The 230686-nt window shown below is 62.6% G+C and carries 224 protein-coding genes, 2 tRNA genes, 1 pseudogene and 1 riboswitch (1 of these 228 cut by a window edge); of the genes and pseudogenes, 170 read left to right on the top strand and 57 right to left on the bottom strand.

All coding sequences use genetic code 11. The annotated features are described in order from the left end of the window. The first annotated feature begins 328 nt into the window (after positions 1-328). From rpoB to ACMT3I_RS00015, 3 genes are all read left to right on the top strand, one after another. Complete coding sequence (gene rpoB, locus ACMT3I_RS00005) at positions 329-3820, top strand: DNA-directed RNA polymerase subunit beta (protein ID WP_414802397.1); 3492 nt, start codon at positions 329-331, stop codon at positions 3818-3820. A 45-nt stretch (positions 3821-3865) separates the two neighbouring features. Then, a complete protein-coding gene (locus ACMT3I_RS00010; RefSeq protein ID WP_414802398.1) occupies positions 3866-7762 on the top strand; it encodes a DNA-directed RNA polymerase subunit beta' in 3897 nt (1298 codons plus the stop codon). Between the two features lie 138 nt (positions 7763-7900). Continuing rightward, on the top strand, positions 7901-8593 hold the full coding sequence (locus ACMT3I_RS00015) for a hypothetical protein (RefSeq protein ID WP_414802399.1): 693 nt from the start codon (positions 7901-7903) through the stop codon (positions 8591-8593). 11 nt (positions 8594-8604) lie between these two features. On the opposite strand, the gene ACMT3I_RS00020 is transcribed toward ACMT3I_RS00015, so the two are convergent. Next, positions 8605-9060: an iron chaperone gene (locus ACMT3I_RS00020; protein WP_414802400.1), complete on the bottom strand. Its 456-nt coding sequence runs from the start codon at positions 9058-9060 to the stop codon at positions 8605-8607. Between the two features lie 412 nt (positions 9061-9472). Here ACMT3I_RS00020 and ACMT3I_RS00025 point away from each other — a divergent pair, with 412 nt between their 5' ends. The 18 genes from ACMT3I_RS00025 to tuf all read left to right on the top strand — a co-directional run bounded on the left by ACMT3I_RS00025 (position 9473) and on the right by tuf (position 28977). After that, positions 9473-11143: a GspE/PulE family protein gene (locus ACMT3I_RS00025; protein ID WP_414802401.1), complete on the top strand. Its 1671-nt coding sequence runs from the start codon at positions 9473-9475 to the stop codon at positions 11141-11143. Between the two features lie 29 nt (positions 11144-11172). Further along, positions 11173-13719, top strand: a complete 2547-nt coding sequence (locus tag ACMT3I_RS00030) for a type IV pilus twitching motility protein PilT (protein WP_414802402.1) — start codon at positions 11173-11175, stop codon at positions 13717-13719. Continuing rightward, positions 13719-14948, top strand: coding sequence for a type II secretion system F family protein (locus tag ACMT3I_RS00035; protein WP_414802403.1), 1230 nt, complete (start codon positions 13719-13721; stop codon positions 14946-14948). Before ACMT3I_RS00030 ends, ACMT3I_RS00035 begins: the two co-directional genes overlap by 1 nt. A gap of 173 nt (positions 14949-15121) precedes the next feature. Further along, positions 15122-15562 (top strand): type II secretion system protein, encoded by a 441-nt coding sequence (locus tag ACMT3I_RS00040; RefSeq protein ID WP_414802404.1) that lies wholly within the window; start codon positions 15122-15124, stop codon positions 15560-15562. Positions 15563-15644: 82 nt separating this feature from the next. Then, the gene (locus ACMT3I_RS00045) at positions 15645-16319 is read left to right on the top strand and encodes a type IV pilus modification PilV family protein (RefSeq protein ID WP_414802405.1); all 675 of its coding nucleotides are present in this window, start codon (positions 15645-15647) and stop codon (positions 16317-16319) included. 67 nt (positions 16320-16386) lie between these two features. Continuing rightward, on the top strand, positions 16387-16983 hold the full coding sequence (locus ACMT3I_RS00050) for a hypothetical protein (protein ID WP_414802406.1): 597 nt from the start codon (positions 16387-16389) through the stop codon (positions 16981-16983). A gap of 86 nt (positions 16984-17069) precedes the next feature. Beyond that, positions 17070-18536, top strand: coding sequence for a hypothetical protein (locus ACMT3I_RS00055; protein WP_414802407.1), 1467 nt, complete (start codon positions 17070-17072; stop codon positions 18534-18536). Continuing rightward, the gene (locus tag ACMT3I_RS00060; protein WP_414802408.1) at positions 18533-19423 is read left to right on the top strand and encodes a prepilin peptidase; all 891 of its coding nucleotides are present in this window, start codon (positions 18533-18535) and stop codon (positions 19421-19423) included. Before ACMT3I_RS00055 ends, ACMT3I_RS00060 begins: the two co-directional genes overlap by 4 nt. 51 nt (positions 19424-19474) lie before the next feature. Further along, positions 19475-20524, top strand: coding sequence for a type IV pilus assembly protein PilM (gene pilM / locus ACMT3I_RS00065; RefSeq protein ID WP_414802409.1), 1050 nt, complete (start codon positions 19475-19477; stop codon positions 20522-20524). Further along, positions 20521-21186 (top strand): hypothetical protein, encoded by a 666-nt coding sequence (locus ACMT3I_RS00070; RefSeq protein ID WP_414802410.1) that lies wholly within the window; start codon positions 20521-20523, stop codon positions 21184-21186. Before pilM ends, ACMT3I_RS00070 begins: the two co-directional genes overlap by 4 nt. 2 nt (positions 21187-21188) lie before the next feature. After that, positions 21189-21890, top strand: a complete 702-nt coding sequence (locus ACMT3I_RS00075) for a hypothetical protein (protein ID WP_414802411.1) — start codon at positions 21189-21191, stop codon at positions 21888-21890. Positions 21891-21987: 97 nt separating this feature from the next. After that, the gene (locus ACMT3I_RS00080; RefSeq protein ID WP_414802412.1) at positions 21988-22980 is read left to right on the top strand and encodes a hypothetical protein; all 993 of its coding nucleotides are present in this window, start codon (positions 21988-21990) and stop codon (positions 22978-22980) included. A gap of 32 nt (positions 22981-23012) precedes the next feature. After that, positions 23013-23501, top strand: coding sequence for a DUF6121 family protein (locus tag ACMT3I_RS00085; RefSeq protein WP_414802413.1), 489 nt, complete (start codon positions 23013-23015; stop codon positions 23499-23501). Positions 23502-23749: 248 nt separating this feature from the next. Beyond that, a complete protein-coding gene (locus tag ACMT3I_RS00090; RefSeq protein WP_414802414.1) occupies positions 23750-24274 on the top strand; it encodes a spermidine/putrescine ABC transporter substrate-binding protein in 525 nt (174 codons plus the stop codon). A 323-nt stretch (positions 24275-24597) separates the two neighbouring features. Continuing rightward, entirely contained in the window at positions 24598-24972 is a 375-nt protein-coding gene (gene rpsL, locus ACMT3I_RS00095; RefSeq protein WP_055811472.1) for a 30S ribosomal protein S12, read from the top strand. Continuing rightward, positions 24972-25442, top strand: a complete 471-nt coding sequence (gene rpsG / locus ACMT3I_RS00100; RefSeq protein ID WP_414802415.1) for a 30S ribosomal protein S7 — start codon at positions 24972-24974, stop codon at positions 25440-25442. Before rpsL ends, rpsG begins: the two co-directional genes overlap by 1 nt. A 96-nt stretch (positions 25443-25538) precedes the next feature. Then, positions 25539-27653 (top strand): elongation factor G, encoded by a 2115-nt coding sequence (gene fusA / locus ACMT3I_RS00105; protein WP_414802416.1) that lies wholly within the window; start codon positions 25539-25541, stop codon positions 27651-27653. A 130-nt stretch (positions 27654-27783) separates the two neighbouring features. After that, positions 27784-28977, top strand: a complete 1194-nt coding sequence (tuf, locus tag ACMT3I_RS00110; protein ID WP_414802417.1) for an elongation factor Tu — start codon at positions 27784-27786, stop codon at positions 28975-28977. 85 nt (positions 28978-29062) lie between these two features. On the opposite strand, the gene ACMT3I_RS00115 is transcribed toward tuf, so the two are convergent. Beyond that, positions 29063-29521 (bottom strand): OsmC family protein, encoded by a 459-nt coding sequence (locus tag ACMT3I_RS00115; protein ID WP_414802418.1) that lies wholly within the window; start codon positions 29519-29521, stop codon positions 29063-29065. Between the two features lie 285 nt (positions 29522-29806). Here ACMT3I_RS00115 and ACMT3I_RS00120 point away from each other — a divergent pair, with 285 nt between their 5' ends. The 32 genes from ACMT3I_RS00120 (at position 29807) to rplQ (ending at position 49701) form a co-directional block, all read left to right on the top strand. Further along, on the top strand, positions 29807-30016 hold the full coding sequence (locus ACMT3I_RS00120) for an Rv0909 family putative TA system antitoxin (protein WP_414802419.1): 210 nt from the start codon (positions 29807-29809) through the stop codon (positions 30014-30016). 823 nt (positions 30017-30839) lie between these two features. Continuing rightward, positions 30840-31148, top strand: coding sequence for a 30S ribosomal protein S10 (gene rpsJ, locus ACMT3I_RS00125; RefSeq protein ID WP_005050520.1), 309 nt, complete (start codon positions 30840-30842; stop codon positions 31146-31148). A gap of 8 nt (positions 31149-31156) precedes the next feature. Next, entirely contained in the window at positions 31157-31816 is a 660-nt protein-coding gene (gene rplC / locus ACMT3I_RS00130; RefSeq protein ID WP_414802420.1) for a 50S ribosomal protein L3, read from the top strand. 3 nt (positions 31817-31819) lie between these two features. Continuing rightward, on the top strand, positions 31820-32470 hold the full coding sequence (gene rplD, locus ACMT3I_RS00135; protein WP_414802421.1) for a 50S ribosomal protein L4: 651 nt from the start codon (positions 31820-31822) through the stop codon (positions 32468-32470). Further along, positions 32470-32772 carry a 50S ribosomal protein L23 gene (rplW, locus tag ACMT3I_RS00140; protein ID WP_414802422.1) on the top strand — a complete coding sequence of 101 codons (303 nt, stop codon included), beginning with the start codon at positions 32470-32472 and terminating at the stop codon, positions 32770-32772. The genes rplD and rplW overlap by 1 nt, the downstream gene beginning before the upstream one ends. Positions 32773-32796: 24 nt before the next feature. Continuing rightward, complete coding sequence (gene rplB / locus ACMT3I_RS00145) at positions 32797-33636, top strand: 50S ribosomal protein L2 (protein ID WP_414802423.1); 840 nt, start codon at positions 32797-32799, stop codon at positions 33634-33636. A gap of 9 nt (positions 33637-33645) precedes the next feature. Then, positions 33646-33927, top strand: coding sequence for a 30S ribosomal protein S19 (rpsS, locus tag ACMT3I_RS00150; protein ID WP_414802424.1), 282 nt, complete (start codon positions 33646-33648; stop codon positions 33925-33927). 25 nt (positions 33928-33952) lie between these two features. Then, the gene (gene rplV / locus ACMT3I_RS00155) at positions 33953-34318 is read left to right on the top strand and encodes a 50S ribosomal protein L22 (RefSeq protein ID WP_414802425.1); all 366 of its coding nucleotides are present in this window, start codon (positions 33953-33955) and stop codon (positions 34316-34318) included. Further along, the gene (gene rpsC / locus ACMT3I_RS00160; protein WP_414802426.1) at positions 34318-35079 is read left to right on the top strand and encodes a 30S ribosomal protein S3; all 762 of its coding nucleotides are present in this window, start codon (positions 34318-34320) and stop codon (positions 35077-35079) included. The genes rplV and rpsC overlap by 1 nt, the downstream gene beginning before the upstream one ends. A gap of 2 nt (positions 35080-35081) precedes the next feature. Continuing rightward, positions 35082-35501 (top strand): 50S ribosomal protein L16, encoded by a 420-nt coding sequence (gene rplP, locus ACMT3I_RS00165; RefSeq protein ID WP_414802427.1) that lies wholly within the window; start codon positions 35082-35084, stop codon positions 35499-35501. After that, the gene (gene rpmC, locus ACMT3I_RS00170) at positions 35501-35827 is read left to right on the top strand and encodes a 50S ribosomal protein L29 (RefSeq protein ID WP_414802428.1); all 327 of its coding nucleotides are present in this window, start codon (positions 35501-35503) and stop codon (positions 35825-35827) included. The genes rplP and rpmC overlap by 1 nt, the downstream gene beginning before the upstream one ends. 2 nt (positions 35828-35829) lie before the next feature. Beyond that, positions 35830-36123 (top strand): 30S ribosomal protein S17, encoded by a 294-nt coding sequence (rpsQ, locus tag ACMT3I_RS00175; RefSeq protein ID WP_414802429.1) that lies wholly within the window; start codon positions 35830-35832, stop codon positions 36121-36123. A 34-nt stretch (positions 36124-36157) separates the two neighbouring features. Then, positions 36158-36526, top strand: a complete 369-nt coding sequence (rplN, locus tag ACMT3I_RS00180; RefSeq protein WP_414802430.1) for a 50S ribosomal protein L14 — start codon at positions 36158-36160, stop codon at positions 36524-36526. 3 nt (positions 36527-36529) lie between these two features. Next, positions 36530-36889 carry a 50S ribosomal protein L24 gene (gene rplX, locus ACMT3I_RS00185; RefSeq protein WP_414802431.1) on the top strand — a complete coding sequence of 120 codons (360 nt, stop codon included), beginning with the start codon at positions 36530-36532 and terminating at the stop codon, positions 36887-36889. After that, positions 36889-37476 (top strand): 50S ribosomal protein L5, encoded by a 588-nt coding sequence (gene rplE, locus ACMT3I_RS00190; protein ID WP_414802432.1) that lies wholly within the window; start codon positions 36889-36891, stop codon positions 37474-37476. The genes rplX and rplE overlap by 1 nt, the downstream gene beginning before the upstream one ends. A gap of 104 nt (positions 37477-37580) precedes the next feature. Then, positions 37581-37979, top strand: coding sequence for a 30S ribosomal protein S8 (gene rpsH, locus ACMT3I_RS00195; protein ID WP_414802433.1), 399 nt, complete (start codon positions 37581-37583; stop codon positions 37977-37979). Between the two features lie 6 nt (positions 37980-37985). Continuing rightward, entirely contained in the window at positions 37986-38522 is a 537-nt protein-coding gene (rplF, locus tag ACMT3I_RS00200) for a 50S ribosomal protein L6 (protein ID WP_414802434.1), read from the top strand. 2 nt (positions 38523-38524) lie between these two features. Next, a complete protein-coding gene (gene rplR / locus ACMT3I_RS00205) occupies positions 38525-38896 on the top strand; it encodes a 50S ribosomal protein L18 (protein ID WP_414802435.1) in 372 nt (123 codons plus the stop codon). A gap of 32 nt (positions 38897-38928) precedes the next feature. Next, positions 38929-39597: a 30S ribosomal protein S5 gene (rpsE, locus tag ACMT3I_RS00210; RefSeq protein WP_414802436.1), complete on the top strand. Its 669-nt coding sequence runs from the start codon at positions 38929-38931 to the stop codon at positions 39595-39597. Next, the gene (rpmD, locus tag ACMT3I_RS00215) at positions 39597-39779 is read left to right on the top strand and encodes a 50S ribosomal protein L30 (RefSeq protein ID WP_066597599.1); all 183 of its coding nucleotides are present in this window, start codon (positions 39597-39599) and stop codon (positions 39777-39779) included. The genes rpsE and rpmD overlap by 1 nt, the downstream gene beginning before the upstream one ends. Next, entirely contained in the window at positions 39779-40408 is a 630-nt protein-coding gene (rplO, locus tag ACMT3I_RS00220) for a 50S ribosomal protein L15 (protein ID WP_414802437.1), read from the top strand. Before rpmD ends, rplO begins: the two co-directional genes overlap by 1 nt. 98 nt (positions 40409-40506) lie before the next feature. Further along, a complete protein-coding gene (secY, locus tag ACMT3I_RS00225) occupies positions 40507-41829 on the top strand; it encodes a preprotein translocase subunit SecY (RefSeq protein WP_414802438.1) in 1323 nt (440 codons plus the stop codon). Beyond that, complete coding sequence (locus tag ACMT3I_RS00230) at positions 41826-42461, top strand: adenylate kinase (protein ID WP_414802439.1); 636 nt, start codon at positions 41826-41828, stop codon at positions 42459-42461. The genes secY and ACMT3I_RS00230 overlap by 4 nt, the downstream gene beginning before the upstream one ends. A gap of 41 nt (positions 42462-42502) precedes the next feature. Further along, positions 42503-43333, top strand: a complete 831-nt coding sequence (gene map / locus ACMT3I_RS00235) for a type I methionyl aminopeptidase (protein WP_414802440.1) — start codon at positions 42503-42505, stop codon at positions 43331-43333. 290 nt (positions 43334-43623) lie between these two features. Continuing rightward, entirely contained in the window at positions 43624-45285 is a 1662-nt protein-coding gene (gene ptsP, locus ACMT3I_RS00240) for a phosphoenolpyruvate--protein phosphotransferase (RefSeq protein WP_414802441.1), read from the top strand. Further along, a complete protein-coding gene (locus tag ACMT3I_RS00245) occupies positions 45282-46448 on the top strand; it encodes a mannitol-1-phosphate 5-dehydrogenase (protein WP_414802442.1) in 1167 nt (388 codons plus the stop codon). Before ptsP ends, ACMT3I_RS00245 begins: the two co-directional genes overlap by 4 nt. Before the next feature lie 161 nt (positions 46449-46609). Beyond that, positions 46610-46831, top strand: coding sequence for a translation initiation factor IF-1 (infA, locus tag ACMT3I_RS00250; protein WP_022883252.1), 222 nt, complete (start codon positions 46610-46612; stop codon positions 46829-46831). Between the two features lie 66 nt (positions 46832-46897). Further along, the gene (rpmJ, locus tag ACMT3I_RS00255; protein ID WP_022883251.1) at positions 46898-47011 is read left to right on the top strand and encodes a 50S ribosomal protein L36; all 114 of its coding nucleotides are present in this window, start codon (positions 46898-46900) and stop codon (positions 47009-47011) included. 162 nt (positions 47012-47173) lie between these two features. Continuing rightward, positions 47174-47548, top strand: a complete 375-nt coding sequence (rpsM, locus tag ACMT3I_RS00260; protein ID WP_414802443.1) for a 30S ribosomal protein S13 — start codon at positions 47174-47176, stop codon at positions 47546-47548. Positions 47549-47590: 42 nt separating this feature from the next. Continuing rightward, a complete protein-coding gene (rpsK, locus tag ACMT3I_RS00265; protein ID WP_022883249.1) occupies positions 47591-47989 on the top strand; it encodes a 30S ribosomal protein S11 in 399 nt (132 codons plus the stop codon). Between the two features lie 163 nt (positions 47990-48152). Next, a complete protein-coding gene (locus ACMT3I_RS00270) occupies positions 48153-49142 on the top strand; it encodes a DNA-directed RNA polymerase subunit alpha (RefSeq protein WP_414802444.1) in 990 nt (329 codons plus the stop codon). Between the two features lie 52 nt (positions 49143-49194). Beyond that, positions 49195-49701, top strand: a complete 507-nt coding sequence (gene rplQ / locus ACMT3I_RS00275; protein WP_414802445.1) for a 50S ribosomal protein L17 — start codon at positions 49195-49197, stop codon at positions 49699-49701. 85 nt (positions 49702-49786) lie between these two features. Here the strand turns inward: rplQ and ACMT3I_RS00280 are convergent, their stop codons facing one another. Continuing rightward, positions 49787-51760, bottom strand: a complete 1974-nt coding sequence (locus ACMT3I_RS00280) for an acyltransferase family protein (RefSeq protein ID WP_414802446.1) — start codon at positions 51758-51760, stop codon at positions 49787-49789. Between the two features lie 203 nt (positions 51761-51963). Here ACMT3I_RS00280 and truA point away from each other — a divergent pair, with 203 nt between their 5' ends. The 4 genes from truA to glmM all read left to right on the top strand — a co-directional run bounded on the left by truA (position 51964) and on the right by glmM (position 55406). Further along, the gene (truA, locus tag ACMT3I_RS00285) at positions 51964-52830 is read left to right on the top strand and encodes a tRNA pseudouridine(38-40) synthase TruA (protein ID WP_414803494.1); all 867 of its coding nucleotides are present in this window, start codon (positions 51964-51966) and stop codon (positions 52828-52830) included. 204 nt (positions 52831-53034) lie between these two features. After that, a complete protein-coding gene (gene rplM, locus ACMT3I_RS00290) occupies positions 53035-53481 on the top strand; it encodes a 50S ribosomal protein L13 (RefSeq protein ID WP_414802447.1) in 447 nt (148 codons plus the stop codon). A gap of 50 nt (positions 53482-53531) precedes the next feature. Further along, positions 53532-54017, top strand: a complete 486-nt coding sequence (rpsI, locus tag ACMT3I_RS00295) for a 30S ribosomal protein S9 (protein ID WP_414802448.1) — start codon at positions 53532-53534, stop codon at positions 54015-54017. Between the two features lie 27 nt (positions 54018-54044). Further along, positions 54045-55406: a phosphoglucosamine mutase gene (glmM, locus tag ACMT3I_RS00300; protein ID WP_414802449.1), complete on the top strand. Its 1362-nt coding sequence runs from the start codon at positions 54045-54047 to the stop codon at positions 55404-55406. A 69-nt stretch (positions 55407-55475) separates the two neighbouring features. Here glmM and coaA read toward each other — a convergent pair whose 3' ends face one another. Next, the gene (coaA, locus tag ACMT3I_RS00305) at positions 55476-56432 is read right to left on the bottom strand and encodes a type I pantothenate kinase (protein WP_414802450.1); all 957 of its coding nucleotides are present in this window, start codon (positions 56430-56432) and stop codon (positions 55476-55478) included. Between the two features lie 33 nt (positions 56433-56465). On the opposite strand from coaA, the gene glmS reads away from it, so the two are divergent. The 10 genes from glmS to ACMT3I_RS00355 all read left to right on the top strand — a co-directional run bounded on the left by glmS (position 56466) and on the right by ACMT3I_RS00355 (position 64489). Then, positions 56466-58313 carry a glutamine--fructose-6-phosphate transaminase (isomerizing) gene (glmS, locus tag ACMT3I_RS00310; protein ID WP_414802451.1) on the top strand — a complete coding sequence of 616 codons (1848 nt, stop codon included), beginning with the start codon at positions 56466-56468 and terminating at the stop codon, positions 58311-58313. 7 nt (positions 58314-58320) lie between these two features. Beyond that, a complete protein-coding gene (locus ACMT3I_RS00315; RefSeq protein WP_414802452.1) occupies positions 58321-58677 on the top strand; it encodes a holo-ACP synthase in 357 nt (118 codons plus the stop codon). Further along, positions 58674-59798, top strand: a complete 1125-nt coding sequence (gene alr, locus ACMT3I_RS00320; protein WP_414802453.1) for an alanine racemase — start codon at positions 58674-58676, stop codon at positions 59796-59798. The genes ACMT3I_RS00315 and alr overlap by 4 nt, the downstream gene beginning before the upstream one ends. A 2-nt stretch (positions 59799-59800) precedes the next feature. Next, on the top strand, positions 59801-60361 hold the full coding sequence (gene tsaE / locus ACMT3I_RS00325; protein WP_414802454.1) for a tRNA (adenosine(37)-N6)-threonylcarbamoyltransferase complex ATPase subunit type 1 TsaE: 561 nt from the start codon (positions 59801-59803) through the stop codon (positions 60359-60361). A 9-nt stretch (positions 60362-60370) separates the two neighbouring features. Further along, on the top strand, positions 60371-61003 hold the full coding sequence (gene tsaB, locus ACMT3I_RS00330) for a tRNA (adenosine(37)-N6)-threonylcarbamoyltransferase complex dimerization subunit type 1 TsaB (protein ID WP_414802455.1): 633 nt from the start codon (positions 60371-60373) through the stop codon (positions 61001-61003). Beyond that, positions 61004-61519 carry a ribosomal protein S18-alanine N-acetyltransferase gene (gene rimI / locus ACMT3I_RS00335; RefSeq protein ID WP_414802456.1) on the top strand — a complete coding sequence of 172 codons (516 nt, stop codon included), beginning with the start codon at positions 61004-61006 and terminating at the stop codon, positions 61517-61519. Then, the gene (tsaD, locus tag ACMT3I_RS00340; RefSeq protein WP_414802457.1) at positions 61516-62619 is read left to right on the top strand and encodes a tRNA (adenosine(37)-N6)-threonylcarbamoyltransferase complex transferase subunit TsaD; all 1104 of its coding nucleotides are present in this window, start codon (positions 61516-61518) and stop codon (positions 62617-62619) included. The genes rimI and tsaD overlap by 4 nt, the downstream gene beginning before the upstream one ends. Before the next feature lie 146 nt (positions 62620-62765). Continuing rightward, a complete protein-coding gene (locus ACMT3I_RS00345; RefSeq protein WP_414802458.1) occupies positions 62766-63161 on the top strand; it encodes a DUF4190 domain-containing protein in 396 nt (131 codons plus the stop codon). 87 nt (positions 63162-63248) lie between these two features. Then, positions 63249-63959, top strand: a complete 711-nt coding sequence (locus ACMT3I_RS00350; RefSeq protein WP_414802459.1) for a hypothetical protein — start codon at positions 63249-63251, stop codon at positions 63957-63959. Between the two features lie 170 nt (positions 63960-64129). After that, a complete protein-coding gene (locus tag ACMT3I_RS00355; protein ID WP_414802460.1) occupies positions 64130-64489 on the top strand; it encodes a hypothetical protein in 360 nt (119 codons plus the stop codon). Here ACMT3I_RS00355 and ACMT3I_RS00360 read toward each other — a convergent pair. Further along, positions 64470-65690: a THUMP-like domain-containing protein gene (locus ACMT3I_RS00360; RefSeq protein ID WP_414802461.1), complete on the bottom strand. Its 1221-nt coding sequence runs from the start codon at positions 65688-65690 to the stop codon at positions 64470-64472. The genes ACMT3I_RS00355 and ACMT3I_RS00360 overlap by 20 nt on opposite strands. Positions 65691-65830: 140 nt before the next feature. On the opposite strand from ACMT3I_RS00360, the gene groES reads away from it, so the two are divergent. The 3 genes from groES (at position 65831) to ACMT3I_RS00375 (ending at position 68667) form a co-directional block, all read left to right on the top strand. Continuing rightward, entirely contained in the window at positions 65831-66127 is a 297-nt protein-coding gene (gene groES / locus ACMT3I_RS00365) for a co-chaperone GroES (RefSeq protein WP_021763071.1), read from the top strand. A 94-nt stretch (positions 66128-66221) separates the two neighbouring features. After that, the gene (gene rarD, locus ACMT3I_RS00370; RefSeq protein WP_414802462.1) at positions 66222-67175 is read left to right on the top strand and encodes an EamA family transporter RarD; all 954 of its coding nucleotides are present in this window, start codon (positions 66222-66224) and stop codon (positions 67173-67175) included. 193 nt (positions 67176-67368) lie between these two features. Next, positions 67369-68667 carry an ABC transporter substrate-binding protein gene (locus tag ACMT3I_RS00375; RefSeq protein ID WP_414802463.1) on the top strand — a complete coding sequence of 433 codons (1299 nt, stop codon included), beginning with the start codon at positions 67369-67371 and terminating at the stop codon, positions 68665-68667. A gap of 619 nt (positions 68668-69286) precedes the next feature. Here ACMT3I_RS00375 and ACMT3I_RS00380 read toward each other — a convergent pair. Genes ACMT3I_RS00380 through ACMT3I_RS00395 form a run of 4 tightly spaced genes read right to left on the bottom strand, consistent with a single transcriptional unit; the run spans position 69287 to position 73208 of the window. Continuing rightward, a complete protein-coding gene (locus tag ACMT3I_RS00380) occupies positions 69287-70054 on the bottom strand; it encodes an ABC transporter ATP-binding protein (RefSeq protein ID WP_414802464.1) in 768 nt (255 codons plus the stop codon). Further along, positions 70041-70940 (bottom strand): ABC transporter ATP-binding protein, encoded by a 900-nt coding sequence (locus tag ACMT3I_RS00385; RefSeq protein ID WP_414803495.1) that lies wholly within the window; start codon positions 70938-70940, stop codon positions 70041-70043. The genes ACMT3I_RS00380 and ACMT3I_RS00385 overlap by 14 nt, the downstream gene beginning before the upstream one ends. A gap of 4 nt (positions 70941-70944) precedes the next feature. Next, positions 70945-71925, bottom strand: a complete 981-nt coding sequence (locus ACMT3I_RS00390; protein ID WP_414803496.1) for a branched-chain amino acid ABC transporter permease — start codon at positions 71923-71925, stop codon at positions 70945-70947. A gap of 14 nt (positions 71926-71939) precedes the next feature. After that, entirely contained in the window at positions 71940-73208 is a 1269-nt protein-coding gene (locus tag ACMT3I_RS00395; RefSeq protein WP_414802465.1) for a branched-chain amino acid ABC transporter permease, read from the bottom strand. A 403-nt stretch (positions 73209-73611) separates the two neighbouring features. Between ACMT3I_RS00395 and guaB the strand changes: the two genes are divergently transcribed. After that, entirely contained in the window at positions 73612-75114 is a 1503-nt protein-coding gene (guaB, locus tag ACMT3I_RS00400) for an IMP dehydrogenase (protein WP_414802466.1), read from the top strand. Between the two features lie 66 nt (positions 75115-75180). Here guaB and ACMT3I_RS00405 read toward each other — a convergent pair whose 3' ends face one another. Beyond that, positions 75181-76323, bottom strand: coding sequence for a MalY/PatB family protein (locus tag ACMT3I_RS00405; protein WP_414802467.1), 1143 nt, complete (start codon positions 76321-76323; stop codon positions 75181-75183). Positions 76324-76436: 113 nt separating this feature from the next. Between ACMT3I_RS00405 and ACMT3I_RS00410 the strand changes: the two genes are divergently transcribed. Beyond that, complete coding sequence (locus ACMT3I_RS00410) at positions 76437-77555, top strand: GuaB3 family IMP dehydrogenase-related protein (protein ID WP_414803497.1); 1119 nt, start codon at positions 76437-76439, stop codon at positions 77553-77555. Between the two features lie 41 nt (positions 77556-77596). Then, positions 77597-79327 carry a glycerol-3-phosphate dehydrogenase/oxidase gene (locus ACMT3I_RS00415; protein ID WP_414802468.1) on the top strand — a complete coding sequence of 577 codons (1731 nt, stop codon included), beginning with the start codon at positions 77597-77599 and terminating at the stop codon, positions 79325-79327. A 31-nt stretch (positions 79328-79358) separates the two neighbouring features. On the opposite strand, the gene ACMT3I_RS00420 is transcribed toward ACMT3I_RS00415, so the two are convergent. After that, on the bottom strand, positions 79359-79937 hold the full coding sequence (locus ACMT3I_RS00420) for an HhH-GPD-type base excision DNA repair protein (protein ID WP_414803498.1): 579 nt from the start codon (positions 79935-79937) through the stop codon (positions 79359-79361). A gap of 1191 nt (positions 79938-81128) precedes the next feature. On the opposite strand from ACMT3I_RS00420, the gene ACMT3I_RS00425 reads away from it, so the two are divergent. From ACMT3I_RS00425 to ACMT3I_RS00455, 7 genes are all read left to right on the top strand, one after another. Next, a complete protein-coding gene (locus tag ACMT3I_RS00425) occupies positions 81129-81254 on the top strand; it encodes a hypothetical protein (protein ID WP_414802469.1) in 126 nt (41 codons plus the stop codon). A 162-nt stretch (positions 81255-81416) separates the two neighbouring features. Then, positions 81417-81944 carry a cation:proton antiporter regulatory subunit gene (locus ACMT3I_RS00430; RefSeq protein WP_414802470.1) on the top strand — a complete coding sequence of 176 codons (528 nt, stop codon included), beginning with the start codon at positions 81417-81419 and terminating at the stop codon, positions 81942-81944. A gap of 2 nt (positions 81945-81946) precedes the next feature. Further along, entirely contained in the window at positions 81947-83368 is a 1422-nt protein-coding gene (locus ACMT3I_RS00435) for a cation:proton antiporter (RefSeq protein ID WP_414802471.1), read from the top strand. 8 nt (positions 83369-83376) lie between these two features. Next, a complete protein-coding gene (locus ACMT3I_RS00440) occupies positions 83377-84168 on the top strand; it encodes an SURF1 family protein (protein ID WP_414802472.1) in 792 nt (263 codons plus the stop codon). Positions 84169-84177: 9 nt separating this feature from the next. Then, positions 84178-84615 carry a DUF3817 domain-containing protein gene (locus ACMT3I_RS00445; RefSeq protein WP_414802473.1) on the top strand — a complete coding sequence of 146 codons (438 nt, stop codon included), beginning with the start codon at positions 84178-84180 and terminating at the stop codon, positions 84613-84615. Between the two features lie 23 nt (positions 84616-84638). Beyond that, a complete protein-coding gene (guaA, locus tag ACMT3I_RS00450) occupies positions 84639-86246 on the top strand; it encodes a glutamine-hydrolyzing GMP synthase (RefSeq protein ID WP_414802474.1) in 1608 nt (535 codons plus the stop codon). Between the two features lie 334 nt (positions 86247-86580). Then, the gene (locus ACMT3I_RS00455; RefSeq protein ID WP_414802475.1) at positions 86581-87315 is read left to right on the top strand and encodes an alpha/beta fold hydrolase; all 735 of its coding nucleotides are present in this window, start codon (positions 86581-86583) and stop codon (positions 87313-87315) included. An 88-nt stretch (positions 87316-87403) separates the two neighbouring features. On the opposite strand, the gene ACMT3I_RS00460 is transcribed toward ACMT3I_RS00455, so the two are convergent. Both ACMT3I_RS00460 and ACMT3I_RS00465 read right to left on the bottom strand, forming a co-directional pair. Next, entirely contained in the window at positions 87404-88204 is an 801-nt protein-coding gene (locus ACMT3I_RS00460) for a Bax inhibitor-1/YccA family membrane protein (RefSeq protein WP_414802476.1), read from the bottom strand. 63 nt (positions 88205-88267) lie between these two features. Then, positions 88268-88777, bottom strand: a complete 510-nt coding sequence (locus ACMT3I_RS00465) for a hypothetical protein (RefSeq protein WP_414802477.1) — start codon at positions 88775-88777, stop codon at positions 88268-88270. Positions 88778-88815: 38 nt separating this feature from the next. Here ACMT3I_RS00465 and ACMT3I_RS00470 point away from each other — a divergent pair, with 38 nt between their 5' ends. The 7 genes from ACMT3I_RS00470 (at position 88816) to ACMT3I_RS00500 (ending at position 95961) form a co-directional block, all read left to right on the top strand. Continuing rightward, on the top strand, positions 88816-89850 hold the full coding sequence (locus ACMT3I_RS00470; RefSeq protein ID WP_414802478.1) for a glycerophosphodiester phosphodiesterase family protein: 1035 nt from the start codon (positions 88816-88818) through the stop codon (positions 89848-89850). Between the two features lie 76 nt (positions 89851-89926). Further along, a complete protein-coding gene (locus tag ACMT3I_RS00475; RefSeq protein WP_414802479.1) occupies positions 89927-92401 on the top strand; it encodes an ATP-dependent helicase in 2475 nt (824 codons plus the stop codon). A gap of 89 nt (positions 92402-92490) precedes the next feature. Beyond that, entirely contained in the window at positions 92491-93543 is a 1053-nt protein-coding gene (locus ACMT3I_RS00480; protein WP_414802480.1) for an FUSC family protein, read from the top strand. Positions 93544-93701: 158 nt separating this feature from the next. Then, positions 93702-93887: a hypothetical protein gene (locus ACMT3I_RS00485; RefSeq protein WP_414802481.1), complete on the top strand. Its 186-nt coding sequence runs from the start codon at positions 93702-93704 to the stop codon at positions 93885-93887. 143 nt (positions 93888-94030) lie between these two features. Next, positions 94031-94717: an ROK family protein gene (locus ACMT3I_RS00490; protein WP_414802482.1), complete on the top strand. Its 687-nt coding sequence runs from the start codon at positions 94031-94033 to the stop codon at positions 94715-94717. After that, positions 94710-94880 carry a hypothetical protein gene (locus ACMT3I_RS00495; protein WP_414802483.1) on the top strand — a complete coding sequence of 57 codons (171 nt, stop codon included), beginning with the start codon at positions 94710-94712 and terminating at the stop codon, positions 94878-94880. Before ACMT3I_RS00490 ends, ACMT3I_RS00495 begins: the two co-directional genes overlap by 8 nt. Positions 94881-95007: 127 nt before the next feature. After that, the gene (locus ACMT3I_RS00500; RefSeq protein ID WP_414803499.1) at positions 95008-95961 is read left to right on the top strand and encodes a formylglycine-generating enzyme family protein; all 954 of its coding nucleotides are present in this window, start codon (positions 95008-95010) and stop codon (positions 95959-95961) included. Here the strand turns inward: ACMT3I_RS00500 and ACMT3I_RS00505 are convergent, their stop codons facing one another. Continuing rightward, on the bottom strand, positions 95962-96456 hold the full coding sequence (locus ACMT3I_RS00505; RefSeq protein WP_414802484.1) for a MarR family winged helix-turn-helix transcriptional regulator: 495 nt from the start codon (positions 96454-96456) through the stop codon (positions 95962-95964). It lies immediately after the preceding gene. Between the two features lie 148 nt (positions 96457-96604). On the opposite strand from ACMT3I_RS00505, the gene ACMT3I_RS00510 reads away from it, so the two are divergent. From ACMT3I_RS00510 to ACMT3I_RS00600, 19 genes are all read left to right on the top strand, one after another. Then, a complete protein-coding gene (locus tag ACMT3I_RS00510; protein WP_414802485.1) occupies positions 96605-97243 on the top strand; it encodes an NADPH-dependent F420 reductase in 639 nt (212 codons plus the stop codon). 101 nt (positions 97244-97344) lie between these two features. Continuing rightward, entirely contained in the window at positions 97345-99069 is a 1725-nt protein-coding gene (locus ACMT3I_RS00515) for a long-chain-fatty-acid--CoA ligase (RefSeq protein WP_414802486.1), read from the top strand. A gap of 259 nt (positions 99070-99328) precedes the next feature. Continuing rightward, complete coding sequence (locus tag ACMT3I_RS00520) at positions 99329-100615, top strand: sugar ABC transporter substrate-binding protein (protein ID WP_414802487.1); 1287 nt, start codon at positions 99329-99331, stop codon at positions 100613-100615. A gap of 13 nt (positions 100616-100628) precedes the next feature. Continuing rightward, positions 100629-101612 (top strand): carbohydrate ABC transporter permease, encoded by a 984-nt coding sequence (locus ACMT3I_RS00525; protein ID WP_414802488.1) that lies wholly within the window; start codon positions 100629-100631, stop codon positions 101610-101612. Next, positions 101609-102451: a carbohydrate ABC transporter permease gene (locus ACMT3I_RS00530; RefSeq protein WP_414802489.1), complete on the top strand. Its 843-nt coding sequence runs from the start codon at positions 101609-101611 to the stop codon at positions 102449-102451. The genes ACMT3I_RS00525 and ACMT3I_RS00530 overlap by 4 nt, the downstream gene beginning before the upstream one ends. Beyond that, complete coding sequence (locus ACMT3I_RS00535; protein ID WP_414802490.1) at positions 102448-103983, top strand: glycoside hydrolase family 3 N-terminal domain-containing protein; 1536 nt, start codon at positions 102448-102450, stop codon at positions 103981-103983. The genes ACMT3I_RS00530 and ACMT3I_RS00535 overlap by 4 nt, the downstream gene beginning before the upstream one ends. Next, positions 103980-105188 (top strand): anhydro-N-acetylmuramic acid kinase, encoded by a 1209-nt coding sequence (locus tag ACMT3I_RS00540; RefSeq protein WP_414802491.1) that lies wholly within the window; start codon positions 103980-103982, stop codon positions 105186-105188. Before ACMT3I_RS00535 ends, ACMT3I_RS00540 begins: the two co-directional genes overlap by 4 nt. Next, positions 105178-106089, top strand: a complete 912-nt coding sequence (locus ACMT3I_RS00545; RefSeq protein WP_414802492.1) for an N-acetylglucosamine kinase — start codon at positions 105178-105180, stop codon at positions 106087-106089. Before ACMT3I_RS00540 ends, ACMT3I_RS00545 begins: the two co-directional genes overlap by 11 nt. Next, a complete protein-coding gene (gene murQ / locus ACMT3I_RS00550) occupies positions 106082-107029 on the top strand; it encodes an N-acetylmuramic acid 6-phosphate etherase (protein WP_414802493.1) in 948 nt (315 codons plus the stop codon). The genes ACMT3I_RS00545 and murQ overlap by 8 nt, the downstream gene beginning before the upstream one ends. Then, a complete protein-coding gene (locus ACMT3I_RS00555) occupies positions 107029-107940 on the top strand; it encodes a MurR/RpiR family transcriptional regulator (RefSeq protein WP_414802494.1) in 912 nt (303 codons plus the stop codon). The genes murQ and ACMT3I_RS00555 overlap by 1 nt, the downstream gene beginning before the upstream one ends. A gap of 137 nt (positions 107941-108077) precedes the next feature. After that, positions 108078-109247, top strand: a complete 1170-nt coding sequence (gene sucC, locus ACMT3I_RS00560; RefSeq protein WP_414802495.1) for an ADP-forming succinate--CoA ligase subunit beta — start codon at positions 108078-108080, stop codon at positions 109245-109247. 11 nt (positions 109248-109258) lie between these two features. Then, the gene (gene sucD, locus ACMT3I_RS00565) at positions 109259-110146 is read left to right on the top strand and encodes a succinate--CoA ligase subunit alpha (RefSeq protein WP_414802496.1); all 888 of its coding nucleotides are present in this window, start codon (positions 109259-109261) and stop codon (positions 110144-110146) included. 114 nt (positions 110147-110260) lie between these two features. After that, positions 110261-110767 carry a hypothetical protein gene (locus ACMT3I_RS00570; RefSeq protein ID WP_414802497.1) on the top strand — a complete coding sequence of 169 codons (507 nt, stop codon included), beginning with the start codon at positions 110261-110263 and terminating at the stop codon, positions 110765-110767. Between the two features lie 88 nt (positions 110768-110855). Then, the gene (locus tag ACMT3I_RS00575) at positions 110856-112139 is read left to right on the top strand and encodes a DUF6350 family protein (RefSeq protein ID WP_414802498.1); all 1284 of its coding nucleotides are present in this window, start codon (positions 110856-110858) and stop codon (positions 112137-112139) included. A gap of 47 nt (positions 112140-112186) precedes the next feature. Next, on the top strand, positions 112187-112780 hold the full coding sequence (purN, locus tag ACMT3I_RS00580; protein ID WP_414802499.1) for a phosphoribosylglycinamide formyltransferase: 594 nt from the start codon (positions 112187-112189) through the stop codon (positions 112778-112780). Further along, on the top strand, positions 112777-114462 hold the full coding sequence (purH, locus tag ACMT3I_RS00585; protein WP_414802500.1) for a bifunctional phosphoribosylaminoimidazolecarboxamide formyltransferase/IMP cyclohydrolase: 1686 nt from the start codon (positions 112777-112779) through the stop codon (positions 114460-114462). Before purN ends, purH begins: the two co-directional genes overlap by 4 nt. Positions 114463-114597: 135 nt before the next feature. Next, a complete protein-coding gene (locus tag ACMT3I_RS00590; protein ID WP_414802501.1) occupies positions 114598-115605 on the top strand; it encodes an isopenicillin N synthase family dioxygenase in 1008 nt (335 codons plus the stop codon). A gap of 358 nt (positions 115606-115963) precedes the next feature. After that, positions 115964-117820 carry an ABC transporter ATP-binding protein gene (locus ACMT3I_RS00595; protein ID WP_414802502.1) on the top strand — a complete coding sequence of 619 codons (1857 nt, stop codon included), beginning with the start codon at positions 115964-115966 and terminating at the stop codon, positions 117818-117820. Beyond that, on the top strand, positions 117817-119622 hold the full coding sequence (locus tag ACMT3I_RS00600; protein ID WP_414802503.1) for an ABC transporter ATP-binding protein: 1806 nt from the start codon (positions 117817-117819) through the stop codon (positions 119620-119622). The genes ACMT3I_RS00595 and ACMT3I_RS00600 overlap by 4 nt, the downstream gene beginning before the upstream one ends. Positions 119623-119734: 112 nt before the next feature. Here ACMT3I_RS00600 and ACMT3I_RS00605 read toward each other — a convergent pair whose 3' ends face one another. Together ACMT3I_RS00605 and ACMT3I_RS00610 are read right to left on the bottom strand one after the other, a co-directional pair. Beyond that, on the bottom strand, positions 119735-120055 hold the full coding sequence (locus tag ACMT3I_RS00605; protein WP_414802504.1) for an MGMT family protein: 321 nt from the start codon (positions 120053-120055) through the stop codon (positions 119735-119737). Positions 120056-120076: 21 nt separating this feature from the next. Next, positions 120077-120529, bottom strand: a complete 453-nt coding sequence (locus ACMT3I_RS00610) for a GNAT family N-acetyltransferase (protein WP_414802505.1) — start codon at positions 120527-120529, stop codon at positions 120077-120079. 274 nt (positions 120530-120803) lie between these two features. Between ACMT3I_RS00610 and ACMT3I_RS00615 the strand changes: the two genes are divergently transcribed. Next, a complete protein-coding gene (locus ACMT3I_RS00615; protein WP_414802506.1) occupies positions 120804-122693 on the top strand; it encodes a heavy metal translocating P-type ATPase in 1890 nt (629 codons plus the stop codon). Here ACMT3I_RS00615 and ACMT3I_RS00620 read toward each other — a convergent pair. Then, a complete protein-coding gene (locus ACMT3I_RS00620; protein WP_414802507.1) occupies positions 122687-123376 on the bottom strand; it encodes a hypothetical protein in 690 nt (229 codons plus the stop codon). The genes ACMT3I_RS00615 and ACMT3I_RS00620 overlap by 7 nt on opposite strands. A gap of 85 nt (positions 123377-123461) precedes the next feature. Beyond that, positions 123462-124226, bottom strand: a complete 765-nt coding sequence (locus ACMT3I_RS00625; protein WP_414803500.1) for an endonuclease/exonuclease/phosphatase family protein — start codon at positions 124224-124226, stop codon at positions 123462-123464. A gap of 246 nt (positions 124227-124472) precedes the next feature. On the opposite strand from ACMT3I_RS00625, the gene ACMT3I_RS00630 reads away from it, so the two are divergent. The 7 genes from ACMT3I_RS00630 to ACMT3I_RS00660 all read left to right on the top strand — a co-directional run bounded on the left by ACMT3I_RS00630 (position 124473) and on the right by ACMT3I_RS00660 (position 132778). After that, entirely contained in the window at positions 124473-125645 is a 1173-nt protein-coding gene (locus tag ACMT3I_RS00630) for an ROK family protein (RefSeq protein ID WP_414802508.1), read from the top strand. Positions 125646-125712: 67 nt separating this feature from the next. Beyond that, the gene (locus ACMT3I_RS00635) at positions 125713-127062 is read left to right on the top strand and encodes an extracellular solute-binding protein (protein WP_414802509.1); all 1350 of its coding nucleotides are present in this window, start codon (positions 125713-125715) and stop codon (positions 127060-127062) included. 112 nt (positions 127063-127174) lie between these two features. Further along, positions 127175-128119: a carbohydrate ABC transporter permease gene (locus ACMT3I_RS00640; protein ID WP_414802510.1), complete on the top strand. Its 945-nt coding sequence runs from the start codon at positions 127175-127177 to the stop codon at positions 128117-128119. After that, positions 128116-129102: a carbohydrate ABC transporter permease gene (locus tag ACMT3I_RS00645; RefSeq protein WP_414802511.1), complete on the top strand. Its 987-nt coding sequence runs from the start codon at positions 128116-128118 to the stop codon at positions 129100-129102. Before ACMT3I_RS00640 ends, ACMT3I_RS00645 begins: the two co-directional genes overlap by 4 nt. 5 nt (positions 129103-129107) lie before the next feature. Beyond that, positions 129108-130634, top strand: a complete 1527-nt coding sequence (locus ACMT3I_RS00650) for a glycoside hydrolase family 3 protein (RefSeq protein ID WP_414802512.1) — start codon at positions 129108-129110, stop codon at positions 130632-130634. 63 nt (positions 130635-130697) lie between these two features. Continuing rightward, positions 130698-131483, top strand: a complete 786-nt coding sequence (gene nagB, locus ACMT3I_RS00655; protein WP_414802513.1) for a glucosamine-6-phosphate deaminase — start codon at positions 130698-130700, stop codon at positions 131481-131483. 59 nt (positions 131484-131542) lie between these two features. Then, the gene (locus ACMT3I_RS00660) at positions 131543-132778 is read left to right on the top strand and encodes an MFS transporter (protein WP_414802514.1); all 1236 of its coding nucleotides are present in this window, start codon (positions 131543-131545) and stop codon (positions 132776-132778) included. Here ACMT3I_RS00660 and ACMT3I_RS00665 read toward each other — a convergent pair. Continuing rightward, entirely contained in the window at positions 132771-133127 is a 357-nt protein-coding gene (locus ACMT3I_RS00665; RefSeq protein ID WP_414802515.1) for a YrdB family protein, read from the bottom strand. The genes ACMT3I_RS00660 and ACMT3I_RS00665 overlap by 8 nt on opposite strands. An 18-nt stretch (positions 133128-133145) precedes the next feature. Further along, complete coding sequence (purU, locus tag ACMT3I_RS00670; RefSeq protein WP_414802516.1) at positions 133146-134033, bottom strand: formyltetrahydrofolate deformylase; 888 nt, start codon at positions 134031-134033, stop codon at positions 133146-133148. Between the two features lie 169 nt (positions 134034-134202). On the opposite strand from purU, the gene ACMT3I_RS00675 reads away from it, so the two are divergent. Further along, positions 134203-135462: an MFS transporter gene (locus ACMT3I_RS00675; protein WP_414802517.1), complete on the top strand. Its 1260-nt coding sequence runs from the start codon at positions 134203-134205 to the stop codon at positions 135460-135462. Here the strand turns inward: ACMT3I_RS00675 and ACMT3I_RS00680 are convergent. The 7 genes from ACMT3I_RS00680 to ACMT3I_RS00710 all read right to left on the bottom strand — a co-directional run bounded on the left by ACMT3I_RS00680 (position 135459) and on the right by ACMT3I_RS00710 (position 141972). After that, entirely contained in the window at positions 135459-136160 is a 702-nt protein-coding gene (locus ACMT3I_RS00680; protein ID WP_414802518.1) for an alpha/beta fold hydrolase, read from the bottom strand. The genes ACMT3I_RS00675 and ACMT3I_RS00680 overlap by 4 nt on opposite strands. Before the next feature lie 180 nt (positions 136161-136340). Continuing rightward, complete coding sequence (gene nagA, locus ACMT3I_RS00685; protein ID WP_414802519.1) at positions 136341-137528, bottom strand: N-acetylglucosamine-6-phosphate deacetylase; 1188 nt, start codon at positions 137526-137528, stop codon at positions 136341-136343. Beyond that, positions 137525-138313, bottom strand: coding sequence for a DeoR/GlpR family DNA-binding transcription regulator (locus ACMT3I_RS00690; RefSeq protein ID WP_414802520.1), 789 nt, complete (start codon positions 138311-138313; stop codon positions 137525-137527). The genes nagA and ACMT3I_RS00690 overlap by 4 nt, the downstream gene beginning before the upstream one ends. A 2-nt stretch (positions 138314-138315) precedes the next feature. Continuing rightward, positions 138316-139176 carry a class II fructose-bisphosphate aldolase gene (locus tag ACMT3I_RS00695; protein ID WP_414802521.1) on the bottom strand — a complete coding sequence of 287 codons (861 nt, stop codon included), beginning with the start codon at positions 139174-139176 and terminating at the stop codon, positions 138316-138318. Beyond that, positions 139173-140111, bottom strand: a complete 939-nt coding sequence (locus tag ACMT3I_RS00700; RefSeq protein ID WP_414802522.1) for a 1-phosphofructokinase family hexose kinase — start codon at positions 140109-140111, stop codon at positions 139173-139175. Before ACMT3I_RS00700 ends, ACMT3I_RS00695 begins: the two co-directional genes overlap by 4 nt. After that, entirely contained in the window at positions 140108-141085 is a 978-nt protein-coding gene (locus ACMT3I_RS00705; protein ID WP_414802523.1) for an ROK family protein, read from the bottom strand. The genes ACMT3I_RS00700 and ACMT3I_RS00705 overlap by 4 nt, the downstream gene beginning before the upstream one ends. Then, positions 141085-141972 carry an SIS domain-containing protein gene (locus ACMT3I_RS00710; RefSeq protein WP_414802524.1) on the bottom strand — a complete coding sequence of 296 codons (888 nt, stop codon included), beginning with the start codon at positions 141970-141972 and terminating at the stop codon, positions 141085-141087. Before ACMT3I_RS00710 ends, ACMT3I_RS00705 begins: the two co-directional genes overlap by 1 nt. Before the next feature lie 359 nt (positions 141973-142331). Here ACMT3I_RS00710 and ACMT3I_RS00715 point away from each other — a divergent pair, with 359 nt between their 5' ends. From ACMT3I_RS00715 to ACMT3I_RS00725, 3 genes are read left to right on the top strand one after another with little or no spacing between them, the layout of a single operon-like run. Then, positions 142332-143579, top strand: coding sequence for an extracellular solute-binding protein (locus tag ACMT3I_RS00715; RefSeq protein ID WP_414802525.1), 1248 nt, complete (start codon positions 142332-142334; stop codon positions 143577-143579). Between the two features lie 56 nt (positions 143580-143635). After that, on the top strand, positions 143636-144610 hold the full coding sequence (locus ACMT3I_RS00720) for a carbohydrate ABC transporter permease (protein ID WP_414802526.1): 975 nt from the start codon (positions 143636-143638) through the stop codon (positions 144608-144610). Between the two features lies 1 nt (position 144611). After that, a complete protein-coding gene (locus ACMT3I_RS00725; RefSeq protein ID WP_414802527.1) occupies positions 144612-145559 on the top strand; it encodes a carbohydrate ABC transporter permease in 948 nt (315 codons plus the stop codon). A 220-nt stretch (positions 145560-145779) separates the two neighbouring features. Here ACMT3I_RS00725 and ACMT3I_RS00730 read toward each other — a convergent pair whose 3' ends face one another. Continuing rightward, the gene (locus ACMT3I_RS00730; RefSeq protein ID WP_414802528.1) at positions 145780-147300 is read right to left on the bottom strand and encodes a DUF222 domain-containing protein; all 1521 of its coding nucleotides are present in this window, start codon (positions 147298-147300) and stop codon (positions 145780-145782) included. 729 nt (positions 147301-148029) lie between these two features. Here ACMT3I_RS00730 and ctaD point away from each other — a divergent pair. The 9 genes from ctaD to ACMT3I_RS00775 all read left to right on the top strand — a co-directional run bounded on the left by ctaD (position 148030) and on the right by ACMT3I_RS00775 (position 158541). Then, positions 148030-149763, top strand: a complete 1734-nt coding sequence (ctaD, locus tag ACMT3I_RS00735) for a cytochrome c oxidase subunit I (RefSeq protein WP_414802529.1) — start codon at positions 148030-148032, stop codon at positions 149761-149763. 64 nt (positions 149764-149827) lie between these two features. Further along, the gene (locus ACMT3I_RS00740; RefSeq protein ID WP_414802530.1) at positions 149828-152884 is read left to right on the top strand and encodes a Na+/H+ antiporter subunit A; all 3057 of its coding nucleotides are present in this window, start codon (positions 149828-149830) and stop codon (positions 152882-152884) included. After that, positions 152881-153402: a sodium:proton antiporter gene (locus ACMT3I_RS00745; protein ID WP_414802531.1), complete on the top strand. Its 522-nt coding sequence runs from the start codon at positions 152881-152883 to the stop codon at positions 153400-153402. The genes ACMT3I_RS00740 and ACMT3I_RS00745 overlap by 4 nt, the downstream gene beginning before the upstream one ends. Then, the gene (locus tag ACMT3I_RS00750; RefSeq protein ID WP_414802532.1) at positions 153399-154961 is read left to right on the top strand and encodes a Na+/H+ antiporter subunit D; all 1563 of its coding nucleotides are present in this window, start codon (positions 153399-153401) and stop codon (positions 154959-154961) included. The genes ACMT3I_RS00745 and ACMT3I_RS00750 overlap by 4 nt, the downstream gene beginning before the upstream one ends. Further along, positions 154958-155563, top strand: a complete 606-nt coding sequence (locus ACMT3I_RS00755) for a Na+/H+ antiporter subunit E (protein WP_414802533.1) — start codon at positions 154958-154960, stop codon at positions 155561-155563. The genes ACMT3I_RS00750 and ACMT3I_RS00755 overlap by 4 nt, the downstream gene beginning before the upstream one ends. Further along, entirely contained in the window at positions 155560-155823 is a 264-nt protein-coding gene (locus ACMT3I_RS00760) for a monovalent cation/H+ antiporter complex subunit F (RefSeq protein WP_414802534.1), read from the top strand. Before ACMT3I_RS00755 ends, ACMT3I_RS00760 begins: the two co-directional genes overlap by 4 nt. Beyond that, positions 155820-156170 carry a monovalent cation/H(+) antiporter subunit G gene (gene mnhG, locus ACMT3I_RS00765; RefSeq protein ID WP_414802535.1) on the top strand — a complete coding sequence of 117 codons (351 nt, stop codon included), beginning with the start codon at positions 155820-155822 and terminating at the stop codon, positions 156168-156170. Before ACMT3I_RS00760 ends, mnhG begins: the two co-directional genes overlap by 4 nt. Positions 156171-156224: 54 nt before the next feature. Further along, a riboswitch (ZMP/ZTP riboswitch) is annotated at positions 156225-156314 on the top strand. A gap of 11 nt (positions 156315-156325) precedes the next feature. Next, positions 156326-157642, top strand: a complete 1317-nt coding sequence (glyA, locus tag ACMT3I_RS00770) for a serine hydroxymethyltransferase (protein WP_414803501.1) — start codon at positions 156326-156328, stop codon at positions 157640-157642. Then, positions 157642-158541 carry a bifunctional methylenetetrahydrofolate dehydrogenase/methenyltetrahydrofolate cyclohydrolase gene (locus ACMT3I_RS00775; protein ID WP_414802536.1) on the top strand — a complete coding sequence of 300 codons (900 nt, stop codon included), beginning with the start codon at positions 157642-157644 and terminating at the stop codon, positions 158539-158541. Before glyA ends, ACMT3I_RS00775 begins: the two co-directional genes overlap by 1 nt. Before the next feature lie 193 nt (positions 158542-158734). Here ACMT3I_RS00775 and ACMT3I_RS00780 read toward each other — a convergent pair whose 3' ends face one another. Continuing rightward, on the bottom strand, positions 158735-159271 hold the full coding sequence (locus ACMT3I_RS00780) for a gamma carbonic anhydrase family protein (protein WP_414802537.1): 537 nt from the start codon (positions 159269-159271) through the stop codon (positions 158735-158737). Between the two features lie 58 nt (positions 159272-159329). On the opposite strand from ACMT3I_RS00780, the gene ACMT3I_RS00785 reads away from it, so the two are divergent. Further along, positions 159330-159806 carry a YbaK/EbsC family protein gene (locus ACMT3I_RS00785; protein WP_414802538.1) on the top strand — a complete coding sequence of 159 codons (477 nt, stop codon included), beginning with the start codon at positions 159330-159332 and terminating at the stop codon, positions 159804-159806. 24 nt (positions 159807-159830) lie between these two features. Further along, positions 159831-161243 (top strand): amidase, encoded by a 1413-nt coding sequence (locus ACMT3I_RS00790; RefSeq protein ID WP_414802539.1) that lies wholly within the window; start codon positions 159831-159833, stop codon positions 161241-161243. A gap of 79 nt (positions 161244-161322) precedes the next feature. Here ACMT3I_RS00790 and galK read toward each other — a convergent pair whose 3' ends face one another. Both galK and galT read right to left on the bottom strand, forming a co-directional pair. Further along, positions 161323-162492 (bottom strand): galactokinase, encoded by a 1170-nt coding sequence (galK, locus tag ACMT3I_RS00795; RefSeq protein WP_414802540.1) that lies wholly within the window; start codon positions 162490-162492, stop codon positions 161323-161325. Next, positions 162489-163640 (bottom strand): galactose-1-phosphate uridylyltransferase, encoded by a 1152-nt coding sequence (gene galT / locus ACMT3I_RS00800; RefSeq protein ID WP_414802541.1) that lies wholly within the window; start codon positions 163638-163640, stop codon positions 162489-162491. Before galT ends, galK begins: the two co-directional genes overlap by 4 nt. A gap of 89 nt (positions 163641-163729) precedes the next feature. Here galT and ACMT3I_RS00805 point away from each other — a divergent pair, with 89 nt between their 5' ends. From ACMT3I_RS00805 to ACMT3I_RS00820, 4 genes are all read left to right on the top strand, one after another. Beyond that, on the top strand, positions 163730-164599 hold the full coding sequence (locus ACMT3I_RS00805) for a DeoR/GlpR family DNA-binding transcription regulator (protein WP_414802542.1): 870 nt from the start codon (positions 163730-163732) through the stop codon (positions 164597-164599). Between the two features lie 9 nt (positions 164600-164608). Further along, the gene (locus tag ACMT3I_RS00810) at positions 164609-165565 is read left to right on the top strand and encodes an aldose 1-epimerase family protein (RefSeq protein WP_414802543.1); all 957 of its coding nucleotides are present in this window, start codon (positions 164609-164611) and stop codon (positions 165563-165565) included. After that, positions 165562-166881: a DUF445 domain-containing protein gene (locus tag ACMT3I_RS00815; protein ID WP_414802544.1), complete on the top strand. Its 1320-nt coding sequence runs from the start codon at positions 165562-165564 to the stop codon at positions 166879-166881. The genes ACMT3I_RS00810 and ACMT3I_RS00815 overlap by 4 nt, the downstream gene beginning before the upstream one ends. A 100-nt stretch (positions 166882-166981) precedes the next feature. After that, positions 166982-167191 carry a hypothetical protein gene (locus tag ACMT3I_RS00820; RefSeq protein ID WP_414802545.1) on the top strand — a complete coding sequence of 70 codons (210 nt, stop codon included), beginning with the start codon at positions 166982-166984 and terminating at the stop codon, positions 167189-167191. Between the two features lie 279 nt (positions 167192-167470). On the opposite strand, the gene ACMT3I_RS00825 is transcribed toward ACMT3I_RS00820, so the two are convergent. Then, positions 167471-167543, bottom strand: a tRNA-Lys gene (locus ACMT3I_RS00825). Between the two features lie 117 nt (positions 167544-167660). On the opposite strand from ACMT3I_RS00825, the gene ACMT3I_RS00830 reads away from it, so the two are divergent. Further along, positions 167661-168290 (top strand): DNA-directed RNA polymerase subunit beta, encoded by a 630-nt coding sequence (locus ACMT3I_RS00830; protein ID WP_414802546.1) that lies wholly within the window; start codon positions 167661-167663, stop codon positions 168288-168290. Between the two features lie 240 nt (positions 168291-168530). Further along, on the top strand, positions 168531-169418 hold the full coding sequence (locus ACMT3I_RS00835) for an aminodeoxychorismate lyase (protein WP_414802547.1): 888 nt from the start codon (positions 168531-168533) through the stop codon (positions 169416-169418). Positions 169419-169552: 134 nt separating this feature from the next. Here ACMT3I_RS00835 and pstB read toward each other — a convergent pair whose 3' ends face one another. From pstB to ACMT3I_RS00875, 8 genes are all read right to left on the bottom strand, one after another. Continuing rightward, positions 169553-170332, bottom strand: coding sequence for a phosphate ABC transporter ATP-binding protein PstB (gene pstB, locus ACMT3I_RS00840; protein ID WP_414802548.1), 780 nt, complete (start codon positions 170330-170332; stop codon positions 169553-169555). Between the two features lie 27 nt (positions 170333-170359). After that, on the bottom strand, positions 170360-171475 hold the full coding sequence (gene pstA / locus ACMT3I_RS00845; RefSeq protein WP_414802549.1) for a phosphate ABC transporter permease PstA: 1116 nt from the start codon (positions 171473-171475) through the stop codon (positions 170360-170362). Continuing rightward, positions 171475-172437 carry a phosphate ABC transporter permease subunit PstC gene (pstC, locus tag ACMT3I_RS00850; RefSeq protein WP_414802550.1) on the bottom strand — a complete coding sequence of 321 codons (963 nt, stop codon included), beginning with the start codon at positions 172435-172437 and terminating at the stop codon, positions 171475-171477. Before pstC ends, pstA begins: the two co-directional genes overlap by 1 nt. Before the next feature lie 138 nt (positions 172438-172575). Continuing rightward, positions 172576-173670: a phosphate ABC transporter substrate-binding protein PstS gene (gene pstS / locus ACMT3I_RS00855; protein WP_414802551.1), complete on the bottom strand. Its 1095-nt coding sequence runs from the start codon at positions 173668-173670 to the stop codon at positions 172576-172578. 131 nt (positions 173671-173801) lie between these two features. Continuing rightward, positions 173802-174740, bottom strand: coding sequence for an NUDIX hydrolase (locus ACMT3I_RS00860; protein ID WP_414802552.1), 939 nt, complete (start codon positions 174738-174740; stop codon positions 173802-173804). Next, positions 174737-176914 carry an RNA degradosome polyphosphate kinase gene (locus ACMT3I_RS00865; protein WP_414802553.1) on the bottom strand — a complete coding sequence of 726 codons (2178 nt, stop codon included), beginning with the start codon at positions 176912-176914 and terminating at the stop codon, positions 174737-174739. The genes ACMT3I_RS00860 and ACMT3I_RS00865 overlap by 4 nt, the downstream gene beginning before the upstream one ends. 56 nt (positions 176915-176970) lie before the next feature. After that, complete coding sequence (gene mshD, locus ACMT3I_RS00870; RefSeq protein ID WP_414802554.1) at positions 176971-177969, bottom strand: mycothiol synthase; 999 nt, start codon at positions 177967-177969, stop codon at positions 176971-176973. Continuing rightward, complete coding sequence (locus ACMT3I_RS00875; protein ID WP_414802555.1) at positions 177944-178636, bottom strand: winged helix-turn-helix transcriptional regulator; 693 nt, start codon at positions 178634-178636, stop codon at positions 177944-177946. Before ACMT3I_RS00875 ends, mshD begins: the two co-directional genes overlap by 26 nt. Before the next feature lie 73 nt (positions 178637-178709). On the opposite strand from ACMT3I_RS00875, the gene ACMT3I_RS00880 reads away from it, so the two are divergent. From ACMT3I_RS00880 to ACMT3I_RS00890, 3 genes are all read left to right on the top strand, one after another. Then, positions 178710-178973 (top strand): hypothetical protein, encoded by a 264-nt coding sequence (locus ACMT3I_RS00880; RefSeq protein WP_414802556.1) that lies wholly within the window; start codon positions 178710-178712, stop codon positions 178971-178973. Between the two features lie 156 nt (positions 178974-179129). Further along, positions 179130-179744: an FABP family protein gene (locus ACMT3I_RS00885; RefSeq protein WP_414802557.1), complete on the top strand. Its 615-nt coding sequence runs from the start codon at positions 179130-179132 to the stop codon at positions 179742-179744. A gap of 114 nt (positions 179745-179858) precedes the next feature. Then, positions 179859-181007 carry a YgfZ/GcvT domain-containing protein gene (locus tag ACMT3I_RS00890; RefSeq protein ID WP_414803502.1) on the top strand — a complete coding sequence of 383 codons (1149 nt, stop codon included), beginning with the start codon at positions 179859-179861 and terminating at the stop codon, positions 181005-181007. Positions 181008-181429: 422 nt separating this feature from the next. Here ACMT3I_RS00890 and ACMT3I_RS00895 read toward each other — a convergent pair whose 3' ends face one another. Further along, entirely contained in the window at positions 181430-182404 is a 975-nt protein-coding gene (locus tag ACMT3I_RS00895) for a DUF5937 family protein (RefSeq protein WP_414802558.1), read from the bottom strand. Positions 182405-182460: 56 nt separating this feature from the next. On the opposite strand from ACMT3I_RS00895, the gene ACMT3I_RS00900 reads away from it, so the two are divergent. Then, positions 182461-183831 (top strand): MFS transporter, encoded by a 1371-nt coding sequence (locus ACMT3I_RS00900; RefSeq protein ID WP_414802559.1) that lies wholly within the window; start codon positions 182461-182463, stop codon positions 183829-183831. A 53-nt stretch (positions 183832-183884) separates the two neighbouring features. Beyond that, a complete protein-coding gene (locus ACMT3I_RS00905; protein ID WP_414802560.1) occupies positions 183885-184439 on the top strand; it encodes a cysteine hydrolase family protein in 555 nt (184 codons plus the stop codon). A gap of 7 nt (positions 184440-184446) precedes the next feature. Here ACMT3I_RS00905 and ACMT3I_RS00910 read toward each other — a convergent pair whose 3' ends face one another. Next, positions 184447-185271: a class I SAM-dependent methyltransferase gene (locus tag ACMT3I_RS00910; RefSeq protein WP_414802561.1), complete on the bottom strand. Its 825-nt coding sequence runs from the start codon at positions 185269-185271 to the stop codon at positions 184447-184449. A 32-nt stretch (positions 185272-185303) separates the two neighbouring features. On the opposite strand from ACMT3I_RS00910, the gene ACMT3I_RS00915 reads away from it, so the two are divergent. Then, positions 185304-186053 (top strand): phosphoglyceromutase, encoded by a 750-nt coding sequence (locus tag ACMT3I_RS00915; RefSeq protein WP_414802562.1) that lies wholly within the window; start codon positions 185304-185306, stop codon positions 186051-186053. A gap of 214 nt (positions 186054-186267) precedes the next feature. Here the strand turns inward: ACMT3I_RS00915 and phoU are convergent, their stop codons facing one another. Beyond that, positions 186268-186924 (bottom strand): phosphate signaling complex protein PhoU, encoded by a 657-nt coding sequence (phoU, locus tag ACMT3I_RS00920; protein WP_414802563.1) that lies wholly within the window; start codon positions 186922-186924, stop codon positions 186268-186270. A 183-nt stretch (positions 186925-187107) separates the two neighbouring features. Between phoU and ACMT3I_RS00925 the strand changes: the two genes are divergently transcribed. Then, positions 187108-188262: a sensor histidine kinase gene (locus tag ACMT3I_RS00925; protein WP_414802564.1), complete on the top strand. Its 1155-nt coding sequence runs from the start codon at positions 187108-187110 to the stop codon at positions 188260-188262. Beyond that, complete coding sequence (locus tag ACMT3I_RS00930) at positions 188259-188939, top strand: response regulator (protein ID WP_414802565.1); 681 nt, start codon at positions 188259-188261, stop codon at positions 188937-188939. Before ACMT3I_RS00925 ends, ACMT3I_RS00930 begins: the two co-directional genes overlap by 4 nt. A 67-nt stretch (positions 188940-189006) precedes the next feature. On the opposite strand, the gene ACMT3I_RS00935 is transcribed toward ACMT3I_RS00930, so the two are convergent. After that, complete coding sequence (locus tag ACMT3I_RS00935) at positions 189007-189564, bottom strand: hypothetical protein (RefSeq protein ID WP_414802566.1); 558 nt, start codon at positions 189562-189564, stop codon at positions 189007-189009. A gap of 156 nt (positions 189565-189720) precedes the next feature. Between ACMT3I_RS00935 and ACMT3I_RS00940 the strand changes: the two genes are divergently transcribed. The 4 genes from ACMT3I_RS00940 (at position 189721) to rlmB (ending at position 194040) form a co-directional block, all read left to right on the top strand. Further along, entirely contained in the window at positions 189721-190203 is a 483-nt protein-coding gene (locus ACMT3I_RS00940) for a CarD family transcriptional regulator (RefSeq protein WP_414802567.1), read from the top strand. 104 nt (positions 190204-190307) lie between these two features. Then, the gene (ispD, locus tag ACMT3I_RS00945; RefSeq protein WP_414802568.1) at positions 190308-191546 is read left to right on the top strand and encodes a 2-C-methyl-D-erythritol 4-phosphate cytidylyltransferase; all 1239 of its coding nucleotides are present in this window, start codon (positions 190308-190310) and stop codon (positions 191544-191546) included. Then, a complete protein-coding gene (gene cysS, locus ACMT3I_RS00950; protein ID WP_414802569.1) occupies positions 191543-192958 on the top strand; it encodes a cysteine--tRNA ligase in 1416 nt (471 codons plus the stop codon). Before ispD ends, cysS begins: the two co-directional genes overlap by 4 nt. Further along, positions 192958-194040 (top strand): 23S rRNA (guanosine(2251)-2'-O)-methyltransferase RlmB, encoded by a 1083-nt coding sequence (gene rlmB / locus ACMT3I_RS00955; protein ID WP_414802570.1) that lies wholly within the window; start codon positions 192958-192960, stop codon positions 194038-194040. The genes cysS and rlmB overlap by 1 nt, the downstream gene beginning before the upstream one ends. Positions 194041-194126: 86 nt before the next feature. On the opposite strand, the gene ACMT3I_RS00960 is transcribed toward rlmB, so the two are convergent. After that, positions 194127-195440, bottom strand: a complete 1314-nt coding sequence (locus ACMT3I_RS00960; protein ID WP_414802571.1) for a DUF4032 domain-containing protein — start codon at positions 195438-195440, stop codon at positions 194127-194129. Between the two features lie 120 nt (positions 195441-195560). Between ACMT3I_RS00960 and ACMT3I_RS00965 the strand changes: the two genes are divergently transcribed. Continuing rightward, on the top strand, positions 195561-196577 hold the full coding sequence (locus ACMT3I_RS00965) for a malate dehydrogenase (RefSeq protein ID WP_414802572.1): 1017 nt from the start codon (positions 195561-195563) through the stop codon (positions 196575-196577). A 75-nt stretch (positions 196578-196652) separates the two neighbouring features. On the opposite strand, the gene ACMT3I_RS00970 is transcribed toward ACMT3I_RS00965, so the two are convergent. Next, positions 196653-197750: an ABC transporter ATP-binding protein gene (locus tag ACMT3I_RS00970; RefSeq protein ID WP_414802573.1), complete on the bottom strand. Its 1098-nt coding sequence runs from the start codon at positions 197748-197750 to the stop codon at positions 196653-196655. 281 nt (positions 197751-198031) lie between these two features. On the opposite strand from ACMT3I_RS00970, the gene ACMT3I_RS00975 reads away from it, so the two are divergent. The 6 genes from ACMT3I_RS00975 to ACMT3I_RS01000 all read left to right on the top strand — a co-directional run bounded on the left by ACMT3I_RS00975 (position 198032) and on the right by ACMT3I_RS01000 (position 203938). Beyond that, a complete protein-coding gene (locus ACMT3I_RS00975; protein WP_414802574.1) occupies positions 198032-198946 on the top strand; it encodes a DsbA family protein in 915 nt (304 codons plus the stop codon). 98 nt (positions 198947-199044) lie between these two features. Beyond that, a tRNA-Thr gene (locus ACMT3I_RS00980) sits at positions 199045-199117 on the top strand. A 75-nt stretch (positions 199118-199192) separates the two neighbouring features. Continuing rightward, the gene (locus ACMT3I_RS00985; protein WP_414802575.1) at positions 199193-200200 is read left to right on the top strand and encodes a DMT family transporter; all 1008 of its coding nucleotides are present in this window, start codon (positions 199193-199195) and stop codon (positions 200198-200200) included. A gap of 393 nt (positions 200201-200593) precedes the next feature. Then, positions 200594-201901, top strand: a complete 1308-nt coding sequence (locus ACMT3I_RS00990; RefSeq protein ID WP_414802576.1) for an ABC transporter substrate-binding protein — start codon at positions 200594-200596, stop codon at positions 201899-201901. Positions 201902-202016: 115 nt separating this feature from the next. Further along, positions 202017-203033: a carbohydrate ABC transporter permease gene (locus tag ACMT3I_RS00995; protein WP_414802577.1), complete on the top strand. Its 1017-nt coding sequence runs from the start codon at positions 202017-202019 to the stop codon at positions 203031-203033. Next, a complete protein-coding gene (locus ACMT3I_RS01000) occupies positions 203030-203938 on the top strand; it encodes a carbohydrate ABC transporter permease (RefSeq protein ID WP_414802578.1) in 909 nt (302 codons plus the stop codon). The genes ACMT3I_RS00995 and ACMT3I_RS01000 overlap by 4 nt, the downstream gene beginning before the upstream one ends. Before the next feature lie 68 nt (positions 203939-204006). Here ACMT3I_RS01000 and ACMT3I_RS01005 read toward each other — a convergent pair whose 3' ends face one another. After that, entirely contained in the window at positions 204007-205788 is a 1782-nt protein-coding gene (locus ACMT3I_RS01005) for a glycoside hydrolase family 35 protein (protein ID WP_414802579.1), read from the bottom strand. 130 nt (positions 205789-205918) lie between these two features. Here ACMT3I_RS01005 and ACMT3I_RS01010 point away from each other — a divergent pair, with 130 nt between their 5' ends. After that, positions 205919-206947 (top strand): substrate-binding domain-containing protein, encoded by a 1029-nt coding sequence (locus ACMT3I_RS01010; RefSeq protein ID WP_414802580.1) that lies wholly within the window; start codon positions 205919-205921, stop codon positions 206945-206947. Between the two features lie 52 nt (positions 206948-206999). Here ACMT3I_RS01010 and msrB read toward each other — a convergent pair whose 3' ends face one another. Next, positions 207000-207401 (bottom strand): peptide-methionine (R)-S-oxide reductase MsrB, encoded by a 402-nt coding sequence (msrB, locus tag ACMT3I_RS01015; RefSeq protein WP_414802581.1) that lies wholly within the window; start codon positions 207399-207401, stop codon positions 207000-207002. A 310-nt stretch (positions 207402-207711) separates the two neighbouring features. On the opposite strand from msrB, the gene ACMT3I_RS01020 reads away from it, so the two are divergent. From ACMT3I_RS01020 to ACMT3I_RS01045, 6 genes are all read left to right on the top strand, one after another. Continuing rightward, complete coding sequence (locus ACMT3I_RS01020; protein WP_414802582.1) at positions 207712-208113, top strand: DUF3263 domain-containing protein; 402 nt, start codon at positions 207712-207714, stop codon at positions 208111-208113. Between the two features lie 2 nt (positions 208114-208115). Further along, positions 208116-208682, top strand: coding sequence for a LytR C-terminal domain-containing protein (locus tag ACMT3I_RS01025; protein ID WP_414802583.1), 567 nt, complete (start codon positions 208116-208118; stop codon positions 208680-208682). A gap of 176 nt (positions 208683-208858) precedes the next feature. Next, entirely contained in the window at positions 208859-209062 is a 204-nt protein-coding gene (locus ACMT3I_RS01030) for a cold-shock protein (RefSeq protein WP_414802584.1), read from the top strand. Positions 209063-209131: 69 nt separating this feature from the next. Further along, positions 209132-210184, top strand: a complete 1053-nt coding sequence (locus ACMT3I_RS01035) for a DUF3048 domain-containing protein (RefSeq protein ID WP_414802585.1) — start codon at positions 209132-209134, stop codon at positions 210182-210184. 117 nt (positions 210185-210301) lie between these two features. Next, the gene (gene groL, locus ACMT3I_RS01040) at positions 210302-211930 is read left to right on the top strand and encodes a chaperonin GroEL (protein ID WP_414802586.1); all 1629 of its coding nucleotides are present in this window, start codon (positions 210302-210304) and stop codon (positions 211928-211930) included. A gap of 93 nt (positions 211931-212023) precedes the next feature. After that, positions 212024-212626: a hypothetical protein gene (locus tag ACMT3I_RS01045; RefSeq protein WP_414802587.1), complete on the top strand. Its 603-nt coding sequence runs from the start codon at positions 212024-212026 to the stop codon at positions 212624-212626. Positions 212627-212643: 17 nt separating this feature from the next. Here the strand turns inward: ACMT3I_RS01045 and ACMT3I_RS01050 are convergent, their stop codons facing one another. From ACMT3I_RS01050 to ACMT3I_RS01060, 3 genes are all read right to left on the bottom strand, one after another. Continuing rightward, complete coding sequence (locus tag ACMT3I_RS01050; RefSeq protein WP_414802588.1) at positions 212644-212934, bottom strand: WXG100 family type VII secretion target; 291 nt, start codon at positions 212932-212934, stop codon at positions 212644-212646. Positions 212935-213041: 107 nt separating this feature from the next. Beyond that, on the bottom strand, positions 213042-214802 hold the full coding sequence (locus tag ACMT3I_RS01055) for a sensor histidine kinase (RefSeq protein ID WP_414802589.1): 1761 nt from the start codon (positions 214800-214802) through the stop codon (positions 213042-213044). A gap of 31 nt (positions 214803-214833) precedes the next feature. Continuing rightward, a complete protein-coding gene (locus ACMT3I_RS01060) occupies positions 214834-215526 on the bottom strand; it encodes a response regulator transcription factor (RefSeq protein WP_414802590.1) in 693 nt (230 codons plus the stop codon). Between the two features lie 177 nt (positions 215527-215703). Here ACMT3I_RS01060 and ACMT3I_RS01065 point away from each other — a divergent pair, with 177 nt between their 5' ends. From ACMT3I_RS01065 to ACMT3I_RS01075, 3 genes are read left to right on the top strand one after another with little or no spacing between them, the layout of a single operon-like run. Beyond that, on the top strand, positions 215704-216978 hold the full coding sequence (locus tag ACMT3I_RS01065) for an NAD(P)/FAD-dependent oxidoreductase (RefSeq protein ID WP_414802591.1): 1275 nt from the start codon (positions 215704-215706) through the stop codon (positions 216976-216978). Between the two features lie 9 nt (positions 216979-216987). After that, positions 216988-217896, top strand: coding sequence for a dihydropteroate synthase (gene folP / locus ACMT3I_RS01070; RefSeq protein ID WP_414802592.1), 909 nt, complete (start codon positions 216988-216990; stop codon positions 217894-217896). Positions 217897-217898: 2 nt separating this feature from the next. Further along, positions 217899-218642, top strand: coding sequence for a pyrimidine reductase family protein (locus ACMT3I_RS01075; protein ID WP_414802593.1), 744 nt, complete (start codon positions 217899-217901; stop codon positions 218640-218642). On the opposite strand, the gene ACMT3I_RS01080 is transcribed toward ACMT3I_RS01075, so the two are convergent. From ACMT3I_RS01080 to ACMT3I_RS01095, 4 genes are all read right to left on the bottom strand, one after another. Further along, positions 218643-220292, bottom strand: coding sequence for a DNA repair helicase XPB (locus ACMT3I_RS01080; RefSeq protein ID WP_414802594.1), 1650 nt, complete (start codon positions 220290-220292; stop codon positions 218643-218645). A gap of 116 nt (positions 220293-220408) precedes the next feature. After that, on the bottom strand, positions 220409-222025 hold the full coding sequence (locus ACMT3I_RS01085) for a histidine-type phosphatase (protein ID WP_414802595.1): 1617 nt from the start codon (positions 222023-222025) through the stop codon (positions 220409-220411). 120 nt (positions 222026-222145) lie between these two features. Next, positions 222146-224005: a helicase-associated domain-containing protein gene (locus tag ACMT3I_RS01090; protein WP_414802596.1), complete on the bottom strand. Its 1860-nt coding sequence runs from the start codon at positions 224003-224005 to the stop codon at positions 222146-222148. Between the two features lie 5 nt (positions 224006-224010). After that, positions 224011-224286, bottom strand: a complete 276-nt coding sequence (locus ACMT3I_RS01095; RefSeq protein ID WP_414802597.1) for a hypothetical protein — start codon at positions 224284-224286, stop codon at positions 224011-224013. 91 nt (positions 224287-224377) lie between these two features. On the opposite strand from ACMT3I_RS01095, the gene ACMT3I_RS01100 reads away from it, so the two are divergent. Both ACMT3I_RS01100 and ACMT3I_RS01105 read left to right on the top strand, forming a co-directional pair. Beyond that, a complete protein-coding gene (locus ACMT3I_RS01100; RefSeq protein WP_414802598.1) occupies positions 224378-224758 on the top strand; it encodes a cold-shock protein in 381 nt (126 codons plus the stop codon). Continuing rightward, positions 224751-225569 carry a DUF3027 domain-containing protein gene (locus tag ACMT3I_RS01105; protein ID WP_414802599.1) on the top strand — a complete coding sequence of 273 codons (819 nt, stop codon included), beginning with the start codon at positions 224751-224753 and terminating at the stop codon, positions 225567-225569. The genes ACMT3I_RS01100 and ACMT3I_RS01105 overlap by 8 nt, the downstream gene beginning before the upstream one ends. Here ACMT3I_RS01105 and ACMT3I_RS01110 read toward each other — a convergent pair. After that, positions 225516-225683 (bottom strand): annotated as a pseudogene (locus ACMT3I_RS01110) (DUF2530 domain-containing protein); the annotation flags it as partial. The gene ACMT3I_RS01105 and the pseudogene ACMT3I_RS01110 sit on opposite strands and share 54 nt — an antisense overlap. Positions 225684-225691: 8 nt before the next feature. Next, complete coding sequence (gene serC, locus ACMT3I_RS01115; protein WP_414802600.1) at positions 225692-226810, bottom strand: phosphoserine transaminase; 1119 nt, start codon at positions 226808-226810, stop codon at positions 225692-225694. Between the two features lie 89 nt (positions 226811-226899). Between serC and ACMT3I_RS01120 the strand changes: the two genes are divergently transcribed. The 4 genes from ACMT3I_RS01120 to ACMT3I_RS01135 all read left to right on the top strand — a co-directional run. Then, the gene (locus ACMT3I_RS01120) at positions 226900-227619 is read left to right on the top strand and encodes a metal-dependent transcriptional regulator (RefSeq protein ID WP_414802601.1); all 720 of its coding nucleotides are present in this window, start codon (positions 226900-226902) and stop codon (positions 227617-227619) included. A 242-nt stretch (positions 227620-227861) separates the two neighbouring features. After that, positions 227862-228656, top strand: coding sequence for a C40 family peptidase (locus tag ACMT3I_RS01125; protein WP_414802602.1), 795 nt, complete (start codon positions 227862-227864; stop codon positions 228654-228656). A 376-nt stretch (positions 228657-229032) separates the two neighbouring features. Continuing rightward, complete coding sequence (locus tag ACMT3I_RS01130; RefSeq protein WP_414802603.1) at positions 229033-229548, top strand: HNH endonuclease; 516 nt, start codon at positions 229033-229035, stop codon at positions 229546-229548. A gap of 316 nt (positions 229549-229864) precedes the next feature. Beyond that, positions 229865-230686: the 5' portion of a CHAP domain-containing protein gene (locus ACMT3I_RS01135; protein ID WP_414802604.1), read on the top strand. Its footprint extends 135 nt past the window's final position; 822 of the gene's 957 nt are visible here — the first part of the coding sequence; its start codon is at positions 229865-229867; its stop codon lies beyond the right edge, outside the window.

The raw sequence follows: 230686 nt of genomic DNA on the forward strand, positions 1-230686 counted from the left end.
TTATGGCCCCGCCATAACGACCACAACTCCGGTTTCGCGTGCCGGAATGGGGCCCGAGGGGTCGACGAAGCTGGGTTATACCCGAGAATACGGAGCAGGTCAACATTTGGGTAGACACGGCGCGTCAGAGCGCCTATGCTTGATCTTTGCGCTCCCAGACAAACCTCTGCCTTCATATTGCGGTCGGCTTTGCGTGCTCAAGCCACCTTGACGCACATCTCTCATTGAGGTGTCAACGGTTTTATTACCCGCGAAATCTCAGAGGGTCTGTGGAGTACTCCATTACTACCAGTAACTAGACCTGACGGGGTCCACGGAGGTTATTTCCTTGGCTGCTGCGCGCAACGCAACCACCAACTCACCCAAGAACGGCCGCTCAGCTGGGCGTCTTTCGTTCGCAAAGATCACCGATACTCTCACTGTTCCGGATCTGCTCGCTTTGCAGACCGAGAGCTTTGACTGGCTCGTTGGGAACGACGGCTGGAAACAGCGCGTCGCCGAGGCGCAGAAGGTCGGTCGTCAAGACCTCCCGAGCCGCACCGGCCTCGACGAGATCTTCGAAGAGATCTCTCCGATCGAAGACCTCGGCGAAACGATGCAGCTGTCGTTCACGAACCCGGAGCTCGAGCCGGAAAAGTACACCATCGACGAGTGCAAGGAAAAGGGTAAGACCTACTCCGCACCGCTCTACGTCAACGCTGAGTTCATGAACCACCTCACCGGTGAGATCAAGACCCAGACCGTTTTCATGGGCGACTTCCCGTTGATGACCCCCAAGGGCACCTTCGTGATCAACGGCACCGAGCGTGTCGTCGTTTCACAGCTCGTGCGTTCACCTGGTGTGTACTTCGAGCGCCAGCAGGAGAAGACGTCTGACAAGGACATCTACTCTGCTCGCGTCATCCCGAGCCGTGGTGCATGGCTCGAATTCGAGATCGACAAGCGCGACCAGGTCGGCGTTCGCATCGACCGCAAGCGCAAGCAGTCGGTCACTGTCTTCTTGAAGGCCCTCGGCCTCACGAGCGAAGAGATCCTCGAAGAGTTCAAGGGCTACGCGTCCATCGAGCTGACCCTTGAGAAGGATGCCATCCTCACGAAGGAAGAGGCCCTCAAGGACATCTACCGCAAGCTCCGCCCGGGCGAGCAGGTTGCTGCTGAAGCTGCCCGCGCGCTGCTGGACAACTTCTACTTCAACTCGAAGCGTTACGACCTGGCAAAGGTTGGTCGTTACAAGATCAACCGCAAGCTCGGCCTTGAGGCTCCGCTGTCCGACTCGGTACTGACCCTTCAGGACATCCTGTCGACCATCAAGTACCTCGTCGCCCTGCACGACAACCAGACGACGCTTCCGGGTACCCGCGAGGGCAAGCCGGTCGACATCCGTCTCGACGTCGATGACATCGACCACTTCGGTAACCGTCGCATCCGCGCGGTTGGCGAGCTGATCCAGAACCAGGTTCGCACCGGTCTGTCCCGCATGGAGCGCGTCGTTCGCGAGCGTATGACCACGCAGGACATCGAAGCGATCACCCCGCAGACCCTGATCAACGTGCGCCCCGTCGTTGCCGCGATCAAGGAGTTCTTCGGTACGTCGCAGCTGTCGCAGTTCATGGACCAGAACAACCCGCTCGCCGGCCTGACGCACAAGCGTCGTCTGTCCGCGCTGGGCCCGGGTGGTCTGTCACGTGACCGCGCAGGTGTCGAGGTGCGAGACGTTCACCCGTCGCACTACGGCCGTATGTGCCCCATCGAAACCCCTGAAGGCCCGAACATCGGTCTGATCGGTTCACTCGCATCGTTCGCTCGCATCAACGCATTCGGTTTCATTGAGACTCCGTACCGCCGCGTTGTTGATGGCGTTGTCACCGCAACGATCGACTACCTCACGGCAAGCGAAGAAGACGAGTACATCGTCGCGCAGGCCAACGCCCCGCTGACCAAGGACGCACGCTTCGCTGAAGACCGCGTTCTGGCCCGTAAGAAGGGTGGAGAGGTCGACCTCATCCCGCACGACGAGATCGGCTACATGGATGTCTCGCCGCGCCAGATGGTGTCGGTCGGTACATCGCTCATCCCGTTCCTCGAGCACGACGATGCTAACCGCGCACTCATGGGTGCCAACATGCAGCGTCAGGCCGTCCCCCTGCTTCGCAGCGACAGCCCGCTCGTCGGTACCGGTATGGAGGGCTACGCAGCCATTGACGCCGGTGACGTTGTCACCGCCGACAAGGCTGGCGTTGTCATGGAGGTTTCGGCTGACGTCGTTACCGTCCAGCTCGACGAGGGTGGAACGCAGGAGTACTACCTGCGCAAGTTCAACCGCGCCAACCAGGGCACCAGCTACAACAACCGCGTCATCGTCAATGCGGGCGACCGCATTGAGGTCGGCGAGGTTATCGCTGATGGTCCCGCCACCGACAACGGTGAGCTCGCACTCGGAAAGAACCTCCTCGTGGCATTCATGCCGTGGGAAGGCCACAACTTCGAGGACGCGATCATCCTGAGCCAGAACCTGGTGAAGGACGACGTTCTCTCCTCGATTCACATCGAAGAGTACGAAGTTGACGCTCGCGACACCAAGCTGGGCAAGGAAGAGATCACTCGCGACCTGCCCAACGTTTCGCCGGATCTGCTTGCAGACCTCGACGAGCGTGGCATCATCCGCATCGGTGCAGAGGTTCGCCCCGGCGACATCCTCGTCGGCAAGGTCACGCCTAAGGGCGAGACCGAGCTCTCCGCTGAGGAGCGCCTGCTCCGTGCGATCTTCAACGAGAAGAGCCGCGAAGTTCGCGACACGAGCCTCAAGGTTCCCCACGGTGAGCGTGGAACGATCATCGGTGTCAAGGTCTTCGACTCGCAGGACGGCGACGACGAGCTCGGCTCAGGCGTCAACCAGCGTGTTGTCGTATTCATCGCCCAGAAGCGCAAGATCACCGAAGGTGACAAGCTCGCTGGACGTCACGGCAACAAGGGTGTTATCTCCAAGATTCTCCCCGTTGAAGACATGCCGTTCCTCGCAGACGGTACCCCGGTTGACATCATCCTCAACCCGCTCGGTATCCCGGGTCGAATGAACTTCGGCCAGGTCCTCGAAACCCACCTTGGCTGGATTGCCAAGCAGGGTTGGAAGGTCGAGGGTAAGCCGAAGTGGGCTGCCAAGCTGCCAGAGGCTGCGCACAGCGCTGCACCGGGCACCAAGGTTGCAACCCCGGTATTCGACGGTGCACTCGAGCAGGAAATCGAGGGTCTTCTTGACTCAACGACTCTGACGCGCGATGGTGACCGCCTGATCGGTCGCTCCGGTAAGACTCAGCTGTTCGACGGCCGCTCCGGCGAGCCGTTCCCGAACCCTGTTTCGGTCGGTTACATGTACATCCTGAAGCTGCACCACCTCGTCGACGACAAGATCCACGCTCGTTCGACCGGTCCGTACTCCATGATCACGCAGCAGCCGCTGGGTGGTAAGGCACAGTTCGGTGGACAGCGTTTCGGTGAGATGGAGGTGTGGGCGCTCGAAGCATATGGCGCCGCATACGCACTTCAGGAACTCCTGACCATCAAGTCCGACGACATCCTCGGCCGCGTCAAGGTGTACGAAGCAATCGTCAAGGGCGAGAACATTCAGGAACCTGGTATTCCAGAGAGCTTCAAGGTTCTGATCAAGGAAATGCAGTCGCTGTGCTTGAACGTCGAGGTCCTCTCGGCAGACGGCACGGCAGTGAGCCTGCGCGACACGGATGACGAAGTCTTCCGTGCTGCTGAGGAACTCGGCATCAACATTTCCACCCGGTTTGAGTCGTCGTCAATCGACGACATCTAAGCCTGGCCACTGAATCGACTCCGAAAAACTTTCCAAGGAGAGAAATTGCTCGACGTAACAACTTTTGACGAGCTTCGCATTGGCCTGGCTACCGCTGACGACATTCGTCGTTGGTCACATGGTGAGGTCAAGAAGCCCGAAACTATCAACTACCGCACGCTCAAGCCCGAGAAGGACGGTCTGTTCGGCGAACAGATCTTCGGTCCTTCCCGCGACTGGGAGTGCTCCTGTGGCAAGTACAAGCGTGTGCGCTTCAAAGGCATCGTTTGTGAGCGCTGTGGCGTAGAGGTCACCAAGTCGTCTGTGCGCCGCGAGCGCATGGGCCACATTGAGCTCGCTGCTCCCGTCACTCACATCTGGTACTTCAAGGGTGTTCCTTCCCGCCTCGGCTACCTGCTGGACATGGCACCGAAGGACCTCGAGAAGGTCATCTACTTCGCCGCATACATGGTCATCACCGTGGACGAAGACGGACGCCACCAGGACATGCCTGGACTGGAGAACGAACTTCGCCTCGAGATCAAGACCCTGGAGGGCCAGCGCGACTCACGTATCGCTGACCGTCTGGCGCGCCTTGAGAACGACCTCGCAGCCCTTGAGGCTGAGGGTGCGAAGAGCGACCAGAAGAAGCGCACCAAGGACGCCGCTGAGAAGGAGATGAGCCAGGTCCGCAAGTCTCTCGACGAGCAGATCGCTCACCTCGAGCGCGTGTGGGAAGACTTCCGCACGCTGAAGGTCGGCGACCTGAAGCCTGAGGACTCGGTCTTCCACGAGCTGCAGGACCGCTTCGGTATGTACTTCGAGGCCTACATGGGCGCCGAAGCCATCAAGAAGCGCCTTGAGGCATTCGACCTGGTCACCGAAAGCGAAAACCTGCACCTGCAGATCGCTGAGGGCAAGGGCCAGAAGAAGATCCGTGCGATCAAGCGTCTGCGCGTCGTCAACGCATTCATCATGACCGGCAACTCGCCGGCCGCGATGGTGCTCGACGTTGTGCCCGTCATCCCGCCGGAACTGCGCCCGATGGTGCAGCTCGACGGTGGCCGCTTCGCGACCTCTGACCTCAACGACCTCTACCGTCGCGTGATCAACCGCAACAACCGCCTGCGTCGCCTCCTTGACCTCGGTGCCCCCGAGATCATCGTGAACAACGAGAAGCGGATGCTGCAGGAGGCCGTCGACGCACTGTTCGACAACGGTCGCCGTGGTCGCCCGGTCACCGGTACCGGTAACCGCGCCCTCAAGTCCCTGAGCGACATGCTCAAGGGTAAGCAGGGTCGTTTCCGTCAGAACCTGCTCGGTAAGCGCGTTGACTACTCTGGCCGTTCGGTCATCATCGTTGGCCCGCAGCTGAAGCTGCACCAGTGTGGTCTGCCCAAGCAGATGGCTCTGGAGCTCTTCAAGCCGTTCGTCATCAAGCGCCTGATCGACCTGAGCCACGCTCAGAACATCAAGGCTGCAAAGCGCATGGTCGAGCGTTCACGTCCGCAGGTCTGGGACGTGCTCGAAGAGATCATCCGTGAGCGTCCGGTACTGCTGAACCGCGCACCAACCCTGCACCGCCTGGGCATCCAGGCCTTCGAGCCTCAGCTCGTTGAGGGTAAGGCCATTCAGCTGCACCCGCTCGTGTGTGCTGCGTTCAACGCTGACTTCGACGGTGACCAGATGGCAGTTCACCTGCCGCTGTCCGTCGAGGCACAGGCTGAAGCTCGCATCCTGATGCTCGCATCGAACAACATCCTGAAGCCGTCAGACGGCCGCCCGGTGACCCTGCCCACACAGGACATGATCATCGGTCTGCACCACCTGACCACGCTCAAGGAAGGCGTCATCGGCGAAGGCCGCGCGTTCTCCTCTGTCTCAGAAGCGATCCTCGCTTTCGACCAGAAGTCGCTCGACCTGAACGCCAAGGTTCGCATCCGCCTCACCGACAAGTACTTCACCGAGGGCACTCAGCCCGACGGTGTCGAGCTCGTCGACGGCAAGGCAGAGGGCGTTGTTCTGGTGAACACCACTCTCGGTCGCGCAATCTTCAACGAGACGCTCCCGTCCGACTACCCGTACTTCGAGAACGTTGCCGACAAGGGCACCATCTCTGCGATCGTCAACGACCTCGCAGAGCGGTACCCGAAGGTTCAGGTTGCTACAGCACTCGACAACATCAAGGACGCCGGTTTCTACTGGGCCACGCGTTCAGGTGTGACCGTTGCTCTCAGCGACATCCTGACCCCGCCGAGCAAGCCGCAGATCGTTGCCGGCTACGAGAAGCTGGCAGCTAAGGTTCAGTCGCAGTTCGAGAAGGGTCTCACGACCGACCTCGAGCGTCGTCAGGAGCTCATCCAGATCTGGACCAAGGCAACGGAAGACGTTGCTAAGGCCATGCAGGAGAACTTCCCGGCCGACAACACCATCAACCGCATGGTCACCTCTGGTGCTCGTGGTAACTGGCTGCAGGTTCGTAACATCGCCGGTATGCGAGGCCTGGTGAACAACCCGAAGGGTGAGATCATCCCTCGCCCGATCATCTCGAGCTACCGCGAAGGCCTGTCCGTCGCCGAGTACTTCATTGCTACTCACGGTGCTCGTAAGGGTCTGGCTGACACCGCTCTGCGTACCGCTGACTCCGGTTACCTCACGCGTCGTCTCGTTGACGTCTCGCAGGATGTCATCATCCGCGAAGACGACTGCGGTACGACCAAGGGTCTTGAGCTGCCGATCGCGACTGTCGACTCGAACGGGACACTGGTTCGCCACCCCAACGTCGAGAACGCTGTTTACGCTCGCAGCCTGGCTGCCGCCGCGGTTAACGCCAAGGGCGAGGTTGTCGCTGAAGCTGGCGACGACGTCGGTGACGTGATGATCGACAAGCTGGTTGCAGCAGGTGTCGAGAATATCAAGGTGCGCTCGGTTCTGACCTGTGAATCAGCAGTCGGTGTGTGTGCGGTCTGCTACGGCCGTTCACTCGCAACCGGTCTGCTCGTTGACATCGGTGAGGCCGTCGGTATTATCGCCGCACAGTCGATCGGTGAGCCTGGTACCCAGCTGACGATGCGTACGTTCCACACCGGTGGTTCGGCATCAGCAGATGACATCACCCAGGGTCTGCCCCGCGTCCAGGAGCTCTTCGAGGCTCGTACCCCCAAGGGTGCGTCACCGATCGTTGAGGCCTCTGGTCGCATCACGATCGAAGACACTGACCGCAGCCGCAAGGTGATCCTGACGCCTGACAACGGCGACGAAGCGATCGCGTACCCCGTGCTCAAGCGTTCGACCCTCCTCGTTGAGGATGGCCAGCACGTCGAGCTCGGATCGCAGATCATCGTCGGTGCCGTTGACCCGAAGGAAGTACTTCGTGTCAAGGGTGTCCGTGAGGTGCAGAAGCACCTCGTCGGTGGCGTGCAGGATGTCTACCGCTCGCAGGGTGTACCGATCCACGACAAGCACATCGAGGTCATCGTTCGTCAGATGCTTCGCAAGGTCACCGTCGTCGAGCACGGCGACACCGGCCTGCTTCCTGGTGAGCTTGTCGATCGCCTGAAGTACAACGAGCTCAACCGCGCTGCACTCACCGAGGGCAAGAAGACGGCTTCGGCTCGTCAGGAAGTCATGGGTATCACCAAGGCTTCACTGGCAACCGAGTCGTGGCTGTCGGCCGCTTCCTTCCAGGAGACCACCCGGGTTCTGACCCAGGCGGCCATGGAAGGCAAGAGCGACCCGCTGATGGGCCTCAAGGAGAACGTGATCATCGGTAAGTTGATCCCGGCCGGAACCGGTCTCCCGCGTTACCGCGACGTCACCGTCGAGGCAACCGAAGAAGCCAAGGCTGAGCGTTACCCGAACCGCATCTTCACAGATGAGGCCGCCTTCAACGAAGGCGACCTGAGCTTCGTCGATTTCGACAGCTTCAGCTCGGATGACTTCACGCCCGGTACGTACAACTAACCAGCGTGTGACCTAGTCACTAGCGTGTGATCGCAATGGCCTCCTGCTTCGGCAGGGGGCCATTGTGCGTTTGGCGGGTGCGGAACCCAGGCGCCTCCCCGATAAGGTGGAGCAACGTTTCACGGAAGGCGCTGCCGGATGAGTTCTGACAAGACACCGATCACCCCTGCTACACGAAAGCGCGTGGGCACGGCTCTGCTGACCGTTGCCGCCGCCGTGCTCCTGGCGGCGGTCATCGTCGTCCTCGTTGTCTGGCGAGGAGGCGCAACAGCGCCCAGCGCCAGCGGCGAAACCGGCCGTCCGCAGCCCAGCAGCAACCCAACGATCCAGCTCGGCCCGGCAACACCGGTGCCAACGGATGCCGCGCAAACCGATTCCCGCATCCCCACCGACTGCACCGATCTCTACACGACTGACTGGGCGTCATCCCTCGCGCCGCTGGTACTCAACCCGGCATGGACCTCTGGCCCAGATAGCGGCCCGCGGGTTGCCACTGACAGCACCCTGTCCACCCAGCTGCAGGACGCAACGGTACTGATCTGCAATTGGGCAAGCGAGGTCGGGGGAAGCGGACAGGGCATCATCACCAACGTGGCATCGATCACTGCAGAGCAGCAGGCCGACCTCACCGCGTCGATCGGGTCATTGGGGTTTCCCTGCTACGACGAGCTGGACGGTCTCCGCTGTGTCACGGAGCGCTCCGATGATGGCGCAAGCTGGGGAGAATCCCACTTCATCCGCGACGGAATCTGGATCGCGACCAAGTGGGTCAACGCAAGTCCGGACGGCTACACGCACGACATGGTGAACACGATCTTCGGCGCTGCGTAGCAGCATTCGCCTCAGGCGATAGCGGCGGAGATGAGTTCGACGACTCGTTTCTCCACCGCAGGACTCCAGGTCTGCAGCGCGAACGAGACCGGCCAGATCTCGCCGTCATCGAGGTGGGCGGCATCCTGAAATTCCAGGGTTGAGTAGCGCGTGCTGAACTTGCCGGCGTTCTTGAAGCAGAACACAACTTTGCCGTCGGCGTTCGTGTATGCGGGCATCCCGTACCAGGTCTTGGGCGAGAGGTCTGGGGCGTTGGTCGTCGCAACGACGTGCACGCGTTCGGCAAGCGCACGGTCTTCAGGATCCATCTTGTTGATGGCGTCGAGCACGCCTTGCAGCCCGTCTGCCTTCTTGACGCCCGACTTGCCCTCAGCGCGAAGCTCTGCGGCGCGCTGCTTCATCGCGGCGTGCTCCGCTGCTGTGAAACCGGTGGATGCGGATTCGGAGCTGGCATCTTTAGTGAGCATTTCTGTGTTCCCCTTCTGCTGTGCGACTGCATTGCACCTGGTGGACTGTGCCGGCGTCGTCGCCCTCGGTTGTTGTTGACAGGCTAGGCCGAAGCGCACAGGGGTGCTTCTCCAATCCTGCTCGGTTCGGACGCACGCCTCCACGCCCCCACGCAACTCGCCCCGAACCTGTCACACACGTCACATGGATCTCATACATCACGTCCGTCACACCTGCAAGATCCGTCACATCCGTCACTTTCACCCCCTGATCGGGGTTCTATTGCAGACCCACCCGCCGGCTATACGCTCGACTGTTGCGTAACGACACATTGTTGCGTATCAACACCAGGTCTCGTGCGTTCGCCTACCCAGTTCGTAGCTGGCGCTCGATGGCTACCGAAATGCAACTCTCTTCCCGGGGGAGGAACGCGTGGCAACACTCACCGAAATCCTGATTCTGCACGGCCTCTTGCCCATTGAGCATCTCGATACGCTCCTGGCCGGTGATCCGGCAGACGAAAGCGCCGTGCGCACACTTGTCGACTCCGGTGTGATCACCGAAATGCAGTTCGCAAAGGCGCGCGCAGCGCAGGCCAACCTGCCATTTGTCGAGCTTCTCGAGTACCCCGTCGACCGTGTGGCCGTCGCCCTGGTGAATGCCACTGTCTGCCGCCGCCACGAGGTCATCCCGATCGGTGTCGATCAGGGTCGGCTGCTGCTTGCCATGGTCGATCCGGGCAACGTCTTCGCGATTGATGACGTGCGTGCAGCTGCACGGATGCCGGTCTACCCGATCGTCGCCGAGCGCGCCGACTTGCTTGCCGCAATCGCCCGCTACCACCGTGCCGACGACGAGCTCAGTAACCTGACAACCACTCTCGAGGAAGAGAGTGCCCCCGCAGAGACAACGACGTTCGGCAACACCGATTCAGTCGACGATGACGCGCCCATCGTGCGTTTCGTGAATCTGCTGGTGAGCCAGGCCATCCAGGACAAGGCCTCCGACATCCACATCGAGCCGGCCGAACACGATGTCGGAGTGCGCTACCGCATCGACGGCGTGCTGCATGAAATGCAGAGCGCGCCCAAGAGCATCCAGAACGGTGTCATTTCGCGCCTCAAGATCATGAGCGACATCGACATCGCCGAGCGTCGCAAACCTCAGGACGGCCGCATGTCGGTCAGCCACGGTGGCCGCAAGATCGACCTGCGTGTGGCGACCCTGCCCACGGTGTGGGGCGAAAAGGTCGTCATGCGAATCCTCGACAACTCCAACACCAGCCTCAACGTGCGTGACCTCGCCTTGCTCGAGCGCAACTTCGAGGCGTACAAGTCTTCGTATACCAAGCCGTACGGCATGATCCTGGTCACCGGTCCGACGGGTTCTGGCAAGTCGACCACCCTGTACACCACCCTCGGTGCTGTCGCTCGGCCAGAGATCAACGTCATCACTGTTGAGGACCCGGTCGAGTACCGCATGAAGGGCATCAACCAGGTTCAGGTGAATCCGAAGGCCGGCCTGACGTTCGCCAGCGCGCTGCGATCCATCCTGCGAAGCGACCCGGATGTCGTTCTGCTCGGTGAGATCCGCGACCACGAGACCGCGCAGATCGCCATTGAAGCGTCGCTCACCGGGCACCTCGTGCTCTCAACCTTGCACACCAACGACGCGCCGAGCGCCATCACGCGTCTGACCGAGATGGACATCGAACCGTTCCTGGTCGGCTCCGCGCTCGACTGCGTTGTCGCTCAGCGATTGGCTCGCCGGCTTTGCGATCGCTGCAAGCAGCCCGCCGTGCTCGATCCCGAGTACCTCACGAGGCTGCGCTTCAGCTACGACCCGTACCTGCCGCTGCCCACCGTGTACCAGCCGATCGGTTGCACCAACTGCTCGAATACCGGTTACCGCGGCCGAATCGCGGTGCATGAGGTCATGACGGTGAGCGAAGAGATCGAGCGGATGGCCGTCGCGCGAGCATCCAGCGCCGAGATCGGGCGCACCGCACGCGAGCAGGGCATGATCACCCTCCGCGAAGACGGCTGGGAGAAGGCCAAAATGGGCCTGACTTCGATCGAAGAAATTTTGCGAGTCGTGGCATAGTGCCGCTCGCGAACGAAAGGGGAGGCAACATGGACAAGCCTATTTTCGAGATTCCTGTGACACCTCCCGGTGACGACGCTGAAGGGTGGACTCCCAAACTGGCAACGCCGTCGTACACACCATCGAATCCGGATTCGTCATCCCCGTTCGACTCGATCCTGTTCGATGCGCCGACGCCGGGGCTCACCCCCGCGCCGATTTCGGCCGAGTCGGGTGCGTCGGTCGGCATCGAAATGCTGCAGGGTCTCTTCTCCGCTGACGCGGCGTTGGCCGACGAGGCTCCCGGTCTGACGCCGCCCACCTTCGAAGCACCGTCATACTCCGTTCCGCCCGCGGGCGCGCCGGCATTCGGAGGAGCGGCCTCAGGGTCGTTCACCACTGATGCCTCAGCGTCGATCCCTGCGGCATTCGTACCGCCGACATACGACCTGTCGGATGCCGAGACCTCGGTTATTGACGTTCCGGCCCGAAACGCATGGTCTCTCGATTCCGACGACAGCTCGCTGATTCCCAACACCTATGCGGCACCGTCGACCCAGCCGACGTATGAGATCGACGACTACGCGGCGGCATCCGCTGCGCCAGCCTTTTCGCTCGATGACCTCAACATTTCGGCTCCGGGACTCACTGTGCCTGGGTTCACCGCTCCAGCGGACTTCAGCGCGCAGCCCAGCTTCACGCTGCCACCCGTCGATTTCGATCCACCCACGGCGGTCATTCCGGTGATCAGCCCAGATTCCGCGTTCAGCGCAGCAACTGCTGCAGGGGCTGCGGCCACCACAGCGGCAGCACTGCCGGGCTTTGATGCCGGTGTGACGGGTGCGACAAGTGCGGCCAACGCAATCGGTGCGGTCGCGGCCGGTGCGGCGGGTGCCGCCAGTCTTGCGAGCTCCGCAGCTGCAGCTGCAGCACTCTCCGGTGACTCCGCTGCCGCTCGTCTCGCAGCGCAGGCTGCCGCCATCTTCGGGGCGCCGCTGTCCGCGTCGAACTCGTACACGATCCCTGCTCCGGACGCCCTGAGCGACCTGCCAGCCGACCTGCCGACCGAGGCTATCGACATTGTGGGGGAGCCATTCGCGCCGCCGGTCTCCGCGCCTCCAGCCTCTGACTTCGACACCCCGAGCATCGTCCCGGGCGGTCGGCGTGCAGCCCTTGCTGCAGCCGACGCGTTCACGGCGCCTGCCGCAGATGCCGTGCTTGCTGCCCCTGATCTCACGGTCCCCGTCATCGACGCACCGGACGAGCTGCTGACGCCCCCCGTTCTCACAGTGTCAGAGCCGTTGTTCACGCCGCCGACCTTCGTAGCACCTGCACCGACCACGCCCATTGCGACAGTGGCGATTCCGGCACCGACAGCGGATGCGGCATCCGCTTCTGGGTCGGCAGAAGACACCATGACGATCGCCGAGCGTGCAGCGCTCAAGGATGCCGACCCCGAACTCGTTGCGGCGCTCCAGGAGGTTGTCTTGCAGAGGGCATCCGACTTGCACCTCACCGTGAACGCGCCACCCATGCTTCGCGTCGATGGTGGGCTCCGTCCGGCCGGCAGCACTGTGCCGTGGTCGCGCGACAAGGTGCTTGGTGCGCTGTACTCCCTGCTCTCCCCGTTGCAGAAGGAGAACTTCGAGAAGCACCTCGAGCTCGACTTCGCCTATACGATCTCGGCGAACGCCCGATTCCGGGTGAACTTCTACCAGCAACGTGGTGCGGTCGGAGCAGCATTCCGCCTGATCCCCACCGAGATCAAGCAGCTGAAAGACCTCGGCGTGCCAGAGTCGGTCGGCAATTTCGCCAAGCTGCCGCGTGGCTTGGTGCTCGTGACCGGCCCGACCGGTTCGGGCAAGTCGACGACGCTGGCCGCCATGATCGACCTCGTGAACAGCACGCGGGCCGACCACATCGTGACAGTCGAAGACCCCATCGAGTTCTTGCACAACCACAAGATGTCACTGGTCAACCAACGCGAGGTGGGGCACGACACGCACAGCTTCGCCGCCGCGCTCAAGCACGTGCTGCGTCAGGACCCCGACGTCATCCTCATCGGTGAGCTCCGCGACTTGGAGACCATTTCCGTGGCCCTCACGGCCGCCGAGACCGGTCACCTCGTGTTCGCCACCCTGCACACGCAGGATGCCCCGCAGACCATCGACCGCGTCATCGACGTGTTCCCGCCGCACGCCCAGGACCAGGTGCGCGCTCAGCTCGCCGCAACCCTGCAGGGCGTCGTCTGTCAGACGCTCGTGAAGAAGGCCAACGGCCGCGGCCGTGTCGTCGCCACCGAGGTGCTGATGACGACGCCGGCTATCGCCAACCTCATCCGCGAGGGCAAGACCTATCAGATCTCGTCGATGATGCAGGCCGGCCGGGACTCCGGCATGCACACCATGGACCAGCACCTGGCCGACCTGGTCGACTCTGGGCAGATCACGCGCAAGGCCGCCGAAGACAAGGCGCACGATCCCGACGGACTGAGCCGTCTCATCCACCGCGTTGAATCACCTACCGAGGCATCCGCTCGCGCGATGGCGGCCAGCGGCATCGACTTCGGTGACTCGTACTCGCAGGTGGTGCGCTAGTGGCTACAGCACAGGCGTATGCCTACACGGGGCGCGACTCCAAGGGCAAAGTGGTCAAGGGCAAGGTGGATGCCTCCAGCGAGGCGGCAGTCGCATCACGGCTGAACACCATGGGCATCTCGCCCATCTCCATTTCGGAGTCCGTCCAAGGAACAGGCCTCAATAGAGAGATCGCAATCCCCGGCCTGAGCAAGGGCATAGGACTCAAAGACCTCGCGATCATGAGCCGCCAGATGGCGACGATGATCGGTTCAGGCCTCTCGCTGCTGCGCACGCTCAACATCCTGGCGGAACAGACCGAGAGCAAGCCTCTCGCCAAGGTTCTGGGCCAGGTCCGCGACGACGTCGAGACGGGTACTTCGGTCTCGGATGCCTTCGGCAAGCATAGTAAAGATTTTCCGCCGATCATGATCAACATGGTGCGAGCGGGTGAGACCGGCGGATTCCTCGACGGGGCCTTGGAATCCATAGCGGCAAACTTCGAGAAGGAGCTCAAGCTCACCAACACCATCAAGTCGGCACTGACCTACCCGATCATCGTGCTCGTGATGTCACTCGGTGCCGTGCTTATCATGTTGATCTTCATCGTGCCGATCTTCAAAGACATGTTCTCGGGGCTCGGCAGCGAGCTGCCCGCGCCTACCCAGCTGCTCGTTGTGTTGTCTGAATCAATGGTTTGGGTGGTGCCGGTACTAGCCGTCGTGATCATCGTAATTGCCGTGTGGTGGCGCAAGAACAAGAACACACTCGCGGTACGCAAGGTCAAAGATCCCATCATGCTCAAGCTCCCGGTGTTCGGGCCACTGTTACAGAAGGTTGCTGTTGCGCGCTTCGCCCGTAACTTCTCCAACATGATCGGTGCGGGTGTCCCGATCCTGCAGGCTCTTAAGATCGTGGGTGAGACCTCGGGTAACTGGGTGATTGAGAACGCGCTCAACGAAGTCGCCGAATCAGTGCGCCAGGGGCAGTCCATCTCTGGCCCGCTGCTGGCGCAGCCCGTGTTCCCCGCGATGGTCACCCAGATGATCGCTGTCGGTGAGGATGCCGGCTCGCTCGAGGTCATGCTCGACAAGATCGCTGACTTCTACGACGAAGAGGTGCAGACGGCCACGGAGCAGCTCACGGCGGCCATTGAGCCGCTCATGATCGCGTTCCTCGGCGTGGTCATTGGTGGCATGGTCATCGCGCTCTACATGCCGATCTTCAGCATCGCTGGTGCCGTCAAGTAAGACGGTTACCCCACCCCACGCACAAACACTACAAAGTGTCCCCTGCACTGGGGGCGTAAAACGGCACAATACCCCCCTCCCGTGGGGCAGCGCTGAAATTCTCCTGCAAATAGCATGGGAAATCGATCGAGGCACCTGTCCGATCCCTTGCCACCTACTGAATGGATCTCACTGTGCTTTCACGCGCCCTTGCAACCCTGGACCTCCGCCGCAAACAGCAGACCGAGAACGAAAAGGGCTTCACCCTGATCGAGCTTCTCGTTGTTGTCATCATCATCGGCATCCTTGCCGCCATCGCCATCCCGGTGTTCCTGGGCGTGCGTGAGAACGCTTGGAAGGCCTCGGTCGAATCCGACCTCAAGAACGCTGCCGTATCACTGGAGCAGTACGCCACCAACAACAATGGTGGCTTCACCGGGTACACGGGTGGTACGTACACGCCGGCCAACAATGCCGATGCAACCGCCCCCCTCATCAAGGTCTCGCCCGCCAACAGTCTCGTAGTCGCAATCGACGGAAACTCCTACACGATCACTGGCACAAACTCTGACTACGGAGTTGCGCACTCACTCGAATACAGCAGTGCCGAGGGCGGCCTCGGCGACTGGAAGTAGCTCACCAAAAAGGAGCGTGCGGAGTGTCGCCACGGCGGCACTCCGCACGTCCGTATCGTCCTCCTACCCGTAAGGAGATGCCGTGAAACTCATCTTGAAGAGAGCGCAACAGCGTGCGCGTTCGGATGACTCCGGCATGACACTCATCGAGGTCATCGTTGCGATCAGCCTCATCGGCATTGTTGCGACTGCTGCAATTGGCCTCGGAATTACCAGTGAGAAAGGCGCTTCGTCACAACAGCGCCAGGAACTCGCTGTTACGGTCGCGAATGAGGCGATGGAGCTGGTGAGCGCCCAGTCATCTGCCACGAATCCGACCACGGGCGCAAGCTACCTCTATCAAGGTCGTACTGAAGCCAAGGTCGAAGCGGCCTGGGCGCTTAATGCCGGCATAGATGGACTAGCTGCTACTTATCCGGGCTGGGATAGAGCCGCGACGTCGACGTCCGATCCCAAAGTGGCCATTTCGAGGGATGTCACTCGGAGCGGCACAAAGTACACGGTCTTCTCCCTGATCGGCAGCTGTTACATCGCTCGAGTTGGCGGCGGGAATTGTTGGTCGGCGACTGGTGACGCAACCCTGACGAGCAATTCCAGACCGCCAACGACTGCCCCGACAGGCAAGATCCAGATAAACCGCGTTCTCGTTGTCGTGCGTTGGACGGCGGGAAGTGGCTGCTCGACAAATGGGTGCACTTACGTCGCCACGAGCTTGGTCGACGCGCACTCCGATCTTCAGTGGAACACTCATGGTTAAGCGACACGGACACCGGTCTGAACACGAGGCGAAGGCTGACCAGGGTCTCACGATCATTGAACTCGTAGTGGCAATCGGCGTCTTTATGGTTTTCATCGCAATGATTCTCACCACGACGGTGACTCTCGCGCAGAGCGCGTCTCGGACGCAGATTACGGCTGAGGCATCGAACGCCGCGCTCACCGTATTCGGATCATTTGACCGGCAGGCCCGCTATGCAGATGCGATCAATTTCCCTGGTGATGGCGCGACCGGCGGCTCGCGCTATATCGAGTTCCGGACACCGGGCAACAGCTCGGCGAGCGGCGTCACGACTTGCACCCAGTGGCGCTTCGTGCGGACCCTTGGAGTCCTTCAATCCCGGTCGTGGAGCGATGTTCCAGGAACACCATTGCCGCGCTTCACCACGAAGCTGACAAACATGATCGATGATGGCGGCGCTGGATATCCGTTTGAACTGACTCCAGCGAGTCTGAACGGTTCGATAATGCAACAACTGACTGTGATTCTTCACTCCGGCAACGCCTACGTGAATGCGGGAGCAGCAATGAGCACGACCTTCGTCGCACGCAATAGCTCAACGGATTCACCGAGCAACAAGGACGAGAACAATGACAAGGTCAGTGACACGCCAGTATGCACCGTAACGGGGAACCGGCCATGAGGTGCGCGCGAATTTCTAACCTCAAGGTGCGTCGCATTCGAAATGGAGATGAAACTGGCGTTGCACTTTTGACTGCACTGTTGTTCATGCTCATCGCGGCAGGGCTCTCGCTGGTACTCCTTAGCGCAATCCTCGCGCAGGCCGTTCCGGCGTACACCGCTCAAAAGAACACTCGGACTGTTTACGCGGCGCAGGCCGGGTTACAGAGCGGCCTTGCGGTGCTTCGCTCAGCCGTCGCAATGCCTGATGCAGAGGGACGCATCTTCGGCGACTCTTCCAAATTGCCTTGTGACCTTACGGGAAATGTCGCAGCTGATTCCAGCGGCCCAACGTACGTGGTGTCTCTGCAGTACTTTTCCTCGGATCCTACCTATATGACGGCAGTGTGGCGCGACGCCAACAAGATCTATTGCCATGGCAGCGCGGGCTTGGCGACGGTGCCGAAGTACGCCTACATTACTTCGAAAGGGCAAGACGCGGCGATTCCGGGTGTTACTAGCGCGACACTTGGCAACCGCGCTCTGTCAGCGATCTACAAGTTCAAAATCACGAACGTCAACATCGTCGGCGGCATGATCTTCAACTCGACAAACGCGTTCTGCATTGAAGCGGTGTCCGCATCTGCCGGGCAGAAGATCAAGTTTGTCCCGGCTGCGCAGTGCTTGAATACGTCCCTGCAGCTCTGGACGTACGCTGCTGACTACGAATTGAAGCTTGCCAGTTCTCTCGTAGGCGGGGGGCCGGGCCTATGCATCACAGGCCCTAAGAACGCTGGAGAGTCGGCCCAGGACGCGCTCTTGCAGACGTGTAAAGCGAGCCCGGACGCAACTCGCTGGAATCAGCTTTGGAGCTGGACAGGTAGTTCCTCATGGCGAGGCCAGAATGCTACCAACACCGACGTGAGTAACTACTACCTCTCGCCGGGCACCGTGGCGGCTGGCTCGTTCTTGAGAGTAAATGCCGGTTCGTCTGGAAGTTTTTCCCCATCTGCCTCCGTTGGAGCTGGGGCTGCCAGCTACAGCACGAATCAGCTCGTGAACTACCTTGAGTTCGGTCGATGTGCCGACGTGACGGCGGAGACGTGGAGCAAGGAGTTCATGATCTCGTATCCGTGCAAGCAAGATCCCACTGGAGGCGGAGCCAATTTGTTGTGGAACCACAAGTGGTACTACACCGAGCCGGTTTCCCCCGCGACAAAAAGTGCGGTTCAAGACATCCATATCTACACGGAAAAAGAGAAGATCAACAAGAAATGCCTCACGGCGCCGGCCACCGGAGCAGGTGATGTGACGTTCGCAGCCTGCAACCCCGCGTTGGTTAGACAGCAGTGGGTGCGGGTCAAAGATACGGGTGACTATTCAACAAGCTATCTGGTCGTCAACCAAGGGAATTGTCTGACGGTGGATTCCGCAAATCAGTACGTAGAAGCTTCCGGTGCGAAGTTTTCGAAGGTTCGTGTTGCGACGTGCAACGGTACGCTGGCACAGAAGTGGAATGCACCACCCACTTATGTTGACTCCACCTTCGGCGGCTACCGCGAGGTCGCCGGATGATCGCGCTCGCCCTCATCCCCGCAGTATTCGGTTTGCTGATCGGCTCATTCCTGAACGTCGTGGTCTATCGGGTACCGAACGGGCTCTCGATCGTCTCACCGCCAAGCGCCTGCCCGCACTGCAGCTACGAGATCAAGTCGTACGACAACATCCCGGTGCTGTCCTGGCTGTTGCTGCGCGGTAAGTGCCGAAACTGTAAAGCAACCATCTCGTCGCGTTATCCACTCGTCGAAGCCGGCACGGCGCTGATGTTTGTCGGCGTCGCGCTCTGGTGGATGTCAAGCAGCTCGCTTGTCGAGCACTTCGAGACTGGTCTGGCCAGCCTGATGACCACCGGGATGCTGTTCCTCGGAGCAGACGCACCGACAAGCAGCGAGTTCATCGCCGCGGTGCTTATCTTGGTCGCCTTCCTCTATCTGGCCGCCATCAGCATTGCTCTCGCGCTGATCGACCTTGATGTTCACCGCTTGCCCAACGCGATCGTGCTGCCGAGTTACGTCGTGGCTGCCGCGCTGCTCGGGGCGGCCAGCATCCTGAATGGCGACTTTGAAGCACTTTTGCGCGGCGGCATCGGTCTTGCCATTCTCTGGGTCGCCTACCTGATCATGGCGCTGGCCTACCCAGGCGGAATGGGATTCGGCGACGTGAAACTTGCCGGGGTCCTTGGTCTGTATCTGGGCTACCTGGGCTGGGGCGAACTCGCCATCGGCGCCTTCGCGGCGTTCCTGCTCGGTGGGCTGTTCGCCATCGCTCTTGTCGTCTCAAAGCGTGCCAACCGTAAGAGCGGGATTCCGTTCGGCCCGTGGATGCTTGCCGGCGCCTGGATCGGCATCTTCTTCGGCAACTGGGTCTGGAGCGGCTACCTGTCGCTCATCGGACTCTCCTAATTTCCTAATTTTCGTTCTGTAACAAAAGTTCTGTAACAAGAGGAGTAACCAATGGCATCGAGTGTCGTAGGTATTGACATCGGCAGCCTCGCCCTGCGCGCTGTCGAAGTCGTCGACCCCGCCAAGGCGAAGCCGACGGTAGCGCGCTACTACGAGGTTCCGCTGCCTGAGGGCGCGGTGAGTCGTGGTGAAGTCATGGAGCCGAATACCGTGGCCGGCGCACTCAAAGAACTCTGGTCAAAGGGCGGCTTCAAGAGCAAGGATGTCGTGCTCGGCGTCGGCAACCAGCGCGTGCTGGCCCGTGACCTCACCGTTCCGAAAACCACGCTCAAGCAGATCCGTGAGTCGCTGCCGTTCGAGGTGCAGGAGATGCTGCCGGTGCCCGTCGCCGACGCTCTGCTCGACTTCTACCCGATTTCTGAGGGTATGGGGGAGCACGGCCCAACAGTGAGCGGACTGCTCATCGCGGCGGTTAAGGAAGCCGTACTCGGCAATGTGAAGGCCACCCAGCTCGCCGGCCTCACCACGGTCGACGTCGATCTGATTCCCTTCGCCCTCAGCCGTGTGCTCATCTCGCGCCCACGCGTTGCCGGCGTCGTCGCACTCGTCGACATCGGAGCCAACAACACAAGTGTCGTCATCGCGAAGGACGGCGTGCCGCAGTTCGTGCGCATCATTCCCACCGGGGGTGACGACCTTACCCAGGCGCTTCGCAACGGCCTCGACGTGGATGGCGCGCAGGCCGAACACATCAAGCGCACGCTCGGTCTCGCCACGCAGGTCTCTTCGCTTGAGGAGAAGCAGGCAATCGAGATCATCTACCAGGTGTCAAGTGAGCAGCTCTCGAGCCTGCGCAACACCATCAACTACTTCAGCAATACGCGACCAGGCGACACGGTAAGCCAGATCGTACTCAGCGGCGGCGGAGCGATGCTTCCCGGACTGCCCGCAGCACTGGCTGAGATGACCAGGGTGAGCGTCGTGGCCGGGGATCCGTTCTCCACCGTCGATGTCGCACGATCAATCGATGCCGAACACCTTCGTCGAAACGCACCAGCGCTCACCGTTGCGCTCGGCCTGGCCCTGGGGAGTGCAGCATGAGCCGCCTGAAAAAGTCCGACTCGTTGGTTATCGGTGGAGAACCGCGCGTTGACCTGCTTCCGCCCGAGGTACGAAGCGAGCGCAAGGCAAAGGTTGTGCGTCGCCGCCTTGGCGTCGGCGTCATCGGGGTTGTCGTGCTCGTTGTCGCCGCGAGTGGTGGTGCGACAGTGATGTCGATCCAGTCGCAACTCGCCCTCGATAGCGAACAAACGCGCACGACACAACTGCTCCAGGAGCAGGGCAAGTACATGGAAGTGCGCAACGTGCAGCAGCAGGTCTCGCTGGTACAGGCTGCACAGCAAGTCGGTGTCTCGACTGAGATCAATTGGAAGACATACCTCGAGGCCGTGCAAGCGATTCTTCCGGCCACAGTCGTGATTGACGCTGTTGACGTTGAGTCGGCCTCTCCGATGGCAATTTATGCGCAGTCAACAGGTCCGCTACAGGGCGCGCGCGTTGCAACGGTTAAGTTCACTGCCCGGAGTGCAGTGCTTCCCGATGTGCCGACCTGGCTCACCGCCCTCAAGACCCTGCCAGGGTACGCGGATGCGTTGCCCGGTTCCGTCAGCCTCGACGCCAGCACGAATACCTACACAGTTGACATCACGATGCACGTCAACGATGCCGCGTTCTCCAAGCGCTTCGTGACCGAGGGGAACTAATCATGGACAAGAACAGAATGTGGGTCATCGGCTCGGTACTCGCCATGGTCGCCGTGCTCCTGCTCGGCTGGGTGGCGGGCATCCAGCCTCAGCTGACTTCCGCGGCGGCAGCCGATGAAGAGCGTTCCACCGTCGAGCAGACGAACATCATCCAGGCTGCTGCGCTGGCCAAACTGAAGGAAGATTTCGCGGGAATCGACGCACTCAAGGCCTCGCTTGAGCCGCTTGCTGCATCCGTTCCCTCCGGAACAGAAGCGCCGGCGTTCGTCAGCCAGATCGACGCGCTGGCCGTGGCGCACGGTGTCGCGCTGTTGGGCCTCACCATGGCCGATCCAGTGGCATACACGCCAGTGGATCCGCCCGCCGCTGTCGAGGCTGACGGAACGGATGCGGCAGCCACAGAAACCTCGGCCGAGGTCGTTCCGGCGCCGGAGGCCGCAGTTGCCGGGGCTCCACCGGTGACGAACTCTCAGATCACGGCCACAAACTTCGCGTCACTCGCCGTAAGCATCGATGTCTCTGGCAGCTACACAAACGTGCTGAACTTCGTCAGCGCCTTGCAGTCTGGCACCCGGCTATTAATGGTTACCGGTCTAAAGACAGCGGCTGTCCCCGACGCACCCGGTGAGGTCACCGCGACGATTTCCGGTTTTATCTACTCCCTTGTTTCCGCAGAAACCGCCACGGAGGTCGGCGCCGGATAGGTGTGAGAGTTCCCAGCGAGGTTCCGCGGGTCGTGAGGGTCGGATTGCTAAGGTTGCTCCTGAAAGCTACGGCTGACCGGTCAACAAGGAGCACAGCATGAGCGACACCACACCACACGACGAGAAGCCCACACCGTCAACGGATGCTGGAGCCCAGGCTCCCGAGAGCCCCCAGGCCGAGCAGGCCGACTACGTCCAGACCCCGCCTGGCTACAGCCAGATCGACTACAGCGCAGCCAACGACACGCAGTCCATCGATCCAATCGACCCCAACGCCGAGTACCCGGCGCCCGTGGCCGCCGAGACTGTCAAGCGCGAAACCTATGTACCGGCATCCACCGTTACTGAGGCCACAGCCATCGATGGGGCCGCAACGCTCGCCGACGCTCCGGTGGTCTCGAGCGCTCCTGCAGCAGCAGAGGCACCGGTCGTAGCTGACACGCTGATCGTCGCTCCCGAATATTCGAACGCCGCGGCGGCGACCACAAACCCGGCCTTCGCCCCGGCAGCCGCCTCAATCGCGACCCCGATTTACGTACAGGCGCCCACGCCGCCGAAAGACAAAGGAAACCGCGCAGGCGGCATCCTCATCGCCCTCCTGGCCACTGTCGCGTTCGTCGTGATCTACGCGATCGCTGTCTTCGTCATCGCGGCAATCACCAGCTTCACTGCCGAGCAGGCCACCGACACGTTCGCGGCATTCATCGTGCTCCCGGTGTTCTACATCCCGATCATTTTCTTCTTCCTCGCTTTCAGCGCTCTCATCGCGATCGTCAATCGCGGTGGCTGGTGGGCATACGTACTGTTCGGATTCCTCGTGGGCGTCGTTGTCTACTTTTCCTACATCGGGGGAGCCCTGCTCACGGTTTCAGCCTGGAACCTCACGCCGACAGAGGCCACCCAGTTCCTCAGTACCCAGTGGCTGAACCCCGGTGCTATCGCGGCAGCCATCATCGCTCGCGAGATTCCGATTTGGTTCGGAGCCTGGATCGCCAACCGTGGCCGCAAGGTAACCGCCCGCAACGTCGAGGCGCGCCGCGACTACGACCGCCAGCTCGCCGAGGGCCCTCAGCTCACACGCCCCGCGTAGCCGGAGCCTTAATCCACCGCAACAGTCACACCATGCGCGATTACCAGAAGTACGCGGTCATCGTGGCGCTCTTCGCCACGATGCTCTACTTTGCGCTCATCGTGGCAGCGTTTGGCATGATCAGCCTCTTCACCAATACCGACGTTGTCACCGAAGCGGATGCCGGCCCTCTCGTCGGCCCCTTCATGGTCGGCGCATCCGCTGTCGTCGTGCTGCTCTTCATGGCAGTGATCGGCATGCGTACCAGCCCAGAGAAGCAACACGTCGCGGTGGCGGGCTCACTACTCTGTGGTCTCATCGCGCTGGTGGCGTTCGTTGTCACGGGCGGACTCATCTACGGAGTGGGGATCGGCGAGGCAGTGGAGATCGTGCTCTTCGCCGGAGCCCGTCTCGGCAGCCCGTTCTCGTGGAGCGTCGGCATTATCGCTGCAGCGGTCACCCTGCTCTATTCGATCATCCTGGCGTCGCGCGTGGGTAAGAACGGTAGACCGCTCTGGCCCTGGGAGCGTCGCGGAGAATAGCCGAATCTTCGCGGGTCTCACCGCGTTCACGGCTCAGGGGGATAACCTTTGATGTCATGGACGGGTCGATCCAATCGCGTGTCAACCATGAGGTTGATAACTGGTTGCGTTGGCTTCCTCGCTGGCGGCCCGGCACACACCGTAGTCGCCCGCGTTTGTGTCGCCAGTGCTTCGGCTCGCCGATCATCGCGGCCGCAGGTCTGGCAACAGATGTTCCGCACGCGGTTCAGCACGCCCTGGCGATGCGCATGAAGCTGGTGATCGACGCCGCTGTCGACGAGTACACCGACAAGAACCTCCCGCTGCTGCGCCGAGAGATGCGGATGGCCGACGAACGCAAGGCTCAGGAGTCGTACCGACCAACCGAGGGCCTCGACCCGGAATACAAGGGCCTTGAGCTCGACCCTCCCGCGGCGCCTGGCGCTCCCTACCTCTTCACCTTCGACGAACTGGCGCGATCTGTCGGCCCGGGTACTGGTCCTGGTGCCAATGGCGATCCTGACGGGAGCCCCGCCGATGATGACGTGAGCGAGGCTCCCGTGCCGGCCTCGCCACCCCCGCTCAGTGCTGAGGAGAAGGCAGCGATCAGGGTGGAGTTGAAGCTTGCGGACGACTACGCAAACCAGGTGGGAAAACTGATTTGCGCCGAGCTGCTCACCTACCAACCGAGCATCGTCGAAGCGGTCGCAACCTACGTCGAACCGCAGGTGCAGGCACTGCTTGCCGACCTCGAAAGCACCCTTGATTCTCCGCTCTGGCCGAGAGGCGCTTAACCAAGCTGAAAGGGGCCTCCACGGGGCCTGGTTTCAGTTGACTGCGGTACCACCGGCAGGTTAGTATTTTCCGGTGTGCGCTTTGTCGTGCGCTTGAGTTCTGCCTTCAAATGTTATACATCCGAAGGCATCGAGGGTTCATGACGCCACACATGCAGGGTTTGCTCTCCGAGCAGCCCCCACGGCATACCCACCAATACATGCAGAATCCGTTCTGTAATGGTTGGCGGGTCCAGATGAACTCGAGCGGCTTGGCAACAAGTGCAGTTCGAATGCTAACCATCACCACGCTGTCACCGTGCAGCAATAACAAGGAGTAATTAGTGCCAACCATTCAGCAGTTGGTTCGGAAGGGCCGCAGCCCCAAGGTCACAAAGACCAAGGCTCCCGCCCTGAAGTCCAACCCGCAGCAGCGCGGCGTATGCACCCGTGTGTACACCACCACGCCGAAGAAGCCGAACTCGGCTCTCCGCAAGGTCGCCCGCGTCAAGCTGTCGAACGGTACAGAGGTCACCGCCTACATTCCAGGCGAAGGCCACAACCTGCAGGAGCACTCGATGGTGCTCGTCCGCGGCGGTCGTGTTAAGGACCTCCCGGGTGTTCGCTACAAGATCGTTCGTGGCGCACTGGACACCCAGGCAGTCAAGAACCGCAAGCAGGCTCGTAGCCGCTACGGCGCGAAGATGGAGAAGAAGTAATGCCTCGCAAAGGACCAGCTCCCAAGCGCCCCGTAGTCGCTGACCCGGTTTACGGCGCTCCCATCGTTAGCCAGCTCGTCAACAAGATCCTTCTTGATGGCAAGAAGGGCCTTGCAGAGCGCATCGTTTACGATGCACTCGAAGGCGTTTCAGCCAAGAACGGTGCTGATGCAGTTGTCACGCTGAAGAAGGCTCTCGACAACGTTCGCCCGACCCTCGAGGTGCGTTCGCGCCGCGTCGGTGGATCGACCTACCAGGTTCCGGTTGAAGTCAAGCCGCACCGCGCAAACACTCTGGCACTCCGCTGGTTGACCAGCTACGCCAAGGCGCGTCGCGAGAAGACCATGACCGAGCGCCTCACCAACGAGATTCTCGATGCATCCAACGGCCTTGGTGCCGCTGTAAAGCGTCGCGAAGACACGCACAAGATGGCCGAGTCGAACAAGGCCTTCGCGCACTACCGCTGGTAGCGCGTTGGAGCGTGATCGGCGGATGCTCAGCTTCCGCCGGTTACGCTCCTTGAGCCTGTTCGACCACACCACAATCAAAACTTCCGGAGGACACCTGTGGCACTTGACGTGCTCACCGACCTGAGCAAGGTCCGCAACATCGGCATCATGGCCCACATTGATGCCGGCAAGACCACCACTACTGAGCGCATCCTGTTCTACACGGGTGTGAACCACAAGATCGGTGAGACGCACGACGGCGCCTCGACGATGGACTGGATGGCGCAGGAGCAGGAACGTGGCATCACGATCACTTCTGCTGCGACGACCTGTTTCTGGAACAACCACCAGATCAACATCATCGACACGCCCGGCCACGTTGACTTCACCGTTGAGGTGGAGCGTTCGCTCCGCGTTCTCGACGGTGCTGTTGCCGTGTTCGACGGCAAGGAGGGCGTTGAGCCCCAGTCCGAGACCGTCTGGCGTCAGGCTGACAAGTACGACGTACCGCGCATTTGCTTCGTCAACAAGATGGACAAGCTCGGTGCTGACTTCTACTACACCGTCGACACCATCATCAACCGCCTCGGCGCCAAGCCGCTGGTCATCCAGCTGCCGATCGGCTTCGAGTCCGGCTTCGAGGGCGTAGTTGACCTCGTTGAGATGCGTGCACTGACCTGGCGTGGAGACTCCAAGGGTGACGTCGAGATGGGCGCCAAGTACGCCATCGAAGAGATCCCTGCCGACCTCGTTGAGAAGGCTGCGGAATACCGCACGCTCCTCCTCGAGACCGTTGCAGAGACCGACGACGCACTCATGGAGAAGTACTTCGGCGGCGAAGAACTCACCGTTGCTGAGATCAAGGGCGCGATCCGCAAGCTCACCGTCAACAGCGAGATCTACCCGGTTCTCTGTGGTTCAGCCTTCAAGAACCGCGGCGTTCAGCCGATGCTCGATGCAGTTGTCGACTACCTCCCGACGCCGCTTGACGTTCCCGCCATTGAGGCGCACGACGCTCGCGACGAAGAGAAGGTCGTCATGCTGCACCCGAACGCAGACGAGCCGTTCGCTGCTCTCGCGTTCAAGGTTGCTGTTCACCCGTTCTTCGGTCGCCTGACCTACGTTCGCGTGTACTCCGGCCGTATCGAGAGTGGTGCCCAGATCATCAACTCGACCAAGGGCAAGAAGGAGCGCATCGGGAAGATCTTCCAGATGCACGCCAACAAGGAAAACCCTGTGGACTTCGTGACCGCAGGTCACATCTACGCTGTGATCGGCCTCAAGGACACCACAACCGGTGACACCCTGTGCGACCCGAACCAGCAGGTTGTCCTCGAGTCGATGACGTTCCCTGAGCCCGTCATCGAGGTCGCCATCGAGCCGAAGACCAAGCAGGACCAGGAAAAGCTGGGCCTCGCTATTCAGAAGCTTGCTGAAGAAGACCCCACTTTCCGTACCGAGCAGAACCAGGAAACTGGTCAGACGGTTATCAAGGGAATGGGTGAACTTCACCTCGACATCCTCGTCGACCGCATGAAGCGTGAGTTCAACGTCGAAGCAAACGTGGGCAAGCCCCAGGTTGCGTACCGCGAGACGATCAAGAAGACCGTCGAGCGCCACGACTTCACTCACAAGAAGCAGACCGGTGGTTCAGGTCAGTTCGCAAAGATCCAGATTGCCATCGAGCCGATGGAAATCACTGCGGACAAGTCGTACGAGTTCGTCAACAAGGTCACTGGTGGTCGCATTCCGCGGGAGTACATCCCCTCGGTTGATGCGGGTATCCAGGATGCTCTGCAGGTCGGTGTACTTGCGGGCTACCCAATGGTCGGCGTTCGGGCAAGCCTGCTCGACGGCGCCGCACACGACGTCGACTCCTCGGAGATGGCGTTCAAGATTGCTGGATCGATGGGCTTCAAGGAAGCCGCTCGTAAGGCAAACCCGGTTCTGCTCGAGCCGTTGATGGCTGTTGAGGTTCGTACGCCCATGGAGTACATGGGTGACGTAATCGGCGACCTCAACTCGCGTCGTGGTCAGATCCAGGACATGGAGGACGCAAGCGGTGTGAAGGTTATTCGTGCCTTCGTTCCCCTCTCGGAAATGTTCGGATACATCGGTGACCTGCGGTCGAAGACCTCTGGTCGCGCCGTCTACTCGATGACTTTCCAGAGCTACGCTGAGGTCCCGAAGGCTGTTGCCGACGAGATCATTCAGAAGAACAAGGGCGAATAGCCCCCTGGGTCTTCGGACCCAAATCGCTTAGGCCATCCTGGCCCGAGTAACATGAATACACATATCCAGCTGGTTCACCGTTTGCAATCTTGCAGGCGGTGGATCACTCGAGTCCTGAGGAGGACCCACAGTGGCCAAGGCCAAGTTCGAGCGGACTAAGCCGCACGTAAACATCGGAACAATCGGTCACGTTGACCACGGAAAGACCACGCTGACGGCAGCGATCTCGAAGGTCCTGGCCGACACGTACCCGTCCGCTACCAACGTGCAGCGCGACTTTGCGTCGATTGACTCCGCTCCCGAAGAGCGCCAGCGCGGTATTACCATCAACATCTCACACGTCGAGTACGAGACGCCTAAGCGTCACTACGCTCACGTTGATGCTCCTGGTCACGCTGACTACATCAAGAACATGATCACCGGTGCTGCACAGATGGACGGCGCGATCCTCGTGGTTGCCGCTACTGACGGCCCGATGGCTCAGACCCGTGAGCACGTTCTGCTCGCGAAGCAGGTCGGCGTGCCGTCCCTGCTCGTTGCACTGAACAAGTCCGACATGGTTGACGACGAAGAGATCCTTGAGCTCGTTGAGCTCGAGGTTCGCGAACTCCTCTCCAGCCAGGGCTTCGATGGCGACAACGCTCCTGTTGTTCAGGTTTCAGGCCTCAAGGCACTTGAGGGCGACCCCAAGTGGACCCAGAGCATCCTGGACCTCATGACTGCAGTTGACGAGTTCATCCCGGACCCGATCCGCGACAAGGACAAGCCGTTCTTGATGCCGATCGAGGACGTCTTCACGATCACCGGTCGTGGAACCGTCGTTACGGGCCGCGCCGAGCGTGGAACCCTTGCTATCAACTCTGAGGTCGAAATCGTTGGCATCCGCCCGACGCAGAAGACCACGGTTACTGGTATCGAGATGTTCCACAAGCAGCTCGACGAGGCTTGGGCCGGCGAGAACTGTGGTCTGCTTCTTCGTGGCATCAAGCGCGAAGACGTAGAGCGCGGCCAGGTTGTCGTCAAGCCGGGTTCGGTTACGCCGCACACCGACTTCGAGGGCACCGCGTACATCCTGTCAAAGGAAGAGGGCGGTCGTCACAACCCGTTCTACGCGAACTACCGTCCGCAGTTCTACTTCCGCACCACCGACGTCACCGGCGTCATCACGCTGCCTGAGGGCACCGAGATGGTTATGCCTGGCGACACCACCGACATGACCGTCGCGCTGATCCAGCCGATCGCCATGGAAGATGGACTCGGCTTCGCTATTCGTGAAGGTGGCCGCACCGTCGGCGCCGGAACGGTGACGAAGATCATCAAGTAGTTCCCTTCAAAAGGGGGTCTGGCTTCGGCCGGGCCCCCTTTTGTGTACCCGCTGCAGGTCCCGTATCTGCGTCGGCTCCTCGCGACTAGTGGGGGAGCGGGATGCCGTTGACGCTCTTCTCGAGGTCGATGCTGCCTGTGACGCTTCTGGCGACAGTGCAACTGCGGTCGATGGAGGCGCGGATGACGGAGAGCAGCTTGGTGATCTCATCCTCGGTGAGCGAATCAAGGTTCAGCAGGATCTCCTCGTCGACCTCCTTGTAGCGATTCTCTGCCGGGTCAGACTGGCCGTGCGCCCAGATGGTGGTCTCGTAGTCGTCGCCAAGTCGCCGTGCGATGGTGTGGTCTGAGCTCATACCTGCACAGCCGGCGAGGGCGAGTTTCAACAGTTCGCCCGGTGTGAAGTGGCCGGGGGCATCCGCTGGCCCAATGAGTACGACGTCGCCGCGCTCGTTGCTGCCCTCGTACGTTCGGGTGCCGGTCCGGCGGGCAGAGACGCTGCCTGGGCCGATGCGAGTGCTCTGGGGAAGAGAAGAATCAGTCATTCTTCCATTCTGACGCGCAGAGCGGTCCGCTGGCGATCAGGTTGTCTGCGACAAGATCGCGGTGCTGCCAAAGAAGCTCCTGCGTGGCGCGCCGGCTCTACAACTTTGGGCGACCCGTGGGCCGTCGACGATACGCATCTGCTCCCCGTCGCCGGTTCGGACTTGGCGGTTCCCGCTGAGCATAGCGCCCGTTGCTCGTCGCCTCATGGCATTCATTGCCAACTCAGCACGCCCGACTTATCGTGGAGAGAGACTGCAGGGCGCAGCCGCAGAATGGAGAAGATCGTGGGACTAGACGACGTCACCAAGAAGGCGCAAGATCTGCTGAATGACAACAAGGTCAAGGATGCGCTCAAGAGCGAAAAGGCAGAAGATGTCAGCGACAAGCTGCTCGACAGCGTCGCTGGCGCGGCCAATAAAGTCACCGGCGGCAAGTTTGAGGAGCAGATCAACGAGGCGAAGGACAAAGCCGACAAGGCAGTCGGCAATGAATAGCTCACTGTTCTACTGACAGAGTCGGGGTCGTGCGCTGCGCGGCCCCGTGTCTCTGTGCATCTCGTCCCGATGCTGCCTTGCTTCAGGGAAGAAGGGCAGGTCAGAGGATAAGAAATGTAATGGGAGCGAAGGCGGAATTCGCCACACAGTCACTGCCTTAGCTCGGGGGACTCGAGCGTTGCGCTGAGCCGACAGCTCGCCCGGTTGTTTGAGCTGGCGCTGCTGTACACACGCAACGGCAATGGGACGGCGCGCCGCGAGTAGAGTCAGGATGTCCCAAAAAGGCATCGAATCCGACCCGAATCCGACCCGAATCCGACCCGCAGTTGAGCCGAATTCGGCCCGAAAAACATTGCTGAGCATGGCTCAATTCAGGGGTGATTCGGAGGTGAATTTGCATTGCGGCCACCCCGCGAGATCCGCAGGATGACGCGGAAGTTTCGACACGCCGAACGCGACACGCCCGGGTTGCATACTGCCCTCACATGTGGCAGACTCGTCTAGTTCAACATTTCCGTCCTGCGCTGCGCGCAGAGGTGGAATCACTGCCAGTCAGTGCGTAGCCGCTTCTTCTGAAGTTCGGGCTAGGCCGCGGGGAGAAGAACATAGCTCAAACCAACTGCGCGGAAGAAGTGGGTAAAACCATGTCTTCCCCCGGGTTTCGACCAGGGAACGGGCATTGGCCGGCCGCCGGGAGCAATCGTGGCAGCCGAAATTGACAGAAGAATAGTGGTGCGACAGCAGTAGTACTACGACGGCGTCCAATGCCATCCCCGACACATTCGGGGGAGGTAAGAAGCCTTGACAAGAAAGAGAGTCCGACATGGCGGGACAAAAGATCCGCATTCGACTTAAGTCATATGACCACGAGGTCATTGACACCTCGGCACGCAAGATCGTCGACACTGTAACCCGCGCGGGTGCAACTGTCGTCGGCCCGGTGCCGCTTCCCACTGAGAAGAACGTGGTGTGTGTCATCCGTTCACCTCACAAGTACAAGGACAGCCGGGAGCACTTTGAGATGCGCACCCACAAGAGGCTGATCGACATCATCGACCCGACGCCCAAGGCTGTCGACTCGCTTATGCGACTCGACCTGCCGGCCGACGTCAACATCGAGATCAAGCTCTAAGGGAACCCATGTCTTACTCCGATACCAAGACCACCAAGGGTCTGCTCGGCAAGAAGCTCGGCATGACCCAGGTTTGGGACGAGAACAACAAGCTCGTTCCAGTAACTGTCATCGAGATCACGCCGAACGTCGTGACCCAGATTCGCACCACTGAAAAAGACGGCTACGCCGGCGTTCAGATTGCGGCTGGCGCCATCGACCCCCGCAAGGTCAACAAGCCGGCTTCCGGCCACTTCGACAAGGCAGGCGTTACGCCTCGCCGCCACCTCACCGAACTCCGCACTGCGGATGCCGCTGACTACGCCCTGGGCCAGGAACTCACCGTTGACGGTGTGTTCGAAGCCGGTACCAAGGTCGATGTCATGGGCACCAGCAAGGGCAAGGGTTTCGCCGGTGTCATGAAGCGTCACAACTTCAAGGGTGTCTCTGCCTCACACGGTTCACACCGTAACCACCGTAAGCCCGGTTCAATCGGTGCTTCCTCGACCCCGAGCCGTGTCTTCAAGGGCATGCGCATGGCTGGTCGTATGGGTGGAGAGCGCGTGACCGTGCTGAACCTCAAGGTTCACGCAGTCGACGCTGAGAAGGGCCTCCTGCTGGTCAAGGGTGCCGTTCCCGGTGCCAAGGGCCGCCTCGTATTCGTCCGCAACGCAGTGAAGGGAGCGTAGTCCATGGCTACCGCACTCGACATCGTCGACGCCAAGGGCAAGAAGGCTGGCTCCGTTGAGCTTCCTGCTGAGCTCTTCGACGTTCAGACCAACATCCCGCTGATCCACCAGGTTGTTGTCGCGCAGCTCGCTGCCGCACGCCAGGGAACGCACTCGACCAAGAGTCGTGGCGAAGTTTCCGGTGCAGGTCGCAAGCCGTTCAAGCAGAAGGGAACTGGTCGCGCTCGTCAGGGCTCGATCCGCGCCCCTCAGATGACCGGTGGTGGCATCGTGCACGGCCCGACGCCGCGCAGCTACGACCAGCGCACCCCCAAGAAGATGATTGCTGCAGCTCTCACGGGCTCGCTGTCAGACCGCGCACGCGGTGGACGCCTTCACATCGTTGAGGCACTCTTCACGGGTGAGACCCCCAGCACGAAGGTTGCTCTCGAACTGCTGAACAGCATTGCCTCGAGCAAGCACGTTCTGGTCGTTCTTGAGCGCACCGACGAGCTGACCTTGCGCAGCATTCGTAACGTTCCGACGGTTCACGTTCTTTCGTGGGACCAGCTGAACGCCTACGACGTGCTCGTCAGCGACGACATCGTCTTCACCAAGGGTGCCTTCGAGGCGTTCGTGGCGAGCAAGACCAAGAAGGAAGAGGTGTCCGCATAATGGCTACCGCTATCAACAAGGATCCCCGCGACATCATCATCGCTCCGGTCGTCTCTGAGAAGAGCTATGGCCTGATCGACGAAGGCAAGTACACCTTCATTGTTGACCCTCGCTCGAACAAGACTGAGATCAAGCTCGCTATCGAGAAGATCTTCAAGGTCGAGGTTGCTTCGATCAACACGCTCAACCGTGTTGGCAAGACGCGTCGCACCAAGTTCGGCATGGGCAAGCGCAAGGACACCAAGCGCGCCATTGTCACGCTGAAGTCCGGTTCCATCGACATCTTCACGGCCGTCGGCTAACGGCACGGGTTAGAGGAATAAGAAATGGCTATTCGTAAGTACAAGCCCACGACCCCCGGTCGTCGCGGTTCTTCTGTTGCAGACTTTGCAGAGATCACCCGTTCGACGCCCGAGAAGTCGCTGCTTCGTCCCCTGTCCAAGACCGGTGGTCGTAACAACCAGGGTCGCATCACGACGCGTCACATCGGTGGTGGCCACAAGCGCCAGTACCGCGTGATCGACTTCAAGCGCAACGACAAAGATGGCGTCAACGCCAAGGTCGCTCACATCGAGTACGACCCGAACCGTACGGCACGCATCGCGTTGCTGCACTTCGTTGACGGCAGCAAGCGCTACATCATCGCTCCGAACAAGCTGAACCAGGGCGACATCGTTGAGTCGGGCGCCGGCGCGGACATCAAGCCAGGTAACAACCTGCCCTTGAAGAACATCCCCACCGGTACCATCATTCACGCGATCGAGCTCAAGCCAGGCGGAGGAGCCAAGATGGCTCGTTCAGCCGGTGCTTCGGTTCGTCTCGTCGCAAAGGATGGCCCCTACGCCCAGCTGCGTCTGCCCTCCGGTGAAATCCGCAACGTTGATGCGCGCTGCCGCGCGACCATCGGCGAGGTCGGCAACGCCGAGCAGTCGAACATCAACTGGGGTAAGGCCGGCCGCATGCGCTGGAAGGGCGTTCGCCCGACCGTCCGTGGTGTTGCTATGAACCCTGTCGACCACCCGCACGGTGGTGGTGAGGGTAAGACCTCTGGTGGACGTCACCCTGTCTCCCCGTGGGGCCAGAAGGAAGGGCGCACCCGCCACATCAACAAGGAAAGCGACAAGCTCATCGTTCGTCGCCGTACCGTCGGCAAGAAGCGTAAGTAGGAGTAGACGATGCCACGCAGTCTCAAGAAAGGCCCATTCGTTGACGACCACCTGCTTCGCAAGGTTGTCACGGCGAATGAAGCCGCAAGCAAGAACGTCATCAAGACTTGGTCACGCCGGTCGATGATCATCCCAGCAATGTTGGGCCACACCATCGCGGTGCACGACGGTCGCAAGCACATCCCGGTGTTCGTCACCGAGTCAATGGTTGGGCACAAGCTCGGCGAGTTTGCACCCACCCGCACCTTCCGTGGACACGTGAAGGACGACAAGAAGGGCCGTCGCCGCTAACGCGGTGGCGAAAGGAGGAGAAGAAATGGTGGAGTCGATCGCACGTGTGCGTCACATCCGCGTTACCCCCCAGAAGGCTCGTCGCGTTGTCAACCTGATCCGCGGCAAGCAGGCACAGGAAGCTTTGGCAATCCTGAAGTTCGCACCGCAGGGCGCGAGCGAGCCGGTGTACAAGCTGGTTGCTTCGGCCATCGCAAATGCGCGGGTCAAGGCAGACGCCTCGAACACCTTCCTGGACGAGCAGGACCTGTACATCTCGCAGGCATTCGTTGATGAGGGCACGACCCTCAAGCGTTTCCAGCCGCGTGCACAGGGCCGCGCATTCCAGATTCTGAAGCGCACCAGCCACATCACTGTTGTGCTCGCCACTCCTGAGGAGGGTACGAAGTAATGGGTCAGAAAGTAAATCCCTATGGCTTCCGTCTGGGAATCACCACCGACCACGTGTCGCGTTGGTTCTCCGACAGCACGAAGCCGGGTCAGCGTTACAGCGACTTTGTTGCTGAAGACGTCAAGATCCGTCGTCTGCTGAGCACGAGCCTTGACCGTGCGGGAGTTTCCCGTATCGAGATCGAGCGCACCCGCGACCGCGTTCGCGTTGACATCCACACGGCTCGCCCGGGTATTGTCATCGGACGCCGCGGTGCAGAGGCCGAGCGCATCCGCGCCGACCTTGAAAAGCTCACCGCTAAGCAGATCCAGCTGAACATCCTCGAGGTCAAGAACCCCGAGGCTGACGCTCAGCTCGTCGCACAGGGCATCGCCGAGCAGCTCTCCGCACGTGTGGCTTTCCGCCGCGCAATGCGTAAGGGTATGCAGGGTGCACAGCGCGCCGGCGCCAAGGGTGTTCGCATCCAGGTTTCCGGCCGTCTTGGTGGCGCTGAAATGAGCCGTTCCGAGTTCTACCGCGAAGGCCGTGTGCCGCTGCACACGCTCCGCGCGAACATCGACTACGGCTTCTACGAAGCGAAGACCACCTTCGGCCGCATCGGCGTGAAGGTCTGGATCTACAAGGGCGACATCACAAACAAGGAACTCGCTCGCGAGCAGGCGAACGCAAAGTCGTCGCGCCCCGAGCGCCGTGACGACCGTCCCCGTCGTGCACCTCGTGCAGAGGCGCCGGCAGCGGTTGCAGCAGGAGTTGAGGCATAACCATGTTGATTCCACGCAAGGTCAAGCACCGTAAGCAGCACCACCCCGGCCGTAGCGGCCATGCAACCGGTGGCACCAAGGTGTCGTTCGGCGAATATGGCATCCAGGCAATCACGCCCGCCTACGTGACGAACCGTCAGATCGAGTCCGCTCGTATCGCGATGACCCGTCACATCAAGCGTGGCGGAAAGGTGTGGATCAACATCTACCCTGACCGTCCGCTGACCAAGAAGCCTGCTGAAACCCGCATGGGTTCCGGTAAGGGTTCGGTTGAATGGTGGGTTGCGAACGTCAAGCCGGGTCGCGTTCTCTTCGAGCTCAGCGGTGTTTCTGACACCGTCGCTCGTGAGGCACTGACCCGTGCTATTCACAAGCTGCCCCTTAAGGCACGCATCATCAAGCGCGAGGAGGGCGACGCATAATGGCGATCGGATCCAAGGAGCTCGCCTCGCACGAGCTCGACACTTTTGAAAACGAACGACTCTTCGATGAGCTGAAGAAGGCTAAGGAAGAGCTGTTCAACCTGCGCTTCCAGTCGGCAACCGGCCAGCTGGAGAGCCACGGACGCCTGCGCGCTGTCAAGCGCGACATCGCTCGCATCTACACGGTTCTCCGTGAGCGCGAGCTGGGTATTCGTGCGACTCCCGTTGCAGCTCCGGCTGTAGCCAAGGACGAGAAGAAGACCAAGAAGGCCAAGACCGCAGTCGTCGAAGACGCTGCAGTTGAGACCGAGACGAAGGAGGCCTAGCCATGGCGAAGTCTGACGAAAAGGTCGTCGCTGCCGAGGCTCTCGTGCGCGGTTACCGCAAGACGCTGCGTGGTTACGTGACCAGCGACAAGATGGATAAGACCATCGTTGTCGAGGTCGAAGACCGCGTGAAGCACCCGTTGTACGGCAAGGTCATCCGCCGTACGTCCAAGCTGAAGGCTCACGACGAGGCGAACTCCGCCGGAATCGGCGACCTGGTCCTGATCAGTGAGACCCGTCCGCTGAGCGCCTCAAAGCGCTGGCGCCTGGTCGAGATTCTCGAGAAGGCCAAGTAAGCCTCGCGGCTTGCTTGAAAGAAGGAGTTAGAAAGTGCTTCAGCAAGAATCACGGCTCAAGGTTGCCGACAACACGGGTGCCAAGGAACTGTTGACCATCCGCGTTCTCGGTGGCTCAGGCCGTCGCTACGCAGGACTCGGCGACACGATCGTTGCCACCGTCAAAGACGCGATCCCTGGCGGAAACGTCAAGAAGGGTGACGTCGTCAAGGCTGTCATCGTTCGCGTCAAAAAGCAGACCCGTCGTCCAGACGGTTCGTACATCAAGTTCGATGAGAACGCCGCAGTGATCTTGAAGAATGACGGTGACCCCCGCGGTACCCGCATCTTCGGACCGGTCGGTCGCGAGCTTCGCGACAAGAAGTTCATGAAGATCATCTCGTTGGCTCCGGAGGTTATCTAAGTCATGGCCAGAATCAAGAAGGGTGACCTCGTAGAGGTCATCACCGGTCGCAGCCAGGCTCGCGGCGGAGACCGTGGCAAGCAGGGTCGTGTCCTCGAGGTACAGGTTGAAAAGAACCGCGTCCTCGTAGAGGGCATCAACTTTGTCACCAAGCACGTCCGCGTTGGTCAGACCCAGCGTGGAACGAAGACTGGTGGCATCGAGACCCAGGAAGCCGCGATCCACATCTCCAACGTCGCGATCGTTGACCCGGAGACCAAGAAGCCGACCAAGGTCGGCGTTCGCACAGAGGAAGTAACGAAGGACGGCGTCACCAAGACTGTCCGTATCCGTTACGCCAAGAAGTCAGGTAAGGACCTGTAATGACTGACACCGCAGTTGCAGCTGGCAAAATCCAGCCGCGTCTCAAGCAGAAGTACAGCGACGAGATCTCCGCACAGCTCACGAAGGACCTCGGCTTCACCAACGTGCACCAGGTGCCGAACTTGGTGAAGATCGTCGTCAACATGGGCGTCGGAGAGGCTGCTCGCGACGGCAAGATCATTGACGGCGCCGTTGCAGACCTCACCAAGATCACCGGCCAGAAGCCGCAGATCAACAAGGCACGCAAGTCCATCGCGCAGTTCAAACTGCGTGAGGGCCAGCCCATTGGCGCGCACGTCACACTTCGTGGCGACCGCATGTGGGAGTTCCTTGACCGCCTGCTCAGCCTGGCACTGCCCCGCATCCGCGACTTCCGCGGCCTGTCGGACAAGCAGTTCGATGGCGCTGGAAACTACACGTTCGGTCTGACCGAGCAGGTTATGTTCCACGAAATCGACCAGGACCGCATCGACCGCGTTCGCGGAATGGACATCACCATCGTGACGTCCGCCAAGAACAACGAAGAAGGCCGCGCCCTGCTCAAGGCGCTCGGCTTCCCCTTCAAGTCGAACGACGCTCAGGTCTAATAAGCTGTACCACCGGGGCTGGACAATCGTCCAGCCCCACCACCACCACAGGTCGTCATCCGTGTAACGGATGCACGAAACCAGGCGAGAAAGGCAACACAAAAATGACAATGACAGATCCGGTCGCAGACATGCTGACCAGACTGCGCAACGCTAACTCGGCGTACCACGAGACAGTGTCTATGCCGCACAGCAAGCTCAAGTCCCACATCGCGGACATCCTGAAGGCTCAGGGTTACATTTCGGCTTGGGAAGTGACCGACGCAAAGGTCGGCCAGACCCTGACGCTGACCCTGAAGTTCGGCCCGAACCGCGAACGTTCAATCGTTGGTATCAAGCGCGTATCGAAGCCTGGTCTCCGCGTTTACGCAAAGTCGACTGAGATCCCCACGGTTCTCGGCGGCCTCGGCGTTGCTATCCTGTCCACCTCCAGCGGTCTGCTCACCGACCGTCAGGCAGAGAAGAAGGGCGTAGGCGGAGAAGTTCTCGCCTACGTGTGGTAGCCAACAATGTCGCGTATTGGAAGACTCCCCATTGAGATCCCTGCCGGGGTCACAGTAACGGCTGACGACCAGCTCGTCACCGTCAAGGGCCCGAAGGGTGAGCTGTCGCTCACCGTTTCGCGTCCGATCGAGGTCAAGATCGAGGATGCCCAGGTTCTGGTCACCCGTCCGGACGACGAGCGCGCTTCGCGTTCGCTCCACGGCCTGACCCGCACCCTGATCGCAAACCAGATCATCGGTGTGACCCAGGGCTACAGCAAGGGCCTCGAAATCGTTGGTACTGGTTATCGCGTAGCCCAGAAGGGTAACTCTGTTGAGTTCGCCCTCGGCTTCTCGCACCCGGTCCTCATCGACCCGCCTGCAGGAATCGTCCTGACCGTTGATGGCAACACCAAGCTCACGGTCAGCGGTATCGACAAGCAGGCTGTCGGCGAGGTAGCCGCCAACATCCGTAAGATTCGTAAGCCTGAGCCCTACAAGGGCAAGGGTGTGCGTTACGCCGGCGAGATTGTTCGCCGCAAGGCCGGAAAGAGTGGTAAGTAACCATGGGTCTCGGAACTAGAGGTAAGAGCAAGTCGGCTGCCCGCACACGCAGGCACACACGTCTTCGCAAGAAGATCGAGGGCACCGCGGTTCGTCCGCGCCTGGTCGTTAACCGTTCGGCCCGACACGTATTCGTGCAGGTCGTCGATGACAGCAAGGGCATCACCCTCGCATCAGCATCCACGCTTGAAGCAGACATGCGCACCTTCGATGGTGACAAGACTGCCAAGGCGCACAAGGTCGGCGAGCTTGTTGCAGAGCGCGCCAAGGCTGCTGGTATCGAAGCAGTTGTATTTGACCGTGGTGGAAGCAAGTACGCGGGTCGCGTCGCTGCTATCGCCGAGGGAGCTCGAGAGGGTGGATTGAACCTGTGAGCACTACTGAACCTACTAACAAGGAGCCTGAGGTGGCTGTAGAGGCACCCGTGGAGACCGCTGCGTCAACCGCTCCCGCACAGAACGAGCCTCGTGAGGCTCGTCGCGGAGGCCGTGAGCGTAACCCGAACCGCGATCGCGGAAGCCGCGACGCGGAGAAGAGCCAGTTCCTCGAGCGCGTTGTCACCATCAACCGCGTGTCAAAGGTCGTCAAGGGTGGTCGTCGCTTCAGCTTCACCGCTCTCGTCGTCGTTGGCGATGGAAACGGCCTGGTTGGCGTTGGATACGGTAAGGCCCGCGAGGTCCCGACCGCTATCTCCAAGGGCGTCGAGGAAGCGAAGAAGAACTTCTTCCGCGTTCCCCGCGTTGGTCTGACCATCCCGCACCCCGTCCAGGGTGAGGCTGCTGCAGGCGTCGTTCTGCTTCGTCCGGCAGCTGCCGGTACCGGTGTTATCGCCGGTGGTCCGGTTCGCGCCGTACTCGAGTGTGCAGGCATCCACGACGTCCTGAGCAAGTCGCTCGGTTCTTCGAACACCATCAACATCGTGCACGCAACGGTTGAGGCCCTGCACCAGCTCGAGGAGCCGCGCGCAGTGGCTGCTCGTCGTGGCCTTGCCTATGAAGACGTGGCTCCGGCCCGTTTCCTTCGTGCAGACGCCGATGCAGCAGCAGCTGCAGCAACTGCAAAGGCAGGTGCCTAATGGCCCAGCTGAAGATCACGCAGATCAAGTCCAAAATTAGTGAGAAGCAGAACCAGCGCGACACGCTTCGCAGCCTGGGCCTGCGTCGTATTGGCGCCGTCACGATCCGCGAGGACAACTCGCAGAACCGTGGCTACGTCAACACCGTTGCTCACCTGGTGAAGGTCGAGGAGATTGACTAATGGCTGACGAGAAGGAAGCTGTCAAGAAGACAGCTGACAAGCCCGCCACTGAAGTAAAGGCAGCTAAGAAGGCTGCAGCTCCCAAGGCTGCCGCTGAGAAGGCTCCTGCCAAGGCTGCAGCTGCAAAGGCTCCGGCCAAGGCTGCTGCTCCCAAGAAGGCTGCCGCACAGGCTGAGCCGACTGAGACCCGCGAGCACGTGCTGAAGGTACACCACCTTCGCCCGGCCCCCGGAGCGAAGAAGGCTAAGCAGCGCGTCGGTCGTGGTGAGGGATCCAAGGGTAAGACCGCGGGTCGCGGTACCAAGGGAACCAAGGCACGCTACACGGTCCGTATCGGCTTTGAGGGTGGGCAGATGCCTCTGCACATGCGCACCCCGAAGCTGCGCGGATTCAAGAACCCGTTCCGCGTTGAGTACCAGGTTGTAAACCTGGAGAAGCTCGGCGAGCTGTACCCGAAGGGTGGCGACGTAACCGTTGCTGACCTGGTTGCTAAGGGTGCTGTCCGGAACAACGAGAAGGTCAAGGTTCTCGGTAACGGTGACATTACGGTTAAGCTGAACGTTGCAGTCGACAAGGTCTCCAGCTCAGCTGAGCAGAAGATCGTCGCCGCAGGTGGCTCAATCAAGTAAGTCCTAGACGCTGGTCGAGCTTGTCGAGGCCACCTATCGAGTCATTCGATGGTGGATCCTCGACAAGCTCGACCAACGCAATTAACTGGAGGCCTTTGTTGTTTAGCGCCATAGCGCGGATCTTCCGCACTCCTGATCTTCGCAAGAAGATCGGTTTTAGCCTGGGCATTATTGCCCTGTTCCGCCTGGGTTCGTTCATCCCAAGTCCGTTCGTGGACTTCGGTAACGTGCAGGCTTGTCTTGCAGCGAACCAGAACGCCAGCGGCCTCTACGAGCTGGTGAACCTGTTCAGCGGTGGCGCCCTGCTCCAGCTTTCAGTCTTCGCACTGGGCATCATGCCGTACATCACGGCATCGATCATCGTCCAGTTGCTCCGTGTGGTCATCCCACACTTCGAGACCCTGTACAAAGAGGGTCAGAGCGGCCAGAGCACGCTCACGCAGTACACGCGTTACCTGACCATCGCCCTCGCGGTGTTGCAGTCGACAACGCTGATCACAGTGGCACGCAGCGGTGCGCTGTTCGGCACGTCAGCAAGCCCCGAGTGCTCGCAGCTCATCACCAATGACGCCTGGTACGCCATCATGCTCATGGTCATCACCATGACCGCTGGCACCGGTGTCATCATGTGGATGGGTGAGCTCATCACCGAGCGCGGTATCGGCAATGGCATGTCACTCCTCATCTTCACGTCCATCGCGGCACAGTTCCCGAACTCCCTCGGCGCAATCGCCGCGCAGAAGGGCTGGGACACCCTGGCGATCACCATCGCCATCGGTATCCTTGTCATCTTCGCTGTGGTGTTCGTTGAGCAGTCGCAGAGACGCATTCCGGTTCAGTACGCCAAACGGATGGTCGGCAGGCGCACGTACGGTGGCAACAACACCTACATCCCGATCAAGGTCAACATGGCCGGTGTTATCCCGGTCATCTTTGCCTCATCGTTGCTGTACCTCCCCGCACTCATTGCGCAGTTCAACCAGCCGGCCGCCGGCGAGGAAGCTGCAGGCTGGGTTGTCTGGATCACCAACTACCTCACCAAGGGCGATCACCCGCTGTACATGCTGATGTACTTCCTGCTGATCGTCGGATTCACCTACTTCTACGTTGCGATCACCTTCAACCCTGAAGAGGTCGCAGACAACATGAAGAAGTACGGCGGCTTCATCCCCGGCATCCGTGCCGGGCGTCCGACCGCCGAGTACCTCGACTACGTGTTGACCCGCATCACCCTTCCCGGTGCCCTCTACCTCGGTATCATCGCCCTGCTGCCGTTGATCGCGTTCTCGTTGATCGGGGCAGACCAGAACTTCCCGTTCGGTGGCGCCAGCATTCTGATCATCGTCGGTGTCGGTCTCGAGACGGTGAAGCAGATCGACGCGCAGCTACAACAGCGTCACTATGAAGGGTTGCTGCGATGAGCGACACCACCGAACGAAACAAAGCACGGGGAGCACGTCTCCTGATCGTCGGCCCTCCAGGGGCCGGCAAAGGAACGCAGGCAAAGTTCATCGGAGAGAAGTTCGGTATCCCCGACATCTCCACTGGAGACATCTTCCGTTACAACATCAAGAACGAGACGCCTCTCGGCCTGCAGATCAAGGCGATCGTCGACTCGGGGGACTACGTCCCCGACTCGCTCACCAACCAGATCGTTGCGGACCGTCTCGAGCGGGACGATGCCAAGCATGGTTTTCTGCTTGACGGCTACCCGCGCACGCTCGACCAGGTGACCTTCCTCAACGAGCTGCTCGCTGAACAGGGCCGGCCGCTCGAAGCCGTTGTGCGGCTCGTCGCCGACCAGGATGAGATCGTCGGTCGCCTCACCAAGCGTGCACTCGAACAAGGCCGTGTCGATGATTCGGAAGAGGCCATCAGGCACCGCCAGGAGGTCTACATCCGTGAGACCGAACCCCTCATCGACGTGTACCGCGAGCAGGGCCTGCTCATCGAGGTCGACGGTCTTGGCGAAATCGAAGAGATCGCCGGTCGAATCAGTTCAGCTCTTGCCGCACGCGGCATCGGTGAAGCCGAAGACATTTCGGTCTCCTAGGCTTCTCGGCCAATAATCAACCTGCAAGGAAAAGTACGATCATGAGTCTCCGTCGATCGATCTATAAGTCGCCGGCGCAGATGCGCCTCATGATTGCGCCCGGTCTGGCCACAGCGGCATCGCTGCAGGCCGCCCGCAGTGTGATTCGCGCGGGAGCAACTCTTCTGGAGATCGATGCTGCCGCTGAGGCTGCGATCATTGCCCTCGGCGGCAGCTCGAACTTCAAGTTGGAACCCGGCTACCGTCACACTGTCTGCGCCTCGGTCAACGAGGATGTCGTCCACGGCATCCCGACAGATCGCGTGCTTGTACCTGGCGACATCGTCTCCATCGACAGCGGTGCGATCATCGATGGCTGGAATGGTGACGCAGCATTCACGATGGTGGTCCCTGACCCGTCGCGTCCGGAACTGGTGGCTGAACGCCAGAAGCTTTCGGATGTCACTGAGGGCTCGCTCTGGGCCGGGATCGCCCGTCTCGCAACCGCTCGTCACCTCAACGAGGTCGGACACGCGATCGAGGAGTACGTCGAGGATCGCGGAACGTACGGGATTCTCACCGACTATGTCGGTCACGGCATCGGACGTTCAATGCACGAAGACCCGCCGGTGTTCAACTATCGAGTGCGCCAGAAGGGGCCAGATGTGAAGCCTGGTCTCGTGGTCGCCATTGAGCCGATGGTGGTGCTCGGCAGCATCGACACTCACACGCGTGACGACGACTGGACCGTCGCCACTGACGACGGCGCTGCCGCCGCGCACTGGGAGCACAGCGTTGCAGTGCACAAGGATGGCATCTGGGTTCTGACGGCTGAAGATGGTGGCGCTGCCGGTCTTGCACCCTTCGGAATCAAGCCCGTCCCCATCGCCTGACCTGCAGCTCCCCGTATGCCATGTCAGCATTCATCGCTAGGGTGAATCCCAGATGGACGTCCGGAACGGAATGTCGGGCTATGGCTGAATACACAGTTCGAATCAGGCCACCACACGGGTTGCACGCAGACCCGCGAGCCGCCATAGCCAGGTCTCTTCCGCATCAGGGCATCCGTCACGATCGCCCCAGCAGGCTGAATACCTGAGACTTCTGCTCACCGATCACGACGGATCACCCCAGCTCGAACCGAAACGTCCAGCTCTCACACGAATGCTAATGAGGAGCTGTGATGGAACTGCGTGGAATTGGAATTGGCCAGGGCGTCGCTGTTGGCCCTGTAGTGCGGATGTCAGATCCGCTGCCCGAACCTGCTGACCAGCCGAGCACCCGGTCGCAGCACGAAGAGATGGAGCGTACCAAACGTGCCCTGTCTGTGGTCGCTGCTGATCTGAATAGCCGTGGCGCGCGCGCCGGAGGCAGCGCCCAGGATGTGTTGGAAGCCCAGGCGATGATGGCAGAGGATCCTTCGCTGGTCGATGACATCACTGCCCGGCTGGCGAGCGGCAAGACCGGGGAACGGGCGGTGTTCGAGGCGTTTGCCACCTATCGGGAACTCCTCGTCGGCATGGGCGGTTACATGGCCGAGCGCGCCGCCGACCTCGATGACGTCTCGCAGCGCGTTGTCGCCGAGCTGTCTGGCCTGCCGGCGCCTGGCGTGCCGGACCCTGGATATCCGTTTGTCCTTGTGGCCAGGGATCTCGCCCCAGCTGATACGGCACTGCTCGACCTCGGCGCAGTCCTCGGTCTCGTCACCGTCGACGGAGGCCCGACCTCGCACACAGCGATCCTGGCCAGGGAGAAGTCAATTGTCGCCCTCGTTGGGGTGCAGGGTGCCGTTGATCTCACCGACGGGGACACCGTGATCCTGGACGCCGAGAACGGCGTCGTTGTCAGTGGTCCATCAGGTGCAGAAATTGCGGACGCCCAGGCGCGGATCGCGGCCAGAGCTGCACGAATCAACGCGCCGGCACTGCCAGGTGCGCTCTCGGACGGTACACCAGTGCCGCTGTTGGCGAATCTGGGTTCGGCAGACGGCGCTGCCCATGCGGTTGAGCTCGGTGCCGAAGGTGTGGGCCTGTTCCGCACTGAGTTCCTGTTCCTTGGCGCCGCAGCTGCGCCGAGCGTTGAAGAACAACAAGAGCAATACGTGCGAATGCTGCAACATTTCCCTGGCAAGAAGGTCGTTGTTCGCGCTCTCGATGCAGGCGCTGACAAACCGCTGGCGTTCCTGAACGATGCGGACGAAGAGAACCCGGCTTTGGGTCTTCGGGGACTGCGCGCTCTGCGCGTGACCGAGAGCATCCTGCGCGACCAGCTCACTGCCCTTGCGCGGGCCGATGCTGAAACAGATGCCGACGTCTGGGTCATGGCCCCTATGGTCTCGACGGTTGAAGAAACCAGGTATTTCGTGGGACTTGCCCATGAACTCGGGCTGAAAACCGCCGGCGTGATGGTGGAGGTACCGTCGCTGGCCCTAATGGCTGACCGGGTTCTCGTGCACGCCGACTTTGCGTCGATCGGCACCAACGACCTCACCCAGTACACACTGGCTGCCGACAGGATGCTCGGCACGGTAGCGGCATTTCAGGATCCCTGGCATCCTGCGGTACTTCGACTCGTTGGGGAGGTGGGCGCAGCAGGCGCCACCCTCGCAAAGCCCGTCGGTGTCTGCGGCGAAGCAGCCGCCGATCCACAACTGGCAGTGGTCCTCGTCGGGTTGGGCGTCACAACCCTCTCGATGTCGGCCTCGGCTCTCGCTGACGTGCGTGCGGAGCTGGCTAAATATTCTCTGGTGGAGGCTCAAGCCTTTGCCAGGATCGCACTGGATGCCGACGATGCGGCCGAGGCGAGAGCTGCGGTGCACGCTGCATCGCAGGTGAGCGCACAATGAAGGCCATCCACTTCGGCGCCGGGAACATCGGACGCGGCTTCATCGGTCTTCTGTTGCATGACGCCGGATACGAGGTCGTGTTCGCCGATGTCGACTCCGGGCTGATCGACGAGCTAGCGAGCAGGGGGCGCTATCAGGTGCATGAGGCCGGTGGAGACGCAGAGCCGCACACGGTCGACAACATCAGGGCGATCAACAGCGACACCCAGCAGCAACTCCTGATCGACGAGATCGCGACGGCCGACGTGGTGACAACCGCCGTGGGCGCGAACGCGCTCCGCTTCGTGGCACCAGCCATCGCTGCCGGTCTTGAACGACGGGATGCCTCGCTGCCGCCGCTCGCTGTCATGGCCTGCGAGAACGACACCAATGCCACCGAGCACCTGGCCAGTCACGTGCGAGCGGATGTCGACATCGACGCATGGCCGGGAGTCGCCGCCAAAGCGGCATTCGCAAACACCGCAGTTGACCGGATCGTGCCGGCTCAAACTGAAGACGCTGGGATCGACGTCACCGTCGAGGCGTTCTACGAATGGGTCATCGAGCAGACCGCGTTCGACGGACACCCGCCGATCATTCCGGGTGCAACGTTCGTCGATGACCTGCAACCGTACATCGAACGCAAGCTGTTCACGGTAGACACGGGCCACGCCACCATCGCGTACTTCGGCCACATGGCCGGCGCTTACAAGATCTCGGATGCGATCGCTCTGCCAGAGGTCGCCGAGGCGCTGCGGCGCGTACTTGCGGAGACGTCAGCCCTGCTGGTGGCCAAACACGGCCTCGACCCTGCAGAGCAGCAGGCGTATCGGGAGAAGATCATTTCGCGATTCACCAACCAGGCGCTGAGCGACAATGTCGATCGGGTCGGTCGCGAACCACTGCGCAAGCTCGGCAGGAACGAGCGGTTCATCAAGCCGGCTGCCGAGATCGCCGAGTCAGGAACCAGGCCGACCGCGCTGCTCGAAGCGATCGGGGCGCTCCTTAGATTCGACGTGGCCAGCGACGAACAGAGTGTTGAGATGCGTCGCCTCCTTGACCGGTTGTCTGCCGAGGGGTTCGTCGAAGAAGTCTGCGGGCTCGAAGATGAGCATCCACTCTTCCCTGAGGTTGTGCTTGTCGTAGCGTCCAATCAAGACAATCCATTTATCGAGCTTGAGTAGCTGAAGCTGGGAGCGCGGCGTGTGATTATAGGGGCGGATTGCGAAACAGCAAAACATCGCATACGATAGACCCTTGGTGTCTGGCATCCCTTCTTTAAGGGACGTTCGTCACCGAAATCCACGCAAGACCAGCATCCAACAACTTGAGCGACAGTGAGTAAATGGCCAAAAAAGACGGTGTCATCGAAATCGAGGGCGCAGTAGTCGAAGCTCTCCCCAACGCGATGTTTCGTGTTGAGCTGACCAACGGCCACAAAGTCCTTGCCCACATTTCGGGCAAGATGCGCCAGCACTACATCCGCATCCTTCCTGAGGACCGCGTGATCGTAGAGCTGAGCCCATACGACCTGACCCGCGGCCGGATTGTTTACCGCTACAAGTAACGGCTGCTGTAAGTAACGGCCTGCGGCATCCTGCGGGTACGAAGACAGCGAACACAAGGAATTACCATGAAGGTCAACCCCAGCGTCAAGAAGATTTGTGACAAGTGCAAGGTCATCCGCCGCAACGGCAACGTGATGGTCATCTGCGAGAACCCGCGTCACAAGCAGCGTCAGGGCTAGTCTCTTCAGCCTCGATCTCTGATCGAGGCTGATTTGAGTTCTGCTTTATATAACTGAATACAGAAATAGCAATTCCGGGATTCCTTCGGGGAGACACCATCGGTTGGAGGCCGATGCACAGGAGTTGTTACAGACCTCCACTCACTAACAGGAGAAGCCACAATGGCACGTCTAGCCGGCGTTGACATTCCTCGCGAAAAGCGCGTGGAAGTTGCACTGACTTACATCTATGGTGTTGGCCGCACGAGGGCACTCAAAACCCTCGCCGACACCGAAATCGATGGAAACATTCGCGTAAAGGATCTGACCGACGAGCAGCTCGTCGCACTCCGCGATTACATCGAAGGAACCTTCAAGGTTGAGGGTGACCTCCGCCGTGAGGTTGCCGCTGACATCCGCCGCAAGGTCGAGATCGGTAGCTACGAGGGTATTCGCCACCGCAAGGGCCTGCCCGTCCGCGGACAGCGCACCAAGACCAACGCTCGTACCCGTAAGGGCCCGAAGCGCACCGTAGCCGGCAAGAAGAAGGCGCGCTAGGCCTCGCCTAGCCCGTCTCGCCTTTAGGATTCAGGAGAAATCATGGCAGCACCAAAGTCGGCCGTACGGAAGCCGCGTAAGAAAGAAAAGAAGAACGTTGCTGTGGGCCAGGCTCACATCAAGTCAACGTTCAACAACACCATCGTCTCGATCACTGACACCACTGGTGCAGTAATCAGCTGGGCGTCCTCAGGTGGAGTCGGCTTCAAGGGTTCACGTAAGTCAACCCCGTTCGCCGCTCAGCTTGCTGCAGAGTCTGCAGCTCGCCAGGCCCAGGAGCACGGCATGAAGAAGGTTGACGTCTTCGTCAAGGGACCGGGTTCAGGTCGCGAAACCGCGATCCGTTCACTCCAGGCCGCTGGCCTCGAGGTCGGTTCGATCAACGACGTCACCCCGCAGGCGCACAACGGTTGCCGCCCGCCGAAGCGTCGCCGCGTTTAAGTCATTCCTTTCGTTGATCGGGTGGGCCCCGTAGGGGCCTGCCCGTTCAGCACGACGATCCGCACGATCTGGTCTTCGGACCGGATGGTGCGGATCTGACAACAATTTAAAACCTCGCTACAGAAGTGTCATATAGCGGACACTTGGCCGAAAGGAATCAATAGTGCTTATTGCACAGCGTCCAACGCTCACCGAAGAGAACATTTCGGAGTTCCGTTCACGGTTCGTCATCGAGCCGCTGGAACCTGGTTTCGGATACACCCTCGGTAACTCGCTTCGCCGCACGCTGCTTTCCTCGATCCCCGGCGCTGCTGTCACCAGCATCCGTATCGATGGTGTGTTGCACGAGTTCAGCACCGTTCCCGGTGTGAAGGAAGATGTCACCGAGATCATCCTGAACATCAAGGGCCTCGTCGTCTCCAGCGAGCACGATGAGCCCATCACCGCGTACCTGCGCAAGCAGGGTGCCGGCCAGGTTACGGCTGCAGACATCTCGGCTCCGGCCGGTGTCGAAATCCACAACCCTGAGCTGGTTATCGCAACCCTCAACGACAAGGCCAAGTTCGAACTTGAACTGACCATTGAGCGTGGACGTGGATACGTTTCCGCGACCCAGAACCGTGCAGAGTACGCAGAAGCCGGCCAGATTCCGGTCGACTCGATCTACTCGCCCGTACTCAAGGTGACCTACCGTGTCGAGGCAACTCGTGCCGGTGAGCGCACTGACTTCGATCGCCTCGTCGTTGACGTTGAGACCAAGTCGGCTATCTCGCCTCGCGACGCCATCGCATCCGCTGGTCGCACGCTGACCGAGCTGTTCGGTCTGGCTCGCGAGCTGAACACGGCTGCTGAAGGCATTGAGATCGGCCCGGCGCCGGTTGACGCTGTGCTGTCGAACGAACTGTCGATTCCGATTGAGGACCTCGACCTGTCCGTCCGCTCGTACAACTGCCTCAAGCGCGAGGGAATCAACAACGTCAGTGAACTGGTCGCCCTTTCGGAGACTCAGCTCATGAACATCCGCAACTTCGGTCAGAAGTCAGTGGATGAAGTCAAGGACAAGCTCGTCGAGCTGGGTCTGTCGCTGAAGGACTCTGTTCCTGGATTCGATGGCGCTCACTTCTACAGCGGTTACGACGAAGAGACCGTCTAAGGCTTGTCGCTTCCGACTGCCTTGTGATTTTTTGATACTGGAGAAAAACTAAATGCCTACACCCACAAAGGGACCCCGCCTCGGCGGTGGACCGGCGCACGAGCGCCTCATGCTTGCCAACCTGGCAGCTGCCCTGTTCACGCACAAGTCGATCAAGACGACCGAGACCAAGGCCAAGCGCCTGCGTCCGGTCGCTGAGCGACTGATCACGTTCGCGAAGCAGGGCGACCTGCACGCGCGTCGTCGTGTACTTGCCACCATTGGTGACAAGTCCGTCGTGCACGAGCTCTTCACCGAGATCGCACCGTTGGTCGCTGAGCGTGAGGGTGGCTACACCCGTATCACCAAGCTCGGTTTCCGTAAGGGCGACAACGCTTCGATGGTTCAGATCGAGCTCGTTCTCGAGCCCGTTACCCCGAAGCCCAAGAAGAACAAGGCTGCAGCTGCTGAGAAGCCCGCTGCCGCTGAGGTCGTCGAGGAAGCTCCCGAGGCTGAGGTTGCAGACGCACCCGAGGCTGAGGTTGTTGCAGAAGATGCAGCAGCTGAGGAAACCAAGTAGTTCACAGCTCTCGCTGACATAAAGGGGTCCGACTTCGGTCGGGCCCCTTTTTGCGTACCCGGAGGTGCGCGCCTAGCGCCTGTTCCTACTTCAGACCACGGATCAGGCGGTTGGGGCCTGGCTGCTGGGCCGGCGGAAGCTCGGTGAGGCGTTGCAGGGCTGAGGAGACACAATCAGCATAGATATGACCACCGGTCGGACCCGGGTGGATGTTGTCGTCTGCCAGCACGTCGGTGTGCGGGGCAATAGCGGTTGACCAGTCGGCGAGCTCGATCAGGCTGGAGCGCGCCGCGAACTCGGCCAGTGTCTGGTTCACCCCAGGGGTCCAGTTGCGCTCGGCAAACGCATTGACCACGATGAGCTGCCTGTCGGGTCCGATGATGGTGCGGACTCGTTCCAGGTCTTTGTCCTCGATCGGTCCATTGGTGCCGAGGCCGAGGACGACGACGGGGCGCAGCTGCCCGGCCTCGGCCAGGGCGGCCAGAATCTCCGGTGCAGCACCCATTCCACGCGATACCGCAGCGTCAATGGCGATGCCGGGGAACTCCTCCTGGAGTTCAGGCGCAGACGCGAGCATGACAGAGTCGCCAACTGCGCTCATCCGCTCACCGGGCGAAGGTGGGGTGGGCTCAGGCGGCGGTGTCGCTGCGTTAGGGGCTGCAGGATCGGTGCCGGGTGCCGCCGCAGCTGCCCCGGCAGCATCGGCCTGTGCCGCAGCGGCAGCTGCTTCATCCAGTGCCTGCTGACCGCGTTCGATGACTGCTTCTGAGGAGGCGACCTGTGGTGCAGAGACCAGTGCAGCCACAGTGCCTGCGCACAGCAGTACGGCGGTGACGCAGCAGGCAACCACCACTTGGCGCTGCACGCGCGATCCTCGCACGAGCGAGATGGCCTTGCGGATGCCACCCCGGAAGCCGAGCCGACGGATGGGCTGTTCCACCCAGCGATATGACGCTTCGGCGGCGGCCAGCGTGATAACAAGAGCGAGCAGCCCAATCGGAATCGCTTGTTCAATGGCGGCTACGGAGGACACGGGCCAGGCGGCCTGGAGTAGCACCAGCACTGGCCAGTGCCAGAGATAGATTCCGTACGAGCGGATGCCGATCGCCCGCAACGGCTGGACGTCGAGAAGCCGACCGAAGCGGTCGCCACTCACTCCAGCCCAGATGGCGGTTGTGGTGAGCACGCTCACCAGGACCAGGCCGCCGCGATAGGTGAACGATCCATCGGACGTCAGTGTGATGGCCAGCGCGACTAGTCCCGCCAGGGCAGCCAGACCAAGCAGCGGTCTAATGCGGCTGATACGAGACGGCGCTCCGGTGGCTGCGAGCGGGCCGCGCAGCAGCAGTGCGAGCGCCGCGCCCAGAGCCAGCCCGAAACTGTGGGTGTCAGAACCGAAATACACCCTGGTCGCATCGCTGCCCGGCGTGAACAGGATACCCATCCACGTGGCAGAGACGGCGGCAAGCAGCACCACGAGGGCAACACGGAGCGTGGGTCGGCGAATCAGGAACAGCACGGCGATCAGCAATGGCCAGACGAGGTAGAACTGCTCCTCGACGGCGAGCGACCAGAGGTTGCGGAACAGCTCAGGTTGGTCGGCACTGAAATAGCTCGCGCTCTGCGAGATCGAAACCCAGTTGTAGCTGAAGGTGAATGCGCCGAGGAGTTGTCGGCCGAGGCCAACCAGCACGTCTCCGCCGACGATTAATGCGGCGCACGCACCCACCAAGATGAGAGGAATCAGCGGCGGCACGAGCCGCCGCAGCCGCCGCTGCCAGAAGCCAGCGAGGGAGATTGACCCGGTTCGGTTCCGTTCGGCGAGTAGTAACCAGGTAATCAGGAACCCGCTGATGACGAAGAAGACATCGACGCCGATGAACCCACCCGGCAGCGTATCCGGGAAGAAATGGTAGAGCAGGACGCTCGACACGGCGAGGGCCCGCAGGCCGTCGAGTCCGGCCAGCCTGTGCGGAAGCCGGGGTCCGTTCAAGCGCGGTCGGTCGCTATCGAGAGGCGTGGCCAGGGGGCGGGGCAGAGGGGGATGGTGACGTTTCATGGCAAGAGTGGGCTGAGCCCGGCATCAACGATAACCCACCCCTGAGGACGGCGTTGCTGGACGCGCGCTGTATGGACGGATGCCCGCAACGCGCGGGATTCGGATCCATCGAATGCGGCCCATAAACTACCGGAGTGACGTTTCCAGCCCCCTCAGACCCCTCTATCGAACCAGAGGTCACAGACGTAGTCGGGCTGACTCGGATGCGCCTGGATATCGCCTACGACGGCACCCTGTTCAACGGCTGGGCCAAGCAGCCCGGTTTCCGTACCGTCGAGGGAGCCATCGAAGAGGGCCTGGCCACAATCTTCCGTAAGCATCCCCCGACTCCGACCCTGGTCGTGGCCGGCAGGACCGATGCCGGCGTGCATGCACTCGGGCAGGTCGTGCATCTCGACCTCACCGACGGGCACATTGATTCCCTCATGAGGCAGAAGCGCGGCGTGGGCAAGCACAAGCACCCACTTCAGCTTCCTGCGCTGTTCCAGAAGCGGCTGTCTGGCGCGCTGAACGGTCACTCGGACATCGTCATCAAAGACGCCACGATCGCGCCCACCGGCTTTGATGCTCGGTTCTCAGCCATGTGGCGGCGATATGAATACCGCATCGCCGATACGGGGGCTTTGCGCGATCCGCTGCAGCGAATGCGCACAACCTGGCATCCGGTGCGCCTTGACCTTGACGCCATGGATGCCGCGGCCGCCGCCCTCGTCGGACTTCACGACTTCGCCTCGTACTGCAAGGCGCGCCCCGGTGCGACGACTATTCGCTTGCTGCAGGACTTCACCTGGCGTCGCGATCCCGACGGCGTCCTCGTCGCGTCGCTTCGGGCCGATGCATTCTGTCACAGCATGGTGCGCTCGCTCGTGGGCGCAACGGTGTCGGTGGGGGAGGGCAAGCTCGACGGCAGGCGCCTCGCCGACCTTCGGATTGACAAGGCCCGCACCAGCGAGTTCAAGGTGATGCCGGCACAGGGCTTGACGCTCACCCAGGTCGGCTATCCAGAAGACGCCGAGATGGCGATCCGTGCGGTTGAGACGCGTGCCAGACGCGAACTGCCCGAGGAATAGCCGTCGGGGCCTATCGTCGTCACCCCTCATAGCGCCGAGCGGATTGCGCAGACGGGTCAAATACCAGTAACATAGACCCTTGGTGTCTGCGTGTTGCAGCGCGACACACGAACGTGAGCCCTCCATCGTTTGTGTTCTTATTCAAGAACACGCCCGGAGCGGGATTCACGAACACCTCCGTTCGACAAAGAAAGCAGCACTACAGTGACGCGTACCTATACCCCCAAGGCAAGCGAAGTCCAGCACGACTGGGTTGTCATCGACGCAACAGACATCGTTCTGGGCCGTCTTGCCAGCCACGCAGCCGTCCTCCTTCGTGGCAAGCACAAGGCGACGTTCTCCCCCCACATGGACATGGGAGACTTCGTCATCATCATCAACGCTGAGAAGATTGCCCTCACCGGCTCGAAGCTTGACCAGAAGAAGGCATACCGCCACTCCGGTTACCCGGGTGGACTGACGGCCACGACGTACTCGGAGCTGCTCGAGAAGCACCCGACCCGTGCAGTTGAGAAGGCGATTCGCGGCATGCTGCCGAAGAACTCCCTCGGCCGTGCGCAGCTGAGCAAGCTCAAGGTCTACGAAGGCCCGGAGCACCCCCACGCGGCGCAGCAGCCCAAGCCGTACACCCTCAGCCAGGTCGCTCAGTAGCGCCGGTCCCCAGACTTCTCGACTCTTAGATAAAAAGGATTCACACCATCGTGGCGAAGATCGCAGACCAGATTGACGCGGCTCCGGAGAGCTACTCGACAGAGACTCCCGCTGAAGCTGTAACCAAGGCGCCTCGCGCCGTACTCACCGTTCCCGGCGCAGCCGTCGGCCGTCGCAAGCAGGCAATCGCCCGCGTGCGCCTCGTTCCCGGTTCGGGCACCATCACGGTGAACGGCCGCGACATCGCGGACTACTTCCCGAACAAGCTGCACCAGCAGCTGATCAACGACCCGTTCAAGGTCCTCGACCTCATGGGTGGCTACGACGTCATTGCACGCATCTCCGGTGGTGGCCCCTCCGGCCAGGCTGGCGCACTGCGTCTGGGCATTGCACGCTCGCTCAACCAGATCGACGAAGAGAACAACCGCGCGACCCTGAAGAAGCACGGCTTCCTGAGCCGTGACGCTCGCGTCAAGGAGCGCAAGAAGGCTGGTCTCAAGAAGGCCCGCAAGGCTCCTCAGTTCTCCAAGCGCTAACCAGATAGTCGACTCAGGCAAACAAACGTGCCTCGACTTTTTGGTACCGACGGTGTTCGGGGCCTGGCCAACCGTGATCTCACGGCTGGCCTGGCCCTGGGCCTCGCCCAGGCAAGCGCTGTCGTCCTGACGCAGGGACGACGAGCAGAGCAGAGACGTGCAGAAGGCCGCAGGCCCGTTGCCGTCGTTGCCAGAGATCCGCGTATCTCTGGAGAATTCATTTCAGCAGCCGTTGCAGCAGGCTTGGCCAGCTCCGGTGTTGACGTGCTCGATGCGGGCGTTATTCCTACCCCCGCAGCCGCATTCCTTATTGCGGACATCGGTGCGGATTTCGGCGTGATGGTTTCCGCCTCGCACAACCCAGCTCCCGACAACGGGATCAAATTCTTTGCATTCGGTGGCACCAAGCTTCCCGACGACGTCGAGGATCGCATCGAATCGCACCTCGACGAAGACAAGCTGACCCCGACCGGCGGCGACGTCGGTCGCATCCGTCGCTTCGCTGACGCCGAAGACCGCTACATCATTCACTTGCTGTCGACGCTGCCGCACCGCCTCGACGGCATCCATGTCGTGCTCGACTGCGCGCACGGCGCGGCCTCGGGGATCTCGCCGCAGGTCTTCACGGATGCCGGTGCCAGGATCACGCTGATCGGCGCCGACCCCGACGGCATCAACATCAACGATGGAGTGGGCTCGACCCACCTCGACAACCTCGCCCGCGCAGTGCTCGCGCACGGTGCAGACGTGGGTATCGCGCACGACGGCGACGCAGACCGCTGCCTCGCTGTCGACGCGGCAGGCAACATCGTCGACGGCGACCAAATCATGGCGATTCTCGCCGTATCGATGGCCGAGCGCGGGGTGCTGAACGACCGCACCCTGGTCGCAACGGTGATGAGTAACTTAGGCCTCCGCAAGGCAATGGCCGCCAATGACATTCGAATGATCGAGACCAAGGTTGGCGATCGTTACGTGCTTGAAGAACTGAACGCCGGCGGATACTCGCTCGGCGGCGAACAGTCAGGCCACGTCATCATGACCAAGTACGCCACGACAGGCGACGGCATCCTGACCGGACTTCACCTGGTTGCCGAGATGGCCAGGACTAAGAAGTCGCTGGCCGAGCTGGCATCCGTCATGACAGTTTTCCCGCAGATCCTCGTCAACGTTCGCGGTGTTAATCACCACGCATTGAGCCAGAACGCTGTGATCGCCGAGGCCGTGCTCGCGGCCGAATCCGAGTTGGGTGACACCGGCCGCGTGCTTTTGCGCCCGTCTGGCACCGAACCGATGGTGCGCGTCATGGTCGAGGCTGCAGACCAGCCGACGGCTGATCGTCTGGCGCACGAGCTGGCGGATGTCGTCCGCGAGCAGCTCGCGCTGTAGTTAGGCTCACAGACTCCTGAGTACGAAGCCGACGTTGTCGGCTCGGTGCGCGAGGCCGCGCGGCCCGCGCTACACCTTGCGCAGCAGTACCGTCGAGACTGCGTGGTTCGAGTCCTTGCGCAGGACGAGCGTCGCCCGTGAGCGCGTCGGCCGCACGTTCTGCAACAGGTTGGGCTCGTTGATGCTTGCCCAGATTTCTCGTGCCCTGGTGCGCGCTTGCTCTTCGTCGAGCGAGGCATACCGGTGGAAGTACGAGTTGGGGTTGCTGAACGCGCCCCGCTGCAGCTTGAGGAATCGTTCCTCGTACCAACGCGCGATGTCTGAGGTGCGGGCGTCGACGTACACCGTGAAGTCGAAGAGGTCGCTCACAGACAAGCCGTGGCCTTTAGCCGGCGGCTGCAGCACATTCAGGCCTTCAACGATCAGGATGTCCGGCTGGCGCACGACGATCTGGGCGTCGGGAACGATGTCATAGCTGAGGTGCGAATAGAAGGGGGCCCGCACTTCTTCGGCGCCGCTCTTGACCGCGCTGACGAAGCGGAGCAGTGCGCGCCTGTCGTACGACTCAGGAAAGCCCTTGCGCTCCATGAGGCCACGACGCTCAAGCTCGGCATTCGGAAAGAGGAAGCCGTCTGTGGTGACCAGCTCGACGCGTGGGGTGTCTTCCCAGCGAGCGAGCAGCTCGCGCAGCAGCCTGGCAATAGTTGACTTGCCCACGGCAACTGATCCTGCGACACCGATAACGAACGGCGTGCGCTTGGCGCGCTCACCGAGAAAATCGCTTGTCGCGCGGTGCAGCTGGCTGGCCCCGGCCGCGTACAGGTTGAGCAGTCTGGACAGCGGCAGGTAGACATCCGTCACTTCGCTGAGCTCAAGCGGCTCACCGATTCCGCGCAATTGCACGATTTCGGTCTCTCGAAGGGGGAGCGGCATCGTGGGGCCCAGTGCCGCCCATGCGGCACGGTCAAGTTCCACGAAAGGGGTGCTGTGACCATTGAATCCGTGGCTCATCAGCGACTCGGGCATTTTCCCAAGTTTAGTCGGACTAAAATCGTCCCCATGTGCGGAATCGTGGGTTATGTCGGAAACAACAAGAGCGTCGAAGTCCTCATGGGGGGTCTCCGGCGCTTGGAGTACCGCGGATACGATTCCGCGGGGATCGCTGTCATCGATGATCAGGGCACGCTCAACACGGCGAAGCGGGCTGGAAAGCTCGCGATGCTGTCTGCTGAGCTCGAGCTGCACCCGATTCCGAACGGCGCGACCGGCATCGGTCACACGCGCTGGGCGACCCACGGCGGACCGACGGACCGCAACGCACACCCGCACCTGGGAGACAACGGCCGCCTGGCTTTGATCCACAACGGCATCATCGAAAACTTTGCTCCGCTCAAGGACGAGCTGCTCGCTGAGGGTTTCACCTTCGAGAGCGAGACCGACACCGAGGTCGCAGCGGTGCTCCTCGGCCGTGAGTACCAGCGCACGGGCGACCTCCGCGAGGCGTTCCGCGCGATCGTGAGCCGCCTCGATGGCGCGTTCACGCTGCTCGCCGTGCACCAGGACTCCCCGGGCGTCGTCGTCGGCGCTCGTCGCAACTCGCCTCTGGTGATCGGCCTCGGCGACGGCGAGAACTTCCTGGGTTCTGATGTCGCAGCGTTCGTCGAGTACACCCGCCGCGCTGTCGCAATCGGCCAGGACCAGATCGTCACCATCACACCGGATGCCGTCACGGTAACCGACTTCGACGGTAACCCCGTCGAGACCGAAGAATTCGACATTGCCTGGGACGCTTCAGCTTCTGACAAGGGCGGTTGGTCGAGCTTCATGGCCAAGGAAGTCGCTGAGCAGCCTGAGGCTGTCGCCAACACACTGCGCGGTCGCATCGTCGACGGCGTGGTTGTCGTGCCCGAACTCATCGAGTTCGACGAGATGCTTGCCGACATCAAGCGCATCGTGATCATCGCCTGCGGTACTGCCGCGTATGCCGGCCAGACCGCTAAGTATGCAATCGAGAAGTGGGCCCAGGTTCCGGTCGATGTCGAACTTAGCCACGAGTTCCGCTACCGCGATCCCGTACTCACCCCTGACACCCTGGTGGTCTCCATCAGTCAGTCCGGCGAGACCATGGACACACTGATGGCCGTGAAGTACGCCCGAGAGCGCGGTGCCAAGGCAATCTCGATCTGCAACACCCAGGGTGCAACGATTCCGCGCGAGTCGAACGCCGTCATCTACACCCACGCGGGTCCTGAGGTCGCTGTCGCATCGACCAAGGCGTTCGTCGCCCAGATTGCAGCTCTCTACCTGTTCGCGCTGCACCTCGCCCGCGTGCGCGGCACGCTCTCGCCCAGCGAGCTCGCTGAACAGACCGAAGAACTGCTCGCCATCCCCGAGAAGATCCAGACAACGCTCGGCCAGGCCGAATCGGTCAGCCAGCTGGCCAAATGGATGTCAGACACCAGGGCTGTGCTGTTCCTCGGACGCCACGTCGGATTCCCGATCGCACTCGAGGGCGCCTTGAAGCTCAAGGAACTCGCGTACATCCACGCAGAGGGATTCGCTGCCGGCGAGCTCAAGCACGGCCCGATCGCCCTGATCGAGCCTGGCCAGCCCGTGTTCGTCGTCGTGCCGAGTCCCCGCGGTTCTGCGCACCTGCACCCCAAGGTTGTCTCGAACATCCAGGAGATCCGCGCGAGAGGCGCTCGCATCATTGCGATCGCCGAGCAGGGCGATGCTGCGGTGCTTCCGTTTGCGGACACTGTCATCCACATCCCGCTCGCTGCACCGCTCTTCGAGCCGCTGCTGGCTGTTGTGCCGCTGCAGATCTTCGCGATGGAACTGGCAACCGCCAAGGGCCTCGACGTCGACCAGCCGCGCAACCTCGCGAAATCCGTCACGGTCGAATAGTCAGACGATGATCAAGGGCATAGGTGTCGACATTGTCGACCTCGCCCGTTTTGAGCGTCAGGTCGAGCGGACGCCTGCACTCATTCCGCGCCTGTTCACTGAGAGCGAACGCACCCTTCCGGTGCGTTCGCTCGCCGCGCGTTTCGCCGCCAAGGAAGCGCTGATCAAAGCGATGGGTGACAGTGCGGGAGTGACCTGGCACGAGTTGGAAGTGGTCAGCGGAGTCGGGGGCAATCCCGAGTTCCTGCTGCAGGGCACTGCGCTTCAGGCGCTGGCTGCTCGCGGCATCACCAGCGTTCATCTGAGCATGACCCACGATGCAGGCGTAGCCTGCGCATTCGTCGTCGCGGAGGGCGACTCATGAGTAGTTTCAGAGAAGCAGTCATCGACCTCGATGCGATCGCTCACAACATCACCCAGCTGCGGGCAGACATTCAGACGGCACACACCATGGCCGTCGTCAAGGCGAATGCATACGGCCACGGGGCCATCCCTGTCGCGCAAACGGCACTGGCTGCCGGCGCAGACTGGTTGGGCGTCGCTGATATCGCTGAGGGGTTGGAGTTGCGCGCCGCTGGTATCGACGCGCCAATCCTGGCGTGGCTGCACGACCCGGTGACCGACTGGGCGCCTGCCCTGGATGCCGACATCGATTTAGGTATCTCCTCGCTACTCCAGCTGCGCGAAATCGCGGCGGCCGCGACAACGACTGGGCGCGCGGCGAACGTGCACATCAAGCTAGAAACCGGGCTCAGCCGCAATGGTGTTTCCGAGTCGGACTGGCCTGAGTTGCTTGCAGTTGCCGCCGAGCTCGAGGCGACCGGCAGCATCAGAGTGCGCGGAATCTTCAGCCACCTCTCCAATGCCTCTGCCGCGGACGATGAAGCGGCGATCGCCTGCTTCGATCGCGGCCTCGCCGCCGCAGCGTCTGTCGGGTTGACTCCCGCACTCATCCACCTGGCATCCACCGCTGCGGCGATCCGGGTGCCTGCGGCCCGCTACTCGATGGTGCGGCTTGGCATCGGCATTTATGGGCTCTCGCCGTTCGACGACGCAACGTCTGCGGACCTGGGCCTGATTCCCGCTATGACGCTGCGGTCTACAGTCGCTGCCGTGCGCGAGGTCACCGCCGGTACCGGAGTGTCTTACGACTACACCTGGCGAGCACCGGAAGACGTCAGACTGGCGCTGATCCCGCTCGGTTATGCGGATGGCATCCCGCGGCAGGCGTCAGGACGGGCGCCGGTCGTCATCAACTCCCAGAGGTACACCGCGGCCGGCCGCATCGCCATGGACCAGTTCGTCGTCAGCGTCGGTCACGACAGCGCGAGTGTAGGTGACCCTGCAGTGCTGTTTGGCGATCCGTCGACGGGTGTGCCGAGCGCCACTGACTGGGCGGATGCCGCCGAGACGGTGAATTACGAGATCGTCACCAGGATTGGTAATCGTGTGACCCGCACGTATCTGCCGGTGATCGGGCGCTGATCATGAAATCGTTCGTCCTGAAGCGCACCATCCCCGACGCCGACAGCATGCATGAGTTCGGTATAGAGCTTGCCGGCATGCTCAACGCCGGCGATCTGGTCGTGCTCACCGGACCTCTCGGCGCGGGCAAGACCACCCTCACCCGCGGCCTGGGAGAGGCCCTCGCCGTGCGCGGTGCGGTCACCAGCCCGACGTTCGTGCTTGCCCGCACCCACCCGAGCACCATCGGGGGCCCGCCCCTGGTGCATGTCGACGCCTATCGGCTGGCCAGCGCTGTAGAACTCGACGATCTCGACATCGACTTCGCCCGCTCGATCGTGGTTGTCGAGTGGGGCCGCGGGATGCTCGAAGGCATCACTGACTCCTGGCTCGATATCGAGATCGAGCGGCCGGTGGGTGCTTCTGAGGCTGTGGCCTCAAGCGCTGAGGGTGCTGAGGGCGCTGAGGGAGCTGAGAGCACCGATGGTAGCGACGCCGCCGAACTCGGTTTCGACCTCGATGAACCTCGCACTGTGACCATCACCGCGCATGGTCCCCGCTGGGCAGACAGCAGCTGGGCATAGGCTGAACCAGTGCTTCTCGCAATTGATACCTCAGCAGGAACCAGTGTCGCCGTCGTCGACCGCGATGCCGGCGTGATCGCCGAACACGGCATCCCAGACACCATGCGGCACGCCGAGGTGATCGGTGACCTCATCCAGCAGTGCCTGACAGACGCCGGCATCCCCATCTCGGCGCTGTCTGGCGTCGTCGCAGGCATGGGACCCGGTCCGTTCACGGGGCTGCGCGTTGGAATAGCGGCAGCCAGGGTCTTTGCGCTCGGTGCAGGCAAGCCGCTGGTTCCGCTGGTGAGCCACGACGCCGTCGCATATGGGCAGTATCTGGCTGGAGCATCCGGCCCGTTGATCGTGGTGACTGACGCGCGCCGTAAAGAGGTCTACTGGTCGGCGTACAGCGGATGCGATGAGGTCGGCCTGCCCATCCGCATTGACGGTCCGGCGCTGTCGAAGCCGGCAGAGCTGCTCGAGCCCGAGTTTGTGCACGCTGGAATGCCCAGGGTTGACGCGACCGAGATCTCTGCAGGGGACCTCGGAATGGTCGCTGAGATCAGCTTCGCCAATAAGCGCGCATTCGCTGCGGACGAGCCGCTCTATCTGCGCTCGCCCGATGTCACCCTGTCGGCCGGTCCCAAGCGGGTGAGCTGAATGGGCTGGCAGTTGCGCCGCGCCCACGCCGAGGATGTTGACGCGATCATGCTGCTTGAAACGAGCATCTTCGAAAACGATGCCTGGTCGACGACGATGATGGCCAGGGATGTCGCTGACCCCGCCTGCTACTACCTGGTGGCGTTCAACCCAGATGAGCAGGTACCCGACGATCAGAAGCGAATCGTGGCCTATGCCGGCCTGCTGGCTCCCCGAGGGGCGCTCGAGGGTGACATCCAGACGATTGCCGTGCACGAAGACGCCCGCGGCCAGGGGCTAGGCCGCGTGCTCATGCAGAGCTTGATCACCGAAGCGCAGAAGCGTGGTGCCAGAGAGATCTTCCTGGAGGTGCGCGCAGACAATCCCACAGCGCAGGGGCTGTATCAGCGGCTGGGCTTTGAAGAAGTCGGCATCCGACGCGGCTATTACCAGCCTGACAATGTTGACGCAGTTGTGATGCGACTGCACATCCTCGAACCGACGACGACACTTGCAACAGAGACTGTAGAAAAATGACCGACACCGCACCGCTGAACCGCATCGACCCGCTGGTCCTCGGTATCGAAACCTCCTGCGATGAGACGGGAATCGGCATCGTGCGTGGAACGACCCTGCTCTCGAACACCATCGCGTCATCGATGGACGAGCATGCCCGTTACGGGGGAGTCGTGCCAGAGGTCGCAGCCAGGGCCCACCTCGGTGAGCTTGTGCCGTCGATCAACGCCGCTGTGGCCGAAGCGGGCATCACCCTCGCCGACATCGATGCTGTGGCCGTCACCAGCGGGCCAGGGCTTGCCGGTGCGCTCATGGTGGGGGTCGGAGCGGCCAAGGCGCTCGCCGTATCGCTCGGCAAGCCGATTTATGCCGTCAACCACCTCGTCGGTCACGTCGGTGCCGACGTACTCAGGGTGACGGATGTCGCTGACTCGTCTGCCGACTCGGAGACCGAGCCGCTGGCCTATCCGACGATCGCATTGCTGGTCTCCGGGGGGCACACGTCACTGTTGCTCGTGCGTGACCTGGTCTCTGACGTCGAGCTGTTGGGCGAAACCATCGATGACGCGGCAGGCGAGGCATTCGACAAGGTTGCCCGCGTGCTTGGCCTGCCCTACCCCGGCGGCCCCCAGATCGACAGGGTCGCAGCGGATGGCAATCCGAAGGCGATCCGCTTTCCGCGCGGCCTCGGCCTGCCCAAAGACATGGCCAAGCACCGCTATGACTTTTCATTCTCGGGGTTGAAGACCGCTGTGGCTCGTTGGGTGGAACAGCGCCAGGATGCCGGTGACGAGGTCCCCATCGCGGATGTCGCTGCCAGCTTCAGGGAAGCGGTGGTCGATGTGCTGCTCACGAAGGCCATCGCCGCCTGCAACGATTTCGACGTACCTCGCCTGCTCCTGGGCGGAGGCGTGGTCGCCAATGCGAGGCTGCGCGCCGTGGCTGAGGAACGCACGGCGGCGGCAGGCATAGCGCTCCGGGTTCCGCCGTTGTCGCTCTGCACCGACAATGGCGCAATGATTGCAGCGCTTGGAGCGCAACTGATCATGGCCGGCCACGAACCGTCGACGCTTGAGTTCGGCGCGGATTCTACGCTTCCCGTCACCCAAATTCAGGTGTAAGAAACGCTCAAATCTCCCGTTGGCGGCGGACTGAGGCTATCCTGAAGTAGGGGATAACCAGCCGAAATAGCTGGCTGACACCAGATTTGATCGTGGGTTGTCATGCTGGCACCGCGAATGCCCGGCTTTCGGAAGGAGCCTAGAAAATGACTGACCCGAACCTCCCTCCCACTACTCCGCAACCCGCACCGGTGCAGCAAGCGCCTGCGTACCAGCAGGCACCGACGTATTACCAGCAGACCCCGCCCGCACCGCAGTACGGCCAGACGTCTGGCCAGCCGGCTCAGCCTGGCAAGTACAACGTTCTGGCAATCGTCTCACTGGTCTCTGCGTTCTTCTTTTCGCTTGTCGCAGTGATCACCGGTCACATCGCGCTGAGTCAGATCAAGCGCACCGGTGAGCAAGGGCGCGGACTCGCTATCGCCGGGCTGGTACTCGGCTATCTCGGCATCCTTGCTTCGATCATTGGCACCATCATCTTCTTTGCGGTATTCCTGCCGTACATGGCGACTGTCGACCCCAATACGTTCACTACCAACTAGTGCCGTTCACAACGGTTCATCTTCGTGATGGCGAACCGTGTGCGATGGCGAATGTGACTGCGAAGCATCTGAAAGGAACGAACTCCGATGAGTGATCCACAGAATCCAGAAGTTCCCCGCGTCCCCGAAGTACCCGATGTGCCGCAGGTTCCTGAGGTACCGCAGGTGCCCGAGATCCCCGACCCCTTCGCCCCGGATGCCACGACTGCTGCGGCTACCCCGCAGCCCCCACAGGCATCGACCCCCTCGACACCAGAGGGTTCTGGCACCCCAGATACCCCAGGCTCTCCCAACGCCGCCGGCACACCTGGCACTCCGGAAGCCCCTCAGGTGCCCCCAGTCGCTCCGACCCCTCCGGCTCCGGCTGCCGGAAGCCCCTATGGTGCTCCGACGCAGCAGCCACCCGCGTACGCAGCCGGAGGCCAGCCGCCGGCATACGGTGCGCCAACTCCGCCGCCGCCTGGATACGGCACTCCCGGTGCGCAGCCATACGGCGGAGCGCCCGCGGCCAAGCAGCCGGTGCTGAGCATCATCTCGTTGGTCGCCGGTATCGTCGGTCTGCTTGGATTCCCCGTGGTCTTCCTGCCCATCGTCGGAGGCATCCTCGGTCTCATCATTCCCGCCGGTGCCGTCGTCCTTGGATTCCTCGGACGGTCGAAGGAGCCGCGGGCCAAGGGCATGTGGTTGACCGGCATCATCACCGGTTTCGTCGGTCTTGCGATCGCCGTGATCAGCATCATCGGCTGGGCGATCGTTATCGCGTCGTTCCCGTCCAATGGATACAACTACAACTACTAGGCAGCAGCCAGTAGTAACTCAGTCGCTCAATTCAGCGTGGGCGCCACATCGCGTGGCGCCCACGCTCATTCTCGGAGGTCGTTTCAATGGTTGGGCAGCACAGTGACTCCGGGGCGCCCTCGGAGGCTGGGTCGCACCCGGAACCTGAGACGCCAAACGATGACTTCCGGTTGGACCTGACACGTCCGCCAGCTCCCGTCGAGGGGCAGCTCGCCTACGAGTCGACGGTGACGGCTCCCACAGAGTGGGTGCCGTACGTCTACACGAACGCTGAGATCCAGGCGCTTACCGAACGCCGCGAACTCTCGGTCGCTTCGCTGGTTTGCGGCCTGATCGGTCTGCTGCTCGCGGTATTCGGAGTCTGGGGGATTCTGTTGTCAGTAGCCGCCCTGGTGCTCAGCCTGGTAGCGAGGCGCACCGAGCGGATGGCCGGAGGGCTGTGGATCTACGGGTTTCTGACGGGCGCCATCGGCCTGGTGCTCAGCGTCGGCTGGATCGTGCTGATCGCCGTCATTTTTCCGAGACTGTAGAAGCCGCAGGACGCGCCACGCGTTCGACCAACAGGGCAGTGCGCTTTCCACCGACCCGCGTCATGATGAGGGTTCCCGACGCTGTGCCTGTCAGACGCAGACGGGTACGGAGCGTTGCCGGATCGACATCCACACCGCGCTTCTTGATCTCAAGAGTGCCGATCCCGCGTGCCTTCAGCGCCTGCTTCAGCTTCTTCTCGTCGAAGGGCAGCTCATCGATCACCCGGAATGCCGTGGCGAACGGTGAATCGGCCAGGGTGTCAGAGGTGAAGTACGCGATGCCCTCACTCAGCATCCCCGCATCGACCGAGCGGGCCAGGTCGCCGATGAGGCGCGCGCGGATAACGGCGCCATCAGGTTCGTAGACGTACTGCCCAAGTGGTGCAACATCGACATCTTCGGTATCTGCGGCCGCGTTGAGCTCGGCGACCCCACCTGCGGTGAGGACGAGCGCCGAGCGGCGGATGTTCTCTCGTGCGAGAACACCGAACCAGAGGGCCATCTCGACAAGCTGGCCGTCGACGGAGACCCATTGGGCCTCGGCATCCACTGGGATCGCGTCGCGGTCATGGCCTGGGCCGAGCTTCACGCCGAGCGGGAGTGTGTTGGCCAGACCGAAGACGTAGTCGAGCGAGGGGGAGTAGTCCTCTGGCCGCGTCAACCGGGATGTGTTGCCATGGCCTGCGGTTCGACGGGCGGGGTCAAACCAGGCGCCGTCGAAGCCGGTCAGGTCGAATGTCTCTGCGTTTGCCTGCTCGACGTGCGCCTGGGAAAACGGAGCAAGGTTGAAACTCGCGACTGTGGCGGTAATCTCGTCGGTGTCGACGGCCGTCACTGCGAGGTCCATGGCGGACATCGCCATCGCGTCGCCGCCGATACCGCATCCGAGATCTGCGACTTTGTGCAGGCCTGCTCCGGCAAAGCGGCCAGCGTGCAAGGCTGCGACTCGAAGCCGGGTGGCCTGCTCCAGGCCCGCCTCGGTGAACAGCATCCGCGCGGCGAATTCACCAAACTTGCCCTGGGCCTTTGCGCGCAGTTTCGACTGGGTGAGCACCGCGGCTACCAGCCCGGGAGAGTGGCCGGCCTTTCGCAGATCGGCGACAAGTCGCACAACATCTGCACTCGACTCATACGCGGGAAGGGAATCGAGAAGCCGCAGGCCCTCTGGTGATAACAGCTCGACGAGCTCTGAGCGATCCATTACGTCACGGTAGCACCGATGCCGGTGCCGTCATTGTCTGGCACTCACGTTGCGTGAGTGCCAGATGCGCCCTAAACTCGAATTAGCACTCTCGACGTGAGTCTGCCAACCCTATGTCTTAGTTAAGAAAGAGGTCAACCGTGTCGGTCTCCATCAAGCCGCTCGAGGATCGCATCGTCATCAAGCAGGTCGAGGCAGAGCAGACTACTGCTTCAGGTCTTGTCATTCCTGACACTGCCAAGGAGAAGCCCCAGGAGGGTGAAGTTGTTGCAGTAGGCCCCGGCCGCATCGACGACAACGGCAACCGCATCCCGCTCGACGTCGCAGTCGGCGACAAGGTTATCTACTCCAAGTACGGCGGAACCGAGGTCAAGTTCGGCGGAGAAGACCTCCTCGTTCTCTCGGCTCGCGATGTTCTCGCAGTGGTAGTTCGCTAGTTTTACGCTTCATCATCGGGCCCCGGATAGCATCGCTATCCGGGGCCCGATCTTTTTCTGCGAGGCTGGTTTCTACCGGCCCTAGGATTGGCAGATGTCAGCAGAACCAGTGGTAACCCCCGCTCCCGTACGGGTCGACCGCAGTGAAAACAGCAAGGGCCTCATCTACGCCGTCTCGGCCTATGTGCTGTGGGGCATGCTGCCGCTGTATTTCCTGTTGCTCGTACCGACGAATGCGTTCGAGATCGTTGCGTGGCGCGTTCTGTTCTCCCTGCTGTTCTGCGCGCTGGTCATCACCGTCACTCGCAAGTGGCGTGCGCTCACCGCGGTGCTGAAGAAGCCACGGGTGGTGCTGACGATGGGACTCGCGGGCGTCTTCATCTACGTCAACTGGCAGACGTATGTGTTTGCGGCGGTCAGCGGACACGTGGTCGAAGCCGCTCTCGGGTACTTCATCAACCCGATCGTCACGATCTTTCTCGGCGTGCTCGTCTTGCGGGAGCGGCTTCGCTTCATGCAATGGCTTGCAGTCGGTATCAGTGTGGTGGCGGTGGGAGTACTCACCGTCGGCTACGGTGCTGTGCCGTGGATCTCGCTGATCCTCGCTTTTTCGTTCGGCTTCTACGGCTTGATCAAGAAGAAGGTCGGCAACGATGTGGATGCCGTAACCGGATTGACGCTGGAGACTGCCTGGCTGGCACCGATCGCCATCATCCAGTTGATCGTCGTAGCCGCACTGTCCGGGCTGACATTCGGCACCATCTCGCCGGGGCACACGCTTGGCCTGGTGACACTCGGTGTCGTTACGGCCGTGCCGCTGCTCTTTTTCGCTGCGGCGGCCAGGCGGCTTCCGCTCACCACGATGGGCCTGATCCAGTACTTCGCACCCGTGCTGCAACTGCTCGTGGGCGTGGTGGTACTACACGAAGCGATGCCGGTCGAACGTTGGGTAGGTTTCGGCCTGGTTTGGGTGGCCCTGGTCATGCTCACTATCGACATGGTTGTCGCCGGACGAGCACCGCGGCGAGCAACCCTCGAGCCGGTCTAGGGGGACAACCGGGCCGCTCACCGTCTGGTGTGAGAGAGAATCCGCGATCAGATGATAAATCGTAACGATTTGGGTCGGTTTACACGGTTGTTACACGGTTGTCTTGTTTCAGGTGGTTCCTGTCAATACTGTGACAGGACGGTAGCCAGTCGGTTGCTGTGTTCTTTAAGTATTCCTAGTCCCAAGGAGCAACATGAGCGTATTCGCGAAGGCCTCGGCCTCCCGCTCAGTTCGGGCAGTAGTCACTGGTATCGCCATGGTCGGCGTCAGCGCACTCCTGCTCACTGGATGCAGCAACGGTTCGGCAGACACCCCGGCCGACACCAGTAGCCCGGCTGCAAGCGGCGACGCAAACCAGATCGATGCCGGCGACCGCGATCTCAGTCTGAAGATCGGCACCATCCTTCCCCAGAGTGGCGCTCTCGCCTTCCTCGGGCCGCCCGAAGAAGCCGGCGTCAAGCTGGCAGTTCAGGATATCCAGGACGCCGGACTCGGCATCGACATTGAGGCGATCCTGCGTGACTCGGGTGACACCACGACCGATACCGCAACCGTGTCGGTGACCGACCTTCTGTCGCAGAAGGTCTCAGCCATCGTCGGTGCAGCATCCTCCGGTGTCTCCAAGACCGTGATCGACCAGATCGTCGGCGCTGGCGTCGTACAGTTCTCGCCGGCAAACACCTCGGCAGACTTCACTGACTACCCAGACAAGGGCCTGTACTGGCGTACAGCGCCGTCTGACGTGCTGCAGGGCGAGGTGCTCGGTAACCTGATCGCTGAAGATGGTAACTCGACCCTTGGCCTTATCGTGCTGAACGACTCGTACGGAACCGGCCTGGCCGAGTCAGTCACGACTGCGTTCGAAGGTGCTGGCGGCAAGGTCGTCGCGACGTCGCTGTTCAACGAAGGTGACTCCAACTTCGCGTCGCAGATCTCTGAGGTGACGGCAGCCAACCCGGACGCGATCGCACTGATCACGTTCGACCAGGCCAAGGTCATCACTCCGGCGCTCGTCGGAACCGGCTTCCCTGGCGACAAGCTCTACTTCGTCGATGGCAACCTCGCCGACTACTCGGCTGACTTCGCGCCCGGTCTCATCACCGGCTCGAAGGGCACCCTGCCGGGTCTCGACACCGCCACGCTCGGTGACTTCACCGACCGCCTCAAGGAGATCGACCCGACGCTGACCGACTACAGCTACGCAGCTGAGTCATACGACGCCGTCACTCTCATCGCACTCGCTGCATACGCAGCGAATGACACTGCTGGCACGTCGATCGCTGACTACCTCCGTCAGGTCTCCGGTGGAACCGGTGACGGCACGAAGGTCACCGACTTCAAGAGCGGTGCAGAGCTGCTCAAGAAGGGCGAGCAGATCGACTACGACGGCTACTCCGGCCCGGTCACGTTCGACGAGAACGGTGACCCGACCGAAGCAACCATCGGTATCTACCAGTACAACGCAGACAACACGTACAAGCGCATCAACTAATTAGCACCGCGTGTGAAGGGCCCCGGCTTCGGTCGGGGCCCTTCTTTGTTCCCTGGCCCGTTGCTTGTTCCTTGGCCCGCTTTTTGTTGCATAACTCCTGCTGGTTGCCCGCCGGGCGATGTGGGCGCCCGGAAAATCAGGGGCCGTGCCGTGTGCGGCCGCAAATTGCAGGAGTTATGCACGGCCTGAAGGAGTTGTGCACGGCCATTCGTCACGTAGTCGGTGGGCAGCAGGGGCAGCAGGGGGCAGCTGGGTGTTGTATAACTCCTGCTGGTTGTCCGCCGGGCGATCTGGGCGCCCGGAAAATCAGGGGCCGTGGCGTGTGCGGCCGCAAATTGCAGGAGTTATGCACGGCCTGAAGGAGTTGTGCACGGACGGCCATTCATCACGTAGTCGGTGGGCAGCAGGGGGCAGCTGGGTGTTGCATAACTCCTGCTGGTTGGCCGCCGGGCGATCTGGGCGCCCGGAAAATCAGGGGCCGTGCCGTGTGCGGCCGCAAATTGCAGGAGTTATGCATCGGGGGAGGTGGCAACCCCAGCAACCCCAGCACCCCGGCACACAAAAAAGCAGCGGGGAGCACGCAATCGCGTGCTCCCCGCTGCGTGCAGCGCGTTCGGAATCAGTCCTGGCCGAGAGTGCCGAGGTAGAGACCGATGACCTTGGGGTCTTTCAACAGCTCACGTCCGGTACCCGTGTAGGCATCTGTGCCCTGGTCGAGAACGTAGCCTCGGTCACAGATCTGCAGGCAGCGCCTGGCATTCTGCTCGACCATAATCGTGGTGACGCCGGCCTTATTGATCTCCTTCACGCGCAGGAACGCTTCGTCCTGACGCACGGGGGAGAGTCCGGCAGACGGCTCGTCAAGGAGCAGCACGTGCGGTCCCATCATGAGCGCTCGCGACATAGCAACCATCTGGCGCTCGCCGCCGGAGAGTGAGCCGGCGCGCTGCCCGAGACGCTTCTTCAGCTCTGGAAAGATCTCGGTGACGAATTCAAGTCGCTCGTCGAGACCCTTGGGCTTCTGGAACATTCCCATTTCCAGGTTCTCCTGGATCGTGAGCGTCGGAAAGACGTTGTTGGTCTGCGGCACAAAACCAACGCCCTTGGAGACCAGCTTGTTCGCCTTGAGGTTCGTGATGTCTTCACCGCGCAGCAGGATCTCACCTGCTCGCACCTTGACCTGTCCGAAGATCGACTTCAGCAGCGTCGACTTACCGGCTCCGTTCGGGCCGATGATGCCGATGAGCTCGCCGTCGTAGGCCGTGAGCGAGCAATCGTTCAGGATGTTGACCCCCGGCAGGTAGCCGGCGGTGACGGCTTTCACGTCAACGACCGGCACGCGCGTCTCAACGATGGGCTCGCTGACCACAGGGCTAGAGAACGTCATCGAGGAGCTCCTTAATCGCTACAACGTGCTCGGTGTCATCCGAGCCGAGGTCTTCATCGTGGTGCTGTCCGAGGTAGGCATCGATAACTGCCGGGTTCTGCATGACAGTGTGCGGGTCGCCCTCTGCAACGACGCGACCCTCTGCCATCACGACAACCCAGTCAGCGATGTGCCGCACCATGTGCATGTCGTGCTCGACGAAGAGCACGGTCATGCCCTCGGCCTTCAAATTCAGGATGTGATCGAGCAGCGACTGCGTGAGCGCCGGGTTCACGCCCGCCATCGGCTCATCGAGCATCACCAGTGTCGGGTCGCTCATCAGCGCCCTGGCCATTTCAAGCAGCTTGCGCTGCCCGCCGGAGAGACTGGCCGCGTAGTCGTCTTTCTTGGTGTCCAGCTTGAAACGGGCGAGAAGCTCGATGGCCTTCGCCTCATTCGCCTCTTCCTCCTTGCGCCAGAGGAAAGGGAGCATCGCCCTGAAGATGTTCTCGCCGGTCTGGCCCTTCGCGCCCAGCTTCATGTTGTCCATGACGGTGAGCAGGCCCAGCGCCTTGGTCAGTTGGAAGGTGCGGATCTGGCCCATGCGGGCAACCCTGTATGCCGGAACGCCGTGCAGCGGATGCCCCTCGAAGTCCCAACTGCCGGTGTCCGGTTTATCGAACCCGGTGAGCAGGTTGAACAGTGTGGTCTTGCCTGCACCGTTCGGGCCGATCAACGCCGTGATGGCACCGCGCGGGATCTCGAGGTGGTCGACATCCACTGCCTTCAAGCCACCGAACGTGCGGGTGACGTTGTCGGCGACGAGGATAGGATCGCGCTTCTTGCAGCCGGGTACGGCCTCGCCGATGTGCAGGTCGACGGACTTCACCGGCTTTGCTGTGGGAATCGTGTCACTTGACAAAGGCCAACTCCTTCTTATTGCCGAAGATGCCTTGCGGCCTGAAGATCACTATCAGCATGATCGCAAAACCCACCAAAATAAAGCGCAGCTGCCCGGCCTGGATGCTGGTCATGAATGGCAGCCAGCCGGCCTCGACTGCTCGGGCGATGAAGCCGGAGAAGAACGACAGCAGCACCCAGAAGATCATCGACCCGATGACAGGGCCGAGGATCGTCGCGGCGCCACCGAGCAGCAGGATCGCGTAGACGAAGAACGTGAGCGACGTCTGGTAGTTCGATGGCACGACGGCGCGGGGAAGGATGAAAATCATTCCGGCAATGGTGCCGTAGACGCCACCGAGGATGAGCGACTGCATCTTGTACGAGTAGACATTCTTGCCCAGCGCCCTGACGGCATCCTCGTCTTCACGGATGCCCTTGATCACGCGGCCCCACGGGCTGCGCATCAGCTGCCAGGTGAACAGGCAGGCGAGGATGACGATTGTCCAGGCCACGATGCGCAGCCACCAGTCGTACGCGTTGTATGTGAATGGACCGATGCCGTATGTGCCATCGGGGATCGGGTTCAGTGCCGCGAATCCGTCCTTGTATCCGCTGAGGCCGTTCGCCGAACCGGTGACACGTTCAAACGTGTTCGTGGTGAATAGCAGTCGTACGATCTCGGCTGCCGCAATCGTGACGATTGCCAGATAGTCGGCTCTCAGTCGCAGTGTCGGGATGCCGAGGATCAAGGCAAAGATCACCGACGCCCCGATACCGACCAGGACTGCTCCCCAGACAGGGAACCCGAACGTGAGAATTGAGATGGCGTAGCCGTACGCGCCCAAGGCCATGAAGCCGGCCTGGCCGAAGTTCAGCAGCCCGGTGTAGCCGAAGTGGACCGCGAGGCCCAATGCGGCGAGGGCGTAAGCCGCAGTGGTCGGGCTGATCAGCTCGACGGCCGCGTTGTTGAAAATTGCTCCCCAGTCGATCATCGGATGCCCCTCTAGCCAATTCTCTCTTTACGACCCAGGATTCCCTGCGGTCGAAACAACAGGACAAGGATCAACACGACCAGTGCGCCGACGTACTTGAGGTCGGAGGGAAGCCACAGCGTTGACAGCTCAACGAAGAGACCGACGATGATCGAACCGATCAGGGCGCCGAACGCGGTACCGAGCCCGCCGAGGGTGGTGGCGGCGAAGACGAGCAGCAGGATCTGGAAGCCCATGTCCCAGCTGACGCCTGGACGGAAGTATGCCCAGAGCACACCGCTCAGGCCTGCAAGCGAGCCGCCAAGGATCCAGACGATGCGGATGACCCTGTCGACGTCGATGCCGCTGGCCGAGGCGAGACTCGGGTTGTCTGACACGGCGCGTGTTGCCTTGCCGATCCGGGTGCGCAGCAGGAAGTAGGAGACAGCGAGCAGCACGACGATGCTGATGCCCATGCTTGCCATGTCTATCGGCGAGAGTCTGACTGGCCCGAACTGCAGGTCGGCCATACCCGACCCCGGCAGCTGCTTCGTTTCACCGCCGACGAAGAACTGGTAGATGTAGCGCAGCGACAGCGAGAGGCCGATGCTGACGATCATCAGCGGGATCAACCCGACACCCTTCTTACGCAACGGTTTCCAGAGCGCAGCGTCGAGGCCGAAGCCAAGCCCACCGCTCAGGATGACGGCGATGATGATCGCGAGCCAGATCGGTAACCCGAGCGGCACGGAGAAGGCGAACGTCATCAAGGCGCCGAAGGTGATCATCTCGGCGTGCGCAAAGTTGCTGAGACCCGTTGTACCGAAGATCAGCGACAGACCGATGGCGGCCAGCGCGAGCAAGAGCCCGAAGTTGAGTCCATTGACTAATCGGTTGAGGAACTGGTCAAAGAAGCTGACTGTCGTTCTGGTGCCTTCTCCGAGGAAGAAGTTCACCGACTTGACCTTGGTGAGGCCGAATTCGGCCTCGATGCTGCTGCCGCCCTTGGCGACGATGACACCCTTGGGAAGGGTCTGCTCATCGAGGCTCACGGTGTACGTCCCCTTGTCAGGGACGCCGATCTTCCATTTGCCGTCTACGCCGGTCTTCACTTCAGATTCGAAGCCATCGCCCTTAACGCTAATGAGGACGCCATCGATGGGTTCGCCGTCGAACTGTACGTTTCCGGCCAATACGTAGTCGTATTGATCGGTGCCGATTTCATCGGCGTGAGCCGGACTGGCGGAGAAAGTGGACAGGGTCAGAGCAGCGAACAGAAATCCGAGGACTAATACAAGCATCCTGGGCGAAACTCTGCGAGCCGTATGAATGGACTTCACCGCACCTCCATGGTGGTGCCTGCATGATCACTGACCGAGCGGGCCCCGGGGTCTCTCCTGCCGACATCGATGTCGACAGTACGTGCCGATTATGTCGCATTTGTTTCAGCCGTGAGTACAGCAGCCGCGCGGCAGGGATCACAAGTTTGTAAACATCGTGGCCGTCGTGGGATGTCCGAACCATTGATTTAGTTGTGAACGAGCAGGATCTATGCCGATTTCGGCTGTCAAATGCTCATGTTTCGGGTGGATGAACTGATTGGCGGACTGCGGAATGTTCACTCAGCAATTTCGCTTAACATTGAGTAACCGGCCCTGCTCCATGGACCGGAAACACACACTTATGCGCATGCAAAGGGGACATATGGATCAGCCAGATCCGTTCGGTTTCACCGGGCTCACCTACGACGACGTTTTGCTCCTTCCAGGACACACGGATGTCATCCCGAGCGAAGCTGAGACCAAGTCGCGGCTGACGCGACGGATCGACGTGGCTACGCCCCTCCTGTCCAGCGCGATGGACACCGTGACCGAGACGCGCATGGCTATCGCCATGGCCCGCGAAGGTGGCCTCGGCATCCTGCACCGCAACCTGTCGATCGACGACCAGGCCGAGCAGGTCGACCTCGTCAAGCGCAGCGAATCCGGCATGATTACCAACCCGGTCACGACGTCACCCGATGCCACAGTGGCAGAGGTGGATGCCATCTGCGGTCAGTTCCGCATCAGCGGTCTGCCCGTCGTCGACGCCAAGGGAATCCTGGTCGGCATCATCACCAACCGTGACATGCGATTCGTTTCTGAAACGAAGAAGCACACCACGCTGGTGCGCGAGGTTATGACCACCTCACCGCTCATCACGGGCAAGGTCGGCATGGCGCCGCTCGATGCCGTCACAATCTTCGCCAAGCACAAGATCGAGAAGCTGCCACTGATCGACGAATCGGGCAAGCTGACCGGTCTGATCACCGTCAAGGACTTCGACAAGTCAGAAGAGTTCCCGAACGCGACGAAGGATGACGCTGGACGTCTCCGTGTCGGTGCGGCCATCGGCTTCTTCGGCGACGCCTGGCAGCGTGCCACCTCTCTTCTCGAGGCCGGGGTCGACGTACTCGTGGTCGACACCGCCAACGGCGACAGCCAGGGCGTGCTCGACATCATCCGCAAGCTCAAGACCGACCCCGCGTTCCGCGGCGTCGACGTCATCGGCGGCAACGTGGCAACTCGATCGGGTGCCCAGGCACTCATCGAGGCAGGCGCTGACGCGATCAAGGTTGGAGTCGGTCCAGGCTCCATCTGCACCACGCGCATCGTCGCTGGTGTGGGCGTTCCCCAGATCACCGCTGTGTACCAGGCATCACTTGCTGCACGCGAGGCAGGCATCCCGGTTATTGCCGATGGTGGCCTGCAGTACTCAGGCGACATCGCCAAGGCGCTCGTCGCGGGCGCTGACACCGTCATGCTCGGTTCACTTCTTGCCGGTACCGACGAAAGCCCTGGCGAGCTCGTCTTCGTCAACGGCAAGCAGTTCAAGGCATACCGTGGCATGGGTTCGCTCGGCGCACTGCAGACGCGTGGCAACAAGACCTCGTACTCGAAGGACCGCTACTTCCAGTCGGATGTTCCGACAGACGACAAGCTGATCCCCGAGGGCATCGAAGGTCAGGTTCCCTACCGTGGCCCGGTGTCCGCCGTGGCGTACCAGCTCATCGGTGGCCTGCGCCAGTCGATGTTCTACGTGGGTGCACGCACCATCGAAGAGCTCAAGAACAAGGGCAAGTTCGTCAGGATCACTCCAGCCGGCCTGAAGGAATCACACCCGCACGACGTTCAGATCGTGGTGGAGGCGCCGAACTACCGTCGCTAACCGACAGGTCGTTTCGTCACTTTCCCTGAAGGGGTCGCGCAGTGCGCGGCCCCTTCCTGCGTTGCATCAGGCGATGGTGGCCAGACGCGAGATCGCCTCGGTGAGTACCTCGGGAGAGCACGCCAGATTGAGCCGGGCGAATCCGTTTCCCTGGGTGCCGAACATCGGCCCTGAGTGCAAGGCGACCTGTGCTCGGTCGAGGGCGATACCAGCCGGGTCGTCTCCCCAGCCGAGTGCTCTGAGGTCGAGCCAGGCCAGATAGCTCGCGTGGGGCTGTGCGTAGATCACGCCCGGCAGCATGAGCGCCAGGAGCTCGGCCAGGAGAGCGCGATTGGCCTGGATCGCGGCGATCACACCGTCAAGCCACTCCTCGCCGTCGGTGAAGGCCGCGACACTGGCTATCAGTCCGAACTGGCTGGTGCGCCACTGCACCTCCTCTGGCATGCCGGTGACCACGTGGCGCGTCCGCTCAGAGGCGGTGACGATCAGCGCACACTTGAGCCCGGCCAGGTTCCAGGCCTTGCTCGCCGAGGTGACACAGATCCCATGCTCGGCCGCTTCAGGCGAGACGGTGAGGAATGGTGTGAAGCTGCCATCGGTGTGGGTCAGGGGCGCGTGCACCTCGTCGCTGATGACCGTGACGTCGTATCTCGCGGCCAACTCGGCAACGGCGGTCAGGTCTTCGACCGAATGCGGATGCCCGACCGGGTTCTGCGGATTGCAGAGCAGGTATGCCCTCGCTCCAGCTGCGAACGCGCGCTCGATGCCGTCGAGATCGAGCGCCCAGCCGCCGACACCCGACAGGAGTGGAACCTCGACAATCTCGCCTCCTGCCTCTGGCACGAGGTCAAAGAACGGCGGGTAGATCGGTGGGTTGATGACAACGCGCTCGCCGGGCGTGATGGTGTGCCTGATGGTCTCGACTATTGCCACGCTGACATCCGTGGTGCTCGTCACGTGGTCGGGATCAACCCGCCATCCCCAGCGTCGCAACGCAAAACCGGCGAAAGCATCGGCGAGCGGATTCTCGGGGGCGACGTAGCCGGTGTCGCTTCGTCGCACTGCGGCGATGAGTGCGTCCCCGATCGGTGGGGCTAGCGGGTAGTCCATCTCAGCGACGAACATCGGCAGCACGTCGTTCGGGTAGCTCCGCCATTTCAGGCTGGTGCGGTCGCGGAGGAGCAGGAGGGGATCGGCTGTGACGTCCATGCAACTCAGGATGCCGCATCAGAACAGCGTGGTCGAGGGCAGACCGGTGCGGGATTGTGCCCGGTACGCCAGAATCGGTCAACAGGCACGCCCATTAGACTGGAGTGGTGAGTATGGAGATTGAAATCGGCCGTTCCAAGCGCGCTCGTCGGGTCTACGCCTTTGACGACATCGCAATCGTTCCTAGTCGGCGCACCCGCGACCCGGAAGACGTATCGGTGAGCTGGGGGATCGACGCGTATCAGTTCGACATCCCCTTCATCGCTGCACCCATGGACTCTGTGGTCTCTCCGCAGACAGCCATCATGATGGGTCAGCTCGGCGGACTGGGTGTCCTCGACCTCGAGGGACTCTGGACTCGCTACGAGAACCCCGAGGTTCTGCTCGCTGAGATCCGCACGCTCCCGGCCGACAAGGCCACCGCCCGCATGCAGGAGATCTACTCCGAGCCGATCAAGCCGGAGCTCGTCACCGCGCGCCTGGCTGAGATCCGTGCCGCCGGCGTCACCGTTGCAGGTGCCCTGTCGCCGCAGCGCACCCAGGAACTCTACGAAACCGTCGTCGCCGCCGGTGTCGACCTCTTCGTCATCCGTGGCACCACGGTTTCTGCTGAGCACGTCTCGAAGAACCAGGAACCCCTTAACCTCAAGAAGTTCATCTACGAACTCGACGTTCCCGTTATCGTCGGCGGCGCGTCAACCTACACCGCTGCCCTGCACCTGATGCGCACGGGGGCCGCCGGTGTTCTCGTCGGTTTCGGCGGCGGCGCGGCATCCACCACCCGCGCGACCCTCGGCATCCACGCCCCCATGGCCACGGCAGTAGCTGATGTCGCCGGCGCTCGCCGCGACTACATGGACGAGTCTGGCGGGCGCTACGTGCACGTCATCGCCGATGGCGGCCTGGGAACGTCGGGCGACATCGTCAAGGCCATCGCCTGCGGTGCTGACGCTGTCATGCTCGGCACGACGCTGGCACGTGCAACGGATGCTCCCGGTGGCGGATACCACTGGGGTGCAGAGGCACATCACTCGCAGCTGCCCCGTGGCAAGCGTGTCGAGGTCGGCACAGTCGCGCCGCTCGAAGAGATCCTGTACGGACCGGCACCCGTTGCTGACGGCACCGCCAACCTCGTGGGTGCCCTGCGCCGCTCGATGGCGACGACCGGTTACTCGGACATCAAGGAGTTCCAGCGCGTCGAGGTAGTTGTAGCGCCGTACCAAGTGAACTAGCGTCGATGTAAGTACCACCACCATTCAGGATGGGAGTCAGCATGGGCAAGCTCAATTCGGCGACACGGTCTACGAAACTTGGACCTGAGGAGCGAGAGGCCGCGCTGGCCCGGCTCAAGGAAAAAGAGCTGGACATCCTGGTGGTTGGTGGTGGCATCGTCGGTGCCGGTGCCGCGATGGATGCAGTGACGCGGGGTCTCAGCGTCGGAATCCTCGAAGCGCGGGACTGGGCGTCAGGCACATCGAGCAGGTCATCAAAGCTTGTGCACGGTGGCATCCGCTACCTGGAGCAGCTCGACTTTCGCCTGGTGCGTGAGGCCCTGATCGAACGCGGCCTGCTTCTGCAGGTGCTCGCACCGCACCTGGTCAAGCCCGTGCGGTTCTTGTACCCGTTGAAGAAGCGGGTCACTGAACGTTTCTACATCGGTGCCGGGATGCTGCTCTACGACATCTTCAGCTACACAGGGGGTCGCCCGCCCGGGGTACCGCACCACCGCCACCTGTCGAAGACCCAGGTGCAGCGGCTGATGCCAAGCCTGGCCAACGATGCTCTCGTGGGCGGCATCACGTATTACGACGCGCAGGTCGATGACGCCCGCTACGTGGCGTCACTGGTGCGCACGGCATCCTTCTACGGCGCCCACGCCATGAGCCGGGTGCGTGTCGAAGGCTTCATCAAGGTCGGTGAACGTGTCGTCGGTGTGCACGCGCACGACCTGCAGACCGGAGAACGGTTCGAGGTGCGGGCCAAGCAGGTGGTGAACGCCACCGGCGTCTGGACCGATGACACCCAGCGGATGGTGGGGGAGCGCGGCACATTCAAGGTGCGTGCATCAAAGGGTGTGCACCTGGTGGTACCGCGCGACAGGTTCCAGTCAGCGATGGGACTGCTGCTCCGCACCGAGAAGAGCGTGCTTTTCGTGATCCCGTGGGGTCGGCACTGGCTGATCGGCACCACAGACACCGACTGGCACCTCGACAAGGCGCACCCGGCAGCGACGGCTGCGGACATCGACTACCTGCTTGAGCACGTGAATTCTGTGTTGTCTGTGCCATTGACCCGCGAAGACGTCGAAGGCGTCTACGCCGGGCTGCGCCCACTGCTTGCCGGTGAGTCAGACCAGACGTCGAAACTGTCACGCGAGCACCTGGTCGGCCATTCGGTGCCGGGGCTCGTCGTCATCGCTGGCGGCAAATGGACGACATATCGGGTGATGGCCAAGGACGCGATCGACGCCGCAGTCGACGCGCTCGACGGCAAGATCCCGGAGTCGACGACCCAGAACATCCCGTTGCTCGGTGCCGAGGGATATCAGGCTGCCTGGAACAAGCGCGGCAAGATTGCCAAGGCTTTCGGGCTGCACCCGGCCCGAATCGAGCACTTCCTCAACCGCTACGGCACGTTGACTGACGAGCTGCTTGACCTGATCAGGGACGATCCGACGCTGGCTGAACCGCTGCCGGGAGCTGACGACTACGTTGGCGCCGAGGTCGTGTACGCCGTCACGCACGAGGGTGCGCTTCATCTGGAAGACGTGCTTGCTCGTCGCACCCGTATCTCGATCGAGGCCTGGGACCGCGGGGTGTCTGCTGCGCCGGTTGCAGCAAAGCTGATGGCGGATGCCCTCGGCTGGGACGCCGAACGTGAGGAACATGAAGTGGCTGTCTACCTCAAGCGGGTTGCCGCTGAGCGAGGATCGCAGGAGCAGCCTGACGATGAGCGCGCCGATCGGGTGCGCCTGGAGGCTCCTGACATCGTTTCGCAGTCGTAGCTGCGGCGCTTTTCTGCGGCGGGGCTGTGCTCTAGGAGCCAGCCTTGGCCGCGGCCTTCATCGCTCGCTTCGTCTCGCGCACGCGGGTCAGTGACTCTGCGTCGACGATGTCGGCCGCCGAGCGATAGCTTCCGACCTCGCCATAGTGGCCGGCCGCCTCACGCCATCCTGCGCCCGTGAAGCCATACTGCTTGCCGAGCAGCGCAAGGAATATCTTCGCCTTCTGCTCGCCGAAGCCGGGTAGCGCCTTCAGTCGCTTGTAGACCTCTGCGCCGTCTGGGTCTCCGCGGGTCCAGATCGCCGCGGCATCCCCGCCCCAGTCATCCATAATCGCCTGGCAGAGCGTCTGCACGCGGCCCGCCATGTTGGCCGGGTAGCGGTGCACGGCAGGCGGAATGCGAAAGAGTTCAACGAAGGAATCAGCATCCTGATGCGCGATGGTCTCTGCGTCGAACGAGCCCAACCGCTCCTTGATCTTCTGCGGCCCGCCGAATGCCGTCTCCATGGCCACCTGTTGGTCGAGAAGCATGCCGACGAGCAGGGCAAGTGGATCCTCGGACAACAGTTGATCGGCGGCGTCGTCTCCGGTGATGTGCAGGTTTCCAGTCATGCATTCATCTTCGCAGCGTTCGCTCTGGGGGCACAGGGTCGCACGCGTCGGCATCCGTGATCCGTCCACATCCGCATCCGCGACCGCATCCGCGACCGCATCCGCGACCGTGACCGCGCCCGCGAGTTCGCGGGAGCGAGGAATCCCATGCCTCGTGAGAAAGGCGCCGAACGCGGGGAGCGTGGTGGCGAGGGCCCAATCCCAGCGGCAGACGCCGAGGTTCTGGGCGCGCAGTCGATCTTCCCTGATCTTTTCGGCGATGACGATGTCGGCAGTTGTGCGTCCATGAGTGAATTCGTGGCGCACGTATTTTCCGTATCCGTCGAATTCACCGACTTTGCGGATCGTTCGCCAGAAGAAGTCGCTGAAGCCGATCAGCCCGTCGCTGTCCCAGAACGGAACCTGTTGCTCAGGGAGAGTGAAGCCGAGCAGGAAGATGCCTGCACGGCTGATGGATTCGCCGGCCGATCCGGACAGCGGCGTGGCGAACTCCAGCACTCGCCTGGCAGCCGACCGGCCGGCGACACGACCCCGACCGATGTCCGTGAACGAGGATTCGAGTTGCTGTTTCGTCGTCAGTGGATTTCCGTTGCGAGGTGTGTGGATGGCCTTGTCCATGACCGCGACAGCATGACCGAATGGGAGTATCCGGGCCAGGGATATCGCGGTGTCCGCGACTGATGTGACAAGCAGGCCGCCATGTTCTGCGACATCAGGGTCGCCGTCCTGTGGGTGGCGGATGATGCCGTGCCTGGAACGGCCCCCGGTTGCGGCCGGAGTGGCGAGGTGGATCTGCTGCGGCCATGCCCCGACGATGGGCAGCCCCCAGAGCGCAGCCGCCGAGTGATGCGAATACACCGCAGGAACATCGGCCACAGCGGCATGCGCGTGGATCTTGCGCAGATACTGAGCGTCGGCACTCAGCGCACGCCACTCCGTAGACGAAATGTACACGCCGCGGCGCAGGCGAATGACATTCTTCGATTCGAATTCGCGACGGAGGTCGCGTTGGAGTCCGAATCGTGCTGCGTCGCTGGCAAGGATCAATCCGGTGCTGCCAGCGAGCGACTCGAGGACATCGAGCGCGGTGTGGGAGGTACGGGGCATGTGGGAGGCACGAGAGGTGAGCGGGGTGTGTGGTGTGTGTGCGGTGTCGTCCATGGCGAGAGGATCACAGATGCGGATCGGTGAGTGGCCGTCGCTGCGACATCTGTGCATCCGCTGCTCACAACATCCGCTGGGGACGACTCGGTCGAACCCGCCATGGTGCGGGAGTCGCGCATCACCGCGCCCGGTGCGGCGGCCCGCGCCCACTAGAGCGGGCGCGAGCCGCCATACCGGGCGCGCGCACCCGTGGCGCTTCCGCGCGCACCCGAGGCGCAGCGCCGCTCGCGACAGCACGTCGGCACTGGGCAAGGGCACAAAATCCCTCGGATACAATGGCATAACTGCCCTTTTCTAGCCTCAGGAGTCACAACCATGGTCGATGTTCGGCGGGTCAAACTCCCCGGCGTGGGTGTTCTGCATACCTTCGTAACGGATGACGGAGGAAAGGTCGGCGTTATCGCCCACCGTTCCGGTCATAGCGATCTCATTACCTTCGCTGATGACGAAGGCGGTCCAGATGCCAGCAAGGTGTCACTGCGCTTGAGTGAAGACGAAGCGCACACGCTCGCCGAGCTGCTCGGTGGCACGCAGATTACCGAGTCGCTCACCGCGCTCGACCAGATCCCCGGCCTGTCGATCGACTGGTTCACCGTCGACTACGACGACCACATCGCCGGTCAGCCACTCGGCAACCCGGCTGAGCGCGGCATCGCCGGCCTCACTGTTGTTGCAGTGGTTCGCGGCGAGTCCGCCAACCCTGCGCCCGCCCCCGACTTCAAGGTGTTCCCCGGAGACACCCTTGTCGTTGCCGGCTCGCCCGAAAAAGTCGCGAAGGCCTTTGCGTTCTTCCGTACCGGCGCAGTTAAAACGAAGACCGTCGACGCTCCGCCCGGAGGCTAAGTATGCATCTCGGCGAAGACCTCATCACTCTCGGCGTCCTGCTGGTTGTCGCCTATGTCCTCGGGCGCCTCGGCAAGGTCATCGGCCTGCCATCGATTCCGATCTACATGGTCGTCGGGCTGCTGGCGAGCCCGTATACCGGTTGGTTCCCGCTTAACTTCCACGCTGCAGACATCGAGCTGATAGCCGTCTTCGGACTGATTCTGCTTCTGTTCAGTCTTGGCCTCGAGTTTGACCAGGAAGAGTTCTTCAACAACGCCGGAAAGCTCTTGATTTCTGGCGGAACCTACGTCGTGCTCAACATGGGCCTTGGGTTCGCCTTCGGAATGATGGTCGGTTGGGGAACGCGAGAAGCGCTCGTCATCGCTGGAATGACAGGCACATCGTCGAGTGCCATCATTACCAAACTGCTGATCGAGCTACGAAGACTCGCCAACAAAGAGACCCCGATGATCCTCGGGGTCACCGTCGTCGGCGACATCTTCATCGCCATTTACCTCTCGATCGTCTCCGTCGTGCTGAGCGGCAAGACCGAGGTCTGGCCGATCGTGCTGCAACTCGGCATCGCCTTCGTCTTCCTCATCGTCATGTTCTCGCTGGCAAGATGGGGCGGCAAAGTGGTGTCGCGGCTCGTGCGCACCAAGGACGACGAGCTGTTCACCATCCTCTTCTTCGGCCTTGCCGTGCTGTTCGCGGGCATCGGCGAGATCATCGGTGTGACGGATGCCATCGGCGCGTTCCTGATCGGCGTCGTGCTCGGTGCAAGCAGTTACCGTGCCAAGATCGAGCGGGTCGCCGTACCCCTGCGTGACGTCTTCGCTGCGTTCTTCTTCTTGAACTTCGGACTCGCGCTCCACATTGCCGAGTTCGGCTCGGTAATAGTAGTTGTGCTGATCGCCGTGGTGATGACGTTCGCGCTCAATGTCGTGTCAGGCATGATTTTGGCCCGGCTGCACAAGATGGGGCCAGTCGAGGGCATCAATGCGGCAGCGATTCTCGTGAACCGCGGTGAATTCACGCTAATTCTCGCGACGCTGTCTGTGGGAGCAGGACTCAACCATCTGCTGCAACCGTTCGCCGGACTCTACGTGCTGCTGATGGCTGTGCTTGGACCGCTGTTTGCGTCCAACTCGGAGCGCATCGGCGCTGCGTTCCGGCGTAAGACATCGCGACCTCCTGCACCGCCTGTCAGGGACCGCATGCGCGAAGAAGAAATCGCCCTGGTCGAAGCTGTCGGCAATTCGCGGGTCACCGACGACAGCACGCAGCGTGCAGTCGCCCGGGTAGTCGAACAGGCCAAGACCCAAGCAGATTCGACCCCAGACGGCCAGTCGGCATCCGGAACTGATCCGATGGCTGACTTCATCACAGACAAAACCGCTGGCGAGAAGCCCAAGCGAGACGATCGGACAACGGACTACTAGTGATCAGAATGATGTTGCGCCCACGCTGGGTGGGTGCGCTTGTGCTTGCGCTCGCGATTGCGGCTGCCTTTGCGCTGCTCGGGCAGTGGCAGCTTGACCGTGCGATCGCCTCGGCCCAGGTCGAGGAGCGCACCACAGAAGAGGTCGTGGTGCTCGCCGATGTCGTCTCGCCTGACGGCCCGACCCCGACGGCGGCTGAAGCTCAGTTGGTGACGCTGACCGGGCACTATGTCGCGGGCGACGAACAGCTCGTCGCCGAGGCGCACCAGGACAGCGCAATCGGGTGGTGGGTTGTCAGCCGTTTCGTGACGACCGACGACATCACACTGCCGATCGTGCGCGGCTGGGCGGCCACCGAAGACAAGGCCAGAGAGGCTGCCGATGAGCTGGCCGTCTCGGATCAGGATGGCGCGACAGTCACCGTGACAGGCCGGTTCCTCTCAAGCAACGCTCCAGTGCTCCCGCCGGCAGGTGGCGACCCGCATCTGATGACAACGGTGTCCGTTGCGGCGCTCATCAACCTGTGGACGGATTTCACCGATCAGTCGGTCTACTTCGGTTACGTGCTCGATTCTGCCGCGGCGCCGGGGCTCGAAGCAGTTCATTCACCTCCTCCGGAGGAGGAGCTATCCGTGAACTGGCTGAATATTTTCTACGCCGCCGAATGGATCGTTTTCGCCGGTTTTGCCGTCTTCCTCTGGTATCGACTGGTGAGGGATGCCGTCGAACGCGAAGAAGAGGAAGCCCAGCAGGCCGCTCTGGCAGTCACCGCGGGCTCACCGCCCCCACCCGCGACGTAAACTGGACCAATGCCTCTCGAACCAAAGCCCGCCGACCTTCCCCGGATTCCCGGTGCGCTCAAGCTGTACAAAGTCGCATCCGTCATCACGGGTGTCATGCTTCTGTTGCTCTGTGCCGAAATGATCGCGAAGTATGCCTTCGGCTACGAGCTTGAACTCGGGGGCCCCAACGGCTTCCTGGCAATGGTGCCGAACGACACGGTGACCGCCGTCAACCTGAGCACGGGCATCCTGATCGCCCACGGCTGGTTCTACGTGCTTTACCTCTTCAGTGATTTTCACCTGTGGAGCTTGATGCGCTGGTCGTTCCCTCGCTTTATCCTGATCGCCCTCGGCGGTGTCGTGCCCACCCTGTCGTTCTTCGTTGAAGCGAAGATCGCCAAGGAGGTCACGGTGTACCTGGCCGCCCGAGAGAGCGTCAACCCCGATGCCAGCGTCAAGGCATAACTAGTGTGGAGGCAGAACAAGTAATGAGCGAGCAGATAAGCCCGCAGCCGAGCGAACAGGCGACAGCCCAGCGCCCCGTGCTGGTCGTCGACTTCGGTGCGCAGTACGCGCAGCTGATCGCCCGTCGTGTGCGTGAAGCATCCGTCTATTCGGAAATCGTGCCGCATTCGGTCACCGCGGCAGAGGTCGAGGCGAAGAACCCGATCGGTATCGTGCTGAGCGGTGGCCCGTCGAGCGTCTACGCAGACGGTGCGCCGAGCTTCGACGCGGCGATCTTCGACCTCGGCGTGCCGGTCCTCGGCATTTGCTACGGCTTCCAGGTGATGGCCACGGCCCTCGGCGGCGAAGTCTCGCACACCGGTGCGCGCGAATACGGCTCGACCCCTGTCACGGTGACGGATGGCGGCAACGCCCTTCTCGCCGACCAGCCGAGTGACCAGACGGTCTGGATGAGCCATGGAGACTCCGTCTCGAAGGCCCCGGACGGCTTCACCGTCCTGGCCTCGACCGAGTCGACCCCCGTTGCGGCATTCGCCAACGACGAGCGTCGTCTCTACGGCGTGCAGTGGCACCCGGAGGTCAAGCACTCCGAGCACGGCCAGCATGTTCTCGAGAACTTCCTGCACCGTGCAGCTGGCATCCCCGCCGACTGGAACAGTGACAACGTCATTGCCGAGCAGGTCGCCAACATCCAGGCGCAGGTCGGTACCGGCAAGGTCATCTGTGGCCTGTCAGGTGGAGTCGACTCGGCAGTTGCCGCGGCCCTCGTGCACAAGGCCGTCGGCGACCAGCTGGTCTGCGTCTTCGTGGACCACGGTCTGCTTCGTCAGGACGAGCGCCGTCAGGTTGAAGAAGACTACGTCAAGGCAACCGGCGTACGCCTGGTCACCGTCGACGCCCGCGAGCAGTTCATCAACGCTCTCGCCGGAGTCAGCGATCCAGAGCAGAAGCGCAAGATCATCGGTCGCGAGTTCATCCGCAGCTTCGAACAGGCTCAGGCCGACCTCATCGCTGAAGCGGAAGCCACAGACGGCGACCCGATTCGCTTCCTCGTGCAGGGCACCCTGTACCCGGATGTCGTTGAATCGGGCGGCGGAAGCGGTACCGCGAATATCAAGAGTCACCACAACGTCGGTGGCCTGCCGGAAGACCTGCAGTTCGAGCTCGTCGAACCGCTGCGCACCCTGTTCAAGGACGAGGTACGCGCGATCGGCGCCGAGCTCGGCCTGCCGGAAGAAATCGTGCAGCGCCAGCCGTTCCCCGGCCCCGGCCTCGGCATCCGCATCGTCGGAGAGGTCACCCAGGAGCGTCTCGACCTGCTGCGCAAGGCGGATGCGATCGCTCGCTTCGAGCTGAGCGCAGCCGGCCTCGACCGCGAGATCTGGCAGTGCCCGGTTGTGCTGCTGGCCGACGTGCGCTCAGTGGGTGTGCAGGGCGACGGCCGTACTTACGGTCACCCGATCGTGCTGCGTCCCGTCTCGTCTGAAGACGCGATGACCGCCGACTGGACGCGACTGCCGTACGACGTGCTGGCGAAGATCTCGAACCGCATCACCAATGAGGTCGATGGGGTAAACCGCGTCGTGCTCGACGTCACGTCGAAGCCGCCGGGAACCATCGAATGGGAGTAACGGGGCTTTAGGGCTCCGGTGGGGAGCGGTGGCGTCGTCATCCGCTCCCCAGCTCAAACAATGACACGAAAGGCCGGGCCCACCGGTGTGCAGATCGGATTACGAACTGCAGACAAGGGCCCGGCCTTTCTCGTCATAACTCGACACCCCGCGGACAACGACGCCACCGCTTCGCTGGGCGCTTTCAGTGGGGAGCTGAAGTTGTGGGGAGCGGCGGCAGCGGGGCGGAGCTGGCTGCCGGGCGGGTGCGGGTGTTCCGCCCTGTGATGCAGGGATACTGTGCGGGACAGCGGTCGCGGCTATGCGGCTGTCCCGGATAGAAAGGAACACCGCTGTGAGTAAACCTACGATCGTTCTCGTCCATGGAGCGTGGGCCGACGCGTCGAGTTGGAACGCCGTCGCCACCGAACTGCAGAACCAGGGCTTCACAGTGCTGGCTCCGCCGAACCTGTTGCGTGGTGTCGCCTCGGACGCCGCGTACATCGCCTCATTCCTCAGCCAGCGCACGAGCGGTCCCGTGGTGCTTGTTGGCCATTCCTACGGCGGCTTCGTGATCACCAATGCCGCGGCCGGCGGCGGTGACGTGCGTGCTCTCGTGTATGTGGATGCCTTCATCCCCGAGGAGGGCGAGTTCGTCTTCCAGATCCTGGGCGACTCTGGATCCGCGCTCGCCGTTCCGGATCCCACCACGGTGCTCGACGTTGTCGGCTATCCCGGCGCGCCAGAGGGCGACGCCGAGGCATTCCTCAAGCCGGCCACCGTGCACGACTCTTTCGCACAGGACCTCTCAGAGACAGACCGTGGCCTCATCGTTGCCACCCAGCGACCGATCACCCTGAGCGCCAACACCACCCCTTCGGCCGCACCCGCGTGGAAGACCATTCCCAGTTGGGCGGTGATTGGCACCGAAGACAGGGTGATTCCGCCGGCGACCCAGCGCAGCATGGCGGAGCGCGCCGGAGCAACAATCACGGAAGCAGCTGCCTCGCATGTCTCGATGGTGTCGCAGCCATCGGTCACCATCGACGCCATCCTCGCGGCCGTCGCCGCGGTGGGAGTGTCGGTCTAGCGGCTGAGAGACTGCGGGACGGGTACGACGAAGGGCCGGTCTCCAAGACCGGCCCTTCGGGGTGAAGCAATAAAACTATGCGGTGAGGCTAGTCGCGCGCGATGGCGAACATGCGCAGGATCTCGAGGTACAGCCAGATGACGGTGACCATGATGCCGAAGGCTCCGGTCCAGCCGTACTTGCGGGGAGCCCGGTTCTTCACGCCGCGCTGGATGTAGTCGAAGTCGAGCACCAGCGAGTACGCGGCCATGATGACGACGAGTACACCGAGAATCAGGCCGAACGGGATTCCGAAAATCTCGAGGCTGCCCCTGAGGCCGAACGGGTTGTCGATTGCTCCGAAGGCGGTGAGGCCCAGGTTGAGCAGCGAGAAGACGAGGTAGCCGACCATCGCGATCAGGAAGATCTTGGTGGCCTTCTTCGACGCACGGATCTTGCCGCTGGCGAAGAGCGCGAGCGTGACGCCGACGACGACGAGCGTGGCCAGGACTGCCTGGATGACGATGCCGTTGTACGCGGTCTCGTAGAACGCGGAGATACCGCCGACGAAGACGCCCTGTGCGGCCGAGTACGCGAGGATGAGCGCCGGTGACGGCTCCTTCTTGAACACGTTGACCATGGCAAGAACGAAACCGATGATTCCGGCGATGACCATGATGCCTGTCGACGCGAACATCCAGCCGATGGCCGCGCCAGCGAGCAGCACGACGAACGTCAGGGCCGACTTGGCGATGGTGTCTTCAACACTCATCCGGTCGGTGTCGTTCGAGTTCGCTGCCGGGCGGTTGTAGATGTCCTGCAGTTCTGCTGCAGACACCGTGGCCACCGTCGATGCCGACTGGGAATTGAACGCGGGACTGCGCGAGAATGCGGGATTGTCGAGTGCCATGGTTTCCTCTGCTCATAAACAGCTGGGGTATGTACGTGCTGAGAGTCAACACGTACTACCAACCTACCTGAGAGTTCTTACAGATTTTCTGGGTATTCGCCGAGTTTCCGCCAACCACCACGCTGCCCAGGCGCCTCCGACGGTGACCAGGGTTCCGAGCAATAACATCACCCAGGTCATCGAATAGGAGTCGAGCGCGGCTTTCAAGGCAAAGCTCGCGACGAACGGCAGAGCCAGTGTGAGGTAGCTGTGGAGTGGCCGGTGCCGTACGAGCAGCCAGCCGGCCAACAGCACGACGAAGGCGCCGGCGAAGTCGGGTCCTGCCCGAAGGACGAGCCCGGCGAGGAGGCACGGCAGTAAAACGAGCAGGCGCCGCCAGAGTGCGCCGGGCATCACGAGCCAACCGATCAGCTGCACGAGGGGGCCGATGCCCAGCAGCATGAGCGTGTATGTGCTCATCAGATTGGAGAGCGCGACCCCGACGACGATCAGGGTGAGACCGACGACATACCGTCCGGAGAATTCGAGCCTCCTCGCGGGGGGAGACGGAGTGGGCAGGGTCGTTGTGCTCATTGCATCAATTCTGGCAGGCGGCGGATAATCTTGTTCTCATGTCCAGCACCTCGCCGTCACATCCGCTCATCATCGGGCACCGAGGGGCGCCTGGCTATCGCCCTGAACACACCAGGGCCGCCTTTGAACTGGCGTTCGCCCTCGGAGCGGATGCCGTTGAGCCCGACCTGGTTGCCACCAAGGACGGTGTGCTGGTGATCAGGCACGAGAACGAGATTTCGGGCACAACGGATGTCGCTTCCCGGCCGGAGTTCGCGGCCAGAGAGACCACCAAGATCGTCAACGGTGTGGTTCGGAACGGCTGGTTCAGCGAGGATTTCACCTGGGCAGAGCTCAGCACCCTGCGCGCACGTGAACGACGGCCTTCCATACGCCGCTCAAGTGCCAGCTTCGACGGCCGGTTTCCCCTCCTGCGTTTGCGCGACCTGTTCGAGATCTGCGATGCGGCTGCCGAGAGCAGCCAGCGCTGGCGCGGAATGGTGGCCGAGATCAAGTTCGCCACCTATTTCGAGTCGATCGGGCTGCCGCTTGACGAGCTCTTCATCGACGAGGTGAAGAATGCGGGCTGGGATGACGGCGACGGACGGTTGATCGTTGAGAGTTTCGAGCGGGATGTTCTCGTGAAGGTGGAGGAGCGTGGGATCCGCGCCAAGCGGATCTACCTCGTTGAGGACTCGGGTGCTCCGTTCGATGAAGTGAACAGACACGGCACGCTGGCCGCCGACTATGCAGCATCCCTGACCGAGGAAGGGCTGTACGCGCTCGCCGGCAAGGTCGACGGCATCAGCGTCAATAAGTCACTCATCCTGGCCAATGACGATTCGGGTCGGGTGGCAGGTACGACGGATCTGGTCGACGACGCTCACGCCGCAGGCCTTGAGGTCTACACCTGGACGCTGCGGCCCGAAAATAAGTTCCTCTCTCAGCCGTTTAGACGCGGAACCGGGCGCGCGGACTTCGGCGACTGGCAGGGTGAATTCCAGACGATCATGTCGACGGGCATCGATGGAGTGTTCGCGGACTACCCGGACCTTGCGGTGTCGGTGCGCGAGGAGCTTGAACTCGTGGAGTGAACCGGGTTCGAACCACGCGAAAGAGGATCGTCTCTACGGCTCTCTGTCAGCGGCAGCGCCTACAATTGAGAACGATATGACGACGCTCTATGACCCGGACGAATCCACCGCAACCCAGGTCGTCGGCGCGCCGATCATCGTGGGGGAGCACGGCAACGACTACAACCGAAGCTCGCTGCTCGACGGACTGAACCCGCAGCAGCTTGAGGCGGTGCAGTACCGCGGTCCTGCACTGCTCATCATCGCCGGCGCCGGCTCTGGTAAGACCAGTGTGCTGACCCGTCGTGTAGCCAGCCTGCTTGAGAGTCGTGAAGCCTGGCCGAGCCAGATCCTCGCCATCACCTTCACCAACAAGGCAGCGGCCGAGATGCGCGAACGTGTCGAAGCACTGATCGGCCAAAGCGCGCGAGGCATGTGGATCTCCACGTTCCACTCGGCCTGCGTACGCATCCTGCGTCAGGAAGCCGAGAAGGCCGGCCTGTCCAGCACGTTCAGTATCTATGACTCGTCCGACACGAGAGTCACGCTCAAGCGCATCATTAAGTCTCTGGATGCCGACACTCTCGGATTCACCCCGGCCAGCGCATCAGCCAAAATCTCTAAGTTGAAGAACGAGCTGATCGACGCAGACGCTTACGCGCGCAACGCGAACATGAGCGACCCGCAAGAGGTCATGTTCGTCGAGATATTCCGGCAGTACACGCAGCGGCTGCGCGCCGCCAGCGCCCTCGACTTTGACGACCTCATCGGTGAGACCGTCTACCTGTTCCGCGCTTTCCCACGGGTCGCGGCCCTCTACCGACGCCGCTTCAGGCACGTACTCGTCGACGAATACCAGGACACCAACCACGCCCAGTACTCCCTCGTGCGCGAACTGACGCGCCCGGTCGAGCCCGAACTGGCCGAAGAACTCGAGGCTCAGGGCCTGCACGTGCGGGCGGTGCAAGATGCCACTGGTGCGATTCCCGGCGCCTCGCTCACTGTCGTCGGTGACTCCGATCAGTCGATCTATGCTTTTCGCGGCGCCGACATCCGCAACATCAGCGAGTTCGAGCGCGATTTCCCTGGTGCCAAGGTCGTGCTGCTCGAGCAGAACTATCGGTCGACGCAGAACATCCTGTCGGCTGCGAATGCCGTGATCGGCAACAACTTCGATCGCAAAGACAAGAAGCTCTGGACCGCAGACGGCGACGGCGAGAAGATCGTCGGCTATACCGGTTACTCCGGGCACGATGAAGCCCAGTTCGTTGCAGACGAGGTCGAGGTGCTGCACAAGGCTGGCATGGCATACCGCGATATGGCGGTGTTCTATCGAACCAACGCGCAGACCCGTGCACTTGAAGAGATCCTGGTGCGAGCCGCGGTTCCATACCGCGTGGTCGGTGGCACCAAGTTCTACGAGCGAGCCGAAATCAAAGACGCGCTCGCGTACCTGATTGCCGTGGCGAACCCGCAGGATGAACTGGCGCTGCGCCGCATCCTGAACACACCGAAGCGCGGTATCGGGCCGGCCACCGAGACGCAGCTGGGCAGCTTCGCCGAGGCGAACGGCATCAGCTACCGGCAGGCCATGCGCGATGCTGCCTCGCTCGGGCTTGGCCCGAAGGTGACGGGAGCGATCCAGAAGCTGGCGCGGCTGCTCGACGAGGCCGCTCTCATGCTCGACCCGGAGAACCCGGCGGGCGTCTCGAGTGTCTCCGACGTGCTGGTGTTCCTGCTTGAGGGGAGCACACTGCTGAGCACTCTGCGCAGCAGCCGCGACCCACAAGACGAAGCACGGGCCGAGAACATCGAAGAACTCGTGGCACAAACGAAGGACTTCAACCGCGAAAATCCAGACGCCGGCCTGGTCGACTTCCTCACCCAGGTCTCGCTGGTCGCCGCAGCCGACGACCTCGACGATGCCTCTGGCACCGTCTCGCTTATGACACTGCACACCGCGAAGGGCCTTGAATACGACGCCGTGTTTCTCACCGGTATCGAAGAAGGGCTGCTTCCGCACCAGATGTCGGCTGGAGAACCCGGTGGGCCCGCCGAGGAACGACGCCTGTTCTACGTTGGGATCACGCGAGCGCGCAAGCGGCTCTACCTGTCGCTTGCCATGACGCGCGCGCAGTTCGGCGATGTGAACGTGGCAATGCCCAGCCGGTATTTGCAAGAGATTCCAGCCGATCTCATCGAATGGCGTCAGTCGCCAGGCATGGCGAACTCACGTGGGGGCACCCAGCCGCGCGCCCTGAACGCCAGGCGCGAGTTCAACGGTGGATTCGGTAGCCGCAGTGGCGGTAACCAATATGCAGACAAGGGCCAGCAGGGCTTGCCACCTTCGCCCAAGCCGAAGACAGAGTGGGCGAACAGGGTCACAGCGCAGGTGCGCGACAACGGTGACCTCACGCTGGAAGCTGGTGACCGCATCCGCCACGTTGATTTCGGCGATGGACGCGTGAACCAGGTCACCGGAGACGGCACCAAGCGCATTGCACACGTACAGTTCGACACGGCGGGCGCAAAGAAGCTCCTGATCAAGATCGCACCGATCGAGAAGATCTAGTGGCGCCCGGTCGAGACCTTTCAGGGGCCGGGGGCGCTACTGAGAGTTCTTCTGGCAAACCGGAGGGATTGCGACAACGACTGACTTCGTTGCGCGCCCTCGATATCGAAGTGGCATCACGGGCGGCGCTGGCCGTGGCGCTTCCGCTGATCGTGCTGGTAGCGATCGGGCGGATCGAGTGGGTGGCCTATGCCTCGTTCGGTGGCATGACCGCGTTGTACGGGCGAGCTGAGGTATATCGAGTGCGGATGCGCACCGTGACCATCGGGGCAGTCTGCCTGCTGGTCTGCATCGGTCTTGGTCTTGCGATGGCAGTGACGGCCGCACCCCTGGTCGTGCAGGTCGTTGGCCTCGTTGTCGTGATCGCGGGGGGTCTGCTTGTTGGTGCAATGGGTGGGCTGTTTCCGCCAACACCAATCTTCTTCGTTTTCGCCTATGTGGTCTGTGCTCAGGCACCCACTCCCTCTGACGAAGTTGTACCCCGTTTTCTCGCGGCCCTCATCACAGCGGTCTTCGCCTGGCTCCTCACGATGTCGGGCTCGCTGCTGCGGCGGTACTCGAGTGAGCGGTCCGACGCTCTGTTCAAGGAGCTCAAGCCCGGGCGAGAATCGCGCCTTGATGCGTATCGTGACCCGCGAGTATGGCTGGCTATCGTGCAGAACGTCGTCGGTGCATTGCTCGCCGGCGGACTCGCCATGCTTGTCGGAATCGGGCATCCGTATTGGGCGGTCGTCAGTGTCATAGCCGTCACCCCGCCGCCAGGTGCTGCGCATTCAATCTCCAGGGCGATCCACCGCATTATCGGCACGTGCCTCGGGGTGCTCGTGACCGGGCTGGTGTTGTATCCCGACCCGCCGATCTGGGTGCTGATCGTGGTAATCGTGGTGTCTCAATTCGGCGCTGAGATTCTCGTCGGTAAGCATTACGGCGCTGCATTGCTTTTCATTACTCCTCTGGCGCTCACCGTCGCGCACCTGGCCGCACCCGTTCCGGTGTCGGGCCTCCTGATCGATCGGGCTGTCGAGACGGCGCTTGGCGGCATCATCGCAATCGCCCTGGTGCTCCTGGCCAAATGGTTGTTTCCGCCCGGGCCTCAGTCGGCTGCCGGGTCGGGCGCCCCAGCTACTGCGCCGGTTTCCTGAGCATTCTCGTGCATTCCTGAACACAGGCTGGGCAGCTCATCTGTCTACATAGAGTTCCTTGTGAGCGATTCGGGCGCGGCGTATCGTTGCCTGCACCGACACCATCAGATGATTCAAGCATCCGATGATTCAGCAGCACTCGAAGATGAGGAGGCGGAATGATGGCCAAGGAAGACGAGGGCTTGTGGCCCCGGATCACAGACGCAGCAAGCAGTGGAATCGACGAACAACGAGAAGTTGACGAGGCGCTCGCGCCTCTTGACGAGGAAGACCCCGATTTCGACGAGGTCAAGGTTGATGCCGATGACAGGCCTGTGCGTGAGCTGACTGATCCAGATCTCTAGGGGCTGTCGCATATCCGCGCTGCGGACGGGGCCTGAGGCGCGCTTCTCGATTCGGGTGGGATTTCTGTAAGCAAGTTGGCATATTTTTCGCTGAATTATGTCGGGAGGTTGACGGAAAAAATCCCGCTCGATAGCTTCTCAATGTGACCAAGCCCCCAGGAGTGCACGCACTCATTCGAAGAACGCACGAGGAACGCATCATTTGCGTGCTCCGGGATCATGGTTCGTTGACCCGTGGCGAGATCTCTCGCCACGTTGGTCTCTCCCGTACTACCCTTTCTGAAATCACGAGCGTTCTGCTTGATCGTGGCGCCATCGTCGCTCAAGCGGCAACAGAGGAACGCTCCGGACGAGGTCGTCCTGCAGAACGCCTCGCTCTCGACCCTGCGGCCGGGCAGGTGATGGGGGTGGACTTCGGTCACAGCCGCGTGCATATTGCGGTGGCGGATGCCTCCCACGAGGTGATCGCATCTGGTTCGCGTCATTACGACCAAAACACGAGTTGGCCTGACCGAATTCGGGCTGCCTTCGACCTCGCTGCCGAGCTCGGGAAACAGACCGGAACTCACTACGGCGCTCTGCAGAACGTCGGTATTGGCGTGCCTGGCCCTTTCTCGCCGAGAATGCCCCAGCCTCTTGCTTCCGGGGTCGGTTCTGACCATCAAGGTATCGGAGAGCTGGTGTCTGATGCATTCGCTGCTCATTTTGCGGCACCGATCATCATTGACAACAATGCTCGGTTCGCCGGTCTCGCGGAAGCTATCTGGGGAGGCAGCCGGGCTGGCTGGTTCATCGGGTCGCAGTTTCGTTCCAGAATGGGAGATGTATGACCTGCGGGAAGATCCAGAGGAACTGAACAACATCTACCTGTCGCTGGAGCACCGCGAATTGCGGGATGAACTCACTCGAAAACTGTGGACGTTGCAGGCATCATTGGGGGACAGCCCGCATGAGTCCCAGCCGACGCCGAAGGGCCTTGACCTGATTGGGTGAACTGATTGTGACCGATTTCCTTCATATGCTCGATGGCGATGGCGATGGCGATGGCGATGGCGATGGCGATGGCGATGGCGATGGCGATGACGACGGTAACGGCTTGGACATTGCATCCCGTGAAGACATGATCATCATTCCCGGTGGCGAATATCGGATGGGCTCTGATGCTTTCTATCCAGAGGAACGCCCGGTGCATTCTGTGAGCGTGCGCGAGTTCGCTCTGGATCGCCAGTTGGTGACCAACCGGCAATTTGCCCGATTCGTCGACGCGACCGGATACGTCACCGTTGCTGAGCGGCCGCTGGACGCCGCTCAGTTCCCCGAGCTTGTGGCCGAGGAGCTCCTGCCGGGCAGTCTGGTCTTTCGTCCGACAACGGGGCCTGTCGATCTCGGAAATTGGCGGGCATGGTGGAACTGGGTTCCTGGCGCGAGCTGGAGAAATCCCCATGGGCCGGAGACCGGTATCGAGGACAAACAGGAGCACCCGGTGGTTCAGGTGTGCTTCACCGATGCATCCGCCTATGCCGCGTGGGCCGGCAAGCGACTCCCGACAGAGATCGAGTGGGAGTTCGCAGCCCGCGGCGGTCTGGACGGGGCTACGTATGCGTGGGGCGACGAGCTGCACCCTGACGGGCAGCTGATGGCCAACAACTGGCAGGGCAAGTTTCCATACCTGAACAGCGGTGCCTCTGGCTGGATTGGCACCTCTCCTGTGGGGCAATTCCCGCCGAACGGCCTCGGCGCACTCGACATGATCGGCAATGTCTGGGAGTGGACCACATCTGAATTCACCGATTCGCACCAGATGCAGGGGGCAGAGGATGCCACGGGCACTCAGTCAGCTGGCTGCGCGGGCGGCTGCAGCTGCGGACCGGCTGATACTTCACAGGCGCGCGACGACGTCGTTGCGGCGGCCATGAAAGCATCTCCCGATTCGAGCAGCCGTCGTGTCACCAAAGGCGGCTCGCACCTCTGTGCCCCTGAGTATTGCCTCCGTTATCGGCCAGCAGCGCGATCGCCGCAGACCGAGGACTCAGCGACAACGCACCTCGGTTTTCGCTGCGCGGCGGACGTGTAGCTAATCAGTTGCAGACTCAGTGATCCCCAGCAGCAGGTGATCAGGGTCGAGCGTGGTGAGCAGCCGCGCGCAGATGTCGTCAAGCTGCCTGACCTGCTCTGACGTGAGCGAGTCGAATACCAGGGAGCGCACCTCGTCCACGTGGCCAGGTGCACTGGCGACGACCTTCTGCCAGCCGATATCGGTCAGCGTCGCAATCGACGTGCGCCCATCAGTCGGCGAGGCGCACCGAGTGAGATAGCCGGCCTTCTCGAGTCGAGCGACAACGTGTGACAAGCGGGAGAGCGAGGAGTTGGTCTTCGATGCGACTGCAGTCAACGGCAACGATTTGCCGGGGGCCTCGGAGATCATCGCGAGGACGTAGTACTCGAAGTGGCTGAGGCCTGCGTCGCGTTTGAGCTCGGCCTCGAGCCGGCTGGGCAGCAACATCGTGACGGCCATCAGGCGCAGCCAGGCCTGCCGTTCGTCGTCGTTCAGCCATCGGGTCTCAGTCATAGTGGCCATTCTAACATTTAACTTGACGCTTCAACTTAACCGGCGTAGCGTTTAGTTGTCGCTTCAAGTAATGCAGGTTTCCAGCCGGCTGAAGCGATGCCCCGGTCGCCTCGGCCGGTGGCCAGCACAGATTCTTCGGAGGAACTTCATGACTGACATCACCATCATCGGCAGCGGCAACATGGCTCGCGGCATCGCAACCCGCGCAGTGGCGGCAGGCCGCAGCGTGCAGATTCAGGATCGCGAGATCGCCAAGGCCGAGAGCCTGGCGAGCGAACTCGGTGCCACTGTGTCGTCCGCCGTTCTCGGCTCACCGATCGACGGCGACATCGTCGTACTGGCACTTCCGTTCGACGCGGCAAAGGAAGTCGCGGTCGCCCAGAGCGCTGCACTCGCGGGCAAGACCGTCATCGACATCACGAACCCCGTCGACTTCAGCACGTTCGATTCCCTGGTCGTCGCACCCGGCACCTCGGCAGCAGAAGAGATCGCGGCCCTGATTCCCGCATCCAACGTCGTCAAGGCGTTCAACACTACATTCGCGGGCACGCTGATCTCCGGTGCCGTTGCCGGCACACCGCTCGATGTCTTCATCGCCTCGGACGCTGCGGATGCCAAGGCCGCTGTCGCCTCATTCGTGACGGATGCCGGCCTTCGCCCCATCGACGTCGGCCCGCTGCGCCGTGCGCGCGAGCTCGAGGGCTTCCAGTTCGTGATCATGACGCTGCAGGCCAACCCCGAATTCGACACCTTCAACTGGAACACCGGCCTGAACGTTCTGGTCTAACCAGTCAGCAGCCTCCTCCAGGCATTTCACCGCTCGACGCCCAGCGCCGGTACCGAATTCGTGCGGTACCGGCGTTCGGTGTCGGCACTTAGAGTTGTCCGGTGACTATTGAAGCCGCACGCCCCTGGTTAGCCAGCTACGCACCCAACGTTCCGACTGAGTTCACCCCACCAGAGGGATCCCTGATCGACCTGGTCGAGAACTCGGCCTCGCTGTACCCGGCTAAGGTGGCCCTCGAATTCTTCGGCGGGACGGTCACGTACGCCGAACTCAGTGAACGTATCAACCGCGCGGCCGAGGGGCTGCGCCTCTTGGGAGTGCGCCACGGCGACCCGGTCGCCCTCATCCTGCCGAACTGCCCCGAACACGTCGTCGCCTTCTATGCGGTACTGCGCCTCGGTGCAGTCGTCGTCGAGCACAACCCGCTGTACACGCCGCGGGAGCTTCGCCACCAGTTCGAAGACCACGGGGCTCAGGTTGCGATCGCCTGGGACAAGGTTGTTCCCACGCTTCAGGAGATGCCGGCCGATGTTGGCGCGCCGACAATCATTTCGGTCGATATCACCCGAGGGATGTCGCTCGCCACGAGGGCTGCGCTGCGGCTGCCCGTTCGTAAGGCGCGCGAATCACGCCTGGCACTCACCATGGAGGTGTCCGGCGCCAGGTCGTGGCAGGAGATCGTCGCGAGCTCGCTGCTTGACCCCGACCACACGTATCCGGTGCGTGGTGACCTTGCTGTGCTCCAGTACACCAGCGGGACGGTCGGCCGGCCGAAGGGCGCTGAACTGACCCACGGCAACCTCACGGCCAACGCCGCACAGTCACGTTCCTGGGCGCCGACGATCGAACAGGGAAACTGTGTCGTGTACGCCGTTCTCCCGATGTTCCACGCTTATGGGCTGACGCTCTCCCTCACCTTCGCCATGAGCATGGGCGCGACCCTGGTGTTGTTTCCCAAGTTCGACGCCGATCTCGTGCTCAAGGCGATCAGGAAGCGCCCACCGACGTTTTTCCCTGCTGTGCCGCCAATCTGTGCTCGGCTGGCCGCTCGGGCGGAGGAAAAGGGCGTCTCGCTTGCAGGTATTGAGATAGCCATCTCCGGTGCCATGAACCTGCCAACGGCAATCGTCGAACCGTGGGAAGCGCAAACCGGTGGATTCCTCGTCGAAGGTTACGGTCTGTCTGAAGCCTCACCGGTACTGATGGTGAACCCGGTCAGTGACGGCCGCAAGGCCGGCACCGTTGGTGTTCCCGTTCCGGGCACCGACGCGCGCATCGTCGATCCGGACAACCCCACCGTCGACGTAGCGCCGGGCGACGAAGGCGAACTGATTGTTCGCGGACCGCAGGTCTTCCGTGGTTACCACCAGCGACCGGAGGAGACTGCTGCGGTCTTCGTCGACGGCGACTGGTTTCGCACCGGAGACATCGCGATTATGGACGACGATGGCTTCTTCAGCATTGTTGACCGCATCAAGGAACTCATCATTACCGGCGGTTTCAACGTCTCACCCTCCGAGGTCGAAGACGCAATTCGAAAGGCACCTGGCGTTATTGATGCCGCGGTCGTCGGCATCCCGAGCCCGAACGGCGGTGAGGATGTCGTCGCCGCCGTCGAATTCGAACCGGGGGAGACCTTCGACGAGCAGGCGCTACGCAGTTTCGTTCGTGACCTGCTCACCCCGTACAAAGTTCCCAAACGCATCGTGCAGCTGGACGAGCTGCCGAAATCCATGATGGGCAAGACGTTGCGCCGGGTTGTGCGTGAGCAGTTCCCTGCCGCAGTCGCGCTGGCCGACGCACGTGGGTCGAGCACGCTGGACTGAATGCAGCGCGTCGTGTGAAGGCCCCGTGCGCGATCCGCTGGATCGCACGGGGTCTTTTTCGTTGGATGCGGACGGTCATCGGCTGCTGTGAATTCGGTCACGTTTTCGCGCAACGCGACGGTATGAAACACGAACGTAACGAGAATGTGTGAAAGTTAGTTACACGCAAGTTGATCAACGTGAATACTATTTTCAAGCAATCACGGGCATGTGTCCATCACACAATCATGGGCACGTGTCCATCAATGAGGAGACTGCAATGAAGAAGCGTTATCTGCCGGTTGCCATCTTGGCAACGGCTGCACTCGGTTTGAGTGCTTGTTCTTCCGGTTCTACCGACGAAAGTGGCACCGACGCCACCGGTAAGACCCTCAATGTCTGGATTATGCAGGGCACCAACACCGAGTCTGACGACTTCTTCGATCGCGTCGGCGACGCATTCACTGAGGAGACCGGAGCCAAGCTCAACGTTGAGATGGTGCAGTGGGCAGACGCTCACGACCGCTTCGTCACCGCAATCGCTGGTGGCACGACCCCCGACGTGGCCGAGACGGGCACCACGTGGACCGCAGAATTTGCTGAGGCCGGCGCACTGGCACCGATCGATGACTACGTCACAGACGCTGGTCTGGACGGCAAGCTCGTTGAGGGCCTCGTGGCATCCGGAACGCTTGACGACACTCTCTACGGCATGCCCTGGTACGCCGGTGTGCGCTCCGTGATCTACCGCACTGACATCTTCGAAGCTGCCGGCATCGCCGTGCCGACAACGTGGGCACAGTTCCAGGATGCGGTTGTCGCGCTCAAGGCGAGCAACCCCGACGTGATTCCGTTCCCGGTCGCCGGCGACGCCGAATACCTCACATACCCCTGGGTATGGGGTGCAGGCGGCGAAGTTGCCACGAAGTCGGGAGACACCTGGACCTCGGGACTTGACAGCGCCAAGTCGCAGGCCGGCATCCAGTTCTACACCGACCTCGCGCTCAAGTACGGCTCGTCGACCGCCGGTGCAACCACCTGGAAGGAAACCGACATTCTCGACAACTTCGCCCAGGGCAAGGTCGGTATGGCGATCATGGGCTCGTGGACTCCCGCGACGATCCTCGCGAAGAACCCGGATCTTGCAGGCAAGATCGGCTCATTCGCGATCCCCGGCCAGAAGGATGGCATCAGCCCCTCGATGCTCGGTGGTTCGCACCTCAGCATGTTCGAGTCCAGCAAGAACAAGGACCTCGCATGGGAGTTCATGGACCTGATGACCACGGGTGACTTCGCAACCGAGTGGGCGACCCAGAGCGGTTACTTCCCTGGAGAGACCTCGGCACTCGACGCGACCGTCGCCGGCGCCGATGAGATCACGAAGGCCTTCGCCACCCAGATGGTTGACGGTGGAGCCTCGCTCCCCGTTACGCCTAAGTTCGGTGCTGTCCAGGCCAAGAAGACAACCAACGCGATGATCCAGTCGATTCTCTCCGGTGAGAAGACGGTGGAGCAGGCCTCGGCCGACGCCGCCGCTGAGATGACCAAGATTCTCAACGAGAAGTAAGTAGACGCACCCTATGACCACCACGGTTCAGCCTCCGGTCGCTGCAGGAACCTCGAGTTCCGCAGCGGCCGGAGGCCGCGGCCCCGGTCCTCGGCGGGACAGGGCGATCACGATCGCCGCCGCACGGCCGTGGCTTCTGCTCACGCCGGCACTGATCGTGCTGGCCGTACTCCTCCTCTGGCCACTGATTCGCGTTGTTCTGTTTTCTTTCCAGGAATACGGACTTCGCCAGATCGTCAGTGGAGAGACCAACTTCACTGGCCTCGATAACTACATCGAGGCGCTCTCCAATCCCCAACTGTGGTCGGTTGTCTTGCCGAACACCGTCATTTTCGCTGTCGCTTCAGTGGTGTGCACTGTGGTGCTTGGCACTCTCGTCGCAATCCTGATGACGAACCTCGGGGTGTTCTGGCGCACTGTCGTCGGAAGCGCCATCATGGTCGCGTGGGCGATGCCCGCAGTGACCGGTACCTACGTGTGGGTATGGATCTTCGATGCCGACAACGGCATTGTGAATCAGCTGCTCATGGGCGCCGGCCTGATGGATGAACCGTTCAACTGGTTCACCAACCGCTGGACCTTCTACCTGATCGTTTTGATCAACGTTGTTCACCACGGTTTTCCCTTTGTAGCGATCACCGTCATGGCCGGTTTGCTCGGTGTTTCCAAAGAAATGCTCGAAGCCGCCGCGCTGGATGGTGCTGGCGCCGTCCGCCGGTTCTTCCAGATCATCTTCCCGTCGCTCAAGCAGGTCTTCAGCGTCGTCATCATCCTGTCGACGATCTGGGACTTCAAGGTGTTCGGACAGGTGTACCTGATGCCGGGAGGCTCCGGAACGAATCGCAGCGTGCTCAACCTTGGCGTCTGGTCGTACGTCGAGTCCTTCGGCCAGAACCGCTACGGATTCGGCTCGGCAATCGCTGTACTGCTCACGCTGGTGCTGCTGGTCATCACCATCATCTACATTCGGGTGCTTATGAAAGAGGACGAACTGTGAGCCGGAACCGCACAGCGCACCGTGTCCGACGCAACGCGATCGTCGGCGTGCTCGTAGCGCTCCTCCTGATCTTCACCCTCTTCCCCGCATATTGGATGATGTCGAGCGCCTTCGATGCGAACGCGGCGAGCGGATCACAGGGCCTCTTTCCTTCTGAGCTCACTCTAAAGAACTTCGCGTTCGTGCTGGACGATGGAGGCTTCGCGGTCTTCCTGCGCAACTCGCTGATCGTTGCAGTCGCAGTTGTCGTCTGCAGCGCCGTTCTGTCGCTGCTCGCGTCTGTCGCCGTTGCTCGATTCCGCTTCAAGTTCCGCACAGCGGTGTTGCTCATGATCCTCATCGTGCAGATGGTGCCGATGGAAGCTCTCGTGATCCCGCTGTTCGTTCAGGTGAGGGACTTGCACCTCCTCAATACCCTGCTCGGCCTTGTCATCGTCTACATCACCATCTCGTTGCCGTTCGGCATCTGGATGCTGCGCGGTTTTGTCGCCGCAGTGCCCGTAGAACTTGAAGAGGCTGCAGCACTCGACGGCGCAAGCTGGTGGCGGATGTTCCGCTCCATCATGCTGCCGCTCGTGATGCCCGGCCTCGTCGCAACCAGTGTCTTCAGCTTCATCACCGCCTGGAATGAGTTCATCTTCGCGATGACGATGCTCGGTGGTGCGAGCGAAAACTACACAGTTGCCATTGGCCTGAAGCAGTTCTTCGGTGAGAACTCGAACGACTGGGGCAATGTCATGGCTGCTTCAACGCTCATCACCCTGCCCGTCATGATCTTCTTCATCATCGTGCAGGGCAAGCTCTCCTCCGGTCTCGTCGCGGGAGCGGTGAAAGGATGAGCACCGCCATCGCCACATCCGCGACTGATCGGGACGTGCTCGACGCTGTCAACGGCGTCATCCTGCCCGGCTTCTTCGGCACCGAACTGCCCCTGTGGCTGGCGGATGCCCTCGATGAGGGTCTCGCCGGTGTGGTCTACTTCGGTCAAAACATCTCCGAACACACTGCGACGCTCTCGGCGTCGATCAGAGCACACCGCCCCAACGCGGTCATCGCGACCGACGAGGAAGGCGGGACCGTCACCCGCCTGGAATCAGTGCACGGCTCGAGCATTCCTGGTCCAGCGCAACTCGGTTGGGTGGACGACACCGAACTCAGTACAGCGGTGGGCGCGGCTATCGCCGCTCGAGCCCATCGGGCAGGTATCAACCTCGTTTTCGGACCGGTTGCAGACGTGAACACCAACCCCGCAAACCCTGTCATCGGCGTGCGTTCCTTCGGCTCCGATGCTCAGGCCGTCGCTACCCACGTGGCGGCGACGGTGCGAGGTATTCAGAACTCTGGTGCAGTCGCCGCGTGTGCCAAGCATTTCCCGGGCCACGGCGACACCCACTCAGACTCGCACCTCGCACTGCCCGAGCTGGGCATCGAGGTCGGCGAGATCGAAGACATCCACTTCGAGCCATTCCGGGCAGCCATCGCCGCGGGTGTCCGAACCATCATGACGGCGCACATCCGAGTACCGGCGTGGGGTGAAGCTCCTGCCACACTCAATCCGGTGGTTCTCGGCAAGCTCCGTGCCCTCGGGTTCGACGGGATCATCGTGACAGACGCTCTCGACATGGCCGCGATCCGAGAGAGCGTTGGCGCCGGCCCCGGTGCCGTCGCTGCCATTCAAGCCGGCGCCGATCTGCTGTGCATCGGCAACCCCCGAACCAACCTCGGCAGCTCTGGTGACGCCGACGCCGATCACCAGGACTACCTTGAGGTGCGCGACGCGCTGCTTGCGGCTGTCGCCTCGGGCGAGCTCGACCTCGACCAGCTGCGTCGCGCGGCTGCACGGGTCAGTTCGCTCGCAACCGAGCTCGAGGTCGCGGGTACCCGCGCTCCATCCGACGAAGCCGAACGCGATTGGGCGGCCAGCGTGGTTCCGGCTATCGGGATACACGGCAACGTCGTGCGCCGCAGGTCCCGCATTTTCCTTCTCGACCTGCGTGCCAGAGCGACAATCGCTGTAGCGGCTGAATCAGATGCCTTCCGACGGGCGTTCGCTGCGCACCGTGAGCTCGAGATGCCCCCGACCCGCTCGGCGCCGCCTCATGACCTGCTCGAGTACCTCGACACTGCGCTTCTCGAAATTCGCGCCGGTACCGATCTCGTTGTGCTTGTCGACCGCATCGGTGTGCCTGGCATTCAGCGCGACGCCCTCGAGCAGATAGCTGTACTGCGACCGGACGCTGTCGTCGTCAATGTCGGTGTGGTTCCGGCACCCGAGTATCTGAGTGACCTCGATCGCATCGATGCTCGGGCAAGTTCTGCCTTGGCGTCAGATATCGTCGCTGAGCTCGTCTGTGCTGAGGTGCCGGCGTGATCATCCTTTCGCTGCAGTCCGGCACCAGTGCTGACGGCATCGACGTCGCCGTAGTCGAAGCGGTAACCAGTGGTGAGGCGCTCACCCCGGATCTCACGCTCGTTTCGCTGTGGACCCGCACGCTCGACTGGGAACCCGATCTGCGCTCTCGAATCCTGGCGTATTCCGATGGCGAGAAGCTCGACGCGGGTGCCCACACCGCCCTCACGACCGACATCGGCCAAGGCTTTGCCACAGCAGCGCGCACCGCGATCGCCGCGTGCGGCATCACGCCAGACCTCGTCGTCTCACACGGGCAGACGGTGTTTCACTGGGTCGAAAATGGTCAAGCGCTCGGAACCCTTCAACTGGGTGAGCCCGCCTGGATCGCCGAGGCCACCGCGCGCCCCGTGCTCGCGAACCTGCGTGCAGCGGATATTGCCGCCGGCGGTCAGGGGGCCCCGCTCATGGGACTGTTCGATTCCGCATTCTTCGGGCCAGCTGACGATGTCGCATCCCTCAACCTTGGAGGCATTGCGAACCTGCAGATCCTTCGCCCTGACAGCTCTGCCCTCGCGTTCGACACGGGCCCCGCGAATGTGCTGATCGACGCCAGCGTCGCAGATCACACGCAGGGTCTGCATGGTTTCGACCGCGACGGTGCGCTTGCCGCAGAGGGCACGGTTAACGACGCTGTGCTCACTGCACTGCTCCAGCATCCGTATCTCGAGCAGGCAGCACCCAAGAGCACCGGTCGGGAAACGTTCACTCTGGCCGTCGTGCGGAGTGCCGAAGAAGCTGCCGGGGTATGCCTCCAGCTCCCCGACCGGGTCGCTACCCTCACGCGGTATACAGCGATCACTGTGGCAAATGCACTGCGCAGCGCCGGACCACAAGTTCGAACAGTCGTGGCATCCGGCGGCGGCGTACGCAACCCCAGTCTGGTTCGAGAGCTCGCCGACGCACTGGCCGGCGACGGCGTGAGCTTACGGACGAGTGATGAGGTCGGAATCGATCCGGAATTCAAGGAGTCGCTGCTGTTCGCGTTCCTCGGGTTCTGCTCGTGGCACCGCATCCCGGTGAGCCTTGAGCAGGGAATAGCCCGGGTTGCCGGTACCTTCAGCCCGGCACCGGATGGCCTGACCCTGCCGGCACCCCTGCGTGGAATCTCCCGGCTGAGCCTGGCCGCTCCGCCGCACACCACGGGAGAACACAGTGCTGACTAAACCGCGTTACCTGGCCGTAGACCTGGGAAAGACCTCGTGCCGTGTCAGGCTGTTTGACGCCGACGGTGTCATTGCCGAGGAGACAGGACCCGGTGCGCCCGGTGTCGCAGATCGCAATGGTGTCGCACTGTCTGCGGACGCCATCCGTGATGTGTTTTTTCGACTTCCATCCGCAGCCAGGTCGGCTCTGGCCGGGGTCGGCATCGGCGCGGCCGGTGTTGAGGCGGCCGGTGCCACAGCGCGGGGCCTCGTTACCGAGGTGCGAAATTTCACCAGAGCTCCGGTCGCCCTGATCAACGATGCCCTCGCCGCGCACGCCGGTGCGTTCGATGGCGGTGCGGGAGTCATCCTCATCATCGGAACCGGTGCTATCGCATACGCGGTCGCTGACAACGGTGCCACTCGCCAGATCGACGGATGGGGCCCGTGGCTCGGCGACGAGGGAAGCGGACGCTGGATCGGACAGGAAGGCCTGATCGCCGCACTGCACGACTTCGATGGTCGTGGCGCGTCAACGGCGCTGACGGCCAGAGCTCGAGCCCTTGTCGGTGACCTCGCCGCGATGCCCGCATGGGTGAGTGCCGAGGGTAATCCGGCCCGTCGTCTGGGGCGGTTCACTCCTGACGTGCTCGACGCCGCCCATGACGGTGACGTCGTCGCGAGAGACATCGTTGCGCGTGCGTGCCACGCGCTCGTTGCAACCGCACGCGCCGCTGGATCCGCCGAGGTCACGATCTGGGGCGGTGTGGCCGAACACCCATATTTTTCCGCCGAGCTGAAAGCAACTTTTGCCCAAGCCGGCATCACCACCATCCCGTCTCGCGGGAGTGCACTTGACGGATCCGCGCTCATCATCACGCGCACCGACCTGGGCTACGAAGAGAGGATCATCCGTGGATAACTCGAACACGATCGAGGACAGGGGGCAGCTGCGCGACTTCCTCGGCACACTACCGACCGAGACCGTTGGCGAGCGCTACCCCGATCTCGACCTGCTGAGCGACACCGAGCTGGTGCACGCAATGATCGAGAGTGAGCGTGCAGTTGCCGACGCCGTAGCCGCCGAGGCTGCCCATCTCACTGCTGCACTCGAAGGCATCGTCGCGGGGATGGCGCGGGGCGGGCGCCTCATTTACATGGGGGCCGGAACCGCTGGGCGAATGGGGATCCTCGACGCCAGTGAGGCCCCGCCGACATTCGGCATTTCTGGTGACGTCATTATCGGGCGGATCGCCGGTGGGGCGACGGCAATCCACACCGCTGTCGAAAATGCCGAGGACGATGCCCGTTCGGGTGCCAACGACGTTGACGGGCTCGAGCTGGGACCGAATGACAGCCTTGTTGGAATCTCTGCCTCTGGTCGCACCCCGTACGTCGTCGGTGCTTTGAACCGGGCTCGTGAGCGAGGTTCGTTCACCGTCGCGCACTCGTGTAACCCGAACTCGGCGATCGGCGCCGCTGCGCACGTTGCGATCGAAACTGAGGTCGGCCCCGAACTTCTCACCGGTTCGACCAGGCTCAAGTCCGGGTCAGCACAGAAGCTCGTGCTCAACACGCTGAGCACCGCAGCTATGGTTCGGGCAGGGAAGGTCTACCGTAACCTCATGGTTGACCTTCGTGCGACGAATGAAAAACTGCGTGCGCGCAGCGAGCGCACAGTGATTCTCGCGACAGGGGCAGAGCCGATGGTTGCCGCAGCGGCACTCGAAGCCACCGGCGGCTGGGTCAAGGCAGCGATCCTGGCGATCGAAGCCGGAATCCCCGCATCCGACGCTGTTGCAGCACTCGAGGCAAACGGTGGTTTTCTACGTGCTGCGATCACCGAGGCGAAGGCGAGCTAGTGCGCGCCCTCACGAGGATTCAGGGTTCGCTCGAGCGGTTCAGCACCGCAGAGGCAAAGGTGGCCACTGCGATCCTCGCTGATCCACGAATCGTCGTGGACAACCCGATCAACCGGGTCGCCGAACTCTGCGGCACCTCGGCGGCGACAGTTGCCCGGTTCTGCCAAAGTCTCGGCTACTCGGGATATCGCGAGTTCAGGTTCGACCTGGTCGGAACGACAAGCCGTGATCAGGCCGACCTCGACCGATCCAACGTGTCGACCGGTGACATCGACCCGGCAGACACCGTGGCCGATGTCGCCGCGAAAGTTCTCTTTCAGGAGACTCAGGCGATCGAGCACACACTGCGTGAACTCGACTTGGCGGCGGTTGACCGCATTCGAGACGCGCTCGTGCTCGCCGAAGACGTGGTCATTGCCGGCTTCGGCTCGTCAGGTCTGACCGCGCACGACCTCAACATGAAACTGCAGCGCATCGGTCGCCGCAGCTCACACCATGCCGACGTGCACCTCGCGCTGTCGTCGACTGCGCTGTTACGCCCGGGAGGAGTGTTCATCGCTGTGTCGCACTCCGGTGTCACTCCAGAGATCCTCGGCCTGCTTCGAGAAGCCAGGCGCACCGGTGCGACAACAGTCGGAATCACGAACGACGCGGGATCTCCGATGGCTGCGCTGTGCGACATCCTGCTCACGACGCAGGCCAGGGAGAACGCGTTCCGCTCCGGGGCGACGGCGAGCAGGACAGCCCAACTTGCCGTGACCGACGTCCTCTTCGTGCGCCTCGCCCAGAGCCTGTTCGACAGCATGACGGAGTCACTCAGCCGAACCAGGGACGCCGTGCTCAGGCACCGGTCAGACAGCGAGCTGTCATCGGCGTCGCGCACGCAGCGGATCCCACCAGCCCTGGGCTGAGAATTACCGCCGTCGTTCAGGCGGTAGAGTTCTTCAGGGCCAGTTGTCTTGATGTCGAGCTAATTTCGGCGCTGTCGACCTGGCCGTCATTCAACCTCACCATGCATGAACGCTAAGACGCGGATTGGAAGAGCAGCGTGGATCTCTACGAATACCAGGCCAGAGACCTGTTTGAACAGTATGGAGTCCCGGTTCTCCCGGGCATCATCGCGGACACTCCTGAGGAGGTGCGCGCAGCTGCCGAGAAGCTCGGTGGTGTTGTCGTCGTCAAGGCTCAGGTCAAGGTCGGCGGTCGCGGAAAGGCCGGCGGCGTCAAGGTCGCCAAGACGCCGGATGAGGCAGAGGCTGCAGGTCGTGCGATCCTCGGTCTCGACATCAAGGGTCACACCGTCAACCGCGTCATGGTCGCCGGTGGCGCCCGCATCGCCCAGGAGTTCTACTTCTCGGTGCTGCTCGACCGGTCGAACCGCTCGTACCTCTCGCTTGCCAGCTACGAAGGTGGCGTTGAGATCGAGGTTCTCGCTGTTGAGAAGCCCGAAGCGCTCGCGTACGTCGCGATCGACCCGATTGCCGGAATCGACCTGGACAAGGCCCGCGAGATCGCAATCGCCGCGAGCTTCCCGGCCGAGCTGGTCGAGAAGGTCGCTCCGGTCTTCGTGCAGCTGTACAACGTCTTCACGGGTGAGGACGCGACGCTTGTCGAGGTCAACCCGCTCGTCCTCACCGAAGAAGGCGACATCATCGCCCTCGACGGCAAGGTCACCATCGACGAGAACGCTGACTTCCGTCACCCCAACCACGCCGAACTCGAAGACGCTGCGGCAGCTGACCCGCTCGAGGCGAAGGCCAAGGCCAACAACCTCAACTACGTCAAGCTCGACGGTGAAGTGGGTGTCATCGGAAACGGTGCAGGCCTCGTCATGTCGACCCTGGACGTCGTCGCATACGCCGGTGAGAACCACGGCGGCGTGAAGCCGGCCAACTTCCTCGACATCGGAGGCGGAGCATCCGCAGCTGTCATGGCTGCCGGACTCGACGTCATCCTCGGCGACCCGCAGGTCAAGAGCGTGTTCGTCAACGTCTTCGGCGGCATCACCGCGTGTGACGCTGTCGCACACGGTATCGTCGGCGCGCTTGAGGCTCTCGGCGACACCGCCAACAAGCCCCTCGTTGTGCGCCTCGACGGCAACAACGTCGAAGAGGGTCGTCGCATCCTCGCCGAAGCGAACCACCCGCTTGTCACTCTGGCCGCCACCATGGACGAGGGCGCCGACAAGGCCGCCGAGCTCGCCAACGCAGCGAAGTAAGGAATCCGAGCATGTCAATCTTCCTCAACAAGGACTCCAAGGTCATCGTTCAGGGCATCACCGGCGGTGAGGGCACCAAGCACACCGCCCTCATGCTCAAGGCCGGCACCCAGGTCGTCGGTGGCGTCAACGCTCGCAAGGCCGGCACCACCGTCACGCACGGCGACGTCGAACTGCCCGTATTCGGAACGGTTGCAGAAGCAATCGAGAAGACCGGCGCGGATGTCTCCATCGCGTTCGTGCCGCCGGCATTCACCAAGGACGCTGTGATCGAAGCCATCGACGCTGAGATCCCGCTGCTCGTCATCATTACAGAGGGCGTTCCCGTGCAGGACTCGGCTGAGTTCTGGGCCTACAACAAGGCAAAGGGCAACAAGACCCGCATCATCGGACCGAACTGCCCCGGCATCATCACGCCAGGTGAGGCACTCGTCGGCATCACGCCGGCGACCATCACCGGCAAGGGCCCGGTCGGCCTCGTCTCGAAGTCGGGCACCCTGACCTACCAGATGATGTATGAACTGCGCGATCTGGGCTTCTCGACGGCGATTGGAATCGGTGGTGACCCCATCATCGGCACCACGCACATCGACGCTCTCGAAGCATTCGAGAACGACCCAGAGACCAAGGCGATCGTCATGATCGGTGAAATCGGTGGCGACGCCGAAGAGAACGCAGCAGCGTACATCAAGGCGCACGTCACGAAGCCGGTCGTCGGCTACGTCGCTGGTTTCACCGCACCAGAGGGCAAGACAATGGGCCACGCCGGCGCCATCGTCTCCGACGGAGCAGGAACCGCACAGGGCAAGAAGGAGGCCCTCGAGGCCGCCGGAGTCAAGGTCGGCAAGACGCCGAGCGAGACCGCATCCCTGCTGCGCGAGGTTCTCGCAGCACTGTAGAACTCGATCTGGCCTCTGCCAGGTTTGACGGCCCGTACTCGATCAGAGTGCGGGCCGTTCGGTTTTTTAGCCGCAGGCTTTTCTGCGAACTCGACACTCTTCTAAGCTGAGGGCATGACGAGCCCCCGTAGCTCAGAGAACGCCTGGCTTTCTGCCTTCGGCACTGAAGGTGCCGTGTACGGCAACATCCTGGTCAGCGGAATGATCGTCGTCGCCGGAACCTACCGCGCCACGGCGTGGAACGTGCTGATCACGGTTATCGGTACAGTCCTGGTGTTCTGGGCGGCCCATGTGTATGCAGGAACGCTGTCTATGCAGGTGGCCGACGACGGTGATCCGCATCCGCTCTCGCACTCGTTCCGCCTCGCCCTCCGGCGATCGTTGGGGATGCTCATCGCCGCGCTGTTGCCTTCTCTGGTGTTGCTGCTTGGCACGCTCAGGATCGTTGACGACCAGGTGGCACTGTGGGTGGCGCTGTGGCTGGGGGTGGTCATCCTCGGGGTGATCGGATACCTCGTGTATGCCCGCAGGGGCAGTTCGATGGTCGTGCGGCTGCTCGGGGCCCTCAGTAGCGCCGGGTTCGGCATGGTCATGGTGCTGCTCAAAGCATTCGTGCATTGAGGCATGCGTGTATTGACACCGGCAAACCAGCCCTCACCGCTTGTCGGTGGATTGTTTTCGGTTGCCGGCAGGTAGGCTCAAAAGCCGGATGAACCAGCCCATGAACCGCATCACGACAGCCATGCTTGCCGCACTCGAGGCGCTGATCGTCGTCGCTATCGGCGTCGGCATCGCCCTGGTGCCGCTCACCATCCTCTGGGCCACCCACTTCGACCTGGCCGTCGACTGGCTTGTCTTCTGGCGCGCATCCGTCGATATCTGGCTTCTCGGCAACGGCGTCGACCTCACCGTGACACTCGATCCGGCAGTCGCGGCATCGCTCGGGCTACCCGGGGCCGAGGCGCCATTCCCTCTCACGATCGCCTTGCTCGGGTTCGCTGTGCTTGCCACCCTGCTCGGAGTGCGTACCGGCGCCAGGGCTGCCGAGTCGGCACACCGTGCAATCGGCGTGATCTCGGCGATTCTCGTCTACGGCATCCTTGCCACCCTGCTCACGCTGTCGGCCGGTGCTGGTGCGGTTACCCCAGCTCTCGTGCAGGGCATCCTGCTGCCCACGGCAATCTATGCACTGGGCGTACTCATCGGATCCGAGATGACCAGGCGACGCTCACACAGCGACGACGACGGCCTGATCTCCCGCCTGACCGAGGCCGTTGAAGACCGCTATCGGCAGCTGCCAGATACCGTGCGGCTGATCATTTCAGCGGGCCTGCGCGGGGGAACCGCCATCGTCGCAGCGATCGTTGCGGTTGCGGCATTGATCGTTGCGGTGCTCATCGTTGTCAATTACGCCACCATCATCGGTCTCTATGAGACATTGCAGGCCGGGGTTATGGGCGGAATCGCCATCACTCTCGCCCAGCTCGCGCTCATTCCCAACCTGGTGTTCTGGGCTGTCTCGTGGCTGATCGGTCCCGGCATTGCCGTGGGTATCGGCACAAGCGTGTCGCCGGTCGGTACTGTGCTCGGCACGGTGCCCGGCCTGCCGATCCTCGGTGCCCTGCCGCAGGGGAGCGGAGGGGTCGGCTTCCTCGGGCTGCTCGTGCCGGTGCTCGCCGGCTTCATCGGCGCCGTGCTGATCAGGCAGCGGATGCCAGAGGGCGGTACCGCCGGACCGCAGGCGGTCTCCGGAGTCTCCCGTACTCGCGAGTACGTGCTGAGCGGGGTGGCAATGGGCCTTGTCGCCGGCATCCTGATCGGCTTGCTCGCCTGGTGGTCCGCCGGGGCGATGGGACCGGGGCGGCTGGCCGAAGTCGGGCCGAATCCGCTTCTGGTCGGCGCGCTCGCGGCCCTCGAGGTAGGGATCGGCGCCACAGCAGGAATGCTGGTCGGCGGTCGGAAGCCGGCGTTCCTGTCGTCAGCCAGGAAGTGAAATTGCACGACCAGAGAGCATCGCCTGGTCAGGATAAACTCAAACACGTGCTCTCACTGGTCGTGCTCATCTCCGGCGGAGGATCCAACCTCCGCGCCCTGCTCGAAGCGTCGACAGACGCTGACTTCCCGGCCAGGATCGTCGCTATCGGCGCCGATCGCGACGCCGATGGGCTAGCCCTCGGCGAAGAATTCGGCATCCCGACATTCATGGTGCCCTACACCTCGTTCCCGAGCCGCGAGGCATGGGGTGACGAGCTGCTGGCTCAGATCCAACAATGGCAGCCGGATGTCGTCATATTGAGCGGCCTGATGCGTCTGCTGCCTCCGGCAGCTGTCGACGCGCTGTCGCCGAACCTGATCAACACGCATCCGGCATACCTGCCCGAGTTTCCCGGTGCCCACGGCGTGCGGGATGCACTGGCCGCCGGCGCCACAGAAACCGGTGCCAGCCTCATCGTCGTCGATTCAGGTGTCGACGCCGGACCGATCATCTCCCAGGAGCGGGTGCCGGTCTTGCCTGACGACACCGAAAGCTCCCTCCACGAACGCATCAAACCCGTCGAGCGCCGCCTGTTGGTTCAGGCAGTTGTCGACATCGCCAATGGACACGTCAACCTCAAGGAGCTTTCACACGCATGAGCGGCCACACCACCCCGCAGAGCCTTTACCGTGAGCGCGATCTCGTGCCGGTGAAGCGCGCCCTGATCTCCGTCAGCGACAAGACAGGTCTCGTCGAGCTGGCCACCGTGCTGGCCGAGTCAGGCGTCGAGATCGTCTCGACCGGCTCAACCGCCGCCACCATCCGCGAAGCGGGCTTTGCCGTCACCGATGTCTCAGCCGTCACCGGCTTCCCCGAGTCGCTCGACGGCCGCGTCAAGACCCTTCACCCGTCTGTGCACGCAGGCATCCTGGCCGACCTGCGCCTCGAAGCGCACGAGAACCAGCTCGCCGACCTGTCGATCGCGCCATTCGAACTCGTCGTCGTCAACCTGTACCCGTTCGTCGAGACAGTCGAATCAGGCGCAGCTCCGGCCGATGTCATCGAGCAGATCGACATCGGAGGCCCCGCCCTGGTTCGGGCATCGGCGAAGAACCACGCCAACGTCGCAATCGTCGTCGACCCGTTCAACTACGACGAGCTCATCGCCGCCGTGAAGGCAGGCGGAACCACACTGACACTGCGCCAGAAGTTCGCATCGCTCGCCTTCGAGCACACCGCAAACTACGACCTCAGCGTCTCAGCCTGGTTCACCGAGAACATCTACGACCAGTGGCAGGACGACACAGAGGGACTCGGCGAAGAGATCCTCGAGCAGTTCGACGCACTGCTCGGCACCACATCAGGCGACCTCGACGAGGCATCGGTCTTCCCCAGCACGCTGGTCATCGAGGCCACCCGCGGTTCGGTGCTGCGCTACGGCGAGAACTCGCACCAGGCCGCAGCCATTTACCTCGGCGAGGGTGGAGCAGGCATCGCACAGGCCGATGTGCTGCACGGCAAGGAGATGTCGTACAACAACTACGTCGACGCCGATGCCGCTGTGCGCGCCGCGTACGACTTCGACCAGCCTGCCGTCGCCATCATCAAGCACGCCAACCCGTGCGGTATCGCAGTAGCCAGCCCAGACGCACCGGATGCGATCGCTGACGCCCACCGCCGCGCCCACGAGTGCGACCCGGTTTCGGCATTCGGTGGCGTCATAGCCGCGAACCGCAGGGTGACGCTCGCCATGGCCCAGACCGTCAGCACCATCTTCACCGAGGTGCTTGTCGCCCCTGGCTTCGACGACGAGGCCTTCGAGCTGCTCAGCGCGAAGAAGAACATCCGTCTGCTCGAACTGCCAGAAGACTTCCGTCGCTCCTCTCTTGAGTTGCGCCAGATCTCGGGCGGACTGCTCGTGCAGGAAGCCGACACGTTCGAAGAATTCAGCTCTGACGACTGGACGCTCGTTTCGGGCGAAGAGGTCGACGCGGCAACCCGCGCAGACCTCGAGTTCGCCTGGAAGGCGTGCCGCGCCGTCAAGTCGAACGCCATCCTGCTTGCGCACGACGGGGCATCCGTCGGAGTGGGCATGGGGCAGGTCAACCGGGTCGACTCCTGCCACCTCGCCGTGAGCAGGGCCGGCGAGCGTGCCCAGGGTGCCGTTGCGGCATCCGATGCATTCTTCCCGTTCGCTGACGGCCTGCAGGTGCTGCTCGACGCCGGCGTGAAGGCCGTCGTGCAGCCCGGTGGTTCAGTGCGCGATGAAGAGGTCATCGCTGCTGCCACGGCCGCTGGTGTCGCGATGTACTTCACGGGAGAGCGTCACTTCTTCCACTAGGACAGCAGTACAACGAGCGGGTGAACGCGGGTTTTTCGGGCCCGGTTCACCCGTTTCGTGTGTGCATTCGACGCGATGTGGCAGATGCGACGTAACATGCCTCTCGAGCAGTACTCGCGCTGCAAGAATGGCAGCATGCTGTCCTCTCTCCCCGTTCTCGATCTCTCCCGCCTCGATGCCGGCGCCGCTGAGGCCGACGCATTTCGAGTAGAACTTCGCCGCGTCACCCACGAGGTCGGATTCTTCTATCTGGTGGGCCACGGAGTCGATCAAAAACTGATCGATGAACTCCTCGCGGTGTCGCGACGGTTTTTCGAGCTTCCGGCCGAGGCGAAGCTGGCGATCGAGAACGTGAACAGCCCCCAGTTCCGCGGCTACACGCGCGTGGGCGGGGAGCTCACACACGGTGACATCGACTGGCGTGAGCAAATCGACATCGGTGCCGAGCGCGAGACCGTCGAGCCTGGGCCAGGAGTGGCCGACTACTGGCGGCTCGAAGGCCCGAACCTCTGGCCGGATGCCCTTCCGGAACTGCGCGAGGTCGCCGTGCGCTGGAACGACGAGCTGAACGAGCTCGCGCTCCGCCTCCTGCAAGCATGGGCGGTCTCTCTCGGCGCCCCAGAGGACGTGTTCGATGCGGGATTCGCAACGCACCCGTTCTCGTTGACCAAGATTGTGCGTTATCCGGGGGAGTCCAATCCTGAGCCGAAGCAGGGCGTCGGTGCCCACCGCGACGGCGGGGTGCTCACCCTGCTGCTCGTCGAGCCAGGCAAGGGCGGTCTGCAGGTCGAGCACGACGGCGCGTGGATCGAGGCGCCCTCGGTTCCCGGCGCGTTCGTGGTGAATATCGGTGAGATGCTCGAGCTGGCCACTCACGGCTACCTCAAGGCGACATTGCACCGGGTGATCTCCCCGCTACTCGGCGACGACAGGATCTCCATCCCGTTCTTCTTCAACCCGGCGCTCGATGCGACGATGCCCCGCCTCGAACTCTCGCCAGAGCTTGAGGCCCAGACGCGTGGTCTGTCTGTCGACCCGACCAACAGCCCCATTTTGGAAACCTACGGCGATAACGCGCTGCGCTACCGCCTGCGCGCCCACCCGAATGTGGCCGAGGTTCACCATCGAGACCTGGTGAAGTAATTCGGCGGGAGACCGTCTCGAGAAAATGCTTGCGGGTTGCTGTGCGCTGCCCCTATTCTGGAAGGCTGCCTGAACAGGGCACGACGATGTACCGATGCGCACAGGGGGACGACATGACAAAGACAGCACAGCTCACGATCGCGGAGATTGCGAACACTGGCACGTACTTTGCTGCCTCCTCCTCCCGGCGACGCCCGAGTACCCCGTCCATCGACTGAGGCACATTCGTCTCGGAACCTTTTTCAGCATTCGCTGATCACGTGGGGAAGCCTTGCTTCCTGATCCCTGCCCGCTCGCCTTATGGCCGGCATTGACGCGGCGTTGATCGGCCATTTCACACATTCAGGACGTCTCAACCATGACTGCGACAGCAGAACACTCCCATCCACCCCAACCAGCAGGTTCACCAGGCCCTGCGCGACAGAACACGTTCCAGACGCTGAAGCGCCTGTACCCATACGCCAAGCCCGCACTGCCGCGGATCTACCTCGGCATGCTCGCAGCGCTGCTTGCCGGATTGGTCGCCCTGGCGATTCCGCAGGTGCTCGCAGGTCTCGTCGACGGTCCGCTGTCCGACGGTGATGTCAGTGAGATCTGGCCCGCCGTCGGCATCGTGCTGGCGCTCGGTGTGCTCGAAGCGATCATGATCGCGCTCCGACGCTGGTTCGTGCTCACGCCGGGCACCCACATCGAGGCGAGGATGCGCAACGGTCTCTACGCCCGCCTGCAGGATCTGCCCGTGACGTTCCACGACCGCTGGCCGAGTGGTCAGCTGCTCTCGCGTGCGGTCAGTGACCTCAACCTCATCAGGCGCTGGATCTCGTTCGGCCTGGTACTGCTCGTGGTCAACTTCCTCACCATCCTTGTCGGATTCGTCATCCTCGTCTCGATGAACTGGATCCTCGGTCTCATCTTCCTGGTCTGCTCGATTCCGGTCTGGATCTACGGCTACATCTTCGAAAACAAGTACTCGGAGATCGCCAGGCGCAGCCAGGACCAGTCGGGTGACCTCGCGACCGCCGTCGAGGAGTCGGTGCACGGCATCCGGGTGCTGAAGGCCTTCGGGCGTGGCAAGTTCGCGCTGAAGAACTTCGAGACGCAGGCCGAAAGCCTGCGAGGTACCGAGATCGAGAAGGCACAGGCGATCGCCGGCATCTGGCTGTGGCTGCTGCTGGTTCCGGATGTCGCATTCGCGCTCTGCCTGATGGCCGGTGTCTGGCTGGCCAGCGAGGGCCAGCTCAGTGTTGGCGAGCTCGTGGCGTTCTTCGCGACGGCGACGGTACTGCGCTTCCCCGTGGAGTCGATCGGTTTCCTGCTCTCGATGACATTCGACGCGCGCACCGCGACCGACAGGTTCTTCGACATCCTCGACACCCCGAACGAGATCACCGACCCTGAGGCGCCGAAGACGCTGGCAGACCCGAAGGGTCGTCTGTCGTTCGAAGACGTTCACTTCAGGTATCACGACTCGCCAGAGCGCTTCTCCGACCTGCTCGACGGCATCGACCTGGTGCTCGAGCCTGGCGAGACGATGGCGCTCGTCGGCCTCACGGGATCGGGCAAGTCGACGCTGACCGCGCTGACCACTCGCCTGTATGACGTGACGGGCGGCGCTGTGAAGCTCGACGGCATCGACGTGCGCGACTTCAGCAGGAACGAGCTGCGCAGCCACCTCGCAATGGCATTCGAAGACGCGACGCTCTTCTCGACATCCGTCAGGGAGAACGTGCTGCTCGGTCGTCCCGAGTTCGCAGAGCGCAGCCCTGAAGCGGATGCCGCACTCGCCGAAGCACTCGACATCGCTCAGGCCTCGTTCGTCTACGACCTGCCAGAGGGCGCAGACACCAAGGTCGGTGAAGAGGGCATGAGCCTGTCAGGCGGCCAGCGTCAGCGACTTGCCCTGGCGCGCGCCGTCGCAGCCAGGCCAGCCGTGCTCGTGCTCGACGATCCATTGTCGGCTCTCGACGTGAACACCGAGGCGATGGTCGAGGCCGGCCTCCGCCGCGTACTGGCGGCAACCACCGCGTTGATCGTCGCTCACCGTCCATCGACGGTGATGATGGCCGACAGGGTGGCGCTGCTGCAGGACGGTCGCGTCACCGCAGTCGGCACTCATGCCGAACTGCTGGCCACGAACGATCACTACCGATTCGTCATCTCAAGTCTGGAAGACGAACAACGAAGAGAAGCACGCCGAGAGGGGGACTCACTGTGAGTGTGACCGGAGTTGAGGGTGAAGAGCGTAACGACTTCACCAAGGCCGAGAGCGCGCAGATCCGTACCCGCTCCCTGGTGCTGCTGCGTTCGCTGCTGTACCCGGTACGCTGGAAGGTGCTGCTGGCGATGATCGTCGTCGTCGTGTCGACGGCGGCGCAAGTGGCAGGGCCAGCCCTGATCGCCTACGGAATCGACAAGGGCCTGCCCTCGTTGATGAAGCAGGACTGGGTGCCGCTCATGGCGACCGGCATCATCTACCTCGGCACCGGTGTGATCGGTGCAGTGCTGATCGCCTGGTACACCGTGCTGTCTGCCCGCATCAGCCAGGCCGTTCTGATCGACCTGCGCAAGCGCGTCTTCCTGCACACACAGAAGCTGAGCCTCGAGTTCCACGAGTCGTACACGTCTGGCCGCATCATCTCGCGCCAGACAAGTGACCTCGACTCGATCAAAGAGCTGCTGGACTCCGGCATCAACCAGCTCGTGCAGGGTGTGCTCTACATGGTGTTCGTCGCCATCGCGCTCTTCTCGCTCGACTGGATGAGTGGCCTGGTGCTGTTCGTCTCGCTTGTACCGCTGTTCTTCCTGACGCGCTGGTTCCAGTCGCGCTCGCAGACGCTGTTCCGGCAGTCGCGGGTGGCATCCGCTCGCCTGATCGTGCAGTTTGTCGAGACGATGACCGGCATCAGAGCTGTGAAGGCATTCCGCAAGGAGAAGCGCAACGAAAAGGAGTTCGGCGAGTTCGTCGAGGAGTACCGCGACGTCAACGCCAAGGTCATCCAGCTGTTCGGTGTCTTCGATCCCGGCCTGGTGCTGATCGGCAACGTAACTGTCGCCGCTGTGCTGTTGGTCGGCGGCTTCCGGGTAGCGGATGGCCAGCTCGCGATCGGTGCGTTGCTCGCGGCGCTGCTGTACACGCGTCGTTTCTTCGACCCGATGGAGGAGATGGCGATGTTCTACAACTCCTACCAGTCGGCCGCTGCTGCTCTCGAAAAGATCTCAGGGGTGCTCGAAGAACGTCAGAGCGTGCCCGATCCGTTGAAGCCCGTCGACCACCTCGTGGCGCAGGGCACCATCGGTTTCGACAACGTGCAGTTCGCGTACAAGACAGACCGGGTCGTCCTGCCGCACTTCGACCTGGAGATTCCGGCGGGGCAGACCATCGCCCTTGTCGGCTCGACGGGTGCGGGAAAGACGACGCTCGCCAAGCTGATCTCGCGGTTCTACGACCCGAGTGACGGGCACGTGACGCTCGATGGCATCGACCTGCGCGACCTGCACCCGAAGGACCTGCGCCGAGCGATCGTCATGGTCACCCAGGAGGCCTACCTGTTCAGCGGCTCGGTGTCTGACAACATCGCGATCGGTAAACCGGATGCCACCTTCGACGAGATCACGGCAGCGGCGCGCGCCGTCGGTGCGCACGAGTTCATCGAGGGGTTGCCTAACGGCTACGACACCGATGTGAACAAGCGTGGTGGACGGGTCTCTGCCGGACAGCGCCAGCTGATCTCATTCGCACGGGCGTTCCTGGCCAACCCGGCTGTGCTGATCCTCGATGAGGCGACGTCGTCACTCGACATCCCGAGCGAGCGGCTTGTGCAGGAGGGGCTGACCACGCTGCTGGCTGACCGTACAGCTGTGATCATCGCTCACCGGTTGTCGACGGTGGCGATCGCTGACCGGGTGCTGGTGATGGAGCACGGTGTGATCGTCGAAGACGGCACGCCGGATGCGCTGATCTCTGGCACCGGGCGCTTCGCCAAGCTGCACGCGGCCTGGCGCGAGTCGCTGGTCTAGTGCAGCTGGCCTAGCGCCCAGCACAGCTCGCCGCGCCCTGTATGGCGAGTCGCGTCCGTTCTAGCGGTAGCGAATCGCCACAGCGGGCGCGGCGAGCGAGCAAGGGTCGACGCTACGCCGGTGACCAGCGCGCGAGGGCGTAATCGATTCGATAGACCCCTGTCGTAATGTCGCCGCGCAGGGGAGTGGCTTCGGCCAGGTAGTGCTGCAGCGCGCGTTTCTCGTGCTCGATAGGCGGATGCCCGCCGGCGCGGATGACACGCCACCACGCGACATCCGACCCGTAGTGCGACATGACCTGTCCGACGACACGCGCTCCGCGTGACCCGAGCGCCGCAGCGACGTCGCCGTACGTCATGACGCGTCCGGGTGGGATGGAGTCGACGATGCCGAGCACGCTCTCAACGAACGCACTGTCAGGGTCGAGGCGCATGGTGTGCGGCCCAGTTCAGAATCAGAGTTCGAGAGCGCCGATTGTCTCGCCGTACTGGGTCTCGCCGACATCGGTGAAGCCGATGCGGTGGAAGAAGGCCTCTGGGCCGTCTTCGCCGGACTCCCAGATGACCGTGATGCGGTCGAAGCCACGCTTGCGCGCCTCTTCGGCAAGGGCGTGGGCGGCGAACTTGCCGACTCCCTGGCCCTGGGCGTCGGCATCCACGTTGATGCGCCAGATGCACGCACGCAGTTCTTCCTGCGGGGACTCCGGGTCGAAGTTGCCGTGGATGAAACCGACGACCTTGTCTTCGTTGAGTACCACGCGCTGCCAGGAGGTGGCCGGGTTGATTGTCGACGCCGCAACTGAATACGTGACAGGAGCGATGAATTGCTCCTGACCGGGCTTCAGGCTCAGGTTGTTTGCAGCAACGATGTTGCGTGCGGACAGTTCTTCCAGTCTCAGCTCAGCCATGTGAACAGGGTAACCTGCTGTCGCAGCTGGCGATAGTCATGCCGGAACGGGGCGTCACGTACCGTCAGGTAATTCTCAGCGAACACAGCGTGAATTCCGCGTAAACGCCCCGGAATCTCAGTGGGTACTCACGACCAACTGTCTCGATGTCGAGATAGTTGCCCTGTTCAGTCAAGCTTGACGCTGGCCACCGCGCCCCCGGCTTCCTGAGGAGAAATCATTGGCCAGCCTGTCCTCCCTAGTGCTCATTGGGCAAGAGGTGGACACTGGAGCCATGCGCGAATTCCTCTCCCTCGTTCGTCGATACCCGCTCGTTGCGACGACGGTGATCATCGGGCTTGTCGGCCTCGTGTTGTGGGCAGTCGGACTAACGGGGCCCATCGCCTGGATCTTCGGCATCTACGCGCTTCTGGTGGCCGCCCGCTCGTTGGTCAACATGCTCAGGGAGCTGCGCAGCGGGAGCTGGGGCATCGACATCCTGGCCATCACGGCAATCGTCGCGACGGTGCTCGTCGGGGAGTACGTCGCGAGCCTGATCATCGTGCTGATGCTCACCGGGGGAGAGGCGCTCGAAGACTACGCGGCCGGACGCGCCAAGCGTGAGCTCGATGCGCTACTCAGTCGCGTGCCGCAGATCGCCCACCGCATCGGACGTGATGAGACGGATGTCGTCGATGTGCCGGCGAATGAGGTGCGGGTAGGAGACCTGCTGCTGCTGCGCCCATCCGAGATCGTCCCGGTTGACGGTGAACTCGTCTCAGACAGCGCAGTGTTCGATGAGTCGTCGCTGACCGGTGAGAGCATCCCCGTCGAACGTGTCAGGGGCGAGAGCGTTTTGAGCGGCGCGGTCAACGGACAGGCTGCCGTTGAGATGCGGGCTACGGCGACAGCGGGCGATAGCCAATATCAGCGAATCATCGCACTCGTCACCGAGGCCGCGGAGAGCCGAGCCTCTGTCGTACGGCTGGCCGACAGGTATGCCGTTCCGTTCACGCTCCTCTCGCTGGCCATCGCAGCAACCGCGTGGATCGTGACGGGCGATCCCGTGCGATTCGCCGAGGTACTTGTCGTTGCCACGCCGTGCCCGCTGCTCATCGCCGCGCCGGTGGCGTTCATGGGCGGCATGAGCAGGTCTGCCCGCAACGGCATCATCGTGAAGGGTGGCGGGGTGCTCGAACTGCTGTCCCGTGCCAAGACAGTGGTGTTCGATAAGACAGGGACGCTCACATACGGGGAGCCGTCGATCAACCGGATCGAGCCCATCGCACCCTTCGATGAGAGCGAGCTCCTGAGGCTTGCCGCGTCGGCCGAACAGTATTCGTCTCACGTGCTGGCCGCCTCGATCATCGCGGAGGCGCAGAAGCGTGGCCTGGAGCTCGAAGCCGCAGACGCAGCGAACGAGGTGGCCACATTCGGGGTTGCCGCCTCGATTCACGGCGTCGAGGTCGCCGTCGGCAAGTTTTCATTCATCGCGTCACGGGTGACGGATGCGACGGTGGCGAGTCTGCAGGGCGGCGAACTCGCGATCTACGTGGCTGTTGGAGACAAATTTGCCGGCAGCATCGTGGCCAGCGACCGGGTGCGCGACAACGCCAAGGCCACCATCGACAGCCTGGCCGCCCGCGGAGTGCACGATGTGATGATGCTCACCGGCGATGCGAGAGTGACGGCAGAGCACATCGCTCACGAGGTCGGCATCGAACGAGTGCAGGCCGAATGCCTGCCGAGTGACAAAGTCGACACGGTGCGCGGGATCACCAATCGTCCGGTGATCATGGTGGGCGACGGGGTGAACGACGCTCCAGTACTTGCCGTCGCCGATGTCGGCATTGCAATGGGCGCGAAGGGCTCGACGGCCGCGAGCGAATCAGCGGATGTCGTAATCATGCTCGACGACATCTCGCGAACCGTGCGCGCCGTGATGATCGGGCAGCAAACCGTCCGAATTGCGCTCGAGAGCATCTGGCTGGGCATCGCGCTCAGTATCTGCCTGATGATCGTCGCGGCTTTCGGGCTGATTCCCGCTACCGTCGGCGCACTCCTTCAGGAGCTGGTCGACCTGGCGACGATCCTGAACGCGCTGCGGGCGATTGGCGCGCGCCGGGATGCGGCCGAGAAGTCGCTGCCGAGTCTCGACAGGCAGAGTGTGGCCGCCGTTCAGTAGTGGTAACGGACATCCGCTACGACTGCAGACGCTTTCTGCATGCGCATCAACTGCTTTCGGCGGCCGGTGTCCATGTCCTGTGGGCCGAGGAGACGCGCGCTGAGATTCCACAGCAGGATGAGCGCGACGGCCGCGTAGATAATGAGGTTCAGGGTGGTGATCGCCCCGGCGATCTCGACGGGTGAATGGGCGAATATCCCCCCAGCGCGCGCCTGGAGGATAGGCCGGTTGACGAGCTCACAGAGGACGATCGCGAGCGTGATGAAGGCCGCAGAGGCCACCGCCCCCTTCCACAAGCGCGGCCTGCCGCGCCGGATGGGCCCACCGCTTGGGTAGTGGTGCATGGTGCGTCCCGGAATCCCGAAGATGACCATGCCAATGCCGATCACTGCCGGGGGTACGAGAGCGGCACTGTCACGCCTCGGCCCTGCGGTACCGATCCCGACGCTGTCCACGATCATCCACCGGATAATCATCAGCCCCATCATGCAGCCGAGAAGCAGGGAACGCGACCCGATCGTGACCAGTCGTGCCCTGCGCTTGCGCGCGAAGTATCCATGCGGGCCGCTGTCCAGCTGCTGGCGATCGGTGAGCCAGGCGAGACACGACGAGCACGCCTCTTCGCCGTACTCATACGGCGAAGCGCAGGCCGGGCACGGCTGCATCAGATCCTCTAACAACATGAGAGATGCCCCGTTCCGGTCACCCGTCAGGCTATCGATCTGGATGCTGACCGCTCCTCCCCCAGTCGAAGGGCCATGGTGTGCGCTAGAGCATGAAATCGCCGTCGGTGCGCGGTTCGAACCGCGGTCCGGCAGCGGCGATGTCGCTGGGCTCCTGATCGAGTCCTGCGCCCTGTTTTCCGGTGCTGTATGACGAGGTGACCAGGATCGGCATGTGATCTGAGGTGCCCCGAGGCAGCGTCTCGATGCTGTCGATGGCGAGCCCGACAGACGTGGCCAGGTCGAAGTGTCCCTTGAAGAACTTGTAGCGCGTGTAGGTCCGGTTGTCACTGAGAGTGAGGTCGTAGCCGGACTCCTTGACGCGATCGCTCAGATTCTCTTTGAAAATCGGGTAGTTGTAGTCGCCGACCATGAGCGTGGGAAGCCCGGGGCCGAGGATGCGCAATTCACTCAGCGCCGAGTGGATCTGAGCGCGCCGCAGCGAATTGAGCGCCGTGAGAGGGGCCGCGTGAAACGAAGCGACGACGAGTTCGCGATCGGCTTCCCTGTCGATCAGGCGCGTGCCGATCAGGCGCTCATGGGCGGGCTTCAGTACCCGGTCGTGCAGCGACTTCTTGAGGGCGAATGTCTTGGTCGTGACAGCAGTGAAGCGGTCGTCACGGTAGTAGAGCGCCAGCCCCAGTCGGTTGCGTGACGTGGAGTCGGCAAGCCTGAGGTTGTTGATTTCCGCCGGCAGCTCAAGAGTGTCGCATTCCTGCAGGCAGAGCATGTCGGGACGATATTCAGTCGCCAGCCCGATCAATTCGCTGCTTGCACGATTCTTGCGGAGGTTGTAGCTGATGACTCTCACGACCGACCCTGCCTCAATCTTGTACTCGGTTGTTTTGCGGTTCTTCGGGTTATCTTGCGGAATTTCAGGTTGCACTGCGGTCAGCCAGCATACGACGATTCGCTTAGAACCGCCCGACGGTATGCCCCGGCACGCTGATCGTTTTCGAAGGCTGATAAATTTCGAATGTTACAAGTCGGTAAAGAACACGCTCCGATCGACTTCTTTTCCTTGCCATTCTTTAGTTCGTAAGCTTTACTAACAAACATGACGGCAACGGATGCCCAACGACTGATTCACAGTCGGGCGCTACGCACCACCTCAAAGGTGTTGCCGGAGCATGCCCGCGGGCACAACCGTTCACTCGTGCTGCAGACGCTGTATCACGCAGGCTCTCAGAGCAGGGCCGATCTGGCCCGTGAGACCGGTCTCACTCGCGTCACGATCTCCGACCTGGTTTCCGATCTCATCGCGGAGCGCCTCGTTATCGAGCTGGGCCAGCGCGAGTCGGTGCGCCCTGGCAAGCCGGCAACGCTCGTCGACATCAACAGGGCTGCATTCCAGATCATCAGCCTCGACCTGTCTGGCCACCGGGTGTTCCATGGTGCTGTGCTTAGCCTCGACGGCGAGGTCCTCGAACGCGCAGACGTCGAACGCGGCGCTGCAACGGGAGAAGAGGCGGTCGCTCGGGTCATCGGCCTGCTTGACTCCGTCATCGCACTGGCCACCGCCCCGATCCTCGGCATCGGCATCGGTTCGCCCGGCATCGTCGACCTCGACGGCGTGGTGCGCAGCGCTCCTAACCTCGGATGGGAGAGCCTGCCGCTGCGTGAGCGACTCGAGCTTCACACAGCACTGCCCGTGCTCGTCGCCAACGATGCGAATGCGGCGGTACTTGCCGAGCACAGCTTCGGGGGAGTTGACCACGACCTCATGCTCGTCAAGGTGGGTCACGGTGTCGGCGCCGGGCTGCTCGTCGGCGGCCGTCCCGTATTCGGTGGTCGCTTCGCGGCCGGCGAGATCGGCCACGTTGTCGTCGGAACAGACGGTGGACCGCTCTGCGCGTGCGGCAAGAGCGGATGCCTTGAGGCCTGGCTGGCAGCGCCCCGCCTGACTGCCGAGATCGAGCGGGTCACCGCATCCGTCGATGCGGCCAACGTGGTTGCAGCCCGCGCTCACATTCTTGCGGAAGCTGGCAGACGCCTCGGCATCGTGCTTGCTCCCGTCGTCGGTGCCCTCAATCTTCAGGAGATCGTCCTGAGCGGCCCGACCCAACTTCTTGATGGTCCGCTGGCAACAGCAACCATCGAGACGCTTCGAAGTAGAACCATGGTCGACTTTCACAGCGACCTCACGCTTCGGATGACCTCGCAAGGGCAAGACATCGTGCTTCGCGGCGCTGCCGTCATGGTCTTGTCCGGTCGACTCGGGGTTTCTTAACACGGCTCTCCCTGCTCCAATCGGTGTGGCATCCGCACACGCCGGCAATCCAAGAAAGGAACCTCTCATGAAGAGAAAGCTCATCACTCTCGCCGCTCTGGCGAGCGCATCCGCCCTCGTTCTTGCAGGATGCTCCTCCGCCCCAGCTGGCGGCGCAGCCAGCACTGACGGCGCAGGCAAGACGATCACGTTGTGGCTGGCCGGTGGCGACACCCCCGACACCATGCGCGAGTACCTGAAGACCGAGTTCAACAAGGAAACCGGCGGCACGCTGAACATCCAGCAGCAGGACTGGGGAGACCTCGTCACCAAGCTGACGACCTCGCTGCCTGACGCCAACAACACACCTGATGTCACCGAGATGGGCAACACGCAGTCGCCCACATTCACCAACGTCGGTGCGTTCCTTGACATCTCTGACATGTACGACGAGCTCGGCGGCACCAAGCTGTTGCAGTCGTTCGTTGATGCAGGAAAGGTCGGCGACAAGAACTACACGCTGCCGTACTACTTCGGTTCGCGTGCAGTATTCACCCGCTCGGATGTCTGGGCGGCCGCCGGAGTTGAGCAGCCCACGACGCTCGATGAGTTCAACACCGCAGTTGCAGCCGTCAACGCAGCCAACCCGCTGAACATCCCCGGCTTCTCCGGCTTCTACCTGGGCGGCCAGGACTGGCGCAACGGTATCTCCTGGATCTTCGCCAACGGCGGCGACATTGCCACCGTCAAGGACGGCACCTGGACTGCAACACTCTCATCAGAGAAGTCACTCGAGGGCCTCGAGCAGCTGCAGGAACTGTACAAGTCGGCATCCAACGCACCGAACGACGCCAAGGACTCCAACCAGTACATCTACCTGAACGACAGCGACGAGATCAAGGATGCCGAGGGTAACGTCACCTCAAGCACCTCGCTCGCCGCTGCAACGATCATGGCGCCCACCTGGGCACACTGGTCGATCGGAACCCTCGGAACCGATGCTGACGGCAAGGCGACCCGCACCTGGGATGACACCAAGAACTCCGTCTTCGCACTGCCAGGCAACGACGGCAAGCCGGCCCCGGTCTTCGCTGGTGGTTCAAACATCGGTATCTCCGCCACGAGCAAGAACCCTGAACTGGCTAAGACCCTTCTGAAGATCATCTACTCAGAGGACTACCAGAACATGCTCGGTGAGAACGGTCTCGGCCCGGCAAACAGCGACTACGTGAACTCGCTCGGTGACGACCAGTTCGCACAGGCACTCATCGAGTCAGCATCCAACTCGAAGCTCACCCCGGCAGCACCGGGCTGGGCAACGGTTGAGGGCTCGCTCATCATGGAAGAGTTCTTCAGCAAGATCAAGGATGCATCCGACCTCAAGGCCCTCGCAACGGAGTACGACGAGAAGCTCACTCCGATGCTGAACGGCAAGTAACACACCCTCACCAGCGGGTTCCTGACAGGCTCGGCGGGCGGATGCGACATCCGCTTGCCGAGCCGGTCGGGCTCCTCCCGTGCAACTCACCACAATTGAAAGGAGGGGAAGCATGACCACGCAGAACCTCGTGTTGGACCGGGCGGATCCGCCCCGCGCCAACAGACCACGCAAGAGGGGGAAACTCGCCCCGTACCTGCTGATCGTTCCCTCCATCGCCATTCTTGTAATCGCGCTCGGCTATCCGCTCATCTGGCAGCTCGTCACTTCGATGCAGAAGTTTGGCCTGGCCCAGCAGTTCGGACAGCCGGCCGAGTTCGTCTGGTTCGAAAACTACATCACCCTGTTCACCGATCCGTACATGTGGACAGTCGTCGCGAGGTCCATCGCGTTCTGCCTCGTCACTGCCGGAGTGACCATGGTCGTCGGCACACTGCTGGCGCTGTTGATGAACGTCGTGAACAAGCCGGTGCAGATCATGGTCCAGATTTCGCTGCTGCTGGCGTGGGCAATGCCCGTCGTTGCAGCGATGACCGTGTGGAACTGGCTGATCGACTGGCGCCGCGGTGTGCTGAACAACGTGCTCGTGAGCATGGGTCTCGACTTCCAGAACCACAACTGGCTCGCAAACCCGCTCTCCTTCTTCTTTATCGCCATGATCATCGTCGTCTGGATGAGCGTGCCGTTCGTTGCATTCTCGATCTACGCCGGCCTCACCCAGGTCTCGACCGAGGTGCTTGAAGCAGCCCAAATGGACGGCGCAACGCCGACCCAGCGGCTGCGCTTCATCATCGTGCCCATCATTCGCCCCGTGCTCGCGATCATCATGCTGCTGCAGGTGATCTGGGACCTGCGTGTATTCACCCAGATCCGTCTGCTGCAGGATGCCGGCTCGATCGCATCAGAGACCAACCTGCTCGGCACATACATCTACCAACTCGGCGTCGGCTCGAGCGACTTCGCCATGGCGAGTGCAGTCTCGATCTTCGTGCTGATCCTCACCGTCGCACTCAGCTGGTTCTACGTGCGCAGCATGCTCAAGGAGGACGAATCATGACCTCGGAACTGACATCGCCCCGCACCGACGGTCCAGGCGGCCTCGGCGGCGCCGGCGCATCCGGCACCTCTGGCGACCCCAGTGGGCCTCCCGTTTCTTCGCCGCACACCGCCGGACGAGCCGGTAAGCCGGCACGAAGCGGCAACCGTCGATTCAAGCCGCGCAAGGTCGTCCTCGGCATTGTCGGTGTCGTCGTTTCCCTGATCTGGGTCTTCCCGGTGTACTGGATGCTCAACTCGTCGCTGCTGCCGAACGTCGTACTGCAGAAGACGACGCCGACCTGGCTGCCGTTCGGCGGCTCTTTCGACAACTTCATTGCCGTCATCGACGGCGGCACCTTCTTGCCAGCACTCGGCATGAGCGTTGTTATCGCCATCATCACCGTGACGTTCTGCCTGCTCTTTGCGTTCTTCGGAGCGTTGGCGATCAGTCGCTTCAGGTTCAAGGGCCGAAAGACATTCGTGCTCGCTGTGCTGCTCATCCAGATGCTGCCTGCCGAAGGTCTCTTCATCGCGCAGTACAAGATGATGGGTAGTCTCAACCTGCTCAACTCGGTCGTCGGCGTCAGCATCATCTATATCGCTGCCGTCGTTCCGTTTACCATCTGGATGCTGCGCGGCTTCGTCGCCGGGATCCCGGCCGACCTCGAAGAGGCCGGCATGATCGACGGGCTCAGCCGCACCCAGGCGTTCATGCGCATCACCTTCCCGTTGCTCGCGCCCGGGCTGGTGGCATCCGGTGTCTATGCGTTCCTGCAGGCCTGGAACGAATTCACCGTTGCGCTTGTGTTGCTGCAGAACAACTCAGACCAGACGCTGCCGCTCTGGCTGCGCGGTTTCATTCAGGCCAGTGCGAGCCGAGCGACCGACTGGGGCCAGGTCATGGCCGCATCGACGCTTGTTGCAGTGCCGGTCATCATCTTCTTCCTGTTCGTTCAGGGACGTATGACCAGTGGTCTGGTCAGTGGGGCGGTCAAGGGTTGAGTCTCGTGGAAACGGTGCTGGATGTCGACGTTGTACGTCGGCAGATCCGGTCCACGCTCATGCCGGGTTTTGTGGGCACCACAGTTCCTGAATGGCTTGCGCAGCGCCTCCGTGACGGACTGGGCGCCGTGTGCATCTTCGGCCCGAATATCGTCTCCCGTGCGCAGCTGCGTGAGCTCACTGCCGCGATCCACGCCGAGAACCCACTCGCCGTCATCGGGATCGACGAAGAGGGTGGCGACGTCACCCGGCTTTATTACGAATCGGGATCACCATACCCTGGCAACGCGATTCTGGGCAGGCTCGACGACGTTGAGCGCACCGAGCGCGTCGGACGACTGGTGGGCTGGGAGCTGCGCCAGGCCGGCTGCACCCTGACGTTCGCGCCGGATGTCGACATCAATTCGAACTCGAACAATCCGGTCATCGGGGTGCGGAGTTTCGGCACAGATCCCGAACGGGTCGCTGCCCACAGCGCGGCCTGGGTACGTGGACTCGAAGGCACGGGGGTGGCCTCAAGCCCGAAGCATTTCCCCGGCCACGGTGACACGTCTCAGGATTCACACCTGGCGTTGCCCGTCGTCGACCTCACGGTCGACGAGCTCAACGCACGGGAGCTTGTGCCGTTCCGTGCGGCGATCGCCGCCGGCGCACAGACGATCATGACCTCGCACATCCTGCTCCCCAGGGTCGACCCGGTGTTCCCTGCAACGCTATCGAAGCGCATCCTTGAGGGTCTGTTGCGCGAGGAACTCGGCTTCGAGGGCGTCATCGTGAGCGATGCGCTCGACATGGTGGGGGCCAGCGGCGTCCTCGGTATTCCTGGGGCTGCTGCTGCCGCACTGGCCGCCGGCTGTGACCTGCTCTGCATCGGCACCGAAAACACCGACGCTCAGATGAGTGAGATCGAAGACGCCGTGCTGGCCGCTATCGTGGCGGGCGATCTCACCGCAGACCGGGTAGCGCAGGCTGCCGGCCGAGTACTCGCGTTGGCTGCGACCACACGTGAGGTGGCTGCGCTCTCGCCGATTACGGCTGAGGTCAACTCGATCGACGAGCCGGAGTTCAACACCGGTCTGGTCATCGACTCATTCGAACTGAACCAGACGGCGCAAGCGTGGCTGGCCGCCGGGCATCCGACATATTCGGTGATCAGGCTTGAGACAGTCGCGAACATCGCAGTCGGCGTGGCGCCGTGGGGGCCGTTCGCTGAGCTGGGCGCGCACCCGGACTCTGCGCTGGCCGCGGCCTGGAGCGGCAAGCCTGTCGTCACGTGCACCGCCGAGAGCGGCCAGGAACTGGTGCTCGCTGCGCTGGCTCCCGTGCTGGTGATCGGCAAGGACAACCATCGACACGCATTCGCCACCGACATCATCGACACGCTGCGGGCCGAGGGCCGTGAGGTGCTCGTCGTCGACATGGGTTGGCCATCCGATGACCGTGAATACGCCGATATCGCCACGTTCGGTGCCTCGCGCCTGTTGGGCCGTGCACTGCTGACGCTCCTGCTTGATGTCGCACCGAATGATTGATTCTGATTGAACTCGATAAGATAAGCGCAGTGAAAATCAGATTCTTTGTGATGGAGTGGTGTCGTGGCTGAAGTTGTCGTTGTAGAAAATGAGTTGGCCGCTGGTGCGCTGATTGCAGCATCGATTCGCGACCTGATCGCCCAGAAGCCGGACGCCGTGCTCGGCCTGGCAACCGGATCGACTCCGTTGTCGGTCTACAGGGCGCTGGCCGCTTCGCTGGTCTCCGATCCGCTCGACGTGTCGCGTGTGCGTGGTTTTGCCCTGGACGAATATGTCGGACTGCCCGCTGGTCACCCCGAGAGCTATCGCGCAGTTATCACGCGTGAGGTCGTTGAGCCGCTCGGCCTGACGGCTGAGAACATCCACGTTCCCAATGGCGACCTGGCCTCGATCGAAACCGCTGGAGACGATTACGAGCGTGCCATCGTTGAAGCCGGGGGAGTTGACGTGCAGATCCTCGGTATCGGCCGTACGGGTCACCTGGGCTTCAACGAGCCCGGTTCGTCTTTTGCCTCGACCACACGCATCAAGACCCTCACCGAGAAGACGCGCGAAGACAATGCACGTTTCTTCGACTCGCCTGACGATGTGCCGATGCACTGCATCACGCAGGGCCTCGGCACCATCCTGCGGGCCAAGCACCTCGTGTTGCTCGCGTTCGGCGATGCCAAGGCGGATGCGATCGCCGCGGCTGTTGAAGGGGCGGTCACGGCCAGCCAGCCCGGTTCGGCGATCCAGTTCCACCCACAGGTGACTGTCGTCGTAGATGAGGCTGCGGCGAGCAAGCTCACAAACCTCGCGTATTACAAGCACGCCTGGGCACACAAGCCTGCCTGGCAGGGCCTCTAGCCCCTGCGCGCTGGGTGGGGCCGGGCTGACCGGCGTCACCTGGCGCTTACGCTTGATGAATGAAGTCTTTGCGGCCCGCCGGCTCTGAAATTCGCCGAGTCGGGTCGAAGCCGCGGTTGCCCCGCGATGTCTATGTTCTGGGCGTCATCTCGTTCTTCGTGATGGTCGGTTTCGGCGTCGTCATCCCCGTGCTGCCCGTCTACGTGCGCAGCTTCAATGTCGGCAACTTCGAGATTGGCGCTGTCGTCTCGGCGTTTGCGCTGATGCGCCTGATTGCGAGTCCGTTCTGCGGCCGCCTGATCGACTTGATGGGCGAACGGCTTGTCCTGGCCGTCGGTATCGGCATCGTTGCCGTGTCGAGTGGCTTGGTCGGAATCGCCGGAAGTTATCCGCAGCTACTGCTCCTGCGAGGAGTCGGCGGCATCGGCTCAGCGATGTTCACTGTCGCGGCGATGACAATGCTGCTCGGTTCCACTTCGCCGGCTCTCCGTGCGAGGGCCATCGGCGTCTATCAGGGCGGATTCCTGCTCGGTGGCATGGCAGGACCCGCCATCGGCGGACTGCTCGCCGCCATCTCGTTGACGGCACCCTTCTTCTTCTACGCCGGCACGCTGGCCGTTGCGGGCATCATCGGACTCATCTTGCTCCGACCAAGAACCATTCGTCACGATGCGAGTGCCGCCGCTGCCGACGTCGTCGCTCCGATCCCGTTCAGGATGGTGCTCACCGACCGCCGATATCGAGCAGCGTGCGTGGCCAACTTCGCGCAGGGCTGGACCTCTTTCGGGGTGCGGAGTGCCCTGATCCCTGTACTCATCGTCGAGGTGCTGAACGGCCCGACCGCGTGGACAGGCCTCGCTTTCGCCGTTGCCGCCGTCGCCCAGACGATCGCGCTGGCTCCTGCCGCCCGGTTCATTGATACGGTGGGGCGCAAGCCCGCCATCATCGGTTCATTCGCCGCAGCTGCCATCATCATTGCTGCGGTGCCGTTCGCTCCGAACATCGTGGTGTTGACCGTGCTGCTGTGCCTCTACGGCGTCGCCGCGGCGTTCATGGGCACGGCTCCCGCTGCAGTGGTGGGGGATGCCGCTGGGTCGCGCAGCGCACGGGCCGTCGCGGTGTTCTCGATGTGCGCCGATATCGGGGCCATCATCGGGCCGCTGGTCGCAGGGCTGCTCGCCGACACCTTCTCATATGGGGCGGCGTTCGGCGTGGGGGCTGTACTGTTCCTGGCCGCAGCGGTGTATGCGCTGCGGATGCCGAGGGATGTCCTTACAGGAAGTCCGGCTAGCTGAGTTCTTTGCGACCTGAGATGACGCCGCTCACCGTGGCAACGAGAGCGAATACGATTGCGACGATCGGCTGCCCGAGGTCCCACCAGGCGAACGCTGCAGCACCGAAGACGAAGATCTCGACGATGGCCTTGCCGAACGGGTCGATCTTGAAGACTGCCTTGGGGGAGCGGAACAATGCCCACACCAGAATCGCGAAGAGTGGTGCGCCGATGCCGATGAGGATTCCCGGCCAGGGCAGCGGCCAGGCGACGAAGCCCCAGATGCCGAGGCTGACAAAGGCGAAGAGTTCGAGGATGAACCGAAGGATGTCGTTGGCGCCGATTTTGACGTGTGCTGGTGTCGATGTCACCAGTCGATTCTACGGGGGCTAGCGGAAGATGATTGTGCGGGCGCCGTCTCGCAGGATGCGGTTCTCGGCGAACCACTTCACTGCCTGCGTCAGAGTACGGCTCTCTTCGTCCTGACCGATGGCCACGAGTTCTCCCGGGCTGCGGGAATGGTCGACGCGCACCACATTCTGCTCGATGATCGGACCCTCATCGAGGTCGCTCGTGACGAAGTGGGCCGTCGCGCCGATCAGCTTGACGCCGCGGGCGTGTGCCTGCCTGTACGGGTTCGCGCCCTTGAAGCCGGGCAGGAACGAGTGGTGGATGTTGATGGCCATGCCTTCGAGGCGTTCGCAGAGTTCAGGGGAGAGGATCTGCATGTACCTGGCGAGTACGACGAGCTCGATGTCGTGCTCATCGACTGCCTCGATGATGCGGGTTTCGAACGCTGCTTTGCTCGCGGCATCCGTTACCGGGTGTGACTCGAACGGCACCCCGTAGAAACCGACGAGGTCGCGCAATGTGCCGTGGTTGCTGAGCACCAGGGGAACTTCGACGGCGAGCTGCCCCGCGCGTTGGCGGAACAATAGGTCGTTGACGCAGTGTCCGGCTGTGGAGGCCAGCACCAGGGTACGAAGCGGGCGTCCGACGACATCGATGATCGAGTGCATGCCGTAGCGCTCAATGACGGGTGCCAGTTCTGCCTCGATCTCGGCACGCTCGGCAGGGGATTCCACCTGGAGCCGAATGAAGAAACGCCCGGTGTCTGCGCTTGAAAACTGCTGGCTCTCCGTGATGTTGCCGCGGGCGTTGACGATGGCACCGCTGACCGCATGCACGATTCCCGGCTGGTCTGCACACACGAGTGAGATCACCCAGTGGTGGTGAGCGCCCGCCGGGGTGGATGCAATGTGCGACGAAGAAGTCATCAAGCCAGATTACCGGCCCCGCGTATTTTCTGGCCGCACGACGTCGTCGGGTACACTGTTTCTTGGTCGACGCAACACGTTGGCCCCGGGCGCGCACGTTGGCGCGCAGTCGATTTTGGGCCTGTCACGACGGGCGTGCAAGATCCGCCGTTCGCGAGCACTGATCTCTATGTCAAAAATCCTTCCTCTGTCCGCGCCTGCCGATGCGAAGCCGTTTCCCTGGCTCGGATTGATCACCCTGGCAGCTGCCGTCTTCCTCTCCGTCACGTCTGAGATGCTGCCTACCGGCCTGCTGCCGGATATGAGCAAGAGCCTGGGCGTCAGCGAATCCCAGGTGGGCCTGCTGGTCACCTGGTTCGCTTTCACCGTCGTTCTGACCACGGCGCCCATGACCCACCTGACCCGTACCCTGCCGCGGCACGGACTTATCGTCACGGTGCTTATCGTCTTCGCCATCAGCAATGTGCTGACGGCAATCGCGCCGAGCTACGAGTTCGTCATCGCCTCCCGGATCATCGGCGGTCTGGCCCACGGTCTGTTCTGGGCCGTAGTCGGCGCATACGCCGGACACCTGGTGCCGAAGGAACAGATCGGTCGAGCGGTGTCGATCACGGTCGCCGGTGGCACCCTGGCCTTCGTCTTCGGTGTGCCGCTGGCCACGGCGGCCGGGCAGCTGCTCGGCTGGCGCCAGTCGTTCGGGCTGCTGGCCGTGCTCATGCTTGTCGGCGCCGTCATCGTGTGGAAGTGCCTCCCGCCCGTCGAGCACTTCGGTGCGAAGCAAAAGCGGGAGCGCGCCGAAGCCGCGACAAAGCCGGCCACAGACACCCCCGCATCCACCGACCGTGGCATCTGGCGCGACCCGAGCATGATGGCCGTCGTGCTGCTCTGCTCGATCACAGGCCTCACCATGATCGGCCACTACACGTTCTACACGTACATCGCGCCGTACCTCATCGACGGCATGGGCGTCGACAGCTCGGCGATCGCTCCGCTCCTGTTTGCGTACGGTATCGCAGGCGCGGTCGGACTTCTGCTCTCCGGAACGGTGTTCGGTCCGCGTCCTCAGGCGGGTCTTGTGATCTTCCTCGCGGTCTGCGCGGTCAGCGTGACGGTGCTTGCCATTCTCACGGCCACCCTGCCCGTCGCCATTGGCGCGTTCGTGCTCTGGGGCATCGCGTTTGGCGGTATCCCCGCGATGCTGCAGACCCGACTGCTGCACACAGCGTCTCCCCGAATCAGGGATGCCGCCAGCGCCTTCTACACCTCGGCCTTCAACGCGGGCATCGGCGGTGGAGCATTGCTCGGTGCTGGCCTGCTCGAAGTGGCCGGACTGTCGGCGCTCCCGTTCGTCTACGTGGGTATCCTTCTCGCGTCGCTCACCCTCGTGGTCGTCAGCGACGTCGTCATGCGCCGGCGCCGTCTGGCCTAGAGGGAAACAGCGTCCGTGTCGTCCAGCCACCGCAGGACGACGTCGGCGAACTCGTTCGGACGCGTCTCGTGGACGTTATGACCAGCCGGTATTGCGACGAGAGTGCAGTTGGGGATGAGCCCAGATACTTCTACGAGTAGTTCCTGCGGGACATGGCTCGTGGGACCGCCACCGATAAGCAGCGTGGGCGACACGATGTCAGGCAAACGCGTCCACCACCTGCGGGTGGGGTCGTTGACTTGTTCAACGATTGCGGGAACGACCGCCCAATCAAACCCCAGCTCGCCCTCAGGACGAGCGGGCGCCGTACGCGTGCGTGGGAACGGCGGCGGGACATCCTCGACTACTAATCGCGCGATCCGATCCGGCTGCGCCTGAGCGATGAGGTAGGCGACGGTGCCTCCCATCGAGTGACCGACGAGCAAAACGTCATGCAGGCCGAGGGCGTCAAAGACCTCGATGACATCGTCGCGCATGAGCTCGAACGAGTAGACACCCGGCCAGTCACTGTCGCCATGCCCGCGCAAGTCCACGTTCACCACTCGAAACAGCGATGCGAACGTGGGCTCGACCGCAGCCCAGCTGGCAGCCTGCTCCCCGAGCGCGTGCAACAAGACCATTGTTGGCCCGCTCTTGGCGCCCGAAAAGTGGCAGGCAATTCTGACTCCGTTGCCAAGTTCAATCGATCGCGCCTCCATGAGCCAACTCTATAAGGGCATCCTGATCAGCGAGTAGCGAACACAGCGTGTACCTAATACAGGATGAATCGAGCGACGGTAACCAAATACAGGACAGATCGCGCTCTCTGCGACAATGTTTCCGGTTTTCGCGACCGCGATCAACGAGTCGGGCCTGGGTTCACCAATCGCTCGACACTGCTAGCGCAAGCGGATGCCGGCGGCGTAAACCTCGTCGATTTCAAGTGCGGCGCTCAGGAGCACGGCGTCCGCGGCGTAGCCGACCGCGAGGCGGCCGAGGTCATGCGCGCGTCCGACCGTGCGGGCCGGTGTTTCGGTGAGCGCGGTGATGGCGTCGGTGATACTGACGCCGACCTCGTTCACCGCGCGGCGCAGCGCCTCGTCGAGCGTCAGCGTCGAACCGGCGATCGAGCCGCCTTCTGTGAGGCGGGCGACGCCATCGGTGACCGTGACGGCCAGGGTTCCGAGCATGTATGCGCCGTCGGTCGAGCCGGTGGCTGCCATGGCGTCGGTGATCAGCGCGATTCGGCCCGGGGCTCCTGCGAACGCCAGTCGAACGACCTCAGGGTGCACGTGGACACCGTCGTTGATGATCTCCAGCGTGACGTTGTCGCTGTGCGTTGCTGCGGACACCGGGCCGGGGGCACGATGGTGGATGCCTCGCATGCCGTTGAAGGCATGTGTCAGGATCGACGCCCCTGAGGCGAAGGCGGCGAGGGCCGTCTCGTAGTCCGTTGAACTGTGGCCGACGGCGACGGCGATGCCGGCATCCGTCAAAGCGGCGATGGCCTCCGGTGCACCGGGGAGCTCGGGGGCCAGCGTGATCTGGCGGATGTGACCGCGCCCTGCCCGGATCAGCCGGGCAATGGAATCGGCGTTTGGGGCACGCAGCAGTGCGGGGTTGTGCGCACCGCGGAACGCATCGTCGAGGAACGGGCCCTCGAGGTGCGCGCCGAGGATCAGCGGGTTCTGCTCTGCTTCTGTGGCGATCGCGTCGAGGCGCGTCTCCAGGTCGTCGACGGTTGCGGTGACGAGGGAAAGCACGATGCGCGTCGTACCGTGCGCGTGGTGCACGGCAAGCGCGGTGCGGATGGCGTCGGCACCGTCGTCGAATGCGCTGCCGCCGGCACCGTGGCAGTGGATATCGACGAACCCGGGGGTGAGCCAGCGTCCGGCGGCATCGGTGACAACTGTGGTAGCAGCGTCTGCTCCCAGGCCGTCAGACCCAGGCGCGGCGACATGCGCACGCCAGCCGTCGCCGGTACCAACGGCTGAGACGACGTCGCCGTCGAAGGCGACCCAGGCATCCGCTGTGATGGACCCGCCTGAAACGAGAGCTGCTGAGTGAATGACAACAGTGGCACTCATGTGGCGACGATCACCTCAACGCCGTTCTCTGCAAAGGCGGCGAGTTGCTCGGCGGTGATGCCGGCATCGGTGATGAGCGTGTTGAAGAGCTTGGACGAACCCATGGTGGCGAAGGCGTTGTGGCCGATCTTGCTCGAGTCGGCCACGACGATCGCACGGGAGGCGCGGTGGGCCATCAGTGAGTTGACCGCTGCCTCACGCTCATCGTGCACAGTCGGACCCACGATGGGGTCGATGCCGTTGACGCCGATGAATGCGATGTCCATCGTGATCCTATCCAGCACGATGTCACTGTACGGACCGACGAGTTCGTATGAGCGGGGGTGCAGGACGCCACCGGTGACAACAGTCTTGATCTGCGGGCGCATCGCAAGCTGGGCGGCGATGTTGATGGCGTTTGTGACAACAGTCAGGCTGGAGTGCGGTGAAGCCTCCATGATGTCGGCGCGGGCACCGAGCACGGTGGCGATTGCGGTGCTTGTAGTACCACCGCAGAGCCCGATGACGGCGCCACGAGGAACGAGCGCACTCGCAGCATGGGCAATTCGCAACTTCTCGGGAGCGTGCTGCTCTTTCTTGTAACGGATGGGCAGGTCATATGCCACCGATTGTCCGATGGCCCCACCGCGGGTGCGGGTCAGCAGCTGTTGGCTGGCCAGGGTGTCGAGATCACGGCGGGCCGTGGCCGCTGAGACATCCAGCTTGGTGATGATGTCGTCGACGTCGAGCTGGCCGGTTTCGGCCAGCAAGTCGAGCACGGCATTCAAGCGCTCGGCGCGATTCATGGCTAGTCCCTTGTCCCTGTTGTCCCTGGTAGTAGTGCGAACAACTCTAGAAGTCTGGCAGCCTCACCGGTGATTGCTTTGCGCCCCGCCGCCACGTATTTACGCGAGTCGACGACGCTGGGGTTCGCCGTCAGGTACTCCCGGATGGCCGCGGTAAAGAATCCGTTCAGGTGGGTCGATACGTTGATCTTCGTCATGCCGGCCGAAATGGCTGCAACGATCTGCTCGTCCGATGCTCCGGAGGATCCGTGCAGTACCAGTGGCACGTCGAGTGCGGCGTGGAGGATGGCGATCAGGTCGGTATCAAGAGACGCCGAACGGCTGGTCATGGCGTGGGACGAGCCGACGGCGACGGCCAATGCGTCGACACCGGTTGCTGCCACAAATGCCACAGCTTCTTCCGGGTCGGTGCGCACGCCGGGCGCGTGCGCGCCGTCCTTGCCGCCGACTTTGCCGAGCTCTGCCTCGACATAGACGTTGGCCCGGTGGGCATACTCGGTCACCCGACGAGTGGCAGCCACATTCTCGTCATACGAGAGGTGCGCGCCGTCGTACATGACGGAACCGAAACCGAGGTCGATTGCGCGGAGCGCGAGCTGTTCGTCTTCTGCGTGGTCAAGGTGCAGTGCGACAGGTACCGATGCTGCTTGTGCGAGGGCGAGACTGGCCAGTGCGACAGGCTCAAGTCCGCCGTGGAAGTTCGAGCAGTTCTCGGAGATCTGCAGGATCACCGGCAGGCCGGCCAGTTCGGCTGCGGCCACCAGCGCCTCGGCCGTTTCGAGGTGGATGACGTTGAAGGCACCGATCCCCGTTCCACCCGCTGCTGCTGCATCCATCAGTTCGCGGGTAGGGGCGAGGGTCATTCTGTGATCCTGTCTGTCGTGTCGATTGTCAGTTCGTCGGCGAGTTGGGCATGTAGCGGGGAGATCTCGCCGGCCAGGGGCATCAGCACAGCGGCTGCTGACCAGGCAGTGGCCAGGCGCAAGATCTGTTCAGGGTCGGTGATTCCGTCTGCGAGGCAGGCGGCGATGGCAGCGACTGCAGCATCGCCCGCACCTGTCGGGTTGCCGTCGAGCACGCGGCCGAGTCGTGCCCGCAGCGGATGCTTCGGATCTTCACGCGACACGGCGATCATGCCGTCTTCGCCGAGGGAGACCAGGACGAGCGATGCCCCGCGCTGCAACAGGCTGCGCGCAGCCCGCACGGGATCCGCGTCACCCGTCGCCTCGACAAGCTCATGTCGATTGGGCTTCAAGACAGTGGCTCCGGCCTCGGCGGCGGCCAGCAGGGCCGGACCAGAGGTGTCGATGACCGAAGCGATCTCGAGCGACGTGGCCGCCCTGACCAGTTCGGGATAGAAATCGGGATCTGCGCCGAGCGGCAGACTGCCGGATCCGACCAGACAGCGTGCTTGTTCGAGTGCCGCCTGGGTTGCGTTGGTGAGACGTTGCCACTCTGCCGGGCTGTGATCTTCGCCGAACTCGTTAAATATGCTCGTTTGGGCATGTTTCTCGTCGACGAGGGCGATCGTGCGCCGGGTGGCGGCCTGCACCGCGACGATGCGGTGGGGAACACCGCTGGCAGCAAGTTCCCTGGCAAACTCCTTGCCGGTGAGTCCGCCAGCGACGCTGATAGCCAGCGCCTGGTGGCCCTGCTGGTGGAGCACCCGCGCGACGTTCAGGCTTTTGCCTCCTGCACGCGCCTCGGCGGTCGGCACCCGATGGGTCTCACCCAGTTCTATGGCGGGAACCAGGTAGGTGAGGTCGAGTGCGGGATTAGGGGTGACGGTAACGATCACGATGAGGCTCCTGCGATTCGTTCTGCGAGTTCTCTGGCAAGCAGCGCAGCGCCGATCAGACCGGCATTCTCGCCGATCCTGGCCGGAATGAGTTCTGGGCGGCGGTGGAAGCTGAGCTGGGCATCAACTCGCGCGCGGAGTGGAACGAAAAGTGCGTCGCCTGCCTGCGCGAGTCCGCCGCCGATGACGATTGCTTGTGGGGCGATAACGGCGGCGAGCTGGGCAATGCTGAGCGCAAGAGCGTCGAGCGCTTCATTCCAGACAGCTTCGGCGACGGGGTCGCCCGCTGCTGCTCGCTGCAGTACATCCTTCGCGCCATCTGGAGTGACACCGCTTCGCTCGGCGTAGATGCGGGCGATGGCGCCGGCGGATGCGATCGCCTCGAGGCAGCCGGTGGCGCCACAGGGGCAGAGCGGGCCGTCAGGGTCGACAATTGAGTGTCCTATCTCGCCGGCGTAGCCGTCAGCCAGATGGGCGCGCCCACCGAGAAACAGCGCACTCGCAATGCCGGTACCGATCACCAGCACCACCACATCCCGAAACGGTTCTGCAGCGCCGAGCAAGAACTCGGCCTTGCCCGCACCGCGCACGTCGTGGGAGAACGTCACAGGAAGACCGAGTCGGTCTTCGGCCAGCTGCTTGAAATGAACGTTGGTCCAGTTGAGGTTGGCGGCGTGGATACCGATTCCCTGCTCGTCATCAACCAGGCCTGGTACCAGGAAACCGGCGGCCGCTGGCGTCACGTCCGGGAAGTCGCGGGCGAATCCCTCTGTGAGCTCGTGAAGTCGGTCGACCACTGCGGTCGCCGTCTCCGACCCCTTGTGCGGGGTCGGAGTACGGCTGAGACCGAGCATGGTTCCTGATGCGTCGAAGAGCGCCGCCTTGGTGTCAGTACCGCCCACGTCGAACGCGACAACTGCGCCGCCCATGCCGATTGTGGGAGTCTGATCGATGCTCGTCGCGCTGGTATTCACTAGTCGAGGATGACAGAACGCGTGAGGTTGCGGGGAAGGTCGGGGTTCAGGCCCTTGGCGCGAGCACGCAGGAGTGCGAGTTTCTGCGCCCGAACGAGCTCAGCGAGCGGGTCGAGATCGCTGGAAACGAAGCGGGCTCCAGTGGCGTTCACGTCGGCTTCAATCCCGGTGGGAGCTGCACCGAACATCCAGGTGACGCGGCCGGGGGCTGCGATACTGATCGGTCCGTGGCGGTACTCCATCGCGGGATACGACTCGGTCCAGGACTGCGAGGCCTCACGCATCTTGAGTGCTGCTTCGTGGGCGAGTCCGACGCTCCAGCCGCGGCCGAGGAAGGTGTACTGCTCGGCATTGATCAGGTCATCGTCGAGGTCATCTGCGACCGCGATCTCGGCATCCGCTACTGCCTTGGTGAGGTCTTCACCGAGGGAGGCCCGCAGGAATGCGAGTGCTGTGGTGGCGAAGCGGGTCTGCACGACCGACTGCTCGTCGGCGAACGGAAGCGCAATCAAAGTGTCGACCTCGTTGACGAACGGCGAGGTCGTGTCGCCCACGATCCCGATGATGTTGGTCTTGCCGCGCTGGGCTCCGACGAGCTCGAGTACTTCGCTCGTTGTGCCCGAGCGGGTGAGCGCGATGATGTCGTCATAGTCGCGGTTGACGAAGGCCTCCGATGCGGCGAAAGCGTCAGTGACGCCGTGTCCACCGCTCTCGCGGAGCGCCGCATAGGCCTGAGCCATGAACCACGACGTTCCACAGCCGACGATGGCGACCTTGCGACCGGATGCCGGCAGCAGTGCCTGCTCATCGCGAAGAGCGATGGCGCGCGCCCAGGTCTCTGGCTGTGACGCCAATTCGGTTGCCATGTGCTCTGCGGTAATCGTCATGGAAATGCTCCTTGGCCGGGCGTGGATCGGTCGACTCCGGGAATTCCAGTCGGAAACCCATATCGACCAAATCGTGAAGGTTAGTGATTACTTATGATCGTAACCCCTCACTAGCGATCACTAAGTCATTCTTTTCCGAAATATTAAGGACGGGTAACAAATTACTACTGCCCTATTGACGGTGAATTCGAATCACGACATGCTGTGGCGATAGCTGAACGGTCTTGATTGTTTAGCTATCTAAACAGTCATCAATCATCACGTATCCGCAGCGTCGGGTCAGGGTGAGCGCGGACTGCACGCACCGTCGCGTGAGGCGATTTCGTGACGGGGTCCATCCAAGAGTGAGGAAGCATCACATGAAGAAGTCCCTGCGCATCGGAGGCATCGTTGCAACTGCAACGCTGGCCACCCTGTCGCTCGCATCGTGCGGATTCGGCGGCGGCACAGCAAGCGGCTCAGATTCGGCTACGTCGATCGATCTGCTCGTCCCTAGTTATTCAGACAACACCCAGGGCCTCTGGGAAGGCGTCATCGATGACTTCGAAGCCGAGAATAGCGACATCACCGTCAACCTCGAAGTTCAGTCGTGGGACAACCTCAACGATGTCATCACCACCAAGGTGGCTGCTGGCAAGGCACCCGACATCATGAACGGTGGCCCGTTCGCTGGCTTTGCGGCCGACGACCTGCTCTACCCGATCAAGGACGTGGTATCGGCTGACACCCTCGCTGACTTCCAGGACTCGTTCGTGACGGCATCCTCGGTCGATGGCGTGCAGTACGGCGCTCCGCTGATCGCATCCGCTCGCGCGCTCTTCGTCAATGAGGATCTGCTCAAGCAGGCCGGTGTTGCAGCAGTGCCCACGACCTGGGATGAACTGCTTGACGCGGCGACCAAGGTTGCGGCCATCGGTGGCGGCGTCGCCGGTTATGGCATGCCCCTTGGTTCTGAAGAGGCACAAGCCGAAAGCGCAATCTGGTTCTACGGTGCAGGCGGCGGCTTCGGCGATGCCAGCGAGATCACAATCGACACCCCCGAGAACCTCAAGGGTGCCCAGTTCATCCAGACGATGGTTGACGCCGGTGCAACGCAGCCGGATGCCGGTGCAACTGACCGCAGCCCGCTGATGGACGTGTTCGTCCAGGGCAAGATCGGCATGATCATCGGCCTGCCGCCGACAGTCGGCCAGATCGCTGACGCCAACCCAGAACTGAACTACTCGATCAACCCGATTCCGACCGTCGACGGCTCAGGATTCACGCTCGGCGTTGCTGACCACCTGATGGCGTTCAAGAATGACGACAAGAAGCAGGAAGCCATCACCAAGTTCCTCGACTTCTTCTACACGCCTGATCAGTATGTGAACTGGGTCACCACCGAGAAGTTCCTGCCGACCACCAAGTCCGGCGCGGAACAGCTCAGTGGCGAAGCAGACCTCGCGCCGTTCCTCGCGGCATTGCCTGACGCACAGTTCTACCCGAGCACCAACCCCAACTGGTCTGCAACGGATGCTGCGTTCAAGAGCCTCGTCGGCCAGCTCGCTCAGGGTAAGGACGCTCAGGCAGTCCTCACCGAGATCCAGGCGAAGTCAGACGCAGGCTAACCAGCACGCGTCGCTACCTGATCACAGAACACAACGAATACCGGTGATTGACGGACATGACTGAAACTATCCAGAAAACACCGACCCAGTCGGGGGTGGCCGCAGGCCGCCCCCGACGCGGGGCTGACGGCGCACGCGCCAAGGCTCGGGCCGGAACACGATTCACAGATCTGCTGGGTGCATTGCCCTGGATCGGTCCAGCACTCATTCTGATCTTCGGAATCGTTTTGTTCCCCGCCGGGGTGATGTTCTACAACTCGACTCGTGACATCAGTATGAGTGGTGTCGATAAGGGCTCTGTCGGATTCGCCAATTATCAGACGCTGCTCGACTTTGAGCCGCTCGGCGGAATCATGATCCGTACCGTCATCTGGGTCGTCGCGGTCGTCAGCATCACGGTGATCCTCTCGCTGGGGCTCGCCCAGCTGCTGAACAAGGCGTTCCCGGGCCGACAGCTCGTTCGACTCGCCGTGATCATCCCGTGGGCAGCGAGCGTCGTGATGACAACGCTCGTGATCTACTACGGCCTCGAGGGCTACATCGGCATCATCAATAAGTTCCTTGTCGACATCAACCTGATCGACGAACCGTATGGATGGACCAAGAATGCCGTCAGCGCATTCAGCTGGTCGATCGGTATCGCAATCTTCGTGTCGTTGCCGTTCACCACATATACGATCCTCGCTGGTCTCCAGACAGTGCCAGGGGACGTGCTTGAGGCAGCGAAGATGGATGGCGCCGGCCCGGTACGCACGTACTTCGGCATCGTGTTGCCGCAGCTGCGTGGCGCTCTGTCAGTGGCGATCCTGATCAACATCATCAACGTGTTCAACTCGTTACCGATCCTGAAGACCATGACCGGGTCGATACCGGGATACGACGCGGACACCGTGATGACCATGATCTTCAAATACATCCAGAACGAGCACAAGATCGACGTTGCCAGTGCGCTCAGCGTTGTCGCGTTCCTGATCGTCATCGTGATCGTTGCGATCTACGTGAAGCTCGTCAAGCCCATGAAGGAGGTCTGAGATGACCGCTCTCACCTCATCGACCCAGCCGACCTCCACCGATCCGGCGACATCCGCTCGTCCGGCGACGCCCTCGGACCAGCGCCCCAAGCGTCGCCGCAAGCGCTACACCGAAGATCAGGTGACGCTCGGCCGGGTTGTGCTTCGGATGGCGGCCGGCTTCGTCGTGCTCATCATCTTCGTGATCCCGTATCTGATCATGTTCTTCGGCTCGGTGAAGACCAAGAGCGAGATTCGTTCGGTGGATCCAACGTATTTCCCCACCGAGTGGCACTGGGAGAACTACATCAACATGTGGTCGACACCAGAGACGCCTCTGGTGCAGAACCTGATCTCGACGATTGTCATCGCGGTTTTCGCCACGCTCCTCGTGTTGTTGGTGGCGCTGCCCGCGGCGTACTACACGGCGCGGTTCAGATTCCCTGGCCGGATGGTCTTCCTCTTCCTGGTCATCGTCACTCAGATGCTGCAGCCCGCAGTGCTGACTTCCGGACTCTTCCGTCAGCTCAGCTTCTTCGGAATCTCTGACACCTGGCTCGCGATGATCCTGGTGAACGCTGCGTTCAACCTGTCTTTTGCGACCTGGATCATGCACAGCTTCTTTGCCAGTGTGCCGAAGGAAGTTGACGAGGCGGCCCAGATCGATGGGGCAGGGCGTCTGACGGTGCTGTTCAAGATCAACCTGCCGTTGGTCTGGCCTGGCATCGTCACGGCGATCGTCTTTACGTTCGTGGCGTGCTGGAACGAGTTCGCGGCCAGCCTCGTGATCCTCTCCACCGCAGGAAACCAGCCGTTGTCCGTGGCTCTGACCAAGTTCGTCGGACAATACGAGACAAGCTGGCACTTCGTCTTCGGTGTCTCGATCGTGGCGATCATCCCTGTAGTTGTGCTGTTCATGCTGATCGAGAAGCGCCTCGTCGGGGGATTGACCGCCGGCAGTGTGAAGTAGCCGGTAGCCGGTAGCCGGTAGCCGGTAGCCGGTAGCCGGTAGCCGGTAGCCGGTAGCCGGTAGCCGGTAGCCGGTAGCCGCAGTCTGACGGTGTGAAGTGTCAGCCGGCAATCGTCACGGATCGGTGTGACGTAGTCGGCATGTAGCGAAGGGGTGACAGCAATGGCTGTCGCCCCTTCGTCGTCGAGTCAACGGGTCAGTGCGTGCGTTCGCCCGGTAGCTAGATCGAGGGAATGGTGCTCGTGCTCGTGCTCGTGCTCGTGCTGGCACTGGCGCGGTGTTGTCCGCCTGGCCGCCACGTTCGAGTCGGGTCGAGCCAGGGCGGTGCCTTCACCTGAGGTGACCCGTTCACCATCCGAAGTTTCCAACCGGATGTCTCAATGCTGTGGTGGTGATACCAACACAGGAGCACTCCGTTGCTGATGTCTGTTTTCTGACTGATCACCCACGGGATCACGTGGTGGCCTTCGGTCCAGGCGGGTGGGGTGGTGCAGCCGGGGATGGCGCATCCTCCGTCGCGGGCGGCCATCGCCCGGCGTTGCCTCCGGTTGAAGAACCGTTCCTCGTGGCCAAGCTCCAGGACCTCGTTGTTCTCGCCAAGGACGATCTCCTGAAAACCACCGGCGCAGATCATCTGCTTCACCGTGCGCATCGAGACCGGCGCTTCGACGCCGTCGATCCAACCGACACCGTGGTCGTCGGCGAGATCGCGGGCATTCACGTGCACCATGACCGTTGGGGCTGACCCGCCCATCGTCGGTGTCTGTGGGTCGCGGGCTGCGTGATCGAAAACGGCGCGGAGGATGTCGGCGCGCTTCTCGCCGGTAGTCCGGTCGTCGAACGCGATCGGGTCGTCCGGGAGGTCACCGGCATCGATGCGGGCTTGACGCTCGGCCTCCGCGGCTTGCTCAGCAGCCGACGGGAACGCCGGGCCGCTGGTCAGCGGGGCGGTGAAGCCTGCGGAGTCGGAGTCTGTGCCGGAGTCGGAGTCGGAGTCGGAGTCGGAGTCGGAGTCAGGGCCGGAGCCCCGGTCAGCGCCGGTGCCTTTAGGGGCGATTGCTGCTCGTGCGGCAGCGCCGTCAGGGTCAGCTAGATGGGCATCCGGGAGGAGGCCACCGTTACCCGGAGTCTCCGTGTGCGCGGAGAGGTACGTGTCGGTAATGCCGTCCATGATGCCGCGCAGCTCCGGCGTCACCCCGCCCCGAAGCGGGTAAAGGCCGTTGCGGAATGGGCCGAAGCCGATGTTGCTGCGTGCCTCAAAAATATCCTCGTTCGGCGCCACCCCGTCGGGGTCGAGACGGGCTGCCCACACGGTCACCTGCCCGCGAATCGAGTCCGCATCAAACGCGAACCCAGCGTTCGGCATCCCCTCGGTCAATGCCGACTCGTGGCCCGTCGCGGCGGCGACCAATGCGGACTCGGCGGCGGCGAGCAGGTCGGGATCTACCCGGGAACGCAGCTCACCGAGGCCGGTCACGATCACCTCAGCGGAGTCCAAACCCAGCTCGCCACCAGCCAGGGCGGCAGCGACCGCGGGGAACAGGGGCGGCAGGATCTGGGTGAGTTCGTGGCGGGGCAGCACATGCTTGCCGAGCTTCAACCGGTGCGCCACCTCGCGCCCGGACACACGGGTCACCACGGTGATGAGTTCGCTGCCGTTGTGACAGCCACGCTGGCGCGCCAGGGAATCCTTACCCAGCCACTTCGCGGAGCGACGCTCCACCGTGGTCGCTGTCGACACACGGGCCGTATCGGCCAGACGGCCGAGGGCTTCAACCGAACCCAGCGCCCTGATCGAGTCGTCATCGCCGAGACGGTCGAAATCGATGCGCGCCAGGGCCGCGGAACAGAGCTGGCGGGCCTGATCGAGTGCGTCGAGGGGAGAGAGCTCGGCCGCGCCAGGGCTGCGACTCCGCCCGCTGCGGGATCTGGGGCGATGAGAGTCATGAGCTCACCACGACTTTTCCGGCCGCCACAGTGGGAGCCGGAGACGAGGAAGCGGTGGAGAAGTTCATATCACAATCATCCCAGTTTCGAAAGTATCTTCGAGTTGAGGTGGTGAATTGTGGATACCTTTCCGGCCTGACAGCCTGTGGAGGACTCGCTGTGGGAGGACACCTCGCGGCGGACCCCTCGCCGGAGGACACCTCGCCGGAGGACACCTCGCGGCGGACCCGCTATGGCGGCAGCCCCGCGGGGGCCCCCAATGGAGATGCCGCACGGGGAGAGCAAGAGCAAGAGCAAGAGCAAGAGCAAGAGCAAGAGCAAGAGCCGGCGACCGCGTCACGAAACAAGCGGGTATCGCGAAACTAACCCACCAGCCCACCAGCCCACCAGCCCACCAGCCCACCAGCCCACCTGCACCCCAGCCCACCAGCAGCCCAACCGACAAAGCGCCCTAGATCAACCGCCGCAACCGGCGTAGCGTTATCGCCAACGCTGTACCGCTCCAAGCAATCGGAGACGATCAATGACGACAACAGCCAACCCCGCTTCTACGGCCGGAAACCGCCCGGCAGTTTCGACGACTGCGCGGCGCAAAGGCAACGTGCTGGTCAAGTGGATCACCTCCACCGACCACAAGATCATCGGGTACATGTACCTGATCACGTCATTCCTCTACTTCTGCCTGGGTGGAGTGCTTGCGCTCATCATCAGGGCGCAGCTGTTCGAGCCTGGCCTCGAGATCGTCGCGACGAAAGAGCAGTACAACCAGCTCTTCACCATGCACGGCACGATCATGCTGCTGATGTTCGCCACCCCGCTGTTCTTCGGGTTCGCGAACGCGCTGATGCCGCTACAGATCGGGGCCCCGGATGTCGCTTTCCCCCGGTTGAACGCCCTGTCCTTTTGGCTCTTCTTCTTCGGCAGCCTGATGGTCGTCGCCGGTTTTCTCACGCCGCAGGGTGCCGCATCCTTCGGCTGGACCGCCTACCAACCGCTGGCAAGCACCACATTCTCGCCCGGCATCGGCGGCAACCTCTGGGTGATGGGCCTTGCTTTGTCAGGCTTCGGCACCATCCTCGGAGCGGTGAACTTCATCACGACGATCATCACGATGCGTGCACCCGGAATGACAATGTTCCGGATGCCGATCTTCACCTGGAACACGCTGATCACGGCGCTCCTCGTGCTGATGGCATTCCCAATTCTTGCCGCCGCGCTGCTAGCCGCCGCGGCCGACCGGATCTTCAATGCACACGTCTATGACCCGGCAAATGGGGGAGCCCTGCTCTGGCAGCATCTGTTCTGGTTCTTCGGCCACCCCGAGGTCTACATCATCGCCCTGCCGTTCTTCGGCATCGTGTCAGAAGTGTTCCCGGTCTTCAGCCGCAAGCCGATCTTCGGTTACAAGACCTTGATCTACGCGACGATCGCCATCGGTGCATTGTCGATGTCGGTGTGGGCTCACCACATGTACGCGACCGGGTCCGTGCTGCTGCCGTTCTTCTCCCTGATGACGATGCTCATCGCGGTGCCGACAGGCGTGAAGATCTTCAACTGGATAGGCACGATGTGGCGAGGGTCACTGACTTTCGAGACTCCGATGCTCTGGGCAATCGGCTTCCTGGTCACCTTCACCTTCGGTGGTCTCACCGGGGTCATCCTCGCATCGCCGCCGCTCGACTTCCACGTGACCGACACCTACTTCGTCGTCGCCCACTTCCACTACGTCGTCTTCGGCACCGTCGTGTTCGCCATGTTCAGCGGATTTTACTTCTGGTGGCCCAAGTGGACGGGCAAGATGCTCAACGAACGCCTCGGCAAGTGGCATTTCTGGTTGCTCTTCATTGGCTTCCACACCACGTTTTTGGTTCAGCACTGGCTCGGGGTGGTCGGGATGCCCAGACGGTACGCCACCTACACTCCCGCCGACGACTTCACCTGGATGAATCAGGTCTCAACTGTGGGCGCCATGATTCTGGGCGTCTCTCTGATTCCGTTCTTCCTGAACGTCTACATCACCGCCCGAAAGGCACCGAAAGTCACCGTGAACGACCCCTGGGGTTATGGGGCTTCACTTGAATGGGCAACCTCGTGCCCACCGCCTCGGCACAATTTCACATCGATTCCGCGCATCCGTTCAGAACGCCCGGCTTTCGACCTCAATCACCCTGAAGTAGAGATTCCCGTGGGCATCGGACCAGCGAAAGATGCCCCCGATGCGCCCACATATGACGCTGAGCAACACGAAGAGCGCTAAAACCAGTCAAAACCACCCGGTAGTCTTATAGGGACACCACGACCGTAACAAGCCGGGAGGCCGCATGGCGACATTCCTCCTCGTTTTCCTGCTCGTGGCCATACTCACTCCCACTTTGACTCGTCTGTTGTCGGTGAGGGTTTTTTATGTCATCGCGCTGCTTCCCGCTGCGGCATTCGTTTACACACTGACCCAGACGTCGACTGTGATGGCCGGGCAGGCCGTCACAGAGCAGATTCCCTGGATCCCCGCGCTCGGCATTTCACTCTCGTTCAGAGTCGACACACTGGCCTGGGTTCTCGCCTTGATCGTCACCGGCGTCGGCGCACTCGTGCTGCTGTACTGCGCCAGGTATTTCTCGCCCACTGAACCGGGCCTTGGCCGCTTCGCCGCCTGCCTGCTTGCCTTCGCCGGCACAATGTACGGACTCGTCACTGCCGACGACATCTACATCATGTTCATGTTCTGGGAGATCACGAGCATCCTCTCGTACCTCCTGATCGGCCACTACACAAGCAAGCGAGAGAGCCGCGGTGCTGCCTTGCAGGCCCTGCTGGTCACAACCTTCGGTGGTCTGGCGATGCTCGTCGGCGTCGTGATGCTGTCGAATCTGGCCGGAACGACCTCGCTGGCCGAGATGGTTGCGAACCCCGTGACCGAGGCAGAAGCCGGACCGTTGCTCACGTGGGCAATCATGCTGATCCTGGCCGGCGCGCTCTCGAAGTCGGCCCTGATCCCGTTCCACTTCTGGCTCCCGGCAGCAATGGCCGCGCCCACTCCGGTGAGTGCCTATCTGCACGCTGCAGCCATGGTGAAAGCCGGTATCTACCTGGTTGCCCGACTTGCGCCGGGCTACGCAGACACTACGGGGTGGATGCCGGTGCTCGTGATCCTCGGCGTCTGGACGATGCTCGTCGGCGCCTGGCGTTCACTGCGGCAGTACGACCTCAAGCTTGTGCTGGCATACGGCACCGTCAGCCAGCTGGGCTTCCTGATGATCGTCGTTGGCTTCGGCACCAGGGATGCCGCCCTCGCCGGTATCGCGCTGGTGATCGCGCACGCCCTCTATAAGGCAGCACTATTCCTCATCGTCGGCATCATCGACCACCGGGCAGGTACCAGAGACTGGCGCGCCCTGTCGGGTATCGGCCGCCGCGAACCCGTGCTCGCAACGATCGCACTCGTCGCCGTCGCGTCGATGGCTGGCATCCCGCCGCTACTCGGATTCGTAGCAAAAGAGGCAGTGTTCACCTCGTTTATCGACGCGGGAATGCACGGCAACGGCTGGGGTTGGGTCGCCCTCATCGGCACGGCGATCGGATCTATGCTCACAGTGGCATATAGCGCCAGGTTCTTCTGGGGTGCGTTCGCCACTCGCCCGGATACTGCACCGACGCCACTGCACGCCAGCCGCTGGGACTTCATGCTGGCGCCCGGCATCCTCGCTGCAGCCACGCTGATTCTCGGCCCTCTCGCCTTCATGCTCGACCCGCTGCTCGCGCCATATGCCGACACCGTTCCGGGCGGCGGTCACTATCATCTGGCGCTCTGGCACGGATTCGAACCCGCGCTGTTCATCACCATCCTCGTCCTCGCTGTGGGCTGGGCGCTCTTCGTTGCGCGGCGACGGATCGCCAGGGTGCAGGATGCAGTTCCTCCGCTCGTCGACGCAGGTCACGGCTACGGCAGCACGGTACGTGGCGTCGACCGCATCGCCTTGTACGTGACTCGCATCGCCCAGAAGGGCGGCCTGCCGCAGTACCTGGCAACGATCCTCGTGGTGTTCGTGCTGGCGCTCGGCGCTGCAGCGGTGCTGAACCGCACCTGGCCGAGCGAGATCGTGTGGTGGGATTACCCGGGACAGGTCGTCATCGCCATCATCATGGGTATTGCCGCCATCATGGCTGCCCGTGTCGGCCAGCGGATGACCGCGGTGCTGCTCGCCGGTGTCACCGGCTACGGCATGGTTGCGCTGTTCGCCTTCCACGGGGCACCCGATCTGGCGCTCACTCAGGCGCTTGTCGAAACGATGACGCTCGTGGTCTTCGTGCTCGTGCTGCGCCGCCTTCCCCCGAAGATCGCCCAGCACAATCGACCGATGCACCGCAAGCGCAGGGCGCTGCTGGGTGCGCTCGTCGGAATCGTGATGGGAACTATCGGCTTCATTGCGCTCGGCGCCCGGCAGGCCGAAAGCATCGCCAAGGAACTACCGCGCCTCGCTGTTGAAGAGGGTCATGGCGCGAACATCGTGAACGTCATGCTCGTCGACATCCGCGCCTGGGACACCATGGGCGAAATCTCGGTGCTCATCGTCGTCGCCACAGGCGTGGCCAGCTTGCTCTTCGTCTCAGGACGCAACCCCGATGTGCTGCGCCTGCGCGAATCGAAAAAGTTGCGCAGCGCCAAGAACCGCCGCAGGATTGTCGTCGATCCCACCGCGTCCAACGAAGGACACGATGTCAGCCGTCAGTCCTGGCTGCTCGCTGGACGCACCCTTTCTGAGCGCAACAGGTCAATCCTCATCGAAGTGATCGTGCGCCTGCTGTTCCATCCGGCGATCATCGTCTCGATCTACCTGCTGTTCGCCGGCCATAATGCGCCGGGCGGCGGGTTTGCCGGCGGACTGATCGCCGGACTCGCGCTCGTCAGCCGCTATCTGGCAGGCGGACGCTACGAGCTCGGTGAAGCTGCACCGATCGACCCTGGCAAGATTCTCGGCCTTGGCGTCATCCTGGCCGTCGGTATGGCGATCATTTCGCTCTTCTTCACCGGGGTTCCCCTGGAATCCTTCTACTTCTCGACCGACGTACCCGTGCTCGGCCACCTCTCGTTCGGCACGTCGACCATTTTCGATATCGGTGTCTACCTCGTCGTGATCGGTCTGGCCCTCGACATCCTGCGTTCACTCGGTAGCGAGATCGACCGCCAGAGTGACACCCCTGGCGGTCTGGGCGACGGCACAGGCGGAACCGGTGGGGCACTCGACAACGAAGCCAGCGCCAAGAGCGGTGAACTCGATTCCTCCGAAGCCATCGCTCCTGATGCCGACGACAGCCACAGCCAGCCGACCGAGCCTGATTCTTCTGGCCGTGGCCGACCCACCTGGGAGGTCACGCGATGAGTGCATCCATGACCCTGGTCATCCTGATGGCCGTCATGTACGCCGCTGGCGTGTACGTGATGCTCGAGCGCAGCCTGACCCGACTGCTGATCGGCTTTTTGCTGGTGGGCAATGCGACAAACCTGCTGATCTTCATCATGAGCGGGCGTTCGGGTAGTTCGCCGATCGTCACAGGCACCTCACTCGACGAGACGATAGTCGACCCGATGCCTCAGGTGCTCATGCTCACAGCCATCGTCATCAATTTCGGAATCACAGCCCTCCTGCTCGCGCTCATTTACCGCTCGTGGTGGCTCGCCCAACTGGGTGACGAGGGTGACGACGTCACCGATGAGCACGCCGGTGAGGCTGCAGCCGAGTCAGATGCCGAGACCGAAGAGACGTTCAAGTCGTCGACCGACGACGAAGCGGCCATCCAGGCGCTTCTGGATGCCAGCGATCGCGAAGACCTGACACCGGAAGAAATCGCAGCGGTCGTCGCCGCGGCGCACGAAGAGAGCGCGGGAGGCGACAAATGACAAACATCCTCGTGCCACTTGTCGTGACGATCCCGTTGCTCGGCGCTGCGATCGCGCTGATGCTCGGACGGCGTCGCGGCCAGCAGATCTTTGTCAGCGTGACTGCGCTCACGGCGGTCGTCGTGATCAGCGCCATCCTGCTCATCGAGGTTGACCGCTCTGGCCCCGCTGTCGTGCATGTCGGGGATTGGCAGGCGCCGTGGGGGATCGTACTTGTCGTCGACAGGCTGTCGGCGATCATGCTGCTCATCTCGGCGCTGATGCTGCTCGGCGTGCTGTTGTTCGCTGTCGGCCAGGGCATCATCGACGGCGACCGCGAAACCCCGATATCGATCTTCCACCCCACCTATCTGGTACTGGCCGCTGGACTGTTCGACGCGTTCATCGCCGGCGACCTCTTCAACATGTACGTGGGCTTCGAGATGCTGCTGTCGGCCAGCTACGTGCTGCTGACGCTCGGTGGCACCGGTGCGCGCATCAGGGTGGGCGTGACGTACATCGTCGTCAGCCTGATGTCGTCACTGCTGTTCCTCAGCGCCATCGCTCTGCTCTACGGCGCGACAGGCACCGTCACGATGGCGTTGCTGGCCGAGCGCATCCCCGACCTGCCGGCCGACGTGCAGCTGATCCTACACTTACTGCTGCTCCTGGCCTTCTGCGTGAAGGCGGCTGTCTTCCCGCTGTCGTTCTGGTTGCCGGACTCATATCCGACGGCACCTGCACCCGTCACCGCGGTGTTCGCCGGCCTGCTCACCAAGGTCGGTATCTACGCCATCATCCGCACTGAAACCCTGCTGTTCCCCGACGGCACTCTCACGATGGCGCTGATGATCGCTGCGCTATTGACGATGGTGATCGGAATCCTGGGAGCACTCGCCCAAGCGGATATCAAGCGACTGCTCTCTTTCACGCTGGTGAGTCACATCGGCTACATGATCTTCGGTATCGCGCTCGGATCCCAGCTCGGCATGGCGGCGACGATCTACTACGTCGTGCACCACATCAGTGTGCAGACGACGTTGTTCCTGATCGCCGGCCTCATCGAGCGGATCGGTGGAACCACCTCGCTTTCGAGGCTCGGCGGACTACTGAAGACTGCCCCGCTCGTGGCCATCCTCTTCTTCATCGGTGCCCTCAACCTTGGTGGAATCCCACCGTTTTCCGGGTTCCTCGGCAAGGTCGCGCTCTTCGAGGCCGGCGTCAACGAGGGCGGGGTGCTCGTCTACGTGCTCATCGCTGGCGGTGCGGCCACCTCGCTACTCACCCTGTACGCACTTGCTCGCGCGTGGAACATCGCATTCTGGCGTTCACGCGCCGAGGTCAAGAACTACGACTCCCCGGTGCTCGGTGCCCTGCAGGAAGACCCGCATGACGAGGGAACCGTCATGACCAAGACAATTTCACCGCTGATGACCGGCGCTGCGGCATCCATGCTCGCGCTGACCGTTGCGCTGACGATCTTCGCCGGTCCGCTCTTCGACCTCAGCGATCGCGCCGCGAGCGACATCGATCAGCCCGCCACCTACATCGATGCTGTGTTCCCGAACGGGGCACCATGACATCCACCAAATCGCTCCTGACTCGCTCGGTCAACCAGCTGCCACTGTTCCTCGGACTTGTGCTGCTGTGGATGCTGCTCTGGGGTAACTTCTCGTGGTTGAACGTGCTGACCGGCGCGATCTTCGCCGCTGTGGTTTCGACGGTGTTCTACCTGCCGGCAGTTCAACTGAGCGGTCGGTTGAACCTCTGGCGGCTCGCGGTCTATTTCGCCAGATTGGTGTTCGACATCGTGCGGGCATCGGTCCAGGTCGCTTCCCTCGCACTGGCCCCAAACTATAAAGCGAGCAACGCCATCGAGGCCATCCACCTGCGTACCCGCAGCGACCTCATCCTCACCTGGGTCGCCGTGTCGACCTCGATCGTGCCCGGATCGATCGTCGTCGACATCGATCGGATGGACTCGACGCTGTATCTGCACGTGCTCAACGTGAAGACCATTGAGGAACTAGAGCGGTTCAGGAAATCTGTTCTCGACACCGAACGCAGGATTGTTCTTGCTATCGGGTCGAAGGAAGACGTGGCGCGGTTGCTCTCCGCCGACGAAGCTGTTGCCGCTGCGACCACTGAAGATCACGGTCAGCAAGGAGGAACACTCTCATGACAGTCATCATCATCATCACGGGAATCCTGTTCGGTGCTGCCGCCCTGTTTGCTGTGTACCGCATCGTCAAAGGACCATCGGTGCTCGATCGAGTGATCGCATCCGACGTGCTCGTGTCAACGATCATGTGTGCGCTCGGCGCAGAGATGGCGTTCAACCACCACATCGACACTCTCCCGATTCTGTTGGCCCTGGCCCTGTTCGGCGTGCTCGGCTCACTCAGCGTCGCGCGGTTCCTTCCGAGGCAGGACAGCGCATGAGCGATTCAGTACGCGATGTGATCACCGCAGTGCTCGTGCTTGCCGGGGCTCTGATGTGTTTCGCTGCCGGCGTCGGCCTGTTGCGCTTCCCCGATGTGCTCAGTCGCCTGCACGCGGCCACCAAGCCGCAGATCTTCGGCCTGATGGCTATTACGGCGGATGTCGCGGTGAACAACCTCAGCATCGGCACGATCACGCTGGTGGTCGCGATCATCTTCTTCCAGTCGCTCACCGCGCCCCTTGCCGCTCATTTGGTGGGCAGGGCGGCGTATGACACCCAGCATCTGCGTACTGATCTGCTCATAGCCGATGAGCTGAAGCCCTATCGAGACGGTCGGGGCCGCTGAACGAACAGTGGGGCCGAGCCCGATGCCGGTGTGCGTTGACAGCGGCTGATATGCTCCAAGGGTCGCAACTGGCGTAGCACGAAAGATGGGTCACCATCGGGGAGCGACTGACACGGTTAGTGGCCGCACGCCTGGGCTACGACATCCACTTTGAAATGTCTAAGGAGACGCCCGTGTCTACGAATGTGCCTGCTAGTTCATTGCCTTCAAGCTTCAACGCTCCCCTTGAGGAGGTTGACCCGGAGATCGCTGCGGTCCTCGAGCAGGAGCTCGGCCGCCAGCGCGACTACCTCGAGATGATCGCGAGCGAGAACTTCGTTCCGCGTGCCATCCTGCAGTCGCAGGGCTCGGTTCTCACCAACAAGTACGCAGAGGGCTACCCCGGACGCCGCTACTACGGCGGCTGCGAATACGTCGACGTCGCAGAGCAGCTCGCCATCGACCGTGCCAAGGCGCTCTTCGGTGCCGAGTACGCCAACGTCCAGCCGCACTCCGGTGCAACCGCCAACGCGGCAGTACTGTCTGCCATCGCCACGCCGGGCGACACCATCCTGGGCCTCGAGCTCGCCCACGGTGGTCACCTCACCCACGGCATGAAGCTCAACTTCTCCGGCAAGCTGTACAACCCGGTTGCATACGGCGTTGACCCAGAGACCTTCCGCGTCGACATGGATGTCGTGCGCGACAAGGCGCTTGAGCACAAGCCGCAGGTCATCATCGCCGGCTGGTCTGCCTACCCGCGTCACCTCGACTTCGCTGCATTCCGCGCTATCGCCGACGAGGTCGGCGCCAAGCTCTGGGTCGACATGGCCCACTTCGCCGGACTCGTCGCAGCCGGCCTGCACCCGTCGCCCGTGCCGTACGCCGATGTCGTCTCGAGCACCGCTCACAAGACGCTCGCCGGCCCGCGTTCAGGCTTCATCCTGTCGCGCGACACCGCGCTGGCCAAGAAGCTCAACTCCAACGTGTTCCCCGGTCAGCAGGGCGGCCCGCTCATGCACGTGATCGCTGCCAAGGCCACCGCGTTCAAGCTGGCAGCTGAGCCAGAGTTCAAGGACCGCCAGGAGCGCACCCTGCGCGGTGCAAGCATCCTGGCCTCGCGCCTCACCGCCGATGACTCCAAGGCCGGCGGCGTCGACGTGCTCACGGGTGGCACCGACGTGCACCTGGTGCTCGCCGACCTCCGCAACTCGGAGATCAATGGCCAGCAGGCTGAAGACGCACTGCACGAGGTGGGCATCACCGTGAACCGCAACTCGGTTCCGTTCGACCCTCGCCCGCCGATGGTCACCAGTGGCCTCCGCATCGGTACCCCTGCCCTCGCAACGCGTGGCTTCGGTGATGCAGAGTTCACCGAGGTTTCCGACGTCATCGCAGAGGCTCTCAAGCCGGGCGCAGACATCCAGGGCCTGCGCGCACGCGTCAAGGTGCTGACGGATGCCTTCCCGCTGTACCCGGGTCTGGTTCAGTAATGACCGCTGTCGTACTCGACGGCGTCCAGACCGCTTCTGCGGTCAAATCCGAGCTGGCCGAGCGCATCGCTGAGCTCCGCAAGCGCGGCATCGTGCCAGGACTCGGTACGCTGCTGGTCGGAGACGACCCCGGATCGCGCTCGTATGTCGCAGGCAAGCACCGTGACTGCGCTGAGGTGGGCATCGAGTCGATTCGCGTCGACCTGCCGGCCACCGCGACATCCGCTGAAATTCGGGCGGCCATCGCCGACCTGAACGCCAACCCCGCTGTCACCGGCTACATCGTGCAGCTGCCGCTGCCTGCCGGCCACGACGAGAACGCGATGCTTGAGCTGATCGACCCGTCGAAGGACGCCGACGGCCTGCACCCGATGAATCTCGGTCGCCTGGTCGCCGGAATCAGCGGGGAGCTCGCCTCCCCGCTGCCCTGCACGCCGGCCGGCATCGTCGAACTGTTGCAGCGTTACAACGTGCCGATCGCTGGGAAGCATGCGGTCATCGTGGGCCGCGGCCTGACCGTTGGTCGCCCGCTTGGGCTGCTGTTCACCCGCAAGGGACTCGACGCCACTGTCACGCTGACGCACTCCCGCACGGTCGACCTGGCCGCCGAGGTGCGCCGGGCCGACATCGTGGTGGCCGCTGTCGGTGTGCCGCACCTCATCCAGCCCGACTGGGTCAAGCCAGGCGCTGCCGTGCTCGACGTGGGAATCACCCGCGTCGAAGACCCGGAGACTGGCAAGGGCAAGCTCACGGGCGATGTGCACCCCGATGTGGCAGAGGTGGCCGGATTCCTGTCGCCGAACCCGCGCGGCGTTGGTCCGATGACCCGTGCCATGCTGCTGAGCAACGTGGTGAAGGCGGCCGAGCGCGACCTGGCTGCGGCCATCCGTCACTTCTAACCGGCACCTCCCCGTTGGTCGAGGAGGCCGCTCGCGGCCGTCTAGAGACCTCGAGAGTCGCCGTTTCGCCCGAGAATCGCCGCTGCAACAGCGACTCTCGGCCGGAGCGGCGACTTTCGGCGTTGCGCGGGGTGCGTTGTGCGCGGTTGCGGTGCGCGGGGTGCGTTGTGCGCGGTTACGGTGCGCGGGGTACTTACGCCAGCGCTGCCGCATGCAGGGCGACATGGCCGAGATAGTTCTCGGCATTGCGACGGATGCCGGCGACCTCGTCATCCGTCAGGGCGCGACGTACCTTGGCTGGTACCCCGGCGACGAGCGATCCGGTTGGCACGATCGTTCCCTCAAGCACCACGGCGCCTGCTGCGATGAGTGAACCGGTGCCGATGACAGCGCCGTTCATGACGGTGGCCGCCATGCCGATGAGCACGTCATCCTCGATGGTGCAGCCGTGCAGTACAGCCCCGTGACCGACCGAGACGTTGGCGCCGAGGGTGAGTGGATAGCCGCCGTCCACGTGGCATGAGACGTTGTCCTGCACGTTGGATCCCGCACCGATCGTGATCGGTTCTGCCTCTGCGCGCAGCACCGAGTTGTACCAAACGCTCGCGTTCTCGCCAAGTGACACCTGGCCGACGAGGATGGCGCCTGCCGCCACAAAAGCGCTGTCGGCAACGACGGGTGCCGTCAAGCCCGGCAGGGTGAGTAGGCGGGCGCTGGGATCGATAGTCATGGCGCCAGCCTAGCCAAGGGCTCACGCCGCATCGTGTCGGGCCGTCTAGGCTTCCAGAATGGTGAATACGAAGCATCCGGCCGTCGACCGTGTCACAGCAGCGCTCGCCGCCCACGATCTGGCGCCGGAGGTGCGCTGGTTCGAGGTTGCAACACCCACGGCCCAGGCCGCGGCAGAGGCTCTCGGCATCGAGGTCGGTGCCATCGCCAACTCGCTCATCTTCACGCTCGATGGTGAGCCGCTTCTGGTGCTGACGTCTGGCTCACACCGCGTCGACACCGCCTGGCTCGGGGAACAACTCGGCGGCACGATCGCCCGCGCATCGAAGGACGTCGTGAAGGATGCCACCGGACAGGTCATTGGGGGAGTGGCGCCCGTTGGACATCCGTCGCCCATCCGTACCCTGGTGGATGTGACGCTCGCCGACTACGACACCGTCTGGGCTGCCGCCGGGCACGCCCACACGGTCTTCCCAACGAATTACACAGAACTGCTGCGCATCACCGGCGGCGAACCTGTCGCTGTCGAGCCATAACACTCAATCTGGAGCGAGCCACCGTTGGAATTACACGAATACGCCAGCCTCGATGCAGTCGGGCTGGCCGAGCTGATCCGATCAGGCGAGGTGAGTTCGCGCGAGGTCGAAGAGACCGCCAGGCGCGCCATCGAACTCGTGAACCTCGACCTCAACGCGCTCACGCAACCGCTGTTCGACCCCGCGCTTGACCACGACTCGACGGGTCCGCTGGCCGGGGTGCCATGCCTGATCAAGGACAGCGGACCCTTCGCCCGTGGCGTCTCATTCACACTCGGCAGCCGGAGCATCCGCGGGGCGTTCGCCGGGGTCGACCACGAGCTGATGACGCGCTTTCGTGCTGCCGGACTCGTCACACTTGGGCAGACGACAGCGCCAGAACTCGGGCTGAGCTTCTCCACCGAGCCAGTGCTCTACGGGCCGACCCGCAACCCATGGGACCTCGCTCGCGGCGTTGGTGGATCGAGCGGCGGCGCGGCGGCACTCGTGGCGGCTGGGGCGGTGCCGATCGCTCACGGCAATGACGGTGGGGGATCACTGCGGATCCCGGCATCCAGTTGTGGGCTCGTCGGTCTCAAGCCCAGCCGTGGACGCACCCCGAGCGGGCCACTTGTCGGAGAATCCGGGTTCGGACTCGTCGCCGAGTTCGCGCTGACCCGCACGGTGCGGGACGCCGCGGTGTTGCTCGATGCCGTCTCGGCGCCAACCGTCGGCGAAAAATACACGTCGTCAGCGCCTCGTCGACCCTATGTGTCCGAACTGCGAGCCGATCCCGGTCGCCTGCGGATCGCGTTGATGAGCGACGCCTGGTCTGGAGTGGCGATTGATGCCCAGGTGGCTGCGACCGCCCTCGCCGCTGGTACGACGCTCGAGTGGATCGGGCACGTTGTGGAGCACGCACGCCCGGATCTGAATCCCGATGACATCATCGATGGGGCGATGCTCGGCGCGCTGGCCACCGGTGGCGCGATGCTGCGCGCTCCCAGCCGACCGGACCCCGCACTTCTTGAGGCGGTGTCGCGCGCCATCCTGGCCGAGACTGCGACATCCACTGCCCTGGAGCTGATGGCGGCGATCGATGCCCAGCACCGGGTGACCCGAATGGTCGGGATGTTCTTCGGCGAGTACGACCTGCTGGTCACGCCGACGCTGGGGCAGTTGCCTGCGCCGCACGGAACGCTCGACTATGACAATCCCGGGTACACGATGCGCACCTGGCTGCAGCGCATTCTCGACTATGGGCCGTTCACCGCACCGTTCAATGTGTCAGGTAATCCGGCGATCAGCCTGCCCCTCGGCCAGAGCCGCGAGGGCTTGCCGATTGGCGTGCAACTTGTTGCCGCCCACGGTCGCGAAGACCTGCTGCTGCAGATAGCCGCCCAACTGGAGCAGGCGCTGCCCTGGAGCGGCCGGCAGCCTCCGATCTACGTCGACTGATGCTGTTCTAGCAACGCGAGATCGGAGTTGTGGTCGTAATAATGCGTCCATAACGACCACAACTCCGATCTCGCGGGGGCTACTCGTTACGCATTGCCCCATCTGCAGCACGCACCACGAACAGATCAGGGATGCCGAAGCCCGCTGCCGCGAATGCCGCGATGACGGCGGTCTCCACAGCGGGGATGAGGGCGTGAGGTGTGAGCGCGATGGCCGCACCGCCGAAGCCGCCGCCTGTCATCCGCGCACCGATGGCGCCGACGGACAGGGCCGTTTCGACGGCCAGGTCAAGCTCGGCAACCGAGATCTCGAAATCGTCGCGCATCGATTCGTGAGAGGCGTACAGCAGCGCGCCGATGGCTGTCGGGCCCTGTTCGCGGAGCGTTCGTACGGTGTCGAGCACGCGCTGGTTCTCTGTAACCACGTGACGCACCCGGCGGAAGGTCTCGTCGTCGAGCAGTTCTGCCGCCCTGTCGAGATCGGCCACGCTGACATCGCGGAGCGACTCGGTGCCCAGCGCTGCAGCGCCAGCCTCACACGATGCGCGACGCGAGGCGTAGCCGCCCGTCGCGTGCGAGTGGCTCACCTTGGTGTCGATGATGAGCAGCTCAAGGCCCGCCTCATCGAAGCCGAGCGGGATAACCTCAGATTCGAGGCTGCGGCAGTCGAGGAACACACCGGCATCGGCCTGGCCGAGCAGCGACGCAGACTGGTCCATGATGCCGGTCGGGGCGCCGACTGCGCGGTTCTCGGCCAGCTGTCCGACCTTGGCAAGCGTGCGGCGGTCAAGATCCAGACCCCAGACGTCGTTCAAAGCCACGGCGACAGCGCTTTCGATGGCAGCGGATGACGAGAGCCCCGCGCCCACCGGCACGTCGGAGTCGATGTAGATCTCGAAACCGGTCACCCGCGCCAGGTTGGCACCGAACTGACCGAGTGCCCAGGCGACGCCGAGCGGATACGCAGACCAGCCATGCAGGTTTTCGGGGGAGAGGTCGTCGAGCGAGATCTCGACAACTCCATCCGAGAACGAGCTGGAAACGCGGACGAGACGGTCGTCACGCTCGCCGAGAGCGATCACCGTGCGGCGGTTGATGGCGAATGGAAACACGAAACCGTCGTTGTAATCGGTGTGCTCACCGATGAGGTTGACGCGTCCTGGTGCAGACCAGATGCCGATCGGCTGGTGTGAGAAAGTGCGCTCGAAGTCGGCGCGTACCGCGGTGCCGAGGGGCGTGGAGGTGGTCATTCTGTGTCCTTTCCTGCGGCGCGAGCCACAGCATCCCGAATCGAGGCGGCGGCCTGCTCGGGGGCAACGTCGCCGATCCAGGCGCCCATGGCGGCCTCTGATCCGGCGAGGAACTTGAGTTTGTCCGCAGCGCGACGAGGACTCGTCACCTGCAGCATGAGACGGATGTCGTCACGATGCGTGGCCACGGGGGCCTGGTGCCAGGCAGCGATGTACGGCGTCGGGGTGTCGTACAGCTCGTCGATGCCGCGCAACAGCTGGCGGTACAGTACGGCGAGCTCGTCGCGCTCGGCGAGCGAGGTCGCGGCGAAGTCGGGCACGTGACGGTGCGGCAGCATGTGCACCTCGATAGGCCAGCGCGCAGCGAATGGCACGAAGGCTGTCCAGTGCTCGCCCTGCAGGATGACACGGTCGCCGGCCTGCTCGCTTGCCAGAATGTCGGCGAACAGCGTCGGGCCGTATGCCTCGACGGACTCAATCACGCGCTGCGTGCGTGGGGTGACGTACGGGTACGAGTAGATCTGGCCGTGCGGGTGGTGCAGGGTGACGCCGATGGCCTCACCGCGGTTCTCAAACGGGAAGACCTGCTGGATGCCTGGCATCTGCGAGAGCGCATGGGTGCGTTCTGCCCAGGCCTCGATCACTGTGCGTGCACGGGTGGTCGACAGGCTCGCAAACGAGCCCTCGGTCGCTGGGCTGAAGCAGACGACTTCGCAACGTCCGACCGATGTGCGGGTGCGATTCAGGCCGATTGTCGTCAGGTCGTCGAGATCGGTGGGAGCGTTGTCGTCTTCGAGGAGCGGCCCGAACGAGGGCGACTTGTTCTCGAACACTGCAACGTCGTAGTTGCTCGGAATCTCCGACGGGTTTTCCGGCGTCGACGGGGCAAGCGGATCGAGGTGGGCCGGCGGCAGGAACACACGGTTCTGCCTGGCCGCGGCGATCGAAACCCATTCGCCGGTCAGGGCATCCTGACGCATCGTTGCCGTCGCGGGGCGCGGCGCGAGATCACGGAGGTCGGGTGCGCGATCGGGCGCCAGCGTGGTGTCCGGGTCATCGAAGTAGATCAGCTCACGGCCATCGGCCAGCGTGTGACGCTGCCGGGCGATGCTCTCGTCGCTGACGAATGTGGGGGTGGTGGTGTCCATAGCAAGACCAGAGTAACCGATTTGCACAAACGAAATGTAAGCTTTCGATTGCGTAAACTAACGCAATGTTATGAAGGTGGGGCGAAGCGATGGATGCCAGCAAAGTGAGTGGCGCGAACGGTGTTGACCAGACGACGGATGCGCACAGCATGGCCGAGCGCGAAACAGTGCCTGCCGCGGTGCGGCGCGAGCAGATCCGACGCCTCATCGATGAGCGCGGCTTTGTGCGCGTCAGCGAATTGCGCGAGACCTTCGGAGTGTCCGGGGTGACTGCCCGCGCCGATCTGGACGCCCTCGTCGCAGCGGGGCACATCAGCCGCGTCCATGGCGGCGCGATGCCGACTCATGCCCTGACCAGGGGCCGCACCGACCGAGAACCGTCGTTTGAAGAGGCGCTCGCGTCATCGGTTATCCCGAAGCAGCAGATCGGGGCGCTCGCCGCCTCACTGGTGCTGAGCGGACAGAGCATCATCCTCGATGTGGGTTCCACCGCGCTCGCCATCGCCCGAGCACTCGTCGCCCGTACCGACCTCTCCGACGTCGTGATCATCACCAACGGACTGAGCATCGCCCTCGAACTTGAACAAGCGATTCCCCGCTTTACGGTGATCGTGACCGGCGGATCCCTGCGCCCGCTGCAGCATTCCCTGGTCGAGCCACTGGCCTCGACGATCCTCAGCAGTGTGCACGCCGATCTGGCATTCATCGGCTGCAACGGCGTGGATGCCACCGCGGGCGTCACCAACATCAACCTGCCGGAGGCTGGGGTCAAGACGCTCATGCTGCGTGCTGCAGCCAGGGCGATCGTCGTCGCCGACGCGTCCAAACTCGGCCAGGCTCACCTCGGCACTATCGGATCCCTCGGGGCATTCGACACGCTTGTGACGGATGCCACCGCCACGAACGACCAACTTGCCCCATTGCGCGAAGCCGGACTCCTGGTGCTGCAACCGCAATAGGCTGAGAACATGCGTGCACCGACTGGGAATCAACATCACCTCGTTGCAGTGGGGCCGAGCGGGACCTCGACTGCAACGATCACCGAAGTGGCAGCAGGGCTTCGCTCATATGCCGTTGACGGCATTGACCTGGTCGAGACATTCCCCGAATCAGTTCAACCGCCGATGGCATCCGGAATCGTGCTGGTGCCGTGGCCCAATCGCATCCGCGACGGACGCTGGACCCACGACGGTGTGACCAGGCAGCTTGCTCTCACCGAGCCGGTGAAGCAGAACGCCAGCCATGGCCTGCTGCGCTTCGCTCCCTACCGCGAAGTGACCAGCACCAAGAACTCAATCACGCTCGCGGCCACGGTCTTTCCGCAGTCCGGCTATCCGTTCCAGCTCGACACCACTGTCACGTACACGCTGACCCCTGATGGCCTCGACGTGACGCACTGGGTACAGAACGTTGGAGCGGATGCGGCCCCGTACGCCGTCGGCGCCCACCCGTACTTCCAGATCGGCGGTGTGCCAACACGTGACCTCAGCCTGACGACCAGTGCGGCAACCCGCATTCTGGTCGATGAGCGGAGCAACCCGATCGGCACAGAGTCCGTGGCAGGGACGCCGTTCGACCTGCGTGCAGGGCGACTCGTCGGCGACCTTGATCTCGATGCCGGTTTCGAGGACGTCACCGTCATCGACGGCCGCGTCGAACATACCCTCGCGGCCCCCGATGGCCGCAGTCTCACCGTGTGGGGCGACGACAGCATGCGTTTTGTGCAGCTGTACACGCCGCGTAACTTCCCGACGATCGCGAATACAGCCGCGTCCGTGCACCAGGCCGTCGCCATCGAGCCCATGACAGCACCGGCCGATGCCTTCAACTCGGGCAAGGGCGTGCATTGGCTGCAGCCGGGAGCTGATTGGACTGTGCGCTGGGGCATCACACACCACGGCTTCACCGGAGGCGAATCACAATGAGCACCCAGGCCGGGACTGACGCCGACGACGCCACACCGCAAAGCGGAAGGCCGGTGGCACTCGGCCCGGCCGATCAGGAGCGCCTGCGCGCGCTGCAGGGCATGAAGCGGCTGGCCACGGGGCTCCTGCTGCTGATGGCCGTCGTCTTCGCCGTGTCATTCGCCCTGCAGGACACCTATCCGTGGCTCGCGTACGTGCGCGCTGCTGCCGAAGGCGGCATGGTTGGCGCGATCGCCGACTGGTTCGCCGTGACCGCACTGTTCAGGTATCCGCTCGGCATCAAGATCCCGCACACGAACATCATCGCCAGTCGCAAGAACGAGATCGGGGCGTCTCTCGGCGAGTTCGTCGAGACCAACTTTCTCTCTGAAGAGGTGGTGCGCGGCAAACTCGAGTCAATCGGCATCTCGGCGCGCGTCGGCATCTGGCTGAGCGTTCCCGCGAACGCAGAGCGTGTCACCAGCGAGCTCGCTGTCGCAGGCACCGGCGTCCTCGATGTGCTGGCCGACGACGACATCAAAGACCTCATCGAAACCATCGCGCGGGTTCATCTCATCGAGCCTGAGTGGGGCCCGGCCATCGGGCGGGTAGGGTCGCGCCTCGTCGAATCGGGCCAGCAGCACGCCGCAGTCGACCTCTTGCTCGAGAAGGCAGAGGGGTGGCTGGTCACGCATCCAGAGGCGTTCGGGCGCGCGGTGTCTGCCAGGCTGCCCAGCTGGATGCCGGGCTTCGTCGACAAACTTGTCGACGACCGAGCCTTCAAAGAAGTACTGGCATTCGTGCACACGGTGCAGGCCGATCCAGAGCATCCGCTTCGGGAGGCGATCGACCGCTACCTGGCCGACCTGATGCGCGACCTGCAGAACGACAGCACAACTATCGCACGGGCCGAGGCGCTGAAAACGGGGCTGCTGGAGAGCGAGCGGCTACGCGAGTTCGCGAGCGAGGCGTGGGAGTCGGTGAAGGCGTCTCTTCGTGGCGGGCTGGCCGATCCGTCGAGTGCGCTGCGTGCAGGCATGCGCTCCACCCTGGTCGATATCGGCGTCAAACTGTCGACCGATGCCGCGCTCGGCGCCCGCATCGACCGCTGGATCGCCGATTCGCTGAGCTATGCAGTGCAGCAGTACCGACATGAGCTTGCCGGCGTCATCACCGAGACCGTCGAGCGGTGGGATGCGAAGGAGACGACGGAGAAGATCGAGCTGATGGTGGGCAAGGACCTGCAGTTCATTCGGCTCAATGGCACCATCGTCGGGTCGCTGGCCGGGCTGCTGATCTTCACTATCGCGCAAGGGATTTCTGCCCTGGTTGCCTGAACAGTTACCCCAGTCAACCCCTGTGGCAGCGCATGGTCAATCCGTTGCTAACCGTCGTTCATGCACGTACGATTTTTGGCAGAATCGGAAGGGGAAGACGATGAGAGTGTCGAGACAGATGAAGCATTTTCTGTCGAATATGGAATACCCGGCTAGGCCAGAAGACCTCATTCGTGAGGCGCTGCGAGACGGGTTCACCGACGATGACGTGCTCCCATTGGCGATGCTGGATGAGCGCTCATACGGCGGAGGAACCGACGTCAGTCGGTCGTTGGCCGATGGATCTCTGGGTGTCTCGTATGCGATTTGAACTGCCAGTGTGATCTGAATGGACGGGTGTCTTCGCTGTCCCCCCGGTGCGGAGACACCCGACCATCAGAAGGGGTGGCTTCGCTCAGTGTGAGTAAAGGAAGTCACCCTGTGTTCAGTTATACGCTCTTTCTACCCCAGTGCTAGATATTGAATTTTTTGCGTTGATCAGCGATAATTCCGGCTCTGTATCGCAGTGGTTTCTGTCGCTGACACACTCGGGATAGGTAAACGGTGTCTTCGTCTGATCTGGTTAACGCTCACCGGTCAGGTATCTGGGTGGGCCCCGTCGGGCTCGAACCGACGACCCAAGGATTAAAAGTCCTTTGCTCTACCAACTGAGCTAGAGGCCCGCGGTTAATAATCTAGCGTGGATCTGTTGCCTGACGAATTCGACAGGCCTCCAGCAGCAGGGTTGGCGCCCAAATAGTGCGTTCTGACGTGGCGCAAAATGATCTAGCGTGGATTCCATGGCCGACGAATTCCATAAGCCCACCAAATTCTCCGGCAGCAAGTTCGAGAGCATGAAGGGTGGCGAAGATCCCGCACTCATCAGCCGGATCGCCCACGAAACCGCACACGCGCTACTGGCGCGCGTACGCGACGATCCCGACCCTGAAGTAGTTGACCGACTTGTCGACTACACGGATATCCACGGCGTCGATGCTGTCGCCGAACTCTGGTCACGGGCATCCGCTCGCAGCCTGCCTGGCGCACTCTGGCGGATCTACCTCGTGCGAGTTCTGATCCGACAGGATCCGGATGGCATCGCCTACCTGTTCCAGCGCGGAACAGAGGTCGTCCCGAGTATCGACCCGCTGGTCGCCGGCGCCTCTGCCCCGACGGGCCCCGCCGAGATCATTGTGCTGGCCGACCAGATCCTGCGTGGTCTGTTCACGGGAGACTTCGCCGTAGCGCTCGACCGCGCAGCAGCATTCTGCCGGGTCACCGCAGCGGGCTGCACGAGTGTCGCCGACGATCTCGAACTCACCGAACCCGCGCGATCGACCGAGCTCACCACCCGAGCCCTGCGCTTCTCAACGACGGCCCAGGAGTTCGCATCCTGTGCCCGTCTGTGGCGGACGAATTCGCTCGACTAAAGCCGCCGGCCCCGCCACAGAAGCAGGTGCACAGTCGCGTCAGCGCAACACGCCGACGGCTCGGCTGACAGCTGACAGCGAACAGTCACTTTCAGCCCTCGGCCTGCTTTACACTGGTATCTGGTCGGGCCGCAGTAACCCCGGGCTCCAATATTCGCCGCTATGAGCGGCCTCGCGCCGAGAGGCGTTCTGCGGCCTGGCTTCAATCTTCGGTGCGATCCTGCGCGTTAGGCTCTGTGCATGCCTCTGCCGTACACGCTGCTGATCGATCCCGTGCCCGCCGATGACGCGCGCACCGACTTTACTGACACGTTCCATGAGGTCGACTCGTCAGAGCCTGCCCTGCGCGTCGCCGAACTCAGCACGCAGCGGGGGGACGGCATCTTCGAGACGCTCAGCGTCGTCGACTCGCACCCGCAGGAGGTCGAGCCGCACATCAAGCGCCTGAGCAACTCCGCACGGATCTGCGACCTGCCGGCGCCCAATCAGAATCAGTGGCGCGCTGCCATCGACTATGCAGTGAGCACATTGCCAGCCGAGGGGCAGTTCTCGCTCAAATTCGTTCTCAGTCGAGGGGTAGAAGCCGGCCCGGCTCCGACCGCCTGGTTGCACGCAACCGCCGCCCCCGATTTCGCCGCTGTGCGCGAGAACGGCGTCAAGGTCGTCACTCTGGACCGTGGCTACCCGCGCGGCGTCGCAGAGCGCGCCCCGTGGCTGCTGATGGGTGCCAAGACGCTCAGCTACGCCATCAACATGGCGGCGTTGCGTGAGGCGCACCGACGCGGTGCCGATGACACCATCTTCGTCACCACAGACGGCTACGTGATGGAGGGTCCGACCTCGAGCGTCATCCTGCGCGCGAACGGCGTCTATGTGACCCCCGCGCCGAGCGGCGCCATCCTGCACGGCACCACCCAGCAGAGCGTCTTCGGATACCTTGAGGCACAGGGCGAGACGACCGAGTATCGCGATGTCACCGTCGATGAGCTCAGGTCAGCGGATGCCGCCTGGCTGGTCTCGAGCGTGCGCCTGGCCGTTGCCGTCACCGAACTCGACGGCGAGTCGTTCCCGGTCGACGCCGAGCTCACCCGCGCGATCAACGCATATCTGTTGGCCCGCACGGCGTAGTCTTGCTGGCCGTTCCCCGGCGAGAGTCGCCGCTACGGCCGAGTGTCGCCGTTGCAGCGGCGATTCTCGGCACAAACGGCGACACTCGGCGGGATGGCGCCTCGGCGCGTGACCCCGCCAGAGAAACCGGCGACCTAGCCGAAGCGGCCAGACACGTAGTCTTCGGTGGCCTGCACCGTCGGATTCGAGAAGATCGTCGTGGTGTCGGCATACTCGATGAGCTTGCCCGGCTTGCCCGTGCCCGCGATGTTGAAGAACGCCGTGCGGTCTGAGACACGCGAGGCCTGCTGCATGTTGTGGGTCACGATCACGATTGTGTACTCGGACTTCATCTCCTCGATGAGGTCTTCGATCGCCAGCGTCGAGATCGGGTCGAGCGCCGAGCATGGCTCGTCCATCAGGATCACGTCAGGCTGCACCGCAATCGCGCGCGCGATGCAGAGGCGCTGCTGCTGGCCGCCGGAGAGACCAGAGCCTGGGCGGTCGAGGCGGTCCTTGACCTCGTTCCAGAGGTTGGCACCGCGCAGCGCCTTCTCGGTGAGCGCGTCGCCGTCGCTCTTCGACATGCGTCGGTTGTTCAGCTTGACGCCGGCCAGCACGTTGTCCTGGATCGACATCGTGGGGAACGGGTTCGGGCGCTGGAACACCATGCCGACCTGACGGCGCACGAGTACAGGGTCGACGCCAGGGCCGTACAGGTTGTTGCCGTCGATGAGCACTTCGCCGTCAACGCGTGCACCGGGGATCACCTCGTGCATGCGGTTCAGCGTGCGAAGGAACGTTGACTTACCGCATCCGCTCGGGCCGATGAATGCGGTGACGGTACGGGGCTCAATGGTCAGCGAGACGCCTTCGACGGCCAGAAAGTTGCTGTAGTAGACGTTGAGGTCGTTGACTTCAATGCGCTTTGACACAGTGGTTCCTTCGGGGTTGCGGACGCGTTAGCGGCCGAGTTTAGGGGAGAAGATTTTGGCGATGAGACGGGCGAGCCCGTTGAGCAGCATCACGATGAGAATGAGGGTGAGCGCGCCAGCCCAGGCGCGGTCGATGTAGGCCTGGGTGTCTGCGCCCTGGTTGGCGTACTGGGTGTACACGAACACCGGCAGGGTCATCATCCGCTCGCTGAACAGGTTGTAGTTCATGCTCGCGGTGAAGCCCGAGATGATCAGCAGCGGTGCGGTTTCACCGATCACGCGGGCGATCGAGATCATGACGCCCGTGACGATACCGGCGATGGATGTCGGCAGCACGACCTTGAGGATCGTCAAGTACTTCGGAACACCCAGGGCGAATGCAGCCTCACGCAGCTCATTCGGCACCAGCTTGAGCATCTCTTCGCTCGAGCGCACCACGACGGGAATCATCAGCACCGAGAGCGCGATAGCGCCACCGAAACCGAAGCGGATGCCCGGGTCGTTGAACAACAACGAGAAGAGGGCGAAGGCAAACAGGCCGGCGACGATCGAGGGGATACCGGTCATCACGTCGACGAAGAACGTGATGCCGCGCGCGAGACGGCCACGCCCGTATTCGGTGAGGTAGATCGCGGCAAGCAGGCCGATCGGCACCGAGATCAGCGTGGCCACACCGGTGATGAGCAGCGTGCCGACGATGGCGTGCAGAGCCCCGCCGCCCTCGCCAACGATGTTGCGCTGGGACTCGGTGAAGAACGTTGGCGTGAGGAATGCGGGCAGACCGTTCACGACTGTCGTGTAGATCAGTGAGGCGAGCGGCAGCAGCGCGACGACGAACGCCGAGGTGACGAGGGCGGTGACAAGACGATCTTTGGCCTTGCGTGAGCCCTCAACGAACAGCGAGAGCAGGTAGATCGCGAAGCAGTACAGCACGGTTCCGAAGAACAGGGTGCCGGCGATGTTGAAGCCGCTCGTGGCACCGGAGAGCTGCAGCACGGCGAAGACGAGCCCGGTGGCGAACCAGCTGCCGAGCAGGATCCAGAGGGAGGAGCGCTTGGGCAGCTTGCCCGCAGTGAGCGAGTTGCTGAGCCCGTTCGTCGGCGAGGGAGCCGGAGACGTGGGGGTGGAGGTGGCCGTCGTCATCAGTTCGCTCCAGAGAAGGCCTTGCGGCGGTTGATGATGTAGCGCGCGAGCATGTTCACGGCGAGCGTGATGATGAAGAGGATCAGGCCGGTGGCGAGCAGGATGTTGATACCGACGCCGTGCGCTTCAGGGAAGTTGAGGGCGATGTTGGCCGCGATCGTCGTGGGGTTCTGCGACGTGAGCAGCTGGAAGATGATCTGTGGGCTGGGGGAGAGCACCATGGCAACCGCCATCGTCTCGCCGAGTGCCCGGCCAAGGCCCAACATGGAGGCCGAGATGATGCCGGGGCGGCCGAAGGGCAACACGGCCATCCTGATCATTTCCCAGCGCGTTGCACCGAGTGCGAGTGCGGCTTCCTCGTGCAGTACCGGGGTCTGCAGGAAGACCTCACGGCAGATCGCGGTGATGATCGGCAGCACCATCACGGCAAGCACGATGGCGACGGTGAGGATTGTGCGACCGGTTCCGGACACGGGGCCGGCGAAGAGGGGGATCCAGCCGAACCACTCGACGAGCGAGGTATAGAACGGCTGAAGCATCGGTGCGAGCACTCCGATGCCCCAGAGGCCGAAAACGACAGAAGGCACAGCAGCCAGCAGGTCGATGAGATACCCGAGGCCCTGTGCCAATTTGCGTGGGGCGTAGTGCGAGATGAAGAGGGCGATGCCGATGGCGATCGGAACGGCGATGAGCAGGGCGAGGAATGCCGACCAGAGGGTGCCGAATGCCAGCGGCAGCACATAAGACCAGAAGTTGGAGAAGTCGCCCTTGAAGTCGGTGGCTTGGGCAGTGAAAGCGGGAAGGCTCTGCACGAACAAGAACACCGCAACTGCAGCGAGCACCGCCAGGATGAGGCCGCCGGCGACGACGGTCAGCGTGGAGAAGACCTGGTCTCCCGGCCGCTGTTTGGCTTTAGCCGCGACGCGCGTCTTTCGCGGCCCGGTGTCAACTGCGCTGGTCATGCCTGGCGTCTCCTTGAATCATGGGTTGGAGTCGGTGGGATGTGAGGAAGCAGCTATGGGCTGAACCCCAGTGTGCCCGGGCGGGCTTTCTCATGCATCTGCACGAGAAACCCCGTCCGGGCAAGGGTGAAACCGTATTTACTTGATGGTCGCGATGACGGCTGCGACCTTGTCCTGCAGTTCAGTGGAGAGCGGCGCAGCCCCGGCGGACTTGGCAGCCTCTGCCTGGCCCTCAGCGCTGGCCATGTAGCCAACGTATGACTTGACGAGCTCACCCTGCGCTGCATCTGCGTAGTCGGTGCAGACGATGGCGTAGCTCACCAAGACGAGCGGGTAGTGCGTCGGGTCGGTGGTGAGACGGTCGATCTGGATGGCGATGTCGTCGTCTGCCCGGCCTTCGACCAGCGGGGAGTCGTTGACGACTGCAGCTGCAGCCTCAGCCGTGTAACCGACGAACTCGTCGCCGACCTTGATCTTGGCGACACCGAGGTCGCCTGCACGGGATGCATCGGCGTAGCCGATGGTGCCGACACCGTTGGTGACTGCGTCAACGACACCGGAGGTGCCCTGTGCACCCTCACCGGTCTGGAACGGGAAGGCATCTGCTGCCTTCTCGGTCCACACATCGGGTGCAACCTGGCCCAGGTAGTCAGTGAAGTTCTTGGTGGTACCGGAGTCGTCTGAGCGGTGCACGGCGGTGATCGGCGTTGCCGGCAGTTTCGCCTTCGGGTTCAACGCGGCGATGGCCGGGTCGTTCCAGGTCGTGATGTCGCCCTTGAAGATCTTGGCGAGTGTCGAGGCGTCAAGGTTGAGGTCGGTCACGCCATCGACGTTGAAGATCACTGCGATGGGGGAGATGTAGACCGGCAGGTCGACGGCCGAGGTGCCGGGGGCGCAGCTGGCGAAGCCGGCTGCCAGTTCCTCATCCTTCAGGTACGAGTCCGAGCCGGCGAAGTCTGATCCGCCTGCGGCGAAGGTGGTGCGGCCTGCGCCGGAGCCCGACGGGTCGTAGTTGATTGTGACGTTCGGGTTTGCCGTCTGGAAGGAAGCGATCCATGCTTCCTGGGCCGAGCCCTGCGACGAAGCGCCGGCGGCGTTGATCGTGCCGGAGAGGGTGCTCTCAGGGGCTGCGGACTCAGTCGTCGCCGTCCCCTCATTTGCTGCACATGATGACAGTGCAAGAGCGGCTGCGACAGCAATGACCGCTGGGCGGCCATAACGCTTGAAGTTCACGTGAATCCCTTTCGAGGGTTTGAATGCAAGTGCGGCCGGTGCTGGCCCACAAGTGAAGCTAAGCCCTGCACTTAACGACACTCCTGCTTCAAGGTAAACGGGAGGTGAACGACAATCGCCGAAAGGGTGGTTCAGACCCTCGGCGCGTGGGTCTCAATCGCGATGATTCCCGAGCTCGGGTTGTCACTTGACAGGTGAACGACTGAGAATCCGCCGGTCTCCAGGTCGGCGGCATCCGTGACGTATGCGCCCAGTGTGGTTCCGGTGGCCAGCGCGATTTCCCGGAGAATGTCAGGTAACACCGGGCCGTGGCTGCAGAGCACAGCGTTCTTCCGCGACCGGACCCGCTTGCCGACGACGTGTCGGATGTCGGCAGTGCCGGCTTCCCACGCATCCTGACTGATGAGGTCTGTGCGCTTGATGTCGATACCGGATGCCGCGGCGAGCGGCACGACGGTCGTCACGCATCGGGTCGCACTACTCGTCACGATCCGTTTGGGGCGCCACGCACGAAGGGTGCCGACCAGGGCTGCGGCCTGCTTGACACCGCGCTCGGTCAGCGGACGGGTCGCGTCGGGGCCGTGCCAGCTGCTCGGCGGCGTGGCTTTAGCGTGACGGACCACGATCAGGGCAAAGGTGCTCGTGACCTCGTTGTCGATGAGATGGGCGAAGGCGTCGAGGATCTCGACATCCGCTGGATAGCTGAGGTAGGTGCGGGCGCGTTTGATGGTCACCCATTCGAGAGCTGCGACCTCGCCGTTGGGTACGAAGGTTGAGCGCATGATCGCCTCCGGGGTCACCTCGGCGGCCCAGTAGTGCACGATCTTGTCGCGGCCGTTCGGCATGTTGTAGTTCGAGATGCCCAGCGGAACCCCGAGCCTGATGGTCAGGCCGGTCTCCTCCTTGATCTCGCGCACGGCGGTCTCCGGCAGGGATTCACCCGGGTCGACTTTGCCTTTGGGGATGGTGACATCGCCGTGCACTGTGCGGTGGATGACAAGGATCTGAACCTTGCCATCAACCAGCCGCCAGCACACTGCACCGGCCGCGTAAACCGCCGTGTCCGTCATCGCCTGGCAGCCGAACGCTTGCGATTTCCGATCTGTTGCATAAGCCTATTTTGCATGTCGTCGAGCAGATGGCCCGAATCGTCCCTGGCGTGACGCACCCAGGCTCCGTCGCTGTCGAGCCACCACGACGAGGTGCGCGGGTCCATTGCGCGCTCGAACAATCCCTCGATTTCCTGCAGGTGTTCAGGGTCGGTCAGGCGTACCAGGGCTTCGACGCGGCGGTCGAGGTTGCGGTGCATCATGTCGGCGCTGCCGATGAAGACCTGCGGGTCGCCGAGGGTGTGGAACGAGAAGATGCGCGAGTGCTCGAGGTAGCGCCCCAGGATCGAGCGCACGCGGATGTTTTCGCTCATGCCCTCAACTCCCGGTCGCAGACTGCAGATGCCGCGCACCCACACGTCGACGGGTACACCGGCCTGGCTTGCGCGGTAGAGCGCGTCGATAATTGCCTCGTCGACCATCGAGTTGACCTTGATGCGGATGCCAGACGGCAGCCCGGCTGCGGCGTTGGCCGTCTCGTCGGTGATGCGTTTGAGTAGTCCCTTCCGCAGGTGCAGCGGGGCAACAAGCAGACGCTTGAACTTCTTCTCGATCGCGTAGCCGGAGAGCTCGTTGAACAGGCGGGTGAGGTCTTTGCCCACCTGGTCGTCTGCGGTGAGCAGCCCGAGGTCTTCGTAAATGCGGCTTGTCTTCGGGTTGTAGTTTCCGGTGCCGATGTGGCTGTAGTGCCGGAGTTCTTTACCCTCCTTGCGCACAACCAGGGCGAGCTTGCAGTGCGTCTTCAGGCCTACGATGCCGTAGACCACGTGCACGCCGGCCTTTTCTAGCTTGCGTGCCCACGAGATATTGGCCTGCTCGTCGAAGCGGGCCTTGATCTCGACGAGGGCGAGCACCTGCTTGCCTGATTCCGCCGCGGCAATCAGTGCCTCAACGATGGGGCTATCACCGGAGGTACGGTACAGCGTCTGCTTGATGGCCAGCACACCGGGATCAGCGGCAGCCTGCTCAAGAAAGGCCTGCACGCTTGTCGCGAACGATTCGTACGGGTGGTGCAACAGGATGTCGCCGCGCTTGATCGATCTGAAGACATCCGGTGCTGAATTCGGCTCGGCCGGCATGAGCTGCACCGCCGTCGTCGGGACGTGCTTCGGGTAGTGCAGGTCGGGACGATCGATACGCGACAGGTCGAAGAGCCCGCCGAGGTCGAGGGGTGCCGGCAGTCGGTAGACCTCCTGGGTGGTGATATCGAGCTCGCGCACCAGCAGGTCGAGAGTGATGTCATCCATCTCTTCGGTGATCTCGAGCCGGATGGGCGGCCCGAAGCGGCGGCGCAGCAGCTCTTTTTCGAGGGCCTGGATGAGGTTCTCTGTCTCGTCTTCGTCGATCTCGACGTCTTCGTTGCGGGTGACGCGGAAGATGTGGTGCTCGAGGATGTCCATACCGGGGAACAGGTCGCCGAGGTGGTTGGCCATCAGGTCTTCGAGGGTGATGAAGCGCACCTTGTCGACCGACTCGCTGCGGTCAACGCGCACGAAGCGCGGCAGCATCTGCGGCACCTTGAGGCGGGCGATCTCCTGCTTGCTTGTCTTCGGGTTGCGCACGCGCACCGCGAGGTTGAGAGAGAGGCCCGAGATGTAGGGGAAGGGATGTGCAGGATCGACGGCCAGCGGCATCAGCACGGGGAAGATCTGCTTGGCGAAGTAGTCGCGCAGCGATTCCTGTTCGTCGGCGTGCAGCGAATCCCAGCTGACGACATCAATGCCGGCTACGGCCAGCGCGGGACGCACGAGATCCTGGAATGCCGCGGCGTGCCTGGCCTGCAGTACGTGTGCGGCAGCTGAGATGTCGCTGAGCACGTCGGCAGGGGCCCGCCCGACGTTGGTCGGCACGGCCAGGCCGGTGAGGATGCGACGCTTCAGGCCGGCGACCCGCACCATGAAGAACTCATCGAGGTTGCTGGCGAAGATGGCGAGAAAGTTCGCCCGTTCGAGCACGGGGATGTCGGGATCTTCTCCGAGTTCGAGCACCCGCTGGTTGAATGCCAGCCAGCTCAATTCGCGGTCGAGGAAGCGATCCTCCGGCAACGCAGGGTCGTCAGTGAAGTCATACGGGTCGAAGTCGTCGTCGAAGTCGCTGCCGAGTCCCGTGTCGCTTTGGATGTTTTCGCCGTCCATCTGACCATCTTGACACTGCGGCAGGCCCGAGCAGGGGGATCAAGGTGAACGATTACTTAATTGGTGAGCCTGCGGTACTGCACGTCGATGGTGAAATCGGTGAATCCGAGCGAGCGGTAGAGGTGCACAGCACCCGTATTGTCGGCCTCGACGTAGAGCGATGCGGCGGTACAACCGCGGGCGGCCAGCCGTTCGAGACCGCGTTCCATGAGCATCCGGCCGAGGCCGTGGCCTGCGGCGTCCGGATGAATGCCGATCACGTAGATCTCGCCGGTACCGCCGCTGACCGAATCACCATCGGCGTCACTGTCGCCTCTGTCGCCTCTGTCGCCTCTGTCGTCGCTGTCGTCGGCAGCCTCGGCCGGCTCAATCTTCAGCCAGTTGTAGCCGATCATCCGGCCTGTTGAGTCCCGGGCGACCAGGAAGTCGTCTGCGTTGAACCACGGTTCTGCTTCGCGGTCGGCCAGATCGGTCACGGTGAGCGAACCCTGTTCGGGATGCGAGGCGAAGATGAGGGCGTTGAGCGCGACCCACTCTTCGTCATCGACGCCGGGAACGAAGGAGTTGATCGTGACGTCGGGAGCATGGGGCTGTGACCGGGCGGGTGTATCCGTTGTTGAAGCGACCGCCGGCGGAAGAGGGCAGAGCTGCAGGTGCAGCAGTGTGCGGACCGCGACGAAGCGGTGGTGGATGGCAAGCACCCTGGCCGCGGGATGATCGCCGTGTGACCATGCGGTGACGACGGCTGGCAGCGAGGGCAGCAGTGCGGTGAGGGCCGCCTCGCCGTAGCCATGACCGCGGCGTTTAGGCGCGATGACCAGGTCGAGCTCCGCTGTCGTACCGTCGTGGCCGACCGCGGCAGCGCCGACCGGCTTGTTTGGATGCTCGTCAGCGAAGAACAGGTGCGCGGATCGGCGTCCGGCAGCGAGGTCAAGCATTGTCTGTTCGTTGAACGGTGCATACCCATCGACGCGGGTCGCGGCATCCGCAACGCGAGTGAGCTGCGCTGCGATATCGGGGTCGGTGAGGTCAGCTGGAGAGAGAGTCAGCGACACGTTCGTCGTTTTCTTCTTGCACGTTGAAACGGTAACCGACGTTGCGCACTGTGCCGATGAGTGACTCCTGGTCGCCGAGCTTGGCGCGCAGGCGTCGTACGTGCACATCGACTGTGCGGGTGCCACCGAAGTAGTCGTAGCCCCACACCTCGCTCAGCAGCTGCTCGCGGGTGAAGACCCTCGACGGGTGGGCGGCAAGGAAGCGCAGAAGTTCGAATTCTTTGTACGTCAGGTCGAGGGGGGTGCCGTGTACCTTGGCCGAATAGTTGGCTTCATCGATGACGACGCCGGCGGCGCGGATGGTGGGGGAGGTGGGTGTCCTGGTGATTCGTCCGGCGGCCAGACGGATGCGGGCATCCACCTCGGCGGGGCCAGCAGTATCGAGGACCACGTCGTCGACGCCCCAATCGGGGCTGACGGCGGTCAGGCCACCCTCGGTGATCACAAGCATCAGGGGAACGGAGATTCCCGTTGTGCGCAGAATCTGACAGAGCGACTTCGTCGCCATCAGATTGGTGCGGGCATCGACGAGGATGAGGTCAGAATCAGGCGCTGTGATCAGCTGATCCGGCCGTGCGGGGATCAGCCGTGTGCTGTGTGACAGCAACGCCAGGGCCGGTAGAACTTCGTTGTCGACAGCCGAGGTAAGGATTAGTAACTGCGCCACGCGCATCCTCCCAAATATCGTGCCCTCATACTACTGTGCCGCTGAATCGGGCTTGAACAGGCAGAATAGAGATGTGAGCAAACACTGGTCTGGCATCGTTGTCGTGTGGGTCCTCGCCGTGCTCAGTGCGGTGCTGATCGCCGTACTTTCAAGCCAGGAGAATCGAATCTCTTGGGCGGCGCTCGGTTTGGCCGGTTGCACAATCGTTACTCTTGCGATTCAGATCGCGCAGGGTGAGAAAGACGGATACGTCTCGAGGGTCATCTCAAGCATCTCCGGCGCCGTCATCGTTTATGCCATCGCGACGGCGATCTTTGTGCTGGTCGGCCTCGTCTAGACATCGCTGTAACCGGCGGTCGGGTTAGAATCGGATCATGTCGACGCTTGCACTCGAAATCCTCTTCCTTGGACTCCTCGCGATGGCCAGCCTGGCGATCGTCTGGATCGCTGGCGTGGTCGTATACAAGCTGTTCCGGGGGCAGCGGTAGCCGCCATGTTCGATCTTCCGGTGGATCTTCCGTCTGAGCTCGTTCCGCTCTCCTGGCTCATAGGAGTCTGGGAAGGCTCAGGTGTGCTGGACTACGCCATCGGTGATACATCGGTCACTCGCGAGTTCGGGCACCGTGTGAGCTTCAGCCACGATGGCCTGCCGCACCTGAACTACAACTCATATACCTGGCTCGAACCAGACCCGGAGTCAGACAACGACGCCAAGACTCCGCTGGTGACCGAGACCGGATACTGGCGTCTCAGCCGTCAGCGCCTCGATGGCGACCCCGGTCCCGGAATGCTTCCCGGCATCGGCGAGCGGCCGTTCAACACTGCCGAATCAGTGGAGACGCTGCGCAACTCGGATGGCGGCTTCGACATCGAGGTCACGCTCGCGCATCCAGACGGCGTCGCAGAACTGTACCTCGGTCAAGTCAAGGGGCCACGAATCGACCTCGCCACCGACGCAGTCATGCGCACGCAGGGCGCCAAGCCATACGCGGCGGCGACCAGGCTGTACGGACTCGTCGACAGCCATTTGCTGTGGGCGTGGGACATCGCCGCCCTCGGCCAAGACCTGCGCACCCACTCTTCCGGCCGCCTGGCCAGAATCGACTAAATGAATTCCCCAGCAACACCAGGACAGACGCCCGCCCCGACCGAGACGGCTGCCGCCGTCGAGACGGCCGATACCGTGGGGACGCCAGACGCTGTCGAGACGCCTCCGAGGTTCATGTCGCCGTTGCTTGAGATGCCAGGCGCTGTCGCTGCTGGTGGACAGGATGCCGGCGTGGCAGCCCACTACGGCAACCCGATGATCGAGCAGCGTCATTTGCTTGCCGGTGAGGCCGTCGTCGACCTGTCGAACCGTGGCATCCTCTCGGTTGTCGGTCCTGATCGCCTGAGTTGGCTCAACTCGCTCTCGAGCCAGGCGCTGCTCCGGCTTCCCGTGGGTGAATCCACCGAGATGCTGCTGCTCGACCCCGCTGGTCGACTCGAATTTGCCGTGAGCGTACTCGATGACGGAGTGGCTACCTGGCTCTTCGTCGAGGCTGCCGAACTCCCCGGTCTGCACGGCTGGCTGAACAAGATGCGCTTCATGCTGCGGGTCGAGGTGCTCGACCTCACCGACGAGTACGCGATGATCGGCACGATGGCGCGTGATCTGGCCGATGTGCAGCTGCTGCCTGCAATTTCCAACGGACTGCCGCTGGTCTGGAACGACCCGTGGGGCACCGTGAACCCCGGTGGGTTCCAGTACGCGCAGGTCGCCGAGCACCCCGGCATCCACTGGAACTGGTCTGAGGTGCTGATCGCTCGCACGGATCTCGCTGCGCTCCGCGACAGGATCATCGACGGCGAAGTCGCGGCCGCCGGACTACTGGCAGAGGAAGCGCTACGGATCGCGGCCTGGCGCCCCAGGGCGGCGACCGAGGTCGACGAGAAGACTATTCCGCACGAACTCGACTGGCTGCGTACGGCAGTACACCTGAACAAGGGCTGCTACCGCGGACAGGAGACGGTGGCCAAGGTACACAACCTCGGACACCCGCCGCGCCGACTGGTGCTGCTGCACCTCGACGGCTCGGACTCTGTGCTGCCCGCCCACGGCGATGTCGTCGAGGGAACCAGGATGCTGCCTGGCGGTGAGCCTGAGCGCCGACCAGTCGGGTCGATCACCTCAAGTGCCATCCACCACGAGCTCGGTCCGATCGCGCTCGCCGTGATCAAGCGCACGGTGCCGGCTGACGTCACGCTCTACGTGCAGTCGCAGGGCATTTCGATCGCGGCCAGCCAGGAGATCATCGTGCCGCAGTCAGCCGGTGCAGAGGCCGATGTGCCGCGCTTGCCCCGTCTCGGTGCGCGTCCCACCCAGCACTAGCTAGCTCGGCGTGCCGGCCGCTGGCTACCCGTTGCCGGTTGCGAGTTGCGAGTTGCCCGCTGCCGGTTGCCGGTTGCCGGTTGCGAGTTCGTACCTCGTGGTCCATGGTTTGCCGTTGCGGATTGCATAACTCCTGCTATTTGCTCCCAGAGCCGCAATTTGGCGTGTTTGGGCCGGTTTCTGTTCGAACCGCAGGAGTTATGCAACTAACCTGCCCGCAGACCAGACGGCGATGCCGCCAGACGGCTGGTCAGGCATTCAGACAGAGCCGGATACCAAGGCAGACAGACGAAGCCGACCTGTACGCAGTGCAGTTGTTCCGCGTGCATAACTCCTGCTATTTGCTCACCAGGGCCGCAATTTGGCGTGTTTGGGCCGGTTTCTGCTCGAATTGCAGGAGTTATGCAACCAAAATCGGCGCACTAGCTGCGGCGCTCGTCCTCACTGCCGAGCAGCGCCGAGCCGAGTGGGCTCCGCAAATACAGCATGCTGTGCCCGTAACGCGTCGAGGTGACCAGCCCGACATTCCGCAGCGCACGTAGGTGTTGGTTGACCGCAGACGCACTCACTCCGAAGCGGATGCCGAGCTCGGTCGACGACGCCGGTGACGTCAGCGCTGTGAGCAGGCTGGCCCGGGTTCCTCCAAGCACATTCGCCACCGCCCGAGGATTGACCACCTGCTCGGCGCCCCACATGGCGCCTTGTCCGCGCGCCGGATACATCACCAGCGGCGGTTCGCCCGCCTCAACGGGCGCTGATGCCCTGTGGGTGAACATCGTCGGCACCAGCATGATGCCGCGACTGTCGACCTGCTCGGTGCGGTGCACCGGGTTGCGTAGTGCGAGGTGCAGTGTGTGGCCGTCGAAGGATACCGACGAGGAGACACTGTTCAGCATCTCGGCCAGTCCGCCCTGAGCGATAACGCGCCCCCGGTGGGCGATATCGGCCTCCAGAATTGTGCGCATCCTGGGCCAGTGAGGTTCGAAGCAGCTGCTCCAGAAGTCGCGGAGCGCGGCCACCATCCGCGTGATCACCTGCCGGGGCGGGCCGGTCAGCACGTCTGGCATCGTGTCGGGGTGCACTGCCGTCAGCTGACGGAGGTATTGGGTCGTCGACAGTCCTTCGAGCACCGCGAATTCATCCTCGATGCGGGTGAGCGGAGACGCCGGCCTCGGATTCAGGAAGTCGGGGGTCCACAGCATGTCATTGACCAGCGCCAGAAGCAGGCCAAGGTCGAGTTCCGCCCGCGCTGCGCTGGTGTGCGTGAGCCAGGGGAGCTGCAACGGGTAGCGGCTGGGATCTTTCATCGCCCGCAACGACAGCCCGAGTTCGCAGAGGGGTGAGATGCCGAAGCGGATGCCGCTCAAGGCGGCATCTCCCAGTTCGTATTGCAACATGAAGCCATACGCTACATCACTATGGGCGCCCGCCCGGTGCGTGAGAGAAATGACTCGTGCAACTCCTCTCCAACTCTGACCCGGCAACGGGTGTGGTCCCCGTCCAGCAACCGAACACTGAATCGAAGCGCGGTTTCGCCAGACGACTGGCCGACTCGCTCTCGGATCCGGTGCTGCGCATCCTGGTGATCGCGACGCTGATCGGTCGAGTCGGCCGAGGCGTGTTCGCCACCATCACCGTGCTCTTCATCACCTTTGTCCTCGGCTTGACCGTCGGTGAGGCGGCGATAGTGCTCGGCATCTCCAGCGCAGTCGGGATCGGCGCCTCTTATCTCGGCGGTCGCCTCGCCGACAGCCTCAGCGCCAGGCGGATGCTGTTCTGGCTGATGGCCGCCGAAGGGCTCGCTTTGGCCTGCTATCCGTTCGCGGGCGGATTCACGAGCGTCTTGATCATCGCTTGCATTGCGTCGATGCTGAGCAGCGCGTCCAATGCCACGCGGATGGCGATCATCGCCCGCGCATTCGAGGGGCCGGCGCGAGTGAGCACGCGGGCCATCCTTCGCACGGTGACCAACGTCTCCATGGCCGCCGGAGCTGCCCTCGCCGGCATCGCCCTCCTCGTCAACACCCCGACTGCCTACCGCGTCGTACTGATCGGGGCCGGTGCCGTCTACGTCATCGGAGCGATTCCGGTGTGGCGCCTGCCCCAGCGTGTTGATGCGCCGAAGCGCACCGCAGCCACGCACGACTCAAGCCAGCCCGCCGTGAGTCAGTCGGCAGCGCCTCGCCTGGGCCGTTCACCGTTCCGCGACCCGCGGTACCTCGTCCTCACCGCGCTCGCAGCGGTGTTCGGCATGCAATTCGGGCTCGCAGAAGTCGGGGTGCCACTGTGGATCGTCTCTCACACCACAGCACCGACAGTGCTGGTCTCGATCTTGCTCATCGTCAATACGGTGATTGTCATCATCTTCCAGATTCCGCTCTCGCGGGGCACCCACGACCTGCGCAAGGCCGGCAAGGTCGTGACGATCGCCGGAGTTCTGATGGCACTCGCCTGTGTCGCGTACGCGCTGTCTGCCGGAGTCTCGATGGTGCCGGCGATCGCGCTGCTCGTCGTCGCGGCCATCGTGCACGCATTCGCTGAGGTCTGGTCGCAGGCCGGAACCTGGGGCCTCAGCTTCGAGCTGGCGGATGAGGCCAATGCCGGCGCGTACCAGGGGGTCTTCTCCATGGGATTCGGAGTCGGTGCCATGGCTGCACCGTTCGTCGTCGCCGGCACCGCGCTCGCGTTCGGGATGCCGGGTTGGATCGCGCTCGCCGCGATCTTTCTGGCCGCCGCGCTCGGAATTTCAGCCATCGCACGGCGGGCTGCAGCACCGGTGGCAGCAACAGCCCTGGCAGCAGCGGCGGCGCCCCGCGGTAATTGAGCGGCACTATCCTTGAGCCGATGCTTCGCTCCGCTCAGAGAAAGGCCGTCACGATGGCTATCACCGAACTCGACGACAACCCCGCGCTCGTCGTCATCGATCTGCAGGTCGGAACGCTTGCGGGTGGCTTGGTGCATCCGGTGGAAGGCATCGTCGCCAATGCCAACCAGCTGCTCTCTGCGTTTCACGCGCGGGGGCTGCCCGTCGTGGTCGCACGGGTGTCAGGGACGCCGGCGGGGCGCACTGAGTACGGCGCTGGGAGCCGTGAGTTTCCGCCTGAGTTCGCCGAGCTTGCCCCTGCACTCGATGTTCGGAGCGATGACATCGCAGTTGTCCGAAACACCTGGAGTGTCTTCGCTGCAACCGATCTCGACGCGCGCCTCCGAACGCTCGGCGTGACCCAGGTCGTCCTGGCCGGAGTTGCGACGAGCTTCGGCGTCGAGTCCACAGCCCGTGACGCGTACGACCTCGGCTACAACGTGATCATCGCAACCGACGCCATCACCGACCGCTCGCTCGACGCTCACGAGGCCAGCATTACGCGAGTGTTCCCCGCGTTGGGACAGTTGAGCTCGGCTTCAGAAATCGTTGCGCGACTCGTCGGCTGACACGCGTCTACTCCCAGGCGAATCCCTGCGGTTCCACGGCATCCCACGGAACTGTCAACTCGCCGAGCTTCCAACGGTGGGCGCTGCCGAGCACCGGCCAGCCCTGCGCTTTCAGCGCCTTCACCGTCGCCACCCAGCGTTGCTTCGGCCCATAGGCCGCGAGCGGTGCCTGGTGCTGCCAGTGCCGATCGAGGTCGATGAGCAGCTGGTGGATGTGCTCGCCGGGCACGTTGCGGTGGATCAGGATCTTCGGCAGCCGTTCGGCGACGATCGACGGGCGGTCAAGTTCGGCCAGCCGTAGCGACACGGTGAAACGCACGGGTCCGTGGTGCGTGACATCCACCCAGGCGGCGATGCGCCCGATCTCATCGCAGGTTCCGTCGATCAGGATGCCGTGGGGCTGGAGTCGTTTGACCAGCATCCGCCAGGCAGGTACGACCTCGGATTCGTCATACTGCCGCAGCACATTCAGCGCGCGGATGACCGCGGGCTTGCGTCCCTTGGGCAGCGGCACCTCAAAGCCGCCGACGGAGAACGACACTCGGGCGTCGGCGGCGAATCCGGTCTGGCCTGTGCGCACCTCGGCGAGCTGGTCGTTCGCGCCCTTCACCCTGGTCGGGTCGATCTCGAGGCCGAGCACCTCGACATCCGGCCGTTTGTGGGCAAGCCGGTGGTACAGCTCGAGGCTGGTCACCGCGCTGGCACCGTAGCCAAGGTCGACGACGAGCGGATCGGTCGTGGTTCGTAAGACTTTGAGGTGACCGATCCAGCGATCGACGCGGCGCAAGCGATTTGTGTTCGTTGTGCCACGCGTAATGGTTCCAACAGGCATACCTCTATTGTCCACTGGGTAGAGTGGATGCTATGGCTGCTCCCTACACACTCGTCCTACTCCGTCACGGCAATAGCCTCTGGAACCAGCAGAACCTCTTCACCGGATGGGTGGACGTTCGGCTGAGCGAACAGGGCATCATCGAAGCTCGTCGAGCCGGTGAACTGCTTTCCGAAGCCGGAATCCTTCCCGACATCGTGCACACCTCTGTGCTCACCCGTGCCATCCAGACCGCCGACCTCGCTCTTGAGCAGGCCGACCGCCTCTGGATCGACGTCAAGCGCTCCTGGCGTCTCAACGAGCGTCACTACGGCGCTCTCCAGGGCCTCGACAAGGCTGAGACCCTTGAAAAGTACGGTCCTGAGCAGTTCCAGCTCTGGCGCCGCAGCTTCGACGTGCCGCCGCCCGTGCTCGACGCTGACGCTAAGTGGTCGCAGGTTGGCGACCCGCGCTACGCAGAACTCGGCGACGCTGTTCCTCGCACCGAGTGCCTGAAAGACGTTATCGAGCGGATGCTGCCCTACTGGGAGAACGACATCACCGACGACCTGCGCGCGAACAAGACGGTACTCGTCACCGCACACGGCAACTCGCTGCGTGCGCTGGTCAAGCACCTCGACAACATCTCGGACGACGACATCGCCGAACTGAACATCCCGACGGGCATCCCGCTCGTCTACAAGCTGGGCGAAGACCTCATGCCGCTCGGCCCGGGTGAGTACCTCGACCCGGAAGCTGCAGCTGCCGGTGCCGCCGCCGTCGCGGCTCAGGGCAAGAAGTAACCTTCAGCCCCCATCACCCTCGCCTCCCTGCAGGCGCGTAACGCCTCAAGCGGTGCGCGAAAGCGCAGTTGTGGTCGTAATGACTCCGTCAAAACGACCACAACTGCGCTTTCGCGTTAAGCAGGCAGGCGCGTTAAGCAGGCAGGCGCGTTAAGCAGGCAGGCGCGTTAAGCAGGCAGGCGCGTTAAGCAGGCAGGCGCGTTAAGCAGGCAGGCTAGACGCCGCTGTCCTGGTGCCAGTCGCCCGTTGCCAGGTACTGCACCTTCTTGGCGATGGAGACTGCATGGTCTGCGAAACGCTCGTGATAGCGGCTGGCCAGCGTGGCGTCGACAGTATCGGCGGCCTGGCCCTTCCACGTCTCGCCGAGGACTGCATCGAACACGCTGAGGTGCAGGGCGTCGACCTTGTCGTCTTCGTTGCGAATCGTCTCGGCGAGGTTCACGTCTTCGCTGGTGAGCAATTCGGTGAGCATGTTCGCGATCTCGACGTCGAGTGCGCCCATCTGTCTGAAGGTGGGGCGCAGGCTCTTCGGGATGACCTTGTCAGGGAACCGGTACCGGGCAAGCTGCGCGATGTGGGTCGACATGTCGCCCATCCGTTCCAGGGAGGCACTGATGCGCAGTGCACTCACCACGATGCGCAGGTCGCGTGCGACCGGCTGCTGCCTGGCGAGAATAGTGATGGCGAGTTCATCGAGTTCGACGGTCAGATCGTCGATCTTGTCGTCGTCTGCGATGACCTCTTCGGCCAGGCTGACGTCAGACTCGTTGAATGCGCGCGTCGCCTTCTCGATTGAAATGGCGACCAGACCGGAGATCTCGACGAGGCGTTCCTGCACCTCGGCGAGTTCCTGCTGAAATACTTCACGCATGCGTGGGTGATCCTTCCTGGGGGCTGTGGGCGCGGTGGCCCGCACAGGCCGGCGTGGCCCTATTACTCATGATGCCGACGCAAGGTTAACATTCGGTGCCGCACGCCTGAACACTTTCTAAAGTAGCGCCCCGGACACACGGTTCGGGTCAAGCGCACGCGTGGCGATGGGTACGCTGGGAAAATGGAATCGACCTGGCTGGTGCTTCTTTCGCTGGCACTCGGACTCGCGGTCGGTGCGGGCTTTGTGACGCTGCTCACATTTGCTGCAAGACAGGGTGAACTGGCTGCTGCAGTTGTTAATCCCGCGGTGCCCGACGGCATCGATCAGGTTCTCGACGCACTCGATTCGGCCGGCATCGTGCTCGATCCCTCGAACAACGTCGTGAAGGCTTCGCCCGGCGCACTCTCACTTGGCCTGGTCTGGAACCAGCACCTCGTGCATCCCGAGCTCATTGAGCTGGCCAGCCGCGTGCGCAAGACAGGTGACCCTGTTGCACAAGAACTGGTGCTGTCGCGTGGGCCGTTCGGTGACGCCAGTATGCACTTCATGGTGCGGCTGGCCAGGCTAGGCACCCGTTACGTGCTGCTGCTCGCTGAAGACCGCACAGAGGCCATCAGGCTCGACGAGGTGCGCCGCGACTTCGTGGCGAACATCAGCCACGAATTGAAGACCCCGATTGCCTCCGTCGGTCTGCTCGCAGAGGCACTCGATCAGGCAGCGGATGAACCGGCGCAGGTTCGCAGATTCGCCAACCGGCTCACCACCGAATCGGGTCGTCTCGCCCGCCTCACACAGGAGATCATCGAACTGTCGCGCTTGCAGTCACAGGATGCCCTCGAGCAGCCGGAACTCGTCGACATCGACGCGATAGTGTCGCAGGCCGTCGACCAGAGTCGAATCATCGCCGATGCGCACCAGATCACCCTCGCACGTGGCCGCAAATCGGGTGCAGAGGTATACGGCGACGAGAAGCTGCTAATCATCGCCGTGCACAACCTGATTGCGAACGCCGTGCACTACTCGGGCGACGGATCGCGCGTCGGCGTCGGCATCCGGCGCCACGAGGGTGTGGTCGAAATTGCCATCACCGACCAGGGCGTCGGTATCCCCGAAGCAGACATCGATCGCGTCTTCGAACGATTCTTCCGTGTCGATCAGGCGCGTTCACGCCATACCGGCGGAACGGGCCTTGGCCTGTCGATCGTCAAGCACGTCATCCAAAACCACGGTGGTGACGTGCGCGTATGGTCGCAAGAAGGCCGCGGCTCGACGTTCACCATCAGACTTCCCGAAGCAACCAAGCCGATCCCGGCATCCACAGGAGAACAACAGTGACGCATATCCTTCTGGTCGAAGACGAGATTTCACTCAGTGAGCCGCTGGCATTCCTACTCGAGCGCGAAGGGTATGAAGTGACGATCGCCGCCGATGGCCCGAGTGCCGTCAGCGAGTTCGATCGAGTGAATCCGGATCTCGTCTTGCTCGACCTGATGCTGCCCGGTCTGCCAGGCACCGAGGTCTGTCGCGAGATCCGCACCAGGTCATGGGTGCCGATCATTATGCTCACCGCGAAGGACTCAGAGGTGGACATCGTTGTCGGGCTTGAACTCGGTGCAGACGACTACGTGACGAAGCCGTATTCCACCAGAGAACTGCTTGCCCGGATCAGGGCCATCCTCCGGCGTCGCATCGACCAGGGGTCAGAAGACGAGTCGATCCTGGTCGCCGGAACTGTGCGGATGGATCTGGAGCGTCACACCGTCTCGGTATCCGGCCAGGAAGTGGCAATTCCGCTGAAAGAATTCGAGCTGCTCGAACTTCTGCTGCGCAACGCCGGTCGTGTGCTCACCCGTGGCCAGCTGATCGACAGGGTCTGGGGCTCTGACTACTTCGGAGACACGAAGACGCTCGACGTTCACATCAAACGAATCAGGTCGCGCATCGAGGTCACCCCGTCTGAGCCGACGATGCTCGTGACGGTGCGTGGGCTCGGCTACCGCTTCGAGGCGTAGGAGCCGCAACGCTCAATGACGAAGGCCCCACGGAATCCGTGGGGCCTTCGTCGTAACGAGTGTGTGGCTATGGAGCCGGGGTGGCTTCGACTGCCGGTGTCGCTTCAGCTGCCGGGGTCTCGACTGCAGCAGGGGCTGCAGCGGGTGTCGGCGCCGGAGTCGGAACCAGTGTCGAGTACTCCTTGAGGGTGCCGTCGAGCACGGGGACCAGCATTTCTACGCCGGTCTCGTTGCCGTACTGCACGAAGATCGGGAACAGCGCACCAGGCGTGGCGTCGCTGGTCGACACCTGGACACTCGGTCCGCCTTCGCTGCCGATCACGACTGTGCTGCGGGCGTCAACGGCGACTGTTGTGGTCACCTTGGAGCTATCGGCCTCGTACTGCAGGTTGAGGTTGTGCGATGAGTCGCCGGTGTTCACCACGGTTGCCGAGAGGGTGGCTTCGCCGTCGCCGTTCGAAACGAGCAGAGCGTTTCGTACCGACAGGTTGCCGACTGTGGCGCTGACGCCGTCGCTCGGGTCGTAGTGGATTGTCGTCGCCTGAGGTGCAACGAGATTGCACGCACTGGTTCCGAGCAGAATTCCAGCCGCCAGTACGACTGACGTTGCGATACGCGCCCTCACAAGACCTCCAACAATTCAGCGCCAGCCGGATGTGGCAATGGCGCTGCAGATTTACCGTTTGAGTTTAGCTTATCGTCAGCGGGGGCATCGCTGTCGCGGCAAACCCTATCATTGGGCGCTGTGGTATCCTAGATCCTGCTGAAGGGATATTAGTACATGCTTTTTGAGGTTGGCGAAACGGTTGTTTATCCCCACCACGGAGCCGCGACTATCACCGAGGTGAAGACGCGAATCATCAAGGGTGAAGAAAAGGTCTACCTGAAGCTCAATGTCAATCAGGGAGACCTGATCATTGAGGTTCCTGCCGAGAACGTCGATATGGTCGGCGTGCGCGATGTCATTGGTCAGGAAGGCCTCGATCAGGTCTTTGAAGTGCTGCGTGCACCGTTCACTGAAGAACCCACCAACTGGTCCCGCCGATACAAGGCCAATCTCGAGAAGCTCGCTTCCGGAGACGTCATCAAGGTGTCAGAGGTTGTGCGCGATCTCTGGCGTCGCGACCAGGACCGCGGCCTGTCTGCCGGGGAGAAGCGTATGTTGGCGAAGGCCCGTCAGATCCTGATTTCTGAGCTCGCGCTGGCAGAGAAGACAGACGAAGAGAAGGCATCAACAGTTCTCGACGAGGTACTCGCCTCCTAGGTTTCACTTCAATTTTCACACTGTGTGAAGGCGGCGCCGGCAGGTGCCGCCTTTCGCATGTGCAGTTTCATCCATCCACATCACTCACCAGATAGCCTCCTTCCATGACTGAAATGCCCGATCCAGACGTTGCTGTCATCGTCGTCGCCGCAGGAAGTGGCACGCGCCTCGGAGCAGCCGAGCCGAAGGCGTTTGCCCTTCTCTCCGGCCGCCCGTTGCTGTACCACGCGCTGCGCGGGGTCTTCGGTATGCGGGAGGCCGCCCAGGTTGTTGTCGTGGCCCCAACCGACTGGATGGAAGCAGCTGGTGCGATCGGCGCAGAGGTTGCCGGTGCGGCATCCGCTCACCTTGAGGTGGTCGCCGGTGGTGACACCAGGCAGGACTCGGTCATGCACGGGCTCGCGGTCTTGCGACCCAGCGTCCGCACGGTGCTCGTGCATGATGCGGCACGGGCGCTCACTCCCGCTTCACTGTTCGACCTGGTCGTTGATGGGGTCGTAGCAACCGGACACGGCATCATTCCGGGCCTTGCCGTCGTCGACACGATCAAGCGCGTCGAGACCGACGGCACAATCCTTGGCACCGTCGACCGCTCAGAGCTGTCTGCTGTGCAGACTCCGCAAGGGTTCCCGCGCGACATCCTCGATGCTGCGACCATCGCTGCAACCGATGAGGTGACGGATGACGCTGCCACCGTCGCTGCCGCCGGTCACGTCGTGAGCGTTGTCGCCGGCGATCCGCTCGCGTTCAAGATCACTACCCCGTGGGACCTCAACCGTGCCGAACTTCTGCTCGCTGGAGAGCGAGTGGATGTGCTTGCCGACACGCTTGCCGTGGCGTCGGCACCGCGGGTCGGAACCGGCATCGACGTGCATGCATTCGATGACGAGTCGCCGCTCTGGCTTGCCGGGCTGCACTGGCCGGGGGAGCGCGGCCTGTCAGGGCACAGCGACGGCGACGCGGCCAGCCACGCCATTTGCGATGCACTGCTCGCCGCGGCCGGCCTTGGCGATATCGGTGGCATCTTTGGCACTGCCGACGCCCGCTTCAGTGGAGCCCATGGCGATGTATTCCTGACCGAGACGCTGCGCCTCATCCAGGATGCGGGGTTCCTGGTCGGCAACGTGTCTGTGCAGATCATCGGCAACCGTCCGAAGCTGGCGCCCAGGCGACGAGAGGCTGAGGAGCTGCTCAGCGGCATCCTCTCCGCCCCTGTTTCGGTTTCGGCCACCACCACAGACGCTCTCGGATTCACCGGCAGAGGCGAGGGCATTGCAGCCATCGCAACAGCGGTGCTGCTCCCAGTTTCCACAGCCGGCGCTCACCTAAACTGGAGGGCGTGACCATGAGACTTTATGATTCGAAGGCCCAGGCCCTCCGCGATTTCGTCCCTCTCGTACCAGGGCAAGTCGGTATATACGTCTGTGGTCCGACCGTGCAGTCGTCGCCGCACATCGGCCACCTGCGCAGCGCGCTTGTGTACGACCAGCTGCGCCGCTGGTTGAGCTACCAGGGCAACGACGTCACGTTCGTGCGCAATGTCACCGATATTGACGACAAGATTCTCGTGAATGCCCAGGGCAGCTCAGAGGAGTGGTGGGCACTCGCGTACCGCTACGAGCTTGAGTTCACCGCCGGCTACCAGAGCCTCGGCATCCTCGCGCCGACGTATGAGCCACGCGCGACAGCCAGCATCCAGCAGATGCAAGACATCATCGCCCGCCTGATCGATGCCGGTCACGCCTACCCGGCCCCCGATGCCTCCAACGATGTGTATTTCGACACCAAGAGCTGGCCACGCTACGGCGAGCTCACTCGCCAGCAGGCCGACAACATGGAAGCTGCAGCGGATGCCGACCCTCGGGGCAAGCGCGATCCTCGCGACTTCGCACTGTGGAAGGGCCACAAGGCGTCAGAGCCGGAATCGGCGTCGTGGCCATCCCCGTGGGGTGCAGGGCGCCCCGGCTGGCACATCGAGTGCTCGGCCATGGCCGCCAGGTACCTCGGTTCCCAGTTCGACATCCACGGCGGTGGGCTCGACCTGCGGTTCCCTCACCACGAAAACGAATTGGCGCAGTCAAGTGCCGCCGGAGACGCGTTCGCGAACTACTGGGTGCACAACGGCCTGGTGAACTTCAACGGACAGAAGATGTCGAAGTCGCTTGGCAACTCGATTTTTGCCGCAGAGCTTCTCGATCAGGCCAGGCCCATTGTCGTGCGCTACTACCTCGGTGCTGCGCACTACCGCTCGAACATCGATTTCCATGACGGATCGTTGACAGAGGCCGAAGCCGCACTCGAACGAATCGAGAGCTTCCTCGACCGTGCCGATCGCCGTCTCGCCGAGACCCGGTATGCCGGGTCAGGCGTCGAGATCGTGCCTGACGCATTCGCTGACGCGATGAACGACGACCTGGCCGTGCCGCAGGCGCTGGCTGTTTTGCACGAGACAGTGCGAAGCGGCAACGCCGCCCTCGACGCCGAAGACCTGCATGCCGCGGCATCCGCTCGCAGCCAGGTTGTGGCGATGAGCGAGGTACTCGGACTCAACCCGCTCTCACCTGAGTGGGCCGTTGCGACAGATGAACCAGCCATGGTGGCTCTCACCGCACTCGTGGAGCGCCTGCTCGACGACCGCGAGAGCGCCAGGCAAAGCCGTGACTATGCGGCTGCAGACCGTATCCGGGACGAACTTGTCGCCGCCGGAATCACTATCGAAGACACCCCGACGGGTGCCCATTGGAGTTTTGACTGATGAAGAACACAGACCGTAAGGCGCGCACCGGAGCCGTGCGCAAGGGAAGCCGAGGGGCGCAGGTCGGTTCCGGCGGCCAGGGCCGCCAGGCACTCGAGGGCAAGAAGCCCACCCCGAAGGCCGAAGACCGTCCGTACCACCCCGCCGGCAAGCGCAAGCTTGCCCAGGACAGGTTCGTCGCAGCGGGCGGCGGACGCAACAACAACCGTCCAGACGCAGCGAAGTCGGGCAAGGGTGCACCCCGCAGCACCGGCAACTCCGGTGGCGGCGGCGCCTCGACGAGGCGCGCCAAGCAGATCGACGAGCATGAGGTCGTGACGGGTCGCAACTCTGTTGTCGAAGCGCTCCGCGCCAAGATCCCCGCGACGGCACTGTACGTTGCCACGCGCATCGAAATGGATGAGCGGGTCAAGGAAGTCCTCAAGATGGCGACCACCCGCAACATCCCGATCCTCGAAGTGATGCGTCCGGAGCTCGACCGCCTTGCCGGTCGCGACGCCGTGCACCAGGGACTCGCGCTCAAGGTTCCTGCCTACGAGTACGCGCACCCGATCGAACTTCTCGACCTCACGATCAGCCGCGGACACAAGCCGCTGTTCGTTGCGCTCGACGGCATCACCGACCCGCGCAACCTGGGTGCGATCATCCGTTCTACCGCTGCATTCGGTGGCCACGGCGTCATCGTGCCGCAGCGTCGCTCGGTCGGCGTGACCGCATCCGCCTGGAAGACGTCGGCCGGCGCTGCAGCGCACCTGCCCGTTGCCATGGCCTCCAACCTCACCGCAACGCTCAAGGCGCTCAAGGAGCGCGGCGTGTTCGTACTCGGCCTTGATGGAGACGGCGACGTATCGCTGCCCGGTCTCGCCCTGGCCGATCGCCCCGTTGTCATCGTCGTCGGCAGCGAAGGTAAGGGCCTGTCCCGCCTCGTCGCCGAGACGTGCGACGCCATCGTGTCGATTCCGATCAGCGCTGGTACCGAGTCGCTGAACGCCGGTATCGCGGCCAGCGTCACCCTGTACGAGATCTCGCGCCTGCGCGGTGAAGCCAAGGCAGCCAAGGCCGCGTCGAAGCTCGCCAAGTAGCCAGCAGCACCACCGCTTAACCAAACGAACGCCGTGACCGGAGCTTCTGCTCCGTGGGTCACGGCGTTCGTTCGTTGCTGGGGTCGCTAGACGTTGAGGCGCCAGTCGCCCTCGTCTTCGTCAGTGTCGTCCGCAGCTGCTGCTCCGGAGCTCGTCGGGATGGGCATCGTGATAGAGCCGGTCGGGGGATCGATCACCGTCGCCTCGTCGCGGCGGTGACGCAGCACATCCTGGACGTACGAGGTGACTGCCTCGGCGAGAGGGATGTCGTGCCCCTGGTTCTGCGCCATGAACCAGCGGTGGTCGAGCAGCTGGTGGAAGACCTCTGCCGGCTCGAGCTTGCCCTTCAGCTCGCGCGGGATCGCCCGCACAACGGGTTCGAACACCCGCACGAGCCACTCGTGCGCCATCATCTCTTCGTCGACCTCCGGGTCGCCATAGGCTGCCCGGTATGAGTCCATGTCGTTGAGCAGGCGCCTGGCCTGGTTCTCCTCGGCGTCGAGGCCAGTCAGACGCAACAGGCGGCGCTGGTGGTGGCCGGCGTCAACGACCTTCGGCTGGATGCGTACCGTGGTGCCGCCCTCATCGGTCTTGATGGCGAGTTCTTCGATGTCGAAGCCCAGGTTGTTGAGGCGGTCGACGCGCTCCGAAATGCGCCAGCGCTCTGAGCTGGAGAACGATTCCGAACCGGTCAGCTCCTTCCACAGCTGACGGTATGCGGCGACGATTCCGTTGCTGACTCGGATGGGGTCGAGTTCGTCTGCGACGCGGCCACCGGCTTCGAGATCCATCAGCTCGCCGGCGATGTTCACCCTGGCGATTTCGAGGTCGTTCTCGCGCTGGCCGTTGGAGAGACCGCCGGTATAGAGCTGGCCGGTCTCGGCGTCGACGAGGTACGCGGCAAAGGCGCCGGCGTCACGCCGGAACAGCGTGTTCGACAGCGATACATCACCCCAGAACAGTCCGACCATGTGTACACGCACGAGCAGTACGGCGAGGGCATCGACCAAGCGGGTCGCGGTGTCCGGACGCAGGGTCTGAGAGAACAGTGCACGATACGGCAGCGAAAACTTGAGGTGGCGGGTGACGAGCACAGCCTTCAGCGGCTCGCCGTCTTCGTTTGTGCGGTTTGTGATCACGGCTACCGGCTCGACGCAGGGGATCTCCAGGCTCTGCAGCTTGCGGAGCATGTCGTACTCGCCCTTGGCCATCTCGCTTGTCGTCTCCTTGATGGCGACGACGTGTCCGCTGAGGTGCGCAAAGCGCACCAGGTGCCGGGAGATGCCCTTGGGCAGTGAGGCGATGTTCTGGTTGGGCCACGCGTCAAGCGGCAGGTGCCACGGCAGGTCAAGCAGTGCAGGATCGACCGTTGCCGAGGTGATATTCAGGGAGCCACTCATGGAATCGAGCCTAGCGGGAGCGCCGGTTCGCCAGAGCCGCTTTCAGACGCAGAAGGATGCCGCTCAGTGTCATGGCATGGGCACTGTGGCGACGGTGGCGCCCAGTCTTAGGCTGGGCGTGTGAATCAGAACACACGCACCCAAGCCACGCGCGGCGATGCGCGCACTGTCACCATCACAGGGGCAGGGGGACAGATCGGCTATGCGCTGCTCTTTCGCATCGCTTCTGGCGCGATGTTCGGCGCCGACGTGCCGGTGAACCTTCGCCTGCTCGAAATACCGGCCGGTCTCCGCGCAGCAGAGGGAGCTGCCCTTGAGCTCCAGGACTGCGCTTTTCCGCTTCTGGGCAATGTCACGATCACCGATGACGCGCGCACGGCGTTCGAAGGCACCAACGTCGCCTTGCTTGTCGGCGCCAGGCCGCGCGGGCCGGGGATGGAACGGGGAGACCTGCTGGGCGCGAACGCCGCGATCTTCGGGCCGCAGGGGGCAGCGATCAACGGGGCAGCGGCATCCGATGTGCGAGTGTGCGTTGTCGGCAACCCCGCGAACACCAACGCACTCATCGCGAGTGCGTCAGCGCCCGATGTGCCGGTCGGCCGGTTCTCGGCGCTGACCAGACTCGATCACAATCGTGCGCTCGGCCAACTGGCGACGAAGCTTGGTGTGGCGATCACCGAGATCGAGAACGTCACAATCTGGGGCAATCACTCAGCCACCCAGTATCCGGACGTCTCCCACGCGACGGCGGCCGGTCGCCCGGTATCTGAGCTGGTCGATGATGACTGGCTGGCGAGCGAGTTCATTCCGCGGGTCGCCAAGCGTGGCGCCGAGATCATTGACGTGCGGGGCGGATCATCCGTTGCCTCCGCAGCCAACGCAGCGATCGACCACGTGCGCGACTGGGTCGGCGGCACCGGACGAGGATGGACATCGGCCGCCGTGGCCTCTGATGGTTCATACGGAGTGCCGACCGGCATCATCTCGTCGTTCCCCGTGCGCTCGGTCGACGGTGAGTGGCAGATCGTCCAGGGCCTCGACCTCAGCGAGTTCTCACGCGCCAGGATCGATGCATCCGCTGCAGAGCTCCTGGCGGAGCGTGACGCGGTTCGTGCATTAGGCCTGCTGCCCGGCTGAGAATACCGAGAGCGGGTTAACGACAGCGGCCGGATGAAGCTGATGCTTCATCCGGCCGCCGATCGTGGGTGGTGCTTAGTCGGTTACAGCGCCGCCGAGACGAAGGCCGCTCTCTGCGTCGAAGACGTGGAGGTGGTTCGGCGTCGGGGTGAGGAACACGGTGTCGCCAGCCGACGGGTGCGAGCGGCCATCGACGCGAGCGACGATGTCGGTGCGCTTGCCGTCAACCGTTGAGTGACCGTAGAGGTAGCCATCTGCACCAAGCTCTTCAACGAGGTCGACTGCAACTTCGAGGCCTTCGCCCGAAGCGGTTGCAACGTGGATGTCTTCCGGACGAACACCGATCGTGACCTGCTTGCCCGATGCACCGGCGAGGGTGTCGCGCTGCACGGGAACGGTCGCGGTGCCGAAGCGGATGCCGCCATCGACGACGTCAGCCTGGAACAGGTTCATGGCAGGGCTGCCGATGAAGCCGGCAACGAAGACGTTCTCAGGCTTGGCGTACAGGTCGCGCGGGGTGCCGACCTGCTGCAGGACGCCGTCCTTCAGGACTGCGATGCGGTCACCCATGGTGAGCGCCTCGGTCTGGTCGTGGGTGACGTAGACCGTGGTGACGCCCAGGCGGCGGGTGAGCGACGCGATCTGGGTGCGGGTCTGAACGCGGAGCTTGGCGTCAAGGTTCGACAGCGGCTCGTCCATGAGGAAGACCTGGGGGCTACGCACGATGGCGCGACCCATGGCAACGCGCTGACGCTGTCCACCGGAGAGTGCCTTCGGCTTGCGGCCGAGGTAGGGCTCGAGGTCGAGCAGCTTGGCAGCTTCGAGAACGCGGGTGGCGCGCTCATCCTTGTTGATGCCGGCGATCTTGAGCGCGAAGCCCATGTTCTCTGCAACCGTCATGTGCGGGTACAGGGCGTAGTTCTGGAAGACCATTGCGATGTCGCGGTCCTTCGGCGGAACATCCGTCACGTTGCGCTCACCGATGAAGATGTTGCCGTCGTTGACCTCTTCGAGGCCGGCGAGCATGCGGAGCGACGTTGACTTACCGCAACCAGACGGTCCGACAAGTACGAGGAATTCGCCATCAGCGACCTGAAGGTCAAGCTGATCGACGGCCGGGCGAGCTGATCCCGGGTAAAGGCGAGTTGCCTTATCAAAGGTCACTGAAGCCATTTCTATATTCTCCTTCACCGGCAGGTACGTGCCGGACGATCCGTTGTGAATGGGGTTTATATTGACGGGAGGCCGACTGAGCAGACTCATCGTCGGATTCAGTATGGCATGTCCGGCAATACGCTGAGTCGCCATGGCTGTGCAGGCGGATGACGTTCACTGCCGAACTGCCAGCGTGTGCGCAGGTGCATTTGGCCGATTCCCAGATTGTAGTTCTACTATCTTGAGTGCATTTGCATGCAAATTTGCGTGACATTTAGACCTACCCGGAGCGAGCATCAATGACAATTGGCGGAACAGGCGACAGTCGTGCCTCGAAGGACCAGCGACGTGACGCAGCCCGATTGAAGGCGAAGGCGCTCCGCGAGCAGCAGAAGAAAAAGGACAGACGCAATCGCGTGTTCCTGCAGGGTGGCCTCGTCGTTGCCGCCGTTGCGATCGTCGCAATCGTTTCGCTCGTGATCGTGAACAACATCCGACCCGAAGGCCCAGGGCCGAAGAACATGGCCAGCGACGGCGTCCTGATCGGCCAGGGCATGGCGGTCACCGAGACCGTAGCGCTGGAACCGGACGCCACCCCAATCCCGTCCGAACCCGACAAGACCGGCGCAGTTGCCGACATCCGCATCTACCTCGACTACCTGTGCCCATACTGCGGTGACTTTGAGTCGACCAACAGCGCTCAGATCGCGAAGTGGGTTGAATCGGGGGCGGCCACTGTCGAGATTCACCCGCTGTCTATCCTGACAAGCAAGTCGGCTGGTACCCAGTACTCGTTGCGTGCAGCCAACGCCGCTGCCTGTGTCGCGAACTATTCGCCGACCGATTTCTACGCCTTCAATTCGGGAATGTTCGAAAACCAGCCGAGCGAAGGCTCAACAGGACTCAGCGACAAAGAAATCAAGAAGGTCATCAAGGAATCCGGAGTGAGCACGTCTCTCTCCTCGATCGACACCTGTGTCGACGAGCTGACGTTCAAGTCCTGGGTGCAGAATGCGACAAGCCGGGCACTGACCGGCCCGATCCCGAACTCCACCCTGGCCGCCGTCTCGACGACGCCCACCGTATTGGTGAACGGCAAGCAGTACGTCGGCTCACTCGACGACCCGAAGGAGTTCGCCTCGTTCGTGCTCCAGGCCGCCGGCGAGACCTACTCGACATCCACCCCGACTCCAACGCCGGTACCGGCGGGATAACCGTTTGTCGCATCTGACGGAGATAATTCGGTCAGATGCGACACGAGCATGGCCATCCGTCATTTATGATTGATGGTCGAGGCGCTTTCGTGCCTCATGCCGGCCTGGCGCAATTGGTAGCGCACCACTCTTGTAAAGTGGGGGTTACGGGTTCAAGTCCCGTGGCCGGCCCTGTAGACGCCTTGTCTCTTCGTGAAGAGACAAGGCGTTTCTCGTTACGGGCCCCGGACTCCATAGGATTAGCGGATGATCCACGCACCATCCGCTGAAACAGCAGTCGCACCGACCGATACCTCGCACCGGCACATTCCGATGTGGCTGGCGGTGGGTAGTGCGGTGCTGTTCGGCACTATGAACGCCCTCCAGTCCCGCGTCAACGGCGAACTGGGACACCGCATCGGCGATGGATTCATGGCAGCGGTGATCTCATTCGGTAGCGGATTGGTGATTTTGTCTGTCGCGCTGTTGCTCTGGCCGGCTGGTCGCCGAGGGCTGGCGAGGGTGCGAGATGCTCTGACCATGCGCTCGCTGTCGTGGTGGCACATCCTCGGTGGCACGGCAGGTGGGCTCTATGTGCTCGCCCAGAGCCTTACTGCCGCGATTTTGGGCGTTGCCCTGTTCACCGTCGCCGTGGTTGCCGGGCAGACCGTCAGTGGCATGCTGATGGACCGCTTCGGGGTCGGCCCTGGCGGGCGCCATAAGTTGACTGCCCAGCGCCTCATCGGCGCATGCATCGCTCTGGCCGCTGTCGGGCTCGCCGTCTCGGGACAATTCGCGGCGGGGGTGCCGTTCTGGCTCATGCTGATGCCACTCATCGCCGGATTCGGTCAGGGCTGGCAGCAGGCGGTCAACGGGCGGGTCAAGGTCGTGGCCGAGAGCGCACTGACCGCCACCTTCCTCAATTTCGTCTTCGGCATGATTGTGCTGCTGGTGGCGTTCGTCATCCACGCGGCGTTCGTCGGACTGCCGCAGCAATTTCCGACAGAGCCGTGGTTGTACATCGGCGGCATCCTCGGCTGCATCTTTATCTCGGGCAGCGCAATTGTGGTGCGGACGACCGGCGTGCTCGTGCTCGGGCTGAGTATGGTCGCAGGCCAGCTGGTCTGTGCGCTCGCGCTCGACCTGTTTGCACCGACAAGTGCAGCCCCGATCTCGGCCACAACGATCGGTGGCACCGCGCTCGCGCTCGTTGCCGTGGTCGTCGTCGCTCTCCGTCGACGCCGACCGACAGGCGTGAGTGGCGACGGCAGCTAGAAACTGATGCGCGCGGCGGCTCGAACGCTGCGCTCCCCGCGCTGCTGGCCTGCGCCCTGGGGCGTTCCCCCGCGTTCCCCGCTTTCATCGCGCTCGCCTGTCTTCGCCTGCCTTAGGCATGACGCGAGCTTCAGCGCGCTCGCGAACGACGGCACAGCCGGCTGCTGACGTCTTTGGCCTCGAAACCTGCGTCGATTGTCGCATCAGTGTTCGCGCTGCGCATTTGATACTGCCGATCACGGGTTTACGTTTGATTTTATGCGTCGAAGTAGTATTGTGAACGCAAACATTCATCTGGTCTACATCGGCGAAGCGCACGCGAATGCGTCGCGGTGCACGATGATTCCGCACCGCGCACCGCGGGACGGCGATCACCTCAAAGGAGAGCGATACATGAAACCCCGAACCCGTTTCGTACGCGCCGCCGCTGTAGCGACGGTCACGGCGATTTCAGCCTTGGGACTTGCAGCGTGCAGCACCGACACCGGCTCAGGCAACGACAGCGGCCCGATCGAGATCAGCTACCTCCACCGTTTGCCTGATGGCGAGGGGATGACCTCGGTGAACGACATCGTCGCCCGCTGGAACGCGGAGAACCCCGACATCCAGGTCAAGGCGACCAAGTTTGATGGCGCGGCCACCGACATGATCTTGAAGCTTGAGACAGACGTCAAGGCAGGCAAGGCTGATTGCCTCGCGCAGGTTGGCTACTCAGAAGTGCCACAGCTGTTCGTCAAGGGCATGCTCGAAGACGTCGCAGACGAGGCCGATGCTTATGCTGACGACTTCTCGGCTGGTGCGTTCGCAATGATGACCGTCGGCGACGCCGTGGTCGGCATCCCGCAGGACACCGGCCCGCTCGTCTACTACTACAACGCTGCCGAGTTCGAAGCACTCGGACTCCCGGTGCCGACGACTCTCGCCGAGCTCACGAGCGATTCGGCTACGGCAGCGACGGCCGGCAAGTACGTCACGGCATTCACGCCAGATGAAGCACTCTCCTGGCTGTCGGCGCAGGCCGCAGCTGCGGGCGACTCCTGGTTTGGAGCAACTGACGATGGCTGGACCGTCGACGCAGAGGGGGCGGGTAGCCAGACGGTCGCCGCATTCTGGCAGAACCTGGTCGACACCAAGCAGACGCTGGTCACCGAGCGCTGGGGCGAAGCATTCACCCAGGCGCTGAATAACGGAAGCCTGATCGGACACGTCGGCGCTGCGTGGGAGGCAGGGTTCCTGCTCGACTCGCTCGACGGCACCCCTGCAGAGGGTCAGTGGCGTATCGCACAGCTGCCCGACTTCGGTGCCGGCGCGCTGACCGGTCCTGACGGAGGCTCTGGAGTCGCCGTCATGAAGGGCTGCGAGCACCCTGCAGAGGCAATGGCCTTCAACGGATGGTTCAACACCCAGATCGACGACCTCGCATCACAGGGACTGGTTGTCGCAGCAAACGGCACCCCCACCACCAGCGAGAAGCTGCTGCGTCAGTTCGGTGGCCAGGACGTTCTCGGTGAGCTTGCCACGGCATCCTCGAACCTCAACCCCGACTTCGTCTACGCACCGGGCTTTGCCTCGCTGACCAAGATGAATGAGACTGCAGCCGGCGTCGGCAGCGGTTCCACACAGGTCGCCGATGTGTTCACCACTGCACAGACCACTGCTGTCGCGACGCTGGAAGACCTCGGTCTTCCCGTTGCGAAGTAGCACCGCCGCCACCATATAGGGCGCGACACGGCTTGATTGCCGCACCGGCGGGTCACATGGAGCACCTGTGTGACCCGCCGGATTCAAGGTCGAAGTTGAAGGAGACCACCACCACATGACCCTTTCCACTCAGAGCCGTTCCGCGCAAGCGGAGAGCACGGCCGACAGGGCGCCGACCGCGCAGGGCTCGACACGGCAGGCGCGGCGATCAGAGCGAAGCATGAAGCGCACACACGGCGCCAGGAAGCAGGCCATCACCGGCTGGCTGTTCATGGCGCCGTTTGCAATCTTGTTCATCGTCGTGTTCCTGGTGCCGATCGGTGTATCGGTCTACTCGTCGATGTTCGCGCAGCTTCCGTCAGGCGATGGTCTCTACGGCGGCGGCGGACTCGTCGACACGTTCGTCGGATTCGACAACTTCGCGCTCGCGCTCGGTAGTGCTCCGTTCTGGGCAGGCATGGGCAGGGTCATGCTGTACGGCATCTTCCAGGTGCCCGTGATGATTATCGTTGCCCTCGGGCTGGCGCTCCTTCTCGATTCCTTCATCGTGCGGCGCCCCAGTGGCTTCCGCCTCGCCTTCTTCCTGCCGTTCGCAATCCCAGGCGTCATCGCGGCAATGATGTGGCTCTACCTCTACACCCCTGAGGTTTCTCCTTTCATGCAGTACCTGCCTGAAGGTACCAACCTCATGGCACCGGGAACCGTGCTGTTCTCCATGGCGAACATGACCACGTGGACATACACCGGTTACAACATGCTGATCTTCCTGGCTGCCCTGCAGACCATCCCGAAAGACCTGTACGAAGCAGCCCGTCTCGACGGTGCTTCGGCGTGGCAGATCGCAACCCGCATCAAGGTTCCACTCCTGCGCGGAGCGGCGCTCCTAGCCGTGCTGTTGTCGATCATCGGTACGATCCAGCTCTTCAACGAGCCCACCATCATGGAGAGCGCAAACCCCTGGATGGGTAAGGAATACACGCCGATGATGCTGACCTACAACTCGCTGATGGGTGCAGTCTCACCGTCAGGCACTGGCCCGGCATCCGCATACTCGCTGTTGATGGCACTAGTCGCTGGAGTGCTCGCGGCAGTCTATGCACTGCTTCAGCGCAAGAAGGGAGAGAAGGCATGAGCGTCAGCACAATGATTCAAACCGCCAAACGCCGCGCGAAGGAATCCGCGCCCGACCTGCCGCCGAAGTCGGCGTTGCCTGGCCCCTTTGCCCGCGTTGTCGGCATCGTCGTGCTTGTCGTAGCCACCGTGTACTTCCTGGCGCCAGTGCTCTGGCTGGTGATCGCCTCGACCAAGAACAACCGTGACCTGACGTCCACCTTCGGATTCTGGTTCGCCGAGTGGAACCTGCCTGCGAACTACGAAAGCCTGATGGTCTGGACGCAGGGCATGTTCTGGCAGTGGGTCGGTAACTCGATCTTCTACTCGCTCAGCGCTGGCGTGATCGGCACACTGTTCGCCGTCATGGCCGGCTACGCAATCGCGAAGTTCGTCTTTCCTGGCAAGACGATCGCGGTCGGCGTCATCATGGCCGGTTTGTTGCTGCCTGTCGCGCTGCTGACGGTGCCGCTCTACCTTGAGTTTCACACCCTTGGACTCGTCGACACACCGTGGGCGATCATCATTCCATCTGCGGTGTCCCCGTTCGGTGTGTTCCTCGGAATCGTCTACGCCCAGGATGCCGTGCCGACAGAACTCCTCGAGGCTGCGCGTATCGACGGTGCAGGCGAGGTGCGCATCTTCTTCACTATCGTGCTGCGTCTGCTCGCACCGGCGTTGGTGACAATCTTCCTGTTCATCTTCGTCGCCACCTGGAACAACTTCCTTCTGCCGTTGCTGATGGTCTCCTCACCGGAGCTCAAGCCCGTCACGCTTGGCCTGTTCGGCATGATCAGCTACTTCTCGCCCGACAAGGGTGCAGTGATGCTCGGAGCCCTTCTCGGCGTCATCCCGCTGATCATCCTGTTCTTCAGCCTGCAGCGCTTCTTGCGCTCTGGTCTGGCCGCGGGCGCGGTCAAGGGCTAATCGCAACACGCGAATCACGCAATGAGGCCCGCGGCTATGCCGCGGGCCTCATTGCTCTTGTCGTTCGGTTACGAGCCGATGAACTCTTCGACCTCGCCGAGTTCAGGCTGGTCGCGCACCTCAAGGGTGGCTCCGAGCTTGTCGAGGTCGAGAATGCGCACCTCGTTGCGGCCGGCCCGCCACAGGGGGGCCGGTGCATACAGGGTCGTCTGAGGGCCAATGTTCCAGTAGCGACCGATGAGGAACCCGTTGACCCAGACCATGCCCTTCACCCCATCGGGGAATGCAAGCCATGCGTCGGCAGGCTCAACGACATCAAGTGCGGCCGTGGCGTATCCGTCAGTTCCTGGCTGGCCGGTCGGAGTGAGATCCGCGAGAGGCAGCACGCGGTGGGTCCACCCGTGCGCATAGCGACGTCCGAGGAGGACTCCATCAAGGATGCCTTTGTGCTCGCCGATCTTCGGGCCGTAGTTGATGCGGCCGAGGTTCTCAACGACGATGGTGATCACTGCAGAGTGGATGTCGCCGTGAGGGGCGCCGCTGTGCAGCACGGTGCTTGTCTCACCGTCACGCTCAAGCGTTGCGACTCGTTCGCCGTCGAGGAACACTGTCGCCCGGTCGTGGAGGCCCTTGATCGCAAGCACTGTCTCACCGTGCAGGATCGCGCTGGTCTCGTAGGCCACAATTCCCTCTGAAACGCCGAGTTCTTCGAACGTCGCGGGGTTGGGCAGCGCGGGGCCGGCGCTCAGCGACCTGACGGCGCTGATGAGTGATGCTTCGGCCGAGAGCTGCACTGTCTGGGGCGCTTGGAACCGGGGTTCGGGAGGCAGCTCGGGAAGCGGCCCGTCGTGGAATGGAGCGAAGGATTCCCGCAGCGCGTCGAACTTGGCGCCGACCCTGCCGTCTTCAGAAATTGGGGCGTCTGAGTCATAGCTCGTCGCTGTCGGCTGCAGTGCGCCGTCCCAGTTGGCGCCGTTCCACAGCCCGAAGTTGGTGCCGCCGTGTGCCATGTAGAGACTCACTGAACCCCCTGCGGCCAAGAGCTCGTCGACGGTGCTGATCATGCTGGCCGCGCTGCGCACGTGGTGACGCTCGCCCCAGTGGTCGAACCATCCGCCCCACAGTTCGCTGCAGAGAAGCGGGGTGGCGTCCGGGAGCAAGCGCACGGCCTCGGCCACGCCGGTGCCGAATGTGAAACTTGGCATGGCGCCGTCGATCGAGCCGTGTGCCTGCATGCCTTCGGTGATGCCGTCTGCCGTCGTCAGGAGTTCGACGATCCCGTGCTGACGCAGCAGGTCACGCTGGTGTTCGAGGTGTTCATGATCGGAGCCGAACGAGCCGTACTCGTTCTCGACCTGCACAGCAACGATCGGGCCGCCGTATGCAGCCTGAAGCGGTACCAGGCGGGGGAGGAGCGCGTCGTACCAGGTGGCAACGGCTTCGCGGTATGCGGGGTCGCTGCTGCGTACGCTGCGCGTGCGTCCGGTCAACCAGGTGGGCAGCCCGCCGTTTGACCATTCGGCACAGATATAAGGACTCGGGCGTACGTAGACGTCCAGGCCGACCTCGCCGGCTAAGCGGATGAATCGCTCGACGTCGCGCCATCCGTCGAATTGAGGCGCACCCTCGGTCTCTTCATGGAAGTTCCAGGCGATATAGGTGTCGACAGTGTTCGCGCCCATGGCTGCAAGGCGGCGGAGTCGGTCTTCCCACTGGTCGGGGTGCACCCTGAAGTAGTGCACTGCGCCGGCCAGCATTCGGTGTGGTCGCCCGTTGCGCAACATGACGCTGTCGCGATATGTGAGCGCAGCTACTGAATCGACGCTGATAGTGCTGTCGGTCGCGACCATCCGCGGCCTCCCTAGTGTTGCGGGGCATGAAGTCCCAGTGCGAAAATGTTTGCGCTCACATTATCTCCCATTTGTGTCACCACGTGTGCGGTTTCGCCAGTTATCTGTGAACGCTCACTACACTGGGCAGATGCCACGTCGTTCTCAGCCGGACCGGGCACCGAACCAAGTTGATGTCGCACGCGCTGCTGGCGTGTCGACCCAGACGGTGTCCCGCGTGATCTCAGGGAACCCGAATGTGCGCCCAGAGACGGCGCAACGCGTATTGGCTGCAGTCGATGCCGTCGGATACAGGCTGCACGCCGCCGCGGCATCCCTGGCATCCGGACGCAGCCGCACCCTCGGCGTCATCACCATCTCCTCTGCCGAGTATTCGACAAGCGCGATCGTGCTCGGCGTAGAAGCTGTCGCTTCAGAAGAGGGCTATGCCGTGACCTCGGCCGGCGTTCCCCACCACTCAGCGCCGGCGTCGTTCGCTGGGGCATTCGACCGCCTGGAGCGTCAGGGGGCCGAAGGCATCGTGATCCTCGCGCCCGTCGGTTTCCTCACAGAGGCGCTCGGCACGCGTACTGAGCGCACGCCGACAGTCGGCCACCGGCAGGCGGGAGGCGTCGGCACCGATGTGCTCGTCGATCAGCGAGCAATCGCCCGCGCCGCCACTGAGCATCTGCTCGATCTCGGTCACCGCACCGTCTGGCACGTTTCAGGTGACGAGTTCTGGCAGGAGTCCAACGCGCGCCGTGAGGAATGGGAAACGGTGCTCCGCGAACGCGGGGTGACCCCGCCGCCTGTGATTCCCGGTGATTGGACGCCGGAATCCGGGTACAGGGCAGGGCGCACTATCGCGGCCATCCCAGACGTTACGGCGGTGTTCGTCTCCAGTGACGAGATGGCATTCGGTGTCATCCGGGCACTTCACGAGGCCGGTCGTATGGTTCCGGATGATGTCTCGGTCGTCAGCGTTGACGACATCGCCCTCGCCGCTTACGCCGCGCCGGCGCTCACCACCGTTCGTCAGCCGTTCGAGGAAGTGGGACGCGCGGCAGCGACCCAGGTGATCGACATGATCGAGAAGCGGGAGTCACGTCCTGCTCCGCAGCTGCGTGCTGAACTCATCGTCAGAGCATCGACGGCCCCGCCGCCAGCGCCGCGCGCATAGACGGAACCGTCGCTCTCAGATCACAGTGGCCAGTAGCCGATAGCTTGCCGCGTTACTCGGCTTCCTTGAAGTTCAGCGAGATCGAGTTCATGCAGTAGCGGTCACCTGTCGGTGTACCGAAACCATCGTCGAAGACGTGGCCGAGGTGTGATCCGCAGTTCGCACAGCGCACCTCGGTGCGCACCATGCCAAGCGTGTTGTCTTCGATCAGCTCTACCGCTTCAGGGTTGACTGATTCGTAGAAGCTGGGCCAGCCGCATCCTGAGTCGAATTTGGTGCCGCTCTTGAAAAGTTCTGCGTTGCAGGCGCCACAGGTGTAGACACCCGCACGGCTCTCATCAAGCAGCTCGCCGGTCCAGGCGCGCTCGGTAGCGGCGCCGCGCAGCACGGCGTACTGATCGGGGGTCAGCTCCTCGCGCCATTCGGCGTCAGACTTCTTTACCTCGTAGTCCATCCTGCATCCCTTCATCCGCCGAGCCGGAACAGCCGACTCGCACTTACAACAAGCCTAAACTCGCCGGAGCCGTGCCACATTCCGGTGCGCCGCAATGGCACGGCAATTTCCCATCCCGCGAGATCGGAGTTGTGGTCGTTATGGAGCACTCATAGTCACCACGACTCCGATTTCGCGGGGTCACGCAGCGTCGGCGCCGAAATCGACGCGCACAGTGCGGCATCCACGAACTCACAGCCGCGCCCAAATAGGATGACGAAGAACGCGCCATCTGGCGCAGCGCACCCGCGGGCGACAGAGGAGGCAATCGGTGCAGAACGCAAAGGATGCTGAACGCGTCGCGTCATCGGTTGCGGACGGCTCATCAGAACCCGATGGTCATTCCCCCTCAAGTCGTGCCGCTGGCACTGGTCTGTCCGAGCGTGATCTGGCGGTACTGGCCTTTGAGCGACAGTGGTGGCGCCACGTCGGTGCCAAAGAAGAAGCCATCCGCTCTGAGCTTGGTCTTTCGTCCGCCCGGTACTATCAAGTGTTGGGCGCGCTCATAGAAGAGCCGGCCGCACTTGTCCATGATCCGATGCTGGTTAACCGATTGCAACGGATGCGTGAGGCCAGAGCCGAGTCACGCGCGCGTCGATCAATCACTCCTGATCAATCAACGCCGGTGCCTGCTGACCGAGTGACCACCCTACCGAGGACTGAATCAGACTGACGATGCCGAAAAAACCACCGAAAGACCGCTTCGACTCACTGCAGGGCACCACTGAACGCGTCGGAGCCCACCGCACAACAGGGAAGAAGGGGCGAGGCTGGGTCACCCTGGCCTGGGCCCTTGCCGCCACTCTCGTTCTCGTAGGACTGGGCGCTATCGGCCTCCTCGCGCTGAACAATCGTCTCAATTTCGAGATGCCGGGTACGACTCCCAGTACGACAGCTCCGGTCGAAGCAACGTCAGAAGCCCCCGCGCCGCCGGCAGTGGAGCCCACACTCGACCCGAGCATCAGCATCACCGTGCTGAACGGCACGCCGGGTACCGGCGTTGCCGCCGCCGTCGGCCAGACGCTGACGGATGCCGGCTGGAGCGTTGGCGCAACGTCGAACGCGAGCACTGAAGACGTTCCGACCACTGTCGTGTACTACTCAGATGCCTCGTACGAGGGTGCAGCGCTCGGCGTTGCAAGCGCCATTCCCGGCGCAACGACTTCGCTGTCTCCTGACTTTGCCGAGAGCGACGCGGCGATCACCGTCATCGTCGGCAACGACTACGTACCGGCCGGTTGATCCCAACCTGCCGGATGCGGATCCTTCTCGCCACGAACCGTCGGCGGGTCGAACGCATTAACGCTGTGTAAATTGTTGCCATTTCGCGATGTTTAAGGTGGTCACAGCCCTTTTGTTTTCGTGGCGTTTCGCTAGTATCTGGACTTGGAAATGTACCAAGCACCTGGGAGTAACACATGGCGAACGGCACCGTTAAATGGTTCAACGCTGAGAAGGGCTTCGGCTTTATCACAGTGAATGAGGGAGGGCAGGACGTGTTCGTCCACTACTCCGCCATTGACATGAATGGCTACAAAGTACTTGAAGAAGGACAGCAGGTCGTCTTCGAGGTCGGAACGGGTGCAAAGGGCCCACAGGCTGAAGCGGTGCGTCCGCTCTAAATTCGTGATTTTCGGGGCACGCCCCACCTGATGCCGTCCGGTTCTCCGGGCGGCATTAGTGTGTGGGGCGTGACTCCGATCCCCGCGGCCCCCACTCGTTCACGTCTCGCCGTCTCGGTGCTGGCCGTGGCAGTGCCCATCGTCCTGCTTCTGTCAGGGTGCGTGGCCGACAAGTCATCCGCTGCGCCGCCATCGTCCACTCCACGGCCGACCCGCACGGCCGAACCGGCCGTCACGCTTGCACCATTGCGGGGAACGACCGTCGACGTCGGCAGCCTGGACACCCCATCACTCGCGGCAAAGATCGACAACCACAGCGACGCTCGGCCGCAGATCGGGCTGGAACGCACCGACATCGTCTTCGAAGAATTGGTCGAGGGTGGGCTCACCCGCTATGTCGCGGTCTGGCAGTCGGATGTTCCCGACCTCGTCGGCCCGGTCAGGTCGATCAGACCGATGGATCCAGACATCATTGCCCCACTCGGTGGGATCGTCGCCTATTCGGGTGGACAGGAACGATTCATGGAGATGATGGAGAGCACCGCTGTCGTCAACGCGGTATTTGACTACGACGAGGCCGGGCTGTTCTATCGCATCGAGGAGAAGGACTCCCCGCACGATGTCGTGGTGAAGGCGACCGAACTCATCTCCCAGCACGCCGACCTGGCACCGCCGAGACAGCAGTTCGAGTATTCGGCGTCAGCCGCTGACTCCTCAGCGATGGTCGGCGGCAGCCCGACGGGAACGATCGACGCCCGGTTCTCCGACTCGCGCTGGCCCAGCTGGACCTGGTCGGCAGCCGACACCGCCTACCTTCGTGCGCAGGAGGGTGAGCCCGACTTCGACAGTGCCGGCAACCAGTTGAGGTCAACGAACGTCGTCGTGCTGCGCGTCGACATCGACTGGACGTACGGCGAGGTTCCGAAAACGACGTTGGTCGGCTCGGGAGAGGCCTGGATTTCTACCGGCGGGAAGTCAACTCACGCGACCTGGGTGAAGGGTGCGCAGGATGCCGCCATCCGGCTGCTAGACGACAACGGTGTCGTGATCAGACTCGCACCAGGCAACACGTGGATCGAGCTGGTCCCGATCGACGAAGGCTCAGTTGAATTGCTGCCGTAGCGGCCCGTCCTTTACTTGCACTCTCGGCATCAGAGTGCCAGAATCGACTTAGCACTCTCGTTATTTGAGTGCTAACCCATCACTTTTTGGAACGTCCGGGAGGGACGAGAAACACACATGGCAAAGATCATTGCTTTCAATGAAGAGGCCCGTCGTGGCCTTGAGCGCGGCCTGAACATCCTCGCTGACACGGTCAAGGTCACCCTCGGCCCGCGCGGACGCAACGTCGTGTTGGAGAAGAAGTGGGGCGCTCCCACGATCACCAACGATGGCGTGTCCATCGCTAAGGAGATCGAACTCGACGACCCGTACGAGAAGATCGGTGCTGAGCTTGTCAAGGAGGTCGCCAAGAAGACTGACGACGTCGCAGGCGACGGCACCACGACCGCAACCGTTCTGGCTCAGGCACTGGTTCGCGAAGGTCTGCGCAACGTTGCAGCCGGCGCAGACCCGATCAGCCTGAAGCGCGGCATCGAGAAGGCGACTGCAGCAGTCATCGCCGAGCTCATCGCCAACGCCAAGGAGATCGAAACCAAGGAAGAGATCGCGGCTACCGCTTCCATCTCTGCCGGTGACGCCGAGATCGGCGCAATCATCGCCGAGGCGATCGACAAGGTCGGCAAGGAAGGTGTCGTCACCGTTGAGGAGTCGAACACATTCGGCACCGAGCTTGAGCTCACCGAGGGCATGCGCTTCGACAAGGGCTTCCTGTCGGCATACTTCGTGACCGACCCCGACCGTCAGGAAGCGGTCTTCGAAGACCCCTACATCCTGATCGTCAACTCCAAGGTCTCGAACATCAAGGACCTCCTGCCGATCGTTGACAAGGTCATCCAGACCGGCAAGCAGCTCCTCATCATTGCTGAGGACGTCGATGGCGAGGCTCTGGCCACGCTCGTTGTAAACAAGATCCGCGGCATCTTCAAGTCCGTTGCCGTCAAGGCTCCTGGCTTCGGCGACCGTCGCAAGGCTCAGCTGCAGGACATCGCAATCCTCACCGGCGGACAGGTCATCTCTGAAGAGGTCGGCCTCAAGCTCGAGAACGTCACCCTCGACCTGCTTGGTAACGCCCGCAAGGTCGTTATCACCAAGGACGAGACGACCATCGTCGAGGGCGCTGGAGACGTGGAGGCAATTGCCGGCCGTGTCGCCCAGATCCGTGCCGAGATCGAGAACACCGACAGCGACTACGACCGTGAGAAGCTCCAGGAGCGTCTCGCGAAGCTCGCTGGTGGCGTTGCAGTCATCAAGGCCGGCGCGGCAACGGAGGTTGAGCTCAAGGAGCGCAAGCACCGCATCGAAGATGCAGTCCGTAACGCTAAGGCAGCTGTCGAAGAGGGCATCGTCGCCGGTGGTGGCGTTGCGCTCATCCAGGCTGGCAAGACCGCATTCGAGAGCAAGGCAGTTCTTGACCTCGTTGGCGACGAGGCAACCGGTGCGAACATCGTCCGCGTTGCAATCGACGCTCCGCTCAAGCAGATCGCACTCAACGCTGGCCTCGAGCCTGGCGTTGTTGCAGACAAGGTGCGCAACCTGCCCGTCGGACACGGCCTCAACGCCGCGACCGGTGAGTACGTTGACATGATCGCTGCCGGAATCAATGACCCGGTAAAGGTCACCCGCTCAGCATTGCTGAACGCATCGTCGATCGCCGGCCTCTTCCTCACCACCGAGGCAGTTGTCGCCGACAAGCCGGAGAAGAACCCGGCTCCGATGGGCGACCCGTCGGGCGGCATGGACTTCTAAGTCCGCTGAATTAGTTTCACCGCTTCACAAAAGACTGGGCGTCTCCCTTTGGGGAGGCGCCCAGTCTTTTGTCGCGGTGCTACCGTTCTGCTCATGGCAGGCAATCCACCTGAGAATACGGGGCCGCATCCACCGACACCGATTGTTGCGCCGCCGCGAGCTGTCGGCGTGATTCTCGTCGGCATGAGCGTTGCGATCTGGTGGCCGGCCTTCACACTGGGGGCATGGGGCACATTGTTCTTTGAGCAGATCCTCACTGTCTGGGTCGCCGCGACTGCCGCCCTCGTCGTGGTGCTCGCGCAGCGCAAAGGGGCCAGGCACCGCGTCCCGCGCGCCATCGCCCTGTTTATCCCCAGCGTGTGGTTGATTCTGGCCATTGCCATCCATCCACATGACGCTGGCCCATGGGCGAGGGCACTCGACGTCATGGGCGGGTTGGTGTCGCTCTTCGGTGTCCCGGCCACCATTTGGGTGCTCGCGCGCATCATCTGGCCAGAGTTCGCCCGCGATATCCCGTGGTCAGGACGAGTGATCGTGGGTGTCACGGTGATCGGCATCGCCGTGATCTCGTACGAACTCGGTGTGCACAACGCATCGTTCCTAACCTGTGGGGACTTCACGATCAGCGGCAATTCCCAGCCTCCAGGCTGCTTTCCCGACGATCCGGGGATTGCTCCGGGAATCAAGCCCGACTAGGTGCTAGCCCGCCGTTGTCAGCGCCCGAAGAGCCGTGCGTTGGTCTGTTCGATGTCTGCGTATTGTTGCCCTGCCTGACCGAGAGCGGTGTTGATGCCGACAAGACTCGCCGCCACATGCTGCTGCGTGGTACGCCAGTCGGCGATCACCCCCTGGAATGCGGTTGCTGCCTGCCCAGACCACGATGACTGCAGGTTCGTAAGCTGAGTGAGCATCGCGCTCACCTCTGCTTCGATCCGCTCGCCTGTTGCCCGTGCCATCGTGCTCGCGCTGAAGACTTCTTCGCTGTCAACCTGATATCTCGTCATTCCAGCAACGTAGCGGCATCGGCTGCGGTGACATGGCGTGCACAGGCATCGGCCCAGTCGAACGCGCAGCGTTCGGGTGGTGAGGACTTGCCCGTGCCGACAGGCTTCTACGGCTTCGGAGCGGTGGCGATGGGCTGAGGAGCGTTGGGCGATGTCGCGAGCGGCAGCCAGACCCTGAACGTAGCACCGCCGCCTGGGGTCTCAACGACCTCGACGGTTCCGTTGTGAGTGGCAACGATCGACGCGACGATGGCCAGGCCGAGACCACTGCCACCGGTTTCTCTGGCTCGGGAGGTGTCTGCTCGCCAGAAGCGTTGGAAAATCTTCTCGCGGATCTGCGGGGGAATACCGTCGCCGTGATCGATGACAGCGAGCGACGCGCGCTGGGTGACGGGGTCTACGCCAACTTCGATTTCGATCGGGCTGTCGACGCTGGTGAAGCGCAGCGCGTTGCCCATCAGGTTGGTGATCACCTGACGGATCTTGTTCTCCTCAGCCATGACGATTGCCGGAGCAGCTTCCACAGGCGCGGACTCGATGGGCTGCTCGATCGGTGCTTCGACTCCGTTCTTGCGGGGACGGCGTGTCCGCAGGCGGGCAAATGTGGTTCCGGCGAACGACATCGGTCCGGTCAGCGGATGTGACGTCTGACTTTTGGTCGGAGCGGGCTGGACCGGGGCAGGGGCAGTACCTGACTCAGTATGGGACCCGTTTTGGGCGGACGCTGACTGTCCGTGTGTCGTGGCGTTGTCGCTCATCGCCGCATCCGAAATCGTGTTGATTTCGGCAGTGCTGACGAACTCAGGCTGGGGCGCTGCCGTCACGGTGACGACCCGACCTGGTGAGGACGCCATAGCGTCGAGCGCCGCGTCCCTGGCCAGCGGTACCAGGTCAACCGGGGCGAGGGCGAGCGGCTTTGCTTCGTCAAGGCGTGCCAGTTCGAGGAGGTCTTCGACCAGGCCACCCATCCGGATGGCTTCTTTCTCGATGCGCTCCATCGCCTGAGCGACCTCTTCGGGGGTCTGCAGCGCGCCCATGCGGTACAGCTCTGCATAGCCACGTACCGAGACGAGGGGAGTGCGCAGCTCGTGGCTGGCGTCGCCGACAAAACGGCGCATCTGATCGATGGTTCTGGCTCTGTCCTTGAAAGCCCTGTCAATGCGATTAAGCATGGTGTTCAGCGATCGGTTCAGTCGACCGACCTCGGTATTGGGCGTGGCTCCGCCCAATCGTTGGCTGAAGTCACCGTCGGCAATGGCGGCCGCCGTTCGCTCAACTTCTCTCAGGGGCGCAAATGTGGTGGTGACCAGGAGATTGGTCAGCAAGGCACCCACCAACACGACCCCGAGTCCAAAGCCCAGGAAGATGGTGAGATACGTCGCCATCGTGTTCTCGGTGGGTTGCAGAGACACGGCGATGAGCAGAGAGCCGAGCGCGCCCTGGCTATTGAGGGTGAACGGCACGCTCACCGCATGGTAGGTCGCGTCATGTGCGCTGTTGGTCAGCGTGATTATCTTGTTGCCGCGCTCGGCGACGGATGCCAGATCCATCGGCACAGAGACGACGGGCGGATCATCGGTGGAAGTGCGTGAGAGCAGCGTGCCGTTCTGGTCGTACAGAGCGAGAACATAGTCGGACGACATCCCGTCTGATGTGCCCTTGAGCGATTCCTGCAGCGTGCTGTCAATCCGGGTGCCGGCATCCGTCACGAGTCGTTGATCGACCTGCTGCACCACGTACTGCTTGATGATGGTCATCGTCCCGATTCCGGAGACGAGGAGCCCAAGTGTCAGCATGAGCACGGTGACACTCGTGATCTTGGAACGGAGAGAGACGCGGGCAAGCCGCGCGGTCAGTGACTCGTGCATGAGGCCCCCAGATTACGACACAAATCTGGGACTAAGCCTTTGCCGCCTTCAACATGTAGCCAAAGCCACGCTTGGTCTGAATAAGTGGTTCGCTGGAGTGCGCATCGACCTTGCGACGCAGGTACGAAATGTAGGACTCGACGATTCCGGCGTCGCCGTTGAAGTCATATTCCCAGACGTGGTCAAGAATCTGTGCCTTGGAGAGCACCCGGTTCGGGTTCAGCATCAGGTAGCGCAGCAGCTTGAATTCGGTGGGGGAGAGCTCAATAGGCTCGTCGCCGACGAGTACCTCGTGGGTGTCCTGGTCCATGGTCAGCTCGCCGGCACGGATAACTGCATCTTCGTCGGCCTGCATGGTGCGGCGCAGGATGGCTTTGATGCGGGCAACGATCTCGTCGAGGCTGAACGGCTTGGTGACATAGTCGTCGCCACCGACGGTGAGGCCGGTGATCTTGTCCTCGGTGTCGTCCTTCGCCGTGAGGAACAGGATGGGTGCCGTGTAACCGGCGGTACGGAGACGCTTGGTAACGCCGAATCCGTTCATGTCGGGCAGCATGACGTCGAGAATGATGAGGTCCGGTTCTTCCTCAAGCACTGCAGAAATCGCCTGGGCGCCGTTTCCAACTGCGCGCACCGCAAAGCCGGCGAAGCGCAGGCTGGTCGTGAGAAGGTCCCGGATGTTGGGCTCGTCGTCAACAATTAGAATGCGTGGGCCATCAGTCATGTCTCCAGTATCTGCGCGTTGGCTGGATCTATCCTGTGAGAAATCGGTGGGCGTCATAAGTGTTGCGCCGCAGGACGTCGATGACTGGCTGACGACGGGCTGATCGCGCGCTGACGAGGGTGACAAATCCTCGGAATCGCCATAGCGTCGGTTCAACAGGAGTCGGACGCTGTCACGGTGTTCGACAGAGTGGAGAGCAGCGTGCTGAGCGAACAGAGTTTCATCATCGTGGGTGCTGGACTGGCCGGGGCGCGTGCCGCCGAGGCGATGAGAACTGAGGGATTCACGGGCCGCATCATCCTGGTGGCTGCGGAGAGCGAGTATCCATACATCAGGCCGCCCCTGTCGAAGGAATACCTGGCCGGCACTGCCGAGCGCAACTCGATCTTCGTGCAGCAACCCACCTGGTACGCCGAGAACGACGTGGAGATCGTGCCAGGTGACCCGGCCGTGACCCTCTCGCCCACGGCGCACGAACTCGTGCTTGGCAGCGGTCAGATCCTGCACTTCGACAAACTGCTCCTCGCTACGGGAGCGTCTTCCCGACGGTTTCCCGGCCCTGGAGTCGGGTTCCCTGGTGTGCACCATCTGCGCACTGTCGAGGAGTCTGAGCAGTTGCGTGACGAGCTGGCACCCGGTGGCCGCAGCATTGTCATCGTCGGTGCGGGCTGGATCGGGCTTGAGGTGGCAGCAGCCGCCAAGGGCTATGGCAACGACGTCGTGGTGCTTGGGCGCGAAAGCGTTCCCCTGGAAGCAGTGGTGGGCAGCGAGGTCGGCGCGGTATTCCTGAAGCTGCACACCGACAACGGCGTCGACGTTCGGATGAACACGGCGGTGACCGAACTCGTGGGGGCAGACGGCATCCACCATGTCGGTGGCGTGCGGCTTTCCAGCGGCGAGATCGTGGCGGCCGACGTTGTCGTTGTCGGCATCGGTGCAATTCCGAACATCCAACTGGCCGAGGATGCCGGCCTCCGGCTCGACAACGGAATCGTCGTTGATGCCACCTTCCGGTCGTCCCACCCCGACATCTACGCTGTCGGTGACGTGGCAAATGTGTTCCACCCCGTGCTCGGGCATCCGATTCGAATCGAGCACTGGGCGAACGCCGAGAACGCCGGAGCTGCTGCCGGACGTTCGATGGTCGGCAACACGAGCGACTACGACCTGATCCCCTACTTCTACACCGACCAGTTCGACCTCGGTATGGAATTCTCCGGCTACGCAGACTGGATGACCGATGCGACTGTGGTGTTCAGGGGCAACCGCGACGAGCGCCGATTCATCGCCTTCTGGGTGGCGAACTCTCGGGTGGTCGCCGGCATGAACGTGAACGTGTGGGACGTCAACGAGACGGTGCAGAAGTTCATCCGTTCCGGTGTTGTCGTTGATGCTGACAGGCTCGCAGACGAGAGTATTACTCTGGAGAGCCAGCTTGGCGGCACTGACTAGGGGAACGATATGACTGTTGCATCCGCATCGACAGGGATCGTGATTCCCGACCTGGTTCATCCCGTGCGCCGGATCGGTCACCGTGACTTCGATTTCTCTCGGCAGGTCGCCGTCATGGCCATCATCAATCGCACGCCTGACTCGTTCTACGACCGCGGTGCGACCTTTGAGCTCGACGCAGCAGTGGCCTCGGCCACGCAAGCGATCGTCGACGGCGCCGACTGGGTCGATATCGGAGGGGCCAAGTTCGCACCGGGACCTGCCATCCCGATCGACGAGGAGATCGAACGGGTTGTTCCCGTCATCGAAGGTCTGCAGGGATCGGGGGCGATCATCTCGGTCGACACCTTCCACCCCGCGGTGGCGCTGGCCGGTATCGCCGCCGGTGCCCACATCATTAACGACACCACGGGAGTGCACGACCCGGCGATCGCCGACGTCGTGGCCGACAGCGACGCGACACTGGTGATCACCCACAGCCTGGCCGCACCGCGCCAGCCTTATCCGGCCCCGCACTATACCGACGTGGTGACAGTGGTCGCCGATTTCCTGCGCCAACGAGTCGAACTTGCCGTCAGTAGGGGCGTTCCCCTTGAACGCATCATCATCGATCCCGGTCATGACCTCAACAAGAACACCCTGCAGACGTTGGAGCTGACCCGGCGACTCTCGGAGATCACCGCACTCGGACTACCGACGCTGGCGGCCGTCTCGAACAAGGACTTCATCGGAGAGACCCTCGACCGCGAGCGGGACCAGCGTGTTGAGGGTTCCCTGGCCGCAGCAGTGTTCAGCATTCTGCAGGGTGCCCGGATCGTGCGGATGCACAACGTCACGGCCGCCGTCGATGCTGTGCGCATGACCGAAGCCATCCTTGGCTTCCGTGAACCGGCGTACCTGCGCCACAACATGGCTTGATCGTGAGCGGCGCGAATCACATTCCCGATGACGTCCCTGTGCTCGACCGCACCGAGGTCGTCGGTCGTTACCTGGTCGAGGACCGAAGCATTCCACACCTCAGGGTGAACTTCATCACTAGCCTCGACGGTGCGGCGACCCACGATGGTCTGAGCGGTGGTCTGAACAACGCTGACGACAAGGTCGTCTTCGACACGCTGCGGATGCTCGCAGACGCGATCATTGTCGGCGCGGGGACAGTGCGCGCCGAAGGATATGGGGGAGTGGAGCTCGACGAGGATGCCGTGACCTGGCGTCTCGCACACGGGTTGGAGTCACAGCCGCCCGTCATCATCGTCTCGTCGCGGCTTGATATCGAGCCGTCGCATCCATTCTTTGCCAGGGCAGTGACACGGCCCGTCGTTGTGACCCATGCCGCTTCGCCTGCTGGGCAACGTGAGGCGCTCGCCGAGGTTGCCGACGTCCTGATCTGCGGAGCCGGCGCGGTCGACCCCGCTGTGATGATCGAGGTGCTCGCCGCCCGCGGCTACACGCAGCTGCTCTGCGAAGGAGGGCCGCACCTGTTTGGCACGCTGATCGAAGCCGATTGCGTCGATGAACTGTGCCTGAGCGTCAGTCCCGTCATCGAGGGTGGGTCGGCTGGACGCATCGCCCGCGGTGGAGCCCAGGCGAGCAGATCAATGAAACTGCTGCAGGCGTTCCCGGCCAGGGACATGGTGTTCCTGCGCTACGCCCGCAAGCGTTAGCTACGCAGCGACGGCCGCGAGGTTGCCGGCATCCAGAATCGTATAGCTGTAGCCCTGTTCGGCCAGGAAACGCTGCCGGTTCTGAGCGAAGTCCTGATCGACGGTGTCGCGCGCCACGAGCGTGTAGAAGTTCGCCGACAGCCCTGACTCCTTGGGGCGCAGCAGGCGTCCGAGACGCTGAGCCTCTTCCTGGCGTGAACCGTAGGAGCCCGAGACCTGGATGGCCACGGTGGCCTCCGGCAGATCGACCGAGAAGTTTGCAACCTTCGAGACCACCAACACGTTCACTTCGCCGACCCTGAACGCCTGGTAGAGGCGTTCGCGTTCGTCGATGGGCGTCGCGCCGGTGAGCTTGGGTGCGCCGAGGGCATCCGCCAGTTCGTCGATCTGGTCGAGGTACTGGGCGATGACGAGGATGCGCTCGCCGTCGTGCCTGGCCACCAGCTGCTTGACGACATCGAGCTTGGCGGGTGCGGTGGCAGCCATCCGGTAACGCTCGTCGTCAGCGGCCGCTGCATAGCTCAGGCGCTCAGACTGTGGCAGGTCGATGCGCACCTCGAAGCAGGCAGCGGGGGAGATGAAGCCCTGAGCCTCGATCTCCTTCCACGGTGCATCGAAGCGCTTGGGGCCGATCAGGCTGAACACGTCGCCCTCGCGGCCATCCTCGCGCACCAGCGTCGCGGTGAGGCCGAGCCGACGCCTGGCCTGCAGCTCGGCCGTCAGCTTGAAGACGGGAGCGGGAAGCAGGTGCACCTCGTCGTAGACCACGAGGCCCCAGTCCATGGCATCGAGCAACGCGAGGTGGGCGTACTCGCCCTTCCGCTTCGCCGTGAGGATCTGGTACGTGGCGATGGTGACCGGCTTCACTTCCTTCAGTTGGCCGGAGTACTCGCCGATCTCATCCGCGGTCAGGGTGGTGCGCTTCAGCAGCTCATCACGCCACTGCCTGGCCGAGACGGTGTTGGTCACCAGGATGAGGGTGTTGGTCTTTGCTGTCGCCATCGCGCCTGCACCGACCAGGGTCTTGCCTGCGCCACAGGGGAGCACGACGACGCCGGAGCCACCCTCGAAGAAGTTGGACACAGCCTTGTTTTGGTAGTCGCGCAGACTCCAGCCGTCTTCGACGAGATCGATGGGATGCGGCGTGCCAGGGGTGTAACCGGCGAGGTCTTCGGCGGGCCAGCCGAGTTTGACGAGCTCCTGCTTGAGCTGGCCGCGGGCCCACGGCTCAATAAGGTACGAGTCAGGCGTGGGATGCCCGATCAGAAGTGGCGAGATCCGTTTCGCGTGCGAGATCTCCCGCAGCACGGCTTCGTCGTTGCTGCGCAGGATCAGCGCGCCTTCGTCGTCGCGCTCGATGACGAGTCGACCGTAGCGACCGACTGTGTCGGTGATGTCCACCGATACTGTCTGCGGAATTGCAAACTTCGAATACTTCTCGAGTGTGGCGAGCATGTCGGATGCGTCGTGGCCTGCGGCCCGCGCATTCCAGAGCCCCAGCCGCGTAATCCGATAGGTGTGAATATGTTCTGGTGCACGCTCAAGCTCGGCGAATACCGCCAAATCGTGGCGGGCATCCTCGGCGAGAGGGTGTGCAACCTCGAGCAATACCGTGCGATCGCTCTGGACGATCAGTGGTCCGTCAGACATAACCGCCAATCCTACGCCCGCTTCGTGCATATCCCATGCAGGCGGTGCCATCGGCTGTCACACGATGACGGGCGAGACCGGATGCAGTTTCGGCCCCGCCCGTTCGTATCGATCGGTTACAGTTCAGCGTGCCGACGGCGCGTGCGCTGCACCAGGCGGAGTGCAATACCCGCGGCCAGCAAAAGCGTGATGAGCATCGGCATCGCTTCGAGCCGCACGCCGGTTGCGGCGAGTTCAGCGGAGCTGGTTGTGATTCCGGATGCCGTCGTGTCGCTCGGACCTGCCGGAGTCGGGACGGCCGCTGGCAGGTCGATACCGAGCAGGCAATGCTTCAGCTGGTTCACGTCGTAGTAGTGCGAGCCAGCAGTAATCGGCTGGCACGACGAGTTGAACGGTATTTCCTTCTCGTTGTAGAGCATTCGCAGGATCGTTTGCCCTGCAGCATTGCTGTAGACATCCCACTGCACATTGGCCGCCATCGGCGTCACACTCTCGCCCCGCCAGGCGTTGCTCGCGTAGGTGTATGGCGCGGCAGTCGTGACCTGCTGTTCAGAACCGGGCAGCTGAATGAGCGCGGCGAACGGCACGATCGTCTCTGCGTGGGCGAAGCGGAAGGTTGCGGCGACGTTCGAGCCGGCCAGGCGGGCGTCGATGCCGTCGAAGAATTCCAGGAGAAGCGGGGTGGCCATCGCGTACGTGATCTCGCTGCCCTCGAATGCCGGACCCTTTGAATAGAAGTCTTCAGTGTCAAGCAGGTAGGCGAACCATTCAGCATCCGCCGGCTCGATGTACTGGTCGAAGTGCCAGTCGCCTTCCTCGACGAGGTCAGGCGCGATGATGTACAGGTTGTACAGCATCATCGCGGCGTCGACCTCGTTATCGATCGTCGTCTTTCCCTTGGGGTCGGCGAAGTGATAGACGCCAGCGGCCAGGCGGTCGACGAAGTCAGTGGTGTAGATGCGTTCAAGGACGTGGCGCGAGACCTCGGCGCTGTGTGGCTGGTTCCAGATATCTGAAACGGTGTCGGCGACCAGATCGCTCTCCTCGTAGTCCATATAGTCCTGGTTGACGTCCTGATCGTGGAAGTGCAGAGTCGCCGGGCTTTCACGCATGGTGGCCGGGAGTATGGCGGCCAGGGCCGGATTGGCAGCACGCAGACCCACGGCGAAGTTCTCACCGGATTCGGTCGCGCGAGGCTCGCCGGAGCTTTCGAGGTCGATCACGTCTCCGTTGGCTGCCAGTCGGGCGAAGAAGTCAGGCATGCGTGCCACGGTTCGTGCACCGATCTCCTGGTGCTGCGTGGCTCCGAGTCCGCTGAGGTTGCCGTAACCGAGCTTGTCGTTGGCAGCGGTCAACGCCGCAGTCTCGGGGCCAAGGGTCGCGCCGAGCGCAGTGAGCGCATTCTCTGACTTGGCCTGCTGCCAGAGCTGCTGGGTGAGGGAGTCATATTTGAAGCTTGACAGTGCCCGTGCTCCGTGGCGGGCAAGCGACTCCGTGTAGATCTGGCTGAAGCCGGCTGGAACACTCTGGTAGTCCGCCGGCGTTCCCTGCGGAACGTACGGAGTCTTGCTTGCGTAGAAGTTTTGCTGCGTGGCCTGAGTGCCCGGGGAGTTCTGCGCGGCTGCATCGTCGGCGTATGCCGCCGGTGCCACGGCACAGGGGAGCACGAGCGCGGCGCAGAGAGCCGCCGATACAGAGAGCACGTGACGCGGCTGGATCTTCCGGAGGCGCATTCAGTTCCTAACAATCGAGTGTGAGTCCGCTGAACGCGAACTGCTCGAAAGTAGGGGCGGAAGACGACCGGGAGGTGTCCGAATCGTTAACGGATGCTGGACGGCAGGTGGAGCGGTCGGCTACGGGGCAGGGGTGATGCGCACGATGCTCGAAATCGGCAGCGTACGTTCGATGTCAGCCCTGCGGTCCCTGGCGCGGAACCGGCCGCCGCCGACGCTTGCCGGTTCGAGCAGGTAGTCGACGACGTCTCCGCCTGGCATCGAAATGCTCACCGTGACAGCCTGCTTCGACTTGATCGCGGCATCCAGTTGTCTGGCCAGCCACGCGCTCGGTGCGGCGCTCTCGCCCGCATCGCTGGCTCGCAATGTCTCGACGAGGGCAGCTGCGGGATCGGCCACCGGGGTCTCGACGACGCGCGCAAGCTTGTGGCGTCTGAGGTGAACGATTTCGCCATCGGCGTTCTCGGCAGCAACCGGATACTTGGCATCGTTGAGCGCCCAGAAGACAACCTCCGGGGCGAACCTGCTGGTGAGGCGATCCTCGCCGGCGCGAACCAGGCCGAGGTGCGACAGTGTCTGATCCACGGTTATGGTGCCGAGGATCGCAGGGTCATCCGAGCGCACGATTGTCTGAACCAAAGGCGTCGGCTCTTCGGCCGGACGGATGCGGACACGACCGAATCGTGCGGCAGCCTCAACGATGAGGTATTCGAGCGGCTGCGGAATCCCGGTGAGCGAGATGCCCTTCAAAAACTCGAGCAGCGAGCTGGCGCTCTCGCCTGCGGCCAGCGCACGAGTGACCGAAGCGTGTGAAATCCGGTAGCTGGAGGCCAGTTCCCTGCTCTCGACGTCGGCGAGGGCGCGAAGGCGCGCGTCAATCGATGGGGCAAGGGGGCCGGGGGAGACGATCGACAGGTCGTGCTGCAGATAGACCTGGCCGACCTCGGCCGGAAGGGACTCGTGCATTGTGGCGATGGCTGTGTCTACGTCGCCGGCGAGGATCGCGGCACCCGCGCTGCTCACCGACTGGTTGGCGGTAATGCCGATGAGTTCGGCATCACGAGCGAACTCGGTGACACGTTCGTCCATCCAGGCACCGCCGGCCGGGTGCAGCCAGGCGACAAAACTCGCCAGGCCGTCGCCCCAGGCAAGTCCAGGACGCTGGGAGAGGATGTCGCGCACATCCTGCGGAAGCGCGGAGTACCACGACTGGGCAAGAACGGCCCACCGTGCGGTGGTTCCTTCGAGCAGCCACGACTCGCCGGTTTCGGTCTCCATCCAGTGCCCGGCATCTTTAGAGATGAGTGAGGCGCGCACAGCGATGGCGAACAGAGCAGGTACAGCGTCGGGCTCGACGGACATGGCGGCGGCAAGACGCTTGGTGTCAGGCAGGCCGATGCCGCCGCGACTGAGCTCGCGGGCCGGCTCAGTTGCCAGTTCGTTGATCAGTTCGGCGATTGACGACACGACGCTGAAGGCGCGCTCGGCGGCACGGCGGTCGGTTAGCTCGGCTTCGGCGTCTGAGACTTCAACCGTGGCCGCCGGAATCGGTGCCGATGCGAGCTCTGCCGTGCTTGGCAGGCCCAGTTCAGGCCAGCGTGCCAGCTGGGCGGCGACGGAGTCGTAGGTCCGCACCCGACCATCGTCGACGACGAGCAACAGCAGGGATTCGAGAAGGGTGACCCGTGCTGCAGTGTTCTCGACGGTGACAGCGGCTGCGCCGAGTTCGACCAGATGATCGGCAAGTTCCTCTAGTGTCGGGGCAGCGTCGGCTGCGAGTAGTTCTGCAGCGACGGCAAGTGTCGCCAGTGTCGGACGGTCAAGGTGCGAGAGCGCACGTTGCACCGAATCCGGGGCGAGGAGCGCTTCGGCGAGGTCGAAGAAATCGCGGATGCCGGCGGGCGAGATCTCGCGGGCGGTGAGTGCATGGCGCAACGCTGCGTCATCCATCGATCGAAGGCGCGTAGCGAGCGTAAGCATGCTAACTACTGTCGGTTCCGACGGGCTTCGCTACCGCGCCGAACTGCGTTCGTGACCATCAGCACGATGATGAGGACAAAACCGATCGGCAGGCCGAAGAGTGGAAGCATGATCACGAACGGCCAGATCCCCTGGCTGAAGCCGTCGTTGGCTCCCGCTCCGGTAGACGTGCCGATGATCACGGCGATGAACGCGATGATTGAAATGCCGACCACGCCCGCAACCATGTAAGCCAGTATGCGTTCGAGCCGATTGGCGGACTGCGGAGTTTGAGTGGTCACTCTTCTAGGATACGGGGCGAGAGCCGTACCAAACGAATAAGCTAGCTCTGAAGACGTGCATTTCAGCGCGCCCGAATACAGCGAGGTTCACATGCCCACCGGCAAGGTTAAGTTCTACGACGAGGAGAAGGGCTTTGGCTTCATCAGCTCCGATGACGGCCAGGAGGTCTTTCTGCACGCTTCAGCGCTTCCCGCTGGAGTGAGCGTGAAGGCTGGTACAAAGCTTGAGTTCGGAATTGCAGACGGCAAGCGCGGAGCACAGGCACTCTCTGTGCGCGTGCTGGAGACGCCGCCGAGCCTGGCGAAGATTAACCGTAAACCAGCGGATGACATGGCGATCATCGTCGAAGACCTGGTGAAGGTACTCGACGGGATCGGCACCAACCTGCGCCGTGGCCGCTACCCCGAAAGCTCGCACAGCAAGAAGATCGCCGCCATGCTTCGCAAGGTGGCAGAGGAACTCGATGCCTGATCCAGAATCACAGACCAACGCCGCGTTCTCACACACCGACTTCGCGGACACCATCGAGCCAGCGGGCGGCGAGACCGAGACCGAGACTGAGACCGAGACTGAGGTCAATGTCGAGGTCGACTCTGCACCCGCAGCCGAGGTTGCGCCCGACGTCGAGGTTGAACCAGCGACACCGATTGATGCAGACGGCGTTCTTCTCGCCGCGGTAGATCTGGCCCGTGCGGAGCTGTTGAAGATCACTCCGGCAGAAACCATCGGCGAGCCGATCGGTCACATCGTCGAAGACAAGCACGTGTTGTCGCTTCTCTTTGACTGCACGATGACGGGATACCCGGGATGGCACTGGACGGTGAGCCTGTCGCGTATCGACGACAGTTCAGCACCGTCGGTGCTCGAGACCGAGTTGATGCCGGGTAACGATGCGTTGCTCGCTCCCGACTGGGTGCCGTGGTCCGAGCGTCTTGCCGACTATCGCACTGCTCAGGATCAGGCTGCAGCGTCGGCCCTGGAAGCGGATGGCGACGAGCTCGACGAGCTCGATGAGCTTGATGACGAACATGGCGATGGTCTCGACGAAGACGAACTCGATGACGACGAAATCGAGGCGCTTGACGAGCTCGAGGACGAAGAAGAGTACGGCGACGATGACGACGGTGTCGATGCTCTCGACGGAATCGACTTCGACAGCGCCCTATCGGCGTCGGAACTGCACCCAGGCGAGTCCGATGATGCCGAGGACGACACCGATGAGCGCGCACCAGAGCCACCAGCCGAGGCCGTTGGCGCTCAGGGCACCGTAGAAGACAAGTAGCACGACCACAGCGATCAGCCAGGCGACCGTTCCCGCAAGAATTGCCATGCGCGCATCAGCGCGTGCAGGCAGCGGGTCCGGTCGCCTTTCGCTGTCTTTCAGCCAGAGGCGCATAGGCCGGCTCAGTTGCCCATGTTCGCAATGACGAATTCGATCGCAGACACCAGCTTGCGGACATCCGCAGGCTCGATTGCGGTGAACGTCGCGATGCGCAACTGGTTGCGGCCGAGTTTGCGGTACGGCTCGGTGTCCACGATGCCATTGGCGCGCAGTACCTTCGCGACTGCTGCTGCATCGATGCTCTCGTCGAAGTCAATCGTCACGACGACCTGCGAACGGTGGTCAGGGTTGGACACGAACGGCGTCGCATAATCGACGCTCTCTGCCCAGTCGTAGAGAATCGACGATGATTCGCGGGTGCGTGCTGAGGCCCACTCGAGTCCGCCATTGCCGTTGATCCACGACAGCTGGCTTTCAAGCAGCAACAGAGTCGACAGCGCAGGGGTGTTGAGAGTCTGCTTGAGCCGTGAATTGTCGATGGCGTTCTTCAAGCTGAGGAACTCGGGGATGTAACGGTCGCTTGCTGCGATGCGCTCGACACGCTCGATTGCGGTGGGAGAGAACATGGCGAGCCAGAGGCCGCCGTCCGATGCGAGGTTCTTCTGCGGGGCGAAGTAGTAGACATCCGACTGGCTGGCGTCGAAATCGATGCCGGCAGCTGAGCTGGTTGCGTCGATGACGGTCAGGGCGCCGTCGTCACCGTGTACGCGGGTGACGGGAGCCATCACTCCGGTTGACGTCTCGTTCTGCGGCCAGGCGTATACGTCGACGCCCTCGGTGGCGACGAACTCGCTGCGCGAGCCTGCCGGTGAGGTGATGACATCCGGTGCGTCAAGGAACGGGGCCGCTGCGGCTCCGGCGAATTTCTGGCCGAACTCACCGAACACAAGATTCTGGCTGCGGCGTTCGATCAGGGAGAAGGCTGCGGCATCCCAGAACGCGGTGGATCCACCGTTACCCAGAACGATTTCGTAACCCTCAGGTGCGCTGAAGAGGTCGGCCAGGCCCGTCTGGACACGTCCGACGAGATCCTTGACCGGTGCCTGGCGGTGGGAGGTTCCCAGGATGCTTGCACCGAAACCGGTGAGGTGGTCGAGCTGCTCACGGCGGATTTTGGACGGGCCGCAACCAAAACGTCCGTCAGCGGGCAAGAGTTCAGAGGGGATAGTCAGATCCGGCATAAGGGAGATTCTAGTTGCCACGAGTGCGACCGGTAAGGTTGATGACGCGCCAACTAGCGGGACGCGATAAGCGCGAGTGAGAGGCCGGCATGACGGATCTGATCGACACCACTGAAATGTACCTCCGGACGATTCTCGACCTGGAGGAAGAGAACATTGTTCCCCTTCGTGCGCGAATTTCCGAACGTTTGAGTCACTCCGGACCCACGGTTTCACAGACCGTTGCGCGCATGGAGAGAGACGGCCTTGTCGTCGTCTCTGGCGATCGCCACCTTGAGTTGACCGACAAAGGTCGCAGCAAGGCAGTGCACGTTATGCGTAAGCACCGCCTCGCCGAGCGTTTGCTCAGCGACGTCATCGGACTCGAATGGGAATTCGTGCACGATGAGGCATGCCGCTGGGAACATGTCATGAGTGAGCAGGTCGAGCGCAAGATCATCGAGATGCTCGGACACCCCACCGAATCGCCGTATGGCAACCCGATTCCAGGACTTGAAGAGCTGGGATTGCCCGCGGCTTCCCCCTTTATGCAGGGTGTGACGAGTCTTGTCGACGTCGTTGCTGGAGCAGGTGCCGACGGAACCGTCAGCGCTGTTATTCGTCGTCTGGGCGAACCCGTGCAGTTCGATCCTGAACTGTTGGCTCAACTCAAGCAGTCGGGAGTGATGCCAGGGAACGCCGGTGTGTTCTCGGTATCCGCCGGTTCGTATGTACTGGTGCAGGTCGAAGGTTTCGGCGAAGGAATCGAGCTGCCCAACGAGGTAGCCAGCCACATTTTCGTGACAACGCCAGTGCTTGAAACTGTCTAATTCGTTACAGATTCGTTAGCGAAATCGGCCTCGAAGATGACAAACAGGTCTCGCTCCCGTAGCCTCTAACCTGTCCCACCGATCAGAAGCCGGTCGAAGGACCCGAACCAAGACGTCTCCCTAGCCCGTCTCTTGGTGAGGTAAGCACACGCGATTAGCGCAATTGGACGGGGCAACTACCTAGTGTTGTTGAGGCGCCGGAGGTTGAAACTTTGGCTGAATTAGGTACGAGAAGATCTGTCGTGAGATCCGATTCACGACGCAACACAATTGAAAAGCCAGAGACAGGTGTCGCGGCGCGACCGACCGGTCAGAAGGCAGCCCCCAAGCGCTCGTTCCGACGGAGCGCTGCAGGCAACGTGGTCGTCATGGCCCTTGCCGGTGGTTTGATCGCCACCATGGCACTCCCGGCATACGCATTCGCTCCGGGCTCGAACGACACACAGTTCGGTGCCACCGAAGCGACACAGGAAACCAAAGCCAGCGCTCAGAAGGTGACAGTTGACGCGTCGGCGGCATCAGTCTCGATCGCTCGCGACGGCTTCACCGCAACAACGTCCGAGGAGCTTGCCGCTTCGAAGGCAGCCAGTGAGGCCGCGGCTCGCGTAGCTGTCGTCGCTGCAGAGATGGCCACGTATGCCTCGGCGTACTCTGGACCGTCAGTCTCTGAATACCTGGCGAGCCCGGCATACCCGAACTTCTCGCTCTCATCCGTGTACAGCGTTGCTTCGCAGTATCAGGGCGTGCCCTATGTCTACGGTGGAGCGACTCCGGCCGGCTTCGACTGCTCGGGCTTCGTCATGTACGTTTACGCGCAGTTCGGCATTAGTCTTCCGCACTCGTCGACTGGACAAGGCGCGGCCGGCACCCGGATCGCGCTTGCCGATGCTCAGCCAGGTGACCTGGTCATCATGGATGGCCACGACGGCTTTTACGCTGGAAACGGCAACATCCTGCACGCACCGTACGAAGGTGCATCAGTGCGGGTGCAGCCGATCTGGACCAGCGACTACTACATCGTTCGACTCGGTATCTAGGCAACCTGCTGCTGGTCTTCATGGTCCACCTCCGCGTGAACCCAGCCTGAACGTCTGCTAACACTCGCCACTTTCGGCGCGCCTCCACTTCGCGGCGCGCCGAAAGTGAGTTAACCTGTTGCCCTGATGTTTTGCGGATTCTGGAAAGAGCCACTGCGCGAACACCGTACGATCCACTCCATGGGTTCGTGCGGTAGCTCTGCGTGTGGGCACAGCAGTCAAACATGTCGGAGCCATCGCGAGTCTTCTCGTCTGTCCTCCTGGGCGTTGTCATTGTGACAGCGCCCTTTTTTGTTTGCTGTTCGCTTTCTCGCCGCATTCGCAGCGAGTAGTTCGAATGGCTGGAAGCCGTCCAGCCTTCTTCGAAAGGGAGCACATGCGCACACTGATCCTGAACGCCAGCTACGAGCCCTTGGTTGTTGTGCCCACTCGACGGGCCGTTCTGCTGCTCTTGAGCGGGAAAGCCTCGACGGTCGCTGCATCCGGCCTGAAGCTGCACAGTCGCTCACTGACGGTGGACGCGCCAAGTGTGGTGCTGCTCAATCAATTCATTCGCGTGCCGCGGCGGACGATGACACTCTCGCGGAAGGCGGCGTTAGACCGCTACGGTCATGTCTGTGCGTATTGCAACAAGTATGGCGACACCCTCGACCATGTGATTCCGCGCGCTCGCGGCGGGACTCACAGCTGGGAAAACGTTCTGGTCGCCTGCTTCAGATGCAACAACCTCAAGGCAGACTCGCTCTTGAGTGAGCTCGGGTGGAAGCTCCCCTTCGAATTGAAGGCCCCTGAGGCCAGCGCAGCCGCACTCATCACGATGCGCTGGGACGTCCCCGATTGGGAGGAATACACCCGCCCCTGGCAGTATCAACGGATGCAACTGGCGGGCTGACCGAGGATCCCGCTACTGCCGCGCCATAGCGATGCGCATCCGCTCCTCCGGGTCGATGAGATGGTCATGATCGTCGTCGCCGAGGCCTATCTGTACCCACTGAATTTTGCCGGTGAACCGGCTCGTCTGCGGTGTGTAGTCGGGGCTAACAGCTGTCCAGACTCGTGGCCGATGTCGGTCGTCTCGTCGGCCGAGAACACCATCGGCTGGGTGAGTTCGTGGGGCGATGATCGTGCGGTGGTGACAAGCCCGAGCGGTTCCCGTATTGTTAGGGCGTCCCCCCGACAGCCGCACCTCGTACTCCTGAGGATCACACGTGATCGAACCTGGTACGTCAGGTTCTCCCGAGAACCTCGACGCATTGCCCTCACGGCGCACCCTTCGTGCCCAGCGGGCCGCAGCAGAGGAGGCGACGGGTACGACAGTCGTACCGCACGTGATGACGGATCATGCTGCTGTCGTGTCGGGTCGTCGTGCGATTCGTTCGGCACCCACTGCACCAACTGCACCCGTGACGCCCGCCAGCCGCTCCTCGCGTTCCAAGCGAAAGAACCCGATCACCACGGCGTTCACGCTGATCGCCATCCCCGCACTCTTTTTAACGACGGCACTGCCGGCGTATGCGTTTACCCCGAACTCCGGGGGTTCAGTCGAGACCAGCGCCGAACGTGCACGCACCACCGCAGGGGCACAGAAGATCACCGTTGCAGCAGCGGCGGCGAACGTGAGCTTCTCGCGTGACAGCTTCACCGCGACCACCCAGGAAGAGCTCACCGAACGCACCCTCACTGCCCAGCGAGCGGCTGCCATCGAGGCGGCGCGGGCATCCGCTGCTGAGTTCGCCGTGCGCGGCGTGCGTGCAGAGGGCGATGACTACCCGTGGCCGTATGAACTTGTTGACTCAGCGGGCGGCGGATTGTCGCCGCTCGGCTACTACTACCGTGAGTGCGTCGACTTCGTCGCCTGGCGACTCAACCGCGATGCCGGTGCATCAAACGGTAGCTGGCGCTGGACCTGGAACAGCCTCACCCCCGGTGGTGGAAACGCATACAGCTGGGCGGATGCCTGGGCCGGCCACGGCTGGGCGACGAGCAATACTCCGGTCGTCGGTGCCGTCGCCTGGTTCAACTACAACCAC

Origin of the sequence: Leifsonia sp. A12D58, from assembly GCF_047530025.1 — a bacterium.
GTDB lineage: Bacteria > Actinomycetota > Actinomycetes > Actinomycetales > Microbacteriaceae > Cryobacterium.

Coding starts and splice junctions, on each gene's coding strand:
- ACMT3I_RS00015 (WP_414802399.1), top strand. CDS start 7,901: ATGAGTTCTGACAAGACACCGATCACCCCTGCTACACGAAAGCGCGTG.
- ACMT3I_RS00020 (WP_414802400.1), bottom strand. CDS start 9,060: ATGCTCACTAAAGATGCCAGCTCCGAATCCGCATCCACCGGTTTCACA.
- ACMT3I_RS00030 (WP_414802402.1), top strand. CDS start 11,173: ATGGACAAGCCTATTTTCGAGATTCCTGTGACACCTCCCGGTGACGAC.
- ACMT3I_RS00055 (WP_414802407.1), top strand. CDS start 17,070: ATGCTCATCGCGGCAGGGCTCTCGCTGGTACTCCTTAGCGCAATCCTC.
- ACMT3I_RS00060 (WP_414802408.1), top strand. CDS start 18,533: ATGATCGCGCTCGCCCTCATCCCCGCAGTATTCGGTTTGCTGATCGGC.
- pilM (WP_414802409.1), top strand. CDS start 19,475: ATGGCATCGAGTGTCGTAGGTATTGACATCGGCAGCCTCGCCCTGCGC.
- ACMT3I_RS00070 (WP_414802410.1), top strand. CDS start 20,521: ATGAGCCGCCTGAAAAAGTCCGACTCGTTGGTTATCGGTGGAGAACCG.
- ACMT3I_RS00075 (WP_414802411.1), top strand. CDS start 21,189: ATGGACAAGAACAGAATGTGGGTCATCGGCTCGGTACTCGCCATGGTC.
- ACMT3I_RS00080 (WP_414802412.1), top strand. CDS start 21,988: ATGAGCGACACCACACCACACGACGAGAAGCCCACACCGTCAACGGAT.
- ACMT3I_RS00085 (WP_414802413.1), top strand. CDS start 23,013: ATGCGCGATTACCAGAAGTACGCGGTCATCGTGGCGCTCTTCGCCACG.
- ACMT3I_RS00090 (WP_414802414.1), top strand. CDS start 23,750: ATGAAGCTGGTGATCGACGCCGCTGTCGACGAGTACACCGACAAGAAC.
- rpsG (WP_414802415.1), top strand. CDS start 24,972: ATGCCTCGCAAAGGACCAGCTCCCAAGCGCCCCGTAGTCGCTGACCCG.
- ACMT3I_RS00115 (WP_414802418.1), bottom strand. CDS start 29,521: ATGACTGATTCTTCTCTTCCCCAGAGCACTCGCATCGGCCCAGGCAGC.
- rpsJ (WP_005050520.1), top strand. CDS start 30,840: ATGGCGGGACAAAAGATCCGCATTCGACTTAAGTCATATGACCACGAG.
- rplC (WP_414802420.1), top strand. CDS start 31,157: ATGTCTTACTCCGATACCAAGACCACCAAGGGTCTGCTCGGCAAGAAG.
- rplD (WP_414802421.1), top strand. CDS start 31,820: ATGGCTACCGCACTCGACATCGTCGACGCCAAGGGCAAGAAGGCTGGC.
- rplW (WP_414802422.1), top strand. CDS start 32,470: ATGGCTACCGCTATCAACAAGGATCCCCGCGACATCATCATCGCTCCG.
- rplB (WP_414802423.1), top strand. CDS start 32,797: ATGGCTATTCGTAAGTACAAGCCCACGACCCCCGGTCGTCGCGGTTCT.
- rpsS (WP_414802424.1), top strand. CDS start 33,646: ATGCCACGCAGTCTCAAGAAAGGCCCATTCGTTGACGACCACCTGCTT.
- rplV (WP_414802425.1), top strand. CDS start 33,953: ATGGTGGAGTCGATCGCACGTGTGCGTCACATCCGCGTTACCCCCCAG.
- rpsC (WP_414802426.1), top strand. CDS start 34,318: ATGGGTCAGAAAGTAAATCCCTATGGCTTCCGTCTGGGAATCACCACC.
- rplP (WP_414802427.1), top strand. CDS start 35,082: ATGTTGATTCCACGCAAGGTCAAGCACCGTAAGCAGCACCACCCCGGC.
- rpmC (WP_414802428.1), top strand. CDS start 35,501: ATGGCGATCGGATCCAAGGAGCTCGCCTCGCACGAGCTCGACACTTTT.
- rpsQ (WP_414802429.1), top strand. CDS start 35,830: ATGGCGAAGTCTGACGAAAAGGTCGTCGCTGCCGAGGCTCTCGTGCGC.
- rplX (WP_414802431.1), top strand. CDS start 36,530: ATGGCCAGAATCAAGAAGGGTGACCTCGTAGAGGTCATCACCGGTCGC.
- rplE (WP_414802432.1), top strand. CDS start 36,889: ATGACTGACACCGCAGTTGCAGCTGGCAAAATCCAGCCGCGTCTCAAG.
- rpsH (WP_414802433.1), top strand. CDS start 37,581: ATGACAATGACAGATCCGGTCGCAGACATGCTGACCAGACTGCGCAAC.
- rplF (WP_414802434.1), top strand. CDS start 37,986: ATGTCGCGTATTGGAAGACTCCCCATTGAGATCCCTGCCGGGGTCACA.
- rplR (WP_414802435.1), top strand. CDS start 38,525: ATGGGTCTCGGAACTAGAGGTAAGAGCAAGTCGGCTGCCCGCACACGC.
- rpmD (WP_066597599.1), top strand. CDS start 39,597: ATGGCCCAGCTGAAGATCACGCAGATCAAGTCCAAAATTAGTGAGAAG.
- rplO (WP_414802437.1), top strand. CDS start 39,779: ATGGCTGACGAGAAGGAAGCTGTCAAGAAGACAGCTGACAAGCCCGCC.
- ACMT3I_RS00230 (WP_414802439.1), top strand. CDS start 41,826: ATGAGCGACACCACCGAACGAAACAAAGCACGGGGAGCACGTCTCCTG.
- map (WP_414802440.1), top strand. CDS start 42,503: ATGAGTCTCCGTCGATCGATCTATAAGTCGCCGGCGCAGATGCGCCTC.
- ptsP (WP_414802441.1), top strand. CDS start 43,624: ATGGAACTGCGTGGAATTGGAATTGGCCAGGGCGTCGCTGTTGGCCCT.
- ACMT3I_RS00245 (WP_414802442.1), top strand. CDS start 45,282: ATGAAGGCCATCCACTTCGGCGCCGGGAACATCGGACGCGGCTTCATC.
- infA (WP_022883252.1), top strand. CDS start 46,610: ATGGCCAAAAAAGACGGTGTCATCGAAATCGAGGGCGCAGTAGTCGAA.
- rpmJ (WP_022883251.1), top strand. CDS start 46,898: ATGAAGGTCAACCCCAGCGTCAAGAAGATTTGTGACAAGTGCAAGGTC.
- rpsM (WP_414802443.1), top strand. CDS start 47,174: ATGGCACGTCTAGCCGGCGTTGACATTCCTCGCGAAAAGCGCGTGGAA.
- rpsK (WP_022883249.1), top strand. CDS start 47,591: ATGGCAGCACCAAAGTCGGCCGTACGGAAGCCGCGTAAGAAAGAAAAG.
- rplQ (WP_414802445.1), top strand. CDS start 49,195: ATGCCTACACCCACAAAGGGACCCCGCCTCGGCGGTGGACCGGCGCAC.
- ACMT3I_RS00280 (WP_414802446.1), bottom strand. CDS start 51,760: ATGAAACGTCACCATCCCCCTCTGCCCCGCCCCCTGGCCACGCCTCTC.
- truA (WP_414803494.1), top strand. CDS start 51,964: ATGCGCCTGGATATCGCCTACGACGGCACCCTGTTCAACGGCTGGGCC.
- coaA (WP_414802450.1), bottom strand. CDS start 56,432: ATGCCCGAGTCGCTGATGAGCCACGGATTCAATGGTCACAGCACCCCT.
- glmS (WP_414802451.1), top strand. CDS start 56,466: ATGTGCGGAATCGTGGGTTATGTCGGAAACAACAAGAGCGTCGAAGTC.
- ACMT3I_RS00315 (WP_414802452.1), top strand. CDS start 58,321: ATGATCAAGGGCATAGGTGTCGACATTGTCGACCTCGCCCGTTTTGAG.
- alr (WP_414802453.1), top strand. CDS start 58,674: ATGAGTAGTTTCAGAGAAGCAGTCATCGACCTCGATGCGATCGCTCAC.
- tsaE (WP_414802454.1), top strand. CDS start 59,801: ATGAAATCGTTCGTCCTGAAGCGCACCATCCCCGACGCCGACAGCATG.
- rimI (WP_414802456.1), top strand. CDS start 61,004: ATGGGCTGGCAGTTGCGCCGCGCCCACGCCGAGGATGTTGACGCGATC.
- tsaD (WP_414802457.1), top strand. CDS start 61,516: ATGACCGACACCGCACCGCTGAACCGCATCGACCCGCTGGTCCTCGGT.
- ACMT3I_RS00345 (WP_414802458.1), top strand. CDS start 62,766: ATGACTGACCCGAACCTCCCTCCCACTACTCCGCAACCCGCACCGGTG.
- ACMT3I_RS00350 (WP_414802459.1), top strand. CDS start 63,249: ATGAGTGATCCACAGAATCCAGAAGTTCCCCGCGTCCCCGAAGTACCC.
- ACMT3I_RS00360 (WP_414802461.1), bottom strand. CDS start 65,690: ATGGATCGCTCAGAGCTCGTCGAGCTGTTATCACCAGAGGGCCTGCGG.
- rarD (WP_414802462.1), top strand. CDS start 66,222: ATGTCAGCAGAACCAGTGGTAACCCCCGCTCCCGTACGGGTCGACCGC.
- ACMT3I_RS00375 (WP_414802463.1), top strand. CDS start 67,369: ATGAGCGTATTCGCGAAGGCCTCGGCCTCCCGCTCAGTTCGGGCAGTA.
- ACMT3I_RS00380 (WP_414802464.1), bottom strand. CDS start 70,054: ATGACGTTCTCTAGCCCTGTGGTCAGCGAGCCCATCGTTGAGACGCGC.
- ACMT3I_RS00395 (WP_414802465.1), bottom strand. CDS start 73,208: ATGCTTGTATTAGTCCTCGGATTTCTGTTCGCTGCTCTGACCCTGTCC.
- guaB (WP_414802466.1), top strand. CDS start 73,612: ATGGATCAGCCAGATCCGTTCGGTTTCACCGGGCTCACCTACGACGAC.
- ACMT3I_RS00405 (WP_414802467.1), bottom strand. CDS start 76,323: ATGGACGTCACAGCCGATCCCCTCCTGCTCCTCCGCGACCGCACCAGC.
- ACMT3I_RS00410 (WP_414803497.1), top strand. CDS start 76,437: ATGGAGATTGAAATCGGCCGTTCCAAGCGCGCTCGTCGGGTCTACGCC.
- ACMT3I_RS00415 (WP_414802468.1), top strand. CDS start 77,597: ATGGGCAAGCTCAATTCGGCGACACGGTCTACGAAACTTGGACCTGAG.
- ACMT3I_RS00420 (WP_414803498.1), bottom strand. CDS start 79,937: ATGACTGGAAACCTGCACATCACCGGAGACGACGCCGCCGATCAACTG.
- ACMT3I_RS00430 (WP_414802470.1), top strand. CDS start 81,417: ATGGTCGATGTTCGGCGGGTCAAACTCCCCGGCGTGGGTGTTCTGCAT.
- ACMT3I_RS00435 (WP_414802471.1), top strand. CDS start 81,947: ATGCATCTCGGCGAAGACCTCATCACTCTCGGCGTCCTGCTGGTTGTC.
- ACMT3I_RS00440 (WP_414802472.1), top strand. CDS start 83,377: ATGATGTTGCGCCCACGCTGGGTGGGTGCGCTTGTGCTTGCGCTCGCG.
- ACMT3I_RS00445 (WP_414802473.1), top strand. CDS start 84,178: ATGCCTCTCGAACCAAAGCCCGCCGACCTTCCCCGGATTCCCGGTGCG.
- guaA (WP_414802474.1), top strand. CDS start 84,639: ATGAGCGAGCAGATAAGCCCGCAGCCGAGCGAACAGGCGACAGCCCAG.
- ACMT3I_RS00460 (WP_414802476.1), bottom strand. CDS start 88,204: ATGGCACTCGACAATCCCGCATTCTCGCGCAGTCCCGCGTTCAATTCC.
- ACMT3I_RS00465 (WP_414802477.1), bottom strand. CDS start 88,777: ATGAGCACAACGACCCTGCCCACTCCGTCTCCCCCCGCGAGGAGGCTC.
- ACMT3I_RS00470 (WP_414802478.1), top strand. CDS start 88,816: ATGTCCAGCACCTCGCCGTCACATCCGCTCATCATCGGGCACCGAGGG.
- ACMT3I_RS00475 (WP_414802479.1), top strand. CDS start 89,927: ATGACGACGCTCTATGACCCGGACGAATCCACCGCAACCCAGGTCGTC.
- ACMT3I_RS00485 (WP_414802481.1), top strand. CDS start 93,702: ATGATGGCCAAGGAAGACGAGGGCTTGTGGCCCCGGATCACAGACGCA.
- ACMT3I_RS00495 (WP_414802483.1), top strand. CDS start 94,710: ATGTATGACCTGCGGGAAGATCCAGAGGAACTGAACAACATCTACCTG.
- ACMT3I_RS00500 (WP_414803499.1), top strand. CDS start 95,008: ATGATCATCATTCCCGGTGGCGAATATCGGATGGGCTCTGATGCTTTC.
- ACMT3I_RS00505 (WP_414802484.1), bottom strand. CDS start 96,456: ATGACTGAGACCCGATGGCTGAACGACGACGAACGGCAGGCCTGGCTG.
- ACMT3I_RS00510 (WP_414802485.1), top strand. CDS start 96,605: ATGACTGACATCACCATCATCGGCAGCGGCAACATGGCTCGCGGCATC.
- ACMT3I_RS00520 (WP_414802487.1), top strand. CDS start 99,329: ATGAAGAAGCGTTATCTGCCGGTTGCCATCTTGGCAACGGCTGCACTC.
- ACMT3I_RS00525 (WP_414802488.1), top strand. CDS start 100,629: ATGACCACCACGGTTCAGCCTCCGGTCGCTGCAGGAACCTCGAGTTCC.
- ACMT3I_RS00535 (WP_414802490.1), top strand. CDS start 102,448: ATGAGCACCGCCATCGCCACATCCGCGACTGATCGGGACGTGCTCGAC.
- sucD (WP_414802496.1), top strand. CDS start 109,259: ATGTCAATCTTCCTCAACAAGGACTCCAAGGTCATCGTTCAGGGCATC.
- ACMT3I_RS00570 (WP_414802497.1), top strand. CDS start 110,261: ATGACGAGCCCCCGTAGCTCAGAGAACGCCTGGCTTTCTGCCTTCGGC.
- ACMT3I_RS00575 (WP_414802498.1), top strand. CDS start 110,856: ATGAACCAGCCCATGAACCGCATCACGACAGCCATGCTTGCCGCACTC.
- purH (WP_414802500.1), top strand. CDS start 112,777: ATGAGCGGCCACACCACCCCGCAGAGCCTTTACCGTGAGCGCGATCTC.
- ACMT3I_RS00590 (WP_414802501.1), top strand. CDS start 114,598: ATGCTGTCCTCTCTCCCCGTTCTCGATCTCTCCCGCCTCGATGCCGGC.
- ACMT3I_RS00595 (WP_414802502.1), top strand. CDS start 115,964: ATGACTGCGACAGCAGAACACTCCCATCCACCCCAACCAGCAGGTTCA.
- ACMT3I_RS00605 (WP_414802504.1), bottom strand. CDS start 120,055: ATGCGCCTCGACCCTGACAGTGCGTTCGTTGAGAGCGTGCTCGGCATC.
- ACMT3I_RS00610 (WP_414802505.1), bottom strand. CDS start 120,529: ATGGCTGAGCTGAGACTGGAAGAACTGTCCGCACGCAACATCGTTGCT.
- ACMT3I_RS00615 (WP_414802506.1), top strand. CDS start 120,804: ATGCGCGAATTCCTCTCCCTCGTTCGTCGATACCCGCTCGTTGCGACG.
- ACMT3I_RS00620 (WP_414802507.1), bottom strand. CDS start 123,376: ATGTTGTTAGAGGATCTGATGCAGCCGTGCCCGGCCTGCGCTTCGCCG.
- ACMT3I_RS00630 (WP_414802508.1), top strand. CDS start 124,473: ATGACGGCAACGGATGCCCAACGACTGATTCACAGTCGGGCGCTACGC.
- ACMT3I_RS00635 (WP_414802509.1), top strand. CDS start 125,713: ATGAAGAGAAAGCTCATCACTCTCGCCGCTCTGGCGAGCGCATCCGCC.
- ACMT3I_RS00640 (WP_414802510.1), top strand. CDS start 127,175: ATGACCACGCAGAACCTCGTGTTGGACCGGGCGGATCCGCCCCGCGCC.
- ACMT3I_RS00645 (WP_414802511.1), top strand. CDS start 128,116: ATGACCTCGGAACTGACATCGCCCCGCACCGACGGTCCAGGCGGCCTC.
- ACMT3I_RS00660 (WP_414802514.1), top strand. CDS start 131,543: ATGAAGTCTTTGCGGCCCGCCGGCTCTGAAATTCGCCGAGTCGGGTCG.
- purU (WP_414802516.1), bottom strand. CDS start 134,033: ATGACTTCTTCGTCGCACATTGCATCCACCCCGGCGGGCGCTCACCAC.
- ACMT3I_RS00675 (WP_414802517.1), top strand. CDS start 134,203: ATGTCAAAAATCCTTCCTCTGTCCGCGCCTGCCGATGCGAAGCCGTTT.
- ACMT3I_RS00680 (WP_414802518.1), bottom strand. CDS start 136,160: ATGGAGGCGCGATCGATTGAACTTGGCAACGGAGTCAGAATTGCCTGC.
- nagA (WP_414802519.1), bottom strand. CDS start 137,528: ATGAGTGCCACTGTTGTCATTCACTCAGCAGCTCTCGTTTCAGGCGGG.
- ACMT3I_RS00690 (WP_414802520.1), bottom strand. CDS start 138,313: ATGAATCGCGCCGAGCGCTTGAATGCCGTGCTCGACTTGCTGGCCGAA.
- ACMT3I_RS00695 (WP_414802521.1), bottom strand. CDS start 139,176: ATGACCCTCGCCCCTACCCGCGAACTGATGGATGCAGCAGCAGCGGGT.
- ACMT3I_RS00710 (WP_414802524.1), bottom strand. CDS start 141,972: ATGACGATTACCGCAGAGCACATGGCAACCGAATTGGCGTCACAGCCA.
- ACMT3I_RS00715 (WP_414802525.1), top strand. CDS start 142,332: ATGAAGAAGTCCCTGCGCATCGGAGGCATCGTTGCAACTGCAACGCTG.
- ACMT3I_RS00720 (WP_414802526.1), top strand. CDS start 143,636: ATGACTGAAACTATCCAGAAAACACCGACCCAGTCGGGGGTGGCCGCA.
- ACMT3I_RS00725 (WP_414802527.1), top strand. CDS start 144,612: ATGACCGCTCTCACCTCATCGACCCAGCCGACCTCCACCGATCCGGCG.
- ctaD (WP_414802529.1), top strand. CDS start 148,030: ATGACGACAACAGCCAACCCCGCTTCTACGGCCGGAAACCGCCCGGCA.
- ACMT3I_RS00740 (WP_414802530.1), top strand. CDS start 149,828: ATGGCGACATTCCTCCTCGTTTTCCTGCTCGTGGCCATACTCACTCCC.
- ACMT3I_RS00745 (WP_414802531.1), top strand. CDS start 152,881: ATGAGTGCATCCATGACCCTGGTCATCCTGATGGCCGTCATGTACGCC.
- ACMT3I_RS00750 (WP_414802532.1), top strand. CDS start 153,399: ATGACAAACATCCTCGTGCCACTTGTCGTGACGATCCCGTTGCTCGGC.
- ACMT3I_RS00755 (WP_414802533.1), top strand. CDS start 154,958: ATGACATCCACCAAATCGCTCCTGACTCGCTCGGTCAACCAGCTGCCA.
- ACMT3I_RS00760 (WP_414802534.1), top strand. CDS start 155,560: ATGACAGTCATCATCATCATCACGGGAATCCTGTTCGGTGCTGCCGCC.
- mnhG (WP_414802535.1), top strand. CDS start 155,820: ATGAGCGATTCAGTACGCGATGTGATCACCGCAGTGCTCGTGCTTGCC.
- glyA (WP_414803501.1), top strand. CDS start 156,326: ATGTCTAAGGAGACGCCCGTGTCTACGAATGTGCCTGCTAGTTCATTG.
- ACMT3I_RS00775 (WP_414802536.1), top strand. CDS start 157,642: ATGACCGCTGTCGTACTCGACGGCGTCCAGACCGCTTCTGCGGTCAAA.
- ACMT3I_RS00780 (WP_414802537.1), bottom strand. CDS start 159,271: ATGACTATCGATCCCAGCGCCCGCCTACTCACCCTGCCGGGCTTGACG.
- ACMT3I_RS00785 (WP_414802538.1), top strand. CDS start 159,330: ATGGTGAATACGAAGCATCCGGCCGTCGACCGTGTCACAGCAGCGCTC.
- galK (WP_414802540.1), bottom strand. CDS start 162,492: ATGACCACCTCCACGCCCCTCGGCACCGCGGTACGCGCCGACTTCGAG.
- galT (WP_414802541.1), bottom strand. CDS start 163,640: ATGGACACCACCACCCCCACATTCGTCAGCGACGAGAGCATCGCCCGG.
- ACMT3I_RS00805 (WP_414802542.1), top strand. CDS start 163,730: ATGGATGCCAGCAAAGTGAGTGGCGCGAACGGTGTTGACCAGACGACG.
- ACMT3I_RS00810 (WP_414802543.1), top strand. CDS start 164,609: ATGCGTGCACCGACTGGGAATCAACATCACCTCGTTGCAGTGGGGCCG.
- ACMT3I_RS00815 (WP_414802544.1), top strand. CDS start 165,562: ATGAGCACCCAGGCCGGGACTGACGCCGACGACGCCACACCGCAAAGC.
- ACMT3I_RS00820 (WP_414802545.1), top strand. CDS start 166,982: ATGAGAGTGTCGAGACAGATGAAGCATTTTCTGTCGAATATGGAATAC.
- ACMT3I_RS00830 (WP_414802546.1), top strand. CDS start 167,661: ATGGCCGACGAATTCCATAAGCCCACCAAATTCTCCGGCAGCAAGTTC.
- ACMT3I_RS00835 (WP_414802547.1), top strand. CDS start 168,531: ATGCCTCTGCCGTACACGCTGCTGATCGATCCCGTGCCCGCCGATGAC.
- pstA (WP_414802549.1), bottom strand. CDS start 171,475: ATGACGACGGCCACCTCCACCCCCACGTCTCCGGCTCCCTCGCCGACG.
- pstC (WP_414802550.1), bottom strand. CDS start 172,437: ATGACCAGCGCAGTTGACACCGGGCCGCGAAAGACGCGCGTCGCGGCT.
- ACMT3I_RS00860 (WP_414802552.1), bottom strand. CDS start 174,740: ATGACGGACACGGCGGTTTACGCGGCCGGTGCAGTGTGCTGGCGGCTG.
- ACMT3I_RS00865 (WP_414802553.1), bottom strand. CDS start 176,914: ATGGACGGCGAAAACATCCAAAGCGACACGGGACTCGGCAGCGACTTC.
- ACMT3I_RS00885 (WP_414802557.1), top strand. CDS start 179,130: ATGTTCGATCTTCCGGTGGATCTTCCGTCTGAGCTCGTTCCGCTCTCC.
- ACMT3I_RS00890 (WP_414803502.1), top strand. CDS start 179,859: ATGTCGCCGTTGCTTGAGATGCCAGGCGCTGTCGCTGCTGGTGGACAG.
- ACMT3I_RS00895 (WP_414802558.1), bottom strand. CDS start 182,404: ATGTTGCAATACGAACTGGGAGATGCCGCCTTGAGCGGCATCCGCTTC.
- ACMT3I_RS00905 (WP_414802560.1), top strand. CDS start 183,885: ATGGCTATCACCGAACTCGACGACAACCCCGCGCTCGTCGTCATCGAT.
- ACMT3I_RS00910 (WP_414802561.1), bottom strand. CDS start 185,271: ATGCCTGTTGGAACCATTACGCGTGGCACAACGAACACAAATCGCTTG.
- ACMT3I_RS00915 (WP_414802562.1), top strand. CDS start 185,304: ATGGCTGCTCCCTACACACTCGTCCTACTCCGTCACGGCAATAGCCTC.
- phoU (WP_414802563.1), bottom strand. CDS start 186,924: ATGCGTGAAGTATTTCAGCAGGAACTCGCCGAGGTGCAGGAACGCCTC.
- ACMT3I_RS00925 (WP_414802564.1), top strand. CDS start 187,108: ATGGAATCGACCTGGCTGGTGCTTCTTTCGCTGGCACTCGGACTCGCG.
- ACMT3I_RS00940 (WP_414802567.1), top strand. CDS start 189,721: ATGCTTTTTGAGGTTGGCGAAACGGTTGTTTATCCCCACCACGGAGCC.
- ispD (WP_414802568.1), top strand. CDS start 190,308: ATGACTGAAATGCCCGATCCAGACGTTGCTGTCATCGTCGTCGCCGCA.
- rlmB (WP_414802570.1), top strand. CDS start 192,958: ATGAAGAACACAGACCGTAAGGCGCGCACCGGAGCCGTGCGCAAGGGA.
- ACMT3I_RS00960 (WP_414802571.1), bottom strand. CDS start 195,440: ATGAGTGGCTCCCTGAATATCACCTCGGCAACGGTCGATCCTGCACTG.
- ACMT3I_RS00970 (WP_414802573.1), bottom strand. CDS start 197,750: ATGGCTTCAGTGACCTTTGATAAGGCAACTCGCCTTTACCCGGGATCA.
- ACMT3I_RS00975 (WP_414802574.1), top strand. CDS start 198,032: ATGACAATTGGCGGAACAGGCGACAGTCGTGCCTCGAAGGACCAGCGA.
- ACMT3I_RS00985 (WP_414802575.1), top strand. CDS start 199,193: ATGATCCACGCACCATCCGCTGAAACAGCAGTCGCACCGACCGATACC.
- ACMT3I_RS00990 (WP_414802576.1), top strand. CDS start 200,594: ATGAAACCCCGAACCCGTTTCGTACGCGCCGCCGCTGTAGCGACGGTC.
- ACMT3I_RS00995 (WP_414802577.1), top strand. CDS start 202,017: ATGACCCTTTCCACTCAGAGCCGTTCCGCGCAAGCGGAGAGCACGGCC.
- ACMT3I_RS01000 (WP_414802578.1), top strand. CDS start 203,030: ATGAGCGTCAGCACAATGATTCAAACCGCCAAACGCCGCGCGAAGGAA.
- ACMT3I_RS01005 (WP_414802579.1), bottom strand. CDS start 205,788: ATGGTCGCGACCGACAGCACTATCAGCGTCGATTCAGTAGCTGCGCTC.
- ACMT3I_RS01010 (WP_414802580.1), top strand. CDS start 205,919: ATGCCACGTCGTTCTCAGCCGGACCGGGCACCGAACCAAGTTGATGTC.
- msrB (WP_414802581.1), bottom strand. CDS start 207,401: ATGGACTACGAGGTAAAGAAGTCTGACGCCGAATGGCGCGAGGAGCTG.
- ACMT3I_RS01025 (WP_414802583.1), top strand. CDS start 208,116: ATGCCGAAAAAACCACCGAAAGACCGCTTCGACTCACTGCAGGGCACC.
- ACMT3I_RS01030 (WP_414802584.1), top strand. CDS start 208,859: ATGGCGAACGGCACCGTTAAATGGTTCAACGCTGAGAAGGGCTTCGGC.
- groL (WP_414802586.1), top strand. CDS start 210,302: ATGGCAAAGATCATTGCTTTCAATGAAGAGGCCCGTCGTGGCCTTGAG.
- ACMT3I_RS01045 (WP_414802587.1), top strand. CDS start 212,024: ATGGCAGGCAATCCACCTGAGAATACGGGGCCGCATCCACCGACACCG.
- ACMT3I_RS01050 (WP_414802588.1), bottom strand. CDS start 212,934: ATGACGAGATATCAGGTTGACAGCGAAGAAGTCTTCAGCGCGAGCACG.
- ACMT3I_RS01055 (WP_414802589.1), bottom strand. CDS start 214,802: ATGCACGAGTCACTGACCGCGCGGCTTGCCCGCGTCTCTCTCCGTTCC.
- ACMT3I_RS01060 (WP_414802590.1), bottom strand. CDS start 215,526: ATGACTGATGGCCCACGCATTCTAATTGTTGACGACGAGCCCAACATC.
- folP (WP_414802592.1), top strand. CDS start 216,988: ATGACTGTTGCATCCGCATCGACAGGGATCGTGATTCCCGACCTGGTT.
- ACMT3I_RS01080 (WP_414802594.1), bottom strand. CDS start 220,292: ATGTCTGACGGACCACTGATCGTCCAGAGCGATCGCACGGTATTGCTC.
- ACMT3I_RS01085 (WP_414802595.1), bottom strand. CDS start 222,025: ATGCGCCTCCGGAAGATCCAGCCGCGTCACGTGCTCTCTGTATCGGCG.
- ACMT3I_RS01090 (WP_414802596.1), bottom strand. CDS start 224,005: ATGCTTACGCTCGCTACGCGCCTTCGATCGATGGATGACGCAGCGTTG.
- ACMT3I_RS01100 (WP_414802598.1), top strand. CDS start 224,378: ATGCCCACCGGCAAGGTTAAGTTCTACGACGAGGAGAAGGGCTTTGGC.
- ACMT3I_RS01105 (WP_414802599.1), top strand. CDS start 224,751: ATGCCTGATCCAGAATCACAGACCAACGCCGCGTTCTCACACACCGAC.
- serC (WP_414802600.1), bottom strand. CDS start 226,810: ATGCCGGATCTGACTATCCCCTCTGAACTCTTGCCCGCTGACGGACGT.
- ACMT3I_RS01120 (WP_414802601.1), top strand. CDS start 226,900: ATGACGGATCTGATCGACACCACTGAAATGTACCTCCGGACGATTCTC.
- ACMT3I_RS01130 (WP_414802603.1), top strand. CDS start 229,033: ATGCGCACACTGATCCTGAACGCCAGCTACGAGCCCTTGGTTGTTGTG.